Here is a 186936-nt window from a genome sequence, read left to right as displayed (position 1 = left end):
TCATCGCCGGGCAGCTCGCCTGCCTGCGGGAACTCACCCTCCTCTACGCCCCGAACATCAACTCCTACAAGAGCTCGAGGCCGGGCCGGCCCCGATCACGACCACGTCATAGATGCGGGTGTCTTCGGTGGTCACTGGTCCTCCATGGGGTGGCCGTGTCTCGGGGATGCCGTTGGTCAGCGGCCGGGCAGCCGCTGGGTGATCTCCTGCAGGAACCAGCGGTTGCCGTCGGGGTCGGCGAACGAGGCGAAGGAGCCGTAGCTGGCGCGCTGCGGGTGCAGGCCCATGACGCGGCCGGTCTCGCCGGCCTGGTGGAAGGCGCCGGTGGCGTCGTGGAACGGGCCGGTGACGTCGACGCCGCGGCCGGCCAGTTCCTTGAGGGCCTGCTCGATGTCGGACACGATCAGGTGCAGTCCCTGGACCGTCCCGGGTCCGGCGTCGGTGAGTCCGTCGCCGAAGATGATCGAGCAGGCGGAGCCGGGGGGAGTGACCTGAATGATCCGGTAACCGTCGTTGATGGGGAAGTCCGCGTCGAGGCGGAAGTTCAGCTGTCGGGTGTAGAAGTCCTTGGCACGGTCGACGTCGGTTACGGGCAGGACGACGACTTCGAGCTTCATGTCCATGGTCATGATCCTTCTTTCGGTTCGGTGCTATCGGGTGGCGTGTGCGGCCTTCTCGATGACGCCGGCCACGGTCTTGGGCTGGGAGACGGCGACGGAGTGGGAGGCGCGTACCTCGATGGAGTGCGCGCGGGCGCGCTTGGCCATGTAGCGCTGGACCTCGGCGGGGATGTTGAGGTCCTGGGTGGTGATGACGGCCCAGGTGGGCTTGTCCTTCCAGGCGGCGGCCTGGGTCTTCTCCTCCAGGGCGGACTGGGCGATGGGCCGCTGGGTGGCGGCCATGAGGGCCGCGGTGCCGGCCGGTACGTCGGCGGCGAACTGGTGACGGAACGCGCCGGGCTTGATGTACAGGTCGGTTCCGGTGGTGCCGTCGGGGAGGGTGAAGGAGGTGGGGTCGAGGGCGCCGGGGAGGGTGGAGCCAGGGTACTTGTTCGTCAGCTCCAGGACGGTCTCGCCGGGTGCGGGCAGGAAGGCGGCGACGTACACGAGGGCCTTGACCTGGGGGTCGTTGGCGCCGGCGACGCTGATGACGGAGCCGCCGTAGGAGTGCCCGACGAGGATCTTGGGTCCGGCGACGTGGTCGAGCACGCTGCGGAGCGTGGCCGCGTCGTTGGCCGGTCCGCGCAGCGGGTTGGCCGCGGCGACGACGGGGTAGCCGCTCGCGCGCAGCTCCTCGATCACCCCGTTCCAGCTGGAGGCGTCGGCGAAGGCGCCGTGCTCCAGCACGATGGTGGGCTTGGCGGGCTTGTCCGCCGCGAGGGCGGGCGTGGCGGCGGTGGCGAGGAGACCGATCGCGATCGTCGACACGGCGCCCACCATGAGCCGCCGGCTGCGTACACCCTTGATGCTGACCACGATGTTCCCCTTTCACGAGGCTTCCGACGAAGGTGGCGGATCTGGTGCCATCACTGTCGTCCGGGAAGGATCGCGGGCACATCGGTCACTTGACGGTCAGTCACGACGAGCCGGCCCGGCCGTCGTTCAGTCCCACAACGGCGCTGGTCAGCCTGCTACCTGGCCTCGCGTGGCGGCCGTTCACGCGCCTGCGCGCCTCAGCGCGTTAAGCCATTCGACTCTTCAGTCCGTGACGTGGGTACGGGCGGCACCGCGCGCATGCCCCCGTATGCAGGCCATCGACCTGCGCCCGGAGCCGCTCGCCGGTGCTGACCGTCAACTGACTGATGTGCCGGTGTCCGGCCGCGAACGACAGTGAGACGCACCGCAACAGCTGACGACCCCGGAGAGGAACGTCATGAAACGTCTTCTGCTCATCTTCGCGGCCGGAGTGCCGCTGGCGACGGCGTGCCTGCCGGCCGCGGCCTCGGCCGGCACCACCGGCTCCGCCGCCGTGGCGGCCTCGGCCGGCACCGCGGACTCCGCCGCCGCGGCAGCGTCGGCCGGCACCGCGAGCTCCGCCGCCGGCCCGTTCACGTGCTCCTCTGTCTCCGTGAACGCCCCGGCCGGTACCGCGGTGGAGTCCGTGACAGCGGTGCGCCGGGAGGCGGGCACCCTGACCGTCCAGCCCGTGCCACCGTTCACCGAAGTGGTGAAGATCCCGGACGTGCCGGCCTACTGCGACGTCACGGTCACGCTCACCCACCCGGGTGTCGGCGACCACGCCAAGGTGCGGATCTGGCTGCCCGCGACGGGGTGGACCGGCCGATTCCAGGCGGTGGGCGGCAGCGCCTTCGCCGCCGGCGACTACGGCGCGGGCCTGGCCGGCGCGATCAAGAGCGGCTACGCCGCCGCGACCACCGACGCCGGTGTCGGCACGTACCTGGATGCCGGCTGGGCCCTGAACAGTGCCGGCGAGGTCGACACGGCGCTGCTGAAGAACTTCGCCGACCGGTCCCAGCACGAGATGGCGGTCGTCGGCAAACAGGTCGTCAGGGAGGTCTACGGCAGGCCAGTCTCCTACTCGTACTGGAACGGCTGCTCGACCGGCGGCCGCCAGGGCTACATGGAGGCCCAGCGCCACCCCGGCGACTTCGACGGCATCCTGGCCACCGCCCCGGCGATCAACTGGGACGAGTTCGAGGTCGCGACCCTGTGGCCGCAGGTGGTCATGAACGAGGAGAACACCTTCCCCTCGCCTTGCAAGTTCAACGCCTTCAACGAGGCCGCCGTCAAGGTCTGCGACCCGCTCGACGGCGCTCGCGACGGGGTGGTCGGCGACCCCGCCACGTGCGCCTTCGACCCGCGGCGGCTCATCGGCGAGAGCGTCGAGTGCGACAGCGGGCGGGAGACCATCACCGCGGCCGACGCCGCCGTCGTACGCAAGATCTGGGCCGGCCCCCGCACCCCGTCGGGTAGGAAGTTGTGGTCCGGCATCCCGATCGGAGCCGGCTTCGACCTGGCCGGCACCCGCATCGACGCGGACGGTAACCGGGTGGGCGCGCCGTTCCCCGTACCGGCCATCTGGGTCTCGACGTTCCTGAAGCGGCAGCCCTCCTACGACCTCTCGACGATCACCTACGCCGAGTTCGCCAAGCTGTTCGAGCAGTCCCAGGCCGAGTACGACACGATCATCGGCACCGACGACCCGGGCCTGTCGGCGTTCCGCAGGTCCGGTGGCAAGCTCCTCACCTGGCACGGCCTGGCTGACCAGCTGATTCCCGCCGAGGGCACCGTGGACTACCGCCGGCGGGTGGAGCTGGCCATGGGCGGCGCGCGCCAGGTCGACGACTTCTACCGGCTGTTCCTGGCGCCGGGCGTCGCCCACTGCGCCGGCGACACGAGCACCGGCCCGAAGCCCACCGACGCCCTGACGGCCTGGGTCGAACAGGGCAAGGCCCCGCAGACGCTGAGCGCCGCCATCACGGACTCCTCCGGCAAGACGGTGACGCGCGAGTTGTGCCGGTACCCGTCCGTCTCCCGCTACACCGGCCACGGCGACCCGGCCGATGCCGGCAGCTACTCCTGCGCCTCCGCTCAGCGCTGACTTCTGGAAAGGCCCCCATCATGAAAGCGTCACCCCTGCTGAAGCTGTACCTGGGCCGTGCCCGCTCGCCGCGGACGCGGACCGTCTGACGGAACCAGCGGAAACACACCGACAGCCTGCCGGACGCGATCCGGCAGGCTGTCGGTGTGTTTCGGGTGATGGTCAGAAGCGGTCCACGTCGACGACGGCCTGGGTGAAGGCCGTGGGTGCCTCCTGCGGCAGGTTGTGGCCGATGCCGTCCAAGGTGCGGTGTTCGTAGGGGCCGGTGAACATGTTCCGGTACGACGAGCCGTCGCCCGGCGGCGCGGTGAAGGGGTCGCGCTCGGCGTCCAGGGTGATGGTGGGCACGTTGATGGCCGGCCGTACGGCGAGCCGCCTCTCCAGACCGTCGTAACGGCGCTCCCCGTCGGCCAGGCTCAGCCGCCACCGGTAGTTGTGGATCACGATGGCGGCGTAGTCGGGGTTCTCGAAGGCCGCGGCCGTGCGTTCGAAGGTCGCGTCGTCGAAGTCCCACGTCGGGGAGACGGTGTCCCAGACGAGCCGGGTCAGGTCGTGGCGCTTGGCCGGGTTCTCCATGGCCAGCCGGCCCCGCTCGGTGGCGAAGTAGTACTGGTACCACCAGGCGTACTCGGCCTTCGGCGGCAGCGGTGTGCGGTTGGCCTCGAGGTTCGTGATGAGGTAGCCGCTCACCGACACCAGGGCCTTGCAGCGCCGCGGCCACAGGGCCGCGATGATGTCGGCGGTCCTCGACCCCCAGTCGAATCCGGCGAGCACCGCTTTGTCGATCTTGAGGGCGTCCATCAGGGCGATGATGTCGAGCGCGATCGCCGACTGCTGGGCATTGCGGAACGTCTTCGCCGACAGGAACCGCGTCGTGCCGTGACCCCGCAGGTAGGGAACGATCACCCGGTAGCCCTGCGCTGCCAGCAGCGGAGCGACGTCGACGAAGCTGTGGATGTCGTACGGCCAGCCGTGCAGGCAGATGACCACGGGCCCACGGGCGGGGCCCACCTCGGCGTAACCGATGTCCAGCAGCCCGGCCCTGACCTGCTTCAGCGAGGCGAAGGACGAGTGCGTGCCGGGCGTGACCGCCGGCGACGTCGGGGCCGCCGCACGCGTGGTGGCGGTGGCCGGGAACGCCTGCAAACCGGCAAGGGAGGCGGCGGCCAACCCGACGGTCTTGCCGAAAGCGCGCCTGTCGATCATGTGAAGTCTCCGTGTCGTGTCGCGGAAAAGCGGCATCTCTCACTGTTTCGGGCAGGGAAATCCGGCACATCAGTCACATGACGGTGAGACTCGTGACCGGCAGTCGCGAAACGCTCCCCTGGAGCGCGGTGTCCCGGCAGACCGCGCCGGACCAGCCACGCAAGGCGGACCGGAACATTGAGTCATTCGACTGTTCCCGCCACAGGCGCATCTGGACGATCCTGAACCTCGGCCCGTACGACCTGGTTCTGAGCCTTCCCGGAGGATCCGTGAACCCCACTCCCGTCGTCTTCATCCATGGCGCGTGGCTCCACGCGTCGTCGTGGGAGTCATGGAACGAGCGCTTCGCCAGTTTCGGTTTCGCCGTCTGCGCGCCGGGCTGGCCAGGAGAGCCCGCCACGGTGGGCGAGGCCCGCCGGCATCCCGAGACGCTCCACGAGCTGGGGCTCGACGCGCTCACGGATCACTACGCGCGCATCGTCCGTTCCTTCGACACACCGCCCGTGATCGTCGGCCACTCGGTGGGCGGGCTCATCGCGCAGCACCTCCTCGGCACGAACGCGGGCCGTGCAGCGGTCGCCATCGCTCCCGCCCCGGTCGGCCACGCGACCTCCCTGGAGTTCGGGGAGCCGTGGCCGGTGTCGATGGACGCCGGGAGGTTCCGGCGGCTGTTCGCCAACGCGGTCACCGAGCAGGAGTCGGCCGAGCTGTTCGAGCGCCACGTCGTTCCCGGGTCGCGCCGGCTGCTGGCCGAGCTGGGACACGGCGGCGCCGTACGGCACCCCCGGGCGGTCGTGGACCACGGCAACACCGGCCGCGGCCCGCTGCTGCTGATCTCGGGGCAGGAGGACCGGCTGGTGCCCGACCACGTCACCCGGGCCTTGTACAAGTCGTACGGCGACTCCACGGCCGTCAGCAGCCTCAAGCAGTTCCCGGACCGGGCCCATTCGCTGGTCGTCGACAGCGGCTGGCGGGCGATCGCCGACTACGTGCTGGTCTGGCTCGCCGAGCTGGGGGTGCGCGGGTGAGGAGAGGTCACGCGTCGCCGGCCTTGCCCAGAGCGTCGCGCAGCGCGGCCCGCGAGGTGATGCCCAGTTTCGGGAAGACGCGGTAGAGATGGGAACTGACGGTGCGCGGGGACAGGTGCATCCGTTCGCCGATCTCCTTGTTCGTCAGCCCGCTCGCGGCCAGCTCGGCGATGCGGCGTTCCTGCCAGGTCAGCGCGGTCAGGGACGACAGCGAGGCCCGGGCGGGTGCCCCGGAGGCGCGCAGCTCGGCCTGGGCGCGTTCGGCCCAGCCGGTGGCGCCGAGCCGTTCGAAGGACTCGGCGGCGCGGACCAGGACGGGCCGTGCGGCCTTGGGCCCCTGGGTGTGCCTGAGCCGGAGGCCGTGGGCCAGGCGGATGCGCGCCAGCTCGAACGGGAAACCGGCCGCGGCCGGGTGGGCCTCGGCCCGCGCGTACATGTCCTCGGCCTCCTTCTCGTCGGCGGCCGTCATCGCCAGGGCGCCGTACGTGATGAGGGCCAGCCGGGGGGAGACGCCGGGCAGGCCGGCGTCGGAGGCGGCCTGGGCGTGCCGGCGGGCCTGCTCCAGACGGCCCGTGTGCACGGCGGCCTCGACCAGGTCGAGCAGCGTGCGTGAGGCCTGATGGGCGCAGTGCTCGAACGATCCCGGCGGCGTGATGCCGATGGCGTACAGATAGGCGGCTTCGTAGTCGCCCTCGCTCAGGGACGCCGCCGTGCCGATGGCGTCGGCGATCTGGGTCAGGAATCCCACGCCGCGCGGGCGGGCCCAGGCGTCCAGGACGGCCTGCAGTTCCCTGGCCCGTTCGACCTGGCCGCGCATGGCTGCCAGGAGCCCCAGGTAGGCGCGGGTGTGGTGGGCGAACAGCGCGTATCCGTGGGACGTGGTCAACTCCAGCGCGCGTTGTCCCGTCCGTTCGGCGTCGTCCCACTCGCCGGCGGCCACCTGGTCGAGCATGATCAGGTGCAGCATGGTCATGCCGCTGGCCACGGCCCCGGTCCGCGCCTCACGGTCGGCGGCGCGCTGCAGGTAGGGGCGGTACCGGCGCAGCGTGTCGACGTGGTAGGCGGCGACGGCAAGGCGCGAGACGTCCCACGGTTCCAGCTCCGGGAGGCCGGCGAACGCGCGCTCGACGCGCTCGTGCACGCCCGCGCCGTGCCGGACGACGTCGCTCCACGCGTCGCGGTAGATCGCCGAGCGGGTGTCGACCCGCTCCCCCAGGGAGTCCATGAGCTGCCAGGTGCGCTCCCACAGCGCGGCGTCGCCGGCGTACTGGCTGATGGCCAGCAGCACGTTCACCAGCCGGGTGAGCACGTCGGCGGGCTCGTGCGCGCCGTCTTCCCGCAGGCGCTCGATCGCCGCCGCGACCTGGCGGTGCGCGGAGCGTACGTCGCCGTCTTCGTACAGGGCCACGTAGGCCGAGGTGACGACCGTGGCGGGGGACTCGCGCGCGCCCGGCGGCAGGTCCGCGCGGACGAGCTTCTGCGCCTGGTCCAGGAGCGCGGCGTGTCCGGCGATGAAGGCGGCGTCGCCGAGCCGCCTGGAGCGGTCGGCGGGGCTCTCGCTCAGCTCCGCCGCGCGGGTCAGCCAGGCCACGGCCGCTACCGCGCCGCCGCGCCGCGTCGCCGAGTCGGCCGCGGCCTCCAACGCGGCTGCCACCTCCTCGTCGGGATCCACGATCGAGGCTGCCAGATGGCGGGCGCGCCGCTCGACGTCGTCGCGGTGCACCCGCGCGAGCTCGGCGTGTGCCGCGCGGCGCTGGTTGGGTGTCGCCAGCTGAACGACGGTGGTGCGGATCAGCGGGTGCCGGAAGACGAGGTCGCCGGTGGCGGGGTCGGTGTCCAGGAGGCCGGCCGCGACCGCTTCGTCGGCCTCGCGCATGCGGTAACGGGCGCCGGGGGCGCGGCTGCCGCCCGGTCCCGCCCCGACGCCGTCGAGGGCGCCGCGCAGCAGTTCCTCGCGTACGGCACCGGCCAGGCGTTCGATGCGGATGCCGTAGACGTGCTGCAGACGGCGCGACAGCGGGACGTTGCCGAATCCGAGGAGTTCCTCGGCCGTGCGGCCGGTGTGGGCGCCGCTCAGGTAGGTGGGCAGTTCCAGCAGCGCCAGAGGGTTGCCCCTGGCGTGCTCCAGGACGATGCGCCGCGTCCGCGAGTCGAGCTGCGGGTGGCGCACGTCCAGCAGGTGCCCGGCGGCCTCCTCCGACAGGGCCGCCACCGGGAGCTCGGGAAGCGCGGCCGTGTCGAACCGCGAGCCGACGTCGGACCGTACGGCGATGAGCATCTTCACGGAGCTGCCGCTGAGCCGGCGGCCCACGAACCCGCACACCTCGGCGCTGGAGGCGTCCATCCACTGACCGTCGTCGAGCAACAGCAGCAGCGGCTTCTCCGACGCCGCCAAGGACAGCAGATCGAGGACGGCGATGCCGAGGGACATGACCGACGGCGCCTTGCCCTCGCGCAGCCCGAAGACGACGTCGAAGACGGCACGGTGGCCTTCGTCGAGCCCGGCCGCGTGGGGCAGCAGCGAGTACAGCAGCTGGTGCAGGCCGGCGAAGGGCAGCTCCACCTCCGCCTCGACCCCGGCGGCGCGAATCACCCGGTGGCTGTCCGGGGCCGCGAGGCCGGCCACGTGGTCGAGCAGGGCGCTCTTGCCGACCCCGGTCTCGCCTCTGAGGATGAGGGCCTGCCCCCCGGTGGCCGTCATGAACGCCGACAGTTCCCCTTGGACGTCATCCCGGCCCACCATTGTCGAGACGAGCGACTCCACGCTTCCCTCACTTCTCCAGGTATGGCGATCAGGCCAGAGCCGTTGGCCGCCAAGCTCACGCTGACAAAAATAGACTTTGGGCCCATAACGGTGACCGTCGCCGCAGCGGCAGGAGTGGCCCACCGCCGGGCCCACCGCCGGGCCCACCGCCGGGTCCGCCGCCGGGTCCGCCGCCGCTTCGCCGTCCGCGACGACCTCGGTCACGGGTCTCCTTTCCGGACGGCGCGGCCGGGCAAGCCCGCCCCCGGTGCGACCCTAGGCGCCGCCTGCACACGAACTGCCGATGACGCGTATACAGGCCATGGCAGGGCTGCTCAGGAGGGGGCCGCCGCCCGGCGAGGGGCCGTCCACCGGCGGCTGTACGGCCCGCGCCGGCGCGGGCCCGGCCTCGGCGCATACGCGTCGTCAACGGTTCGCATGCAGCCGGCACCTATGGTCGTGCGCCATGTCGAGTCACCCCATAACCCTCGAACCGCCGGAGACGCCGGCCCTTCCCGATGACCACACCCCCGTGGCGCGGGAGGACAGCGGCGGTGTCCTGGAACTGCTCGAGCGCATCGGATCCGTCGTCGTGCCGGTCGCGGTGGCGCTCTACGCGGTCCTCTACATCGGCATCGAGCAGATGTACGCCGTCTTCGGCGTCAACCCGCAGCAGGTGGGCGTCGACCAGGCGGTGCTGCTCGGCCGTATGACGAGCACACTAGTTCTGCTCCTGCTGGCCGCCTTCCCGCTGCTCGGCGTCGTCGTCGGCGTGTGCTGGCTGATCGACAGGATGACCCGCGGTGCGGCGAGCAGGCTCGTACGGAGGATCCGGGAACGGCCGTGGATCGCCGCGGCGCTGGCGGCACTGTGGTGCGGGGCCACGTACTGGGGCATCTTTCGCCTTTTCGGGGAGCTGGATCTGTTCTTCATGGTGATCGTCGCCGTGGGGCTCGGCGTGCTGGCCTTCCTGGTTCCGTTCCGGCTGCTGCGTCGCAAACCGGTCGGGCGCGCCGGGGCGAAGGTGATCGTCGGTGGAATGACCGGGGTGGGCCTGGGCTTCCTGCTCATCCTGGGGCTGGTCGAGGGTGCGATCGAGGTCCAGAACAGCGGCCAGGCCAACGAACTGCTGAACGCCGTCGGCTTCCAGGACCAGTGGGCGGTGGTCAAGAGCGCCGAGGACGACAAGCCGCTCTACGACGGCCGCTGGATGATGCTGCTGGGCGAGAGCGACGGCACGTACCTCCTGTACGACTGCGACAAGCTGGAGACCCTCCGACGGCCGATGGAGACCACCAACCTCGGTCAGATCCAGCTCGATCCCGAACGTGAGGCGGGCTTCACCTGCGGTGGCCTGGCAGAGCAGAGCACCCCTTAACGGGCACTACGCCCTGACGCGCCCCGGCCGACGGCCGTCTCGGTCACGTCGAGGAGCCGGACGCCTTCGCCCAGGCCGTGACGGCCTTCGTGGCAGCCACGGCCGGGTGACGGACCACCCGCGCGCACGGCGTGCGAAGCCCGTCAACCGCTGCTTTCGGACGCCCAGTTCCGTACGGCGGGAGCGTACCCGGCCGGCTTGTCCCCGACCTTGACGCCCGGACTGACCAGCCAGTTCTGATAGTCCGGCGTGAACATCCGGTAGACCGACGGGGGCGGCACGGAACTCGCCTCGTCCAGCTCGGCGCGCAGCTCGGCCAGCAGCTCGAAGTCGAGGGCCGTCATGTTGGCGTCGAGCTGGTCCGCGCTGCTCGCCCCGACGATCGCCGAGGCGACCCCTGGCTGGGTGGCGACCCAGTTGAGCGCGACCTGGGCCATCGTCACGCCGAGCTTGCCGGCGGCGTCCTGCATGTGCCGTACGCCGGCGGCGATCTCGGTCTGCCAGCGGTGCATCAGCTCGGTGACCACGGCCTGTGCGCCGGGCGTGCGGCTGCCCAGCTGTGACGTGACGGAGTTGAGCGGGCACCGGCGGCCCTGCCGCCGGTAGCGGTCGACGACCTTGTCGCGCCACGACTGCCAGGCGGCCCAGGAGGTGAGGTCGCCGAGCTGGGGCCGCTGGTCCTCCAGCACCCGGTCGGCCTCGAGGCGGGCCACGGCCAGCAGCAGCTCCTCCCGGCCGCCGGGGAAGTAGTGGAAGAGCTGGCTCTTGCTCGTCGCCGTCCTGGCCAGCACGTCGTCGAGCGTCATGGTGGCCACGCCGTGCTCGCGGATGTGCGCCGCCGCGCCGTCGAGAATGCGCTGCCGCGTCGCGGCGCCCTTGCGGGTCAGCGTGCGCATGAGCGCCCTCCAGGCTGGACTTGCCGGTCCATGCTAGCTGGGGTGCGCGCGTCAAGCCCGGCGCTCATCGCGGGCTCCCGATGGACGAAGCATGGACGAGCCCCGACATACGTTCCGCACACGCAGGTGAAACGTCGTATCCGGGCACTTTCGATAGGGTCGCGCACGGCTGGGAGGAGACAGCCGAGGACACCGAGGTAGGAGTGCCGCACCATGCCGCTTTTCGGACGGGAAGCCGAGCTGAAGGCCCTGGCCGAGCTCATCGACGACCCCGGAGGCGGCAGCGGCGTTCTCATCCGGGGGGAGGCCGGCATCGGGAAGTCCGCGCTGGTGGCGGCGGCCGTCTCCGCGGCGGCGACCGCGGGCCTGCGCGTGCTGACGACGACCGGTGTGGAGGCCGAGCAGCACCTCGCTTACGCCGGGTTGCACCAACTGCTGTACCCGGTCAGGGCGGGCGTGGACGCGCTGCCGGTCCCGCAGCGTGACGCCCTGCGCGGCGCGTTGGGCCTCGCCGAAGCGGCCGAACCCAGCGCCTACCTCGTCGGCCTGGCCACGCTGACCCTGCTCGCCGAGGCGGCCGCCGTCCGGCCGCTGCTGGTCGTGGCCGAGGACGTGCACTGGCTCGACCGCGCCAGCGCTGACGTCCTCGCCTTCGTGGCGCGCCGGATCGAGTCCGAGCCCGTCGTCATGGTCGCGACGCTCAGGGAAGGCGAAGGCGAGCGTGCGCACGTGCAGGACGCCGGGCTGTCCCCGATGCCCGTTGACAGGCTCTCCGACGAGGTCGCCACCGAGTTCCTGGACTCGATCGCCCCCGGCCTCACCCCAGCGGTCCGGGTGCGGCTGCTGGAGGAGGCCGCGGGGAACCCGCTGGCGCTGACCGAACTGCCGGCCGCCCTGGGACACCACGACGGCCTGGCGCCGTCGCCGGGCGGGCCGGGTCCGGTGCTGCCGCTGAGCGAGCGTCTCGAGCGGGCGTTCACCGCCCGGGTAGCCGCCCTGCCGGCTACGGCCCGCACCGCCCTGCTGGTCGCGGCGCTCAACCAGAGCGATTCGGTCGCCGAGACGCTCGCGGCCACAGGCCTGATCCTGGGGTCGACGGCCGAGCCGGAGATCCTCGCACCGGCCGCCGACGTCCGGTTGATCGAGCTCGCCATCGGCACGGTGACGTTCCGCCATCCCCTGATGCGGTCGGCCATCGCGGCGGCGGCGACGCTCGCCGAACGCCGGCAGGCCCACCTGGCGCTCGCCGGGACGCTGCACGAGCAGCCGGACCGCAGGGCCTGGCACCGGGCCGCCGCGACGGCCGGCGCCGACGAGGGCGTGGCCGCCGAGCTGGACCGCGCGGCCGACCGGGCCCGGCACCGGGGCGGGGTCGCCGCCGCGATCGCGGCGCTGGAGCAGGCGGCCCGGCTGAGCGAGGGGCAGGACCGGAAGGCGCACAGGCTGCTGAGCGCGGCCGAGCTCGCGGTCGAATCCGGCAGCCGCGCCACGGCCGAGCGTCTGGTGCGCGACGCACAGGCCCTCGAGCTGTCGCCGCGACGGCGGGCCACCGCCGCCTGGTTGCTCAGCGGCTTCGAGGACGGGGTGCGCGAGGACGTCTCCCGCGTGTCAGAGCTGGCCGAGCTGGCCGCGTCGGTGGCCGCCGACGGGGAGGTGGAGCCGGCCGTCCGGATCCTGTGGGGCGCCGCCATGCGCTGCTTCTGGTCCGAACCGGGTCCGGCCGCGCGCCGCTCGCTGCTGGGCGTGGCCGACCGGCTGCCCGTTCCTGCCGACGACCCGCGCATGGTCGCGGTCGCCGCGTACGTCGCGCCGTTCGAGCGAGGCGGCATCGCGCTCGACCTGCTGCGCGAACTGGCCGGCGTGGCCGGTGCCGCCCCTGAGACCGACCGCTACCTGGGCAGCGCGGCCCTGCAGGTCGGGGCGTTCGACCTGGCTGCCCGCTTCTCCGCGGCAGCCGCGCCCGGCCTGCGTGCTCAGGGCCGGCTCGGGCTGCTTCCCCGGGCGCTGGCCGTTCAGGCGTGGAGCCGGGCCAGGCTCGGTGACCTGACCACGGCCGTCCCGGTCGCGGCGGAGGCCGCCAAGCTCGCCCAGGAGACCGGGCAGCCGTTCATGTACGGGCTGGCCACGGCCGTCCAGGCCGAGATCGCCGCGTTGAGGGGCGACCACGGACTGGCCGGAACACTCGCCGACGAGGCCGAACGGGTCGCGCTTCCCGCCGGCGCCCGGCCCGTCCTGGCCACCGTCCAGCTCGCGCGCGGGCTCGCGGCCATGAGCGAGGAACGCTTCGACGACGCGTTCGCCGCCCTGAGCAGGATTCTCGATCCCGCCGACCCCGCCTACCAGCTTGCCCTGCGCGCGTACTGCCTCGCGGAGCTCACCGAGGCCGCCGTACGAGCCGGGCGGACCGCCACCATGCGGGACATCCTGCACGGCCTGGAACCGCTGGCCGCGTCGACGCCGTCACCGGCGCTGCACATCGGGCTGCGCTACGCGCGCGCCGTACTCGCGCCGAACGAGGAGGCGGAAAAGCTGTTCACGGCCGCGCTGCGGGCGGACCTGGCCGGGTGGCCCGCCGAACGCGGACGCCTCCATCTGGCGTTCGGCGAATGGTTGCGGCGGCAACGCCGGGCCGCGGAATCCCGGACGCACCTGCGCACGGCCAGGCAGACCTTCGACGCGCTCGGTATGGCCGCATGGGGCGAGCGCGCACGACGGGAGCTGCGCAGCGCGGGGGAGTCGAGCCCGAACCGGGACCCGGACGCGCGGGAGAAGCTCACGCCGCACGAGCTGAACATCGCGCAGCTGGCCGCCGAGGGGCTGACGAACCGGGAGATCGGGCACCGGCTGTACCTTTCTCACCGCACTGTCGGCACCCACCTGCACCGGATCTTCCCCAAGCTGGGGGTGAGCTCCCGGGCCGATCTCGCGTGGATGTTGAAGACGCTCGAGGAAAGGTCTTCCCGATGAGGGCGCCCTGCCGGTGACCCCACCGGCATCCGGCGCCGGGCCGTGGTCACCGAGCTGACGCGGCGCTGACAGGCCGGGAACGCCGCCGGCGTGCGGCACGTGCCGGCCGGTGCAGCGGCTCAGACGAGAGAGGTGCCGGCCGCCGTCCTGATCCGGGCGTACATCCTGCGCAGGCCGGGACCGGGCTCCAGGCCCAGATCGTCGTCCAGCAGCCGGGCGATCAGACGGTAGGCCGACAGCGCCTCCTCGCGGCGGCCGTCGCGGTCGAGGGCCCACATCAGCAACTCCCACAACCGCTCGCGATAAGGCTCCGCCGCCGTCGCGAGCGTCAGTTCGGCGATCGCCTCGCCACAGTCGCCCCGCTCGATGTCGATCGCCCAGCGCTCCTCGACGGCTGACGCGCGCAGCTGTTCGAGCCAGGCGCGGCGGCCCTCGAAGAAGGCTCCGCTCAGCCCGTCCAGCGCCGGTCCGCGCCACAGCGCCAGCGCGCCGCGCAGTAGCCGGGAGGCCTCCGCGATCTTCCCTTGCTCGCGGGCCTCCCTGGCGGCGGCGGTGGTCTGCCTGAACACCGTCACGTCCACCGCGCCGGGGTCCACGACCAGCTGGTAGCCCCGGCTCGCCGACCTGATCCCCGCCTCGGTGCCCAGCCCGGCCGAACCGCCGTCGGCCAGCACCCGGCGCAGGCGGGAGACGTAGATACGCGTGCTCACGACGGCGCTGCGCGGCGCCTCGCGACCCCACAACGCGCTCACGATCTCGTCGAGCGAAACCTGACGCCCCTCGCTCAGCAGCAGCAGGGCGAGCACCCCCCGCTGTTGCGGAGACCCGACCTCCAGATCTTCCCCGCCGCTCCAGACCCTGATCGGACCCAGTAGCCCAAAGCTCACCCCGGCCATCGAGGTTCCCCCAACCCTCTCGCGCAGCGCGACCGTCCGCCGCCCTGGAACCGTGCCAGGGCGTCTCTGACCGACCCTACTGACGCTCAGTCGGACCTATCGCCGCATCGTCGAGCTTGTCAGCGGTCCGTAAGTTTTCCGTCCCCGGGACACCGGCAGCGCATGACGTACACGTACGGCGTCACGTGACGGTCGCGAAGGCGATCCGGCGGAACCTACCTTCTGCGACGTACTACCGCGGATCCGTGCGACAGGCCGGCCGCCGTGCAGTCTCGCGAAGGAAAGCGTCCCGATCGTGCTTGGAGAGCCGAATACGTGCAGGTTCACCGTTCTCGGACCGCCCGGCCTCGACTGCGGCAGCACGCGGCTGAGCCTCGGCGCGCCGCAGCAACAGGCCGTCCTGATGGTGTTGCTGGCCAACAGCGGCAGCTTCGTGCGGATGGGTGAGCTGGTCGACGGCCTCTGGGGCGAGCAGGCGCCGGCCACCGGCGAAGCCGTCGTCCGCACCTACATCTCCCGCATCCGGCGACTGCTGTCCGAGCACGGGCTGGGCTCGGCGATCAGCTCCCAGTCCGGGAGCTACCTGCTGGACCCGTCGCTGTTCGCGTCGGACGCCACCGAGTTCGCCACCATGGTCGAAACCGCCAGGGAAGAGCGCGCGGGCGGGCAGGTCGCGGCGGCCGCCAAGTGCCTGGAGCAGGCGCTCGACCTCTGGACGGGCACGGCGCTGGCCGGGGTCCCCGGCGAGGCCGCCGAACGCGAGCGGTTCCGGCTGGAACGGCAGAAACTGATCGCCACCCAGGAACTGCTGCAGCTCCGCCTCGAACTGGGGGAGCATGCCGAGGTGGTGGCCGAGGTCCCGCTGCTCATCGAGCGGAACCGGCTCGAAGAGCCGCTGTACGAGATCTACCTCCTCGGCCTGTACCGCAGCGGCAGGCGGGCAGAGGCGCTCGAGGTCTACAGAATGCTCTATGACCTGCTGGGCAGGGAACTGGGCGTAAGCCCGGGACCACGGCTGCGGGAGATCCACGACAGGATCCTCCGGGCCGACGCGGACCACGACGACGAGCTCGCCCCCGCCCCGTGGGCCGAGCGGCCGGCCGTACGCCACCCGGAGGAGCCGCCGGACCCGCCTGAGCCGGCAGGCACGAAGCCGGAGTGGCCCGCCGATCGGCAGTTCGTCGGGAGGGGCGTGGAACGTGCCGCCTTCCAGGACCTGCTGAAGACGAGCCGTGGGGAATGTCCGGGTCTTCTCTTCGTCCGGGGACCCGCCGGCATCGGCAAGTCGACGCTGCTGCGCAAGCTCGCCGACGACGCCGCTGCCGCGGGCCGGCGGGTACGGCACCTCCACGGCCCGGCGACCGCGCAAGCGCGCGAACACCTCGAACGATTCGCGGAGGAGCTCTCCGGCGTCTCCGGCGCGGTTCTCCTCATCGACTCCTTCGAGGAACTGGGAGACGTCGAACCGTGGCTGCGCGGCGAATACCTCCGGCAGCTGTCCGACGACACGATCATCGTGGTGGCGGGCCGGAGCGGGCCGAGCGCCGCCTGGCTCACCGATCCGGCCTGGGCAGGGACGATCGTGACCCGGCACCTCGCAGCCCTCACAGCCGAAGAGTCGGCCACGCTGGTAGCGGCCCGCGGCGTCGACCCCGGCCTCCTGAGGTCCATCGTGGACTTCGCCGCCGGCAACCCGTTCGCCCTGTCGCTGGCCGCGGAGGTCGGCAGGAGCATGTCGGCCACGGGAACGCCGTCGCGCCGTGACGCCGTGCGGTACGTGGTCGACAACGTGCTCGCGCTGCTGACCGGTGGCGTGCCGACGGACGCGCACCGGTCGGCGCTGTACGTGTGCGCGCACGCCCGCCACACCACCGAGGACCTCCTCAGGGCGGTGGTGCCGGGCGGCCGGGCGGCGGAGCTGTTCGACTGGCTGCGCGCGCGACCGTATGTCGAAACCGCCGCCCGCGGCCTGGAGATCAACGGTGTGCTGCGCGAGGCCCTCGACCACGACCTGTGGTGGCGGGACCCCGTCGGCTACGAGCGGATGCACCGGCGGATCCGCCACTACGTCATGGGCCGGCTCCTGCGCGACGCCCGGGACCCCCACGCGTGCGTGGCGGTCATGCGGACGATCGGCCATCTGCGCCGGCGCGGCGGGATCGTCCGCCGGTACGTCTCGCGGGTGGGCGAGGAGGATCTGCGGTCGTCCCGGGCGACCCCCGCCGACCACGACGAACTCGTCACCATGGCGCGCGAGACCCATGGTGAGCTCACGGCCGCGTCCGTCCGGTTCTGGCTGGGCCGCGAGCCAGGGGCCTTCTCCCTGCTGCGGTGCCGCAGGAGCAAGCGGCTGCGTGCCTTCATGAGCTGGCTGACCCTGCGGACGCCGGAGCGGGAAGACCTGGAGGCCGATCCCGTCGTGGGGGAGATCTGGCACGACGTGAGCCGGCGGATGACGGTGCCCCCAGGCGCGCACATCGCGATCGCGCGGCATCTGGTCTGCCCTGCCTTCGAGGCCATGCCGTCTCCCGTCACGGACGTGTTCCAGGCGCGGATGATGCGCGGTTGGCTGCACGAACCGGGGTTGGCGGCCTCGTACCTGGTCGTCGCGAACGGCCGGTGGTGGCGGCCGTTGATGGAGTATCTGGGCCAGTACGAGGTGGAGCGCGGGCGCGCGGACCATCCGTACGCGATCTTCGGCCACGACTGGCTGGCCGAGCCGCCGGAGGAATGGCGAGACCACCACCTGGACGAGGAGCTGCCGTCGGAACGGCACCTGAACCTGTTCCTCCGCCAGGAGGCATGCGGCGGCGACGACCGATGAAACCTCCTGTGCGGCGGTGCGCGCGCCGGAACGCCGTCTTCCGTCGCCCGATTGCGCGGCCCGGAGTCACCTGTCAGGCTGGTGACGTGAAGCACGTGTTCCTGTGCGGCAACCCCGCGCTCGACCTCGCCTGCACGCTCCGCGCGCGCCGCACGGAGCGCGTCGAGACGCTCGGCGTCCCCGGCCGGCTCGACGCCTGGTACCTGGAGTCCGGCATCGTCGACGCCGTGTCCCCCTCGCGGGAAGCGGATCTGGCCCAGGCGGTGGCCGTACGCGAGGCCATCTACGCGCTGGTCACCGCCCGGCTCGCCGGTGACGGATACGACGACAAGGCGCTCGCCCTGGTGAACGGGGTCGCGCGCAAGCCCCCGGCGGCGCCCCAGCTCACGGCCAAGGGGCGGTGGGTCGAGGCGACCCCCGCGCAGGCGCTGTCCACCGTGGCCCGGCACGCCGTCGAGCTGCTCAGCGGGCCGGAGGTGCCGCTGATGAAGGAGTGCGCCAACCCCGAGTGCACCAAGATCTTCATCGATCGGTCACGGGGCGGGCGCCGGGAGTGGTGCGGCATGGAGTCGTGCGGCAACAAGATCAAGGCAGCTGCTTACCGGGCGCGCAAGAAGGACGCCCGGACGGCCGGCACGCGCTGATTCCGGCGGCTGCTATGGTGATAGACGCTTGAGATCGGATGCTAGGAGACCAGACATGGCAGGTGACGACGACATCTCCGGGTGATACCGGAGGTTGATCGGCCCCGGCAGGCGCACATGATCGCCGCCGGCGTGGCCGCTGGTCGTCGTTCCCCGAATCCCTGTCCCCTTGCCGGGCCGCTTCGTCGCGCCCGCGTTCTCGTACGAGGTCTCTCGCATGTCCGATGCGTTCATCGTCTGCTCCCACCTGTCCTTCTCCTGGCCTGACGACACGCCCGTCTTCAGCGACCTGTCCTTCACCGTGGGCGGCGGCCGTACCGGCCTCGTCGCCCCGAACGGTGCCGGCAAGAGCACGCTGCTCAAGCTGATCGCCGGCGAACACCTGCCCCGTGGCGGCAGCGTGTCCGTCGACGGCGTGCTCGGCTACCTGCCGCAGAGCCTGCCCCTCACCGGCGACCTGACCGTGGCCGAGGTCCTCGGCATCGCCCCCGTGATCGCCGCGCTGGACGCCATCGAATCGGGCGACGCCGGCGAGGAGCACTTCACCACGATCGGCAACGACTGGGACATCGAGGAGCGCACCCGTGCCCAGCTCGACCGGCTCGGGCTCGGCGACCTCGCGTTCGACCGCACGCTGCGCACGCTGAGCGGTGGCCAGGTCGTGTCGCTCGGCCTGGCCGCGCAGCTCCTCAAGCGGCCCGACGTCCTGCTGCTCGACGAGCCGACGAACAACCTCGACCTCGGCGCGCGCCGCAGGCTCCACGACGTGCTCGGCGACTGGAACGGCTGCCTGCTCGTGGTCAGCCACGACCGGGCGCTGCTCGACCGTATGGACCGCATCGCCGAGCTGGACCGGGGCGAGGTCCGCTTCTACGGCGGCAACTTCACGGCCTACGAGGAGGCCGTACGCACCGAGCAGGAGGCCGCCGAGCGCAGCGTGCGCAGCGCCGAGCAGGAGCTCAAGCGCGAGAAGCGGGAGATGCAGCAGGCTCGCGAGCGGGCCGAGCGCCGGGCGAGCAACGCCGCCCGCAACCTCAAGAACGCCGGACTGCCGCGCATCTTCGCCGGGAACATGAAGCGCGGCGCCCAGGAGGCCGCCGGGCGGGCTGGCCAGACGCACGCCGCCCGCGTGAGCGACGCCAAGGCCAGGCTCGACGAGGCGGGGCGTGCCCTGCGCGACGATCAGAAGATCGCGCTGCAACTGCCAGGGACCAACGTCCCCGCAGGCCGCACGGTCTTCCACGGCGAACACCTTCAGGCCCGCGGCCTGTTCGCCGAGCCCGGCATCGACCTGGTGATCCGGGGACCCGAACGCATCGCGCTGACCGGGCCCAACGGCGCGGGCAAGTCCACCCTGCTGCGCCTCGTCAACGGCGAGCTGGAGCCGGACGGCGGCACGACCAGGCGGGCCGACGGCCGGGTGGCCTACCTGTCGCAGCGGCTGGACCTGCTCGACGTCGAGCGCACCGTCGTCGAGAACCTGGCCGCGTTCGCGCCCGGCATGCTGGAAGCGGAGCGGATGAACCTGCTGGCCCGCTTCCTGTTCCGGGGCGCCCGAGCCCACCTGCCGGTCGGGGTGCTGTCGGGCGGCGAACGGCTGCGCGCCACCCTCGCGTGCGTGTTGTGCGCCGAGCCGGCGCCCCAGCTGCTGCTGCTCGACGAGCCCACCAACAACCTCGACCTGGTCAGCGTGGGGCAGCTGGAGAGCGCGCTCAGCGCGTACGAAGGGGCGTTCGTGGTGGTCAGCCACGACGAGCGGTTCCTCGCGGAGATCAAGGTGGAGCGCTGGCTGGAGCTGTCCGGAGGGCGGCTGCTGGAGACCGGGGCGCCCGCCGGTGAGTGACGCGCTGCTCGCCCGCGATCTCGTACGGACGCTGGGCGCGCGGCGCGTGCTCGACGGCGTCTCGCTCACCGCCGCACCCGGCCACCGGATCGGTCTGATCGGCGAGAACGGCGCGGGCAAGTCCACCCTGCTGCGGCTGCTGGCAGGGGCGGACGAGCCGGACTCCGGCACCGTCGTACGGCCCGCGGACCTGTGCTTCCTGCCCCAGGAGGCGCCGTTCGCCGACGACGCCACGGTCGCCGACGTGCTCGACGACGCCCTGCGAGAGGCCCGTACGGACCTGGCCGAGCTCGACCGGCTCACCCGGGCGCTCACCGAGGCCCCGGACGACGCCGCTCTCCTCGAAGCGTACGGGGCCCGGCTCGACCAGGCGCAACAGCGCGATTCCTGGGACGCCGACCGGCGCGCGGAGATCATCCTCGACCGGCTCGGCCTGGGCGGCGTGCCGTACGGGCGGGCGCTCGCGTCGATGTCAGGCGGGCAGCGCGGGCGGCTCGCCCTGGCGGCGCTCCTGATCAGGCAGCCCGCCGCGCTGCTGCTGGACGAGCCCACCAACCACCTGGACGATGCCGCCGCGGTGTTCGTGGAGGAGCAGCTGCGCGGCATGACAGGGGCGGTGGTCGTGGCCAGCCACGACCGGGCGTTCCTGGACGCGGTCTGCACCGACCTGGTCGATCTCGACCCGGCGGTGGACGGGCCCGTCCGGTACGGAGGCGGGTACGGCGCGTACCTGGCCGAGAAACGCGCCGAGCGCGAGCGCTGGGAGCGGCGCCACGCGGAAGAACAACAGGAGCTCGGCGAACTGCGCCGCGCCGTCGCGGTGACGGCGCGGCAACCGGCGATGGACGGCTTGCGACGCGACAACGAGAAGATGGGATACGGGCACCGCGCAGGACGCGTGCAGCAGCAGATCTCGCGGCGGGTCCGCAACGCCGCCCGCCGGCTCGCCGAACTGGAACGCGAGCAGGTCCCCGCCCCGCCACCCCCGCTCCGCTTCCACCCCCGCACCCTGGTCACCGTCATCGCCGATGCCGCGGAGGCCACCCACGGTGCGGGTGCCGGTGCCGTGGAGGCGGCTCGCGCCATCGCCGACGGTGCGGGTGCGGGTGCGGGTGCCGTGGAGGTGACCCGCGCCGTCGCCGACGGCGCGGGTGCGGGTGCCGGTGTCGCGGGGGCGGCCCATGCCACCGCCGACGGCGCGGGTATCGGTGCCGCGGAGGGCGCCTGCGATCCCCACGACGAAACCTTGCTGTCGCTGCGGGACGTGCGGGTGCCGGGACGGCTCTCGATCGACCGGCTCGACGTGGCGCCGGGAGAACGGCTGCTGGTCACCGGGCCGAACGGGGCCGGCAAGTCCACGCTCCTGGCGGTGCTGGCCGGACGGCTGGACGCCGAGGGAGATGTACGGCGACGGCGCGGGCTGACCGTCGGACTGCTGGCCCAGGACACCGTGTTCGAGCGGCCGGACCGCACGGTGCGGGAGACGTACGAGCGGGCGCTCGGTCCGGAGCGCGCCGAGTCCGTACCGCTGCGCTCGCTCGGCCTGATCAGCCCGCGTGACGTGGACCTGCGCGTGGGGGAGCTGTCGGTCGGCCAGCGCCGCCGGCTCGCGCTCGCGCTGCTGGTGGCCGATCCTCCCGTGGTGCTCCTGCTCGACGAGCCCACCAACCACCTCTCGCCCCGCCTGTCCGACGAGCTGGAAGAAGCCCTGGGCACCGACGGGCCCGGCGCGATCGTGATCGCCAGCCACGACCGATGGCTGCGTTCCCGCTGGCAGGGCCACCACATCCACCTGCCGCCGACATGTACGGGGCCTTTACCCGACCATGTGAAAGGGTGGTCGAGTGCGACCCCTGTTGTCCGCCTGGGGGACGAAGCCGGACAACCACTTCATCGTCGCAGGACACCGCCTCCGGACCGGCAGGCCGTCCACCCTGCTCACCGACGGCAACGCCCTGGGTGACGTGGCCGGGCACCCGGACGCCGGAAAGATCATCGCCAAGGGCGTCATCAGCGGCGGAACCGATGCCGAGTCGGTCACCGGGCCGCTGCTCGAATGCGCCAACTACTTCACCGACATCAGGATCGCGACCCGCCTGTTCGGCGGCGACATCAAGAAGCGCAAGATCGGCTGACGATGCGGACAAGGGGGAATGCCGCGATCGTTGTGGCAGGCATCCTCTGCGTGGCCGGATGTGCTCGTCAGGCGCGGTGGTACGGCATCGAGTCCGCTGCCGTCGCGCCTGACGGCCGTACGGTCACCGCCACGATCGTCGTGGGCGCGCCCGGCCCTGACGGGAAGTCGTGCCGGGAGGTCACCGACACCGACGTGAAGGAGTCGGCCGCGGAGGTGGTGATCGGCGTCGAAGTGCGCAACACCTGCGAACCCGTCTTCCCAGGGGAGAAGGCGCCGATGCGGAAGGGCATGGGGTACCCGCTGAACATCCGGCTCCAGCTGACGAAACTCCTGGCGGGCGGCGCCTGGTCGATCGAGCGACAGGGCGGGAGCTGTCCTGAGGCGATGGCTGAGGCGGTGACTGAGGCGGTGACTGAGGCGGTGACGTGCGGGCTTGATCGCCCCGCGCGACGCGCGCACGCCGTCCGCCTGATCACCCCGGAGCCGGAGCGCCCTCGCCAGAGGCTTTCCATGAGGTGGGATGGAGGTCGTGGATCGCGATCAGGGACGTTTCAGCTTCACCGCGAGGAAGGACGGCGCCCGGTGAAGCTTGTCGTAGGCGGCTTCGTCGATCTCCCTGAGGTCGGCCGTGGGGCGCGGTTCGACCAGCTGCTCCAGCACGAACCCCGCGGCCAACAGCTCGCCCAGGAAGGTCTCCAACGGCAGCCGCTGGTAGTGGATCGAGAGCTCGCTGTCTCCAAGAGGCAGGTCTCTCCAGTCGTGGCTGAAGTACGAGCCTCCGAAGTGGCGCCAGTCGGCTGTGGGATGGGTGGTCGACACCAGGAGCCATCCACCTGGTCGCAGGACGCGGCGTAGTTCACCCAGCAGCTGCGCACGGTTCCTGACGTGCTCGTACACGAGGGCGCAGAGCACCCCGTCGAAGGATGCGTCAGCGGCGAAACCGAGTGGCTCTTCGAGATCATGGAGCAGGAGTTCTGCATGGCCGTTCACGCGTGCTCGCGCGTGGCGCAGCAGGGTGGCGCTGCCTTCGATTCCGACCACCTGGGCACCGCGGGCTGCGAGCTCGGCCGCGTAGTGGCCTGCCCCACAGCCGACATCCAGGATTCTGGCCCCGGAGACATCACCCGCGAGTCGCAGCATCGCGGGTCGGTCGGTATAGGCGTTGTAGGGGCTCGTCTCCGCATGTCCGGCGAAATGATCGCCGAGCGCGTCATGGTAAGCGGTCGCCTTGTGCATCGGGACATCATGGCGTGGCCACACGTCCGTCGTCATCGAGTTCCAGCGAGATGGTGAACGGCGTCCCGGGTTCCTGCCATGGGTTTCTACAGGCCCCTTGGCGGAGCGTCCGGCGGTGCGGCGCGCCTTCGTCGGCCTGCTGCTCGGTGGGCCGGGGATGAGGGACGAACCTCCGCACCGTCGGTATGGAGATCAGCCACCGCCAGGCGATCGTGAGAGTGGTATCGGTCCTTTTCGTTGGCTGCCCGAGTTGGAACGCCTTCGGCTGCCGCCCTTGGCCTCTTACACTCCCGGCATGGATCTGCGGCAGCTCACAGACAAGGTCGAAGCGGTATCGAGCGCCTATGCCCGCAAGCACGGGATATCCCGGGACGACACCTGGTTCCTGCTCAAGCTTCAGGAAGAAGTCGGTGAGCTGACGCAGGCGTTCCTCATGCGCTCTGGGCAAGCCAGAGATAAGGGGTGCTCTCCAGATGAGCTGGAACTGGGCTTCCGATCCGAGCTTGCGGATGTTTTGTCGCAGGTCCTGCTGATGGCACGACATCACGGAGTCGATCTGGAGGCGGAGGTCGAGCGGAAGTGGATGCCGTGGCACCCCGATCGGCTTTCTACGCGGGATGAGAGCGGAAACGGCATGCACTGATCTGAGTCAGCCCCACCTCAGCCACCCATCCACCGGTCACGGCTGGTCGTGATCATCCCGGAGCCGAGCGCCCCCGCCGGAGGCATGGTTGTCTTTTCGCCATTGAGTGATTGCGCAAACGAGTGCTCCGAGCATCATCCCGAATCCCGCCTTTACCGTAATATCGAGCGTTTCGGAGCTCGCGGCGAAGGAACCGCCGAAGACGCCGGACGAGCTGACCAGAGCAAGAAGAAGCAAGGCCGCGCCGGCGCCTAAGAATCCAGTTCGGAAGGTCGTGAGTGCGGTGCCAGGGCTCATGATGGCACCCCATGTGGCGTTGCCGAGAACGGCCAGAGGGAGCAGGACGACGAGTGGGTCAAAGAAGGTCATCACAGCGGCTGATCGTAAAGCAGTAGTGACGGGACCGGAATGGCTGTGAAGAAGGGTGGCGCATCCCGATCGCGGCCCGAGTGGCGGGCGCGCGCGAACGGCCCCCAGGCCGCACACGCAGCGTGGGGGCCGCAAGCTCGGGCCGCATGGCGGCGCGGAGCGCCGCCCTTGATACCTACAAGAACACTCCGGCAGTGCTCGGGCTACGAACCTTGTCCTGCGTAGGGCGGCGTTGAAAATGGATATGTAGGCGGCGCTCCAAGAACCGGGTGCCCTTCAACGCCCGGTGGTGCCGTCGATCTGCTCGCGGAGGATATCGGCGTGGCCGGCGTGGCGAGCGGTCTCGCTTGTCATGTGGGCAAGGACCCAGCGCAACGTCCGGAACTCACCATCGACGGGCTCAGCCACCGGAGCCGCCGGGTCACCTGCAGCGCGAATCGCGGCATCGCTTACCTGGATCGCCGTGTGGTAGTCGGCCAGAACTTGCGCGGCATCGAGCTCGGCCACATCCATGCCGAAGTCCCGATCTTTCTCGGATTTGTCTCCGGCCACGTGGTACCCGAACCAGTAGCGTTCGGCTGCGGTCAGGTGATGGACCAGCCCGAGGAGGGTGGTTCCGGTGTCAACCAGGACGCGCCGTAGCTGCTCGTCGTCCAGCCCGTGGGTCTTCTTGAGCACCGATTCCCGCGCGAAGGTCAGGAACGCCAAGGTGGTGTCAAGCTCACCAGAGTCGTTGCGGGGCACCGGTTGACGTTGCGTCTCAGCCATGCCGTCACCCTACAGATCTCCCGACGATGGGCTGTGTGGGGGCCATCAGGAGGGGCGGGAGCGTGACGTTGCTGCAGCGACGAGCTCGACCAGGTCGGCCACGAGCTTGGGGCTGGCTGCGATGGTCGCGCGGGACGCCATGGTGTGCGGGCTGCCGTCGATGTCCACAACTGCGGCTCCGGCCTCTCGGTCGATGAGGAGGTTCGCGGCTGTGCCCCACTGGTCGTTGCTCAGCATGACGAGGACGTCGGTCCTGCCGTCAGCCACCCAGGCCAGATCAACCGCGGCTGACCCGAACATGCGGACTCGCTGCACGCGGGCGGCATGCTCGTGGGCGTGGGCGAGACGGGGCGGTTTCGTTCCTGGGTGTTGTTGCCCGCGGCGTAGTCGCCGATGGACACGATGCCTGCATGCAGGTTACGAGTGTCACGGACTTGGGTCTCGTCCCCGTTGGCTTGGGCGCCTGCTCCCTCGGCAGCGAAAAAAGATCAAAGCCCAGGTCCCGATTTTCTCGGTTGACCTGGGCTTTCGTCGTTGGAGCGGGTGACGGGAATCGTACCCGCGCTGTCAGCTTGCGAAGCGTACGGATCCGGCCACGTAGGGCCGCTGACCTGGGCGACGGGCCGGTCCTGAGTGACCCACTGTCAATCATGTCGTGGGACTGGACAGTCTGGGCGCCGTTGAAGTTCCGCTCCAGGGATCAGTGCGAGGTCAGGGGGTGTCGTAGCCGATCCAGTTGATGTACCAGCCGAACTGCTGGGCCATGGCGGGAGTCAGTTCGCGGTCGTCGCGCCATTTGAGGTAGACGCTGAACTTGTTGGCGGTGATGTCGTAGACCGCACTGGTGCCGACCAGGTCATACTGCATGCCGCCGGCGCCTCCGATGGAGGTGAGGTAGACAGGGTCGCCGGTGAACTCACCTGCGCTGGTGTCCACGTCGATGCAGATGCTGTCGGGAGCGTAAGCCCTCCAGCCCTGTCCGGGGCGAGTCTTTCCTGAAGCCGTTCGGCCGTGCTTCGCGAACACGGTCCCCCACTCATGGGTGCCCGCCCGATACACGTTCAGCCCTTCCTTGGGGAAGCTGATCCATCCGTCGTCACTGTGTCGTCCCTGCACCCATTTGGTGTTGACGCCGTTGACGTCGGCCTTGTCGGCGTGCACGTTTCCCCACGCTCCGCTTCCCTGGCGGACGTCGAGCCCATCCTTGGGGAAGCTGATCTTTCCGTCGTCGGCGCTTCGCCCTTGCACCCATTCGGTGTTCACGCCGTTCAAGAGGGCCTTGTCGGCCGTCACGGCACCCTGCCCGCCCGTGTTGTCGAAGATCTCCGCCCCTGAGTCGGTGAAGGTGACGCGCCCCTTGTGCGCCGTCCCCTGGACCCAGGGTGTGTCGATGCCGTCGGTTGCGGTGAGCGATTCCAGCACGGGATGGCGCACCTGCACGGTGGTGGTGAGGAAGTGCTGCTTCCGGGTGATGGGGTCGGTGGCGACGAGGATGTAGGTGGTAGCCCGCTGCGGGGTGGGCGGTGACCAGGTACCCCCCGAGACGGGGCTCCGCCCGCCGGGGAACACGGTCTCATAGGTGAAGTCGGGAGACCCGTCCCAGCTCAGCGTGAGGTTTTCTCCGGTGTCCAGCATCGCCTTGTCCGGGCGGAAGTCGCGCGGTGCCGGAATCTCCTTTGCTGTCGCCTTCGCCAGCGGCACCGACGCGTACTTGGTCTCCCACCCGGTATCGGTTTTGAGAATTTCTTTCACTATCAGCACAGCCACCCCGGCGGTGGGGGCGACGGTGACGTTCTCGAGTGTCAGCAACATGTAGTCGCCGGGTTCGAAAGCGGCTATGCGACCGCTCTGGGGGGTGATCTCGAGAACGTTGGTGCCCTGCTGCTGGATGTTCACCGGCTGGGTGTCGGGCTCGATTCGGAAGTCCGTCTGGGTGCCCAGGGTGTCGGTGTACTCGCCCTTCAGCTTGATGGTGTCGATTTCCCTGGTCAGGTGGCCTGCGCGGTCGCCGACAGGCACCCTCACCTCGATCCTTAACCAGGCCACCTCCTCTCCGGTGTTGGTGACCATCAGATACACCGTCCCTGTGGACGGGGACCGCCCGTCCACAGACGCCTCCAGCGACGTTGGATCGGTGAGGACGGTGTAGGTCAGTGCACTCATTCTCAAGACTCCTTCTCTTGGCGAACAGCGCAGGCTGATGCCCTGCGCACTACGAGAGGACCGGGCCGGGCGAACAGGCGGCAGCACGGGTAAGGCGTCCGGAACCGCCGCTGGTGACGCACTACAGAAGAGCCTCCCTAGATCCAAACGTCAGGATGAGAGCGCAACAAGAGCACTCAAGGGGGGCATGACCAGGCGCTTCGGGGATACCCTTGGCGTCTTGACAAGCCTTCATGACAACCATTACCGGCCACGACGGAAATGAAGCGCATCATGCAGGTCTGGATGAGACAGCGACGGAAAATGCCGACATACTCCGCAGAACACACAATGGTGGCGTGGCCGGATTCGGATACATAAAACCGAAAGTCGGCGGTGATCCAGACATGACACGGCACCGCCAAGGGAGCGGTGCCTCAGCGTCCTCAGTCATGGGCCACGCGACTACTCGGGCCGCGTTGATCTATCTGCGCCCCGAGAGCGAGCGAGACAAGCCTCTCGCTGAGGGCATGGGCAAGCCGGCCGAGGAGATCATGCGCAGGGGCGAGGATCGAGAGGGATCGGGCACGTAGCGGGCATGGAAGATCGACGAGGCGGCGGAAATGAACAGGGCCCAGGTCGGAACCTGCTTTCTGATCTGGGCCTTCGTGTGTGGAGCGGTGACGGGAATCGAACCCGCGCTGTCAGCGTGGGAACCATCTACTGATCTTGCTGTGCTGAGCTGGGAAAACGGGGGTGCAAGTCAGAGTGAGTCGAGTGACCGTGAGTATCCGTGAGTTACCTCGGCTGCCCGTCTGTCCTGGCACGGATCTGGCACGTGGATCATGTCGGCTTCAGCGCAGAGGGAGCGCCCGGACGCGGATACCTCCGGTGGTGAAAGCCGCGATCGCGCCTGTTTGAAGGTGCTGCTCGAGAACCTCGAGATTAGCCAAGATGATGTTGACCAAGTCGGGTGGACGAAGCTCTACCAGCTCTCGTACGAGGATACGGAGGGTTCGGTCGCGCGGGCGTGGGCCAGGAGCGCGCCGAAGTCGGTGTCGGCGGAGATGATGGTCCGCCCGTCCACGATGGCGAGTTCCATGATCATGGTGTCGGGGGCGCTCGTTGCCAGGAGATCGCGTACATGGGTCGCGTTGTGACCAGCTTTGGTCAGCAGCTCGGCAACGCGGGGTGAGAGGTTCTCATCGACCAGAAAGTTCACGCTGGCTCGCGGAGACGGTAGAAGTGGACATTCGTGGACGCCGCTGCGTACTCGAGCGCCTGCTTGATGTCCTCCCGCTCCAAGTCCGGATAGTCCGAGAGGATCTCGTCGAAGGTCCATCCGCCGGCGACGAGCCGTACCACCGTCTCAACCGTGATGCGCAGACCACGGACGGCGGGCCTGCCTTCGAGCTTGTCAGGCTCGACGGTGATCCGATCGAAGTCGATGATGTCTCCCTCCCCTGCTGATACTGCCAGGTTGGCCGGGAAGGAGCGACGGAGATACCCCGCAGGGGGCCAATGCGTTTGCGTCTTCGACGCCATCATGACGACGGCATCGCGTGTGGAGCGGGTGGCAGGAATCGAACCCGCGCTGTCAGATTGGGAACTGCAACGATCACCCGATGCGGAGGCGCCGACCTGGGCGGGAAGCCGGTCCTGAGCAACCGTGATCGACCCCTTGTTCCCCTGGCTAATTGCACGCTAATCGCACGGCGATCACGGGCCCACCTGGCCGTCTACCGCTCCTTTCCCTCGGCGTGGCGGCGGGCGGCCATCGTGGCCATCGCGGAGTTGATCACGTCTAGCACGGCCTGCACCTGCTCGCGCTCGACTCCCATTCGGGGCTGGAAGTCCCAATCGTCGAGATGGACGCCGTTGCAGATCTCGTTGAGCGCGTTACTGATCGCAAGGACATCGTCAGGTTCGAGGCTAACCGTGATCACGTCGGCTGACGTATGGATGATGTCCACGGCGCCATTCTTGCCTTTGGTAGCGCACCTGCGTACCCCTGGCGATCATCCCGAGCCGGGGCGCCCCTGCTGGAGCGAGACAAGATGGTCGCCGACAGCATGGGCAAGCTCGCTGAAGACGCTCCGAAGAACGAAGATCAGGAGGGATCGGGCACGTAACGGGCACGGAAGATCAAACTAGGCGGCAGAAAGATCGAAAGCCAGGTCGGGAAACCATCCCTGACCTGGCTTTTCGCAGTGAGAGCGGGTGACGGGAATCGAACCCGCGCTGTCAGCTTGGGAAGCTGATGTTCTGCCATTGAACTACACCCGCATCGGCCGGAGCCGCGCCCACCACTGTAGCGGAAATCTGGCCCACTTCAGCAACCCCGCAGGCGCTGAGTCTCCCGTAGCACACGGTAAGTTGCTCAGCGTGCTGCTTTCTGACAGAGACATCCTTGCCGAAATCGAGTCCGGGCGTGTCAAGCTGGACCCGTTCGACAAGGACATGATCCAACCGTCCAGCATCGACGTACGGCTCGACCGGTACTTCAGGGTGTTCGAGAACCACCGGTACCCGCACATCGATCCCGCTGTGGAGCAGCCTGATCTGACCCGGATGGTGGAGCCCGAGGGGGACGAGCCCTTCATCCTGCATCCGGGGGAGTTCGTGCTGGCCAGCACGTACGAGGTGATCACGCTGCCCGACGACCTGGCGAGCCGGTTGGAGGGCAAGAGCTCGCTGGGCCGGCTGGGGTTGCTGACGCACTCGACGGCGGGGTTCATCGATCCGGGGTTCTCGGGGCACGTGACGTTGGAGCTGTCCAATGTCGCCACGTTGCCGATCAAGCTGTGGCCTGGGATGAAGATCGGCCAGCTGTGCATGTTCCGGTTGAGCTCTCCGGCGGAGCATCCCTACGGGTCGGAGAAGTACGGCTCCCGCTACCAGGGACAGCGTGGGCCTACGCCCTCGCGGTCGTTCAGGAACTTCCACCGGACGGCTGTCTGAGGGTCCGGACGGCAATCTGAGGTCCGGACGGCTGTCCTGAGGGCCTGGACGGTCGTCCGAGGGCCCGGGGTCGTCCGAGGGCCCGGACGGTCATCCGAAGGGCCTGACGGCTGTCTGAGGCCCGGGCGGCTGTCTGGCTGGGAGTCCAGGCAGCCATCTGCGGGGCCGGACGGTCATCCATGAGGGCTGGCGGTCATCCACGAGGGCGGACGGTCATCCACGGGGGCGGTTGGTCATCTCCGGGCCGTCGGCGCCGGGTCGGCTGCTCATGGCCGGACGGCCGGCGATGTCGTTCGTGGGGCCGGTGGTGGGGGTGGCCGTGTGCGGCGGGCGTTCACCGCGAGGGGGCAGGTCGCCTGTGGCAGGGCAGCCGTCGGGTCAGCTCCCCATGCCGGAGGGCGGCTGAGGGTACGGCGCGGCCGAGGCCAGGCGTCGATCCGCCAGGGCCGGGGAAGCCCATGAGGGCCCAGCGTGATGAGCGAGGCGTCGGCTCGTGGTGCGACAGGTCAGTCTCCGGTACGCCAGGCGAGGCCCGGGCGTGGCCGAATCTGCCATCGGGTCCGGCCGGCTTCGACGGGAAGTCGGGCTGGCATCGGCAAGGGAAGCCGGGTCAGGCGCCGGCAGGGAAGCCGGGCCAGGCGCTGGCAAGGGCGGCTGGGTTGGTGTCGGCCAGGGAAGCCGGATCAGGCGCCGGCAGGGAAGCCGGGGCGGGCGTCGTCGGCAGGAGAGGCCGGGGTCGGATCCGGAGAAGGGCAGGTGCCGGCCCGAGGTCGAGAGGTCAGATCTGTATGGCGGGGTTGGCTGTCCGCCTGCGCGACGTATCCGGATTCGTCCCCGTGGCGTGGTCGCTCGTCTCCAGGCTGTCACACCCGCCGCACCAATCATCCCTCATCACTCCGCAACCGGCGGCCCATACCCCTGCCAAGCCGTCAACCCCCGTCAAAGCGGCCACGGACAAAATGGTCTTCAAACTACCCCCGACCCCGGTGTCGCAGTTCATACGGCGGGTAGCGAGAAGGAGAAGAGTAGGTGTGCGCACCATGAAGTTCGCATTTCCGCTGGTAACCCGTACCCTTCTCTGCGGACCATCCCCGCACATGTGGAGAACGACGTGCGCCTGCGTCTCACGCCTCGTGAGGACAGCTACTACGACCTGTTCGCCGACTCCGCGAACAACCTGGTCACGGCATCGCGTTTGCTGGTGGAGATCATCAGCGACGGCTCGGACAGGGAAGCGCTGGCCGAGAAGATGCGCGCCTGCGAGCACGCCGGCGACGAACGCACTCATGCGATCATGAACCGGCTGAATGAGAGTTTCATCACGCCTTTCGACCGCGAGGACATCTACCGTCTCGCCTCGAACCTGGATGACGTGATGGACGCCATGGAAGAGGCTTCCGACCTCATCGTCCTTTACAAGATCGACCATCTGCCGAAGGACGTCGTCCGCCAGGTGGAGGTGTTGGAGCGGGCCGCGGAGCTGACTGCGGAGGCCATGCCGCGCCTGCGCTCGATGAAGAACCTGAACGAGTACTGGATCGAGGTCAACCGCCTGGAGAACCAGGGCGACCAGGTCTACAGGAAGCTGCTGGCCAAGCTCTTCAGCGGTGAGTACGACGCTCTCACCGTCATGAAGATGAAGGAGGTCATCGACCGCCTGGAGGAGGCCGCGGACGCGTTCGAGCACGTGGCCAACACCGTCGAGTCGATCGCGGTCAAGGAAAGCTAAGTGGACCTCACGCTCGTCCTCGTCATCGGCGTGGTGGTCGTGGCGTTGGTGTTCGACTACACCAACGGTTTCCACGACGCGGCGAACGCCATCGCGACGTCGGTGTCAACGCGCGCGCTCACTCCGCGCGCGGCGCTCTTCCTGGCCGCGGCGATGAACTTCATCGGCGCGCACCTGGGCACCCAGGTGGCGCAGACCGTCGGCAAGGGCATCATCGACGCGCCGGAGGGCACTCACGGCCTGGTCGTCGTGGCCGCGGGGCTCATCGGCGCGATCACCTGGAACCTCGTGACCTGGTACTTCGGTCTGCCCTCCTCCTCCAGTCACGCGCTCATCGGCGGCCTGGTGGGGTCCGCGCTGGCGGCGGCCAGTGTGGTGCACTGGGACGGCGTCGTGGACAAGGTCGTCATCCCGATGATCCTGTCGCCCCTGGTCGGGTTCTCGCTCGCCGCAGCGATCATGATCGCAATCTACTGGATCTTCCGGAACGCGCAACCCGGTCGCACCAACAGAGGCTTCCGTTACGCGCAGACCGTCTCGGCCGCCGCGATGGCGCTGGGCCACGGTCTGCAGGACGCGCAGAAGACGATGGGTGTGATCTTCCTGGCGCTGGTCGTCGGCGGTTACGCCGCGCCCACCGACCCGATCCCGCAGTGGGTGATCCTGTCGGCGGCCGGCGCGATCTCGCTGGGGACGTACGCCGGTGGCTGGCGCATCATGCGCACGCTGGGCCGCAGGATCATCGCCCTCGACCCGCCGCAGGGTTTCGCCGCCGAGTCCGCCGCCGCCACGGTTCTGTACGTCGCGGCGATCGGTTTCGGCGCTCCCATCTCGACCACGCACACGATCACCAGCGCGATCATGGGCGTGGGCGCCACCAAGCGGCTGTCGGCCGTGCGGTGGGGAGTGGCGGGCAACATCGTGACCGCGTGGATCCTGACGATTCCGGCGGCGGCGCTGGTGGCGGCGCTGTCGTACTTCGCTCTTCACGCCCTGATCGAGTAGCCCTGACCGACTAGCCCCGATCGAGTAGCCCTGATCGAGCAGCCCTGACCGAGTAGCCCCGATCGAGCAGCCCTCATCGCGTCGAGCAGCCCTCGGCGCGTCGAGCGCTCCTCGTCACGTCGAGGGGCCGCTCACCGCGTCGAGCGCTTCCCGCCGAGTCGAGTGACCCTCGTCAAGCCGGGCGGCCGCTCGTCGCGTGGGGCGGCGCTCATCGCGTCGCCGCGTACATCACGTCGATGTCCCAGCGGTTGAACCCGAGGGACTCGTACAGCCGGATGGCCGCCGTGTTGGCCTCGTCCACGTACAGCATCGCCTGGGCGAGGCCACGCGAGCGCAGGTGGCGCAGGCCGGCGAGGGTGAGCGCCCGGCCCAGGCCGGTGCCCTGCTGGGACGGGTCGACGCCGACGACGTAGACCTCGCCGAGCGGTTCGTGGCCGTGCTCCTCGGAGGAGGATCCGTGGATCTTCGTCCAGTGGAAGCCCACCAGCCGCGAATCACGAAAAGCTAGGAAAAATCCGGACGGGTCGAACCAGGGTTCGGCCTCGCGCCGCAGGACGTCGTCAAGCGTCCACGCGCCCTGCTCCGGGTGCTGGGCGAACGAGGCGGCGTTCACCTTGAGCCACGCCTCCTCGTCCTCGCCGGGCACGAACGTGCGCAGCCGTACCCCGTCGGGCAGCGGCGCGGCCGGCAGCGGCGCGAACAGGGAGCGGCGCATCTGCCACAGCGACCGCATCCGCTCGAAGTCGAGCGAGGCCGCCAGGGCCGCCGCGCCGGTGTGGTCGCCGTGGGCCCACAGCCGCAACCGCCCGCCCGCCACCTCCAGTACGGCCCGCAGCAACGTCCTGCCGTGCCCCCTGCGGCGGAAGGCCGGGTGGACGACCAGTTCGCCGCTCGGCCCCGCGACCTCGTCGGTCGGGTCCACGTGCGCGTAGCCGGCAGGCGCGTCGCCGTCGTAGAGCAGCAGGGAGCGGGCCCGCTCGTCACCGCCGTAGCGCAGGTGCAGCATCACGTGCTCGTTGAGCGGGCGGACCCCGTCGGCCTCCGTGGCCGCCTCAACGACACCCAGCACGTCGGTGATTTCCTGGTCATCGAGACGTCCCCGCTCGACCACGCGCACAGTCATGGATCGAACTCTAAGCGGCTGACTGGCAAATAACGCCATGTGGGGGCCCGACGAATCGTTACCTTTCAGACGTCTGTTGCATAGTTCGCCGCCGTAACGTCTGCAGGCATGATCTCTCGCTCCTTCCTCCCGCTCGCCGTCGCGGGCGCCGTCGGCCTGGGCGGGTTAACGCTCGTCGCCGGGCCCGCCGAAGCGGCCAGGCCCGAGCGGACGGTTCCCGTCCGCCTGCTGACGATCAACGACCTCCACGGCAACCTGGAGCCGCCGAGCGGGTCCAGCAGCCGCATCCTCGACCCCAACGGCCCGCTCGTCGACGTCGACGGCAAGCTGACCGGGATCGTGGGCGGCAAGTACTCGATCGCCGGTGGCGCCGCCTTCCTGGCCGCGCACGTCAAGCAGCGCCAGGACGCCAACACCCTGCTGGTGGCGGCCGGCGACCTGATCGGCGCCTCGCCGCTGATCTCGGCCGCCTACCACGACGAGCCGACCCTCGAGGTGCTCGGCCAGATGGGGCTCGCGGCCTCCTCGGCGGGCAACCACGAGTTCGACGAGGGCTACACCGAGCTGAAGCGCCTGATGAACGGCGGGTGCCACCCCGTCGACGGCTGCCACCCCGACAGCCCGTGGGCCGGCACCGACTTCGACTTCCTCGCCGCCAACGTGGTGAAGGAGCGCAGCGGCAGGTACGCGCTCCCGCCGTACTTCATCAAGAGGGTCAACGGCGTCAAGGTGGGCTTCATCGGCCTGGTGACGGCCACGACCCCGACCATCGTCTCCTCCGGCGGCATCCAGGGCCTGAAGTTCACCGAGGAGGTCGCCGCGGCCAACAAGGTGTCCAGGATGCTGGCCCGCGCCGGCGTCAAGGCGCAGGTCGTGCTGGTCCACGAGGGTGACCAGATCACCCCGAACCAGGACCCGAGCGCCTGCTCGGTCACCCCCGGCGCCGGCTCGCGCATCGCCTCCGGCCTGGACCCGCAGGTCGACGTGGTCGTCAGCGGCCACTCCCACCAGGCCTACATCTGCAAGGCGACCGACCCCGCGGGGCAGCCGCGCGTCTACACGCAGGGCTCGTCCTTCGGCCGCGTGCTCACGCAGATCGACTTCAAGGTCGACCGGCGCTCGGGTGACGTCGTACGGTCCTCGGTCGTGGCGGGCAACCACGTCGTCACCCGTGACGTCACCCCGGACCAGCCGGTCGGCGACACGGTCACCAAGTGGAGAGCCCGCAGCGAGGCCATCGCGAACAAGCCGGTCGGCAAGATCAGCGCCGACGTCGGCACCGGCGCCGCCCCCTCCGGCGAGACGCCGCTCGGCGACCTGATCGCCGACAGCCAGCTCGAGGCGACCAGGACGGGCGGCAACGCGCAGATCGCGTTCATGAACCCGGGTGGCGTGCGCGCGCCGCTCACCTTCGCCGGCTCGCCCGCCAACGAGGGCGACGGTGTGGTGACGTACGGCGAGGCGTTCACCGTCCAGCCGTTCAACAACCTCACCCAGGTGATCACGCTGACCGGCGCCCAGCTCAAGACGGTGCTGGAGCAGCAGTTCGTCGGCGGGCCGAACAACCAGCCGTTCACCAGGATCCTCCAGCCGTCGGCGAACTTCACCTACACCTACAGCAAGAGCGCCCCGTGGGGCTCGAAGGTGTCGAACATGAAGATCGACGGCGTCGCGGTGACCGACACCCAGTCGATCCGCGTGGCGGTGAACAACTTCCTCGTCGGCGGCGGTGACGCCTTCGCCGAGTTCAAGAACGGCACCGACCTGTGGAGCGGTCCGCTGGACATCGACGCCTTCGTCGCGTACCTGGGCGGACACAGCCCCGTCGCCCCGCCCGCGACCAACCGCATCACGGTCGTGGACTGACACTCGACCGTCCAGGGCCCGCGCCGACTATCCGGTTGCGGGCCCTGGCCCCGATCTGATCGGGTACGCGCATGCTGACCGGAACCCTTGTCCGCCTGCGCGCCATGGAGCCGGGCGACGCCGACTTGATCATCATGGGTCTCCTCGAAACGGACCCGCGCTACTGATGCCGCCCTTCTCCGCGTTCGCGGCCGGCGGCCGGGCGGCGCTCCTCGGCGGAAGGACCACGTTCGACCGGCCTCCGGTGGAGGGCTCGCCCCGGTGGGGCGCCGCGGCGGTGCTCAGGCCCTCGGCTCCGGCCCTCGACCGGCTGGCCGGCCTGGCGGCGGAGCTCGCCGCCGCGGTGGGTCCCGGCCACTGGGTCCACGGCGGCGACGCGCTGCACGTCACGCTGCGCTCGCTGGAGCCGTACCGGCGGGAGGTCGCCGAGCGCCGGGTCTACGGCGCGGCCCTGGCGGCGGCGGCCGAGGGCCTGCCGGCCGTCCGGCTGGAGCTGCGAGGGGTGATCCCGCACCACGGCGGGGTCCTGGTCTGGGGCACGCCCCTCGACGACACGCTCGTCACGCTGCAGCGGAGGTTCGCGCGCGAACTGGGGACGTGGGGCGCCTTCGAGGACTGGACGCGCGACATCTGGTACGTCAGCCTGGCTCACTTCGCGAGCCCGGTGACGGCGCCCGAGCGGATCGCCGCATGGTGCGACGAGCGGTCCGGCGTGCGGGTCGGGGTCGCGGAGTTCGCCGTCGCCGAGATCGCGCAGGCCGTGTACACCGGCACGGGCATCCGCCTGGAGACGCTCGAGAGCGCCCCTCTCGGCCGGGGTCTGAACGCCGGGGGTCTGAACGCCGGGGGTCTGAACACCGGCGGGTCTGAACACCGGCGGGTCTGAACACCGGGGGGTCTGAACGCCGGCGGGTCTGAACGCCGGGGGATCCGAACGAGGGGGAGGGCCGGCTGACGAAGGGGAGGGCCGGCTAGACGTGGGCCGGGCTGTCGGCGTCGGCGCTGCCGCGGTCGGGCACGAAGCGGTAGCCGACGTTGCGCACCGTTCCGATCAGCGACTCGTACTCGGGCCCCAGCTTCGCCCGCAGCCGCCGCACGTGCACGTCGACGGTCCTGGTGCCGCCGAAGTAGTCGTAGCCCCACACCTCCTGCAGCAGCTGGGCCCTGGTGAAGACCCGGCCCGGGTGCTGGGCGAGGTACTTCAGCAGCTCGAACTCCTTGAAGGTGAGGTCGAGGGCGCGTCCCCGCAGCCTGGCGGTGTAGGTCGCCTCGTCGATGGCCAGGTCGCCGCTGCGGATCTCGTCGGGGACCTCGTCGGCCGCCGCCAGGGACAGCCGCCCGGTGGCCAGGCGCAGCCGGGCCTCCACCTCGGCCGGGCCGGCGCTGTCGAGCAGGACGTCGTCGACGCCCCACTCGGCGGTCATCGCCGCCAGGCCGCCCTCGGTGACGATCACGAGAAGCGGGCAGTCGACGCCCGTGGTGCGGATCAGCCGGCACAGGCTCTTCGCGTGGACGAGTTCGCGTCTGGCGTCGACGAGCACGGCGTCGGCCGGTGGCGCGTCGATGAGGGCGGAGGCCTCGGCGGGCGCGACACGGATGGAGTGGAGCAGCAGGCCCAGTGCAGGCAGCACCTCGGCGGAGGGTTCCAGGGCGTTGGTCAGCAGGAGCAGGTTGCTCATTTCGACTCCTCTGGTAGGGCCTGCGTGTTCGCCGTGCGCGTGTCGTGCCGTACAAACACATGTGGGACCCGGGGGCTGCGTCGCCCGGATCCCTTCGTAGGTGAGGATAACCCACGTGATTGCCGCGACCTGGTGGTGTCCACCTGGTGAGCAGGCGTTCGTATGAAACATCTTCGTTAACGAACCCGCACAATGGAACGGAATTGATTGTGAGGTAGCTATGGCCACCGGAAAAGTTCGCTATTGGGCCGCGGCGAAGGAAGCGGCCGGTGTGGCGGAGGAGGTTTTCGAGGCCGACACGCTGGATCGGCTCATGACAAGAATCACAGCGGATCGGGACGAACTCGCCAGAGTGGTGCGCCGCTCGTCATTCCTGGTGAACGGCAACCCTGTCGGCAAACGCGAGCATTCCTCGGTGATCCTGCCCGAAGGGGCCGTTGTGGAGATCCTTCCTCCCTTCGCCGGAGGATAAGGTAGCGCCCAGGCACCCCCCCGAAGGAGCCCGATGCGCAAGCTGATCATCCTGCTGATCGTGCTGATCGTCCTGCTCGTGGCCGTGGACCGGGTGGCGGTTTCCGGCGTGCAGCGCGACATCGCCAACAGGATCGCGGCCGCCTCCGACCTGTCGGGCACCCCGACCGTCACGATCGAGGGGATCCCGTTCCTCACCCAGGCGATCGCGGGCCGCTATCAGGAGGTTCGCTTCGACCTGGGCACGCTGACGTACAACAGTGTCAAGGTGGAGAACCTGAGCGGCGCCGCCTACGACGTCCGGGCCCCGCTCGCCGACGTCATCCAGAACAAGGCGCAGATCGTCGCGGGCCGGGTGAGCGTGCGCGGCACCCTGTCCAGGTCCACCGTCGACAGGTTCGCGCCACGCGGGGTGAAGATCGGCGGCACGGGTGACACCCTGACCGCCTCCGGCGAGGTCAACCTCGGCGTGACGAAGGTGAAGTTCACCGCCGACATGCGGGTCGAGCTCGTCGACGGCGGCATCAGGGTGACGGCCGAGAAGGTCAACGGCATGCCGGCCAAGGCCGCCGGCCTGCTCAGCTACACGATCCCGCTCAAGGCCAAGCTCCCGTTCGACGTGAAGGTGACGGGCGTGAAGACCGTCCCCGCCGGGCTGGAGATCACCGCCGAGGCAAGTGACGTACCTCTCCGTGGCTGACTTCGAACCGGTACGGCGCGCCGTACGTGATGAGGGGGTGAGCCCAGCAGGCACAGCCGACGAGGAACTCGTGAGAACCCTCTTCGACGAGCACGCGGGGCCGCTCTACGGTTACGTACTGCGACTGACCGGGGACCCTGGCCGAGCGGAGGATGTCGTGCAGGAGACGCTGCTGCGGGCATGGCGGCATCCTGAGGCGGTCTCGGGGCGTCCGATCAGGGCGTGGCTGTTCACAGTGGCTCGCAACCTCGTCGTCGACCAGCACCGCGCGAGAAAGGCCAGACCCCAGGAGACAGGGGACGAGGCGCTCGCCGTCATCCCCGCCGACGACGAGCTCGAGAAGGCCGTCGAGTCGTGGGCGGTGGCGGAGGCGCTGGCCGCGCTGCGGCCGGAGCACCGTGACGTGCTGCTGGAGGTCTACTATCGGGGGCGATCGGTGAAGGAGGCGGCGGAGACGCTGGGCATCCCGGCCGGCACCGTGAAGTCGCGGACCTACTACGCGCTGCGGGCGCTGAAGCTCGCCCTGGAAGAGCGGGGGCTGGCGCCGTGACGTGCGAGGAGGTACGGCTGTCGCTCGGCGCCTACACGCTCGGGGCGCTCGACCCCGAGGAGGCGCTGGAGGTCGAGGTCCACCTGGCTTCGTGCGAGGGGTGCACCGACGAGCTGATGGAGCTCGAGGGGGTCTCCTCGTTCCTGGCGAAGGTGTCGGAGCAGGATGTGGTGCTGGTCGCGAGCCCTCCTCGTGAGGTGCTCGACCGGCTGCTGAACGACCGGGTGAAGCGGCACCGGCGGACCCGGCTGCTGCTGGCCGTCGCGGCCTCGGTCGCGGTGCTCGCGGTGGGCGGCACGGTCTGGACCGGGATCCAGCAGCGCGCGTCGCAGTCCACGGCGGCGGCGCCCGCGAGCACGCAGGCCGACATGGGGCAGGGCGCCGCGCCCGAGCACGCCGGGGAGGCCACGAAGGCGCCCAAGGCGAACACCCCCGAGCAGCCCATGATCGCCCAGGACCTCCCGCGGGCCGACACCAGAGCCGCGCCCTCGGAGTCCCCGTCGGCCGCGCTCAAGTCCCAGGGGACGGCCTTCCAGGGGAGCAGGAACGGGGTCAGCGCCACGGTCACCGTGACGCCGGGCATGCCCCTCCAGGTGCAGGTCAGCGGCGTTGCCGCGGACACCGAATGCACGCTGGTCGTGGTGCGCAAGAGCGGCGGGCGCGAGGTCACCGGGTCGTGGAAGGTCAGGGCGAACCGCTACGAGGAGGGCTCGGAGGTCTACCACGTGGCGAGCCGCACGCCGCTGGCGGCCATCCGCGCCTTCGAGATCAGGGACGCCGCCGACCGGGTCCTGGTCACGGTCGACGCCAGGTAGGGAAGAATCCCGGCCCGGCGCCGGTTGCACCAGGCGATGGCAGGCTGGTGGGTGGCGCTGGCGACGCTGGCGCTGGGCACGGTGATCGGGGTGGTGAAGCTGCGCCGCGACGGACGCATGCGCGACGCGGGCCGGACGCTCACGGCCGACGCGCTCGGCGCCGAGCTGGGCGAGCGCGCGACCCTGGTGCAGTTCTCGACGGCGTTCTGCCAGCCGTGCCGGGCGACGCGCCGGGTGCTGGCCGACGTGAGCGGCCTGGTGCCGGGGGTCAGGCACGTGGAGATCGACGCCGAGTCACGGCTCGACCTCGTGCGCCGGCTCGACATCATGCGCACGCCGACCGTCCTGGTGCTCGACGGGGCGGGCAACGTCGTGAAGAGGGCCTCAGGCCAGCCCAGGAAGGCGGACGTCATCGCGGTCCTGGGCACGATCGTGTCTCACGAGCCGGACGAGATGTGACAGACGGCGAGACGACAGGTAGTGTCGTCGCCATGAACCCCACGACAGAGCTGCTGACGAAGCGGCGCGCGGTTGATTTCTGCCGCGTGACCACCGCGCTCTGTCGCGCTGCCTGAGGACGGTCTCGCGCGGACATCTGATCCGCCCCCTTCCGACCCTTCAGGAGCATCCCGCGATGCGTGCCGACCCTCGAGTGCTGCGTCTCGGCGCGGCTGTCACCACAATCGTCCTCGCTCTCGTCCTGCTGACGGGAAGCGGCTGGCTGCTGGCCGTCCAGGCGGTGGTGTTCGCGTTCGGTGTGGCCGGTCGCTCGCCGTACAAGATGCTCTTCAGGAGTTCTCCGTCGACGACGGAGGACGCCCGCCCGCCGCGGTTCGCGCAGGCGGTCGGCCTGACCTTCGCGGTCGCGGGGCTGGTCGGATTCGTCACCGGGATCACGCCGATCGCCCTCGGGGCGACGGCGGCGGCTCTCCTCGCCGCCTTCCTCAACGCAGCCTTCGGTCTCTGCCTCGGCTGCGAGATGTACCTGATGATTCGCCGTCTACTGCCCGCCGCCACAATGGAGGTTCACACATGAGCCGCTCCGCCGCCCTGGTGGATGCTGACTGGGTCGAGGCCAACCTCGACACCCCGGGTGTCGTGATCGTCGAGGTCGACGAGGACACCAGCGCCTACGACAAGGGCCACATCCGTAACGCCGTCAAGATCGACTGGAAGACCGACCTGCAGGACCCCGTCCGCCGCGACTTCGTCGACAAGGCCGGCTTCGAGGCGCTGCTGTCGGAGCGCGGCATCTCGAACGACGACCTCGTGGTGCTCTACGGGGGTAACAACAACTGGTTCGCGTCGTACGCGTACTGGTACTTCAAGCTCTACGGTCACTCCAACGTCAAGCTGCTGGACGGCGGCCGCAAGAAGTGGGAGCTGGACTCGCGCGAGCTGGTGACCGACGCTCCCCAGCGGGCGAAGACCGGCTACGTGGCGCAGGAGCAGGACGCGGCGATCCGCGCCTTCCGCGACGACGTGGTGGCGGCCATCGGCAAGCTCAACCTGGTCGACGTGCGCTCGCCCGACGAGTTCACCGGCAAGCTGCTGGCCCCGGCGCACCTTCCGCAGGAGCAGGCGCAGCGGGCGGGGCACGTGCCGACGGCGCGCAACATCCCGTGGTCGAAGGCGGCCAACGACGACGGCACGTTCAAGTCCGACGAGGAGTTGAAGAACCTCTACGCGGGCGCGGGTGTCGACTTCGGCAAGGACACCATCGCCTACTGCCGGATCGGGGAGCGTTCGGCGCACACGTGGTTCGTGCTGCACGAGATCCTCGACCAGGCCAACGTGAAGAACTACGACGGTTCGTGGACCGAGTACGGCTCGCTCGTGGGCGTGCCGATCGAGCTGGGGGAGGCCCGCTAATGACTGTTTCGACTCAGGGATGCGGCGCTCCGGAGCAGACCATCGCGCTGCCGGCCGGGATCGACCTGTCGACCCAGGCCGTCATCCAGGGCGTGGTGACCGGCGCCGGCACCGCCTACGCGCGACTGCTCGACCAATCGGGCGAGTTCACCGGCGAGGTCGTGGTGTCCGACGAGGGCGTCTTCCGCTTCTTCGCCGCTCCGGGTGACTGGACCGTCCGCATCATCGCCGGTGGCGGCATCACCCGCGACGTGGCCGTCCAGGCCAAGCTCGGCGAGGTCGCCCAGCTCGCCGTCGCGGTCTGACCGATCCGACACAGCAGAAGGGGTCGCGTCCCACGGGACGCGGCCCCTTCTCGTCTTCCCGCAACGGACTCGGGCGCGTCGGTGTTATAGAGGACGTGAACCAACTCGACTGCCTGGACCCGGTCAGGAAGGCGCTGGTCGACGACCTCGACGGAGGCTTCGCCGAGCTGTACGAGACCTACCGGGGTCTGGTGTTCTCCACGGCCCTGCGGCTGAGCGGACGCTGGGCCGACGCCGAGGACCTGACCGCGGAGGCGTTCCTCCGCGCGTACCGGGCGGTGGCGGGCTACGATCGCGCGCGCATCGCAGCGCTGCAGCCGCGTCCGTGGCTGATGACGATCCTCATGAACGTGTGGCGCAACTGCGTCCGCTCCAGGGTTCGCCAGCCGCCGCCCGACCTGCTGGAGGAGCCCGTGGACACGGCGGACACCGGCGAGGACGTGGAGGCGGCGGCAGAGCGGCGGGAGACCGGCGGCGAGCTCGCCGACCTGCTGCGCCGGCTGCCGGAGGACCAGCGGGCCGCGGTGGTGCTCAGGCATGTGGTGGATCTGCCCGTCAGCGAGGTGGCCACGGTGCTCGGCCTCCCGCAGGGCACCGTCAAGTCGCACGTGTCGCGGGGGCTCAAGCGTCTGAGGGAGATGGCCAGATGAACCAGGATCCGTTGCTCGCCGGGCTCGCCGCACTGTCCACCGACGCGCCCGCCGGGCTGCTCGACCGGATCGCCGCCCGCTGGGTGCGCGTGTCCAGCCCGCTCGGCGAGGTGTCGGTCGCCAGCACCGACCACGGAATCGCCTTCCTGCGCCGGCACGAGGACCCCGACGACGGGGACGGCTTCGCCGCGGAGTTCAGGGCCCGCTTCGGCAGGCCGCTGCTGCCGGGCGACCGCCCGCCCGCCGGCCTGCTGCCCGCCCTGCGCACGGGGAAGGCCGCGGGGGTCCGGCTCGACCTGCGGGAGCTGAGCGACTTCCAGCGGGCCGTGCTGACCACCGCCCAGCGCATCCCGCGAGGGGAGGTGCGGCCCTACGGGTGGATCGCCCGCCAGATCGGCAGTCCGGGCGCCGTGCGCGCGGTCGGCACCGCGCTCGCCCGCAACCCGGTGCCGCTGCTGGTGCCGTGCCATCGGGTGATCAGGTCGGACGGCGTGACCGGCGACTACGTCTTCGGCGGCGCCGCCAAGGAGCGGCTGCTGCGGGAGGAGGGCGTCGACCTCGACGGGCTGCGCACGCTGGCCGGGGAGAACGTCTTCTACCTGGCCAGCGACACCACGGGCATCGTGTGCTTCCCCACCTGCCACAACGCCCGGCGCATCACGCCGCGGCACCGGCACGGCTTCCGTAGCGTGGCGCAGGCGGAGGCGGAGGGCTACCGCGCGTGCCGGACCTGCCGGCCGGGGGTGGCGGCGTGAACGCGTTCACGGAGTGGCGGCGCGCGCACGTGCGCGGCGCGGCGGCGCCGGCGGGAGGCGGCGGCGCGCAGGCGGAGCTGACCGCGGTGTTGCGGCTGGTGGGCCAGCAGCATCCGCTGCTGGTCAACGTGGGCCACGGACGTTCGGCGGCCTGCGCGGACCGGGCACGCGCGTTCGTGGCGGCGTGGGAGGCGGTGGGCGGGCACATCGGGGCGGTGGTCTCGTGGCCTGAGGAGGCGGCGTCGTGGCTGCGTCCGGCCTGCCGGCTGGTGGCGGGCCATCCCGACCTGTGGGTGGTGGCCGACGAGCCGGAGGGCTGGAAGGGCATGGGCAGGCGGCTGGTGGCGACGGGCGTGTGGCGGCCGAGCAGGACCATCGCCTTCGCGGGGCTGGCCGTACCCGATCTGCCCGGCGTGGCGGGGCCGGAGGCCACGGAGGGGCTGCGCGGCGCCCGCGCCGACGGAGGTCTCTGGCTGGTGCGCGACGGTCAGCTGGTGGCCGGTTAGCCGAGTGGCGGGTCCGCGGTGGTCAGCCGGTAGGGCGGTGGCCGAGTGGCGGTCAGCCGGTGGCCGGGTAGCGGATGAGCAGGGAGGCGTGGACCGGCTCGGTGCCCACGGCCGCGTAGCCGTGCGGGACGTCGGACCGCCAGCTCAGGTAGCCGCCGGGGCCCGCCACCAGCGGCGCGTCCAGGGGGCCCGCGCTGAGCGTGCCGGAGAAGACGGTGATGTGCTCGCTCACGCCTTCGTGGTGGGCGGGTGAGGTCTGGGTGGCGCCCGGCGGCACCCGCATCCGGTACAGCTCGTAGGTCACGCCCGCGTCGTCGAACACCTGCAGCAACGTGGCCTCGACCGCCGTGCCGCGCACCTGGACCGGGGCGGCGGGGGCGTCGTCGAGGACGGCCGCGATGGGCACGCCGAGCTGGGCCGTGACGGCCCACAGCGTGTCGAGGGTGGGATTGCGGACGCCCGTCTCCAGGCCGGACAGCGTGGCCTTGCCCACGCCGGCCCTTCTGGCCAGCTCCGACAGCGAGATCCCGCGCTCCTGCCGGAGCCGCCGCACCTTCCTGCCGACCTCGCGCGGGTCGCCGCTCACGGCTGTCATGAGGCCATCTTGCCCGACCCTGTAGGGTTCCGTATATGGAACGGACGCAACCCCTCGTCGCCGGAGTGGTGACCGCGCTGGTCGGCTTCGCCAGCTCCTTCACCGTCGTCCTCGCCGGATTACGCGCCGTCGGAGCCGACGAACGGCAGGCCGCCTCAGGGCTGATGGCCCTGTGCGTCGCCGTCGGCGTCGTGTCGATCGCGCTGGGCCTGCGGCACCGGATGCCCATCACCATCGCGTGGTCCACTCCCGGCGCCGCGCTCCTGCTGACCGCGGGCGGGTCGTTCGCCGAGGCCGTGGGCGCGTTCGTCGTCTGCGGGCTGCTCGTCATGGCGGCGGGGCTGGTGCCGTGGCTGGGTCGCGCCATCGCGGCGATCCCCGGTCCGATCGCCGCCGCCATGCTCGCGGGGGTGCTGCTCAAGCTGTGCCTCGCGCCGGTGCAGGCCATGCTCGACGTGCCGTACCTCGCCGGGCCGGTGATCCTGGTCTGGGCGCTGCTCTATCGCTTCGCCCGCACCTGGGCGGTGCCGGGGGCGCTGGCCGCCGCGGCGGCGGTCATCGCGGTCACCAACCCTCCCGGACGGCTCAGCCTGGTGCCCGTGGTCGAGTTCACCGCGCCCGTCTTCAGCGTCTCGGCGGTGGCGGGCATCGGCGTGCCGCTGTTCCTGGTCACGATGGCCGCCCAGAACATCCCCGGCATGGCCGTCCTTTCCGGGTACGGCTACCGCCCGCCGCTGCGCGGCGTGCTGCTGGCGACGGGGGCGGCCTCGGCGCTCGGCGCGCCCTTCGGCGGGCACGCCGTCAACCTGGCCGCCATCACCGCCGCGCTGGCCGCCTCGCCCGAGGCGGCGCCCGACCCCGCCCGCCGGTGGATCGCCTCGGTCACCGCCGGCGCCTCCATGATCGGCCTCGGCCTGCTGTCCAGCGCGGCCGCCGCCCTGGTCCTGCTGTCACCGCCCGTCCTGGTGACCGCGGTGGCCGGGCTCGCCCTGTTCGGCGCGCTCGGCTCCGCGCTCTCCTCCGCCTTCACCGAGGCCCACGGCAGGGAGGGCGCGGTCGTCACCTTCGCGGTCACCGCTTCGGGCGTGAGCTGGCTGGGTGTCGGCTCGGCCTTCTGGGGCCTGGTGGCGGGCGGGCTCATGCACCTGCTGCTGTTCCGGCGGCCTCAGGCCGCCAGCTTGCGCTCCACCCTGCCGACCGACTCCAGGTAGTCGGGGTCGGCGTGCATGGCCGCGGCCATGCGCAGGTGCGGCAGCGCCTCCTCGAGCCGGCTGGCGCGCTCCAGCGTCCTGCCGAGGAGGAAACGGGCGTAGTGGTCGCTGGGGTCGCGCTCCAGCAGCCCGTCGAGGGCCTGCTCCGCCCTGCGCAGCTGGGCGGAGTGGTAGTAGGCGCGGGCGGTCAGCAACTGCAGGCCGTGGTCGTCGCCGTGCTCGTCGAGCAGCGGCTCCAGCATCATGAGGGCGCCCAGGGGGTCTCGCATCCCCAGCAGGCGCTCGGCGAAGCGGTAGCGCTCGATCTCGTTCATGGTGTGATTGAACACTCAACTACATGCATCGCATTCCCGGTGTTAACCCTGTGACGCTACGATTCACCAGATGTCAGGATCGTCTGGTGTGGCGGCACCACCCCGACCTGCGCCCACGCCGGCCCAGCGGATGCCGTCGCCGTTCTCGCTGCCCCTGCACGCGCTTCGCCTCGCGGGCAGGTGCGCGCTGCCCTTGATCATGTGGTTCTCGGTGGGGGAGGCCGCCCGGTTCGGCCTGCTCTACCTCGGCACCGAGATCTCCCACGGCGACTACCGCCAGGCCCGCCTGGTCGCGACCATCGCGGTGATGACGCTCGTCGTCATGCTGGCCATGGTGACGACCGCGGGCATGCTGTACAGCCTGCGCGGGGCGCTGTGGGAGACGGCGGCGCGCGGCGACGAGCCCGAGCGGTTCTTCGCCGCACTCGACCGCATCGCCCCGGCCTTCGCCGCCATCTACCTGACGTGGAACTTCGTCCGGCGCGACGCCCTCGACTTCAGCGGCCTCGACTGGCTGCACAACCTCGACGACAACTTCTATGACCCGATCTTGACCGCGACGGCCGAGGGCAAGAAGGCCGAGACCACCGCCGGGACCGGTCTCATCGATCTCGACTGGCGCGTCTCGCTGGGCGCCATGGTCGTGGCGATGGGCCTGCGCTGGTTCTTCAACCGCATGGTGGAGCGGGGCGAGGGCAGGTCCGCGGGCGTGGCGTCGGCCATGTCGGAGTTCGCGCTGTTCTTCTTCGGCCTGAACGCGACGCTGACCCTCGCGGCGTTGCGCTCCGACTGGGTGGGACACCGACAGGTCGTCGCGGAGTCCGGCGAGCTCTGGAAGCAGGCCAAGGAGAACGTGCCCGGCTGGGAGGCCTTCTGGGGCACGGTCGGCGAGATCACGCCCTACCTGGTCGACGCCCTCATCGTGCCGCTCACCTGGCTCACCCTCGCGATCCTCGTCTTCGGCGCCTTCAGCGAGGACACCCGCTCGGCGGTGCGCGGCATCCGCCGTCTCGAAACGGGCGTCGACCGGCTGGAGCAGTCCCACGACATGACCCAGCAGTCGTTCAACCGCGTGACCGGCAGCTTCATGGAGCGCTGGGTCCCGCTGGTCAACACCTTCCGGCTGGTCATCAAGGGCGGCGCCGCGCTGTTCGGCCTCATGTGCGTGCTGTACGTGGCGCTGCGCCTGGGCGCCGACTACGCGGACAGGGGCGTGCGCACGCTCATCGGTTCGGAGACACCGTACTGGTGGCTCGTCATCAGCGAACCGATCGAGTTCGTGAAGGATCTGCTGGTGACCACGCTGACGATGTGCCTGCTGGCCGCGACGTTCGACATCGCGGCCACCAGGGCCAGGCTCAGCGGTCAGGCCGTCAACGTCTGAACCGCAGGACGTCGCGGTTGTCGTCCTCGGTCGGCTTCATGAGGTCCTCGACCGGCGTGTCCGACCGGTAGGAGCTGGGGCGCAGCTCCAGCTCCACCTCCTTGGCCACGGCGGACGGCACGACGGCGACCTTGGTGGTCACGTAGCTCTCACCCACGACGTGGTCCGCCGGTGTCCTGTCGGGCGGCAGGTCTTCCAGCTGCCACGCGCGGCCCGCGCGGTCCTTGAGCAGCACGTCCGGCTTCCCCGTCAGCTGCGCGCCGTCCTTGTCGACGGCCGTCCTGGTGACGGCGATCCTGAGCCACTGCTTGTCCGGCGTGTTGTGCCTGCTGCCGGCGGGTGCCGCCATCGTGTCGTAGTCCACCTTCCACCTGACGTGCTCGAAGGTGATCTCCTGCCCGGCCGCGACCGGGTGCACCTGGTCGTCGGGCTGGCCGTTCTTGAAGAACAGGTAGCGGTCGACGGTCGGGGCGCCGATGGCCACGGCGAGCGCGACGACCGCGCCCACGCCCTGCAACAGTAGGCGGGGGCGCCTGGGCGGCTGTGCCTCTCCCGTGCCGGTGGCCGCCGGGTCCGCCGGTGGGTCCGACGGAGGGCCCGCCGGGGAAGCGCCGCGCTGGGCGGGCGGCTGGGGCTGCCGATGCGGCACCGGGCCGGCGCTCGGCACGGCGGGCAGCGGCTGCGTCGAGCTTCCCGCGGGCTCGCGGGTCGGCGGAACCGGCGGCCACACCTGGTGATCGGGGTGGACGGGCCGGTGCTGCTGGGGTTGGGGGTACTGCTGCGGCCGCGCCTGCCGACGCCGGGGCCGTGATAGCGGCTGGGGCTGCGGGGGCTGGGGCTGCTGCGGCTGGGGTTGCTGACCGGGTTGGGGCTGCTGGGGTTGCTGCCGCCCCGAGGCGGGGGAGAACCAGTCGGTCATCGCTTGTCCCCCAGCGGGTAGACGTCCTTGGGCGCGGTGAAGAGCCGCTGGGCCGCCGCGTCGTCCAGACCGAGGTCCACCTCGGCCTCCGGCAGGTGCGGCTCGCCGTAGAGGCCGCCGTCCGGAATGGAGAACACCACCCTGGCGCCGGGCAGGGCCGCAGCGGGCACCTCGAAGACGAAGACGCCGGGCGTCCACCAGCCGGGCTGGATCCACGGGTAGGCCAGCGACTTGGTCTTCTCGATCCGGTCGGTGGCCGTGAAGCGCTTGTCCTCGGCCGTGAGCAGCTCGGCGGGGTTGAGGTGCAGCGGCTCCTTCGGCGCCGTGGCGGCCGCCTGCACGACGAGGAAGACCTGGTCCTTGCCTGCCCCGATCTTCTTCTCGCCCACCTCGATCGCGCGGGCGGAGGAGACGGCCTCGACCCTGGCCGAGAAGCGGCCGGCGTCGACGTCGTCCTTGACGGCGCCGGTGTAGGTGAGGGGGGCGCCGAGGTCCTCGAAGGTCGGCATGAGGGTCTGCAGTCCGATCGCACCTCCCGCCAGCGCGAGCCCGACGACGGCGTTGAGGACCTTGGAGCCGCCGCCCCGGCGGGCGGCGCGGCGCGACTGGCGCGCCGGCACGGAGCTGTGCTGGTCGACGGCGGTCATGAGCCCTCCGGTCGCACGGGGAGCGTGATCCGGCCCAGGACGACGGGCACCTGCTTGTCGCCCTTCTCCTCTGTCTCCGGCATCCAGCCGTAGACAGGTGTGTACTCGCCTGTCGCGTAGTGCCGTGTGCCGACGTCGAGCGTGATCTTGTCGGGCACCTTCGTGCCCGGCTCCAGCTCGTAGCGGACCAGCACCTTCGTCGGGACTCCCGGCTGGAGCTGCTCGCTCGGCCCGCTCTGGGTGGGCACGAGCGTGATGACGCCGTACTTCGGCTTGATCTCCGGTGTGATCTTCAGCAGCGTCGACGTGAAGGACGACCCCGCGAGGGCGGTCTCGTCGCCTTCGTTGGTCACCGTCGCCTCCACTTCGAGGAAGCGCTTGGGGTCCTCGAAGGAGACGTCGGGCTGGACGACGGTGACCCTGCTCTCCATGAACCTGGTCTTGAACTGGCCCTGGTCGATGTCGGTGGCCGGCTTGAGGGCGGGGGGGTTGGGGTCGGGAGCCTCGTTCAGCCCGCCGAGAAGGGCGGTGATGCCCAGTCCGGTGGCCAGGACCAACCCCACCGCGGGCACCAGGATCGGGCGTCGTGGCCGGTCGTCCTCGGGGGAGGGTTCCGTCATGGGCAACGATGGTAATAGGTCACGCTTGCACCATCCGCCGCAATACTCCCATCTGCTGGTTGAATTGCCGGGAACCGTGCCGGAACCGGCGGCCGAACTCGTAGGCTGGGGCACTACTAACGAGATAGGGCGGCCGGAGGGTCACGTGGCGGACGTGCATCCCGAGCAGGCGCAGTTGCAGGCGGATCGCATCTACCTGGGCTGGCAGTACATGCTGCTGCACCCAGACCCGGGAGAGCCGCCCAAGCGTCCCTCGCCCGCCGAGGAGCCGCCGCGGGAGTCCACGCCCGACCCCGAGCTCGTACGCAGGGAACGGATGCAGGAGGACCTGCTCAACCGGCCCGTGAAGATCTTCCGGACGTTCATGGCCGTGCTGGCCGTCGTCATCCTGGTCGCGGCCTTCGCGGGGGCGCTGGGCTGGTCGTTCGCGATCATCGGGCTGGTGGCGACCGGCGGCGTCGCGGGCATCTGCAGCTACGCCGTCCTCCAGGGCGACCGGGCGGTCCGCTACCGGGTGCGCGAGCGGCAGGCCAGGGACGACCGGCTCCGGCAGGAACGTGACAAGGAGCTGTTCAGGGCCCAGGAGGAGCACGCCGAGCGCTACCGCGACTGGCAGGAGCTGAAGGACCGCTACGACAGGCAGCTGACCTGGTACGGCGTCGCCGTACCCGACGAGATCGACCGCGTCGACGTGGCGGGCGGCACGCTGCCCGGCTGGTCGGCGCTGGTGACGCTGCTGGGCGCGACGCGCCTCTACAGCGGCGGGCATCTGACTGTGCTCGACCTGTCCGAGGGGGCGATCGCCAAGGACCTGATCGAGCTGGCCCGCAGGGGCGGCGACGACCCGCTGGTGTGGGTGCTGCCCGTCGACCTGCCCAAGCTCGACCTGGGGGCGACGCTCAAACCCGAGGCGTTCGCCGACGTGCTGGCCCACGTGGTGAGCGTCAGCGAGGAGCACCGCACGACGCGCGACCTCAGCTTCGACAACGCGATCCTCGAGCGGGTGCTCGACGTGCTCGGCGAGCACGCCACGATCGCCCAGGTGACGGCCGCGCTGCGGGCGCTGGCCCAGGTGGGCGACCCGCGCGACGACCTCAAGTACGGGCTGATCACCGCCGAGCAGCTGGAGCGCATCGGCACGATGTTCGGGCGTGGGGTCAGCGACAGGGTCGTCATCGAGCGGGCGTGGGCGCTGGAGTCGCAGCTGCGCAAGCTCGAGACCCTCGGCACCGAGGCGGTACGGCTCCCGCCGGCCCGCCTGCGGGTGGTGAGCATGGACCGGCAGGCGGGGGTGTTCGGCAACCGCGTGTTAGGCACCTACGTGGCCACCGCGCTCACCCACATCCTGCGCCAGTCGCCCGCCTCCGACCGCCCCTGGTACCACACGATCATCGTCGCGGGCGCCGACAAGCTGCGCGGCGACGTGCTCGACCGCCTCATGGACGCCTGCGAGACGTCGCGGACCGGGCTGGTGCTGACCTACCGGTCGTTGACGCCGACCGTGCGGGAGCGGCTGGGCCGAGGGCACGCGGCCGTGGCGTTCATGCGCCTGGGCAACGCCGAGGACGCCCGGGTGGCCAGCGAGCACGTCGGCACCGAGCACCGCCTGGAGCTGGCCCAGCTCACCGAGACGATCAGCGCGTCGGTGGCCGGTCTCGACGGCGCCCGCTACACCTCCACGATCGACCAGGTGGAGGAGGGGGTCGAGGAGCGGGGCGAGAGCCGTACGGATCTGAAGGAGGACATCACCGAGTCCACCGAGTGGGGCAGGACCGCCGACAAGATCGGCGAGACCGAGCGCGTCCTGCAGCGCTCGCGCGAGTTCCTCGTCGAACCGCACCAGCTGCAGCAGCTGCCCACCACGTCCGTGATCGTCACCGACGCCACCGCCGACGGCCGCCGCGTACGGCTGGCCGACGCGAACCCGGCCATCCTCACCTTCCCCAGGACGACGCTCGCCGAGCTCGAGGAGGCCCGTGACGCGGTGCTCGACATGGGCGAGACCGCCACGCCCGACGAGCCGCCGCCCAACCTGGGCCCGCCGCCGCCACGCCTCGACTGGCGGAAGAAGGGGTAAGGGGATGGTCAAGTGCCGGGTGACGTCTTGATCATCGGCGGACTTTCTCAAGGGAAACGTGTGCCGTAGACCCTCCTCCTTCTCTGTCGTCCCAAGGAACCCGCAACGGTTCCACGCGCACGTTTCTCAGCCCAGGAGGTAACGACGTGCTGAGTGGTCCGTGGTATCGCATCCAGTCCATCGCCGCACCCGCCCGGGTCTCCTCGGCGGAGTCCGACTTCGTCGCCGTGCTGCCCGCCGTGCTCTCGGCCGCGCAGCAGGACCGGCCCTTCGTGATCGGCTGGGTGTCGCGCGGCGGCGGTGCCCCCCTCGAACTGGTCACCAACGCGGGCCCGCTGTCGCCGCGCGCCTCCGTCGAGCCGCTGCTGTTCCCCGGAGGGGCGCGCGGTAAGCGCCTGGCCGAGGACTACCTGGCCGATCTCGGCGACCTGGTGTGGGTGCCGTGCCCTGGACGGCAGGCGCCGCCGCTGCACAACCGGCGGGAGGCAGGCCCCGCCGAGCCGACGCTGTTCGAGTCGACGCTGGTCACGCTGATGGCCAGGCCGTTCGCCTGGCTGGTGGTCGCCGAGCCGACCGGCCTGCTCGACACCGAGGTCGCGCACCTGCGTACCCAGCTCAACGTGCTCAGGCAGTACGGCGAGGCCTCCGAGCGCTCCAGGTTCGACGTGGAGCGGGCCGAGCGCCGCATGCAGGAGCTCGACGCCTTCCGCGAGGCGGGGTTGTGGAACGTCAGGGTGCTGGCCGGCGCGGCCACCCCCGACGACCTGCGGCAGATCGCCCCCGTGCTGGTCGGCTCGGTGGAGCTGGGCCACCACCCCTACCGGCTGCGCAGCGCCCTGCCCGCCGCCTGCGCGCTGCGGGAGGCGCTCGCGGCGACCACGCAGGACGCCGGCGACGGCGCGGCCGTGCCGTTCGCGGCGACGGCGGGGACGCTGGCGGCGCTCGCCGGGCTGCCCAGGCGCGAGGTGCCCGGCGTGCGCGTACTGGACGCCGGGTACTTCGACGTGACCTCCGAGGCCACCGGGGAGCTCGACCTGGGCGCCGTCCTCGACGGGCAGGACCGGGCGGTGGGCTCGTTCGGGGTGCCGCTCGCCACGCTCAACCGGCACGCGTTCGTCACCGGCGCGACGGGCTCGGGCAAGTCGCAGACCGTGCGGCACCTGCTCGAACGGCTGAGCGCGGTGAAGATCCCCTGGCTGGCCATCGAACCGGCCAAGTCCGAGTACGCCGCCATGGCCGGACGTGTGGCCGAGCCCGTCACGGTGATCAACCCGTCGGCTCCCGACGCCGTGCCGTTCAGCGTCAACCCGCTCGAACCCGAGCCGGGCTACCCGGTGCAGGCGCACATCGACATGGTCAGGGCCCTGTTCATGGCCGCCTTCGACGCCGAGGAGCCGTTCCCGCAGATCATGTCCATGGCCCTGCAGCGCGTCTACGAGGCCAACGGCTGGGACGTCGTCACCGGCGGCGCGGTGCCGGGCTCGAAGGTGCCGCCCTCGGTCCCGACGCTCGAACAGCTCCAGCAGCACGCCATGGACGTCATCCAGGAGATCGGCTACGGGCGGGAGGTCCAGGCCGACGTCGAGGGTTTCATCTCGCTGCGGCTGCGCTCGCTGCGGGTGGGCTCGGCCGGGCGCTTCTTCGAGGGCGGGCATCCCGCCGACATCGGCGGGCTCCTGCGGAGCAACGTCGTGCTCGCCATCGAGGACGTGGCCAACGACGAGGACAAGGCGTTCCTCATGGGCACGCTGATCATCAGGATCGTCGAGCACCTGCGCATGCGGGCCCGGCGCGAGAAGGCCGGCGGTCTCCGGCACGTGATCGTGATCGAGGAGGCGCACCGGTTGCTGCGCGACCGGGGCACGGGGCGGGCCGCCACCCACGCGGTGGAGCTGCTGGCGGGCATGCTCGCCGAGATCAGGGCCTACGGCTCCGGGCTGGTCGTGGCCGAGCAGATCCCCACCAAGCTCATCCCCGACGTGGTCAAGAACACCGCGCTGAAGGTCGTCCACCGGCTGCCCGCCGCCGACGACCGGGCCCTGGTCGGGGCGGCGATGAACCTCGACGACGAGCAGTCGCGCCAGGTCGTCTCCCTGCGGCCGGGCGTCGCCGCCGTCTTCGCCGACGGCATGGACCGGCCGCTGCGCATCCAGGTGCCGCTGGGCGAGGACAGGGAGCACACCGTCGCGGGGCCGCCGCCGCCCATCAGGGGCCGCAGGTCGGCGGCGTGCGGGGCGCAGTGCCGTACCGGTCAGGCGTGCACGCTGGTCGAGCTGCGGGAGGCCGACCTGCTGGCGGACGCGCCCGAATGGGCGTGGCTGCGCCTGTGGAGCGACACCGTCGTGCTCGCCTACGTCACCAACCGGCCGCTGCCGGGGGTGCCGCGCCACCTGGCGGCGGCGTGGAACGAGCTGCCCGCCAGGCGCAGGGAGTGCCTGCTGGCGACGCTGGTCGAGCGGTCCGTCACCCGGCGGGCCTGGTCGCTGCGCAGCTGGTTCGACCCCGCGCTGCTGACCGAGAAGGCGGCCGAGAGCGCCGGCCGGCTGCTCGGCGCCGTCGAGCCGGGAGGGGAGCGGCCCGGACCCTCGTGGGTCATCCCGCAGGTGCGGTGGCTGCACGAGGTCGACCGGCTCTTCCCGTACGGCAGGCCCGCGCCCGACCTGCGCACCCCCGCGCCGCCGATGGAGTACGCGCTGCTCGGCGGCCCTTCGGCGGGCGAGCTGCTCGGGCATCGGGCCAAGGCGCTGCGGCACCATCCGCTGTCGATGGAGATGGACCACAACAGGGCGCTGGCCTGGCGGGTCATCCTGGGCGACGACGAGAACGCGGGGCTGCAGCGGGACATCGGCACGGTCGCGGTCGGGGTGGAGCCGGCGGCGCGGCTCAGGCACGTGGGGCAGACGATGGGCGCGGGGTGGCTGGAGGGTGTGCTGTCCTGGCCGCGCCGCTTCGTGCTGCCCTTCGACGGCGAAGGGCCCGCGGAGATCGCCTTCCCCGTGCAGCCGCCCGCCTGACGTCTCCCCGTGCAGCCGCCCGCCTGACGCCCGGTCCGGGGAACGAAGGCGTCCGCCGTCCGTAGGGTGACGGCGGACGCGGTTCGACTAGGATCGGTCAGCATGACCCAGCTTCCGCTGCGGGCCCAGCTCGCGAGTGCCCTGGGGCGCACCGCCGCCACCTTGTCGAGGGTCACCGGGCGTGGTGACGGGTCCGTGATCGGCGGGCGCGTCGGCCTGGTCCTCGAGCCCGACCTGCTCAGACAGCTGGCCAGGGACCGCAAGCTCGTGCTCGTCAGCGCGACCAACGGCAAGACGACCACCACCCGTCTCATCACCTCGGCGCTGACCGAGCTGGGCGAGGTGGCCACCAACGCGTTCGGCGCCAACATGCCGGCCGGCCACGTCTCGGCGCTGTCGGCCCACAAGTCGGCCCCGTACGGCGTGCTCGAGGTGGACGAGAAGTACCTCCCCGAGGTGCTCGAGACCACCGGGGCAGGCGTCGTGTGCCTGATGAACCTCAGCCGCGACCAGATGGACCGGGCGGCCGAGATCTGGCTGCTGGCCCAGAAGTGGCGCAGGGCGCTGTCGGGCAAGCCCACCCACGTGATCGCCAACTGCGACGACCCGCTGGTCACCTGGGGCGCCTCCACGGCCGCCAAGGTCACCTGGGTCGCCGGCGGCCAGCGCTGGAAGGAGGACTCCTGGAGCTGCCCCGAGTGCGGCGGTCCGCTCGACAGGAAGGGCGCCGACTGGGCGTGCCGGGAGTGCACCTTCCACCGGCCCGAGCCCCACTGGGTGCTCGACGACGACGCGGTGATCGACCCGCGCGGCCACCGCTGGGTGCTCGACCTGCAGCTGCCCGGTCTCGCCAACCGTTCCAACGGCGCGATGGCGCTCGCGGTGGGCGAGGCGTTCGGGCTGCACGTGCAGTCGGCGCTGCCCAGGCTGCGCGAGGTCACCTCGGTCGCGGGCCGCTACACCACGGTCGAGCGTGACGGCAGGGCGGCGCGGCTGCTGCTGTCGAAGAACCCGGCGGGCTGGCTGGAGGCGTTCGACGTCTCCGACCCCTCGCTGCCGATCATCCTGTCGGTCAACGCGCAGGGCCCCGACGGACGCGACACCTCCTGGCTGTGGGACGTCGACTACCGCATCCTGCGCGGCCGTCCCGTCCACGTCACCGGCGAGCGCCGTCTCGACCTGGCGCTCCGGCTCGACGTCGCCGAGGTGCCGTTCCAGCTGTACGACAGCTTCGCCCAGGCGTTCGACGCGTTGCCGCCGGGGCGGCTCGACGTGATCGCCAACTACACCGCCTTCCAGCAGATCCGATCGGAGTTCGGCCGTGCCGTCTGACAGCGCCCTGCGCGTGGTCTGGATCTACCCCGACCTGCTCAGCACGTACGGTGACCAGGGCAACGTGCTCGTCCTCGAGCAGCGGGCCCGCAAGAGGAGCATGACGGTCGAGACGATCCACGTCCGCTCGTCCGACCCGGTCCCCGAGAGCGGCGACATCTACCTCATCGGCGGCGGCGAGGACCGGCCGCAGATCCTCGCGGCCCAGCGGCTGCGCAAGGACGGCGGCCTGCACCGGGCGATCGCCCGCGGCGCGGCCATGCTGGCGGTCTGCGCCGGCTACCAGATCATGGGCAGCACGTTCGGCGGCGAGGAGGGGCAGCCGGTCGACGGCATCGGGCTGCTCGACATCGCCAGCACGCGCGGTCCCGCACGGGCGGTGGGCGAGCTGGTGGCCGAGGTCGACACCTCGCTCAACCTGCCGACGCTGACCGGGTTCGAGAACCACATGGGCGTCACCCGTCTCGGCCCCGGCGTCAAGCCGCTGTCGCGGACGCTGGCCGGCATCGGCAACGGCGACGGGTTCGAGGGCTGCTTCGCCGGGCACGTCGTCGGCACCTACCTGCACGGGCCGGCGCTGGCCCGTAACCCGGCGCTGGCCGACCTGCTGCTCGGCTGGGCGACGGGCGGCTCGCTGGCGCCGATCGACGACACCTGGTACGACCGGCTGCGCAAGGAGCGGCTCGACGCGGTCATGTCGCGCTGACGGTGCGCGGGGGCGCCGGCGGTCAGTAGACGAGGGCCTGCGCGTCCTCGGCCACGGCCTCCTCGACGAACGTGGGCGCTCCCGCGATCCGCACGCCGTCGATGAGATCGTCGACGGTGATGTCGCGCCTGGCCGCGCACTGGGTGCAGACCGTGACGCGGCCCGCCGCGAGCACGGCGTCGAGCAGGTCCTCCAGCGGGGCGGCGTGCGGCAGGCCGAACTCCTTGGCCCTGCCGGGAAGGGCGAACCAGGACGCCTCGCCCGTCAGCCACAGCGAGACGGGGACACCGCTCGCCAACGCGGCGGCCGCGACCGTGAAGGCCTGGTTGCATCGCTCGGGGGCGTCGGCTCCCGCGGTGACCTTGATGACCAGTGATCGTGCCATGAGGGTCAGCCTAGACCGAAGCGCCCCGGACGTCCGCACCCGGTACGCCGGCGCAGGCGGGACACCCCGTGGACGGCCTAGGCTTGCGAGACATGGAAGAACCTGAAGTGCATCCCGACCTCGAGCCCATCGCCTGGCTGCTCGGCAGGTGGGAGGGCGCGGGAGTCGGCGGCTACCCGACGATCGAGAGCTTCAACTTCGGCCAGGAGATCGAGTTCGGCCACAACGGCAAGCCGTTCCTGACCTACGTCAGCCGTACGTGGCTGCTGGACGAGTCGGGCGGGAAGGTGCGCCCGCTGGCCACCGAGACCGGCTACTGGCGCCAGCAGCCCGACCGCCAGCTGGAGGTGCTGCTCTCCCACCCGACGGGCATCGTCGAGATCTACGTCGGCGAGGTCGTGTTCCACAAGATCGAGCTGCGCACCGACGTGGTCGCCCGCACCGCGACCGCGAAGGAGTACACCGCGGGGCACCGCCTCTACGGTCTGGTCAACGGCAACCTCATGTGGGCCTACGACATGGCAGCCGAGGGGGTCGCGCTGACCTCTCACATGTCGGCCGAGCTGAAGAAGGTGGCATGAGCGGCCCTTTCACCCCTGACGTCGTCGAGGCGATCAAGCGGCACATGAACGACGACCACGCCGCCGACGGCCTGCTGATCGTGCGGGCGCTCGGCGGGCGTCCGGCGGCGACGACGGCGACGACCAGTGACGTGGACGCCGAGGCGATCGAGTTCACGATCGACGGCGGCGAGCGGGTGCGGGTGCCGTGGGGTGAGACGCTGACCGAGCGCCCCCAGGTACGGCTCGCGGTGGTCAGGCTCTACAACGAGGCGTGCGCCAGGCTGGGCGTCCAGCCGCGCGGCGAGCACTGACGCGTTCGCGGAGGACGACGGCTCGCGGGCCCGGACATGGGAAAGGGCCCCGAGCCTTCTCCGCCTGCGGTCAGGCGGGCCGGATGGACCACAGGCAGGGCCGCACCCTGCCGTCCGGCTGCTCGGAGCCCCGGTGGCTGTCTCGGATTCGCCTTCGCGTCGCGAGACCTCCAGACCTGGTCCGGATGGTTCCGCGTCGCTAGCGGACAGCCACCTCGCTAGCCCAACTATGAATCACCATTGTTTGGACCACCTCCTTTCCGCGTGCCTTCAAGTTATGCGGCGGCTTCGGTAACGGGCAAGCGATTATCCGGCGGCCGTAGACTCGGGACATGACCGAGACCGCATGGCACGAGGAGCTCCGGGCCAAGGGTTACCGCGTGACTCCGCAACGTCAGCTGGTCCTCGAGGCGGTCAAGGCGCTCGAGCACGGCACGCCCGAGGAGATCTGCGCGAAGGTCCGGCAGACGGCTCGCGGGGTCAACATCTCCACCGTCTACCGCACCCTCGAACTGCTCGAAGAGCTCGGCATGGTCACCCACACCCATCTCAACCACGGCGCCCCGACCTACCACCTGGCCACCGAGGCCGACCACTTCCACCTGGTGTGCAGGGTCTGCGGCGAGGTCAGCGAGGTCCGCCTGGAGCTGACCGACGGCCTGGTCAAGGGGCTCGACCACGAGATGGGGTTCGAGACCGACATCCGGCACCTGACCGTCTTCGGCCGGTGCCGCGCCTGCCGGGTAGCCTGACGGCATGCGTAGCCCTCTGCTGGATCTCCCCGGCGCCGTCGCGGCCGAGGCCCCCGACGCCGACGTGGCCGCCCACTACGGTGACCTGTTCGCCGAGCAGCGCGCGCTGCTGAAGGGCGAGGCGGTCGTCGACCGCAGCAACCGTGAGATCGTGCGGATCGCCGGTGCCGACCGGCTGAAATGGCTCAACGACCTCACCTCGCAGAAGCTCGACACCCTGCAGCCGGGCGTGTGGACCCAGACGCTGCTCCTGGACCTTCAGGGAAGGGTGGAGCAGCACCTGACGCTCGTCGACGACGGCGCGGCCGTGCTCGCCCACGTGGAGCCCGGCGCGTCGGCCGCGTTGATCGACTATCTCGACCGCATGCGGTTCATGCTCAGGGTCGAGGTGTCGCTCGCCGACGAGCTGGCCGTCCTGTCGACCGCCGACGAGGACGTCCTCGTGCCGCGCGCCGAGCTCGGCGACCATCTGGGCAGGCCGCTGGCCGGGCTGTGGGCCTACGAGGCGCTGCGCATCGAGCGGCACCGGCCGCGGCTCGGGCTCGACACCGACCACAAGACGATCCCGCACGAGGTGGGCTGGATCGGCGCGGCCGTCCACCTGACCAAGGGCTGCTACCGCGGGCAGGAGACGGTCGCCCGCGTCCACAACCTGGGGCACCCGCCGCGCCGCCTGGTGTTCCTGCACCTCGACGGCAGCGTCGACACCCTGCCGCCGCACGGCGCGCCGGTGGTGCTCGACGGGCAGGACGTGGGCTTCGTCGGGTCCTCGGCCCGCCATCACGAGCTGGGGCCGATCGCGCTGGCCCTGGTCAAGCGGACGGCGCCGGTCGACGCGCCGCTGCTGGCCGGCGGCGTCGCGGCCGGCCAGGAGGTCGTCGTGCCGCCGGACGCGGGCCGCAACGTGTCGATCGACCCGGCGCTCCGCCGCCGCATCCGCTGACCGCCCGTCCTGTCCGGTACGGCGCGCCGTGCCCGGCCCTCCCGGTCCGGCACGGGCGGGCCGCACGCGCGCACGGTGTCACAGCTGGACGCACTTCCCGGCCGGGCAGGTGAGCGAGCGGGGCGTGCCGTTCAGCATCACCGTGGTGCCCTCGGGGACCGCGAGCGTGTAGACGGCGCCGCACCCCGGCGTCTCGCAGACGAAGACGGCCCGCAACCACCGGCCGTTCCACGACTCCTCCTGGTGGCGGGAGCCCACGCTCCACGTGGACTCCCGCCTGATCGCCAGCTCCCCGTGCCTGCCCTGGACGACCTTGACGTCGACCTCGCCCGACGCGTCGAGGACCACCTCCGGCGTGGTGAGCTCGTAGACGTTCTCGGTGACCTCCCTGGTGCGGGTGGAGATCAGGGAGGTCTCGGCCGACGCGTCGGGCGCGGGGATGCTGAGGCCGAACGCCGTTCCGACGCCGACGATCGAGCCGAGGGCGAACAGACCGCCGACGACCAGCCACACCGTGCGCGTGGACGAGCCTTCGTCCGACTTCGATGACCACGGCTTCCGCATGGGCGAGCCCCCTTCAGACCTTGAGGAAGCGCAGGACGGCCAGGACCCGCCGGTGGTCCTTGTCGTCGGCGCCGGACAGGCCGAGCTTGGCGAAGATGTTGTTGATGTGCTTGCCGACCGCGCCCTCCGAGACCACCAGCGCCTCGGCGATGCCGGTGTTGGAGCGGCCCTCCGCGATGAGCGCGAGCACCTCGCGCTCCCTGCGGGTGAGCTGGTCGAGCGGGTCGCTGCGGCCGCGCAGCAGAAGCTGGGCGACCACCTCGGGGTCGAGCGCGGTGCCGCCCGCCTCGACCCTGCGCAGCGCGGCGACGAACTCGGTGACGTCGGCGACCCGGTCCTTGAGCAGGTAGCCGACCCCGGTCGTCTCGGTCGACAGCAGCTGGCTGGCGTAGCGCTCCTCGACGTACTGCGACAGCACGACGATCGGCTGCCCCGGCCGCTGGCGGCGCAGCACGAGGGCCGCGCGCAGCCCCTCGTCCCTGTGCGAGGGCGGCATCCGCACGTCGGTGATCACCAGGTCGGGTGCGTGCTGCTCGACCGCGCGCAGCAACTCCTCGGCGTCGGCCACCGCGGCCACGACCTGCATACCCGCCGAGCCGAGCACCCAGGTCAGGCCCTCCCTCAGCAGCACCGAGTCCTCGGCCAGCACTACTCGCATGGAAGCTCCACTTCGATCGTCGTCGGTCCGCCCGCCGGGCTGTCGATGCGCAGCCGTCCGTCCACCGAGCCGACCCGCTGCGCCAGGCCGCGCAGGCCGGTGCCGCGCTCGGGCGCGGCCCCGCCCTTCCCGTCATCCTGGACGGTCACCCGCAACCGATCGCCCCTGCGGACGACCGCGATCGCGGCGTTGGCCGCCTCGGCGTGCTTGGCGATGTTGGTGAGCGCCTCCGACACGACGAAGAACGCCACCGCCTCGATCGTGGGGGAGGCACGGTCCGCGACGTCGACGCTGAGCCGTACGGGGAGGGGAGCGCGGGCGGCCAGGCCGGACAGGGCCGCGTCGAGGCCCTCGTCGGTCAGGACGGCGGGGTGCAGGCCGCGGACGAGGTCGCGCAGCTCCTTGAGCGCCTGCTTGGCCTCCTCGTGGGCCTGGGCGATCACCTGGCGGGCCGGTTCGGGCAGGTCGGTGAGGGTGGCGCGGGCCATGCCGAGGTTCATGGCGAGCCAGACGAGGCGCTGCTGGGTGCCGTCGTGCAGGTCGCGCTCGATGCGGCGGCGCTCGGCGTCGGCCGCGTCGATCACCTCGGCGCGGCTCTCCCGCAGGGTCTCCACCCGCTGTGCCAGCTCGTCGCTGATGCTCGGGCCGAGCAGCGCCTTGCCCGCGATGACGTCGACCCAGGCGAACGCCCTGGCCACGAGAGGGCCGGCGACGAACAGGCCGACGGCGATCACCGCGAACAGCACGCCGAGCCACCAGTAGGCCGCCAGGGCGAAGGTGCGGGCCGACAGGATGGCCAGGGTGATGGTGCCGCCCCAGGCGATGAGCAGGGCGGTCGCGCCCAGGCCGTTGAGCAGCGGGCAGAGCAGGTGGTAGGCGATCTGCCGCCACGTGCTGAGCGCCTTGGCCTGGCCGACCAGCCAGGTGAGCGGGTTGCGGGGCGGCCACGCCCGCGGCACCGGCGCGATCGTGACGTCCAGGTAGGCGGAGAAGCGGGACCGCTGCAGGGCGGTGAGGTACGGCAGCGCCCAGAACAGCACGCCGACGGCGATCACCGGCACGACCACGGTCCAGACCAGCAGCACCGACGCGAAGACCAGGGCGATGATCACGCCTGCCGTGAGGGCTCCGGCCAGCAGGCCCATCGCCACGTGCAGGGTGCGCAGCCAGGTCGCCGCTCCCCATAAGGAGCGGATCCGTTGCCAGATGGTCATGCGATCAACGGTAGGGGGAGGGGCGCCTTCCGGACATGGGCGAGCCATCCGGGAAAAAGGTGAGGCTGGCTCTACCTGCTCACAGGTCGATGACCAGCGTGATCGGGCCGTCGTTGAGGAGGGAGACCTTCATGTCGGCGCCGAAGCTGCCGGTCTCCACGTGCGCGCCGAGCGCCCTCAGCTCGTCGACGACCGCCTGGACCAGCGGCTCGGCGACCGGTCCCGGCGCGGCGGCCTGCCAGGTGGGGCGGCGGCCCTTGCGCGTGTCGCCGTACAGGGTGAACTGGCTGATGACCAGCAGCGGGGCGCCGACGTCCGAGCAGGACTTCTCGCCGTCGAGGATGCGCAGGCCCCACAGCTTGGCGGCCAGCTTGCGCGCTTCGGCGAGGGTGTCGGTGTGGGTCGCGCCGACCAGGACCATCAGGCCGGGCTCGTCGATCGCGCCGACCGTCCGGCCCTCGACGACGACGGAGGCGTGGCTGACCCGCTGGACGACTGCTCGCATGACACCCCATTGTGGCCCACCGCTGTGGCGTCCAGGAGCGCGGCCCTCCGCTCGCCCGGCGGGGCCGCGGCTACACTCGTCGCGAAAGGGAGGGGAAATGTCGCTTGTTGTGGAGGTTGTCCGGTCTGGGTTCGTGGAGTCCACGCACCAGGTCCGGATGCTGGCGGTGGCCGCCGACGGGACCCCGGTCCGTGTCCATGGCGCCGTCGACGCGCTGGCCTCGCCGCGCTCCTCGATGAAGCCGCTCCAGGCGCTCGGCATGCTGCGCCGCGGCCTCGACCTGGACGGCGAGCTGCTCGCGCTGGCCTGTGCCTCCCATGCGGGCGAGCCGTTCCACGTCGACGGGGTCAGGAAGATCCTCGCCGGCGCGGGGCTCGACGAGAGCGCCCTTCTCTGCCCCGAGGACCACCCCGAGGACAGGAGCGTGACAGGCAAGGCGCGCGTCTACATGAACTGCTCGGGCAAGCACGCCGCCATGCTCGCCACCTGCGCCGTCAACGGCTGGCCGGTGGAGACCTACCTGGAGCCCGCGCATCCGCTGCAGCGGGCCGTCAGGGAGACGGTCGAGGAGCTGACGGGCGAGCGCGTGGCCGCGACCGGCGTGGACGGCTGCGGCGCGCCGCTGTTCTTCGTCTCGATGGTGGGCGTGGCCAGGGCGTTCAGGGCCTTCCCGCTGGGCGGTCCCGGCTCGCCGGAACGGCGCGTCTACGAGGCCGTGATCGCCCATCCCGAGTGGACCTCGGGCACCACCCGGCCGGAGGTGGCGCTGATGCGGGCCGTACCGGGGCTGATGGTCAAGGCGGGCGCCGAGGGTTTCGACGCCTTCGCCTTCGCCGACGGCCGCGCGGGCACCGTCAAGGTCGAGGACGGGACGTCGCGGGCGCGGGTGCCGGTCACCGTGGCCGCGCTGCGCGCCCTCGGTCTCGAGGCGCCCGAGCTCGACGCGCTGGCGGTCCCGCCGCTGCTGGGCGGCGGGCGTCCCGTCGGAGAGGTACGGCTGCGCGCCTGAGCGGCCGCCGCTGCCGAGGTCAGGCCTGCCGGAGGAGTTCCGCCACCTCGTGCTGCCCCTTCTTCTCGGCGTGCCGCAACGCGGTCACGCCGTCGCGGTCGGCCAGCTCGGGGTCGGCGCCCGCGGCCAGCAGCAGCCTGACGATCTCCTGGTACGGCGGCCCGCCGTCGCCCAGGATGACGGCCTCCAGCAGTCCGGTCCACCCGAGGTCGTTGACGTGGTTGACGTCGATGCCCGTCTTGAGCACCTCGCGCACGTAGTCGACGTGCCCCCGCTCGCACGCGGGGATGAGCGAGACGCCGCCGTAGCGGTTCCTGACCGTCAGGTCGGGCTTGGCGGGCAGCAGCGCCCGCATCATGGCCACGCTGCCCGTCACGCCGGTGACCAGCCACGGGGTGTCGTGCTGGGCGTCGAGGGCGTTCGGGTCGGCGCCCGCGGCGACCAGGATCTCGGCGACCTCCACGTGGTCGGCGGCGCTGGCCAGCAGCAGGGCGGTGCGCCGCTGGCTGTCGCGCGCCTCCAGGTCGGCCCCCTCGGTGACGGCCTCTCTGACGGCGGCGGCGTCACCCGTGGCGGCGGCGGTGAGCAGTTGTCCGTTGAGCACATTTGATCCTTTCATGCCAGGACGCGAGGATTGTGGTCGGGATTCCGCGCCGCACGCCGCGAGCCCGAGGGCAGCCGCCGCGGCCAGCACCGCTCGCCGGCTCAACCACACCACTGGGTCCATACCACCACCATGCCTCCCGGAAAAGGGCGGCTCATCCCGCGAACGGTCGGCACCGGGGGAAGAAAACGGTGGAGCCGTACGTCAACCGAAAGGCTGATGTGACGACAGGAGGAGCGGTGGAACGCGTCTGGCTGAACAGGGCCATGCACGTCGGGTTCTTCCTTCTGCTGGCCGCCTCGGCCTCCAGGCTGCTGGTCAGGCACGGGCTCAACGGCGAGAGCATCACGAACGTGAGCCTGGCCGCCGTCCTCGGCGCCGTCTACGCCGCCGGCATGGTGTTCTGGCGGCCGCTCGGCCAGCGCGGCCGGCTGGTCTGGCTCGCCGCCGTGCTCCTGCTCTGGCTGGTGCTGGTCGAGATGGCGCCGTCGTTCTCGTGGTGCGCGATCCCGCTGTTCTTCATGTGCCTGCGGCTGCTGTCGCCGCCGCTGGCGATCGTGGCCGCCACCGTGCTGACGGCCGCGGTGATCGTCTCCCAGATCTACCTGGCCGACCGGTTCGATCCGAGCCAGGTGCTCGCACCCGTCGCGGTGGCCGCGATGACCGTGGTCATCTTCTGGGAACTGCGGCGCGCGGGCGTCCTGGAGGAGAGGGAACGGCTCAGCCGCGAGATCCACGACACGATCGCCCAGGGCCTGACCAGCCAGCGCATGCTGCTGCAGGCCGCCGACCGGGCGTGGACGGCCGACCCCGACCGTGCCCGCGGGTACCTGCGCCAGGCCATGGCCCTGGCGGGCGACAACCTGGAGGAGGCGCGGCGCCTCGTCAGAGACCTCGGTCCCGCCGAGCTGGCCGGGCGGTCGCTGCCCGACGCGCTGAAGGCGATCAGCGACGACTTCCGCCAGGAGGGGGCCGAATATCCCCTCGACCCCAAGACGCAGGCCGTCCTGCTCAGAGTGGCGCAGGGAGCGCTGGCCAACGCGCGCGAGCACGCCCACGCGAGCAGGGTGGTCGTCACGCTGTCCTACCTGGAGGGCGAGGTGACACTCGACGTGTTCGACGACGGCGTGGGCTTCGACCAGGCCGTCTCAGGGCCGGGGCGCGGGTACGGCCTGCGCGCCATGCGCGACCGGCTGGCGGAGGTGGGCGGCACCCTGGTCGTCGAGAGCGTGCCGGGCGAGGGCACGGCCGTGGCTGCGAGGATTCCGCTGTGAAGCTCTTCCTGGTGGACGACCACCCCGTGGTGCGGGCGGGAATCGCGGCCCTGGTCGGCGGCGAGCCCGACATGGAGATCGTCGGCGAGGCCGGCACGTCGCAGGAGGCGGTCAGGGGGATCGCCCTCAGGCAGCCCGACGTCGTGCTGATGGACCTGCAACTCGGCGAAGGAGCCGACGGCGTGGAGACCACCCGGCTGGTCCGCGCGCTCCCCAACGCCCCGCAGGTGCTCGTGCTGACCACCTACGAGACCGAGGCGGACATCGTCAGGGCCATCGACGCCGGGGCGACCGGCTACGTGCTCAAGGCCTGCCCGCCCGACGAGCTGTTCCAGGCCATCAAGGCGGCGGCCAGGGGCGAGACCGTCCTGTCGCCGAAGGTGGCGACGCGGATGATGCGCCGCATGCGCGACCCCGGGCCCGCCCTCACCGCCAGGGAGATCGAGATCCTCGGGCTGCTGGCCAAGGGGGCGGGCAACAAGGAGATCGCCAAGGCGCTGTTCATCACCGAGGCGACCGTCAAGACCCACCTGGTCCACGTGTACGGCAAGCTCGGCGTCGACACCCGAACGGCGGCCGTCACGGCGGCGGTCGAGCGCGGCCTGATCCGGCTGTGAACCACCCCGCGCGGCCTCCCGCGAACTCCTACGAGGCCTGGGGGACCCGCACCTCCTCCGGCCCCTTGTCCTCGCGCAGGCCGCGCCACGAGGGGTGCCGCACCCGCCCGTCCGGCGTCCACTCCGCGTAACGGACCTCCCCGACCAGCGCCGCCTCCACCCAGTGCGCGCCCCGGGCGTGCTCGGGCGGCACCCCGGCCACCGGCGGGTCAGGCCGCTCCAGCGGACGCAGCCGCGCCTCCAGATCCGCCAGCATGCGGTCGGTGAACCCGGTGCCCACGTGCCCGGCGAAGACCAGCCGCCCCTCGGCGTCGTGCACGCCGAGCAGCAGGGATCCGATGGTCCCCGCCCGGCGGCCCTCACCCGGCTTCCAGCCGCAGATGACGACCTCCAGCGTGGCGAAGTTCTTCACCTTGGTCCAGTCGGCCGAGCGCTGCCCCGGCCGGTAGGGCGAACCGAGCCGCTTGGCCACCACGCCTTCGAGTCCGAGTGACTTGCTGGCCGCCACCGCGTCCTGGCCGGCGCCGTGGAACCACACGGGCACCTGCCAGCGCGCACCCGGCGTGACCGTCTCCTCCAGCACCTCCCGGCGCTGCGTGTACGGCAGGCCGACCACGCTGACCGCGTTGATGTGCAGCAGGTCGAACAGCATGAACGTCACGGGCACCGACCTGACCAGCTCCGCGATCTTCGCCGGGTGGCGCTGGTGCATCCGCGGCTGCAAGGCGGCGAACGAAGGGCGGCCCGCGGCGTCGAAGGCGACGATCTCCCCGTCGAGGACCAGGTCGTGGCCGCCCACCGCGCCGCCCAGCATGCGCAGTTCGGGGTAGGCCACGGTGACGTCCTTGCCGTTGCGCGAGACCAGCCTGACCGCCCTGTCCTCGACGTAGGCCACCGCCCTGACCCCGTCCCACTTCATCTCGTAGCCCCAGTCGCCGGCGACCGGCAGCGATCCGGCCTTGGCGAGCATCGGCTGGTAGGGAGGGAGTGTCATCGGGACACCTCCGGCGTGGGCGGTCGTGCCGTACCGACGATGAAACCCCGTCCGGGCCCGCGCGTACAGGCCTGCCGCGCGGCGCCGTGAATCGCCCTCACACCCCGAACCATCGCATTCCCCCTGGTCAGGGCGTACCCATTCAGAGCGTCTGTGCCAACCGCTACGATCGGCCGCCATGACGGGTATCAAGGTCGCCTTGGCCGCTTTCCTGCTCGGCGCGCTCTCCATGACGGCGCCGTCAGGGGCGATCACCGACGAGGTGACGATCGAGCTCGGCAAGGGCGGCGTGCTCCACGTGAGCGAGAAGATCAGCGGCGCGGGCGGCGAGGTCAAGCGGACCTTCCTGAGCCGCACCCGCTACGACGACTCCTTCGACCGGCTCTACCGGATCTCCAACGTCAAGGGCGGCACGCTCGCGGGCGACGTGCTGACCATGAAGGGCGACGGCACCGTCTCCTACGACGTGACCGGCGCCGTCACCCAGGCCGGCGGTGACGAGGAGCTGCGCTGGTTCGCGGTCGGCGGCTGGAACGTCCCGGTGGAGAAGGCCACGGTCAAGGTCACCGGCCCGGCCTCGATCCAGAACCTGTCGTGCTTCGCCGGCGACCTGACCTCGGCGATCGGCTGCACGTCCGCCTCCATGGACCACACCGGGGCGCGCGCCGACTTCGAGCAGCAGCGGCTCAACGCCGGCCAGGCGCTGACCGTCGTCGTCGGCTTCCCCCGGGGCTCCAGCGGCGGCGAGCCGATCCTGGCGCGGCGCTGGACGCTGGCCTCGGCGTTCACGCTCGACCTGGTCACCGGGGGCGCCCTGGCCGGGCTGCTGGTGCTGCTGCTGGGCGGGGTGGGCCTGCTGTGGTGGACCCGCGGCCGCGACGCCCGCGTCGTCGGCCACGAAGGGGGCGCGGTCGCCGCCGTCCAGGACGGCCACTTCACCCCGCCCGACGGCGTACGGCCGGGCCAGATCGGCACGCTGATCGACGAGCAGGCCGACGTGATCGACGTGACGGCCACCATCGTCGACCTGGCGGTCCGCGGCTACCTGCGCATCGACGAGCAGCCCCGCCAGACCTACGACGCGCCCGACTGGCTGCTGGTCAGGCTGCCGAACGCGCCCGTCGGCTCGCTCATGCCGTACGAGAAGGCGCTGTACGACGCGATCTTCGACGGGCGTGACGTGGTGCTGCTGTCGCAGCTGTCCGGCTCCTTCCACGCCCACCTCGGCGAGGTGCGCGACGCCCTCTACGCCGACGTCGTACGGCAGGGCTGGTTCGCGCGCCGTCCCGACGCCGTCCGCACCCGCTGGACCACGATCGGCCTCGTGCTCTGCTTCCTGGGCGTGGCCGCGACCGTGGCGCTGGCCTGGTTCACCACCTACGGCCTGCTGGGGCTGGCGGTCATCATCGCGGGGGCGGCCCTGGCGGTGGGCGGGCAGTCGATGCCGGCCAAGACCGCCAAGGGGTCGGCCGCGCTGGCCCACACGCTGGGGTTCCGGCAGTACCTGCTGGCGGGCGACCTCGGCGCCGTGCCCGAGCAGCACCGGGTCGAGCTGTTCTCCCGCTACCTGCCGTACGCGGTGATCTTCGACGGGGTCGAGCACTGGTCGCGGGTGGTCGCCTCGGTCACGGGCGACGGGCAGGAGGCCGACAACCTCTACTGGTACCACGGGCCGGCGGAGTGGGACCTGTCGAAGTTCGCGGGCTCGATGCGGACCTTCACCACCACGACGTCGGGCGCGATCTCCTCGACCCGCCAGTTCCGCTCCCTCTGACGGCCCGGGCCGCGGCTCGACGGGACGGCCGTCATGATCGAGAATGGCCGGCATGGACGTTGACGACCCGATCGCCGTCGCCGTCGTCGCGGCGATCCACGCCGGTGAGGCCGCCGAGCTGGAGCGCCTGCTGACCGCCCATGAAGGGCTCGCCCGCGAGTGGCTGGAAGGGCGCGACGGAACCAGGCGTTCGCTGCTGCACGTGGCCACCGACTGGCCCGGCAACCGCCCCGGCGTCCGGCGCACGATCGAGCTGCTCGTCGCGCACGGGGCCGACGTCGGCGCGCGCTTCGTCGGCCCGCACACCGAGACGCCGCTGCACTGGGCGGCCAGCAACGACGACGTCGAGGCCCTCGACGCGCTGCTCGACGCGGGCGCCGACATCGAGGCCACGGGCGCGGTCATCGCGGACGGCACGCCGATCACCGACGCGGTGGCCTTCGGGCAGTGGAAGGCCGCGCGGCGCCTGGTCGAACGCGGCGCGTCCGTGGCGGCCCACGAGGCGGCGGCGCTCGGGCTGCTCGACCGGATGGTCGAGCCGTACGATCTCGACCTGGCCTTCTGGTTCGCCGCCCACGGAGGGCAGCGCGACATCGCCGAGTATCTCCTCCACCGCGGCGCCGACCCGGCCTGGTTGCCCGACTGGGAGCCGCTGGACGCGGCGGGGGCGGCCAGGCGCAACGGGTTCGGCGAGCTGGCCGACCGGCTCAGTCGGAGATCGTGATCCGCAGGCGGCGGAAGCCCCTGCCCTTGCTCTCTATCTTCGCCACCTTGATCCGGCCGATCTGCTTGGTGGAGGCGACGTGGGTGCCGCCGTCGGCCTGGGTGTCGAGGCCGACGATGTCGACGATGCGGACGTCCTGCACGTGCTCGGGCACCAGGTTGGTGGCCGTGCGGATGATGTCGGGGATCGCGAACGCCTGCGCGCGCGGCAGCACCCGCACGTCGATGCGCCGGTCGGCGCCGATCTCGGTGTTGCAGGCGGCCTCGACCGCCTCCTTGAAGCCCGGTGGCACCTCGGGCAGGTTGAAGTCCATCCGGGCGGAGAACTCCTCCATGTTGCCGCCGGTGACCAGCGCGCCGTAGTCGCGGAAGACCACCCCGCACAGCACGTGGAGCCCGGAGTGGGTGCGCATGAGCGCCGAGCGCCGCTCGTCCGCCACGGCCCCGGCGACGACCGTGCCGACGGGTGGGACGGGATCGCCCTCTGCCGGGATCAGGTAGAGATCGTCGCCTTTGCGTACCCCGGCGATCCGGGTTTCCACCCCCTGCCAGAGAAGAACTCCCTGATCGGCCGGCTGGCCGCCGCCGCCCGGATAGAATGCCGACTTGCTCAAGACGATCCCCTCTGGCGACGAGTCCAGGACGACCGCCTCGAACGAGCGCAGGTTCTGGTCGGAGAGTTCGAGCCGTTGCGTGCGCCCGTGGAGATCGAAGGTCATGTCGGCAGCCTAGAACCCCTGAGGTGGTCATGCGCGGCCTGCTGCGTCGTCGTCTGCTCGCATCGGCCGCCACAGTAATCGGGATATGTCCCGCTATTGCGGGGTGCAATGGTGCTGCGGCTTCGCAGCCACCCGCGCGCGTGCCCGTCGTGCAGGACACGACACCCGTGATGATGGTCGTCGGCGACAGCTTCACCGTCGGATCCGGGCCCGTGCACCCGTGGGAGACCTACGCCACCGAGGCGGCGCGGCGGCTGGGCTGGCAGCCGGTGGTCGCGGGCGCCGGCGGCACCGGCTTCGTCAATCCTGGCCGGGTGGGCCGCAGCTTCGCGCAGTCGTTCACGGCGGAGCTGGCCTGGCGGCCCGCCCCCGACGTGCTGATCATCTCGGGCGGCCACAACGACCACCGATGGGCCGCCTCCTCGGTAAGGCGGGCCGCCGCCAGGCTCGTGGGGTCCGTCAAGGCCGTCTGGCCCAGCACCAGGATCGTCATGATCGGCCCCATCTGGATCGACCGCGCCCCGCGCAAGGCCTACCTGGTCCGCGACGCCCTCGCCGACGTGGCGGGCCGCGAACAGGTGACCTTCCTCGACCCGCTCCGGCAGCGCTGGATCTCCGGCGACCGGGCCGACGTGCTGCTGCCCGACGGCGTGCACCCCACGCTCGAAGGGCACGACAGGCTGGCGCAGTGGCTGGTCAACGCCCTGCGGGCCACTCCCGTGCCCTCGTGACGTGCCGCTGGTAGAGCTCGCGCGACTCCCGCAGGAAGCGGGCGATCGTCTCCAGTTGCTCGTCGGTGTACCGGGACAGGATCGTCTCGCCCTCGACGGCGAAAGGGCCGTAGAGCTCCTCTGCCATGGCCGCGACCTTCTCGGTGGGCCGGACGACCACCCTGCGGCGGTCGCCGGGATCGGGGGAGCGGGTCAGGTAGCCGAGCTTCTCCAGCCGGTCGAGCATGGCGGTGACGCTGCCGGTCGTCAGCCCGAGCTCGGGACCGAGGATGCCGGGGGTGATCTCGCCGTGCCGCAGCAGGATCTCCAGGCAGCGGATGTCGGTCCTGTTGACGCCCAGGGCGCGGGCGGCGGCCGCGTCGAAGTCGTCGACGGCGGACTGGAAGGCCTGCATCTCGGCACCGATCAGTTCTCTGGACATGCGACCTTCGTGGAAGCGGTGGACCGGGAGCCGGGCGCCCGCCGCTCTACCAGGGACCGTAGGGGCCGTTGCTGCCGCCCTTGCCCATGCCCTGGACGGCGGGCTTGACGTCGGCGAGGTAGACGCCGGCGGCGATCACCGAGGCGATCGCGAAGATGTTGAGCCTGGCCAGCCCGCTGGCGCCGAAGTAGCCCCAGGCCGTGGCGAAGGAGAACAGCGTGCCGAGGCCGAGGATCAGCAGCCACCACTTCTTCTGGAGCTTGCCCGCCGCGATGAAGGCGTTGGTCGGGGTGCGGAGCGCGTGGACGAGCGCCCACACCGACATGCCGAACGCGATGATCGCGAGAATCGCGAAGATGAGGTCAAGGCCAAAGGTGATCATGTCCACTCCGCCCAGTGCCGCGATGTCGCCAACCACCCTAGTCCATTCACCCTGAAACCTGTTTCCAGTACGGCAAGCCGCCCAAGGCGCCCGGACGTCCGGGAGGGCTGACCGGCCCAGGGAACGCGAGGACCCCCGCCCGGGGACGGGCGGGGGTCCTGAACACGCGGGGTCAGGCCTTCGGGGCGGCCTTGGGGGCGCGGGTGGTCTTCTTGACCGGCGTGGCGACCGGCGGCTCGGCGGCCTCGGAGACCTCCTCGAGCTCCAGCGCGGCCTCGCCGCTCACCTTGCTGACGACCTTGCGGCCGCGCGTGGCGAACTCCTCGTACACCTCGGTGGCCCTGGCGCTCAGCTGGTCGGCGTAGTCGCGGGCCTTCTCGGGGAACTCGCGGGCGAAATCCTCGGCCTTGAGCCGGGCCTCGCGCGCCCGCTCCGGCAGGTCCTTGGTGAAGTCGGAGCGGCGCGACTCCAGCTTCTGCAGCCGCTCGGGCAGCTCGCGGAGCTTCTCGACGGCGTAGTCGCCGGCACCGGCGACCGCGTAGAACGGCTTGGAGTCGGTGAGCTTCTTGACCTCGGTGGCGAGCGTCATGGGTTAACCTTCCTTGGTTTCCTGGGTGACGGTGCCGTTGTTCGAGGAGCTGGATGAATCCGCCGCGTATGGAGCGAGCGCGGCGAGGAATTCCTCTGGCAGCGGCTGCTCGTCGTCCGTCGCGGAATCGTGCTGGGGGCGAGCATTCTGGGAGGTCTGCTCGTCCCCGGCGCGGTTCTCCTTGCGGAACGACTCGTAGATGTCGATCAGCACCTGGCGTTGCCGCTCGGTGATGAGGTTGTCGGCCCTGATCGCGGTGATCACGTCGCTCGGGGGCTCGCGGTCCTCGATCAGCCCTGCCTGCACGTAGAGCGCCTGCGACGAGATGTGCAGCCCCTTGGCGATCTGGTTCAGGATCTCGGCGCTCGGCTTGCGCAGGCCCCGCTCGATCTGGCTGAGGTAGGGGTTGGAGACCCCTGCCGCCGCCGCGAGCTGGCGCAGCGAGATCTTCGCCTGCTGCCGTTGCTCGCGAATGTACTCACCGATCGAGCCGACGTTGGGTAGTGCCATACCGTCAGTCTGCCCCGATGTGCTTGCAATTGCAAACGGATCGGCTAACACCTGCAAGCACGGAACGGCGAGGTCAGAAGGGCAACGCCCACAGGAAGGGGGCAGAGGTGGCCAACGTCACACTCAGGGCGATCAGTCCGAAACGCCCGGAGCGAGGCAGGTCGGGAGTCGGCTTGATCAGCCGGTCGACCCTGGCCATCACCTGGGAGTGGGCGGCGCCGAGCATGCCGTGGGGCGCCGGGACGGCGCCAGCCGTACCGAAACGGAGCAGGGCGGTGGCCAGGCGGCGCGGCGAGCAGTAGCGGCGGGCCCGGTCGTCGGCGGCCATCTCGACCAGCAGCTCCACCTGGGCCTGCGCGTCGCGCACGACCTTCGAGAACGGCAGCGCCCTGCGCAGCGCCCCGAACGGCAGCAGCACCAGGTCATGGCGCTCGCGGACGTGGGCCGACTCGTGGGCGAGCACCGCGGTCAGCTCGTCCTCCGACAGCAGTTCGAGCGTGCCCGAGCTGACCACGACGTGCGAGCGCAGGCCCGGCACGCAGTAGGCGGCGGCGCCGGGATGGTCGAGGATGCGCACCCCCGGGATGTGCGGCTCCTCGCGGGCGATCAGCGCGAGCAGCGTGCGGTGGCGGCGCCTGGCGCGCAGCGTCTGCACGCCGGCGGCGAGCAGCACGGCGACCAGGACGGCCAGCATGGTCAGCCCCGCGACCATGGCGAGCGCGTGGAACGGGTCCCACGGCACGCCGGGCCGCTCACCGGCGGCGAAGGCGAGCAGCCCCTGGACCACACCCCTGTCGTACGGCATGACGGCGAAGGCGAGCAGCGCCCCGGTGCTGGCCAGACCCCAGGCGACGCCGAGCGACTGCCACAGGGCGATGGCGAGGCGGGGAGCGCGGGAGGTCCAGCGGGCGGCGGTGAAGCGCCAGGCGCCGATCGCGCACGCCGCGGCGAGCGCTGCCAACGCCGCCGCCGTGATCACTCTTCCTCCAGCTCCGTGAGGGCCTTGCGCAGGATCTCCGCCTCGGACCCCGAGACGGCCTGGGCGAACCTGGTGAGGGCGGCCGAGCGGTCGCCCGTCATGTCCAACGCCTCCAGCATAAGCTCGGCGACGTAGCTGTCACGGGTTTCGGCTGGTTCGTATCTCCATGCCCGGCCGTCGCGCGTCCGCTCGAGGAACCCCTTGCGGGTGAGCCGGTCGAGCACGGTCATGACGGTGGTGGGGGCCAGGTCGCGGTCCTCTATGAGCCTGCCCACCTCGCGGGCGGTCAGCGGGGCGTTCTGCGCCCAGAGGATGTCCATGATGCTGCGTTCGAGCTCGCCAAGACCCTTCACACTCACCAGCGTAGTACTACACGCTGTCGAGCTGGGATCCGGCCCGAGGATGAGAGGGACGTCACGCGTTCTCCGGCAGGAACGTCACCATGAAGATCTCGTCGCGCTCGTCGCCGTCGGCCACCCTGATCGCGCGTGGCACCCGGCCGACCTCGCGGTAGCCGTGCCTGGCGTAGAAGTGCTCGAGGCCGAGCCCGCCCCTGGCGGTCAGCCGGAGCGACTCCAGGCCCAGCCGCGTGCCCGCCTCGGCCACGGCGCGCATGAGCTCGCCGCCGTAGCCCTTGCCCTGGTGCTTGGGATGCACCATCACCCGCATCACGGTGCGCCAGTGCGTCATCAGCGAGTGGCCCGTGGAGACCAGGACCGCCCAGCAGGCCACCCGCCCGTCGTCGTCGAAGCCGGCCACCAGCGTGTCGGGGCCGCCCTCCGCGCACGCGGCGAACGTCGTGGTGGCGGTGGGCCTGATGTCGTCGGCCGTCACCGGCGGCACCCAGCCGACCGCGCCGCCCGCGTTGGTGACGTCGACCCAGCACTCGAGAAGGTCGTCGAACAACTCGGGCGAAATTTCCGGAGAAATCACGAAACGCGGCATGAGGGGAAGGTTATCGGCCGACCGGATTCACCGCCGACCACGGGATCGACAGTTCACCCAGTCGCCACCGCGCCGTTCCGCCCAGCGGCGGTGTGCGACAGACCGGCCAGCCGTCCGCGAGGAGCTCGACCGCCTTCAGCCACCGCTGACGCAGCCCGTTCGCCCCGTACGGCGCGGCGATCGCCCACGCCCTGTCGAAGTCGCGGAGGAACGCGTGAACGGGCTGGCCGGGAACGTTGCGGTGGATGAGGGTCTTCGGCAGCCGGTCGGCCAGGTCCGAGGGGGTGGCGAAGGCGTTGAACCGGGCCGACAGCGTCAGCGTCCGCGGCCCCTCCCCCGACAGGCACACCCACACCGCGCGGTGCCCGACCTCCGAGCACGTCCCCTCCACGAGGATCCCGCCCGGTGCCAGCCGCGACGTCAGGACGTCCCAGTAGCGCCAGGCCTCCGCCTCGCCGTACTGCCTGAGCACGTTGAAGGCCCTGATCACCGTGGGCGGGCGGGGGACAGGGAGCTCGAAGCCACCCAGCGCGAAGGACAGCCCTTCGCGCTCGTAGGGCTTGGCCGGCGCCACGCGGGCGGGCTCTATCTCGAGGCCGATGACCTCCACCGTGGGGGAGACCCGCCGCAGGCGGGTGAACAGCTCGAGCGTCGTGGTGTGCGACGCGCCGTACCCCAGGTCGACGACCAGGGGGCGGTCGGCGCCGCGCAGCAGGCGGCCGTGGACGGCGGCCAGCCACCTGTCGGCGCGACGGAGCCGGTTGACGCCCGTCGTCCCCCTGGTGACGTTGCCGATCGGTCTCACCGAACCGCCACCACGCGCGCGCCTCCCGGTCCCCGGGACACGCCTCTCACCGGTCGAGGACCCGGTGGACCTTGTGCTGGGCGGCCTGGGCGCGGGGGCGGATCACCATCCTGTCGACGTTGAAGTGCGGGGGCCTGGTGACGCTCCAGGCGATGGCGTCGGCCACGTCGTCGGCGGTCAGCGGGTTGGCGACGCCTTCGTAGACCTTCGCGGCCGCCTGGGCGTCGCCGCGGAAGCGGGTCACCGCGAAGCCCTCGCTGCGCACCATGCCCGGCGCGATCTCCACCACCCTGACCGGCTGGGCGACGAGCTCCAGCCGCAGCGTCTCCACCATGGCGGTCTGGGCGTGCTTGGCCGCGGCGTACCCGCCGCCGCCCTCGTAGGAGACCAGACCGGCGGTCGAGGTCAGCATCACCAGCACGCCGTCGCCGGAGTCGATCAGCTTCGGCAGCAGCGCCTTCGTCACGCGCAGCGACCCGAGCACGTTGGTGTCGTACATCCGCTGCCAGTCCTCGACCAGGCCCTCGGCCACCGTCTCCATGCCGAGCGCGCCGCCCGCGTTGTTGACCAGCACGTCGCACCGCTCCAGCGCCGCCGCGAGCGCGTCGACCGATTCCTGGGAGGTGACGTCGAGGGTCACGGGCGTGATGCCGCCGACCTCCGCGGCCAGCTTGTCGAGCCGGTCCCGGCGCCGGGCGCCGGCCACGACCTCGTACCCCTCGGCGGCCAGCCGCCGCGCGGTCGCCTCCCCGATGCCGCTGCTCGCACCGGTCACCACTGCCGTCTTCGTCATGGGCTCATCCTGCCAGCACGGCGAAAGCCGGACGCGCGGCGGGAATGTCGGAAGGTTTCCGCCCGTTGTATGCGCTCTGGAGGTGATATCTGTTGAGGCGACGCGTCAACAGAGTCGCGACGGTGAGCATGCACACGTCCCCCCTGGACCAGCCGGGCACCGGCGACGCCGGCGGGATGAACGTCTACATCGTCGAGACGGCCAAGCGACTCGCTCAGCTCGGCGTCGAGGTGGAGATCTTCACCAGGCAGACGGCGCGTGATCTGCCGCCGGTGGCCGAGCTGGCTCCAGGCGTCCTCGTCAGGCACATCACCGCGGGTCCCTACGAGGAGCTCGACCGGGCCGAACTGCCCGGCCAGCTGTGCGCGTTCCTCTCCGGCGTGCTGCGCACCGAGGCGATGTACGATCCCGGCCACTACGACCTCATCCACTCCCACTACTGGCTGTCGGGCCAGGTCGGCTGGCTGGCCAAGGAGCGGTGGGGCGTGCCCCTCGTGCACACCATGCACACCATGGCCAAGGTGAAGAACCTGCTCCTGGCCGAGGACGACAAGCCCGAGCCGCAGGCCAGGGTGCTGGGCGAGGAGCAGGTCGTGCAGGTCGCCGACCGCCTGGTCGCCAACACCGCGGCCGAGGCGGGCGAGCTCATCGACCTGTACGGCGCGCTGTCCGACCACGTCGCCGTCGTCAACCCCGGCGTCAACCTGACCGTCTTCCAGCCCGCCTCCCAGGGCGCCGCGCGCCACCGCCTCGGCCTGCCGCAGGATGCCCGGGTGCTGCTGTTCGTCGGCCGGATCCAGCCGCTCAAGGCCCCCGACGTGCTGCTGCGCGCCGCGGCCAGGATGCTGATCGAGGACCCGTCGCTGCGCGGCAGGCTCGTCGTCGCCGCCGTCGGCGGACCTTCAGGCAACGGCCTGGCGCGCCCGTCGCTTCTCACCGAGATGGCCGCCGAGCTGGGCATCTCCGACGTCGTCCGGCTGGTCCCGCCCGCGCCCCAGCAGGAGCTGGCCGACTGGTACCGCGCGGCCGACGTGACGGTCGTGCCCTCCTACAGCGAGTCGTTCGGGCTGGTCGCGCTGGAGTCGCAGGCGTGCGGCACGCCCGTGGCGGCCGCGTCGGTGGGCGGGCTGCGCACCGCCGTCCGCGACGGGGTGTCGGGGGTGCTCGTCGACGGCCACGACCCCGGCGACTGGGCCGGCGTCCTGCGCAGGTTCGTCACCGAGCCGCACTGGCGCGACGAGCTGTCGCGGGGAGCCAGGGACCACGCCAACGCCTTCGGCTGGTCGGCCACGGCCGCGCGGCTCATGGACGTCTACGGCGGCGCGGTGTCGCATCTGCACGCGATGTCTAGGCTTGCCGTATGAGGGATGTGGTCGAAGCCGCGCTCAGGGCCGCCGAGGTCTCCTTCGAGGAGCCGCGCGAGGGCGCCTTCCTGGTGAAGCTGCCCGGACAGCACAAGCTGGCCACGATGACCTGGCTGATCGTCGGCGACCACGCCCTCCACGTGGAGGCGTTCTTCTGCCGCCGGCCCGACGAGAACCACGCCGAGTTCTACAAGTGGCTGCTCGGCAGGAACGGCGCCATGTACGGCGTGCACTTCGCCGTCGACCCCGTCGGCGACGTCTACCTCGTCGGCCGGATCCCGCTGTCCGCGGTCGGCGACGAGGAGATCGACACGGTGCTCGGCTGCGTGCTCACCTACGCCGACGAGTGGTTCGACCGGGCGCTGGAGCTCGGCTTCGCCTCCTCGATCAGGCGTGAGTGGGAGTGGCGGGCCAAGCGCGGCGAGTCGCTGGCCAACCTGCGGGCGTTCGCTCGTTTCGCCGATCCTGAGCGGTCGCCCGCGAGTTCGGCACCACCCGCGTCCTGATCGCCAGGGCGGTCGCCGCCGGGTTCGTCCCGCCGCTCTCGAAGGTTCTGGGCAGCCAGCACCGGCACCAGCACCAGCACCGGCACCAGCACCGCCGGCAGCCCGACGAGGCCGCAGAAGACGCCGAGGACGCCGTAGGGCCTGCCGCGCGAGTCGTCCGCGGCGTAGCCGACGGCGATCGTCGCGGACATGCCGTCGAGGGCCGTCGCGCCCAGCGCGAACACCGGCCGAGCGATCAGCAGGCCCACAAGGTTCGTCGCGGAGAAGCGTGGGGCGAGGCACGCGCCAGGGGTGATCACGATGCTTAAATATCGTACGATCAAGATTTGTGGCCGAGCCTGTGAGCTTTGATCCAAATATTCCGAATGTCGCGCGAATGTACGACTATTTTCTCGGCGGCAAGGACAATTTCGCCGCCGACCGCGCGGCCGCGGAGAAGGTGCTGGAGATCGTGCCGCACATTCCCGTCGGAGCCCGGGAGAACCGCGCCTTTCTCGGCCGCGCCGTCCGGTTCCTGCGGGAGCAGGGGATCACCCAGTTCCTCGACATCGGCACCGGCCTGCCGACGCGGAGCAACGTCCACGAGATCGCCGGCCCCGGCGCCAGGGTCGTCTACGTCGACAACGATCCCCAGGTGCTCGTGCACGCCCGGGCACTCCTGGAGGACACCCCGCAGGTCAGGATCGTGCGGGGCGACCTGCGGGCGCCCGCCGCCGTCCTCGCCGACGCCGCCACCCACCTGGACTTCTCCCGGCCGGTCGCGGTGCTGCTGCTGGCGATCGTCCATTTCGTCAAGGACGACCCCGCCCCCATCGTCGCCACCCTGACCGACGCCCTCGTGCCCGGCGGCTACCTGGCCATCTCGCACGTCTGCCACGATCTGCGGCCGGAAGCGGCCCCGGCCGTCGAACAGGTCTACCAGGGCGCCTCCGCCCAGTTCACCGCACGGCACTCGACGGAGGTCGCCGCGCTGTTCGACGGTCTCGACCTGGTCGAGCCAGGCGTGGTCAACCTGCCCGAATGGCGCCCCGACCACCCCGATCTCGTTCCCTTCAAGGACGTGGGCCCCTATTTCCTGTGTGGTGTGGCACGCAAGCCCGCTCGATAGGCTTGTCCGCATGGCGACTTTGGTGCTTGTGCGACACGGTGAGAGCGAATGGAACGTCAAGGGACTGTTCACCGGCTGGGTGGACGCCCCGCTGTCACCCAAGGGTGAGGAGGAGGCCCGCAGGGGCGGCGAACTGCTGGTCGAGGCGGGCATCAGGCCCGACGTGGTGCACACCAGCGTGCTCAACCGCGCGATCCGCACCGCCAACCTCGCACTCGAGGCCGCCGACCTGGCATGGCTGCCCGTCATCCGCTCGTGGCGGCTCAACGAGCGCCACTACGGCGCGCTGCAGGGCAAGAACAAGGCGCAGACGCGCGAGGAGTTCGGCGACGAGCAGTTCATGCTCTGGCGCCGCTCCTACGACGTGCCGCCGCCGCCCATCGCCGCCGACGACGAGTACTCCCAGCAGGGTGACCCCCGCTACGCGGTGCTGCCCCCCGAGCTGATGCCGGCGACGGAGTGCCTGAAGGACGTCGTCGACCGCATGCTGCCGTACTGGTACGACTCGATCGTGCCCGACCTGGCGGCCGGGCGCACGGTGATCGTCTTCGCCCACGGCAACTCGCTGCGCGCGCTGGTCAAGCACCTCGACGGCATCTCCGACGAGAAGATCGCCGGCCTGAACATCCCGACGGGCATCCCGCTGCGTTACGAGCTCGACGCCGACTACCGGCCGCTGGTTCCCGGCGGCGAGTACCTCGACCCCGAGGCGGCGAAGGCCGCGATCGAGGCCGTGGCCAACCAGGGTCGCTGAGCGGGCCGGCCCGGCAGCGCGGGCCCGACCGGCGGGCGACCCGCCGGAAACCGCGCTGCCCGGGGAGGCACCTCATGGCACCGAAACTGCGCCTGACGACCGTGAACGCCGGCACCTTCACGATGCCGAAGGAAGGCCTCATGTACGGCGCGAGCGGCACCGTCACCGTGCCGTCGACCGTGGTCGTCGTCGAGCACTCCACGCACGGGCTGGTCCTGTTCGACACCGGCGTCAACCACCACGTGGCCGATCCCGAGGCCGCCGAGACGTACTGGGGTCCCGGTCTGCGGGCGAAGTACGGCGCCGAGGGCTTCACCCGCGACGACGCCGTCGACGCGCAACTGCGGCGCCTCGGCCACCGCCCGGCGGACGTGACCCACGTTCTCTACTCCCACCTGCACCTCGACCACGCCGGCGGGATGAGCTACTTCCCGCACGCCGTGCACGTGGTCCAGCACGACGAACTGCGCCACGCCTGGTGGCCCGACCGCTGGACCGCCAGGGGGTACACGGTCAACGACTACCTGCACTGCCGCGGCTACGACTACCTCGAGCTGCGCGGCGACGTCGACCTCTTCCTCGACGGCACGGTACGGCTGGTGCGCACGGCCGGCCACACCCCCGGCCACCAGGCGATGATCCTCGACCTGGCCAACCAGGGCAGGGTCGGCTTCATGGGCGACGCGGCGCACCTGAAAGAGGCGCTCGACCAGGACGTGCCGCAGCTCAGCGACTGGAACGTCGAGCAGAAGCTGCTGACCTACCAGCACGTGCGGGCGCTCGCGCGGGCAGGCGTGCGGGTCTTCCTCTCCCACGATCCGGCCGACTACGCCGCCCTCCCGCACGACGGCGACACCTGGGACTGAGACACCTGGGGCGGAAGGGAGCACGGCGCAGGAGGACGGCCCGGCCCCGAGCACGTCGGGGCCCTGCGCGGGGCCGGCCTCGTCACCGGCGCCCGCGCGGGCCGCGGCATGGCCGTCCGCCCGTCGGGAGGTCAGCTCACCCGGTGCGCGAACCCGTCACCAGGTAGATCACGTCGCGGGCCACCCGCACCGCGTGGTCGGCGTAACGCTCGTAGTAGCGGCCGATCAGCGTGATGTCGATCGCCGGTTCCACGCCGTACTTCCAGTCCTTGTGCAGGATCTCCTTGAACAGCCTGCGGTGCAGGCGGTCCATGGCGTCGTCGTCGTGCTCCAGCTCCTTGGCCGCCTCCACGTCGCGCGAGGCCACGCAGGAGCCGGCCTTCGTGATGAGGTTCTCGGCGATCTGGCCCATCTGCAGGATCGTGGAGCGGATCTCCGGCGGGATCGCCGACTCGGGGTGACGCAGCCTGGCGACCTTGGCGACGTGCTCGGCCAGGTCGCCCATGCGCTCGAGGTCGGTGCCCATGCGCAGCGCGGTGATGATCATGCGCAGGTCGACGGCGACCGGCTGCTGGCGGGCCATCAGGTCGTAGATGGACTCCTCGACGTCGGCGAAGATCCGGTCGATCTCCTCGTCCTGCGAGATGACGCTTTCCGCGAGCGGCAGGTCGGCGTCCAGGAGCGCGGTGGTGGCGCGCGAGATGGCCGAACGGACAAGCCTGGTCATCTCCACCAGCTTGTCGGTGAGCGAATCAAGATCTTCGTGGTAAGCGTCACGCATGCCGTTACCGTACGTGGGCCGCGATGAACGAACCCCGACCGCGAGATGAACTTTCCGGGAAAGGCGGCGTTCATCCCCTGGTGAGGGGTCTGTAACCCGGAAAAGCGCACCTACCATCAGAAATGGAGGACTGCAGGAAAGGATGCGCATGGGTGAGATGGCCATGAGCTTCGCGGCTTTGGCCGGCTTCGTCGTCGGGGCCGTCGCCGTGCTGTTCTACCGCAACCAGATCGAGGTTGCGGGCAGGAGCGGCCGCGACTCCTCTGACGACGCGGACTCCGGTGCCCTGCCCCAGGGCGTGGCCTCGGTGCTGGCCGTACTTCCCTCCTCGGCCGTGGTGCTGGACGCACACGACCGCGTCCTGCGCGCCAGCTCGGCCGCGAGGGCCTTCGGTTTAGTCAAGGGTGATCGGCTGATGGCGGCCGAGCTCCTCGCCCTGGCCCGGCAGGTACGGCGCGACGGCGAGATCCGCGAGAGCGAGATCGACGTCGCCGGATACAAGTTCGGCCAGGAAGTGACCAACTTCGCGGTGCGCGTGGCGCCCCTCGGCTCCCACGGGCAGGTGCTCGTGCTCGCCGAGGACCAGACCGAGCGGCGCAGGGTCGAGGCGGTCCGCCGCGACTTCGTCGCCAACGTCAGCCACGAGCTCAAGACCCCCGTCGGCGCGCTCAGCCTGCTGGCGGAGACGATCCAGGACGCCGCCGACGACCCCGAGGCGGTGACCCGCTTCGCCGGGCGCATGCAGCACGAGGCGGCCAGGCTCACCTACCTGGTCCAGGACCTCATCACGCTGTCCAGGATCCAGGGCGCCGAGCCCATCCCGACGCCCGGCCAGGTGTCGATCGACGACGCCGTCCACGACGCCATCGACCACTGCAACACCAAGGCCATCGCCAAGGACATCACCCTGGTGGCGGGCGGTACCGAGGGGCTGCGCATCTGGGGCGACGACGAACTGCTCGTCACCGCGCTGCGCAACCTGATCTCCAACGCCATCGCCTACAGCCCCGAGCACACCAGGGTCGTCGTCAGCGCCCGCCCCGCGGGCGACTGCGTGGAGATCAGCGTCAGCGACCAGGGGATCGGCATCCCCGAGGAGTCGCTGGAGCGCATCTTCGAGAGGTTCTTCAGAGTCGACGCCGCCCGGTCACGCGCGACCGGCGGAACAGGCCTCGGCCTCGCCATCGTCAAGCACGTCGCCGTGGCGCACGCCGGGGAGGTGAGCGTGTGGAGCAAGGAGGGTTCCGGCTCCACGTTCACGATGCGCCTGCCCGCGTTCGGCGGCTCCGCCGTACCCGTACAACGCCCTCTGGAGGCCGCCAATGGCTGAGCGTCGCGCAGCCGTCAACAACAGCCATCGCACGACTCGGGTCACGAGCCCGATGAAGGAGGGATCGTGACCCGGGTGCTCGTCGTGGAGGACGAGGAGTCGTTCTCCGACGCCCTGTCGTACATGCTCCGCAAGGAGGGCTTCGAGGTGTCGGTCGCGGCGACGGGGCCCGAGGCCCTCGACACCTTCGACCGCAACGGCGCCGACCTGGTGCTGCTCGACCTCATGCTGCCCGGCCTCCCGGGCACCGAGGTCTGCCGCTCGCTGCGCCAGCGCTCCAAGGTGCCCGTCATCATGCTGACCGCCAAGGACAGCGAGATCGACAAGGTCGTCGGCCTGGAGCTGGGCGCCGACGACTACGTCACCAAGCCCTTCTCCTCCCGCGAGCTGGTCGCCCGCATCCGCGCGGTGCTGCGACGGCAGGGCGACACGGTGGAGGAGCTGGAGTCGGCGGTGCTGGCCGCAGGCCCGGTGCGGATGGACGTGGACCGGCACATCGTGGCCGTCCGTGGCGAGCAGGTGCAGCTGCCGCTGAAGGAGTTCGAGCTGCTCGAGGTACTGCTGCGCAACGCCGGCCGGGTGCTGACCCGCGGCCAGCTGATCGACAGGGTGTGGGGCGCCGACTACGTGGGCGACACCAAGACGCTCGACGTCCACATCAAGCGCCTGCGCGCCAAGGTCGAATCCGATCCCTCCAACCCGAAGTGCATCCTGACGGTGCGCGGTCTCGGCTACAAGTTCGACCCCGTCGACGACTGAGGCCCGTCATACGCGCGAAACCCCGCTCGCCCGGTTGGGCGGCGGGGTCTGGGGCCGCCCCATGGGATCGAGACCGTTCTCGCGGGGTCGAGACCGTCCTCGTGGGGTCCGGGGCTGTCTCGCGGGGTGTGGGGGCGTCTCAGGGCTTCTGGAGCTCCCAGTGGGTGCTGCCGGCCCGGCCTTCCCGGGTCCCTTTCCTGCCGTGTCCCTCCGCGTCCGCTAGGGCCTTCCCGGGTTACTCCGCAGCCGTCAGGGCGTTCCCGGGTCCCTTTCCCGGATCCTCCGCGTCCGCTTCCCGGGTCCCTTTCCCGGATTCCTCCGCGTCCGTTTCCCGGGTCCCTACCCCGGGTTCCTCCTCGTCCGTTACGGCTTACTGAGGGTGCCCGGGGCGGGACGGCGGGGACCGGAGTCCTGCTGGGCGCGCGCCCGTGATGGACGGCGCCCGGCGCGGACGGGGGCGCCAGACCGGCTTGCCGTACGGACGGCTCGGGTGCGGGCCGGTGTGGACGCCGGCGGGCGGCTTCGGTACGGCCTGCCCCGAGCGTGCGCCCGGCCCCTGGCGGGCGGATCCGGTGCGGCCCTCAGCGGGTGGTGTCGGTGCGGGCGGTCAGTGACCGGACTCGGCGGTGTGCGAGGCGGTCGGCGTCGGGGTGGGCGGGGCGGGGGTGGCGCCCGGCGCGCTCGGGTACTGCGCGAACTCGCGGCTGCGCGTGATCACGGGCACGTTCACCGACACCGAGCCCGCGTTGGCGAACTGCAGCGCCAGCCGCACGCTCTCGCCGCCGCTGAGCGGCTTGCTGAGGCCCTCGATCATCAGCTGGGGAGAGGGCTTGCCGGTGTTGACGCCCTCGTTGCTGGGCAGCGCGATCGGCGCGGCCAGCTTCACCGTGCCGACCTCGGCGGCGACGCTCACCAGCGAGTCGGCCTGGCCGTTGGTGTTGACGACGTGCAGGTAGATCGGCGCGGAGCCGCCCTGGGCCAGCTTGGCGCCCGAGTCGGGGCCGAGGACGAAGGCCTGGGGGATCTTGATGCCGCGGGCGCCGTAGGAGCCGTCCTGGATGAGGGCCGCGGCCTCGTTGGGCGCGTACGGCTGGTTGGTGTTGGCGTCGAATCCGGCGGCACAGCCGGCCAGTACCGGTGCGGCAAGGAACGCAGCGGCGGCGATAATCCAGCGACGGCTGGTCACGAGCGGGTTCTCCTTATGGCGCGCGTGTGCGAGTTGGGGCAGGCCCACCATATCGATCCGGGTTCATGGTCATATCCGCACCCCCGCAGGTCATTCGCTATGTCAGTTCTGCGATTCACAGAGTTGAACGGTTGTCAAGTCCTAATATGCGGCTTTGACCTGCAGTTATGGGGATTTCACTGTTCCGGGAGGCTGTGGACGCGTGGTACTCTGGAGTACAGCGGAAGGGGTACTTGTCACATGACTTTCCAGGTCGGCGACACTGTCGTCTACCCCCACCATGGGGCTGCTCGGATCGAAGAAATCACGACCCGGACCATCAAGGGTGTGGAAAAGACCTACCTGGTGCTCAAGGTCGACAAGGGCGACCTTACCGTCCAGGTGCCTGCGGAGAACGCGGAACTCGTCGGTGTGCGCGATGTCGTCGGCCAGGAGGGCCTTGAGCGCGTTTTCGACGTTCTGCGCATGCCTCACACCGAGGAGCCGACCAACTGGTCGCGGCGTTACAAGGCAAATCTTGAGAAGCTCGCGTCGGGTGATGTCAACAAGGTCGCCGAAGTCGTTCGGGACCTGTGGCGGCGTGACCGCGAGCGCGGCCTGTCGGCAGGCGAGAAGCGGATGCTGGCCAAGGCTCGCCAGATCCTGGTGAGCGAGCTGGCGCTCGCGGAGAAGACCAACGAGGACAAGGCTGAGGCCCTGCTCGACGAGGTTCTCAACTCCTGAACACGAACCTCCCACGGGTGGGCGTCGGAGTCGACGTCCACCCGTTCGCATCTGGGCGTGAGCTCAACCTGGCCGGCCTGCACTGGCCCGGCGAGACGGGGCTCGAAGGCCATTCCGACGGCGACGCCGCCGCCCACGCGGCCTGCGACGCCCTGCTGTCCGCGGCGGGTCTCGGCGACCTGGGCGGGCTCTTCGGCACCGCCGACCCGCGCTGGTCGGGCGCGGCCGGCGTCGCGCTGCTCGAGGAGGCCGCGAGAGTCGTGCGCGCCGCGGGCTTCACCATCGGCAACGTCGCCATCCAGGTGATCGGCAACAGGCCCAAGCTGGCGCCCCGCCGTACCGAGGCCGAGAAGGTGCTGGGCGCCGCCGTGGGCGCGCCCGTGAGCGTCAGCGCCACCACCACCGACGGGCTGGGGCTGACCGGCCGTGGCGAGGGGATCGCCGCCATCGCCACCGCGCTCGTCGTCGCGGACGTCAACCCTCAGGGCGCCTAGAGCGTCTATCTGAGCGAGGGGTGATCCCGGCGGGTGGTGTCGAACCCGCCGAGCCACCGGGGATGGCGGTCCGTCACTGGCGCGGTACGGACCGCCATCCCTGCATGCGTAACCTGGGAAGATGCCGGGTACGTCCCCGTCCGGAGATGCATCACAACGGGGGGACTTGACATGATCGGCTCGATCATTTCCGCGATCGTCTTCGGTATCGTCGTCGGCGCGATCGCCAGGCTCATCGTTCCCGGCAAGCAGCACATGTCGCTGACCATGACGTGGATCGTCGGCGTCGTGGCCGCACTGCTCGGCACTCTCGTCGCCTACTTCCTCGGGCTCAGCAGGACCCCTGGCATCAACTGGTGGCAGCACATCATCCAGATCCTGTTCGCCGTCGTCGGCGTCCTCGTCGTGGCGCGGGCCCAGGCGACGCGAGGCACGCATTGACCTGCGACTTCGGCATCGTCGCGATTATCGCCGTGTAGGCGGGTAATCGTCTTCCCGTGGGCGGTGAAAATCTCACCCCACGGGGAGGTTCTCATGACAATCGCATCCATCCTCGGTGCCATCGTCATCGGTGCCGTCGTCGGCGCGATCGGGCGCCTTCTGCTTCCCGGAAGGCAGCCCATCGGCTGGATCCTGACCATCGTGGTCGGAATCGTGGCGGCTCTCATCGGCACGGCCCTGGCGCAGGTTCTCGGCGTCGCGACGACCCCCGGCATCGACTGGATAGAACTCGTCATGCAGGTGGTCCTGGCGATCGTCGGCGTAGGAATCGTCGCGGGACTGCGGCGCGGCACGAGCGTCTAGACGGCCGGGAACACCGAACCCCGCGCCTCGCCGAACCCCACACCGTGGGACGTGCGAGCGGTCAGCAGGACGGTGTCCCCGTCCGCAAGGAACGGCCCGTTCCCGGTCATCTCCAGCAACGTCCCATTGCCCCCGACGGGCCCGGTGGCGAGCAGATCGCCGGTGCGCAGCGGCGCGCCGGCGATCGTGCTGTGCGCGAGCAACTGCGGCCCCGTCCAGTACTGCCGGGTGTAGTCCGGCTCGGAGACCAGGTTGCCGTTGATACGCACGCCCAGCGTGATGCGCAGGCCCGCCGGCTCGTACGACCTCAGGTACGGCGACAGCTCGCACTCCGGCTTCGGCTGCTCCACCCGCGCGGCGTTCAGCGCCGCCAGCGGCACCACCCACGGCGAGACCGTCACCGCGAACGACTGGCCCAGGAAGGGGCCCAGCGCGCGCGACTCCATGGTGACCAGGTCGAGCGCCCGCCAGACGTTCATCAGCACCATGCCGAACACGTGATGCGGGAAGTCCCTCGTCGTCAGCGGGTACGGCGGAGCCGACGGCACCCCCATCACGTAGCCGAGCTCGGCCGACAGGTCGAGGCGTTCGGCGGGCTTCAGGTAGCCGTCCTTGCGCTGCCCGGACGGGCGCACCACCCGCGTGCCCGAGACGGACACGGACGACGCCCTGCCGTACTGGCCGAACGGCATCCTGCGCCACGCCGGCGGCAGCGGATCACGGCCCGGCGGCTGGAACATCCTGCCGAGGTTCGTCGCGTTCTCGATCGAGGTCTGGAACAGCACCAGATCGGACACGTTGAACGGCAGGTGCATCGTCACCTCCGACTGGCGCCGCAGGCAGGGCAGCACCACATCGGTGTACGACGCGTCGCTGAGCAGCTCGGTCACCCGTTCGCGCACGTGGAACCAGGCGCGCGGGCCGGCACCCATGAAGGTGTTCAGCTTGCTCGCGGCGAACCAGTAGGCATCGGGCATGGCACCCGTGACCGTGAGCTGGTGCAGATCGAGAACCTGATCACCGATGGCCACGCCGACGCGCGGCAACTCGCCCTCGCGCGAGAAGACGCCATAGGGCAGGTTGTGGAGGGGAAAGTCACTGCCCTCAGGGACTGGTACCCACGACATGATCGCCACGGGAGCCTTCGTGCCCGCTTTCGGGTCAGGTCGCCACCCTTGTCCGGTCAAGCTTTCGTCTGGATGCGCACCCGGTTCCCGCTGCGCCCGTCCTGGGGCGTTGCTCCTCGGGCGTCCTTTCGGGGCGTCTTTCCCGGGCGCTGGGTCCTGGGGCGTGGCTGGACCTCGGGGCTTCCTACCCCAAGGGGTCTCCTACCCCACGGGGCCTCCTACCCCGCGGGGTCTCCTACTCCTCGGGCGGGAGCGGGGTGCTGCGCAGGCGTCCTGAGGGCGCGTCGGTGTGAGGGGCCTGCGGTGGCTCGGCGGGGCCTAAGACGGGCTCGCTCTCGTCGGCCGCCTCGGGGCCGTGGCCTGGGTCCGGGCCCGCGGCCGAGCCGGAGCCGGAGCCCGAGCTCGCGTCGCGGGCGGTGCGCGGGCGGGCGGGGTGCTCGGCGACGATCCTGACGGGCTGGGTGTCGGCGTCACGCGTGCTGTCGGGGCGGGGGTGGACCAGCACGTCGGTCGGCTCGGCCCGGCCCAGGTCACCCCACCGGAGGGGACGCGCCGGCTTCTCAGCCGGCTTCTCCCCGGCGTCCACGGACCCGCCCACGGGGGACGCGGTCACATCGCCGTCGTCGCCATGCCCGTCATGCCCGTCGTGGTCGTCATGCCCGTCGTGGTCGGCTGCCGCGGTGCGCACGGGCTCCACAGCGGCCTTCGCCGCGTGCTCGTGCCGCTCATGGCTGGTCGGCCGTCCTGCGATGCGCTCCTCGCGCTCCGTGCCCGTCCCCGCCGGTGCCGCACGGCGCTGACGGCCCAGAGGTCTTTCCGCCGGTTCCGTGGCGTGCGGGGACGGCATGGGCGTCTCCGCGGGCCCTGCGGTGTCCTGAGACGCTGGAGGGGTCTCCGCTGACTCTGAGGTGTTCTGGGCGGCTGTGAGGGCCTCCGCGTGTCCTGCGTTGTCCTGAGGCGCTGTGGCAGCCTCTGCCGGTCCTGCGGTGCCCTCCTCGGACGCTGCGGAAGCCTCGATCGGTCCTGTGGTGTCCTGGGCGGCGGTGAATGCCGGTCCTGCGGCGCCCTGGACGGCGGTGGATGCCGGTCCTGCGGTGTCCTGGGGTGCCGTGCGGGGCTCTGTCGGTCCTGCGGCGTGCTGGGGCCGTGTGAGGTGCTCCTGCGGAGTCGGGGTGCGCTCCTCGGGGTCAGCGGGCCGCTCCGCCCGGCCCATGGCAGGTTCGGTCGGTGCGGGCAGGGGCATCGTCTTCGCAGGCGCAGGCGCAGGCGCAGGCGCAGGCGCAGGCGCGGGGTGGGGCTGGGCGGGAGGCGTGGTCGGCGGCAGCTCGTCGGCGGGCGCGCCGGGAAGCGCGGCCTCGGCCGTGGGGTCGGGTTCCGTCCTCGGCTTCGGTACGGCACGCGGCTCCGCCGTACGGCTTGGCTCCGCCGTACGGCTTGGCTCCGCCGGCCAACGGGTGACGCGCTCCGACACCGGGATCGACGGCATGGGCGGCGTCTCCGGCGCGGGCGTGGGCCCGACGACGGGCGTCGACTCCGGCTCCGGCTCGGCCGTACCGACCAGCGGAGGCGCCTCACGGGGCGCGCGGAACGGCACGATGTCGCGCTCCGCCGTACCGTCGGGCACGCCGGCGGGCTCGCGACGGGCCTGCACGTGCTTGATCAACACCAGCCACAGCCAGAGCGCGACCGCCAGCATCACCCACGGCGCGACCGCCACCCCCACCGCGACCGACTCGACCGGCAGCCGGGCCAGGCCGTTGGTGGTGACCAGCACGTTCACCGTCGCCGCGGCGGCGATCATGAGCACGAGCACGAGGGCGGCCTGCGCGCGGACCAGCAGCCGTCCCGAACGCAGCAGCAGCACGCTGATCAGCGCCACCGCCAGCAGGGCGTCGAAGCCGGCGGGGTAGAGGTAGGCGAGATCCGCGCGGGCCCTGCCGAGCGCCGCGAGGGCACGCAGTTCGTCGAAGGACAGCACGCAGGCGGTGGCGGTGAGGCCCGCGACGGCGAGCCCCGCGAGTGCGATGCCGATGCGGCGCAGCGCGGAGGGGGGAGTCACGTCCATGGCGATCTCGAGCCTACAGAACAATGGTGTTCATGAACGAAGAGGCGAGGAAGCTGTTCGACGGCGCCAACCACGCGACTCTGACGAGCATCAACCCGGACGGCGGGCCGCAGTCGACGGTGGTGTGGGTGCGGACCGACGGGGAGGACATCCTCGTCTCCACGGTGAAGGGCCGGCGCAAGCCGCGCAACTTCGAGCGCGACCCGCGCGCCAGCATCCTGGTGATCGACCCGGAGAACCCCTACCGGTACGCCGAGGTGCGCGGCACGGTCACCATGGAGGACGACCCCGAGGGCCGGCTGATCGAGGAGCTGTCGCTGAAGTACACGGGCACGTCGTGGGAGGAGCCGCCCGGCAACGAGCGGCTGATCGTCCGCATCCACCCCCGCAAGGTCATCCTGAGGGGTTGAGCCACCCACATATTGACACGGATTGGGCGCCATGCATGGGATCGCTTAGCCAAAGGCCCTCGCAGTCCGTACCCTTTCCTTCGTGAGCCTGCACCTATACGACACCAGCACGCGCGCCATCCGTGAATTCGTTCCGGTCGAAGCCGGCCGGGCGTCGATTTACCTGTGTGGGGCCACCGTGCAGGCGCCGCCGCACATCGGGCACATCCGCTCCGGCGTCAACTTCGACGTGCTCAGGCGCTGGATGACCCGCTCCGGCTACGACGTGACCTTCTGCCGCAACGTCACCGACATCGATGACAAGATCATCCGGGTGGCGGGGGAGGAGGGCGTGCCCTGGTTCGTGATCGCCGAGCGCAACCAGCGGGCCTTCACCTGGGCCTACGACACGCTCGGCTGCCTCCCGCCGACCGTCGAGCCGCGCGCCACGGGTCACGTGCCCGAGATGATCACGCTCATGCAGCGGCTGATCGAGCGCGGCCACGCCTACGCCTCGGGTGGCGACGTCTACTTCAACGTCCAGTCCTACGCCTCCGAGTACGGCAAGCTGTCCAACCAGAAGCTCGAGAACATGCGCGCCGCGGGCGACACCGACGACGAGACGTGCAAGCGCGACCCGCGCGACTTCGCGCTGTGGAAGGGCGAGAAGCCCGGCGAGCCGACCTGGCCGACGCCGTGGGGTCCCGGCCGTCCCGGCTGGCACCTGGAGTGCTCGGCCATGGCCACCAAGTACCTCGGCTCGACGTTCGACATCCACGGGGGCGGGCTCGACCTGATCTTCCCGCACCACGAGAACGAGATCGCCCAGTCCCAGGCGGCGGGCGACGGCTTCGCCCGCTACTGGATGCACAACGGCATGCTCAAGATCGGCGCGGAGAAGATGAGCAAGTCGCTCGGCAACTCCCTGCTGATCCCCGACCTGCTGACCCGGATACGTGCCGTCGAGCTGCGCTACTACCTGGCGGCGCCGCACTACCGCTCCTCCATCGAGTACTCCGAGGAGGCGCTGCTCGAAGCGGCCGCCGCCTACCAGCGCATCGAGGGGTTCGTCACGCGCGCGGCCGAGGTCATCCACGACGTCGACGCCGACGCGCCGCTGCCTGAGGCGTTCGCCGACGCGCTCGACGACGACCTGGGCACGCCGCAGGCGCTCGCCGTGGTGCACGAGGTGGTCCGTGAGGGCAACGTCGCGCTCGCCCGCGGCGACAAGGAAGCCGTCGCCCGGCTGCTGGCCGAGACCCAGAACATGCTCGACGTGCTGGGCCTCGACCCGCGCTCACCCCAGTGGCGTACGGCGGGCTCCGACCTCACCGGAGTCGTCGACTCGCTGGTCAAGGTCGCGCTCGAACAGCGGCAGGCGGCCCGCGCCCGCAAGGACTACGCGGCCGCCGACGCCATCAGGGACGGCCTGGCCGCGGCGGGCATCACCGTCGAGGACACTCCGCACGGGGCCCGATGGGAGTTGTCCCGCTAGTACCCTTGTGGCATGGCAGCAGGTGGAAGAGCGTCAGGCAGGCCCTCCAAGAAGAAGGGCCCGTCCAAGGGCACGGGTGGCAAGGTACGCCGTGCGCTCGAAGGCAAGGGCGCGACCCCGCCTGCGCAGATGAGGCACTGGTACAAGGACAAGGCGCGCGCCGAGCGCATCTCTCGCGAGGAGCGCGGCGGCGGCGCCTCCCGTCCCGCCGGACGCCCGAAGAAGCCGGAGGACGCGCCCGAGTACATCGGCGGGCGCAACCCCGTCCTCGAGGCGCTGCAGGCGGGAGTGCCCGCCAACGCGCTCTACGTCGCCCAGCGCATCGACAACGACGACCGCGTCCGCGAAGCCATCAAGATCGCCGCTGACAAGGGCATCGCGCTCCTCGAGGTCACCCGCGACAAGCTCGACCGCCTCACCGAGGGCGCCGTCCACCAGGGCATCGCCCTGCAGATCCCCGCCTACGACTACGCGCACCCCGACGAGCTGGTCGAGCTGGCGCACGACGCCGCCGAGATCCCGCTCATCGTCGCCCTCGACGGCGTGACCGACCCCCGGAACCTGGGCGCCATCGCCCGTTCGGCGACCGCGTTCGGCGCCCACGGGCTGCTGATCCCCTCCCGTCGGGCCGCCGGGGTCACCGGAGGCGCGTGGAAGACCTCCGCCGGCACCCTGGCCACCCTCCGCGTCGCCCGCGCCGCCAACCTGACGGCGGCGCTGCGCGAGTACCGTGAGGCCGGACTGTTCGTGGTCGGCCTGGACGGGGCGGGCAAGGTCGACATCGACGAGGTGTCCCTGTTCGAGGAGCCGCTGGTGGTGGTCGTCGGCTCCGAAGGCAAGGGACTGTCCCGGCTGGTGCGCGAGCAGTGCGACGTGGTCGCCAGGATCCCGATGCACGCGGGGGCGGAGTCGCTGAACGCGGGGGTGGCTGCGGGGGTGACGTTGTATGAGGTCGCTCGTCATCGGAGGCCGTAGCGTCTAAACTGTGAGGCCGCGCCGACGTAGCTCAATCGGCAGAGCATCTGTCTTGTAAACAGAAGGTCAGGGGTTCGATTCCCCTCGTCGGCTCTGCGCTGGAAGGCCCCTGAACAGGGAAGATCTGTTCAGGGGCTTTCTGTTTGTCAGGACAATCTTGAGATCTTGCTAACAGCCTTGCTAGCAGGAGCCTTTCGGGCTCCTGGGTGATCATGGAATGCGAGCAATCAGGACGTGGAGTGCCACCGGTTCGACGGATTGTCCGCTTGGTTCAGTTGTCAGCAACGCGTCGGTGATCTCTCGCTCGAAGGCGGGCTGCCGAGCGCCGAGTAGCTTCCGCAGAGGCAACGACGTCGAGTACAGGTAGCCGATGATTCGGTCCACCGTCCATGTCCGGCTGAATTCGTGAACCGCGGGCATGACGTCTTGGAACGGCGAGCGGGCCAGGACCACCTCATGTGGGTCGGCTGGCATCGCGGCACCAGCATGGGGGATCGGGCCTAGGAACTGGTGCTGCACCCTTCGATGATGTGCTGCCATGGCGTGGTGGAGCGCGCCAGGCATCCGTCATCGGCAATCACCAGACCGCCCCGGTCCTCCACCGTGTCGGCCAGCGTCCTCAGCACCTGTTCGCGATCCATCCAGTGGAACGAGCGCCCCATGGTCACCAGCCGGAACCGTCCTGGCTGGCGTGACAGGTCTGCTGAGCCCCCGCGAACCCAGGTGACGTTGCCGACCTTGCCGGCGGCAGCATGTTGGGCGGCCTCGGTGAGCATGTCGGGCTCGGGATCCATGCCGACCGCTTCGGTGCCATGCCCCGCCAGCGGGATGGTGAGCTGGCCAGTGCCGCAGCCCAGGTCCAGGAGACGTCCAGAACCGTCGAGGCCAAAACGCCGGATCACGTCGTCGAAGAACACCTTCGGATAGCCAGGACGGAACCGTGCATAGAACGCACCTGTCCCCGCGAACAGTCCACCATTGGTCACGCGATCACCCCATAGACGTGCTGGACCGCCAGCGGTGTGGTTGGCCGCAGGAGATCCAGGCTGGGCTAACGATCGCCCGTGATCAAGTCTCCGAGCACTTCGTTCAGTGCTGGGCAATAGAAAAAGGGCCCTCCGGAAGGTGTCCTTTTCGCGCGTTGCCTCAGGCCGTGTTCTGGAGCGCTTATATCTGAGCAAGATCAACACGCATGCCTGAAAGCAACTTCATCTACACGTCATCAAGACGGCCCTCCTGCGGCGGTCCGCGCGTCGGGCGGTCGCTGGCCGCGCTGCGGGCTCTTCGGCCGGTCGCGACCAGCCGAAGAGCCCGCACGTTGACCCCCAGGCCGTGATCGCCAACACCGTGACGATGTCACTCCACGAGATGTGACGGAAAACGCCTTGGAGATGTCGGATGGCGTCGTAGTCTGACGCCATGAAGCCGAGCGACTTTCTGCGCAGCAAGGCTTTCTGGGGACGCCGTTGGTGCGGCAGGTGTTGGACGTCGAACGGGTGACCGCGCTGGGGAATGGCCCGCTGGAGGACGTGCCGGACCTTGAGGCTGCTCAGGCAATCATCTGCCTCGCATCCAGCGAACTGGAAGCTTTCGGTACCGGCGGCGCTGCGAACATATCCGAAATTACCGCCTCTAAGGCTATCGTCAACGCCGCACCGACGGCCGAGAATGTAGGAGTCTAGTATGACTGGCAACCGCATCAACCGGGCCTACCGCCTACGACGCCGACCCGTGGGGCAACTCGCCGACGGTGACCTCGAACTGGTTGAAGAGCAGGTACCGGAGCTGGCCGACGGTCAGGCCTTGGTCCGCACCAAGCTTCTCTCGCTCGATCCAACCTCCCGCGTCTGGATGAGCGATATACGTAGCTACGAAGCTCCGGTCCCGATCGGCGCAGTGATGCGTGGCTTCGGCGTCGGCGAAGTAGTTGCATCCAGGCGCGAAGACATGCCGGTCGGGGCCACTGTCAGCGGCTTCACCGGTTGGCAGGAACTGGTCCTTGCCGACGACTCACGGCTGGAGGCGCCGCTTACTGTCCTGCCTACCCCACTGCCGGCACCCGAGTCGGCCTTTCTCGGCGTCCTCGGCCACACCGGCATCTCGGCCTATCTCGGGATCGACTTGGCCGATTTGAAAGAGGGAGAGACAATCGTCATCTCCGCCGCCTGCGGTGCGGTCGGCTCGATTGCCGGTCAGATCGCAAGGCAGAAAGGGGCGGGACGGGTGATTGGCATTGCTGGCAGTCCCAGCAAGTGCCAACACGCCGTCAAGGTTCTCGGCTATGACGCCTGCATCGACCACCACGCCGCTGACTGGCGTGCGCAGCTCGACGCCGCCACACCGGATGGGATCGATGTCGATTTCGAGAACGTTGGCGGGCCGGTCATGGATCACATCTTGATGCGGCTCAACATCGGTGCCCGGGTTTCCCTGTGCGGAATGATTTCCGAGTACAACAGCTATAACAAGGGCGGCGAACACGCTGGAAGTCTCACCAACATAGTCCAGCTGATCATGCAGCGGGCGACGATCAAGGGCTTCCTTGTACTTGACTGGGCCCACCGCTTCGAAGAGGCGATCACATACCTTGCTGGGCTGCTCGGCGAAGGCAAGCTCCACTACGACGAGACAATCGTCGACGGCGGCATTGAAGCTGCCCCGCACGCTCTCCACCAGCTGTTCAGCGGCGAAAACTTGGGCAAGCTACTTGTGCGGGTAGCAGATTGAGACGTCGCTTGGGAGGCCTCTTCAAGGGGCTATGAAGTGCTCCGCTTCGGTGGGTAGGAGATAGTCGAGGCGTGGTCCGCTATCGAGAACATCAACCTCGGTAGCGGGTCGTACAGCTGTCCGCACCTTGGCGGGTCAAGGGCGCCTACGACGTCGCTACGCGATCGAGGCCGGTCAGTAGCGTGGTGTCTATGCGAGACACGCCCAGTGCGGCCTGGGGGCCGGTCCCGGGCGGCAGCGGCCGGGGCCTCGAGCGATACCAGCCACGGCGACCCGATGTCCAGCCAGGCCCAAGTAGCCTGCTCGGATGGATGCCACTGCCATGCTGGAGTGGCTTCTGGAGCGCAACGTGGGCGCTCTCCTTCGAGTAGACGCTGGACGAGAGGGCATACGCCCGTAGACCTTCCACGCGAGCAGCGAGCCACAGCACAACGACAGCTGGTCGGTTCGCATCGATGCAGATTCCGCTGAGGAATGCCTCCGCCGCGCTCGTAAGGCGCTCAAACAACACGGACTCGATCTTCCCGAGTAGCCAACCCACCACAGATATGGACTCCGGCGGGGGACTCCGGCTCCGGGGATGATCACTGTGCCGTCTGCCAGGCCGTGCATGGCTGAGGTCGAAGCCTGATCATCCCGCCCGCCATCGACCCGGACAAGCAGAGCAGACCAGGACCACGGGGCCAAGGTCGTTCCTCCAGTTGGGGGCTCCACCTTGGCCCCGTGGCCCTGGCCCGCTTCCCCTTCGGGCGGGACGGCGGCAGACGGGATGATCAGACGGACGGCTTATGCGCGTTGTTCTCCCAGTCGACCTCGTCGTATTCGTCGATCCACACTTCGGCGCCGACCTCCCAGTAGCTTGATCACGGGGGCACAATCCGGGTGCCCTTCCAGATCATGTGTGGGCGCGGAGACCCTGGATGGCCGCAGCGATCCCTTTCTTGTCGTAGCCGCTGGTGGGCATGGTGGAGCCGTGAGCATGGCGGATGATGCCGCGGGAATCGATGAGGATGCTGCCTGACTGCTGCATCGAGCCGAAGACCTTTCTGCTCAAGCCGACCATCTCGTGCGGGGTGCCCTGGCGGCCCACGAGGACGGGGAACGGGACCTGGCGCTTGGCCTTCCAATCGGCCGCCTCTTGACGGTCCTCAGGAACCGCGACAAGCACGTGAACGTCGTCAGCTGCAAACTCGTTACGACGCCGGATGAGGTCTTGGACGTGCCTGTTGCAGACCGGGCACGACGTCGACCGCATGAAATAGATCAGCACGGCATGATTGCCCTGGTAGTCGGACAGGCGGATGGCCCTGCCATCGGTGTCCTCAAGCGCTACGTCAGGCGCGGGCGATCCGGTTTCGAGCATGGCGAAACTTCCCTTCAAAGGTTATGGAAAATGCGGTCGACACAGGTCAGTCAGGCGCTGGTTGTTCCGGAGCCATGCGAGCTTTCCGTGGGCCCGTCATGTCGCCCAAGTCGAGCCGGAGCCTGATGCGGGCCAGGTGTGGTTGGGACTTGATCGCGAGGTTGCAAGCCGAGCACCTCTGTGACTCTCCGCTCCGCGTGGCCCAGTACATGTCACATGATCGATAACATCTGGCCACTCCTGGACTGCCTGCACGAGCAGTTCGGCTTCCAGGTGCCGGATGGCCGCGCCCTCGGTAGACGTCACCAGACCGGCTTCCGCCTCGTCATGGCGCTCGAACATGAGCTGCACGCTCGCCGAGGAGCGGCCAGCCGCGTCGGCCTTCTGCCCCCGCTGGAACGAGATGCTGAAGAGCGCCTGCCGCCCCGCCGGCATCACGACGTCACCCATGCCATCTCCCTCCTGAGTGTGGCCATCACCTCATAGGAGGCCTCCACACCGCGAAAGGATTCACCGGAATCAAAGTTGACCCCGCCGGGCGCACACCGAGCAGCATGCCGACGAACCGCAGCCCGTCCTTGGAGAGGAGCTGCAATCCATTGCAGGTGACGTGGACGCTGTGCAGCAGCTCGTACGGCATCTGCTCCCAGCGGTCACGATCAGGTCTCAAGCCAGGCGGCACGTCACCGGCAGGGCGTCTGCCTTTCCCTACGGATCAAGTGGTCATCGGGTACAGCCGTGACGATCGCCGACTTCGATACTCCCTGCACGGGCTGGTGGCGATCGGCTGCCGCGACCCTCTTGTCGGGTCTGCCCCCGTGCAGGGTGTGCTGTTGACGACATCGCTGACGACAACGTCGGCTTCCATCCGTGCACTCCGGTAGCCGTCCGCACCTCTGAGCTGGTGTTGAACGAAACGACTGCAGCCATTGCTCCGTCTGAAAAGCCGGAGATCAGACTGGCGTCATCGCACGCTCATCGACTTAGGCGCCGCCTACGAGATTGGCCCCAGGCTGTGACTCAAGAGCTCCAGGTCACTGACGAAGCAGACCGCTTCGCCGCTGGCCGAGCGCCCGATCCACGTGGGATAGACCCCGTCTCCCATGCCGCAGTCGAACAAGATGATGTTCAGCTCTGACGTCGCGGGCGAGTCGGTGATCTCCGCCCACCCGTAGCGCAGCACGTCTTCGCGGGCGGCTTCCAGCTCTGTACGCGCGCCGTTTCGAAGGTGATGAAGCTGCGGTAGCGCCGTAACGTCCAGGAAGCAGCCCTGCCCGCTGTCCACGCTGAACCCGAAGAACTCCTCCTCTCCCAGCTTTGAGGGGTCCTGTCCACTTCGCAGCGCCATATCCCAGCTGACGACCGGCTCTTCTTTGATCACCACCTTGGCCGCGGCAGCCCTCGGCCGAACACCTCGCGTGTTGAAGTCAGCCATCGACAGCACCACGCGGTACGAGCCGGAAGCGAGCTGTTCGCTGAACGCTTCCTGATCCGATGGCGAGTCTGAGAGCCACCCGTCGTTGTCCCGCGCAACCAGCCGACCGCTGGCCAGGTTCACCGTTCCCACGTCCATGACTTCGATCTCCAGTGCGTCACCGCTCGGCCAGCGATGCCGCGTTCCTGACTGGAACATGAGATCAAGGTCGGGTGGGGACAGCGCCATGCGAGACCTCCTACGGCGAGCGAAGGCACCACATCATCCAAGCGAAGATGATCACGCGCAAGGTGCCCCGTCAGTCGCGCATCCTGGCTCTCAGCCGAGGCGCGACGTGATCGTCTCTCCGAGGCCGAGGCCGAGGTTCGAGGACGGCCGGGGCGTGCATCCGGCAACGTCAGCGTGGCATTGCCCGAGCGTGCCGTGCCGAAAGGGCCGCCCAGCGCTCGACGCCCCGGACCTGGCCAGTTCCGGGCCATGCGGAATCCTTGCCTACCTGCACGTCCTTCCAGTCGTCGTCCGCGTCGGATGCGGGTAGCTCTACTCCGCCACGCTCGACGAGCACCAGGGCCGTCGCTATGAAGCCCTCCATGAGTGAATGCAGGATTCGATTATTCGAGTGCTCATAGCGGTCGACAAGCGCAGTCACGAAGGCGGCGAAGGCGGGTAGGTCGATCTCACATTCGTCGTTGTCCATGAGGCCGAGTCCTGTCGACAATCCCGTCTCGGGTGCGACTGCCTCCGCCGACCGCATGAACAGGCCGGCGACCCCGTTCGAGGGGTTCCAGAGGACCTGATCGCCGACCTTGAAATACTGGCTCACTGCTCTCCCAACGCTTGCATCGGAGTCACGGGAACTCGCGGCCGCTCGACCGATGAGCTTCTGACGCCGGGAGACGCCGGTGGACGATCTCGCACTGGCTGCGGATCATGTCGCGGTAGCCCTTGGGGGTGTGCGGCTTGATCTCTATCGCGTGGCCCTCGATCTACTGGCGTCAGGGTTTGACGCGTTCGCGGTGGACGACGGTGTCGTCGCCCTGTCCCGGGTAGGACATGATCAGCAGTCGTTGCCCGGCGTACTTTTGTCCTTCGAAGGTGAGCCAGGCGTAGTGGACGCGGATGCGGTAGTGGCCCTTGCCGCGAACGGCGAGGTTGGGGAGCGGGTCGCCGCCCATCGGGTCGGCCAGTTCGATCTCGCCGTTCAGGCTGTCGTAGCCGACCTCGACGACCTGGTGCCAGCCCTTGGTCTCCACGGGCGGGCGGCGGGTGTAGGTCTCGGTCGTGACGCAGAGCGGGACGTCGGAGTGGACGGTGACGGCGAGGTGGCCAGGGGCGACCCTTACCAGCTCGTCCTCATGGGTCGCAGTGGCCTCGTAGGGGTCCTCGGTGATCTCCGGATCGAAGGCTTCCAGGTTGCCGTAGTCGGTCCACACGGGCTCCGGCTGGACGATGGCCGCCACCGGCTTGGTCAGCGGCCGGTGGCGGGGCGACTCGTCGCAGATGCGCTGCTGCGTCGCCTCCCACTCCCGCATCTCGCGGTCCACCCGCTCTCCCTCCGCCTTGACGACCGCGGCGGCGCTCGGGCAGATCCCGGCCAGAGGGTAGGTCAGCGAGCGGACCTCGACACCGTCCGTGCGCCGAACCTGCGCGAGCTCCTGCGGGTCGTTGCGGGTGTAGATGCCGCACAGCCGGTGACCGTAGGCGACCACGAAAGGGTCGGGAGCGTTCTTCGCGACCTTCAGCACGGTCGACTCGCGCACTGCGCAGACGAAGCTCCGTTCGCCGGACAGCCTGCGGCCGTCGCGCGACCGCTGGCACTCCCGCTCCGTGGTGATCTGGCCGGGCGCCTGGTCCGCCGCCGGGACGAAGCAAAGCGCCGCGACCGACGCGACCGCCGTCACGACGATCTGGAACGGGGAGCGGTTCGCCGGGCTGCCGCCGTACAGGAACATCAGGAGGAGGGCGGCCGCGACGAAGGCGATGCTGTACCACAACGGCGAGATGCCGGAGAAGGTCGCACCGTCCCAGGTGAAGAGGCGGAGGAAGCCGGGCTGCGTGTCGGGGGTGGATGGACCAGGATGCGGCGCTGTCCTCCGCGGGCCGCGAGGTGGTGAACCTGCTGACGACCCCGACCACAGCGGCCAGGAACAGGGCGGAGACCGTGGCTCGCACCAGGCGGCGGGTCCTCCTCACCACCGCGACGAACACCAGGGCGGCGAGGCCGCCCACCCCGATGAGGACGTCGAAGGCCGTCCACAGCACGGACGGTCCGTAGAAGCCCGCGTCCGTCCCCAAATACGATGCGATCACGCCTCGTGGGCCGATCCAGCGCGGTACACCCCGAGCCAGGTTCACGACCGCTGGAACCGCCGGGAGCGCGACGGCCGCCACCGCCAGCGGCCACCAGCGGGACGGCGCCCGGACCGGACCGCCCTTTTCGTGTACGGCCCGCGCGGGCGGACTGGCGAGATCGTGGGCGGAACGAGCCTGCCAGACCGGCCCGAGCAAGCTTGCGGTGGAGTAGAGACCAGAGATCAGCCCGAAGCCGTTCCCGCCGTCGGCCAGGTACATGAACGGGTTGCCAAGCATGGGCACCAGGAGGTGCGGCAGCGTCACGGAGGCGGCTCCCACCCATACGGTGGTCCTTCCCCACCTGCCGTCCTTCGCCTGGGCCACCAGAATCAGCACCATCCACAGGATCCACGGCAGACCGCCCAGCAGGCCGAAGGAGAGGATCCTCTCGGCGAGACGGAGGTCGAACGCGTCGGCCAAGGTCCCACCGATCGCGCGCACACCGATGAACGCCCCCACCACCAGCGCGGTGACGCGCAGCGCGCGGGAGGCACGGATCAGCACGCGAGGGAACAGCAGCACGAGCGCCAGCCACGCGATGCCGTCGAGGAGATCCACCCACCACGGCGAAGGCAGCACCCGGAAGACCAGGGAGGAGGCGGCGTTGAGATAGAGCGCCAGCCGCAGCCGGCGGACGGCCCCTTCGTTTCGGGACCTCTCTCCCGACACCCGTCCGCGGAGAACCTGCCACAGCATCCAGCCCTGTACCCCGCCAAGGAAGATCAGGTACAGCGCCTCCCACCATTGGAGGGTGACCGGCCCCCTCACCCACCGCAGTGCCGCGGTCCACACAAGGACCCCGCTGTCGCCTCCGGCCATCGCGATGACCCCGAGCACGACGACCGCGGCCACGTAGCCGCCGGCGACCAGCCCGGCGAGCCGGCCGAAGTGATAGCGGCGCACGCGTAACTCCAGGGAGATCTAGCCGACAAATCCCTCGACCTTAGCCGGACCCGAATCGATGATCAACGGGCCGAGCCCTGGTCCCACCTCGACGGAAGGAGAACGACCAGACATGAGCGATGGCCGGCCTGTGGGGCGCTGACACGAACCGAATCTCGCGCGTTGGCCGGAGCTGATCGCCATGGCGCCACACTTCAGGTGGAGAAGGGGCAAGAGCCGGCGAGTGGCGGCGCCGGCGACGACCGAGCTGACCACGGGGGCCAGGTTGAGCCTCGAGTGGTGGGCTGAGGAGAAGCAGCGGCTGCGCTTCTGTCGGCCCTGCTTGGGATGATCTTTCCTCGCCCTGGGTCGATGGAGGTCAAGCGTGGTCGATGAGCGGATGGCGCGTGAGGCGTACCTGCACTACCGGCGGTTGCTCGATGACAGCTGGATGGGAGAGGCCATCTGCTGGACGGTGGTCGTGCCCCACGACGGGTCTCCGTCAAGTCTCGCGGAGCTCGGTGAACGGGTGAGCGGGGCGGGACACTACGAGGTCCACGAGACGGACACCTTCGAGGATGAGGAGGTGTTCATGGATCTGTCCGATGACGCGCCCTGGGCCATGCTCGTCGATCGTTCGGATCGGCATGTCGCGCTCTTCGAGTACAACGGTTTTCAGGGCGTCTATCCGCCGGTGCTTCCCCGCCTGAGCGTGGGTGGACGAGCTTACAGCGCCTACTGGAACGTCAACGGCACCAATTCCGTCGGCTTCGCCGCCGACGGGGAGATGGTGCTCTCCTTCAACGCCATCTACGCCGAAGAGGCGATGGGGCTGCCGGGTTGGGAGCGGTGGCCGCAGGTGCAGGCGGTCCTTCCTCTTTTCGAGTGGAAGAAGGGGGAAAGCTGGCGGGCTGCCGCTCTGACGGCTGTCGAGCTCGCCACAGGAGTGAGGCTGAGCGAGGAGTGGGTCGGCGAAGCGCCGTTCTTCCTGACGGGCTGACGGAACGAGGCGGGACCCTCGTGCATGGAAAAGAGGGTCCCGCTCCTGAGTCGGGCCGGAAAGGCCGGCTCGCTAGGGCTGCCCGGCCGGGCAGATGTCGCGGTAGGGGACGTCCTTGAGTAAGGCGGCCCAGTCGGCCGGGGAGAGCGGGTGCCCGGCGCGGCGGCACACGTCCTGGACGATCCGCTCGGCACCGATCGGGATCTTGTAGACGGAACCCCAGTCGGCGGCGTAGACGGTGGAGTCGTCCGGGCTGAAGGCGAGCGAGGTGATCTGGGAGCCGTGCAGGTTGAACGCGCCGCCGAGCCGCCGCATGGTGTTGACGTCCCAGATCTGGAGGATGCCCTCCCTGGTCACGCTGGCGAGCAGATCGCCCTTGGGGGAGAAGGCCAGTTCCTCGATCTCACCCGTCGTCCCGCGCAGGACCGGCGTGAGCAGGTCCGGGCCCTTGGCCGTCCACATCGCGATGCGGCCGGCCGGACCGGCGCTGAACGCCAGCCGCCCCTGGCCGCTGACGGCCACCGCCGAGGCGCCGCGTACGACATCGAAGGCCGCGTCGACCGGCTTGCCGGCGGTGGGGTCGATGAACCTGCCGAAAGTCGAGGCGAGGCGCCCGTCCGGCGTGTACGGCCCGCCGTCGATCTGCGAGCTGAACGTGCGCAGGAGGCGCCCGCCGGCGGTGTCCAGCACGAGGAGCCGGAAGTCGCCCTCCTGGGTGGACGGCTGGAGCGTGAGTGTGATCGTCTTGCCGTCCTGGCTGAAGTCGGCACGCTCGGGGTTGTTCGTGTCCGTGTGGGGCGTGGAGATCTGCCAGAGCTTCTTGCGTGTCGCGAGGTCGATCAGCCGCACGCTCGTGATGTCGGCGACGAGCATGCGTGTGCCGGTCCGGTCGAATCCCCATGCCCCGAATTCGCCGAGCGGGAAGGTCGCCACCTCCTTGCGGGCGCGCAGGTCCCAGAGTCCGAGGCGGTTCTGATCGGGATCCTCCATCGCCGCCCACCGTCCTTCGGGACTGAGTTTCGCCACTCCCTTCCGAACATGGGTGGCGTCGGCTCTCGGCGCCAGGTCGAGGCTGATGACCATGTTGTCGTACAGGTAGCGCAGGGTCCTGCCGTCGGCGTCGAAGCGAACGTCGGTCAGCTCGTCCTCGGCTCGGTAGGTGAGGATCTGCTGCCGGTCGGCGACCTTCCACACGCGCAGCTCGCGTTCGGCGAAGGCGGCCAGGTAGTCGCCGTCCTGGCTGAAGCGCAGCCGGGCCGTGGACTTCGAGCAGATGTCGCAGGCCCAGTCGTCATCGCCCCGTTTGAGCTCGCGGCCGGTCGCCGCGTCGACGAGCGCGATGGTGGCGGCCGCGCAGGCGACGGTCTTGCCGTCCGGGGTGAAGGCCGCCACGTCCCGGTGCGTGCGGCAGGGCGCCAGGCGCCGCTCAGGGGTCCAGCCCGGCAGCGCCAGCTCGTCGAAGCGGCCACCCGCCAGCAGCAGGTGTTCGCCTGTCGGATCGACGAGCGGAGCCTGCCACGGCATCGTGCCGCCTTCCGCGTAGAGAGCCTTGCCGAACTGCTTGCCGGTCGCCACGTCCAACAGGTAGACGATGTCGCCTTGGTACATCACGGTGAGGATCGACTCGTGCTCACCCCACGTCACGCCGAACTGGCCGCGTTCCGACAGGGAGCGCCGCACCAGTTGCCTGCCCGAGGCGAGGTCCCAGACGCCGAGCTCCGAACCGATGATCAGGGCGAGCAGGCGACCGCTCTTGTTGAGCGCCGGCTCCTGGGGAGTCCCGTCCTTCATCCTCAGCCCTGCCCAGCCGCCGGTGCGCTTGCCGGTGTGGACGTCGTAGACGTTCACGCCGGCCTCGCTGACGCTGACGAGTGTGCGGCCGTCCGAACTGAGGGCACGGTGGGCAATGCGTCCAGCCAGCCAGTAATCCCCGATGCGCTGCGGATCCCCCGCGCTCAGTGCGTCCACGGCGCGTTAGATGAAGATTCTTCGCCCAAAGTTGTCGCATCCGACCGCCTTGCCCTGTCTTGCCGTGTCTTGTCGCGGGAGCCGCGGAGGCTCCGACGACCCGACGGCTCGGCGTCGCGGAGCTCGCCCCCGAGCCCTGCGCCTCGGTCCTGGCCGTGGTCATGCGGTGGCCGGGACGCGCCCGTCCAGGCTCGGTCCAAGTCAGTCACAAGTCGCGATGGGCATGATCCATGCGGATGTTTCCGGGCGGAAGGAGTCAACGTTGAGCGCTCGGGGGACACCCGTGATGTTTCGCGAGAGCGCCTTGCGGCGGCTGTCGCAGGGGAGCGTCAGGCGGGAACGGCTCTGGATGGCGTCGCGCCGGGAGCTCGCCGCCTTCTGGGCGACCGCGGCCGTACTCACCGTGGTGCTGGCAGAGCTGGCCGTACTGCCCGTTCCCGGGCACCTGCGCGTCCCCGCCACGCTCCGCGACGGCCGAGCCGTGGCGGAGCTGCCGGAGGGCCGGCCCCGGGCCACACCTGGGGCGCGTGCCGTACTCAGGGTGGCCGACACCGATCTCACCTGCGCGGTCCTTCCGAGCCGGAGCCGGAAGATCGTCGTGAGCTGCCCGTCGGCCGTCACGTCCCCGGCGGTGGGAGACCTCGTCCTGGAGACAGGCTCCAGCACTGTTCTGGAACAACTTCTTGTCGATCACTGATGCGAAGACTCCGATGAGAAGACGCGTTCCCCTGCGGCTGCAGAGCGGGCTGGCCGAATGCGGCGCCGCCTGCCTGGCCATGATCTTGAGCTGGTACGGCAGGCCGACCACGGTCCGAGAGATCGGCGATCTCGCGGGAGTCGGCAGGGACGGCCTGTCCGCGCTCGCCATCGTCAAGACCGCGCGGCAGTACGGCCTGGAGGCCAAGGCGTTCTCCCTCGAGCCGGAGGATCTCGCGAAGATCCCGCTGCCCGCGATCGTCCACTGGGAGTTCCGGCACTTCGTGGTGCTTGAAGCGTGGACGGCGACGTCGGTGAGCATCGCCGACCCGGCGGCCGGCCGGCGCAGGCTGACCCACGAGGAGTTCGACGCCGGTTTCACCGGCGTGGTCCTCACCTTCGCGCCAACGGAGCGGTTCCGGCCGGGAAACCCCGGCGCGGCGCCCTGGCTGACGTCCTTCCTCACGACCATGCTGCTCAGGCAGCGGGGACTCCTCGGGCAGATCCTGGCCATCTCCGCGCTCCTGCAGGTTGCCGGGCTGGCGGTGCAGGGGTTCACCAAGGTGCTGATCGACGCCGTGCTCCCTGTCCACGCCGACCGGCTGCTGGTCGTGCTCGGGGTGGGACTGGCGATACTCGGCCTGATCCATCTGACACTCGGCTACTTACGCTCCACCGTCCTGCTCAACCTGCGCATACGCGTGGACGGGCTGCTCACCACCCAGGTGATACAGCAGTTGTTCAGCCTGCCGTACCGCTATTTCGTGCATCGTGGCACCAGCGACCTGATCCAGCGCACCGCGAGCGTGAGTGTGCTCCGCACGCTGATCACCGGCCAGGTCACAGCGGCGCTGCTGGATGGGCCGCTGGCACTCGGATACCTCGTCCTGGTGACCGTCCAGGCCCCGGCGCTGGGCGGCTGCCTGGTGGCGTTCGCCCTGATCCAGGCGCTGGTCGTGCTGCTTACCAAGCGCCGCATCGGCGATCTCACCCAACGCGAGCTGGCCGCGCAGGCCGATGCCCAGGGGCGGTTGATGGAGGCCATCGGCGGCATGGAGACGCTGAAGGCGTCCGGCGCCGAGCGCCAGGCCGCGCACGCCTGGGCCCGGTTGTTCGTCTCCTACCTCAACGCCGACTCCCGCGTGCGCGTCACCGAGAACGGGGTGAACTCGGTCCTCGAGAGCATCCGCTTCCTGGCGCCCGCCGGTCTGCTGTGGGCGGGAAGCTGGCAGGTCCTCGGCGGCGACGGCGAACTGGGGGCGACGCTGGCGCTGGTCGGGTTGGCAGGCGCCGCGCTCGCACCCATCTCCTCGCTGCTGTCGGCGGGCCAGACGCTCCAGACCGTCAGAACCCACGTCGAGCGGCTGAGGGACATCATGGAATCCACGCCGGAACCGCGCGGCCAGATCACGGTCACCGAACTGGACGGCCAGATCGAGCTGGACCGGGTCTCCTTCCGCTACGACGCGCAGTCGCCGTGGACGCTGCACGAGATCTCGCTGCGCGTACGAGCCGGAGAGAAGGTCGCGCTCGTGGGCAGGTCGGGCTCGGGCAAGAGCACCCTGGCACGCGTCCTGCTGGGGCTCTACGAGCCGTCCACAGGGACGATCCGCTACGACGGTCGACCGCTGGCCTGCCTGGATCGCGCGTCGCTGCGGCACCACTTCGGCGTCGTCACCCAGGAGCCCGCGCTGTTCTCGGGCAGCATCCGCGAGAACATCTGCCTGAACCGGCCCGACGCCACCCTGGAGGAGGTGGTCTTCGCCGCGCGCATGGCCTGCATCCACGACGACATCTCGGCCATGCCCATGGGGTACGAGACCATGCTGTCGGAGGGCGGCGGCCTCTCGGGCGGCCAGCGCCAGCGGATCGCCCTGGCCCGAGCGCTGCTGAACCGGCCCCGCGTGCTGCTCCTGGACGAGGCCACCAGCCACCTGGACACGGTGACGGAGGCCGCGATCGACGCCAACCTCTCCCGGCTGACCCAGACCCGCATCGTCATCGCTCACCGACTGAGCACGGTCCGCGGCGCGGACCACATCGTCGTCGTCAACAACGGCAGGATCGCCGAGTACGGCCGGCACGGGGAGCTGCTGGCGCTGGACGGCCACTACGCGGCGCTGGTGAGCAGCCAGGATCCGCTGCAGTGATCTCCAAGTCCCGCACCAGCTCCGGCTGGAATCCGCCTCATCGACACCCGAAGAATCCGGATTACCGGCACGAACGCCCAGGTCCTGAGGTCACGCAACTCAGAGGAACTCGGGACATCTCTTGCCCACAGCCACCTCCAAGCCGTTTCCAAGGGCCGGGCTGTGTGCTTCATCCGTGAGCTGGAGACGTCTTCGCACGTCTCCACGCGAAGCTCACGACTCACGTTCGAAGGAGGAAAGAACATGGATAAGAAGGTCGTGGACCTGGACGATCTGAGCGCCGAGCTGACGCCGATCGCCGAGGTCGACCTCGGCCTCGTTTCCGGCGGCCGGCGGATGGAGCGCTGCTACCACACGGCCGGAGAGAACGGCCAGCCGTCCGACGGGTGGGTCTCGGACTACTAGTCCTGACCGGCGCGTAACTCATAGCACCGCGTGGGAGGGCAGCGCGTCCCTCCCGCGCGGTTGAGGGGGAAGGTTGCTGCTGATTCTGAGTGAACCCGGCGACGCCACGGTTCACATGGTCCTGCCCAAGCTGAAAGCCCGGGGCGTGGACGTTCTGTGGTGGGATCCCGGTGAGTATCCGGCGGACCGGCTGACCGCCCGCTTCGACGCGGACGGAACCCGGCTCGTCCTGGCCAGAGGCGGGGATGTCGTCGACCTCGCCGCGACGACGGCCGTGTGGTACCGGCGCCCCGGCTCCCCGCGTGCCGCGGAGCAGGTCACGGCGGCCGACCTGCGGGATCGCGTCGGGGAACTCTCGGAGTGGTTTCTCGACGGCTTCTGGGACCTGCTGGACGCGCGATGGCTGCCGGGCCGGGAGCCGGTGCTGCGCAGGGCGCACAACAAGCTGGTCCACCTGGCCGTCGCCCAGGAACTGGGCTTCGCCGTGCCGCCGACCGTGATCACCAACGATCCGTCCGAGCTGGCGCCTGCCTATGACCGGGCGGACGGTCGGCTGATCACGAAACCGATCGAGCACACCTCGTTCCAGATCGACGGCGAGGCGCACACCGTGTACACCACCGTGGTGAACCGGAGGGATCTCGTGGGCCGGAGCCGGATCGCCCATGAGCCGACCATCTTGCAGCCGTACGTTCGCAAGGCGGTGGAGTTGCGCGTCACGGTGGTCGGGCAGCAGGTCTTCGCCGCCGAGATCGCCTCGCAGGACTCGCCGCGTACGCGGGACGACTGGCGTCACTACGACTTCGACCGCGCGCGGCACAGCGTGCATCACCTGCCCGATGACGTGGCTCGCCGGTGCGTGGACCTGGTCGCCGCGCTCGGTGTGTCGTTCGGGGCGATCGACCTCATCCTGACCCCCGAAGGGGAGTACGTGTTTCTCGAAATCAACCCCAACGGCCAGTGGGGCTGGATCGAAGATCTCACCGGCCTGCCCATCAGCACCGCCATCGCTGATTGGCTCACGGCCGGAGAAACGGACGCGCGGTGACTCAATCCTCCCTCGGCCCGGCGCTGGAAAGCGCCGTGAACCTGCTCCGCGGGCTGACCCGTCGGCGTTCCGCAGTCGCGGAGGCACACCGCACCGCTGACGCCTGGGCCGCGGCGCATCCTTCACTCGCCGCCCAGCTCGTGGCCAGCCCGCGTCCCGGGTCACCGCTCGTCGACTACGACCTGCTGATCGACGACCCGTCGGGCGGCACCATCATGATCGGCGTCCAGGCGGACGACGGCGCGTCCTGGCTCGTCGATCATTCGACGCACTGGGCCGCCAGCCGGCTGCTGACCGTGAACGGGACGCACGTCTCCGTTTCCGAGGCGATGCTCATGCTCCGTTCGCTCACCCGCCCCGGGCTGTCGCCGCAGGACGAGCTGGTGCGGCTCTGCTTCCTGCGCGACGCCGCCGCCAAGGAGCAGGTCACTCTGGACGACATCCAGGCGGCCGCGGACAGCTTCCGCAGGCGGCGCGACCTGACCAGCCGGGACGCCATGAAGGAGTGGCTGGACCGGATGGGTCTGAGCGCCGAGGCGTTCCACGACCACATGGCGGCGATCGCCAGGGACCACACGTTCCGCACCCGGATGCGTGATGAACTGGGCCCCGAATATCTGGCGCGGCATCGTGACCGGTTCGCGCGGGTAAGGGCGGCCTGGGTGGTGTCAGACGATGAGGTCGACGTCGCCGAACTCCACGGCTCCCTCGCCGACCGATGGGAGCTCCAGCTGACCAAGGCCCGGACCTGGTCCGGCGATCTCCCCTCACCTCTGCGAGAGGCACCGGCCGGAGCTGCCGTTGGGCCGGTTCCCTTCGAAGGACGCTTCCTCACCGGCTTGATCCTCGAACGGCAGGAGGCCGTGGAGGACGCCGACACGCTGAAGGCCGCGGGAGAGGCCGCCTTCGATCAGTGGCTGGCCGACGCCGCCCAGGGGGCGCAGATCACGTGGCATTGGCTGTGAACATGTCGTTCAACCTCTGATCTGCGCATCGACTGGGGTGTACCTCCGGGCGCGCTCCGCGCCATGGCGGCGCGAGTCCCTGGTCGGGGGCTAGCGAGGACGCCGGCTGAGGCGTCGGGCCGGCGGCAGCGCCCGGTCAGTCGCGAGCGGTGCCCTCGTGAGGGGTGGACAGCCGTTCTGCGAGGATCCGGGCGCGAGCGAGCTGGACCTTGTGCGCCTGCCCGGCGGCGAACCCGGCCACGAGCCGCGGGGCCGTCAGGTCGAGGCGGTCGTTCACCCGGGTGCCGGTGCCGTCCGGCTCGAGGTCGAAGCGGTAGGTCAGGTGAACGCGTCCCGGGCTGCGCACCTCACCGTGGACGGACAGGCCGTCGGTGTGGAGGGCCACGGTGATCGGGTTGTCGTGCGTGAAGATCCCGAGGAACCGGAAGCGCTCGACGGCCGTGTACCGGATCACGCCGGGCTCCGACCGGTCCACATCCCTGACGGCGACCACGAGGGGCGACAGGCCGATGTAGCTCTCCGGGGTCGTGAGGTGCTCGAACACCTTCTCCGGGGCGACGTCCACGTGGAATGCGTGGGTCAGCACGCTGTTCGACACCCCGGCCTCCCGTACCTGTGCGTTCTGTCGCGGAATTGTCGCAAGATTCCCCCACGCGGGGAAGCCGGGAAGCATGGAGGAGGGCGGCGGGCGGTTGAGGCCGGGTCTCGTCGGCTGGAATGATCACAACCGTCCCTGTCACCCCTCTGTATCGCAGGAGCACTCTTGTTGAAGCGTCGTGGTTTGACCTTGTCCGCAGCCCTCACCGCGTTGTTGGTGTGCGTCGCCGTTCCTGGCGCGGCGGCGGACGAGGCGACGGATGATCCGACATCGCCGGGGCCGGTCTACCGGACGGTCACCGACAAGAGCGGGCTGCTGTCCTTGCAGACCAACGGGCGGCCGGACGGGCGGGACATGGTCTTCCGGATCTCGGGAGCTGTGTACGCCAACATCGAGGGCAACGCCTACGACCCGCAGCTGCGCCACGGCCAGAAACTGTTCAACATCGAGGGCTACAACATCCGGCGGCTGTACCGGGTGCCCGGCACCACGCAGCTCTACCAGCTCTCCCGCGAGATCGTCTTCTACACCGACCCCGCCGACCCCACGAAGATCGTGCGGGAGTGGAAGAACCCGGTCGACCTCCGGACCTACCCCGTCGTCCCCATCAACAACGACGCGGTGAACTTCGGCCCGTTCAACGTCACCTCCTCGTTCGTCGGCCCGCCCCTGCGGCAGATGCACGAGGAGACCGTGTGGACCAGCGACATCCCGGTGCGCGCGGACTTCGGGCGCACGTTGGGCGAGCCGTTCGGCCTGGTGAACGGCGTCTACGCGGCTCAGGAGATGTTCGACTTCTACGTCGACGACCGCGAGGTCGCGGCTCGCACGATCGCGGGCACCGTCCCCAAGGGTGCGATGAAGACCAAGATCAGCTGGTCCAGGACTTCCCCGTGGGCGCCGTTCATGTGCATGCCGGAGACCGACGTCCGCGGGCAGCTCACCTACCATGCCCGTAGCTGGTCGCTGCCGTCCTACCTCGACATCGAGCCGTGGCTGCGTGCGGAGGTCGACGCCGGCTACCCGCTCTTCAAGGCCGCTCCCACCGCGCCCGGCCCGAGCGAGAACTCCTGGACCTCCTTCTACAACAAGCAGCTGGGCAAGGGCGCCACCACGTGGGCGGGCTGGTGCGCCGCCAACGGGAAGGCCTGACGACCACGATCAGGTCGAGGTCCTGACAAGCGAGACACCACCGGGGTCCCCGTCATGGGAGGACGACGATGCGTCCGCGAAGGCGGTGCTGCTCGGCGCCCTCCTGGAGGCGGTGGGAGCGGGCGGCCTCGGTGAGCGGCAGCCGCATGCCGATCCTGGACACCAGGGTGCCCCGGGCCAGGAGATGGTTGATCGCCGTGGCCGCCGCGGCGAGTTCGGTCACGCCTGCGTTGCTGATGACGAAGCCGCGCAGGCTGGCGTTGCGCGTGTAGAGCTGCCCCACGGGGAGTACGGGGGCGGCGCGAAGACCGGCCAGGATGACCATCCGGCCGCCGAGGGCGAGCAGGGGGACGGTCTGCTCCAGGTGGTGCAGGCCGGCGTTGTCCCAGAACACGTCCACGCCGTCGGGCGCGAGTTTGGCGATCTCCGGGTACATGTCCGGGTCGTGGTAGTCGACGACCTCGTCGGCGCCGCACCGCCGGCACCAGTCGAAGTCCTCCTCGCGCGCGGTCGCGATGACCCGCGCCCCCGCCGCCGCGGCGAGCTGGACGGTGGCCGTGCCGACCCCGCCGCCCGCGCCGGTCACCACGATCGTCTCTCCGACCCGCAGCCCGGCCTCCTCGAACAGGCCGAGATACGCGGTGGCCGCGGTGTGCAGGGAGGCGACCGCGTTCTCCGGATCCACGCCGCCGGGCAGGTGGTACAGCCGGTCGGCGGGCACGACGGCGTACTCGGAGAAGGATCCCTGGCGACCGTCGAGCCCGAGGCTGTTGCACCACACCAGGTCGCCGGGGGCGAACCCCGGCGCCGCCGCGACCGCGGTTCCCACCAGGTCACGGCCGATGATGAACGGGTACGGCAGGCGCGTCCGGTAGGCGCCGGAGCGGACGAAGGTGTCGACGTGGTTGACGGCGAGCGCCAGCACCTTCACCAGGACCTCCGACGAGCCCGGCTCGGGCACCGGCAGCCGGCCGACCCGTATCTCGTCCGCGGGGCCCGGCCGCGTGACGTAAGCCGCGGTCATGGTCTCCTGGTCGCTCATCGTTCCGCTTCCAGGTCGGCGAGGTACGTCCGCGCCCACGCCTGCCGGAGATCGCTCTCGTCGGCGCCGCCGAAGGTGTAAGCGGGGGACAGGATCGGCAGCGCCCTCTCCACGTGCACCAGGATCACGCGATGGGCGGGGTAGCCGGGGCCGTTCAGGTCGAGCAGCCAGGTGTGCAGCCACTCGTACACGGGGTCGCCCGGCTCGCGGAACTCCGCGGTGCCCTTGAACCGGTAGCCCCGCCTGCGGAAGACGTCGATCGAGTTGATCTCGATACGGGGGTCGCGTTCGAGGTTGGCGACCGTGTTCGGGGACGCGATGTCCATGAAGGCGATGTGCTCGTCGTCGTACACCCGCATCGACCCCTTGGGCGAGAGATTGGGCGAGCCGTCGGGGCACACGGTGGCCACGAAGGACAACCGCGCGCTGTCCACGATCAGTCGCATGTCGTCGTCGATGGTCTTCATCGCCTCTCCTTCGGAACGGCCGAGCTTCGGCCTTGGAGGGAGGAGAAGGTCTCTACCCTCTCCGCGCGCATCCAGCCGATCTCACCGTCACCGTCACCGATGGCGGGGGGCGGGGAGCGGACCGGCCGGTGACCTCGGGCGGGCTCGTGGTCACCACCGGCGGCGACCCATGCATGCGGAGCGTCATCAGGACCCAGTCCTCGCGGGCCGTGCCCACGGCGATCGAAGCGGTCTCCACCCCGATTCTCAGCGACTGCGAGGCTTCCTCGGTCCAGGGATCTCCGTCGTCGTCACCGTCCTCGATGGCGTCGCCGTACGTTTCGGCGTCCTGAAGGTAGAACTGGAAGTGGCCGGCGTGGAGGAACAGACGCCGGATCTCGGCCGTGGACGAGCGCATGGCCCGCAACGCTACCGGGCCGGCCCAAGGGATCCAGGCGTGACCTACTCGCCGGTCAGGCCGTCCACCGACTCGCGGAGGAGGTCGGCGTGGCCGTTGTGCCGGGCGTACTCCTCGATCAGATGGACCAGGATCCAGCGGAGGCTGGGTGTCCGGCCGTCCGGCCAGGTACGGCGGGCCGGCTGCTCCAGCCCGCCGTCGGCCAGCGCCTGCGCGACCAGGGCACGGGAGCGGGCCACCGTGTCCTGCCAGAGCGCGTGAAGCTGCTCGGGGGTGTCCTCGGCGGCCGAGTGCCAGTCCCAGTCGGGAGCAGCCGTCCAGTCCACCGTGTCCCAGGGGGGTTGCCGGTCGCGTCCGTGCAGCCATCGGGAGCACCAGTGGTCCTCGACGTAGGCCAGGTGCTTCAGCAGCCCGCCGAGGGTCATCGAGGAGGCGCCGACCGTCGCGCTCAGGCCGGCGGCGTCGAGGCCTGAGCACTTCCAGGCCAGCGTGGCGCGCTGGTAGTCGAGGAAGCCCAGGAGTGTGGCGGTCTCGTCGCCGGTGAGGAGCGGCTCCGGGCGGCCGTGTTCGTCCACAGTGGTCATGGTCAGCGAGCCTACGGCGCCGGTTGCCGCCAGATCCGGGGAAACGCGAGGTTCCGCCCGATGGGCGGGCACGACGCGAGCGGGCGGCCCGAAGTCCCTGTGCTTCGGGGCGCCGGAGGGTCGTGGCGCGCGATCCGTGAAGGGCCGGTGGTCATGTGTCGGCGAGCGGGAAACCGCAGGTCGGCGTGGTGCCCCCGGGAATGTCGCGCCCCGCTGAAGAAATCTTCCGGCGTCCTGTCACACTCGCGGGCCGGGCCGGGTCGACACAGTGAAGACGCAAGACCCCGGCCGGAGCGAGCCTCCGGCGGCCCCCCGATGAGGAGCATGTCAGATGTTCACCACCTACGTCGTCGTCACCATCCTGGCCGCCGCCATGGTCGGCTTCTCGGCCGGGTCGATCTTCTTCCGGGCCACGTGGGTGGTGCAGCCCCTGGCCGACTACAGCGTTCCGCGCGCGTGGTGGCCCTGGCTCGGCGCGGCCAAGGCCGCAGGGGCGATGGGCCTGCTGGTCGGGCTGTTCGTGCCGGTCATCGGGGTCATGGCGGGGATCGGCCTCGTGCTGTACTTCACGGGAGCGGTCATGACCGTGGTACGGGCGCGGTCGTTCTCGCACGTGGCGTTCCCGCTGATGTACGTGGCGCCGGTGGTGGCCTCCCTGGCGCTGGCGTACGCCGGCTGAGCACCGCGGTCCGGAACGGCGCGGCGGCCCCGGACGGCCCGGCCGTTCCGGGGCCGGTCAGCGCGTGGCGGGTTCGGTGTGCTTGACGATCGCCGTGATGACCGTGTCCCACACCTGGGCGGGCGGCATCTGGTGGCCCATGCCGGGCAGCGGGATCAGCGAGGCGCCGGGGATCTCGCGGGCCAGCGCCTCGGCGTGGCCGTACGGGAAGAGCGGGTCGTCGGTGCCGTGCATGACCAGGGTGGGCGCGGTGATCTCGCCGAGGCGGGGGCGGATCGGCTCGCCGCCCTCGATCGTCCAGTGGTTCGACGCCGCGGCCGGGACGGGGCTGCGGTCGAACGCGCGCCCGGCGACGCGCCGTATCCAGTCCTCGTCGACCGGGATGGTGCCGGAGAAGGCGTGTTCGGCGGCGAGGAAGTAGGCGATGACGGCTTCACGGTCGGACCAGTCGGGGCCGGGGGCCGGCTCCTCGAACATGGCGGCCAGCGCCGCGCTCATGGGCGGCAGGTCGGGACGGTCGGGACCGCCGGGCCCGCCGGGGCTGGTGGACATCAAGGTGAGGGACAGCACCCGTCCGGGGTGCTCGACGCCGAGCCGCTGCGCGATGCCGCCGCCCATCGAGATCCCCACGATGTGCGCCGCGGCCAGGCCGTACGCGTCGAGCACGCCGAGCGCGTCGGTGATGAGGTCGGCCTGCGTGTACGGCGGCGCCCCGACGGGGAACGTCGTGGAGCGGCCGGTGTCGCGGGTGTCGTAGCGGATCACGTATCGGCCGGCTGCGGCGAGGCGGGCGGTGAAGTCGTCGTCCCACCAGTCCATGGACGCCTCCGCGCCGGAGATGAGCAGGATCGGGGGACCGGCCGGGTCGCCGAAGGCCTGGACGGCCAGGTCGACGCCGTTGACGTGCACCGTTCTCTCCGGTGTGGCCTGAGATGGCCGGCTGTCGGGCATGGTGGGCCTCCTGCGTCGGGCGAATCCATCACCATCACGCTACTTCGAAAATCGTAGTTTCTGCTACTCTTTTCGTAGTCAATTTGTGGTGAGGTTGCGATGACGGGGAAGCGGACGTACGGGCAGGCGTGCCCGATCGCCCACGCGCTCGACATGATCGGGGAGCGCTGGGCGCTGCTGGTGGTGCGCGAGCTGCGCCTCGGACCGCGTCGCTACGCCGACCTGCAGGCCGCCCTGCCGGGGATCGGCCCCAGCGTGCTCGCCCAGCGGCTGCGCGATCTGGAGGCGGTCGGCGTCCTGCGCCGGCGTACGCTGCCCCCTCCCGCGGCCAGCAGGACGTACGAACTCACCGAATGGGGCGCCGAGCTGGAGCCGGTCTTCGCGGCGCTGCGCACCTGGGGCATGCGCTCCCCGGTCGTGCCGCTGAGCGGGGAGATCAGCGCGGACACCGTCCTGCTCGGCCTGCGCGCCTTCTTCGTGCCGCAGCCGGACGCGCCGTGGACCGCGACGTACCGGATCGCGCTGGAACGCGACGTCTACCGTGTCGAGGTCCGCGACGGCGAGCTGGTCGCCGTCGCGCGCGGCGAGGTTTCCGGCCCGGCGGACGTCCGCCTGGACAGCGACCATCTCACGCTGCAGTCGGTTCTGAGCCACGAGCGCCCGCTGGCCGCGGCGATCGAGGACGGCGGGCTCACGGTGACGGGCGACCTCGAGGCGGTCAGACGACTGATCGGCGCGGTCCCGCCACGCTGAAGCCGACCGCTGAAACCATCCCCCGAGTGCCCCGTCCGCGGCGCCTCCGGCCATGCCGGCCGCTCCGGCCACTCAGGCCGGCCGTCCTCATGGCCTCGGCGGGAGGGGGAAGCGGAGGGCGGCGGCCGCGGTGTGGTTCTTGAGCCGGGTGTCGGCGGTGACGTGCTCGACGGAGCCGCCTTCGTCGATGACCGTTTCGGCCAGATCTTCGAGGACGTCGGGAGACCGCCGCGTGGGACCGCCGCAGAGCGGACAGGTCTCGCCGGAGCGGGCCAGCCAGCCGGATTTCTCGCAGACCACCCCTGGCACCTCGGCGCCGTCCTGAACGAGCAGGTAGTCGACCGCGGCGACGGTGCCGCCCCACAGGCAGTCGTCGATCGTGATCGCGGCGTTGCCGCCCGTGGCGGCCCTCTCGAACACCTCCTGCACCCGGCGGATCTCGTCCTCACGCTCGTAGTCGGCGAGGATGCGCTCGGCGTTCTCGCGGATGTCCTCGACCGTCGCCTTGCTCACGTCGACGGTGAAGACCGCCGCGACCTTCGAGCGCAGGTGATGCGGCAGGAAGTCCAGGAAGACGGTGACGTCGTCGCTCTGGCCGCCGACGATCAGCAGGTCGTAGCTCTCGGTGCGGAACAGTTCGTCCAGCAGGTTCACGGTCTGGCGGTAGTGGCGTTTGGCGAGGTCGTCGGCCTTGTTGCGGACCCGGTACTCGGCGTAGCCGGCCCAGCCGGCGTAGTCCGGCTTGCGCAGCACGCGCCCGCGCACCTTGCCGATCTCGTGGATCTCCTCCTGGTACAGCTCCCACGCGCGGGCGGCCTCCCTGTCGATGATCAGGACGCAGCAGCGGTGGTACTCGTCGAGGACCGCGAGCATGGGACGCACGTACGGGGTCTGGTCCACCACGACCCTGTCACGCACCTTGCGCGGCAGGTGCACGGTCTCGAGCAGTCCCGCGTCGCTGCAGGCGAACACCGCGACGGAGCCGGTCGTGCCCTGCCCGAGCGCTGAGATGTCCATGATGCGCTCCATGTCCTGCCGGAGCGAGAGGCGAGCCCGCCGATCGAGCGCCTGGTCGTCGGCGAGCGGGCGGACCTGGGCGATGAGGCTGTTCAACCGGGTACGGACGATGTCGGAGCCGTCAAGGCCCACGGTCACGTACAGCGAGAGAACCGGCAGGCCGCCGCTGTCGAAGCGGATGAGACGGTCGACGGTGTCCTTGGTGATCATGCGATGTCCTCGTCATGGCGTTCGGATGCTGGAATCTCATTGCGCGGTCGCGGACGGCCCGCCGCGGATCAGGTCGTCCTCCGCCGACTCGATCACCTGCTGCAGGCGCAGGCCGTGCCGGACGTCCGTGGGAGGCGGCGTGCCGCGCTCGACGCACGCGGCGAAGCTTCCGTACATGGCCTCGTACGCCTCGCCGTCCGTCGCGGCCACGCCGTCGACGGAGGCGGTGCCGCCGGGCCCGTAGATCTCGATGTCGGCGCGCGGCCGGTCGACCGCTGCCTTGCCGTACAGGGAGGCCTGGCTGAACCGACCGCCCTGGTGCTCCATCTGAACGCCGAGCCAGCCGGACGGGTCGCCCTGCGCGCGCACGCCGACCACCTTCCCCAGCGCGGCGTCGAGCAGATCGACGAGGTCAGGGCCGAGTTCGCGCAGGACGCTGCGTCCGAGCCGCCACGGGCTCGCCGGCGACCCCCCGGCCTGCGTCCTCGAGACGGCACGGCCGCTGCCGCCCACCGGCCGGGTCCGCCCGGCCGCCGCCAGGAAGCGCTGGATCGCGGGCGCGTGGCGCCAGGGCAGCGCGAGCTGCGAGACGACCCCGGCCCGATCGACCGCCATGACCAGGTCCTCCGCGCCGGCGATGTCCGCTGCGACCGGCTTCTCCAGGAGCAGCGCCTTGCCCGCCTCCGCGGCGTGGGCGGCGAACTCGACCTGGACGGCGGGCGGCACCGCGAGGGCGACGGCGTCGCAGCTGTCCAGCAGGTCGTGGAAGCTGTCGAACGCCCGCACCCGGTGCCGGTCGGCCAGTTCGATCCGGGGGAGCGGGGACGGCGACCAGACCCCGGCGAACTCCACCCCTGCGCACGCGGCGAGCGCGGGCGCGTGCACTTCCGCAGCGCGCTGGCCTGCCCCGACCAGGCCTATCCGTTTGCGCATGGAAGCCAATCTAGGTTCCGTCGAGTAACAGGCATGGCGAAGCCGGACAACGTACCCCACAAGATGTGGCCGAGGCGCGAAGCTGATCCAGAGCCGGACTGATTCCGCTGATGACTCAACCGTGAACCGTCCCCGATGGGTTGTAGCTGATGTGAGAGGCTTTCAGGAGTTCGTGGCCGCCCGCGGCCCGTCGTTGTCGCGGACCGCCTTTCTGCTCACCGGCGACCATCACGCCGCGGCCGACCTGCTCCAGGACACCCTGGTGAAGGCGGCGGCCCGCTGGCGCAGGATCGCCGAGAGCGGCAATCCCGAGGCCTACATCCGCACGATCATGCTGAACCAGCTCAGGAGCTGGCGGCGACCGCGCAGGCTCGCCTTCTTCTCCACCTCCGAGGTGCCGGAGACCGTCCAGCCCGACCCGTCGGGCGGCACCGACAGCAAGGTCATGCTGGCGCGCGCGCTGGCCAGGCTGGGAGCGAAGCAACGTGCGGTTCTCTACCTGCGCTTCTACGAGGACCTGTCGGAGGCGGAGATCGCCAGGCAGCTCGGCTGCTCCGTGGGCACGGTCAAGCGCCACACCCACGACGCGCTCAAGCGGCTGCGGCAACTCGCGCCCGAACTGCTGGAGGTCGGACATGAGTGACGAGGCCTTGCGGGCCGCCTACCGCACGCTGGAGCAGGAGGCGGGTGACTACGCCGACTCGGCCAGGGCCCTGGCCGTCATGAGGCGGCGGCGGGCGGCCGTCGCGGTGGCGGCGGTGGCGGCGGTCCTCGCCGTCGTGGGCGGCCTGTGGTTCGTCCGGCCGGCCTCCCCGGAGGTGTCCGTGGCCGCGCAGCCGTCCGGCGTGGGGCGGAGCATCCACACCGCGTGCATGTACGGGTGCCCGACGTACCTGACGCTCACTGACGGACGGCAGGTCCTGCTGGGCGAGCAGACCGCGCCACCGCCGGGCAACCTCACCCTGTCGCCCGACGGCCGCTGGCTGGGCATGCCCACCCCGAGCGGCTTCCAGCTCAAGGACCTGAGCGGAAGCACGGTCTACCACGGCCCTCAGGCGGGTCAGGGGGAAGCCGTCACCCCGTGGGCGTGGTCGGCCGACTCCCGCACGCTCCTGCTGGCCGGCCACGCCAGCGGCAAGGTCGGCGCCTACTTCCTGTTCGACCTGACCACCGGCCGGGTCACCCGGCCCGAGGTGCCCAGCGGCTTCGAGCCCGTCGGGCTGGCACGGGGCGAGCTGGTGCTCTTCGCCGAGAGCCAGTACGGCAAGCGCGCCACGCGCGTGGAGCTCACGGTGGGCGGCCGGCCGGTCACGCTGGACGCCGGCGACGCCGAGCTGGTCACCGAGGACGGCGGGCCCACGATCGAGGTGTACGGGGACCGGATCTACGCCCTCGCGTTCCCGTCCAACACGATGATCGAGTTCGGGCTGGACGGCAAGGAGCTGACGCGGTACCGGCTCGCCGGCCAACCGCTCGGCCCGAGCGAGGACGGCTACGTCGTCTCCACCGCCGGCAAGGTGTCGGCTGGCGGAAAGGAGCTCTTCGAGCTGCCGCAGGACTCGCTGATCGTGGTCCCCGGCATGGCCCGGCCCTGACACCGGCGAACCGCCCCCGCCCGCCCGATCTGCTCGGCCCGCCCGGCTCGCCCGGTCCGCTCGGCTCCGGCCCGCTCGGCCTGCCCTGTGCGCGCCTGCCCGGCCCACTCGGCCCGCCCGGCTCGCCCGGTCCGCTCGGTCCGCCTGGACTCCCCGCAGGTCCGGGGCCGCCGTAGCCGTTCCGGTCGAGATCGCCCGCCATGTGGTGATCTTTCTGACCCGGATGTACGTGACTATGGTGATCTGGATTTGTTGGAGGGGAAAGGCGAGCACATGGCGACGGGCGGGTCCGAGGAGTCTCTGGGAAGCCAGTACGTCCTGCTGGACGAGATCGGCGCCGGCGGGATGGGGACGGTCTGGCGGGCGCGCAGCCGCGACACCGGGCAGATCGTGGCGGTCAAGCTGCTGCGCGACGGTCACGCCGCCGACCAGGACCTGGTCCTGCGCTTCGTCCAGGAGCGCAACGTGATGCGGGCGCTGCGCCACCCCCACATCGTCCCGGTGCGCGACTTCGTCATCGAGGGTGAACGGCTGGCGCTCGTCATGGACCTCGTCGAGGGCGGGGACCTGCGCTCCACGCTCCAGCGGTCGGGCACGCTGCCCCAGTCGGCGGCGGCCGAGCTGATGGCGCAGGTCGCCGACGCGCTGGCGGCCGCCCACGCCCTCGACGTCGTGCACCGTGACGTCAAGCCGGGGAACGTGCTGATCGACGGCGCCGGCGGGCAGGCGCGGCTGACGGACTTCGGCGTGGCGCGCATCGTCCACGGCCCCGGGCTGACCCAGACGACGTCGGTCATCGGCACGCCCACCTACCTCGCGCCGGAGGTGGCCGACGGCGGCGTCCCCACGCCCGCGGTGGACGTCTACGCCGTCGGGCTGATCCTCTACGAGCTGGTCGCCGGACGCCCGCCGTTCGTCGGCGAGCATCCGATGGCGCTGCTCAGGCAGCACGCGAGCGCGACCCCCCGGCGGCTGCCGGGGATGTCGGACGCCGTGTGGGCCATCGTCTCGGCCTGCGTGGCGAAGGACCCCGCCGTACGGCCGCCGGCGGCGGAGGTGGCCAGGGCGCTGCGGTCGGCGGTGCCCGCCCTGGCGGGACTGCCCGCCCTGCCCGCCGTCGCCAGGCAGGAGCCGCCGTCCGTCACCTCCGAACCCCTCCCCGCCCCGAGCCTCCACCCCGGAATGCCGGCGACACCGGAAGCGCCGGGCGCTCCGAGAGCGTCGGGCGCCCCGGTTCCGGGTGGCTTGCCGGGTTCGGGGGGTGCGGGGTCGCGGCCCGGTGCCGTCGAGGACGGGACTCTGGCCTCGGCCCGGCGCAGGCCGCCCCGGCGGCGGCTGGCGGTGGTCGCGGCCGTCGCCGCTGCCCTGGTGGTGAGCGGGACGGCGCTCACCTTCGTGGCGCCGTGGCGATCGCCGGGCGCGACGGCGGCGGCCCAGGCCGGGGACACCGCGAAGAAGCCGGTCGTCACCCCCGAGGTGGCGGACCCGGTCACCACCCCGCCCTCGCCGGGAGTGACCCCGCCGGTGGCGAAGCCGGGGAAGTCGCAGCAGGAGCAGGAACAGGACGAACAGCACGACCGGCAGCCGCGTGAGCGTACCGAGCAGACGGCGGAACGCGAGCAGCGGGTGACCGCGGAGAAGAAGCAGCCCGCCAAGGAGCCGGAGCCGGATCCCGAGCCTGAGCCGGATCCCAAGCCGGATCCCAAGGACACGACGCTCGTGAGCGGTGACCCGGGGGACGGCCCGTCGGCTCCGCCGAAGCAGTACGACTGGCGGTGCCGCCCCTGGATCTCGGCCGGGCCGGGCACGAACGTGGAGATGTCACCGTGCATCGCCGTGGCGGGCGACAGCATTCGGCTCAAGGGCCGGATCCGGGGTTCCGCCTCGGTCGTCTCCGACATCCACGTCCAGCTGTACGACAGCGTCGCCGAGCGCGTCGTCTCGCGGCATTTCGTCTGCCCGAGCCGTTCCGTGCCCGCGGGCGGCGGCGTCGTGGCATGCGTCACGACCATGAGTGGAGTGCCGCGGACCGGGGCCACGATCAACGTCCGGGAGCGGTGGCGGCCCGCCGGAACAGGTGTCTGGAGCGGCGGCCGCGAGAGTCCCGAGATCACCTGGTAGCCGCCTGGGCGGGCTGCCGTGCCTCGCGCAGTTCGGCCTGATGCTCGGCGGCGCGGCTGGTCAGGTAGAGGGCCGGCAGCGAGGCCGGTTCGGGCGGCCGTCACCGGGTGAAGCCAGGCGAAATCTCCCATCAGTTCTTCGGTGAAACAATGGAAGGGCAGGTCAGCGGCACCACGGGAGGACCACGTGCGCGAGATCGAGATGGCGGTGACGGCCGACGACGGGGTGGCCATCTCAGGCACGCTGGCCGTCCCTGATGGCGACGGGCCGCATCCCGCCATGGTGCTCACCTGGCCCATGGGGCTGGACAGGGAGGCCGACAGGGGCGGCAACCGGCTCGGCCTCGGCCGGCCCATGGCCGAGGCGCTGGCCGCGAAAGGGGTCATCTCCTACCGGTTCGACCCGCGCGGCACCGGCCGGACCCCGGGCGGCGGGCGTACGGTCCCGCTCGCCCGCTACCGCCAGGACGCCGCCACGGTCCTGCGGGCGGTGGCGGACCTGCCGGGGGTGAGCACGGTGGGCGCGATCGGCTACAGCGAGGGCGCGCAGCAGGCCGCCTGGCTGGCGGCCCACGCGGGGGCCGCTTCCGCCGTCCTGCTCGGCTGCACCGCCCAGACAGGGGAGGAGGTCTACCTGTGGGGCGCGGCGCGCTGGGGCAAGGACGACCTGCCGCGGTCGATCAGGCTGGCCCTGCGGCTGTTCGGCCGTACGCCGGAGGACCAGGCGCGGCGGCTGTTCGCCAGGGTCAAGTCAGGCGCGCCGCGGATCTACGGCGTCCCCGTGTCGCGGGCCTTCCGCGAGTGGCTCGTCCACGACCCGAAGAAGGATCTCGCGGCGATCCACGTGCCGGTGCTGGCGATCATCGGGGACAAGGACCTCCACGTCGACGTGGACGACCTCGACGTGATCGACGACCTGGTCCCGGGGCCGGTGGAGACGCGCCGCTTCCCCGACCTCACGCATCTCCTGCGCCGCGATCCCGGCCCGGCCTCCCGCAGCACCTACCGCGAGCAGTACACCCGCCCGGTGGATCCGGAGCTGCTGGAGGAGGTGGCGGCCTTCGTCAGCTCAGCGGGTCGCGCAGGCGGCGCGGGCGACGCTCGCCGGTGTCCATGATCTCGTCGGCTTGAAGGCGGCCTCGGCCGGCGGTGACCTGGCGCCCCGGATCCCCTGAACGCGGCGGCACCGGGGACTCCGGTGCCGCCGCCGTACCCGGTCAGGTGGTGGTCAGTGCCACTGTCGGCGACAGGCGGGCCGCGCGCATGGCCGGGTAGAGCCCCGCGACGGTGCCGATGACGAGCGTGGCGGCCACCGCGCCGCCGATCGCCCACGGGGGCACGACCGGCGGCCAGTCCCGCGACATCGCGTACCCGACCGTCGCCAGCGCCCCCAGGACCGCGCCCGCCACCCCGCCGAGCGCCGACAGCAGCAGCGACTCCGACAGGAACTGGACGCGGATCTGCCCTCTCGTCGCTCCCAGCGAGCGGCGCAGGCCGATCTCGCGGCGGCGTTCGAGGACGGAGATGACCATGGTGTTGGCCACGCCGACCCCGCCCACCAGCAGCGCGACCGCGCCGAGGCCGAGCAGCAGGCTGGTGAAGGCGCCCGCGGCGGCGGCCCTGGCGGCCAGCGCGTCGGACGGGCGGCTGACGTCGACCTCGTTGGGGTTCTCCGGGTTGACCGTGCGCGGCAGCACGTCCCGCACGGCCTCGACCGCCTCCTCCGCCGACCGTTCGTAGATCGTCGTCGGGTGCCCGTCGAAGCCGAGATGTTCCTCGGCGACGGGGAAGCCGACGAGCGCCGACCGTTCGATCTCGGGGGCGAGCGGCGTGGGGCGGAGGATCCCGATCACCGTGAACCAGCGCCCGCCCATCCACACCCGCACGCCGGTGCGGGTGATGCCCAGCCGTTCGGCGGCCTTGGCGCCGAGGATGACGGCGGGCTGGCGGGAGGTGGCGTCGTTCAGCCAGGTGCCCTTCGCCACCGTGCCCTCCAACGTCTCCAGCAGGGACGTGGTCGCCGCCTGGACGCTGATGCCGCCGGTCACCGCCTCGTCGATGTGGGAGGTCCGCCGTACGGTCGCCGGGGCCGACCCCGTCGCGGCGGCGGAGAAGACGGGGCCGATGCGGGAGACCATGTCGACCGCGGTGCGCGGCAGCTTGGCGGGCTCGCCGAAGACGGTGTTGCCCGCCGAGACGGTCAGCATGTTGGTGCCCAGCTTGTCGAGCTGGCGCAGCAACTGCTCCCGCGAGGACGACGAGATGCCGATGACCGCGATCATCGTGGCGATCCCGATGGCGATCCCGAGCGCCGACAGGATCACCCTGGCCGGGCGGGCCCGCAGCCCCGACGCCCCGACCCTGAGGACGTCGCGGAGGCTCAGCCTGGCCGGTCTCATGGGAGCACCAGCCCGTCCCTGACCCGCACCTGCCGGGGACACCACTCGGCGATCTCGCTGTCGTGCGTGATGATCGCGATGGTCGTCCCCGCCTCGCTGAGCTCTTTGATGATCTTCAGGACCTCGGCTCCCGCCGCCGAGTCGAGGTTGCCCGTCGGCTCGTCGGCCAGCAGCAGGGGCGGGTCGCCCACGACGGCCCTGGCCACGGCGACACGCTGCTGCTCGCCGCCCGACATCTGGTTCGGCCTGTGGCCGAGCCGGTGGCCGAGGCCCACCCGGTCCAGCGCCGCGGCCGCCCGCTCGCGCCGGACGCGCAGCGGGGTGCCGGTGTAGAGCATGCCGTCGGCCACGTTGTCCAGCGCGCTCACCCCCGGCGACAGGTGGAACTGCTGGAAGACGAAGCCGAGATGCCGGGCGCGCAGCGCGGACAGCCGGCGGTCGCTCAGCCCCAGGACGTCGTGCCCGGCGATCCGCACGCTTCCCGACGTCGGCCGGTCGAGGGTGCCGATGATCTGCAGCATCGTGGACTTGCCCGAGCCGGAAGGCCCGATGATCGCCAGCAGCTCGCCGGAGTCGACCGTCAGATCCACCCCGCGCAGCGCGTGGACGGTGCCGTTGTAGGTCTTGGTGACTCCGCGCAGCTCGATGATGCTCATTCGGCGGGCACCCCGACCTTCATCCCCTCGGCCAGTCCCGCGCCGGTGATCTCGACCATGCCGCTGCCGAACGCGCCGACCTCGACCGGCACGAGCCTGGTGCGGACGCCCTCGACGACCTCGACGCCGAACCCGCCCTCGCGCAGCGCGAGCAGCGCCTCCACCGGTACGGCCAGCACGTCCTCGCGCCGCTCGCTGACCAGCTCGACCTCGACCGGCGCCTGGTCCAGCTTGGTGCGGGGGGCCTTGTCCAGGGTGATGTCGACATCGACGGTCGTGCTCTCCTTGACCGTCTTGGCGACCGTGCCGACCGAGGTGATCCGCCCGGCCGCCTTCTCGCCGCCCGGCAGCTCGACGGTGACCTTGGCCCCCTTCCTGGCCAGGGTCTGGTCGTCGGTGTCGAGGTCCACGTGGACCACCCTGTCCAGGCCGCTGACCGCCAGCACCTGCCGGCCGGGGGCGGTCCTGCCGCCGACCTCGCCCCGGACGCCGGTCACCCTGACGGCCGACGGCAGGAACACCACCTGGGCGGCGTCCACCCGTCCCGTCTCGGGCAGGCCCCTGTCCTCCTGCCACTCGACGACGGCCTGGTAGGTGGCGTAGGTGAACTCGTCGTCCACGGTGAAGCCGTCGTAGCCGAGCGCGGCGAGGTTGCGTTCGAGCTGCTCGACGTCCGGGCCGTCGCCGACGCCGAGCTGGAGGGTGCGGTAGAGGGGGAGCTTGCCGTACATGAGGACCGTGGGGCGGCGGTCGGTCCTGAACAGGGACCGGCCCCGCCTCACGACCGCGCCCTCGTCGGGGAGCCAGGTCAGCGTGCCCGCCGCGCCCGCGGCCACCTGGCGCTCGCCCTCGTAGGTGAGGGCGCCGTCGACCGTCTTGGTGTCGATCAGGTCCTGCCTGGTGATCGGCGCCGTGGCCGGCACGGCCGCCGCCGCGGGGGCCGCCACACCGGTGCCGCCGTCGGCCAGGACGGCCACCGCCGCGCCCGCCACCGCGACCGCGAGGAGGCAGGCACCGGCGAGGGCGACCCTTCTCACGAGCCGTTCCCCCTCAGCGCGCCGGGCGCGAACTCCTTGCAGGCCTCCTGGGCGACCTTCATCGCCTGCTCGCCGCCCTCGGCCCCGGTGATCCTCACCATGCCGTCGGCGCTCGGGTCCTCCATCTTGACGCCGTTCTCGCGCATGCACTGGGCGAACTTCAGCATCTGGTCGCGCTGGGCGGGGTCCATGGCCTTGCGCTCGCCCGCCGCCTGGTCGAGGTACTGCTTGCAGGCCTTCATCGCGGCCTCGGTCTTGGCCTGCTCGCCCTTCTTGGCCTGGATGCGCACGCCTCCGCTGCCGTCGGGATCGGGCATGTCGACGCCGTTCTCGCGCATGCACTGGGCGAACTTGAGCTGGGCGGTGTTCCTGTCCATGGTGGCCGAGGCGCTCGGCCTGGCGGCGGCGGTGGCGCTCTCGCCGACGCCGGCGACCTGCGCGGTGGTGGAGGGGGTCGAGCCGCACGCGGCGGCGAGCAGGAGTGGCAGCGCGGCCACGAGGAGGTGTCTTCTCATGCCGCACACTTCACTGAAGGGAGCGCTAAAGCCGGATAAGTGGCTTACTCGCGGCTAACAGGCGGTGCTGCACGCTCGTCATCATGCGGGTGCTCATCGTGGAAGACGAGGAACAGCTGGCCGACGCCGTGGCGCGCGGGCTGCGGCTGCAGGCCATGGCCGTCGACGTGGCCTACGACGGCCAGGAGGCGCTCGAACGCGCCTCCCACACCGACTACGACGTCGTCGTCCTCGACAGGGACCTGCCCGAGGTGCACGGCGACGACGTCTGCGAGGAGCTGGCCGGCAGGAGCAGGATCCTCATGCTCACGGCGGCCGGACAGGTGCGCGACAAGGTCGAAGGGCTCACCCTCGGCGCGGACGACTACCTGGTCAAGCCGTTCGCCTTCGCCGAGCTGGTGGCCAGGATCAGGACCCTGGCCCGCCGCAGCTCGCCCGCCGCGCCGCCGGTGCTGGAGCGGGCCGGGATCAGGCTCGACCCCGCCCGCCGTACGGTGACCAGGGACGGGCGGCCCGTGTCGCTCAGCCGCAAGGAGTTCGACCTGCTGTGGGAGCTGATGCGCGCCGAAGGCGCGCTGGTGACCTCGGCGGAGCTGCGCCGCAGGGTGTGGGACGAGTACGCGGGCACCGACACCGCTGTCCTGCGCGTCACCATGACCGCGCTGCGCAGGAAGCTCGGCGGTCCCGCCCTCGTCGGGAACGTGCCGGGCAAGGGGTACCGGCTGTGAGGCTCGGGCTGCGCGCCAGGCTCACCGTCCTGTACGGCGTGCTGTTCTTCGTGGCCGGATCGCTGCTGCTCTGGTTCACCTACCTGCTGACGTCCAGCGCGTTGAGCAAGCAGTTCGTCCTGGCGTTCGCCAAGATCGGCCCGGACGTGGCGGTGCCGTCGAGGGAGCAGTTGCAGACCGCGATGAAGAGCGAGGTGGGCACGCGGGCGGCCGAGGCGCTGGACGAGATGCTGCGCTACTCGCTCATGATCATGATTCTCATCGGGATCATCGCGGTGATCCTCGCCTACCTGGTGGCCGACCGCGCGCTGCGGCCGATCGACCGGGTGACCGAGACCGCGCAGCGCCTGTCGGAGAGTACCCTGCACGAGCGCATCGGCCTGGACGGACCCGACGACGAGGTCAAGCGCCTGGCCGACACCTTCGACGCGATGCTCGACCGGCTGCACAGGGCGTTCGACGCCCAGCGCAGGTTCATCTCCAACGCCTCCCACGAGCTGCGCACGCCACTGGCGATCAACCGCACGGTCCTGGAGGTGTCGCTGGAGGAGCCGGAGGCCTCCGCCGACCTGAAGGCGCTGGCGCGCGCGTTGCTGGGCACCAACGCGCGCTACGAGCGGCTGATCGAGGGCCTGCTGCTGCTGGCCCAGTCGGAGCAGGAGCTCACCGCGCGCCGCCGGGTCGAGCTGCGCCACATCGTCCGCACCGTGCTGGAGCAGGTCGACCTGCAGCCGCGCAGGCGCCGGGTCACGATCCACCAGGACCTGTCGGACGCCGAGGTCGAGGGCGATCCGCTGTTCCTGGAGCGGTGCCTGTTCAACCTCGTGGAGAACGCGATCAAGTACAACGTGCGCGACGGCCAGGTCTGGATCAGGGTGTCGGCCGACGGGCTCGTCACGGTGGAGAACACCGGGCCCGTGGTCGCGCCGTACGACGTGGACGGCCTGTTCGAGCCGTTCCGGCGGCTGGCGGGGGAGCGCGTGCGCTCCGACAGGGGCGCCGGGCTCGGGCTGTCGATCGTGCGGGCCATCGTCGACGCGCACGGCGGCACCGTCACCGCGCTGCCCAGGCCGGACGGCGGCCTGGCCGTCACCGTGAGCCTGCCCAGGCCGGCGACGGCGAGCGTCGCGGGCCCGGGCAGGCCTGTGAGGGGGACCGGGGGTCTGCGGGAGGTCAGCAGGTGAAGTGGATCCCGGAGAAGCCGCGCCGCCACTGGGTGACCTCGGGCGCGACCGTCGCGGGATCCACGGACGGGTCGAGGCTGCGGGCCACGAACGCGGCCAGCACGGGCATGTCCTCCTCCGTCATGCCCAGCCGCGCCACCTCGGGCGTGCCAAGGCGCAGCCCGTTGACGTCGCCCTCGACCGGGGCGGCCGGCAGGCCGATGCCGCAGGCCAGCAGGTTGGCTCGGCGCATGCGGCGGGCCGCGGCCTGGCCGCCCTGGGGAGCGACGAGCGCGAACTGGTGGGAGTTGGTGCCGCCGCCGAAGACGGGCAGGCCGAGCTCCTGCAGGCTGGTCGCCAGCTGGTGGGCGGTGCTCACCATCATCTCCGCGTAGGCCTTGCCCGCCACCTTCCAGTCCAGCAGCGCGACGGCCAGCGCCGCCGTACGGCCCGCGTCGAAGTTGGCGGTGAGTCCCGGATAGGCGATCGCGTCGAGGCGTTCGGCCAGCGCGGCCGAGTCGGTGACGACCAGGCCGCCGGCCGGGCCGCCCAGGCTCTTGTAGGTGCTCATCGTCATGAGGTGCGCGCCCTGGGCCAGCGGGTTCGGCCAGACGCCGCCGGCGATCATCCCGCACACGTGGGCCGCGTCGAACAGCAGCAGAGCCCCCACCTCGTCGGCGACCTCGCGGACGGCGGACACCGGGTGGGGGAAGGGGTTGAGGCTGCCGCCGAGGGTGATCAGCCTGGGCCTGACCCGTACGGCGAGCTCGCGCAGCGCGGCGACGTCGACGGTGTAGCCGTCGGCCGCGACGGGGGCGTCGACGGTGGTCAGGCCGTACAGGCCGGCCGCGCCCGCCGCGTGGTGGGTGACGTGTCCGCCGATGGCCGGCGGCGGGGCGATGATCGTGTCGCCCGGCTTGCAGGTGGCCATGAACGCGTAGAGGTTGGCCAGCGCGCCCGAGCCCACGCGGACCTCGGCGTAGCGGGCCGAGAACACCTCGGCGGCCAGCTCGGCGGCGATGATCTCGATCTGCTCGATGGCCTCGAGGCCGGTCTCGTACTTCTCGCCCGGGTAGCCGAGCGAGGGCCTGGAGCCGAGCCCGGCCGACAGCAGCGCCTCGGCGCGCGGGTTCATGACGTTGGTCGCGGGGTTGAGGTTGACGCACTCCACGTCGTGGATCTCGTGGCTGCGGGTGGTGAGCCGCTCGATCTCGGCCAGCGTGGCCGAGGCGGGCTGCGAGGAGACGGCGGCCGCGCCGTGCTGAACGAGATCGTCGGCGGCGGCGGGAACCCAGGAGCGAGGGGCGAGCATGGGGCCAGGGTAAGCAGCACGTCGCGGCGGGCACATGGTGTGGATGAAGGGACCCGCTCCTACACTTGTCGGAATGCAGGCATGGCTCGACGCGCTCGCCGCGGCCATCGAGCGGAGCGTCACCGTCGACGACCCCGACGGCCGGCTGATCGCCTACAGCTCGCGGCACGCCGACGCCGACCCGGTGCGGGTCGCCGCGATCCTCTCCCGGCAGGTCGCGCCCGAGATCAGCCGCTGGCAGGACCTGCACGGCATCGCCGCGGCCACGGCGCCCGTCCGGGTGCCGGCCAACGAGGAGCTCGGCATGGGGGCCAGGGTCTGCGTGCCCATCAGGGACGGCGGGCGCGCGCTCGGCTACCTGTGGCTGCTCGACCCCGACCAGACGCTGGACGGCAAGGCGCTCGCGCTGGCCGAGGAGACCGCCCGCGAGCTGGCGGCCGCCTGGCACGAGGACCCCGACGCGATGGTCCGCCGCCTGCTGACCACGGGGCAGGGCTGGAACCGGACGACCCCCAGACTCATCCAGGTGTGCGTCGTGCTTCCCGGCTCCGGCCGGCCGGAACGCCATGCCATCGGCGGCTTGCGGACCGACACCCACGCCGCCTACCTGCTCCGCCAGCCCGCCGACGCCATGCCGGACGAGGACGGCGTCACCCGCGGCTACAGCGAGGCGATGGCGCCCGAGGCGGCTCCTGAGGCCTACCGTCAGGCGCTGACCGCCGCCCACCTGGCCGCCGCCGACCCCGCGCTGCCGCGCCAGGTGTCGTGGGCGGGGCTGGGGCCGTACCTGACGCTGCTCGGCGCGGCGGACGATCCGCTGGCCGGGCTGGACGGCGAGCAGGCGCACACCCTGGAGACCTACCTGGACCTCGGCGGCAACGCCCAGCGCGCCGCGGCGGCGCTGCACCTGCACCGGACGACCCTGTACTACCGGCTCGGCCGCATCGCCGAGGCGCTGGGCGCCGACCTCGACGACGGCATGACCAGGCTCCACCTGCACCTGGCGCTGAAGAAACGAAGGCTCGACTCGGGTCTTCCCGGCTGAGCCCCCTGCTCCAGCTCCCCGGCCGCGGCCGGGGAGCTGGAGCCCGTTCATTCGGCGGTGAGCCGTTCGGCCTCCTCGTGCAGCGCGGCGACCAGCAGGAGCTCGATCGCGAGCTCGGTCAGGTCGGGCGCCGCGAGGCCCTCGAGAACGTGCATGGTGGGCCTCCCTGATCAGGGGACGCCCCAGCAGTCACAGTGGTTTACCGGACGGGATACCCGGACGGGATACCCGGACGGGATACCCGGACGGTTACCTGGGCCGGTTATCTGAACCTCTCCCAGGCCGACTGGCGGGTCATGTTCAGGGACGCGCCGATGCGTTCCCAGCTCACGTCGCGGGTGCGGAGGTGGCGCACCCAGTCGTGCAGGTTGTCGTCGATCTGCACCTGGACCGCCGCGATCTTGGGAAGGTGGTCGAGGATCTGCTCGACGGACATCTCCTCCCACATGGGCAGGCGCGGCTCCGACGGCGCGCTGAGGCGCTCTGTCTCGAGGATCTCGTTGCAGAGGGCGACGCACTGGTCGCAGATGTGCACTCCCGGGCCCGCGATGAGCTTGCCGACGTCCGCGCTCTTCTTGTGGCAGAACGAGCAGCGGAGCTTGTCCTTCCAGCTGTCAGGCATGGCCTGACACTAATCCCGTCAGGCGACACCTGACAAGCCCTCCTGCACGGCTTCTCTGGTCTCCTTGACCTGGGACATGATGATGGCGTTGCGCTCCTCGCCGATCTTGCGGCAAATGGTGGTGTAGGCCTGCAGGATCTTGCGGTAGGCGGCGCGCGCCTCCTCGAGTTGGGCGCTGAGCGCGAGCACTCTGATGGGGTCGCCGTAGAGCTCGGCCTCGGCGAGCATGGCGCGCGCCTCGTTCACGATCTGCTCCGCCCGCTGACGCGTACGGCGCAGCAGTGCCGAGCACTCGTAGAGCTCGGCGAGCCGTGCGGAGGAGACGATGCGCTCGGCGGAGCGCACGGCTGGATCCTCGGTCGTCTCACGGCTGAGTTCCGTTCCCATTTCCGCCACCTCTCAGATCAAGGTTGCCTGAGTGTAGACGCGTCATTCCCGTCTTGGGATCACCCAGGTGGGCAGGGGGTAGGGCACTGTTCCCTGCAGGGATGAATCTCTACGCCGCAGGGGAATTCAGCGCCCCCGCCGAGCCGCAATTCACCCTGCTTAATCAGCAAATTTGCATCGCCGGGTGATATGTCGGTTGTCCCGAAAGTAAAGCCGTCAACACGCCGGATTGCCCGCGCGAACCCGCAGTCTCGTCACATACTGAATTCAAGGGCTAGCGGAACGTGACGGCTGAGGGGCGCGGCTGTGGCTGAACGACCGACCGGATGCGAAGAGGGCGGTGTGGACGTCAGCGTCATCATCCCCGTCCGCGACTGCCGTGACTATCTCGATCGCAGCCTGACCTCCGCACTGGTCCAGCGGGTGAAGAAGGAGATCGTCGTCGTCGACGACGGCTCCACCGACGGCAGCGCCGAACTGCTCGAGCTCTACGCCCACTACCACCGCGGCGTGGTCAGGGTCGTGCGCAAGGAGCACCCGATCGGCGCGGGCGGCCCCCGCAACACCGGGCTGGAGCACGCTCGGGGCCGCTACGTGTTCTTCTGCGACGCCGACGACTACCTCGGTCCCGAGGCGCTCGAGCGCATGGTCGCCATGGCCGACAAGAACGCCGCCGACATCGTGCTCGGCAAGATCGTCGGGCACGGCCGCCGCGCGCCGGTCTCGATGTTCCTGCACAGCACCGACCGGGTCGACCTGGGCGACAGCGCCGTCTACAACAGCCTGAGCTGCTTCAAGCTCTACCGCAGGGAGATGCTCGACCGGCACGGCATCAGGTTCGCCGAGGGGCAGCTGATCGGCGAGGACATCGTCTTCAGTGTCCACGCCTACTGCCACGCCGAGATCATCTCTGTCGTGGCCGACTACGACTGCTACCACCTGGTCGCCAGGCCCGACGGCAGCAGCATCATGCAGCAGCCGGCCAGTCGCGACCCGCTCGGCTGGCTGGCCATGATCGGCAAGCCCATCGAGCTGATGACCGCGCACATCGGGCCGGGACCGCTGCGCGACCACCTGCTCCGCCGCCACTTCAGGCTCGACATCTTCGCCCAGCTCGGCGCCCCCTTCCTGGCGGCCGACGACATGCGGCGCAAGGAGATCGCCCACGAGGTGGCCGTCCTGTGCGACCGGTGGCTGACGCCGGGCGTCACCGACCGGCTCACCACGACCGACCGCCAGCGCCTGGCGGCGCTCGACGACATCGACAGGCTCGTACGGCTGGCCGGCATCGAGGCCGCCGTCGTGTGCCGCCGCCTGACCGGGCTGCGTTGGGAGAGCGACAGGCTGGTCGTGGAGGGCGAGGCGGCGCTCGACGGCCAGCACGCCGCCGGCGGCGTCGCGCTCGTCCTGCGCTCCCGGCAGGAGCAGGGCGGCGAGCTGGTCCTGCCGGCCGACCCGGTGGGCGACAGCGGCTTCATCGCGAGCGTCGACCCCGGCGAGCTGTCGTCCGGTGTGTGGGACTTCTACGTCGCCGTCGAGTGCGAGGGCGTCATCCGCCTGGGCAGGCTGGGCGCCGACCGCGACGGCGGCATCACCAGGCCGGCTCCCCGCCTGGTGGGCAGTGCGGTGGCGCTGCCGTACTTCACCAGGACCAACGGCAACCTCAGCGTCGACGTCGGCGGGCACGTGCTCACCGTGCCGGGCAGCGCGCGGCTGACCCGCACCCGGTGGACGCTGGGGCACCGCCTCCTCCTCGACGGGGAGATCACCGTGGGCGGCGGCGGGATCCCCGAGGCGGGCGCGGTCAAGCAACTGGTCTGGAGGGAGCGCCACAGCGGCAGGGAGCGCGTCGAGCCGGTGGTGGCGCTGCCCGGCGGCGTGTTCGTGGCCAAGCCCGCGATCGGCAGGTTCGCCCCCGGCACCTGGGACGCCTACCTGGAGCTCGAGCTGGGCGGGCCGCCCGCGCGGTTCAGGATCGAGGTCGACGCCGGCACGGTGGCCGAGCCGCGCAGCTGGTGGCGGGGCCCCGTGCGCAGCAGCGTCCGGCCGTACGCGACGGCGGGCAAGGGCAGGCTGAGCACGGTCGTCCGTAAGATCACGCCTCGGGCGCTCGTGCGAAGGCTGATCCGCCGCGGGTAATTGCTAGACATGTGCAAGTGCAAAGCCTTCACTTAAAGTAGGGGAGTTTCGTCCGCTTACTGGAGGCTTGGTCGTGCACGTACCCGATGGCTTCTTCAATGCCGCTACATCCGTCTCGGCAGGCGTCGTCGCGGCCGCCGGGGTGGCGGTCTGCCTGCGCGGCGCCCGGCGGGAGCTCGACGACCGCACCGCGCCCATGGCGGGGCTGGTCGCCGCCTTCATCTTCGCCGTCCAGATGCTCAACTTCCCCGTCGCCGCCGGCACCAGCGGCCACCTGCTGGGCGGGGCGCTGGCCGCGATACTCGTCGGACCCTACACCGGCGTGTTGTGCATGGCCGTGGTGCTGCTCGTCCAATGCGTCTTCTTCGCCGACGGCGGCCTGACCGCGCTCGGCATCAACATCGTGATCATGGGCGTGGTCACCGTACTGGTCGGGTGGGGTCTGTTCCGCCTGGTCACCAGGGCGGCGAAGGGCAAGGCGGCGGTCAGCGCGGCCGCCTTCCTCGCCGCTCTGGTCTCGGTGCCCGCCTCCGCGCTGGCCTTCTCGCTGCTGTTCGCGGTCGGCGGCACCGCCCCGATCGACGCCACCGCCGTCGCCGGGGCCATGGGCGGCGTCCACGTGCTCATCGGCATCGGCGAGGCCCTCATCACCACCGCGACCGTCGGCGCGGTGCTGGCCGTACGGCCCGACCTGGTCTACGGCGCCCGCGGCCTGGCCGCCCCGCTCGTCCTGAAGGGCGCCGACGGCACGACCTCGCCCGTCGGCGCGGCTCCCGCGGCCAGGCCCGCCACCGGCGGCAGGCCGTTCCTGCTCGGCGGCGTCGGCCTGACGCTCGTGCTGGCCGGCGTGGTCTCCTTCTTCGCCTCCGCCGACCCCGACGGCCTGGAGGCGGTCGCCGAGAACAAGGGCTTCCTCGACCAGGCCACCGACCACCTGTTCGGCTCGTGGGCCCTGGCCGACTACGGCGACGTCGGTGGCGTGCCCGTCGGCGTCGCGGGGGTCGTCGGCGTCGGCATCACGCTGCTCGTCGCCGGCGCCGTCGCCTTCGCGGCCCGCCGCCGCGCGGGAGCCGGGGTCTAGAGATGGGCGCGGGGCACCACCACCAGCTCTACCGGCCCGGCGACTCGCCCGTCCACCGGCTGCCGCCGCAGTGCAAGCTGGTGGCGATGCTGGCCTTCGCGGGCGTCGTCGTGGCCACGCCGCGCGAGGCCTTCTGGGCCTTCGGCTGCTACGCGCTGCTGCTGGCGCTCACGGCGGGCGTCGCGCGGGTGCCCGCCGCCCACGTCGTCAGGCGGATGGCGATCGAGATCCCGTTCGTGCTGTTCGCGCTGGCGATCCCGATCATCGGGATGGGGGAGCGGACCGAGGTCCTCGGGCTCTCGCTCAGCGTGCCGGGACTGTGGGCGGCGTGGAACATCCTGGCCAAGGCCTCCCTCGGCGTCGTCGCCTCCATCCTGCTGGCCGCCACCACCGAACCGCGGATGATCCTGCTCGGCGCCCAGCGGCTGCGGCTGCCGTCGTTGCTGGTGCAGATCGCGATGTTCATGCTGCGGTACATGGACGTGATCGTGGACGAGATGCGGCGGATGCGGGTGGCGCGGGAGGCCAGGGGCTTCGAGGCGCGCAACCTCACCCAGATCCCGGTGATCGCCAGGTCGGCCGGTGCGCTGTTCATCCGCTCCTACGAGCGGGGGGAGCGGGTGCACCTGGCTATGCTCAGCCGGGGGTACAGCGGCTCGCTGCCGCTCATCCACGATGTCTCCGGATCGGGGCGGCAGTGGGGGACCGCGCTGGCCCTGCCCGTCACGGCGCTGGCCGTCCTTGGAGTGTCACTGTGGTGAAGTCCCTTGAGGTGAGCGAGCTCGCCTACGCCTATCCCGACGGCACGCAGGCGCTGTTCGGGGTGAACCTCACGATCGGGCGCGGCGAGCGCGTCGCCCTGCTCGGGCCGAACGGCGCGGGCAAGACCACCCTGGTCATGCACCTCAACGGCATCCTGACCGCCGGACACGGCACGGTCAGCGTCGCCGGCACCCCGGTGCGGGCCGACACCCTGAAGGAGATCAGGCAGCGGGTGGGGCTGGTCTTCCAGGACCCCGACGACCAGCTGTTCATGCCGACCGTGCGCGACGACGTCGCCTTCGGCCCCGCCAACATGGGCGTCAGGGGCGAGGAGCTGGAGCGCAGGGTCAAGAACGCGCTCGACAGGGTGGGCATGGCCGACCATCTCGACCGGCCGCCGCACCACCTGTCCTTCGGCCAGCGCAGGCGGGTCGCGGTGGCCACCGTGCTGGTCATGGAGCCGGAGATCCTGGTGCTCGACGAGCCGTCGTCCAACCTCGACCCGGCGGCGCGCAGGGAACTGGCCGAGATCCTGCGCTCGCTCGACGTGACCGTGCTGATGGTCACCCACGACCTGCCGTACGCGCTGGAGCTGTGCGAGCGCTCGCTGATCCTGTCCGGCGGGGTGATCGCCGCCGACGGGCCGACCCCCCGCCTGCTGTCCGACCCCGCGCTGCTGGCCGAGCACCGCCTCGAGCTGCCGTACGGCTTCGCCGTCCCTGAGGCTCCCGGGACCGCCGAGACGCGTGGGTGACCGTCGGGCGGTCGCCCTCGCCGTCCGCGGCGCTCCTCGGCCGGGCATTCCGCTGCCCGCACGTTGGTGAGCGTAGTTTGTCCATGCCGCTCGTCGGGGGATGTCGAAGTACAGTGGCTCATCGAGGAGGGCCGAATGAAGCTACGGCTGGCGCGCCATGCCATGGGAGACGCCGTGGTGGTCGCGGTGGAGGGTGAGCTCGATCTCTTCACCGCGCCATTCCTCCGCGACGAGGTCCGCGACGCGATCAAACAGGACGGCGCGCGGCTGGTGCTCGATCTCCAGGCGCTGTCGTTCATGGACTCCAGCGGTCTGTCGGTGCTGATCGAGGCGTGGCGCCTGGCGACGGGTGAGGGTGGGTGCGTGTCGCTGGCGGCGCCCCAGGCGCCCGTGGCCCGCATCCTGCGCACCACCGGCCTCGACCGCCGCATCAAGGTCTACCCCGACGTCGACACGGCGGTGGGCGCGATCTGACCGGCGGGGCCGGGCGGCGCGGCGGGGAGATTTGAGCCACTCGAAGTAGAACTTCGTTCGGTTCTCGCGTTAAGGTCCGTGACATGGACGTCAACGGAGCAGTAGCAATCATCTCGGGCGGGGCGAGCGGCCTGGGCGAGGCCACGGCCCGCGAGCTCGCCCGGCAGGGCGCGACCGTGGTCATCGCCGACCTCAACGAGGAGCGCGGCAAGGCGATCGCCGACGAACTCGGCGGCGTCTTCGTCAGGACGGACGTGTCGGACGAGGCCGAGGTCCAGGCCGCCGTCGACGCGGCCGTGGCCACCGGCAAGCCGGTCCGCGTGATCGTCAACAGCGCGGGCATCGGCTGGGCCGAGCGCACGGTCAACCGTGAGGGCGCCCCGCACAGCCTGGCCAGCTACCGCAAGGTCATCGAGGTCAACCTGATCGGCACCTTCAACCTCATGCGCATCGGTGCGGCCGCCATCGCCAGGACCGAGCCCGTCTCCGAGGACGGGCACAGGGGCGTGGTCGTCAACACCGCCTCCGTCGCGGCGCTGGAGGGCCAGACCGGGCAGCTCGCCTACTCCGCGTCCAAGGGCGGCATCGTGGGCATGACCGTGCCCGCGGCCCGCGACCTGGCCGCCATCGGCGTGCGCGTCAACACCATCTGCCCCGGCATCATCGACACCCCGATCTACGGCTTCGCCGGCGACGCCGCCGAGGAGTTCAAGGCCAAGCTCGTCGCCCCCGTCGTCTTCCCCAAGCGCATGGGCCGCCCCGACGAGTTCGCCCACCTGGTGCGCTCGCTGATCGAGAACGACTACATGAACGCCGAGGTCATCAGGTTCGACGGCGGTATCCGCTTCCAGCCCAAGTGATGAGGTGCGCGTGTCCTCCGACGAAGTACTGATCGAGGAGTCCGACGGCGTCGCGGTGATCACCATCAACCGCCCGTCGGCTCGCAACGCCGTCAACGGAGCCGTCGCCCGTGGCCTCGCCGCCGCGCTCGACGCGCTCGACTCCCGCTCCGACGTCTCCGTCCACGTCCTGACCGGGGCGGGCGGCACGTTCTGCGCGGGCATGGACCTCAAGGCCTTCCTGACCGGCGACCTGCCCGTCATCGAGGGCAGGGGCTTCGGCGGCATCGCCGAGTCGCCGCCCAGGAAGCCGCTGATCGCGGCCGTCGAGGGGTACGCGCTGGCGGGCGGCTTCGAGCTCGCGCTGTCGTGCGACCTGATCGTGGCCTCGTCCGAGGCGAAGTTCGGCCTGCCCGAGCCCAAGCGCGGGCTCGTGGCGGGCGCGGGCGGCATCATGCGCCTGCCCCGCCGGATCCCCTACCACGTGGCCATGGAGATCGCGCTGACCGGCGACCACTACCCGGCTTCCCGGCTGTACGAACTCGGCCTCGTCAACCGGATCACCGCCCCGGGCGCGGCGCTGCAGGGCGCCCTGGAGCTGGCCAGGACGATCGCCGCGAACGCGCCGCTGGCGCTGGCGGCGACCAAGCGGGTCGTCATCGAGTCGGCGGACTGGTCGCTGGAGGAGATGTTCGAGAAGCAGGGGCCGATCATCAACCCGGTGTTCGGCTCGAAGGACGCGATGGAGGGTGCGGCGGCCTTCGCCGAGAAGCGCCCGCCGGTGTGGCGGGGCGAGTAGGTCCTTCCCGGCTCCTCCCGCGCCGCCGGGAGGAGCCGCAGCTGGGCACCTCGCCATCGTGCGGCGGCGCCGTCCCGCAGGAGACGGGCGCCGCGCGCAGGGGATGCTCCGCATTACCGTAAAGGGAGAAGCCTTCCCCCCGACGGCAGGAGAGCGCATGAGTTCCCCCTACGAGTCGGCCAGGCGCGGCGCGAGCGGCCTCCTGCAGGGCGCGCTCGGCGCCCTCCTCCTGGTCGTCGGCATGGTCGTCGTGATGTGGGCGGTCGAGATCTTCGACTACTTCGCGCTCGGCCGCCTCGACTACGAGCTCGGCATCGTCTCCTGGTCTCCCGACGGCCTCGTCGGGATCCTCTTCGCGCCGTTCCTGCACGCCGACTTCGGCCACCTCATGGCCAACTCGCTGCCGCTGCTCGTCCTCGGCTTCCTGGCCGCCTTCCGCGGCCTGGGCAGGTTCCTGTGGGCCACGCTGATCATCATGGTGATCGGCGGCGTCGGCACCTGGGTCGCCACCCCTCCCGGCGTGGTCACCGTGGGCGCCAGCGGGCTGGTCTTCGGCTATTTCGGGTTCGTGGTCGCCCGGGGGCTGTTCGACCGGCGCGTGCTCGACATCGTGGTGGGCATCGGCGTTGCCGCGGCGTACTACTCGCTGCTGTGGGGCCTGCTGCCGAACGAGCAGGGCATCTCGTGGCAGGGCCACCTGTTCGGGCTCGTCGGCGGCGTCGTCGCGGCGTGGGTGCTGCGGCGCAGGTCCGCGATCGGCCGCACGCCCGAACCCTTCTGATTCCGCCGTGGCCCGCCGATCAGCCGGGCGAGGCCCTCGGACGGGTGAGCGCCGCCCGCGGACCCGCAGCGGCCCGCTGAGCGGCGCCCAGGGTCAGTGGGCGGCCGGCGCCTTGGTGCGTTCGGCCGGCGAGGCGGCCAGCAGCCGGTCGATGTAGGCCAGCCCGATGGCCGAGGCCACGAAGGCCAGGTGCATGAGCGTCTGCCACATCATGGTCGCCGACGGCGTGTCCTTGGCCCTGATGAACGTCTGGAGCAGGTGCACCGACGAGATGCCGATGATGGCGGTGCCCAGCTTGACCTTGAGCACGTTGGCGTTGACGTGGGAGAGCCATTCGGGCTCGTCGGGATGGTCGGTGAGGTCGATGCGCGAGACGAACGTCTCGTAGCCACCCACGATCACCATGATGAGCAGGTTGGAGATCATCACCACGTCGATGAGCCCGAGGACCGCGAGCATGACGATGACCTCGGGGCCGGGAAGCGAGTCGACGCCGCCGAAGGCGTCGACCGTGGCCTGGCTGACGTGTCCGGTGATGATCGTGTCACCCAGGTGCCACAGCTCCACCATGAACTGCCACACGTAGAGACCCTGGGCCACGATCAGGCCGAGATAGAGCGGCGCCTGCAGCCACCGGCTGGCGAACATCAGGTGGCCCAGACCGCGCCTCCTCCTCGCAGGCTCCCCCGAGATGGACGTCACTCCTTGTACTCCTGTCGCAGTGGTGGGGCCGCGCTCCGGCAGCCTCGGGTCGTGGACGCGCTCGGGGCCCGCACACGCGAACGAGCACGTCACCCGGCTCACGCTCGAGGCGCCCGCCGCCGGCACCGGCAGGCTGCCGGTGCCGGCGAGGGTCACGCGGAGCGGGGCGCGGGAGACGCGCTCGCGTTTGCCCGGCGAGCCTGCCCGCCGGGCCAAGGACGGCTAGAGGCGCTCGACCACGTAGTCGACGCAGGTGGTCAGGGCCTCGATGTCGGACGGCTCGATCGCCGGGAACATCGCCACGCGCAGCTGGTTGCGGCCGAGCTTGCGGTAGGGCTCGGTGTCGACGATGCCGTTGGCGCGCAGCACCTTGGCCACCGCGGCGGCGTCGACCGTGTCGGAGAAGTCGATCGTGCCGACCACCTGCGAGCGGAACTCGGGAGCGGCGAACGGCGTGGCGAACGACGACTTCTCGGCCCAGGTGTAGAGGCGCTGGGCGGAGTCGGCGGTGCGCGAGGTGGTCCAGGCCAGGCCGCCGTTGCCGTTCATCCAGTCGAGCTGATCGGCCAGCAGGAACAGCGTGGCCACCGACGGGGTGTTGTAGGTCTGGTCCTTGCCCGAGTTGTCGATGGCGACGGGCAGGCTGAAGAACTCCGGCACGTAGCGGCCACTGGCGGCGATCTCCTCGACGCGGGCCAGCGCGCGCGGCGACATGATCGCGATCCACAGGCCGCCGTCGGAGGCGAAGCTCTTCTGCGGGGCGAAGTAGTAGACATCGGTCTCGGCGATGTCGACGGGCAGACCGCCCGCGCCCGAGGTGGCGTCGACGAGGACGAGGGCGTCGTCGCCGCCGACCCGCCTGATCGGCATCGCGACGCCGGTGGAGGTCTCGTTGTGGGTGAGGGCGTAGACGTCGACGCCGTCCTCGGCCACGGCCTCCGGGTGGGTGCCGACCTCCGACTTGATGATGGTCGGGTCGCCCAGCCACGGCGCCTTGCTGACGACCGCGCCGAACTTGGAGGAGAACTCGCCGAAGGACAGGTGCTGCGACTTCTGGCGCACCAGCCCGAAGGCGGCGATGTCCCAGAACGCGGTGGTGCCGCCGTTGCCCAGCACGACCTGGTAGCCCTCCGGCAGCGAGAACAGGTCGGCGAGCCCGGCGCGGACCCTGCCGACCAGGTTCTTGACCGGCTTCTGCCGATGGGAGGTGCCCATCACGCCGGCGCCAGTGGTGGCGAGCGCGGACAGCTGCTCGGGTCGGACCTTCGATGGCCCGCAGCCGAAGCGGCCGTCGGCGGGCTTGATGTCAGCGGGAATCACGATGTCAGCCACCTGCCCAAGCCTACTGAGCCGACTCCGGTGGCTCGTCCCGGGTCCGGGATGTGAGACATGTGGCGGGCGGCGGGAGCCGTACGGAACGACAAACGGCCCGCTGGTGATCAGCGGGCCGTTACTTATGAGAAACGTGGTGACTGGACTGCCGATACGGCGCTGAGTCGCAACAGGAAATGATCGGCAGTCCGATGGCCACGTTTCTCATAAGTACCGAGGGAAAGGCGTCAGATGGTGCCGACGACCTCGTCGGCGCCGGGGACGTCGCTCAGCGGACGCGTGGCGGGGCCGACGTAGTTGGCGCTGGGGCGGACCAGCCTGCCCGTGCGCTTCTGCTCCAGGATGTGCGCGGCCCAGCCGGCCGTGCGCGCGCAGGTGAACATCGAGGTGAACATGTGCGAGGGAACCTCGGCGAAGTCGAGGACCACGGCGGCCCAGTACTCCACGTTGGTGGCGAGCACCCGGTCGGGCTTGCGCGCGTGCAGCTCCTCCAGAGCCGCCTTCTCCAGTGCGGCGGCGACCTCGTAGCGAGGAGCGTCGAGCTCCTTCGCGGTACGGCGCAGCACCCGGGCGCGCGGGTCCTCGGCGCGGTAGACGCGGTGACCGAAGCCCATCAGGCGGTTGCCCTTGTCCAGCTCGCTCTGGACGTACTTCTTGGCGTCGCCGAGCTGCTCGACGCCCTCGATCATGTGCAGCACGCGGGCGGGCGCGCCGCCGTGCAGCGGACCCGACATCGCGCCCACAGCGCCGGAGAGCGCGGCGGCCACGTCGGCGCCGGTGGAGGCGATGACGCGGGCGGTGAACGTGGAGGCGTTCATGCCGTGCTCGGCGGCGGAGGTCCAGTAGGCGTCGATGGCCTTGACGTGCTTGGGGTCGGGCTCGCCCCGCCAGCGGACCATGAACCTCTCGGTGATGGTCTTGGCCTCGTCGACCCTGCTCTGCGGCACCATCGGCAGGCCGAGGCCGCGCGCCGACTGCGCCACGAAGGACAGGGCCATCACGGACGCGCGCGCCAGGTCGTCGCGGGCCTGCGCGTCGTCGATGTCGAGCAGCGGCTTGAAGCCGTAGGCCGGGGCCAGCATGGCCAGCGCGCTCTGCACGTCGACGCGGATGTCACCGGAGTGGACCGGGATGGGGTACGGCTCCGCGGGCGGCAGGCCCGGCTGGAACTTGTTGTCGACAAGCAGACCCCAGACGTGCCCGAACGGGACACGACCTACCAGGTCTTCGATGTCGACGCCCCGATAGCGAAGGGCCCCTCCCTCTTTGTCCGGTTCCGCGATCTCGGTCTCGAAGGCCACGACGCCTTCGAGTCCGGGTTTGAAGTCGGACATTCTTGGCCGCCTTCCTTTCTTGCCGTATGGGCAATCCGTCTCATGGTCGCGGCCGCCTCGGGCGCGTGTTCGCATCCCCGGGGCTCGTCCGCTTCTGTTGATGTCGAGATACCGGCGGGTCAATTTAACCCCCTAACAGGGCGTGCTTCGTCTTCGGGCACGCCGAAACGCCATCGGTGCTGGTAGGGGGTTGTGCGTGGGATCGCCACCAAGCGCGCAAGAATACCTAGTCGTGGATGTCACTTCGCTGGCGGGGCTCCGCCGTACCTATGAGGGACAGCCGTTGCTCGAATCTGACGTCGCGGCCGAGCCGATCGCGCAATTCACTCGATGGTTCGAGGAGGCGCTGGAGGCCGGCCTGCCCGAGCCCAACGCGATGGTGGTCGCCACCGCGTCGGCAGGAGGCCGGCCGAGCGCCAGGACCGTGCTGCTCAAGGGCTACGACGAGCGCGGCTTCGTCTTCTTCACCAACTACGAGTCGCGCAAGGGGCGCGACCTGACCGAGAACCCGCGTGCCTCGCTGCTGTTCCCGTGGCATCCGATCCGCCGCCAGATCCGGATCGAGGGCAGCGTGGTCCGCCTGTCGCACGAGGACTCGGCCGCCTACTTCAACTCCCGCCCGTACGGCTCCCGCGTCGGCGCGTGGGCCTCGCGCCAGTCGGCGGTCGTGCGCTCGCGCGAGGAGCTCGACGACCGTTACGCCGAGCTCGCCGCCCGCTGGCCGGAGGAGCCGCCCGTGCCCGACTTCTGGGGCGGCTTCCGGGTGGTGCCGATCGAGGTGGAGTTCTGGCAGGGCCAGATGGACCGCATGCACGACCGGCTGCGCTATCGGCGGGTGCACTCCGGTTGGGAGTTGGAGCGGCTTGCCCCCTAATGTGCCGTGAGTGGCTTTCGGGGACCTTGTTGTTGACACGCGCCCACTTCGCGTCGCCGCCTACCGGCGCCTGTGGTGGGGACAGGCCGTCTCCCATGTCGGTGTGGCCGTCACCGTGGTGGCGGTCAGCCAGCAGGTGTGGGAACTGACGGAGTCCTCCTTCTGGGTGGGCATGCTGGGCCTGGCCAACCTGATCCCGCTGGTGGTCTTCGGGCTGTGGGGCGGCGCCGTCGCCGACGCCATGGACCGGCGCAAGCTGCTGGTCATCGGCTGCGTGGTCGCCTGGCTGAGCACGCTGGTGCTGGTGGTGCAGGCCGCTCTCGGCCTCGGCAACGTCTACGTGCTCCTGGTGGCCGTCGGGCTCGGCGCGGCCGGCTTCGCGATCAGCTCCTCCACCAGAGGCGCGATCATCCCCAGGCTGCTCGAGCCCGGACTGGTGCCCGCGGCCAACGCGCTCAACTCCCTGGTCTTCAGCATCGGCGCCGTCTTCGGACCCATGATCGGCGGCGTCGTGCTCGCGGCGGGCGGCTACGCCTCCGCCTACGCCATCGACGCGGTGCTGTTCACCGGGAGCCTCTACGCGGCGCTGCGGCTACCGGCGCTCGAACCGATCAGCAAGGTGGTCGTCCGCCCGGGGGCGCAGGCCGTGTGGGAGGGGCTGCGCTTCATCATGGGCAGCCCCGTCCTGCTGATGTCGTTCGTCGTCGACATCATCGCCATGGTCTTCGCGCTGCCGAGAGCGCTGTTCCCCGAACTGGTCGCCGATCGTTTCGGCGGTTCCGAGCTCGCCCTCGGCTGGCTCACCTCGGCCATGGCGATCGGCTCGGTGGTGGGCGCGCTGTTCTCCGGCTGGGTGGGCAGGATCAGGCGGCAGGGGGTCGCGCTGGTCATCGTCATCGCCGTGTGGGGGCTCGCCGTGGCCGCGGCGGGGATGGCGCACGAGCTGTGGCTGGTCATGACGTTCATGGCCGTCGGCGGCATGGCCGACGTGGTGTCGTCGGTGTGGCGCCAGTCGATCCTGCAGCTCCACGCGCCCGACGAGATGCGCGGGCGGATGCAGGGCGTGTTCATGGTGGTCGTGGCGGGCGGCCCGCGCCTCGGCGACCTGCGCGCGGGAGCCACCGCCACGGCCTTCGGCATGACCGGGGCGTGGGTGGGCGGCGGCCTGGCCTGCGCGCTGGCCGTCCTCGCGGTGGGGCTGGCCGTACCGGCCTTCAGGAACTACAGGGACAGGAGCGGCGAGCCAGCGTGAGGTCGGAGACGAGCCCCTTGTAGGCCTCCTCGCGGTCGGGCGCGCGCAGCACGGCCGACGGATGGATCGTCGCCACCGCCAGCGCCTCGCCCAGCTCCAGCACCTCGCCCCGCTGCCGGCTGACCCTGAAGTCGGCGCCGAGCAGGGCGCGGGCGGCCGTCGCGCCGAGCACCACGATCATCTCCGGCTCGACCAGGGCGAGCTCCGAGCTGAGCCACGGCCGGCAGGCCTCGATCTCGGCGACGGTCGGCTTCTGGTGGATCCTCCGCTTGCCCCTGAGCGTGAAGGAGAAGTGCTTCACGGCGTTGGTCAGGTAGACCTCCTCCCTGGCGATGCCCGCCTCCTCCAGTGCCCGGTCCAGGACGCGGCCCGCGGGCCCGACGAACGGCGCCCCCTTGTGGTCCTCCTGGTCACCGGGCTGCTCGCCGACGAGCATGAAGCGGGCGTCCGTGGGTCCCTCGCCGAACACGGTCTGGGTGGCGTTGCGATAGAGATCGCAACCCTGGCAGTGCGCCGCGGCTTCGCGCAGCTCCGGTAGGGAGCGCCGCTCGGGAAGGAACCGAGCCGCTCCAGTGTTGCCGTCCTTTGCCATCGCTGGTCGTTCTCCCACTAGGGTTTCTGTGGCTTCTGTGCCCCATGACCGGCGTAGCATTCAGGACGGGAGGAGCCTTGACCGCACACGGCTTGATCGACACGACGGAGATGTATCTCCGCACGATCTACGAACTCGAGGAAGAGGGGATCGTTCCTCTTCGTGCGCGCATCGCCGAACGGCTCCAGCAGAGTGGCCCCACCGTGAGCCAGACCGTCGCCCGCATGGAACGTGACGGGCTGGTCCGCGTCGAAGGCGACCGCCATCTGGCGATGACCGATCTGGGCCGCACCCTCGCCACCCGCGTCATGCGCAAGCACCGCCTGGCCGAATGCCTGCTGACCCAGGTCATCGGGTTGCCATGGGAGGAGGTGCACATCGAGGCCTGCCGCTGGGAGCACGTGATGTCCGAGTCGGTGGAGGAACGGCTGGTGAAGCTGCTCGACAACCCCACCTTCGACCCTCATGGCAACCCCATTCCCGGCCTGGAGGAGCTGGGCGCCACCGGCCCCGAGTCCGACGCGTGGTCCGCCTTCCCCAGCATGGCCGACGTGGCCGGAGCCAGGGACATACCCGTTGTCGTACGTCGAATTAGCGAACAAGTGCAAAGCGATCCCGCTGTGATGCTTAAACTCAAGCAAGTTGGGATACAACCCGGACGCGAGGTGACGCTCGCGGCGAGCGACGACGGTGTGCGGGTGACAGGTGATAACGACGCGACGAACACTCCCGCGGAGCTTCCGCGTGAGGTCGCCGCGCACGTATTCGTCTCCAAGCGCTGACGGCGGCGCTGCTGCTTGGTTGAATCCCGCATGGGAGTCCCTCCACTCCCCGGACACGACTGTTGCAGGAGCGCCCGTGGTTCGCTTTGCGCACATGCCTCCCCGAGGAGTGGTCGCCGGATGAAACGTTGGGGGGATCTGTCCCAGGAAGCGGCTGACTTCTTGTCGGCGTCGTCGGTCCTCGACCACGCCGAGATGGCCGTCGTGGTGACGGACCGCTTCAGCAATCTCCTGTACTGGAACCCGTTCGCGGAGAAGCTGTTCGGCCGCCAGGGCAAGGGCTCGGTGCGGGAGGGCTCGGTGCTCTCGCTCGGGATCATGGAGAAGGATCACCCGGCCGCCGTCGAGCTGGCCAAGCACGTGCTCAAGGGCGGCGTGTGGGAGGGCACCTTCGACGTCAAGCGCGGCGACGGCACGATGATCTACGTGCGGGCCCAGGCCGTGCCGCTCCGGCACGACTCCGGCTCGGTGACCGGCATCGTCATCACCGCGCGCGAGGCCATGCGCAGCAACGAGCGCGAGAAGGACCGCTTCGGCCTGCTCGAGCGCATCGGGGAGCGGCTGGCCGGCTCGCTGTACGTCGAGGAGACGCTCAAGCGGGTCGCCGAGATGCTCGTGCCGCAGTTCGCCGACCACTGCTTCATCGAGCTGATGGAAGGCGATCGGCTGGTGCGCAGGGTCTCCCAGCACGTGCAGGGCTGGACCCCGCCGCCCGACACGTGGAAGCCGGTCGGCTCGGAGATCCGCTACCCGGCCGGCCACTACGCCGACACGGCGATGCGCCGCCAGGAGACGATCCTCGTCGAGGACTTCGCCTCCACCAGCTTCCCCAGCCCCCACGAGGGCAGCGCGCGGCTGTGCGGCGAGATCGGGATGACCTCCGCCGTGGTCGCCCCGCTGTGCGTGCGCGGCGAGACGCTCGGGCTGATGTACCTCGGGCTGTCCAACCTCACCGACCGGCGCAGCCCCCACTACGACGCCTTCGACCGTGACTTCGTCGGCGCCATCGCCACCAGGGTCGCCCTCGCCGTCGACAACGCGCTGCTGTTCGAGGAGGAACGGCACACCGCCGAGTCCTTCCAGAAGCACCTGCTGCCCAGGGCGCTGCCCACCCTCGACGGCCTCGACATCGCCGTCCGCTACTACCCCGCCGCGCCCCTGGCCTCCCATGGGCAGGGCATCCAGACCCAGGTCGGCGGCGACTGGTACGACGTGATCCCGCTGTCGGCCGGCCGGGTCGGCATCGTGATCGGCGACGTCGAGGGGCGCGGCGCCAAGGCCGCCGCCATCATGGGCCAGCTGCGCGCCGCGCTGCGCGCCTTCGCCCAGGACGACAAGCCGCCCGCCGAGATCCTGGCCAGGCTCGACGAGTGGACCCGCATCATCGCCACCCCCGAGCAGGACGAGTCGGGCGCCGACATCAGCGTGCCGCCCATCGTCACCTGCCAGTACCTCGTCTACGACGCCTGGTCGCGGCAGCTGTCGTTCGCCAACGCCGGCCACGCGCCGCCGCTGCTGTTGCACGACGGCCAGTGCCTGGAGATGAACATCGAGGAGGTCGGCCAGCCGCTCGGCGTCCGCGCCAAGGGCATGCACGCCGACCTGGTCTACAAGGAAGAGACCCGTACGCTCCCGCCGGGCGCCGCCCTCGTCCTCTACACCGACGGCCTCGTCGACCGGCGGCCGGGGCGCGACTTCGGCGGCAGGACGCCCTCCGACGAGGAGACGCTGGCCATCCTCAGGGACAAGCTGGCCGCCTGCACCAAGGAGAACGTCGAGCGCATCGCCGACACCGCCACCCGCGCGGTGCCCGGCGAGATCGACGACGACATGGCGATCCTCGTGCTACGCGCCAGCCCCGTCGACCTCGACGTCGAGGAGCGCGACTTCCCCGCCCAGCCGATCATGGTGGGTGAGGCCCGCAGGATGGCCACCGAGGCGTTCACCGGCTGGAACGTCCCCGAGGAGCGCGCCGAGCTGGCCTGCCTGCTCGTCTCCGAGGTCGTCACCAACGTCGTGCTGCACGCCGCCAGCGCCAGCATCCCGCGCAGGGAGCTCGTCGTGGAGGGGCCGCCGCTGCCGTTCGAGGAGTCCTGGGACATGCCAGGCTTCGAGGAGGAGCTGGCCGGCGACAAGACCTTCACGCTGAGGCTGCGCAGGGGCGAGGAGTCGGTGTGGGTCGAGGTGTTCGACCAGGACCTGCGCCTGCCGCGCATCCGCAGCGCGGGCGAGAACGACGAGGGCGGCCGCGGCCTCTACCTGGTCGACCAGCTGGCCAGGCGATGGGGATCGCGCCCCACCAAGGAAGGCAAAGCCGTCTGGTTCGAGATTCCCACACGCAGCAGGTGAGTGGTTCACTCAAGGGATGGAGCTGGCCTTCGAACGGCGCGGCAGCGGCCCGCCGCTGATCCTCGTCCACGGCATCGGCCATCACTGGCAGGCGTGGCTGCCCGTCATGGACCGGCTCGCCGCCTCCCGTGACGTGATCGCCGTCGACCTGCCCGGGTTCGGCGACTCGCCCGAACTGCCGCCCGGCACGCCGTACACGGCCGAGGCGCTGGCCGACGCTGTCGAGTCGTTCTGCGCGCTGCTGGACGTGCGCGAGCCGCACGTCGCAGGCAACTCGCTGGGCGGCTACATCGCGCTGGAGCTGGCTTCCCGAGGCGTGGTCGCCACGGCCACCGCGCTCTCGCCCGCGGGGTTCTGGACGCGCGGCGAGCTGGTGTGGTGCCAGACCGTGCTCAGGTCGCTGCGCGCGTCGGCGGAGACGGCCGCGCGGGCCACCTCCGACGGGCTGCTCGCGCGCCTGCTGGCCTCCCGGGCCGCCGGACGCGCCGTCGCCTCGTTCCTGGTCGCCCAGCCCTCCCGGCTCGACCCGGTCGCCCTCGCCGCCGCCACCCAGGCGCTGGCCGCCGCGCCGGGCTTCCACCCGGCGCTGGAGGCGTTCACCGACGTGATGCCGCCCGCGCCGCCGAAATCGCCCATCACGATCGCCTGGGGCGCCCACGACCGGCTGCTGCCCCGACGGCAGGCCGTACGGGCGGCCAAATGGTCGGGGCAGCGGGTCAAGCTGCTGCAGGGCTGCGGGCACCTGCCGATGAGCGACGACCCCGAGCTGGTCGCCAGGGTCATCCTCGAAGGGTCTGCCCCCAGATGGCCAGCATGACGATCACGAACACCACGACCACGCCGACGTAGCCGACCGGGTTCAGGCGCAGCGCGCGCCGTACCCGGTTGAGGGCCCAGGCGAACAGCAACGCCAGGAAAACCAGGAGGATCAGACCTTCCATGTCCTCCAGTATGGGTCAGAACCCGAAGGAACGGCCGATGATCTCCTTCATGATCTCGGTGGTGCCGCCGTAGATGGTCTGCACCCTGCTGTCCACCCACGCCTTGGCGACCGGGTACTCCATCATGTAGCCGTAGCCGCCGTGCAGCTGCAGGCAGCGGTCGATCACCTTGTTCTGCAGCTCCGTGGTCCACCACTTCGCCTTCGCCGCGTCGACCACCGACAGCCGCCCGGCGTTGAGCGCGGTGACGCACTTGTCGACGTAGTGGCGGGCGATCTCGGTCTCGGTGGCCAGCTCGGCCAGGACGAACCGGGTGTTCTGGAAGCTTCCGATGCTCCTGCCGAAGGCCTGGCGGGTCCTGCAGTACTCGATCGTCTGCTCCAGCACCGCCTCCGCCGCCGCCACCGCGCCGACCGCGATGGACAGCCGCTCCTGGGGGAGGTTGTTCATGAGCTGGACGAAGCCCTGGCCGTCGGTGGCGCCGAGCCGGTTGGCCGCCGGGACCCGGACGTTCTCGAAGAACAGCTCCGCGGTGTCCTGCGCCTTCATGCCGATCTTGTCGAGGTTCCGGCCGCGGGTGAAGCCCTCCGTGCCGCGCTCGACGACGAACAGGGTGGTGCCGCGCGCCCCCAGCTCCGGATCGGTCTTGGCGACCACGACGACCAGGTCGGCGTTGATGCCGTTGGTGATGAACGTCTTCTGGCCGTTGATGACGTAGTGGTCGCCGTCGCGCACCGCGGTCGTCCTGACACCCTGCAGGTCGCTGCCCGCGCCGGGCTCGGTCATGGCGATCGCGGTGATCAGCTCGCCCGACACGAAGCCGGGCAGCCAGCGCTGCTTCTGCTCGTCGTCGGTGAGGTCGACCAGGTAGGGGGCCACCACGTCGTTGTGCAGCGAGAAGCCGAGCCCGGACGCGCCGCTGCGGATGATCTCCTCGACGATGACCGTGTTGTACCGGAAGTCGGTGACGCCGGCGCCGCCGTACTCCTCGGGGACGGAGAAGCCGAATATGCCGACCTCGCCGGCCTTCTTCCACACGTCTCTCGGGACGATTCCCTCCTTCTCCCACTGCGGATGGTGGGGGAGGACCTCGCGGGCCATGAACTCGCGCACGGTCTCCTGGAAGAGCAGGTGCTCCTCCTCGAAGAGGTCTCGCTGCATGTGGTCGCCTCCATGGTGGGGTGTGGCACCAGAATACGATTCTGTTCCGCGGCGCGCCTCCCGGCGGGCCGGACGAGCGAGGTGCCCGCCGGAGGCCCGCTTGCTAGGCCGAGTAAAGCTCGTGCAGGTCGAAGGTGCGCGCTCCCCTGATGCCCTGGTCGAAGTCCGCTCCGCCGTACAGGGAGAGGACGGTGTCCCGCACGTCGTACTTGGAGCTCAGCAGGTCGCGCGCTCGCGCCAACCGGTCGGCGTGACCCTGGTCCATACGGGTGCCCCACTTCACTTCACCCAGAGAGAGGATGCGTCGCGGCCTTCCCGGCTCGGTCGCCGCGAAGACCACCACGTCGACCTCGATCTGGCTTCGGCGTGCCGTGTCGGCGATGACCCCTGCGGCGACCTCGCCCGGGAGCTCGCCGAAAAGTGACTCGGTTCTCGCGAACTCGCGGCACATGTCCTCGAAGTGTGGACCCACGACCTGGCCGTTGAACCTTGTCCGCGCATCCTGCCAGACAGCCGCTGCCCTGCCGCTCTCCAACAGTGCCCATCGGGGGCGCATGACCACCTGGTAAAAGCTGACCAGCGGCTCGCACACGCGGTACACGGATCGGCCTGGGCGGAAGGCATCGATCTCGCGGCGCAGCAGGCAGCGGTCCTCCAGAACATTGAGAGGGTGCCCGATGTCGGTGGCTTTACGGCCGATGTAGCTCGCGATACCACCTCTGGTGGCATTGCCGTTCGCCACGGCGGCGAGCACCGAATGGTAGAGAGCGGTGTCGCGCACGTTCGCCTCCTCCTCCATGAGATAGCGCGCCTCGCGGAACAGGGGAGTGCCAGGATCGAGCACCGTGCGCTGGACCCAGTCATCGAAGTCATCGAGGCACGTAGGCCTCTCGTCGTTCACGAAACGGAGGTAGGCGGGGGTCCCGCCGACTACCGCGTGAACCAGCACGGCCAGCCGCGGATCGTCGAGGCGCCAGTACTGTGCCGCGAGCCGATAGTCGAAGGGGCGGACGACCAGTTCGAGCGACGCTCGGCCGCGAAGGGGGGCGTTTCCTGAGAGCAACCCCCCCATGACGGACATCGCGGAACCGCACAGCAAGAGTGAGGCGGGAATCTCTCTGGAAACCGCTCGATCGATCTCACGCTGGATGATCGACGTCAGAGCCGGTGAGACATTGCTCAGGTAGGGGAACTCGTCGATCACGATGGGCGCGGCCTTCTCCGCGCTGATGGCGAGAAGGTGTCTGATGGCCTCGTTCCAGTCCGCGAAGCGGACCGGGACGTCCGCCTGCGTGTAGTCGGCCAGGGCTTGCGAGAGCAGCCGCAGGGACTCGACTTCGGTCGCCTCGGTCGCTCCGAAGAAGAAGCCGCCCACCTGTCTGGCCAGAGCTTCGAGGAGGAATGTCTTTCCCTGGCGCCTGCGCCCGCTTATGACACCCAATTGGGTCCGGGTTCCCGCTCTTTCGGCGAAGGCCGCGAGATGGCGCCATTCGAAGTCACGGGCGAAGACGCGCTCCGGCTTGGGAAGCATGACCCCTCGCAAGATAGAAGTGTACTTCTTAGAAGTGTACTTCTATCTTCGATGGCGGGGGTGGCTATCGCGCTTGGATGACTGCTCCTGGAGGCTGCGATAGATCGCCCGGATGCGAGTCGTCGCAGGGGTCACGGCACGCGGCGCTGTCCCTCTTGCCCGGTGCCCACGACCGCTGGGCGACCTACTCCAACGATCAGCGGACCTGGAGGGACGGTGGTCCGGCACCGTGGGACACGGGTTCATCACAAGTGCCGCTTGTCGCCGTTTTCGCCTGTGTCGCAGGTGTTTGAAACCTTAAGATCTCCTCTGGATTTCTGTGAGATCGGAGTGTGCGGTGGCTCGTTGGCGGAGCGCATTAGCAGCCGGATCGGTAGGGCTGGTGGCGGGGCTGTGCGTCGTCCTACCGTCAACGCCGGCCTCGGCCGCGCCGGCCGACCTGGTCATCGACTACGACTGCTACGGCGTCGGCAACACCTACACCATCGCCAAGTACGCGCCGGTCAGGCTGCGGACCCGGCTGACGTTCGCGACCGATCTCGTGGTCGGCGGCGCGCTCGACCTCAAGTGGTCGATCGCCTACAAGGACGGCAGCCGCTTCTCCTCGCCCGGCTACTACGCCGCGGGCGCCCAGATGAACGTGCTGGGCAACGCGCAGATCACCGGCGCATGGCAGGGCGTGCTCCAGCCGACCGGCGCGACCACGATCTCCAGCAAGCTTCGGATGGACGACCCGCTCGCGCTGCCGGCGGGCATCGCCGACCCCGGGCAGATCACCAGGGCCGGCGTGATCAAGATCGAGCCGAAGGACATCGTCGTCGACTTCGTGCCGCCGGACGGCGAGGCGACCGTCAACAACGGCAACGACGGCGACAACCCGCGCTTCCACACCATCAACTACGGCGGCCCGTGGACCGAGTTCGACGACCGGCTCTCCTCCGAGCACCACATCCACAACGACTACCACGAGACCTCCGCCCAGGGCGCCTCGGCCGAGCTGAAGTTCATCGGCACGGGCGTGAAGTACATCGGGCCGCGCGACCGTGAGGGCGGTCCCGTCAAGGTCTCCCTGGACGGCGCGCAGCGGGCCGAGGTCGACCCGTCGCGGAACATCGAGGACGACCCGGTCAACGAGGTCCACAACGGCGGTTTCACGCTGTGGGAGTCGCCGCAGGACCTGGCGTACGGCGAGCACACCATCAAGATCGAGAACGGCAGCGCCAAGAAGGCGTGGCTCGACGCGTTCATCGTGACGACCAACACCTCCAAGGTGCCCACTGACTTCCATCGCGCCTCCTGCAAGCTGGTGAGCTCGCCGGTGTCGGTCGAGGTGACGGTCAGGGAGAAGCCAGGCCAGTCGCCGACCGTCAGCCCCACCGTCAGCCCGACCACCTCGCCGACCGTCAGCCCCACGCAGACGCCCACGGGGACCCCGGCGACCACCCCTACGCGCCACCACAACGGCAACCACAACAGCGGGAACCAGACCACGGTCGACCGGCTCGTGAGCGTGCACGGCACCACGACCGTCACCGCCACGCCCACGGTCAAGACGTCGACCGGGCCGACGGCGACCAACTACGTCGCGGCGCAGGTGAAGAAGACGCCGTTCGGCGGCGTGCCGTCCGGTGAGGCGCCCGAGCCTTCGCGGCAGCCGTACACGCTGATGGCCGGCGGCACGGTGCTGCTGCTCGGCAGCGCGGCAGGCGGGCTGGCAATGAGACGGCGGCGGGCCGCGCACGCCGGGAACCGGCGCTGAGGGAGGGCGGATCATGACCGAGCAGAAGTCACTGCTGAACAAGGCCCTTCCCGGGCTGCTGATCGCGGGGTCGCTGGGTGGCGTGGCGGCCATCATGGCGGGACTGCTGTCGTTCATCACCCCGGTCGATGACGGCTCCGGGCCCACCCCGTCCCTGGCGCAGGGGGAGAGCCCCGAGACCCTGGCGATGTACAACGTGGCGAACTCGTTCGTCCTGCCGGCGGTCGGGCCGGGCGGGCCGAACAAGCCGCTGGCGCCCGCCGTGCTGAGCGCGCCGCCGCCGGCCCCTGCCGGTGCCGTCGCGGCGCCCATCAAGCCCAACGCGAAGGCCAAGCCGCTGCGCATCAGGATCCCCAAGATCAAGGTCAACGCGCTCGTCGGCAGCGTGACCGTCGACGCCAAGGGTGAGCTGCAGGCGCCGCCGCTGTCCAAGCCGAACCTCACCGGCTGGTACCGCTTCAGCCCCGTGCCGGGCGAGAAGGGCCCGGCGATCATCAACGGGCACGCCACGACCAAGAACGGCGCGGCGGTGTTCAGGCGGCTGAAGGAACTGGCCAAGGGCGACCAGATCTACGTCTACCGCACCGACGGGAAGGTCACCCGGTTCACGGTCAGCGGGATCGAGCAGGTGAAGAAATCGGCGTTCCCGACAAAGCGGGTGTACGGGAACGTGGACAACGCGCAGCTGCGGCTGATCACCTGCGGCGGGCTGGTCGGCGCGAACGGCCACTACGAGGACAACGTCGTCGTCTACGCCGCCCTGTCGAAGAAGAAGGGTTAACGGCGCGGAAATTTGTCGTGATTTTTGAAGTTTGCAGACGATTCACAGGGACAGTTCGTAGGATCTCTACCGAATCGTGACCATGGACTGGAATCCTGTTACGCCAGTTGTCAACATGGTCCCCGCTGTTTGGAACGGAGAGAGACAGTGCTGAAGTCCTTGGCGCGGCGTCGCCACGCCCTGAAGACCTCTGCCCTGGGGCTCGCGGGAACGCTGGCTCTCTTCGCCGGATCGGTCCTCGGCCTGTCGTCCCCGGCCGAGGCGTCCACCTCGACAGCGGCCGCCGACACCACGATGACCATCCCGTTCAACTGCACGGGCGCTTTCGAGGGCTCGACCTCGATACAGGTCAAGATCACGGTTCCGGACAACGTGGCCACCGGCACGACGACCGTCCCCATCAAGTGGGAGTTCGTCAGCGCGAAGCCGAAGGACACTCTCGCCGCTCGGTCCAAGATCGCTGTCACGGCGGACCTGGATGTCACCGGTGCCACCGCCGGTACGGGGGGCACCGACCTGATGTGGGACCAGGAGTACGAGCTCACCACGCAGGTGACTGCGGGTTCGAACGTCACGATTCCCGCGAAGACGGTCAACGCCACGATCACCACGGGTGCCACCTCCGTCGTTGTCAAGCCGTTGGCGAACGCGGTCAGCCTCGACCTGGACGTGACACCCCCCACCGGAGGCACGCCGGTGGAGAGCAGCTGCACGGCGGGAACGGCGACCCCCGCGAGCCTGACGACCACGGTCGGCGGCACGGGCGGTGGCACGAGTGACACCACCGTCGCCTACAAGTGCGCGACCACCACGAACACCGATGCCAAGGACACCAACCTTCTGGTGACGATGACCATGCCGACCTCCGCGCAGGCCAACGTCGAGCAGTCCATCTCCTGGAGCGCCACCTACGCGAGTGGCGCGACGCAGCTGACAGTGCCGGCGAGCGGGTTCACCGCGGGCACGAAGTTCATCGCCGGCGCGTCGGTGAGCGGGGCGGGCGTCTCCGGCAGCACGGTGTCGGGCGAGACGACCTTCAGCACGACGACGGCCGGAGCCACGATCACCACCTTCCCCTCGGTCACGCTCAAGGTGAAGCCCACGACCACGGGCACGGTGACGATGAAGGCGGCCGACCTGTACTTCGGTACCTCGACCAGCAGCTTCCAGTACAAGTGCACGGCCCAGGCCTCTCCTACGCCCAAGCCCTACTCGTTCACCGTCGGTGCGGGGACCGGGACGTCGCCTTCGCCGTCACCGTCGCCTTCGCCGTCCCCCTCTCCTTCGGCCAGCGCCAAGCCGACCCGTACCGTCACCGCGACCGTCACCCAGACCCCCGTCGGCGGCAACGGCAAGGTGAACAAGACGCCGAAGGGCGCCGCCGAGACCGGTGGTGGTGGCGAGCTGGGTCCTGACGGCCGGATGTTCGTGGTGACCGGTTCGCTGATCGTGCTGGCCGCCGCGGTGGGCGGGCTGGTGCTGCGCCGCCGTACCGCGCCTCGGGGTTGACCTCGGTGAGCGGACAGTACCCCGAACCGCCCTACGACGATCGCGGCAGCCAGATCCTGCGGTCGACGCTGATCTTCGCCGCGGTGGCCGGGGTGCTGACCGTGGTCGTCGGGCTGGTGTTCATGCTGATGAGCCCCGAGGAGTACGGCCTGGCGGAGGGGCGGCAGTCGCTGTCGCTGTCGAGCCAGCCGGACGCGATCGCCTCGGGCCAGCCGCAGCAGGCGCTGTTCGAGGCCCCGCCGACGGTGCCGCCACCGTTGCCGCCGATCACGCCCGCGCCGCCGATGCAGCCGTCGAACCCGATCAGGGTGGTCATCAAGCGGCTCGGCATCAACGCACCGGTCATGTCGGTCGGCCTGGACCGCAAGGGCGCGATCCAGACGCCGCCGATCGACAACCCGAACCTGGTGGGCTGGTACCGGCACGGGTCCACGGCGGGGGAGTCGGGCCCCGCGGTCATGCTCGGGCACAAGGACACGCGCACCAGGAGCGCGGTGTTCAGCAGGCTCGGTGAGATCCGCAACGGCGACGTCATCGAGGTGAAGCGGCGCGACGGCACGACGGCCGTGTTCACCGTGGGCGGGGTCGAGCAGGCGGGGAAGGCGACCTTCCCGACGCAGCGCGTGTACGGGGACCAGGCCAACGCCCAGCTGCACCTGATCACGTGCGGCGGCGTCTACAACCGGGCGACCGGGCACTACACGGACAACATCATCGTCTACGCGACGATGACCAGCTCGCACCGCTCCTAGACGGCTTGGCCGCGCCGCCGAGCTCCAGGCGGCGGCCCCGCCGTTCCGTCGTGCCTAGGCGGGGGCCGACTCGAGGCGTTCGGCGAGGACGCGCAGGTCGTCGGCGCGCAGCACGCGGGCGGGGGTGGCGCCAGGCAGCGGCACGTGCAACGGTTCGAGCCAGCGCGCGGGGATCGCGTCGATCCCGTGGACGGCGCCCGCCAGCCCACCGGTGACGGCGGCCACGGTGTCGGTGTCGCCGCCGACGTCGACGGCCGCGCGTAGCGCCTCCTCGTACGACGAGGTGGTGCGCACCGCCCACACCGCCGGGCCGAGGCATGGCCAGACGGCGCCGTTCACCTCGGTGGCCTGATCCGGGTGCCAGCCGGGGGCGAGGACGGTCGCGTAGCGTTCGCGGTGGCCGGGCTCGACGTGGGCCAGGATCTCCGGCAGCGCGGCGAGGGGGTCGCCGCCGTCCAGGGCGATCCTGATGAGGTCGTGGAAGATCGCTGTGCCCTCTCCCGCGGCGGGGTCGCCGTGCGTGAGGGCGGAGATGCACCGGGCGGCGTCCATGGTGGCGGCGCGGCCGTGCCGGGCGAAGTGGACGGCGGACGGGGTGGCCCGCATCAGCGAGCCGTTGCCCGCCGCGCGTCCCGTCGAGCGGAAGTGGGCCGCCGCGGCCTGGTCCCACGGCAGGCCGGCACCCAGGACCGCCTCGGTCTGGAGTCCGATGTCCTTGGGCTCGGCCGCCGCCCAGCACCGGAACCGGTCGAAGACGTCGGCCAGGTCGAGCGTGCCGCGGTCGAGGAGCGACTCGGCGACGTGGACGGCCATCTGTGTGTCGTCGGTCGCCTCGCCTGCCTCCCAGCCGCCGCCGGGCCGCATGTTCCCGCCGCCGGGGAACGCGGCGGAGAACGCGCCCGCCGGTCCGAACTCGTACGGTGCCCCCAGCGCGTCGCCGACGGCTGATCCGACGACCGCGCCCACCGCTCGCCCTATCCGGTCCATGCCTGTCCTCTCCGCCGACATCCCGCTCATTTCTACCGCCTCTACCGCCGATAAATACGTTGCGGGGCAGAGGGGGCACCGCCTACTGTCATGGACATGCGCCTTTACCTGTGACGCGCGGGGCTGACCTGATCAGCCGACCGCCACTCAGCCGTCAGACCTCGTCCGTTCAGACGCGGCAGCTGAGCTTGCCAGACCGGCCTTCACCCGTGATGCGGCCGCGTCGCAAGTCGCGTAAAGGAGCACACTCATGCGAGTTCGTTCAGGCCAGAAGAAGCACGGCACCGCCCTGCCCGGCAGGGAGATGCCGCAGGTTCCTCGCCAGATGCCCAAGATGCCGCAGCGGCCCATCGCGCCGCCGCGCCGCATCCCGCCCAAGGGGCGGTAGGTGGGCAGTGTGCCGCTCCCCGGTTTCCTCGGGGGGCGGCGCACCTCTTTTTTCCGGAGGCGGGTCTTTCCGGAGGCGGGAGGGCGCACCTCTTCCGGAGGCGGGAGGGCTGCACCTCTTTCCGGAGGCGGGAGGGCTGCACCTCTCCGGAGGCTGGAGGGTGTCGCCGGGCCGGTCGTGTGATGCGGGAAGCCCGCCAGTCTCCCGCCGACCGGCCCGGCGGGTCCGTCAGAGGCGCTCGATGATCGTGACGTTGGCCTGGCCGCCGCCCTCGCACATCGTCTGCAGGCCGTACCGGCCGCCGGTGCGCTCGAGCTCGTGCAGCAGCTTGGTCATCAGGATCGCGCCGGTGCCGCCCAGCGGGTGGCCGAGGGCGATGGCGCCGCCGTTGGGGTTGACCTTGGCGGGGTCGGCGCCGAGCTCGTGCATCCACGCCAGCGGCACGGGTGCGAACGCCTCGTTGATCTCGGTGACGTCGATGTCGTCGATCGACAAGCCCGCCTTCCGCAGCGCCTTCCGCGTCGCGGGGATGGGCGCGGTGAGCATGTAGACGGGGTCGTCGCCGAGGAGGGCGAGCTGGTGGATGCGGGCCCTCGGGGTCAGCCCGTGGTCGCGCACGGCCTGCTCGGAGGCGATGAGCACGGCGCCCGAGCCGTCGGAGATCTGTGAGGCGGTGGCGGCGGTGATGGCGCCGCCCTCCTTCAGCGTCTTGAGGCCGGCCATCTTCTCCAGCGTGGTGTCGGCGCGCGGGCCCTCGTCGTCCTCGACGCCGTTGACGGGGACGATCTGGTCCTTGAAGTAGCCGTTCGCGATGGCCTTGGCGGCCCGCTGGTGCGACTCGAAGGCGTACTTCTCCAGGTCCTCGCGGGTGAGCCCCCACTTCTCGCACATCAGCTCCGCGCCGCGGAACTGGGAGATCTCCTGCTTGCCGTACCGCTCGACCCACATGTCCCCGAACGGGAACGGCATGCCCTTCTCGAGGGCGGCGGTGATCGACGAGCCCATGGGGACGATGCTCATCGACTCGACGCCCGCGGCCACCACCAGGTCCTGGGTGCCGGACAGCACGCCCTGGGCGGCGAAGTGGATCGACTGCTGCGACGAGCCGCACTGGCGGTCGATGGTGACGCCCGCCGTCGTCTCCGGCAGTCCGGCGCTCAGCCAGGCGTTGCGCGCGATGTCCATGCTCTGCGGGCCGAACTGCATGACGCAGCCCATGATGACGTCCTCGACCGCCGCGGGGTCCACGCCCGTCCTGCCGACGAGTTCCTTCAGCGTGATCGCCGCCAGGTCGGTGGGGTGGACGGTGGAAAGGCCGCCCTTCTTCTTACCGACGGGGGTGCGGACCGCCCCGACGATGTACGCCTCTGCCACAGTGCCTCCCGGATCCAAACCGAGCAACATTCGGTCAGTGAGAGGTTACAACAGAACCTTGCTCTGTGCCTGTCCCGGCCCGGGCCCCCGCCGTACGGCAGGGCGGGCTCACGGCCACCGCGGTCACCGCTGACCGCCCGTCCTTCACGGCACTCCAGCGGGACTTCGCACCCCGCCGTCACATCGCGCTCGCCGGCCCCCCGCGTGGTGCCTCCGACCGGCGGGAGGGCCCCGGACCGGCGGAATTCGGCGAAGGCCGAGCCCGGAAAAGGGGTGCGCCGCCGCCCGCGCGGAGGGATCGCGGGCGGCGGCGCGGGGAGGGGGTCTACTTGATGGAGCCGGCGGTAAGGCCGCCGACCACCTTCCGCTCGATCAGCGCGAACAGAATGATCACCGGGATGGTGGCGATCACCGAGCCGGCGAACAGGTTCTGCCAGTCCACCGAGTACTGCCCGATGAAGGAGTTCAGCGCCACGGTCAGCGGCTGCTTCTCCGGGCTGGTCGTCAGCGTCAGCGCGACCACGAACTCGTTCCACGCGGCGATGAACGTGAAGATCAGCGCGGTGATGACGCCCGGCATCGCCAGCGGCAGCGTGATCCTGAACAGCGCGCCGAAGCGCCCGTTGCCGTCCATGAACGCCGCCTCCTCCAGCTCCCTCGGGATCGAGGCGAAGTAGGCGTTGAGGATCCACACCGCGAAGGCCAGGTTGAACCCGCCGTTGACCAGGATCAGCGACCACGTCGAGTCGACCAGGCCGAACTGGAAGAACTCCCGGTAGATGCCGACGAGCATCGCGGTCGGCTGGAACATCTGGGTGATGAGTACCAGGATCAGGAACGCCGTGCGCCCCCTGAAGTTGTGCCGGGCCGAGTAGTACGCCGCCGGCAGCGCCACCAGGAGCACCAGCAGGGTCGAGCCCCCCGCCACCTTCAGCGTCACGAGCAGGTTGTCGGCCAGGCCGCCGGTCCAGAAGTTCAGCAGGTTGGACCACTCGAACGACGACGGGAGGTAGGCCGCCTCGCGCAGGCTGGCCTGCGGGCGCAGCGCGGTGAGCAGCATGACCAGGTAGGGGAACAGGAAGACGAAGGCGATCAGGTAGGCCGCGGCGGCGACCAGCACCTTCTTGAGCGACGGCATCGGACCGCCGGTGACGGCACGGGAGTGGGCCATCACGCCACCTCCTGCTTCCACTTGGAGATCTTGAGGAAGATGGCGGTGAGGATGATCACCATGCCGAAGTTCACCACCGACATCGCCGCCGACTCGCCGATGTTCGAGCCCTTGAGGATGAACATGAAGATCGTCGAGGTCGCGGTGGAGTAGCCCGGCTGGCCGTGGGTCATCGACCAGATGATCGGGAAGCTGTTGAAGACGTTCATCACGTTGATCAGCGCGGCGACGGTGAGGGCCGGTCGCAGCAGCGGCAGCGTGATCGACCAGTACGTCCTGAACGTGGAGGCGCCGTCCATCCTGGCCGCCTCGTAGACGTCCGAGGGGATCGTGGCCAGGCCGGCCAGCAGCGCGTAGGTGGTGAACGGCACCGACACGAACACTGCCACGAAGATCAGCCAGGGGAACGCGGTGGCGGCCTGGCCGAGCTGGTCGGCGTCGGCGCCGCCCATCGCGGGGATCAGCCCGAGGTCACGCCGGATCAGGTTGATGATCCCGACCTCGGGGTCGAGCATCCACTTGAAGATGATCGACGTCATGAGCACGGAGGCGGCCCACGGGGCGATGAGCGCCCACCGGGCGATCTTGCGTCCGGGGAACCTCTGGTTGAACAGCTGAGCCAGCGCCAGCGAGATCAGCACGGTGAACCCGACGACCGCGACCACCCAGACGAGGCTGCGGAACATCACCGGCCAGAAGTCGGTTTCGGCGAAGAGCTTGTCGTAGTTCTCGGTGCCGTTCCAGCCGCGGACCACGCCGAACCGGCTGACCTCCAGGAACGACGTCCGCACCATCTCGATGACCGGCCACAGGACGACCACCGCGATCAGCACCACCGCGGGCCCGACCCATGCCAGGGGCTCCAGGACGCGCAACCTTTTCATGAAGAACCTTCCATACGGGTACGGCCGGCGCGGGGGAGCGCCGGCCGTACCGACCCCTGAGGATCAGCTGCCCTCGGCGACCTTCTGGATGTCGCCGAGCACCTTCGCCGGGTCGTCCTTGACGGCCCCGCCGATCGTCTGCTTGATCGTGGTGTTCACCTCGGACCACTTGGGGTCCTTGAAGGGGTAGAAGCTGGCGTTGGGCAGCGCGTCGAGGAAGGGCTTGAGCTTCTCGTCACCCGACAGCTTCTGGATGCCGCCGTTGGTCACGGGCAGCAGCTTGTAGTTGTCGACGATCTTCTGGGTGGCGTCGCCGGTGTAGAAGAAGTCGAAGAACTTCCTGATCTCGGCGGCGTGGCCGTTCTTGTTGAACGCCATGATCCAGTCCATGACGCCGAGGGTCGTGTCGAGCGGGCCGGTCTTGCCGGCGATCGGGGCGACGGCGTACTTGCCGTTCACGGCGCCCTTGTCGAAGATCGGGATGGACATGGGGCCGCCGTTGACCATGCCGACCTTGCCCGCGGCGAAGTCCTCCCAGACCGTCTTGCGGTCCTTGGTGCCCGGGTTCGGGGTGGTGAGGCCGGCGTCGACCAGGCCCTTGACGTACGTGAACGCCTCGACGTTGGCCGGCGAGTTGACCGTCCACTTGCCGGAGGCGTCGGTGTAGCCGCCGCCGTTGCCCAGCATCCACAGGAAGGACTCGCCCTGCGCCTCCTCCTGGCCGAGCGGCAGGCCGAACGGCTGGCTGACGCCGGCCGCCTTCAGCTTCTCCGCCGCGGCCTTGAGCTCGTCCCACGTCTTGGGCGGCTCGGCGATGCCGGCCTTCTCGAACAGTTCCTTGTTGTAGAACAGCGCGCGGGCGGAGGAGACGAACGGGATGCCGTAGGCGGTGCCGTCGACCTTGCCGAAGTCGGCGAACTTGGTGAGCATGTCCTTCGACACCTCGGGCGACAGGACCTCGTCGGCCTTGTAGAGCAGGCCGTCCTTGACGAAGCCGGAGTAGTCGCCGGTCTGGAGGATGTCGGGCACCTGGCCGTTCTGGACCATGGTGGCGACCTGCTTGTCGATGTCGTTCCAGGAGATGACCTGGACGTCGACCTTGATGTTGGGGTTGGCCGCCTGGAACTGGTCCACGACCGACTTCCAGAACTTCGTGCCCGCGTTGTCGGCCGTCGGGTTGTCGCCGTAGTCGGCGGCCACCATCTTCAGCGTGACCTGGCCGCCGGCCTGACCGGTGGAGTCGCCGCCGGTGGCGGGCTGGGAGCCGCCGCCCCCGCACGCGGACAGGACCAGCATGGTGGCAAGGCCGAGAGCGGCGCCGCCCACAAGCTTGATGTTCACCGTAGATACCGCCTTCTCATCGGACGGGTGCGCTGGTCCGTACCAGCCACCTGACACCGCCCAGGGGTTGGGGGTGCGCGCGAGCCGCGGCTCCGCGCGTTTGCGTCAGAGTAAGCCCCTGTTCGGCAGCCGGTCTATACCGGCTGGTCTCGGTTTCACAACACAAAAGCCGACGCGGTCTAGACCGGATGCGATGCGAGGGCGCCCTGTGTCGAGCATCCTGCACGAATCTGCTTGAAACAAGGCCTTTTATATTACTAATCAAGCACCAAGGTGACGGCGTACGTCATCGTCACCCGAGGGTGAGGCGATCCACGGACCGTCGATGGACGGGTCGAGCACCCCTTCCTCCAGGAAGGCGTAGCGGCCCTCGAGGAGATAGCGCGCCAGCCGGGCGTCGTGCGTGTCGGTGTTGTGCCACAGCCGCTCGAACAGCGCGTCGACCCGCGCGGCGGCCTGGCGGCAGAACGCGTCGGCCAGCTCCACCGGGCGGCGGCCGAGATCGCGCGAGTCCTCGTCGGCGCGCAGGCAGACCGCGGTCATCGCGAACAGCTCCGCGCCGATGTCGACGATCCTGCCGAGGAAGGACTGCCGGTGCTCCAGTGCGCCCCGCCACCTGGACATCGCGTAGAAGGTGGACCTGGCCAGCTTGCGGCTGCTCCGCTCGACCTGCCGCAGGTGCTGGGCCAGCGGACCGAAGTCGGCGTAGGAGACCGGCAGCGTGCCGTGGCCGACCATCAGGCCGGGCAGCCACCTGGCGTAGAAGGCGCCGGCGCGCTTCAACGCCCTGGTCCGGTCCTGCCGGGAGGCGCCCGGGTCGACCAGCTCTCCCGCGACCGAGAGATGCGCGTCCACGGCCTCACGCGCGATCAGCAGCCGCATGATCTCCGAGGAGCCCTCGAAGATGCGGTTGATGCGCAGGTCCCGCAGGACCTGCTCGGCAGGCACGCCCCGCTCCCCCCTGGCGGCCAGCGACTCGGCGGTCTCGTAGCCGCGCCCGCCCCTGATCTGGACCAGTTCGTCGCCCACCCGCCAGGCCATCTCGCTGGCGAACAGCTTCGCCAGCGCGGCCTCGATCCTGATGTCGGTGGACTCGTCGTCGGCCATCCTGCTCGACAGGTCCGTCACCGCCTCCAGCGCGTAGGCGGTGGCGGCGATGAAAGCCAGCTTGGTCGCCACCGCCTCGTGCTCGCCGATCGGGCGCCCCCACTGCACCCGGGCGGCGGACCACTCCCGCGCGATCTTCGTCGCCCACTTGGCGCTGCCCGCGCAGGTGGCCGGCAGCGACAGCCGGCCGGTGTTGAGCGTGGTCAGCGCGATCTTCAGGCCCGCGCCCTCGCGGCCGATCCGGTTCCTGGCCGGGACCCGGACACCGGCGAACCGCGTGACGCCGTTCTCGATGCCGCGCAGGCCCATGAACGCGTTGCGCCGCTGCACGGTGATCCCGGGCGAGCCGGCCTCCACCACGAAGGCGCTGATCCTCTCCCCGGTCCTCGCCATCACGACCAGCAGGTCGGCGAGCACGCCGTTCGTCGTCCACAGCTTGACGCCGTCGAGCACGTACTCGTCGCCGTCACGGACGGCCGTCGTGGACAGCCTCGCGGGATCGGAGCCCACGTCCGGCTCGGTCAGCAGGAACGCCGAGATCTCCCCCCGGGCGCAGCGCGGCAGGAACTCCCGCTTCTGCTCCTCGGTGCCGAACAGCCGCAGCGGCTGCGGCACCCCGATCGACTGGTGCGCCGACAGCAGCGCCGACAGCGCAGGGGAGTAGGAGCCGACCAGCATGAGCGCCCGGCTGTAGTACAGGTGGGACAGTCCGAGACCGCCGTACTCCTCCTCGATCGTGATCCCGAACGCGCCGAGGCCCGCCAGGCCCTTGATGACCTCGTCCGGCACCACCGCGGTCCGCTCGATCTCCGCCGGATCGACCTGCCGGTCGAGGAAGCGCCGCAGCGCCCTGACGAACTCCTCGCCCCTCGTGGTGGCTGATTCGTCGAGCGCGGGCATCGGATGCACCAGATCGAGCCTGAAGTCGCCCAGGAACAGCTGCCTACCGAAGCTCGGCCGCTCCCATTCGGCCTGCCTGGCCTGCTCCGCCACCTCTCGCGCCTGCGCGTACTCGGTCATAACGGCCGCCCATCTCCGTCCACCGTTCTCTTCGGATTCTGATCCCCACCCCTGCCCGTGACCATCCCCGGCCGGCGTTACCCTCGGCAGGATCTCCAAGGCGGGCGTCGTGCGCGGGTGCCGGTCGTCGGGCGCCCGTACGGCACGCCCGGTCCAGCCCACCCTCCGCGCGGGGCCGGCGTCCCTCCAGGGAGACGGCAGGCGAGCGTGCGGGGTCGGGGCGGCAGACGACGGGCCGGCTGGCGTGGCGGCTCGGCGCGGCGGGGCGGCCCAGGCGTTCAGCATCGGCCACGGGGCCGGCCATGCGGGCGACGTAGCGGCGACCGGCCGGAGTCCCGCTGGAGTACGCGTGAAAGACGGACGGCCACCGAGTGATCTCGGTGGCCGTGGTGAGGCTTGCCGTACGGGAGGCTGGACGGGCGCGCCCTGCAAGAGGTCGTACAGGGGCTGGACGGGAAGCTGGACGGAAGGGGTCAGCGGGGCACGCGGGCGACGCAGAAGACCGTCTGGCCGAAGGGCGGGCGGATGAAGCGCTCGAGCAGCCGGGTGGCGGGCACCACGGTGCGGTCGTAGATCTTCACCAGGCGCGGGTCGGGGTAGCCGACGCCGCCGCGGCGCACGGCCGCCCACCAGGCGATGCCGCCCAGGAAGTTGATCGGCTTCAGCACGTCGATGTCGAGGCCCGCCTTGGCGACCGAGCTGCGCAGGGTCTTGGGCGTGTAGCGCTGGACGTGGCCGACCTTCTTGTCGAAGTCTCCGTAGAGCTGCATGTAGCCCGGCACCCAGATGATGATGCGGCCGCCCGGCGTGACGACGCGGGCCAGCGAGCGCAGCGCCTCGGAGTCCTCCTCGATGTGCTCGAGGACGTTCATCATGACGACCGTGTCGACCTTCTTCTCCATCGGAACCGGGTCCGGGAGCGCGAAGTGCAGCACGTCGATGTCGGAGCGGTCAGCGAAGCGCTTGCGCAGCTGGTCGACGCAGTAGGGGTCGAAGTCGCTCACCACGAGCCGGTCGAGGCGGGGCAGGAACTGCTCGGCGAAGTGGCCGAGGCCGGAGCCGATCTCGAGCATCGAGCGGCCGACGTGGGGCGCGACCATGTCGAACTCGTACTGGCGGTAGTTCTTCGCCTCGTCGCCGCCGAGGTGGTTCTCCAGAGCCTCGTCGCCGGCCGCCGGTTGCACCACGCGGTCGTACCCAGATGACATAAGTCCGTTCCTCCATGGAAAACCGGTCGGCCCAGCAGTCTAGTGCCCGGTCGTCCCTGGCAATCACGTTATGGACGGAAGCGGCGTTCATGCGATGGAATCTCTCCTGCCCATGGACGACGCCGAGGCGATAGCCCGATCCCTGGACGGTGACCTTGCCGCCTACGAGGTGCTGGTCGCCCGTTACAGCGCGCTCGCCCACCGCACCGCCGCCATGCTCGGCGCGGGCGACGAGGCCGACGACGTGGTGCAGGAGGCGTTCGTCAAGGCGTTCAGGCATCTGGGCGGCTTCCGGATGGACGCGCCGTTCCGCCCGTGGCTGCTGCGGATCGTCGCCAACGAGACGCACAACCTGACCCGGTCGCGCGGGCGCAGGTCGGAGCTGACGCTGCGGCTCGGCGCGCTCGCCCCCGCGCAGGCGCCCGACGACCCGGAGGGCGCGGCGATCGCCGACGACCGCAGGGCGCGGCTGCTGGCCGCCGTCCGCGAGCTGCCTGATCGGGAACGGGAAGCCGTGGTCTGCAGGTACTTCTTGCAGCTGTCGGAGCAGGAGACGGCACAGGTGCTCGACTGGCCGGTCGGCACGGTCAAGTCCAGGACGCATCGCGGTCTGGCCAGGCTGAGGGAGGAGGTGGGACGTGACCTCGCCTGACGACGAGCCCGGCGTGACACCGCCGGACGACGATCTCGAGGCGGAGCTGACGGCCCTGGCCGGCTTCCTCGACGTGCCCGCCGCCCCGCCGCCCGCCGACGTGGCCGCCGCCGTACGGGCCCGCCTCGAACAGCCCGCCCCGCGGCCCGAGGCCGACGACGATTCCGGCCGCGCGACTGATCTCGTGGGGCGGCCTGGCGCCCGGCCCGTGGGCCGGCGGGGGTGGCGCAGGTCCAGGTGGGGGCTGGTGGCCGCCGTCCTGGTCGCGGTCGTCGCGCTCACCGCGGCCACCCCGCAGGGCAGGGCGGCCGTCGTCCACGTCCTGCGGCTGGCCGGCATCGAGCTGCGCGTGGGCGAGAACGGCACGCCGCCCGCCTCGCCCGTGCCGCTGCCGGGGGAGCGGGCCGTCACGCTCGACGCGGCGCGAAGCCTGGTGAGGTTCCCGGTGAAGGTGCCCGCCGAGCTGGGCGAGCCCGAGCGGGTCACGGTCAGCGACGGCGGCCGGATCGTCTCCCTGTTCTGGTCCGACGGCACCAGGATCGACCAGTTCGACGGCCTCGGACCCTACTTCGTCAAGCAGCTCGGCGAGCCCTGGCCCGAGCACGTCAGCGTCGACGGCGCCGAAGGCTGGTGGATCGGCCGCGAGCACCGGCTCAGCCGCGTCGACCGGGAGGACGGCACCGAGCTGCCCCTGCGCCTGGCGGGCCCGACCCTCGTCTGGTTCGACGGCGAGGTGGCCGTCAGGCTCGAAGGGGTGCCGGACAGGCGGCGGGCGCTGGAGATCGCCGCTTCACTCCGCTGAGGGATCAGGGGCGGCCAGCCAGTCGTCCACTCCCCGCAGCAGCTCCTTGCGCACCTGCTCCGGCGCGGTCGACGCCCTGATCGACTGCCTGGCCAGCTCCGCCAGCTCGGCGTCGGAGAAGCCGTAGACCGCGCGGGCCAGCTCGTACTGCGGCAGCAGCCGCGCGCCGAACAGCAGCGGGTCGTCGGCGCCCAGCGCGATCGGCACCCCGGCGTCGAACAGGCGCCGCAGCGGAACCGCCGACGCGTCCTCGACCACTCCGAGGCCCACGTTCGACGTGGGGCACACCTCGCAGCAGATCTGCCGGTCGGCCAGCCGTTCCATCAGCCGCGGCGACTCGGCCGCCCGCACGCCGTGGCCCACCCGGTCGGCGCCGAGGTCGTGGACGCACTCCTCGACGCTCTCCGGGCCCAGCAGCTCGCCCCCGTGCGGCACGGCCAGCAGCCCCGCGCGCTTGGCGATCCTGAACGCGTGGTCGAACTCGCGGGCGCGCCCGCGCCGCTCGTCGTTGGACAGGCCGAACCCGACCACGCCCTCGCCCGCGTACTGGGTGGCCAGCCTGGCCAGCGTCCTGGCGTCGAGCGGGTGCCTGGTCCTGTTGGCCGCCACGACCGTCGCGATGCCGATCTTCGCCTCCGCCGCGGCCTTCGCCACCGCGTCCAGCATCAGCTCCAGCGTCGCGGTCAGCCCGCCGAACCTGGGGGCGAAACCCGACGGATCGACCTGGATCTCCAGCCAGCCGGACCCCTCCGCCGCCTCGTCCAGCGCCGCCTCGCGCACCAGCCGGTAGATGTCCTCCTCGCGGCGCAGCACCGACCTGGCGATGTCGTAGAGGCGCTGGAACCTGAACCAGCCCCGCTCGTCGGTCGCGTGGAGCTGGGGCGGCCAGTCCTGCTCCAGCGCGTCGGGCAGGTGCAGGCCCTGCTCCCTGGCCAGCTCGATCAGCGTCGAATGCCGCATCGACCCGGTGAAGTGCAGGTGAAGGTGGGCTTTGGGAAGGGCGGCGAGCGGACGTGGCATTTCCATATGGTGCCACTCAACCTGACCCCCGGTTGACGCGTTGGGAGGGGCGAAAGGGGATCTCGCTGATGAAGGAAGAAGACGAGGCGGCTTTCGACGAGTTCCTTGCCGCCCGAAGCACGTCCCTGCTGCGTACCGCGATCCTGGTGTGCGGGGCCACCCAGCACGACGCGGAGGACCTGGTCCAGCACGCGCTGGAGAAGGTCTACCGGCACTGGCCGCGCATCAGGCACGACAACCCCGACGCGTACGCCCGCAGGATCGTGGTCAACACGGCCATCTCGGCCGCCCGCCGCCGCAAGGTCATCCAGGAGATCACGTTCTCCAGGCCGCCCGAGACGGAGGCCCGCTCACCCGATCTCGACCTGCGCGACGCTCTCATCGCGGAGCTCCGCAAGCTGCCCGCGCGCATGCGGGCCGTCCTGGTGCTGCGCTACTGGGAGGACATGAGCGAGCACGCGACGGCGCAGATGCTCGGCTGCTCGCTCGGCACGGTCAAGAGTCAGGCGGCGCGGGGGCTCGCCAGAATCCGCGAGAACGTCAAGGAAGGAGTGCTCGTATGAAGGTGGAGGAAGCCCTCGCGGACGCCATGGCGGCGAGCGTGGCCGAGGTCAAGGCGGCACCCACGCTGGGCGCCGGCGTGCGCAGGAGGCACCGCGCCCACGTCATCAGGTTCCGTACGGCGGGCGCCGCGCTGGCCACGGCCGTCCTGGCCGCGGGAGTGCCGGTCTACCTGGCGGTGACCGCGGGGCCCGAGTCGAGCGGCGTGGCCAACGGCACGTCGACCGTGCGGGTGCTGACCAAGGTGACCGTGCCCGACATGACGGGCAAGACGTTCGAGGAGGCGCAGGCGGCGCTGCAGGCGGCCGGCCTCGTCGCCGAGAAGGCCACGGGGGACGAGAAGGTCTTCGGTCAGGAGCCCAAGCCGGGCACGGAGGTGGATTCCGGCTCCACGGTCCGGCTGCTGCTCGGGGAGGCCCCGCCCCAGGCGCTCGGCGACCTGGGCGACGGCCGCACGTTCGGCGGCATCACGCTCGGCTACGTGCCGCACGGTCTGGCGTGGGGCAAGTGGTCCAACAAGTGGGACGGCCCGTCCGGCGGCACCTCCTACACGACGACCTACGACCTGCCCGACGAGCCGAACGGCTACTACGGCATCCAGGTCTTCGTCCACGAGGGCAAGGCCGGCGCGCGCGTCGACGACACCCTGAAGCGCGAGGGCGTCGAACGCGTCGACGTCGGCGACAGGAAGGGCTACCTCGGCGACATCGACGAGGGCGGCGACTACAACAAGCTCGGCGCGCAGCCGCGCAAGGAGCCCTGCTGCACGCCGACCCTCGGCTTCAGGCTCACCGACGATCTCGCCGTCGAGGTGGCGATGAGCCCGTCCCGGGCGAAGGAGCTCAGCACGGAGGAGATCAGCGCCGAGCTGAAGAAGATCGCCGAGGGGGTGCGCCCCGCGAAGTGACCATGGCGGGGTCGGTGGGCACCAAGGAGATATGGCGCCTGACGAGTTGGTCGCCGGCACGGGCGGGGGACGGCGCGCCGCGCTCGCTCTCGCCGCCCTGGCGGTGACGGTTCTGACCATCTACGCCATCTTCTCCTCCGGGTTCGGGCGGGTCGCGCCCTCCGCCGCCCCGCCCGCCATCTCCACCCCCGCTCCACCGGTCCCCACCGAAGCCGTGCCCGACGCGGTGCCCGACGCGGTGCCCGACACCGTGCCCGGCATCACGGTCGTCGCCGACAACTTCTGGCTGACCTACCTGCCGTCAGGCCTCACCCGCACCGGCGGCGGCGCCATCGCGCCCGAGCCCGGCGTCGAGGGCGGCTGGGCCCGCTACGCCTCGGGCGCGGCGTTCGTCGAGGTCCAGGTCGAGCGCGGTACGGTCGCCGCCGACTGGGAGACCTACCGCGAGCGCGTCAGCGTCGCCAAGCCCCGCAAGACCACCGTCCGCGGCAGGCCCGCCCTGGTCGGCAGGCATCCCGGCGGCGGCATGGTCATCGCCTGGCTGGAGCGCACCGGCACGGGCGCCTGGATCCGCGTCAGCGACGGCCTGGCCCACGCGCTCGTCCCACTGGCGGCCTCCGTCCGGTCGCCCGGCTGATCCCGGGCAACCCTCTCGCGGCCCCAGGCGTACACAAGGGGTATGGAGACCACCGAGTGACCGCGTTCGCCGAGTACGTGGCGGCGCGCGGCACCAGCCTCTTACGCCTCGCGTACCTGTCCTGCGGCTCGCGCGAGGAGGCCGAGGACGTCCTGCAGACCGCGCTGGAGCGCGCCTACCGCAGCTGGCACCGCCTGCGCAAGGACGTCGACCCCGAACCCTATGTCAGGCGCATCATCGTGAACACCGCGATCAACCGCGCCAGACGCCGGGCCGTCCTGCGGTTCATCCCGATGGGCACGCTCCCCGAGGTGCCGGTGGCGGGCGCGGACGCGGGCGTCGAGCTGCGTCAGGTTCTCGCCGACGGCCTGCGCCTGCTGCCGCCCCGGCAACGGGCGGTGGTGGTGCTGCGCTACTGGGAGGACCTGACCGAGGCGCAGACCGCCGAGACCCTCGGATGCGCCGTCGGCACGGTCAAGAGCCAGACCGCCAAGGCGCTGGCGAAGCTGCGCGGGCTGATCGTCATGGATGAGGTGCCGAGCGATGTTTGAGAGCAGCCTGCGGCAGGCCATGGCCGAGGACACCGCCCATCTCGCCGCCGCCCCCGACCTCGCGGAACGGGTGGTACGGCGCTCGCTGCGGCGGCGCCGTACCAGGCACGCGATCGCGGCGGTGGTGACGGCGACGGCGCTGGCGCTGGCCGGATGGGTGCTGGCGCCCAGGGAGCAGCGGGTGGCCACCACGCCGAGCACCACGGGCCGCCTCGACGACGTCGTGGTCCGCCACGTCCCTCCCGGCCTGGGCGAGCCGGTCCAGGGTCACTCCGGCGAGGGCAGGCTCCTGGCGGGCACGCTCACCTGGGGCTCGGGCGCCGACCTCGTGAGAGTCAGCAGGTACGGCGGGGCGGACGGCCTCGACACGCCCGGGCTGATGGCCGGAGGGCAGCTGACGTCCACGCGGGGCCGGCAGGCGAAGATCTCCCCCGGCGGGACGGACCTGCTCTGGAGCGAGCGTCAGGGGCTGCTTCTCAGGGTGACGGTCGGCGCGAACCACGTCGCCGAGGTGCGAACCATCGCCGAAGAACTCCAGGTGACCGACCCCACGGGACCGGCCGGCGGCGTCGTGGAAGGGCTGCGCGTCTCCTACCTTCCGTCCCGCCTCCACCTGGAGAGCGTCACCATGAGGAGCGACGGGGAGACGGCCAAGACGTGGACCGGAGCGGGCGAGAGGCAGATCACGCTGACCGTCGTCAGGGGCAGGCACGCGGCCTCGCTGGACGAGCTGGCCGCCTGGAGCGCCGGGGACTGGCGGAACGGGACGCGCACGACCGTCAACGGCAGGCCCGCCTACCGCAACGGCGCCAGGAGCCGGCTGACCGGCCGGCTGTGGCTGCAGGAGCCCGGAGTCGGGGTCGTCCTCAGGATGAGCGAGAACCTCGAACCCGAGATCGACCGCGTCCTCGCCGGGATCGTCCCCGTTCCCGCCACGCGGGGCCTGCCCCTGAGATTCGAGGGGCTCACCGTCACGCATCTCCCACCGGGGTTCACGGCAGGGCAGGACGGCGGCATGGACGGCCGCGGCAGATGGTGGACCAGGGCGGGCAGCTCGGTCCTGGTCGAGGTGGTGAAGGGGGAGCGGGCGCGCACCCCGCAGGATCTCGCGCACGTCTCGTGGCCCACGAGCGAGAGGTTCAGCGGTCTGCGAAGGACGACCGTGGGGAGCCGGCCCGCCCTGGTCGGCGACATCGTGACGGGCACGGGCCTGTCCAGGGGCCGCATGGTGCTGTGGACGGCCAGACCGGGGTACGGCGTGCGGGTCCAGGTGAGCGACGACCTGGTCAACGACCTCATGGCGGTGGCCCGCGGCATCCAGGTGGCCCCCGCCCGGTAGCGGGGCCCTGGGAGTCTCGCCGGCACGCGACCGGGAGCGGACCCGGACACCACCACGGCCGTGCCGACGGCCGGGGGTGGTGTCCGGGGTAGGAGAGGGGACGGGCCTCGGTTCAGCTCGCCTCGGCCAGCAGCTTCTGCAGCCGGCTGACGCCCTCGACCAGGTCGTCGTCGCCCAGCGCGTAGGACAGGCGGAAGTAGCCCGGCGTGCCGAACGCCTCGCCCGGCACGACCGCCACCTCCGCCTCCTCCAGGATGAGCTCCGCCAGCTCGGCCGAGGTCTGCGGGCGCCGGCCCCTGATCTCCTTGCCGAGCAGGGCCTTGACCGACGGGTAGACGTAGAAGGCGCCCATCGGCTCGGGGCACACCACGCCGGGGATGTCGTTGAGCATCCTGACCATGGTCTTGCGCCGCCGGTCGAACGCCTCACGCATCTCCGCCACCGCCGACAGGTCGCCCGAGACGGCGGCGAGGGCGGCCATCTGGGAGACGTTGGCGACGTTGGAGGTGGCGTGGGACTGCAGGTTGGTGGCGGCCTTCACCACGTCGGCGGGCCCGATGAGCCAGCCGACCCGCCAGCCGGTCATCGCGTAGGTCTTGGCGACGCCGTTCAGGATGACGACCTTGTCGCCGAGCTCGGGCACGGCGGTGGCGATGCTGGTGAACTCGGTGCCGCCGTAGACCAGGTGCTCGTAGATCTCGTCGGTGACGACCCACAGGCCGTGCTCGGCCGCCCAGCGGCCGATGGCCTCGACCTGCTCGCGCGAGTAGACGGCGCCCGTCGGGTTGGACGGCGAGACGAACAGCAGCACCTTGGTGCGCTCGGTGCGGGCCGCCTCCAGCTGCTCGACGGAGGCCAGGTAGCCGGTCGTCTCGTCGGTGACGACGTCGACCTGCACGCCGCCGGCCAGCTTGATCGCCTCGGGGTAGGTCGTCCAGTACGGCGCGACGACCAGGACCTCGTCACCCGGGTCGAGCAGCGCGGCGAACGCCTGGTAGACGGCCTGCTTGCCGCCGTTGGTCACCAGGACGCGCGAGGCGTCGACCTCGTAGCCGGAGTCGCGCAGGGTCTTGGCGGCGATCGCCTGCTTCAGCTCGGGCAGGCCGCCCGCGGGCGTGTACTTGTGGAAGCGCGGATCGCGTGCCGCCTCGATCGCCGCCTCGACGATGTAGCCGGGCGTGGGGAAGTCGGGCTCGCCGGCGCCGAAGCCGATGACGGGACGGCCCGCTGCCTTCATCGCCTTCGCCTTGGCGTCGACGGCCAGCGTGGCGGACTCTGAGATCGCGGAGATGCGTGCGGAGATGCGGCTGGACATGGGGTCCATCGTAGTGCGGGCAAGCCGTCCCGACCTGGGCGATCGTGTTCTGGTTCGACGTGGAGGTCATTCGCCCGTACACTTTCGCATGGTCCTGCCGCCGCATGTCGATGCGGCGATCGGTCCGGACAGGCAGTCAATCGATGTAGTGTGGTTGACGACATAGGGCAATGGCGCAATTGGTAGCGCTCCGGTCTCCAAAACCGGCGGTTGGGGGTTCGAGTCCCTCTTGCCCTGCTGAGTGCGGTCCGCGCAGCAAGGCGTGCAAGCGCGCCGCGCAACTGCGTTGGATACGACAGATCAGGTGAGGACTGTGGCGATCGACACGCACAGCGAGACCGCAGGCAAGCCGAGCGGCGAGAAGAAGCAGAAGCGCACTTCGCCCGCCCTTTTCTATCGGCAGGTCGTCAACGAGCTGCGCAAGGTCATCTGGCCGACGCGTAAGGATCTCATCACTTACACCACGGTCGTTCTGGTATTCGTTCTGATCATGGTTGCGATCGTGTCGGGGCTTGACGCCCTGCTCACGGAGGGCGTCCTGCGGATCTTCGGCGGTAGCTGACCCGACGCCTGACAAGGCACCATTCGATTCGACGAAAGAGGAAAAGTCACCGTGTCCGAGACTTCAGACACCCCTCGCGAGGAGTGGGACGACGACGTCGCCGCCGAGGAGGCCATCGACGAGGTCGAGGAGACCGAGCTCGATGAGGCCGAGGAGGCCGACGACGATGTCGAGGAGTCCGAGCAGGCTCCGGTGACCGTCGTCGACGAGGCCGACGAGGTTGAGGAGGCCGACGAGGCCGAGGAAGCCGTCGACCCTGTCGAGGAGTTCAAGCAGTCCCTGCGCGGACAGCTCGGCGAGTGGTACGTCATCCACTCCTACGCCGGTTACGAGAACCGCGTGAAGTCCAACATCGAGAGCCGCAACGTGTCGCTCAACATGGAGGACTACATCTTCCAGGTCGAGGTGCCCACGCACACCGTCCAGGAGTTCAAGAGCGGCAAGAAGGTCCCCGTGAAGGAGCGCGTGCTGCCCGGCTACGTGCTCGTCCGGATGGACCTGACCGACGAGTCCTGGGCCGCGGTGCGCAACACGCCCGGCGTGACCGGCTTCGTCGGCCTTTCCAACAAGCCGAGCCCGCTCAGCCTCGACGAGGTCGCCAAGCTGCTGGCGCCCGAGCCGACGGAGGAGGCCAAGAAGGCCACCACCAAGGCCGCCTCGGGCCCGGCCGTCGAGTTCGAGATCGGCGAGTCGGTCACTGTCATGGACGGTCCGTTCGCCACGCTGCCCGCCTCGGTCAGCGAGATCAGCCCCGAGTCGCAGAAGCTCAAGGTGCTGGTGTCGATCTTCGGCCGCGAGACCCCGGTCGAGCTGTCGTTCAACCAGGTCTCGAAGATCTGACGGGCTCGCATACACTCGACGGGTAACGCGTGACCCCGGCAGTGCGCCAGCCGCCGGCGATCCGTCACTCGTTTCCGTCGACCACAGACGTTCGGCAGGCCGTCCACGCGAAGGACGGCCTTCCGACATGTCCGCCCGCACCCGCGAGCGGACGGCAACACGATCAGGACCCGGAGAAGGACACATGCCTCCGAAGAAGAAGATCGCGGCGCTGGTCAAGGTTCAGCTCCCCGCTGGCCAGGCCACGCCCGCCCCGCCGGTCGGTACCGCCCTCGGTCCGCACGGCGTCAACATCATGGACTTCGTGAAGCAGTACAACGCTGCCACCGAAGCCCAGCGGGGCAACATCATCCCCGTTGAGATCACCATTTTCGAGGACCGCAGCTTCACCTTCATCACGAAGACGCCCCCGGCGCCTGAGCTGATCAAGAAGGCGCTCGGCCTCGACAAGGGTTCTGCGGTCCCCCACAAGGACAAGGTCGGCAAGCTGAGCCGCGAGCAGCTGCGCAGCATCGCCGAGACCAAGATGCCCGACCTCAACGCCAACGACATCGAGGCCGCCGAGAAGATCATCGCCGGCACCGCCCGGTCGATGGGCATCACGGTCGCGGAGTAGGTAGAACCACCGTCACCCGACGGGCTTCTGCCCAGCAGTCCATTTGTTCCATCCGTGGGAGGGCCAGGCGCTGGCCCGTGACCACAGACTCCACCGAGGAGATCCGAAGTGAAGCGCAGCAAGGCGCACAAGAACGCGTCGGCCCAGGTCGACCGCGACAAGCTCTACACGCCCGCCGAGGCCGCCAGGCTCGCCAAGGCGACCACCACCACCAAGTTCGACGCCACCGTTGAGGTGGCGCTGCGGCTGGGTGTCGACCCTCGCAAGGCCGACCAGATCGTGCGCGGTACGGTCAACCTCCCGCACGGCACCGGTAAGACCGCCCGGGTCCTGGTCTTCGCGACCGGTGACCGTGCCGAGGCTGCCCGCGAGGTCGGCGCCGACATCGTCGGCGCCGACGAGCTCATCGACGACATCGCCAAGGGCAACCGCCTGAACGAGTTCGACGCCGTCGTCGCCACCCCCGACCTGATGGGCAAGGTCGGCCGCCTGGGCCGCGTGCTCGGCCCGCGCGGTCTCATGCCGAACCCCAAGACCGGCACCGTCACGCCGGACGTGGCCAAGGCCGTGACCGACATCAAGGGCGGAAAGATCGAGTTCCGCACCGACCGTCAGGCGAACCTCCACTTCATCATCGGCAAGACGTCGTTCGACGAGCGCCAGCTCATCGAGAACTACGCCGCCGCCCTTGACGAGGTGCTGCGTCTCAAGCCGTCCGCGGCCAAGGGGCGCTACCTGAAGAAGGTCACCTTCTCGACCACGATGGGCCCCGGCGTTCCCGTCGACCCGAACGTGACTCGCGCGATGACCGCCGAGCTCGAGGGCTGACCCCTTCCTCTCACTCGAAGGCCCCCGCAGGATCTCCCTGCGGGGGCCTTCCCCTTTCCCACCCCCCGCGTCCGTCTGTCTCCTGCGTCCGTCTGTCTCCTGCCTCTGTCTGTCTCCTGCCTCTGCCTGTCTCGGCGTCCGTCTGTCTCCGGCGTCCGTCCGTCTTCTGTCTTCGTCGCACGAGGGCCGTGTGTTTCCACGCGCGGCGGCCCTCGGAGCGGCGTCCCTTGCCTCGCCCAACCTCATGCCGGTGCGGCTCCGTGTTGGTGGGGCTCGGGTGTTGGCTGGTGTGTGCGGCGCTGTGCTGGTGGGGCTCGGGGCGCGTGCCGGTCTGTGCGGCGCTGTGCTGGTGGGGCTCGGGATGTTCGCTGGTGTGCGGCCTGGGTGCGGCTCGGGGCGTTTGCCGGTCTGTACGGCAAGCTGGGTCAGGCGCCTCCGTGGTCACCGGTTGCCCTCCGTCGAAGGGACGCTCCTCGAGCCCAGCCGCGTCCCGCCGTCACGGACGGCCCTTCATCGGCCTTCCGTAGCGGCGGCCGGCCACGCGCGCTCGATGACGCGTATCCCGGGACAGACGCCCGCCACGCGCCTGGGGTGGCGCGTGGCGGGGCTTGCCGTACGGGTCGGTGGGCGGAATCCAGCGCCCGCAAGATGGGCGGAATCCCGGGCCCGCCGGATGGGCGGATCGCGCCTGCCAGTGAACGGGACGCGTGCCGGATGGCGGAATTCCGGGCCCGTCGGGTGGACGTATCGCGCCTGCCGGGTGGGCGGATCGCGCGCCTCCGGGTGAACGGGACGCGTGCCGGATGAATGGGATCGCGCCGGATGGGAGAGGGGCGTGTGATCGCGGTACTCCGGCGCCCATCGGGTGGGACGGATGCCCACGCTTGCCGGGAGGAAATCCTTGCGCCTGTGGAGAGGGGAGAGGGGAGCCTCGCGTGGCCGAGACAGCGAGGAGCGAGACTTGTGAATCCGTGTAAAGCGGATGCATGCGTGTCGCCTGTCGTCCGGGCTGGTGGGGGAGGTCGGGCGGCGGGTCGGACGGGGAGGGTGGCAGTCAGGGATGACCCTGGCGTTTCCCTGAGTTGATCGAGGGAAGCCAAAATGCGTGAATCCGAGACGTAGTGTCAGAGGCATGCTGAAGCGCAGGATTAGTCTCGCCGTCGCCGCGACGGGCGCCGCCGCCCTTGTCGCGGTCGCGGGCTGTGGATCGACCGGAACGACCGCGACGGGTGTGGCGGTCCCCATCCAGGCCAACCTGGCCGCCGCCGAGGTCCTGGAGCAGGCCGCGCAGAGGACGCAGGACGTCACCAGCTACACCGTCGACGGTGTGATCGACCTGTCGCATCCTCAGGAGGGCACGGGCAAGGTCCAGGGGCGCATGGTCTACCAGAGCAAGCCGCAGCTGGCCGCCGACCTGACGCTCGACACCGCCAATTTCGGCGGGCAGAGCCTGCCCGGCGGAGGGCGTGTGGTGCTGCAGGGCGACACCGTCTACGTGAAGGTCGACGCGCTGAACAAGATGCTCGGCGCCACCAAGCCGTGGATCAAGGTCCCGGTCAGTGAGGGCGGCGCGGAGGCGAAGCAGCTCCTCGACCAGGTCCAGCGGTTCGACCTGGCGAACGTCACCAAGCTCGTCACCGCCTCCCAGAACGTCAAGCAGGTCGGCACCGAGAGCGTCGGCGGCGTCGACGCCACCCACTACAGCGGCACGTTCCCCGTGGACGCGGCCGTGCAGCAGCTGCCTGCCGACGAGCAGGAGCAGGCCAGGCAGCAGCTGGCCGAGCTGCAGAACGTCGCCTTCGACATCTGGGTCGGCACGGACGGTCTGCCGCGCAAGGTGGCGATGTCCGGAGACGAGAAGGGCGCGAAGTTCAGCGCGAACCTGTTCTTCAAGGGCTTCAACGAGCCGGTCTCCATCGCCGCGCCGCCCGCCGACCAGGTGGGCGAGTTCCCCAAGAACACGAACTGATCCAGCGGGGGCGATTTGGCATCTTGACGAGTCGCCCCCTATTCTGGTCCTTGCCAAAGACCGCCGGTCGTCGCCGGGTGCCTCAAGGCCCGGTGACCGAAGGATCCACGTCATGTGGACGGCCCGCGTAGGTGAGATGCGAGTTCTTCCCGTGTGGTTCCTGCCATATGGGTGAGCCCCGTGCGCCTGCGCCGGGGCTTGTTCCATGTTCGGAGACCTTCGCCGGCGGCACATCTGGAAGGAGGCCCATGGCGAGGGCGGACAAGGCGACAGCGGTTGCCGAGCTCAAGAGTGAGTTCGAGGGCAGCAGCGCCGCCGTTCTGACCGAGTACCGCGGTCTCACCGTCGCACAGCTCAAGGAGCTGCGTAAGTCGCTCGGTGGAAACGCGAAGTTCGCCGTGGCGAAGAACACCCTGACCAAGATCGCGGCCAACGAGGCCGGCGTGACGGGTCTCGACTCGCTGCTGGTCGGCCCGACGGCCGTCGCTTTCGTGACGGGCGACGTGGTCGAGGCCGCCAAGGGTCTGCGTGACTTCGCCAAGGCCAATCCCCTTCTGGTGATCAAGGGCGGCTTCATGGAGGGCAAAGCCCTCGACGCCGCCGAGATCACCAAGCTCGCTGACCTCGAGTCCCGCGAGGTTCTCCTCGCGAAGCTGGCCGGCGCGATGAAGGCGAAGCAGTCCGCTGCTGCCGCCGTGTTCGCCGCGCTGCCCACCAACATGGCTCAGCTGGCCGACGCCCTCCGCGCCAAGCGCGCCGAGGCGGGCGAGTAAGACCGGGGATTGCCGCAACTTCAACCGCGGTCCCGTAACACCATTTAGCAAGATCCATACGGAGGAAACATCATGGCGAAGCTCAGCACCGACGAGCTGCTCGACGCGTTCAAGGAGATGACCCTCCTCGAGCTTTCCGAGTTCGTGAAGCTGTTCGAGGACACCTTCGACGTCAAGGCTGCCGCCCCGGTCGCCGTTGCCGCCGCTGCCGCCCCGGTCGCCGCCGCTGAGGAGGCCGCGGAGCAGGACGAGTTCGACGTCATCCTCGAGGCCGCCGGCGACAAGAAGATTCAGGTCATCAAGGAGATCCGCGCGCTGACCTCCCTCGGCCTGAAGGAGGCCAAGGACCTGGTCGACGGCGCTCCCAAGCCGGTCTTCGACGGCAAGGTCAACAAGGACCAGGCGGAGAAGGCCAAGGCTGCCCTCGAGGGCGCCGGCGCCACCGTCACCGTCAAGTAAGACGGCGCGTCTTTCTGAAAAGAGCGGAACACACCCTGGTGCCGGGTGGGTTCCGCTCTTTTTGTTTGTCCCGGCTCTTTGTTCGTCCCGGTTTCTAGTTGTCCCGGCTTTTACGGTCCTGGCCGCTCGTGGTTCTAGCCACTCGCGGTGCTGGTCACCCGTGGTCACCCGTGGTGCTGGTCATCCGCCGGTCCCGTCCGCGCGTTGCCGGGTGACGCTCGCTGTCCCAGCCCGCCTCTTTCTCGGCGGGGCGCGCTGTCCCGCCTGCCTTCCGTCCCGCGGGTCAGGAGCCGGAGCGAGTCCACGGCAGCCGGTGTCGGTCGATGGGGTGTGGCGGGAGGCCGAGGCCGGGTCGTGAGCGTGGCCGCAGTGGTGGCTGTGGCGGCGTGTTTGGCGGGTCATGAGCGTTGGACTTCGTAGGTTCGCGGTACGGACGCGATCCCCCAGCTCTACGGAGAGCCGGGCCGGCTGGTGGTCGTTCGCCCCGGCGGGCCTGACGGCACCTGGGCGCGGTGTGGGTGCCGCGGCGTATGCGGTGGAGACCGCAGGTTCGCCAAACACGGGCGGATCCCCACCACGGGCCCCTCGACGGCCAGCCCGGCCCCGACCCCGGCGATCCTGCGATGGCGGCGTCGGCTCGTGGACTCTTCGGGATGGCCTCGGTGTGGGCGGTCCGGGGATGGTGGCGTCGGCTCGTGGACTCTTCGGGATGGCCTCGGTGTGGGCGGTCCGGGGATGGTGGCGTCGGCTCGCGGGCTCTTCGGGATGGCCCCGACCCCGGCGATCCTGCGATGGCGACGTCGGCCCGTGGATCCTTCGGGATAACGACAAAGCCGGGCCGTCCCCACGACGGTCCGGCGCCCCACGGCGCGCAGGACGGGGACGGTTCCCGCGCGTCCCCTGTTGCCTGCCGGGAGTGGCTCCGGCGTTCCTCGCAGACCCCGGTGGCTCCGGTGATTTCGCGGTGGCGATGGCCTCGATGGTCCGGCGGATGGTGAGGTCCCGAGGGGGCCAGGTCCGGGGGAGTGGCGAGGTCCGGGGGAATGGCGAGGTTCGGGAGCGCAGCGAGATCCGGAGGACGGTGATGTGCGGCGAGGGCGGTCGCCGGGTGGGTGTGCTTCCGGATCCCTGGGCGTTCGGCGCGCCGCCGCACGGGTTCTCCTGCGGCAACGGCTCCGGGCCTCCTCGACCGGAGGCGGGGGTGGGGTGTTGTTCCTCCGGCACTCAGCGATCGAGGCCACCGCGCTGCTCAAGGCGGGTGCCGAGCCGTACACCTTGGGTCGCCACCGCCGCCACCGCGCCCACCGCCACCGCGCCCACCGCCACCGCGCCGCCCATGGTCGTTGGTGTTGGACCGCCACGAGCGCCGACTACCGCGTCGGCGAGGCAGGCCACGCCGAGTCGATCGCCGAGGCCATGAATGCAGCTGGCGCCGGGCTACCCGTCATGGTGGTCGGCGGCTGCACCGGCGCTGACCCCGCGCCGACCCTCGCCCGGTTCCAGCAGGAGGTCCGGGAGGGAGGAGCCACTCTCAGTCGCCGGCGCTGGTGCGGCTGGTGGCGTACGCGTCGCCCCGTCCACCGCGGTGAAGTCACCGAACCGCTTGACCAGCCCGCGCGCTTTCGTCGGCGGCATGGAGCCGAGCGCCCGCACCGGTGGCAGTGGGGCCGTCATGATGACCGCCCGGGTGCGGGAGAGCTGCGCCGCGCGCGGTCGGCGCGGCGTCACCCTGTACGGCCTGAGCGCAGGCCGGCGACCGCGGTGGCGTCCATGTAGTCGCGGGTGTGGACGATCTTCCCGTCGCGCACCCGCAGGACGAGCAGTCCGGGCACCGTGGACGGCCGGCCGTCCACCGTGACGGCGGTCTCGTGCTCGACCACGAGCACCTCGGGGTCGACGCTCTGGTGGACGACGACGTTGCGGATGTCCTCGACGACGGCCGGGCTGGCGCCCCATGAGGCCGTGTATCCGGCTCTGATCTCCTCCCTGCCGTTGTAGCGCGGCACCATCCCCGCCATCCGGAAGGGGAACTCGTGGACGCCGTCCTCGGCGTAGAGGTCGGCGAGTTCGTCGGCCGACATGTGGCGCATGGCGTCGTGGAAGCGCGTGACGATCTCTGTCATGCCGGCCAACTTACTCAACAACCGTTGAGCGAACAAGGGGCCAGTAGAGTGACGGCGTGACGCTGACGCGGGCCGAACGCAGGGCCAGGACCGAACGGCGGATCCTCGAGGCGGCTCGTGGGCTGTTCGCCGAAAGAGGCTTCGAACGCACCACGATCAGGGCCGTCGCCGGCGCGGCAGGCGTCGACCCTGCCCTGGTCATGCAGCATTTCGGCAGCAAGCAGGGCCTGTTCGAGCGGGCCGTCCAGGTGGCGGGCGACGACGCCGAGCGGCTGGTCGACGACCTGCTGGGTTCGCTCGGCGTCAAGCTGGGCGAGCTGCCCCAGAGTTCGCTGGCCGTGATGCGCTCGATGCTCACCCATCCGGAGGCCGCCGCGTCGGCGCGGGCCACGTTCAGCGGGCAGATCGAGCGGATCGCCGCGGCGATCGAGGGCGGGGACGCCACTCCCAAGGCCGCGCTCATCACGCTGGTACTGCTCGGCGTCACCATCGGCCATCAGCTCCTCGACCTCGACGAGCTGCGTGACGTCCCGCCCGACGAGGTGGCCAGGCTGCTCCGCCCGGCGTTGCAGGCGCTGACATAACCGCCCAGTAACAATCCCGGTGTTTTATTGGAATGGATTCCAATTCACGGGAAGCTCCGTAACAGCGATCCCTTACCACCGGCGATGGGAAGGTGACTGTGGGCGTCGAGGTCGTGGTCGATGGGCTGACCAAGTCGTTCGGTCGGCAGGTCATCTGGGAGGACGTCTCGCTGACCCTCCCCGCCGGCGAGATCTCCGTGCTGCTCGGGCCGTCCGGCACCGGCAAGTCGGTCTTCCTCAAGACCCTCGTGGGCCTGCTGCGTCCCGACCGCGGCCACATCTGGATCGACGGCTACGACCTGGCCAACTGCAGCGAGAACAAGCTCTACGAGCTGCGCAGGCTGTTCGGGGTGCTCTTCCAGGACGGCGCGCTGTTCGGCTCGCTCAGCCTCTACGACAACGTCGCCTTCCCGCTGCGCGAGCACACCAAGAAGAGCGAGTCGCAGATCCGCCAGATCGTCATGGAGAAGATGGAGCTGGTGGGCCTGGTGGGCGCGGAGGGCAAGCTGCCCGGCGAGATCTCCGGGGGCATGCGCAAGCGCGCCGGGCTGGCCCGCGCCCTGGTGCTCGACCCCGAGATCATCCTGTTCGACGAGCCCGACTCGGGCCTCGACCCGGTCCGGACCGCCTATCTCAACCAGCTCATCGTCGACCTCAACGCCGAGATCGAGGCGACGTTCCTCATTGTCACCCACGACATCAACACCGCCCGCACGGTGCCCGACGACATCGGGCTGCTGTTCCGGCGCGAGCTGGTGATGTTCGGCCCGCGCGAGATGCTGCTGTCGAGCGATGAGCCGGTGGTCAGGCAGTTCCTCAACGCGCGCAGGCACGGCCCGATCGGCATGTCGGAGGAGAAGGACGTCTCCGAGCTGGAGGCCGAGGCGCAGATGGGTCACGACCCCGGCGCGCTGCCGCCGATCCCGCCGCAGCTGATGCCCAGCGGCAACGGCATCCGCCGGACGCAGAAGCCGCCCGGCTCGTGGCTGGCCGCCAACGGGGTGATCCCGCCGCAGGGCTCCTTCGTCGACGAGCGCGGCCGCAACTGGCTGGAGGAGTATCCCCGGCTCGTCAACGCGCACATGAACGGCGTGCGCTGACGCGGCGCCGTCCGGCGGGACGCTCCACCGATGCCCGCCCGGATGTTCGGGGCCTGGACGAATGGGTCGAGCGTTATGATCCCGCGATATGGCAGGCAGTGCTGACTCCTCCCGGTCGGCGACCGTGGTGCGCGCGCTGATCGTCGCGCTGGCGGCGATCCTCGTACTGGTCACGGGGCTTGCCTTCTGGCTGAGCGCGCAGCTGCGCGACGAGGAGGCGGCGGCGACCGACCGCCGGGCGGCGATCGACGCAGCTGCGGCCCACGCGCTCAACCTGCTCTCGCTCAACTACAAGAGCGCCGACGCCAGCATCGCCAAGATCCTCGCGACCTCCACGGGGGTCGCCTACGACGAGTACCACGCAGGGGCGCCCAAGCTGAGGGAGACCACGATCGCCAACAAGGTCGTCCAGACCGGGGTCGTGCGCGCCTCGGGGATGGTCTCGATGGCGGGCGACGCCGCGAAGGTGCTGGTCGTCGCCGACTCCACGATCAGTTGGGAGGGCACGGGGACGCCCCAGCAGGACCGCTACTACCGCTGGTCGATGGACCTGTCCAAGGTCGGCGGCCGATGGCTCGTCGCGAAAGCGGAGCAGGTGCTGTGAGAGTCGTCATGGCGGCGCTGCTCGCCGCGGCCGTGACCTTCCTCGGCTGGGTCTCGCTGCGGATGCACGGGGAGCTGAGCGAGCTGCGCGAGGGGCGGGCGGCGGGGGAGCAGGCGCTGGCCGCGGCCCGGGCGCTGGCGCCCGACCTGCTGTCGTACAACTACCGGACGATCGAGGACGATCTCACCAGGGCGCAGGCCCTCACCACCGGCGAGCTGGCCGGCCGCTACCAGGAGCTGCGCAGGTCGCTCGTGCCCCGGGCCACCGAGCAGCGGACGGTCCAGGAGGTCTCCGTCGCGGGGGCCGCCGTGCAGGACGCCACGCCGGACAGGGTGTCGGTTCTCCTGTTCGTGAACATGGGGACGACCAAGCAGGCGCAGAGCGATGCCGAACCACGGCAGCAGGTGATCCAGAATCGGGTACGGCTCGTCATGGTGAAGGATGGTTCGCGGTGGTTGGTGGGTGATCTCTCCACTTTGGTAGGCAGCAGTTGATGTCGGGCATGTCCCGACATTCAATTGTTATCAAATTCCAGGTTTAGCGAGCCTTGTGAGACGGGTACATCCGTCACGGTTCCACCGATCGTCGGCATGGGTTCAGACCTCGGTGTGACAGAGCGTTAGCGGCCCCGGCTCGCGGGTATCGTCTTGGGGCCTACGGCTAGCCATCTGTCACCAAGGGAAGAAATCCCAGCGTCCAGGCTTTGAGTTGGCCGAAAGTCCGGCTCGCGGGCTTGACGTTTCCGCTCGGACGGGCGATGCTGCGGACAACGTGGAGCATGCAGCGAGAGCGAAGTGGACAGGCGTGTGCCGTTCGGCTACACTGCCCCTTTGCGCTGCCCTTTGACGACCCGCTTCTCTTGCTCACGTTGCGAGGTTGTCTGGCGTGCGTGTAGTCAGTCCGCCGCGAGCCCTCGGAAGGACATCTGTTGGCAGCCTCGCGCAACGCCTCCGCCGTACCCGCCGGTCCCCGTCGCGTTTCCTTTTCGCGCATCCAGGAGCCCC

193 protein-coding genes, 3 tRNA genes and 1 pseudogene are annotated in these 186936 nt (G+C 70.4%); 114 read left to right on the top strand and 83 right to left on the bottom strand.

Annotation, left to right across the window (positions count from 1 at the left end):
• Positions 1 to 176: 176 nt before the first annotated feature.
• Together ABZX22_RS27775 and ABZX22_RS27770 are read right to left on the bottom strand one after the other, a co-directional pair.
• Positions 177 to 629: a VOC family protein gene (locus tag ABZX22_RS27775; protein WP_354914184.1), complete on the bottom strand. Its 453-nt coding sequence runs from the start codon at positions 627 to 629 to the stop codon at positions 177 to 179.
• Between the two features lie 21 nt (positions 630 to 650).
• Positions 651 to 1475, bottom strand: coding sequence for an alpha/beta hydrolase (locus ABZX22_RS27770; protein WP_354914182.1), 825 nt, complete (start codon positions 1473 to 1475; stop codon positions 651 to 653).
• A 397-nt stretch (positions 1476 to 1872) separates the two neighbouring features.
• On the opposite strand from ABZX22_RS27770, the gene ABZX22_RS27765 reads away from it, so the two are divergent.
• A complete protein-coding gene (locus ABZX22_RS27765; RefSeq protein WP_354914180.1) occupies positions 1873 to 3561 on the top strand; it encodes a DUF6351 family protein in 1689 nt (562 codons plus the stop codon).
• A 162-nt stretch (positions 3562 to 3723) separates the two neighbouring features.
• Here ABZX22_RS27765 and ABZX22_RS27760 read toward each other — a convergent pair whose 3' ends face one another.
• On the bottom strand, positions 3724 to 4767 hold the full coding sequence (locus ABZX22_RS27760; protein ID WP_354914178.1) for an alpha/beta hydrolase: 1044 nt from the start codon (positions 4765 to 4767) through the stop codon (positions 3724 to 3726).
• 269 nt (positions 4768 to 5036) lie between these two features.
• Here ABZX22_RS27760 and ABZX22_RS27755 point away from each other — a divergent pair, with 269 nt between their 5' ends.
• Positions 5037 to 5795 (top strand): alpha/beta fold hydrolase, encoded by a 759-nt coding sequence (locus ABZX22_RS27755; RefSeq protein WP_354914176.1) that lies wholly within the window; start codon positions 5037 to 5039, stop codon positions 5793 to 5795.
• 7 nt (positions 5796 to 5802) lie between these two features.
• On the opposite strand, the gene ABZX22_RS27750 is transcribed toward ABZX22_RS27755, so the two are convergent.
• A complete protein-coding gene (locus tag ABZX22_RS27750) occupies positions 5803 to 8538 on the bottom strand; it encodes a LuxR family transcriptional regulator (protein WP_354914190.1) in 2736 nt (911 codons plus the stop codon).
• A gap of 466 nt (positions 8539 to 9004) precedes the next feature.
• Between ABZX22_RS27750 and ABZX22_RS27745 the strand changes: the two genes are divergently transcribed.
• The gene (locus ABZX22_RS27745) at positions 9005 to 9916 is read left to right on the top strand and encodes a hypothetical protein (RefSeq protein WP_354914174.1); all 912 of its coding nucleotides are present in this window, start codon (positions 9005 to 9007) and stop codon (positions 9914 to 9916) included.
• 143 nt (positions 9917 to 10059) lie between these two features.
• Here the strand turns inward: ABZX22_RS27745 and ABZX22_RS27740 are convergent, their stop codons facing one another.
• A complete protein-coding gene (locus ABZX22_RS27740) occupies positions 10060 to 10812 on the bottom strand; it encodes an aldo/keto reductase (RefSeq protein WP_354914172.1) in 753 nt (250 codons plus the stop codon).
• 213 nt (positions 10813 to 11025) lie between these two features.
• Here ABZX22_RS27740 and ABZX22_RS27735 point away from each other — a divergent pair, with 213 nt between their 5' ends.
• Positions 11026 to 13779, top strand: a complete 2754-nt coding sequence (locus ABZX22_RS27735) for an AAA family ATPase (RefSeq protein WP_354914170.1) — start codon at positions 11026 to 11028, stop codon at positions 13777 to 13779.
• A gap of 119 nt (positions 13780 to 13898) precedes the next feature.
• On the opposite strand, the gene ABZX22_RS27730 is transcribed toward ABZX22_RS27735, so the two are convergent.
• A complete protein-coding gene (locus tag ABZX22_RS27730) occupies positions 13899 to 14666 on the bottom strand; it encodes an AfsR/SARP family transcriptional regulator (RefSeq protein ID WP_354914168.1) in 768 nt (255 codons plus the stop codon).
• Positions 14667 to 14970: 304 nt separating this feature from the next.
• On the opposite strand from ABZX22_RS27730, the gene ABZX22_RS27725 reads away from it, so the two are divergent.
• From ABZX22_RS27725 to ABZX22_RS27705, 5 genes are all read left to right on the top strand, one after another.
• A complete protein-coding gene (locus tag ABZX22_RS27725; RefSeq protein WP_354914166.1) occupies positions 14971 to 17499 on the top strand; it encodes a BTAD domain-containing putative transcriptional regulator in 2529 nt (842 codons plus the stop codon).
• Between the two features lie 86 nt (positions 17500 to 17585).
• Positions 17586 to 18143: a CGNR zinc finger domain-containing protein gene (locus tag ABZX22_RS27720; RefSeq protein WP_354914164.1), complete on the top strand. Its 558-nt coding sequence runs from the start codon at positions 17586 to 17588 to the stop codon at positions 18141 to 18143.
• A gap of 217 nt (positions 18144 to 18360) precedes the next feature.
• Positions 18361 to 19986 carry an ABC-F family ATP-binding cassette domain-containing protein gene (locus ABZX22_RS27715; protein WP_354914162.1) on the top strand — a complete coding sequence of 542 codons (1626 nt, stop codon included), beginning with the start codon at positions 18361 to 18363 and terminating at the stop codon, positions 19984 to 19986.
• Positions 19979 to 21949 carry an ABC-F family ATP-binding cassette domain-containing protein gene (locus ABZX22_RS27710; RefSeq protein ID WP_354914160.1) on the top strand — a complete coding sequence of 657 codons (1971 nt, stop codon included), beginning with the start codon at positions 19979 to 19981 and terminating at the stop codon, positions 21947 to 21949. Before ABZX22_RS27715 ends, ABZX22_RS27710 begins: the two co-directional genes overlap by 8 nt.
• A 1-nt stretch (position 21950) precedes the next feature.
• Positions 21951 to 22121, top strand: coding sequence for a hypothetical protein (locus ABZX22_RS27705; protein ID WP_354914158.1), 171 nt, complete (start codon positions 21951 to 21953; stop codon positions 22119 to 22121).
• A gap of 67 nt (positions 22122 to 22188) precedes the next feature.
• Here the strand turns inward: ABZX22_RS27705 and ABZX22_RS27700 are convergent, their stop codons facing one another.
• On the bottom strand, positions 22189 to 22431 hold the full coding sequence (locus ABZX22_RS27700) for a hypothetical protein (protein ID WP_354914156.1): 243 nt from the start codon (positions 22429 to 22431) through the stop codon (positions 22189 to 22191).
• A gap of 232 nt (positions 22432 to 22663) precedes the next feature.
• Entirely contained in the window at positions 22664 to 23359 is a 696-nt protein-coding gene (locus ABZX22_RS27695; RefSeq protein WP_354914154.1) for a class I SAM-dependent methyltransferase, read from the bottom strand.
• 295 nt (positions 23360 to 23654) lie between these two features.
• Here ABZX22_RS27695 and ABZX22_RS27690 point away from each other — a divergent pair, with 295 nt between their 5' ends.
• Positions 23655 to 24002, top strand: coding sequence for a pyrophosphatase (locus ABZX22_RS27690; RefSeq protein WP_354914152.1), 348 nt, complete (start codon positions 23655 to 23657; stop codon positions 24000 to 24002).
• Between the two features lie 36 nt (positions 24003 to 24038).
• Here ABZX22_RS27690 and ABZX22_RS27685 read toward each other — a convergent pair whose 3' ends face one another.
• The 8 genes from ABZX22_RS27685 to ABZX22_RS27650 all read right to left on the bottom strand — a co-directional run bounded on the left by ABZX22_RS27685 (position 24039) and on the right by ABZX22_RS27650 (position 29567).
• Positions 24039 to 24374, bottom strand: coding sequence for a hypothetical protein (locus tag ABZX22_RS27685; protein WP_354914150.1), 336 nt, complete (start codon positions 24372 to 24374; stop codon positions 24039 to 24041).
• Between the two features lie 273 nt (positions 24375 to 24647).
• Positions 24648 to 25139 carry a DinB family protein gene (locus ABZX22_RS27680; protein ID WP_354914148.1) on the bottom strand — a complete coding sequence of 164 codons (492 nt, stop codon included), beginning with the start codon at positions 25137 to 25139 and terminating at the stop codon, positions 24648 to 24650.
• 45 nt (positions 25140 to 25184) lie between these two features.
• Positions 25185 to 25439, bottom strand: coding sequence for an inositol monophosphatase family protein (locus ABZX22_RS27675; RefSeq protein ID WP_354914147.1), 255 nt, complete (start codon positions 25437 to 25439; stop codon positions 25185 to 25187).
• 411 nt (positions 25440 to 25850) lie between these two features.
• Positions 25851 to 27302 carry a hypothetical protein gene (locus ABZX22_RS27670; RefSeq protein WP_354914146.1) on the bottom strand — a complete coding sequence of 484 codons (1452 nt, stop codon included), beginning with the start codon at positions 27300 to 27302 and terminating at the stop codon, positions 25851 to 25853.
• A 964-nt stretch (positions 27303 to 28266) separates the two neighbouring features.
• Positions 28267 to 28503 carry a DUF5615 family PIN-like protein gene (locus ABZX22_RS27665; RefSeq protein WP_354914144.1) on the bottom strand — a complete coding sequence of 79 codons (237 nt, stop codon included), beginning with the start codon at positions 28501 to 28503 and terminating at the stop codon, positions 28267 to 28269.
• Complete coding sequence (locus ABZX22_RS27660; protein WP_354914142.1) at positions 28500 to 28829, bottom strand: DUF433 domain-containing protein; 330 nt, start codon at positions 28827 to 28829, stop codon at positions 28500 to 28502. The genes ABZX22_RS27665 and ABZX22_RS27660 overlap by 4 nt, the downstream gene beginning before the upstream one ends.
• A 191-nt stretch (positions 28830 to 29020) precedes the next feature.
• Entirely contained in the window at positions 29021 to 29254 is a 234-nt protein-coding gene (locus ABZX22_RS27655; RefSeq protein ID WP_354914140.1) for a hypothetical protein, read from the bottom strand.
• Positions 29255 to 29496: 242 nt separating this feature from the next.
• Positions 29497 to 29567 (bottom strand) — tRNA-Gly (locus ABZX22_RS27650).
• A 99-nt stretch (positions 29568 to 29666) separates the two neighbouring features.
• On the opposite strand from ABZX22_RS27650, the gene dcd reads away from it, so the two are divergent.
• The 3 genes from dcd (at position 29667) to ABZX22_RS27635 (ending at position 32976) form a co-directional block, all read left to right on the top strand.
• Positions 29667 to 30242, top strand: coding sequence for a dCTP deaminase (dcd, locus tag ABZX22_RS27645; protein ID WP_354914139.1), 576 nt, complete (start codon positions 29667 to 29669; stop codon positions 30240 to 30242).
• A 1111-nt stretch (positions 30243 to 31353) separates the two neighbouring features.
• Entirely contained in the window at positions 31354 to 31971 is a 618-nt protein-coding gene (locus tag ABZX22_RS27640; protein WP_354914137.1) for a DUF47 family protein, read from the top strand.
• A complete protein-coding gene (locus ABZX22_RS27635) occupies positions 31972 to 32976 on the top strand; it encodes an inorganic phosphate transporter (RefSeq protein WP_354914135.1) in 1005 nt (334 codons plus the stop codon).
• A 208-nt stretch (positions 32977 to 33184) separates the two neighbouring features.
• On the opposite strand, the gene mshD is transcribed toward ABZX22_RS27635, so the two are convergent.
• Positions 33185 to 34099, bottom strand: a complete 915-nt coding sequence (gene mshD / locus ABZX22_RS27630; protein ID WP_354914133.1) for a mycothiol synthase — start codon at positions 34097 to 34099, stop codon at positions 33185 to 33187.
• 108 nt (positions 34100 to 34207) lie between these two features.
• On the opposite strand from mshD, the gene ABZX22_RS27625 reads away from it, so the two are divergent.
• Both ABZX22_RS27625 and ABZX22_RS27620 read left to right on the top strand, forming a co-directional pair.
• On the top strand, positions 34208 to 35965 hold the full coding sequence (locus ABZX22_RS27625) for a bifunctional metallophosphatase/5'-nucleotidase (protein ID WP_354914131.1): 1758 nt from the start codon (positions 34208 to 34210) through the stop codon (positions 35963 to 35965).
• A gap of 166 nt (positions 35966 to 36131) precedes the next feature.
• Positions 36132 to 36851, top strand: a complete 720-nt coding sequence (locus ABZX22_RS27620; RefSeq protein ID WP_354914129.1) for a hypothetical protein — start codon at positions 36132 to 36134, stop codon at positions 36849 to 36851.
• An 85-nt stretch (positions 36852 to 36936) separates the two neighbouring features.
• Here the strand turns inward: ABZX22_RS27620 and ABZX22_RS27615 are convergent, their stop codons facing one another.
• The gene (locus ABZX22_RS27615) at positions 36937 to 37644 is read right to left on the bottom strand and encodes a response regulator transcription factor (protein ID WP_354914127.1); all 708 of its coding nucleotides are present in this window, start codon (positions 37642 to 37644) and stop codon (positions 36937 to 36939) included.
• 220 nt (positions 37645 to 37864) lie between these two features.
• Here ABZX22_RS27615 and ABZX22_RS27610 point away from each other — a divergent pair, with 220 nt between their 5' ends.
• The 11 genes from ABZX22_RS27610 to ABZX22_RS27560 all read left to right on the top strand — a co-directional run bounded on the left by ABZX22_RS27610 (position 37865) and on the right by ABZX22_RS27560 (position 44268).
• Positions 37865 to 38116, top strand: a complete 252-nt coding sequence (locus ABZX22_RS27610) for a MoaD/ThiS family protein (protein WP_354914125.1) — start codon at positions 37865 to 37867, stop codon at positions 38114 to 38116.
• Between the two features lie 33 nt (positions 38117 to 38149).
• Positions 38150 to 38815, top strand: coding sequence for a DUF2993 domain-containing protein (locus ABZX22_RS27605; RefSeq protein WP_354914123.1), 666 nt, complete (start codon positions 38150 to 38152; stop codon positions 38813 to 38815).
• 37 nt (positions 38816 to 38852) lie between these two features.
• Positions 38853 to 39365, top strand: coding sequence for a sigma-70 family RNA polymerase sigma factor (locus tag ABZX22_RS27600; RefSeq protein ID WP_354914188.1), 513 nt, complete (start codon positions 38853 to 38855; stop codon positions 39363 to 39365).
• On the top strand, positions 39362 to 40180 hold the full coding sequence (locus ABZX22_RS27595) for a zf-HC2 domain-containing protein (RefSeq protein WP_354914122.1): 819 nt from the start codon (positions 39362 to 39364) through the stop codon (positions 40178 to 40180). The genes ABZX22_RS27600 and ABZX22_RS27595 overlap by 4 nt, the downstream gene beginning before the upstream one ends.
• A gap of 36 nt (positions 40181 to 40216) precedes the next feature.
• Entirely contained in the window at positions 40217 to 40639 is a 423-nt protein-coding gene (locus ABZX22_RS27590) for a thioredoxin family protein (RefSeq protein WP_354914120.1), read from the top strand.
• A 175-nt stretch (positions 40640 to 40814) separates the two neighbouring features.
• Complete coding sequence (locus ABZX22_RS27585; protein WP_354914118.1) at positions 40815 to 41216, top strand: DUF4395 domain-containing protein; 402 nt, start codon at positions 40815 to 40817, stop codon at positions 41214 to 41216.
• The gene (locus ABZX22_RS27580) at positions 41213 to 42052 is read left to right on the top strand and encodes a sulfurtransferase (RefSeq protein ID WP_354914116.1); all 840 of its coding nucleotides are present in this window, start codon (positions 41213 to 41215) and stop codon (positions 42050 to 42052) included. Before ABZX22_RS27585 ends, ABZX22_RS27580 begins: the two co-directional genes overlap by 4 nt.
• Positions 42052 to 42357 carry a DUF1416 domain-containing protein gene (locus tag ABZX22_RS27575; RefSeq protein WP_354914114.1) on the top strand — a complete coding sequence of 102 codons (306 nt, stop codon included), beginning with the start codon at positions 42052 to 42054 and terminating at the stop codon, positions 42355 to 42357. The genes ABZX22_RS27580 and ABZX22_RS27575 overlap by 1 nt, the downstream gene beginning before the upstream one ends.
• Before the next feature lie 95 nt (positions 42358 to 42452).
• Entirely contained in the window at positions 42453 to 43007 is a 555-nt protein-coding gene (locus ABZX22_RS27570) for a sigma-70 family RNA polymerase sigma factor (protein WP_354914112.1), read from the top strand.
• Positions 43004 to 43762: a methylated-DNA--[protein]-cysteine S-methyltransferase gene (locus tag ABZX22_RS27565; RefSeq protein ID WP_354914111.1), complete on the top strand. Its 759-nt coding sequence runs from the start codon at positions 43004 to 43006 to the stop codon at positions 43760 to 43762. Before ABZX22_RS27570 ends, ABZX22_RS27565 begins: the two co-directional genes overlap by 4 nt.
• On the top strand, positions 43759 to 44268 hold the full coding sequence (locus ABZX22_RS27560) for a hypothetical protein (protein WP_354914109.1): 510 nt from the start codon (positions 43759 to 43761) through the stop codon (positions 44266 to 44268). The genes ABZX22_RS27565 and ABZX22_RS27560 overlap by 4 nt, the downstream gene beginning before the upstream one ends.
• Positions 44269 to 44320: 52 nt before the next feature.
• Here ABZX22_RS27560 and ABZX22_RS27555 read toward each other — a convergent pair whose 3' ends face one another.
• Positions 44321 to 44863 carry an XRE family transcriptional regulator gene (locus tag ABZX22_RS27555; RefSeq protein WP_354914107.1) on the bottom strand — a complete coding sequence of 181 codons (543 nt, stop codon included), beginning with the start codon at positions 44861 to 44863 and terminating at the stop codon, positions 44321 to 44323.
• A 35-nt stretch (positions 44864 to 44898) separates the two neighbouring features.
• Between ABZX22_RS27555 and ABZX22_RS27550 the strand changes: the two genes are divergently transcribed.
• Positions 44899 to 46074 (top strand): benzoate/H(+) symporter BenE family transporter, encoded by a 1176-nt coding sequence (locus ABZX22_RS27550; protein ID WP_354914105.1) that lies wholly within the window; start codon positions 44899 to 44901, stop codon positions 46072 to 46074.
• Here ABZX22_RS27550 and ABZX22_RS27545 read toward each other — a convergent pair.
• Complete coding sequence (locus tag ABZX22_RS27545; protein ID WP_354914104.1) at positions 46029 to 46388, bottom strand: tetratricopeptide repeat protein; 360 nt, start codon at positions 46386 to 46388, stop codon at positions 46029 to 46031. The two genes, ABZX22_RS27550 and ABZX22_RS27545, sit on opposite strands and share 46 nt — an antisense overlap.
• Before the next feature lie 70 nt (positions 46389 to 46458).
• Here ABZX22_RS27545 and ABZX22_RS27540 point away from each other — a divergent pair, with 70 nt between their 5' ends.
• Positions 46459 to 47772 carry a hypothetical protein gene (locus ABZX22_RS27540; RefSeq protein WP_354914102.1) on the top strand — a complete coding sequence of 438 codons (1314 nt, stop codon included), beginning with the start codon at positions 46459 to 46461 and terminating at the stop codon, positions 47770 to 47772.
• Here the strand turns inward: ABZX22_RS27540 and ABZX22_RS27535 are convergent.
• From ABZX22_RS27535 to ABZX22_RS27525, 3 genes are all read right to left on the bottom strand, one after another.
• Positions 47762 to 48280, bottom strand: coding sequence for a hypothetical protein (locus ABZX22_RS27535; RefSeq protein ID WP_354914101.1), 519 nt, complete (start codon positions 48278 to 48280; stop codon positions 47762 to 47764). The genes ABZX22_RS27540 and ABZX22_RS27535 overlap by 11 nt on opposite strands.
• A gap of 407 nt (positions 48281 to 48687) precedes the next feature.
• Positions 48688 to 49338: a hypothetical protein gene (locus ABZX22_RS27530; RefSeq protein ID WP_354914099.1), complete on the bottom strand. Its 651-nt coding sequence runs from the start codon at positions 49336 to 49338 to the stop codon at positions 48688 to 48690.
• Positions 49335 to 49958, bottom strand: a complete 624-nt coding sequence (locus tag ABZX22_RS27525; protein WP_354914098.1) for a hypothetical protein — start codon at positions 49956 to 49958, stop codon at positions 49335 to 49337. The genes ABZX22_RS27530 and ABZX22_RS27525 overlap by 4 nt, the downstream gene beginning before the upstream one ends.
• 145 nt (positions 49959 to 50103) lie before the next feature.
• Here ABZX22_RS27525 and ABZX22_RS27520 point away from each other — a divergent pair, with 145 nt between their 5' ends.
• From ABZX22_RS27520 to ABZX22_RS27505, 4 genes are all read left to right on the top strand, one after another.
• Positions 50104 to 52035 (top strand): hypothetical protein, encoded by a 1932-nt coding sequence (locus tag ABZX22_RS27520; RefSeq protein WP_354914096.1) that lies wholly within the window; start codon positions 50104 to 50106, stop codon positions 52033 to 52035.
• Positions 52036 to 52181: 146 nt separating this feature from the next.
• Positions 52182 to 55049 (top strand): ATP-binding protein, encoded by a 2868-nt coding sequence (locus ABZX22_RS27515; protein ID WP_354914094.1) that lies wholly within the window; start codon positions 52182 to 52184, stop codon positions 55047 to 55049.
• Between the two features lie 102 nt (positions 55050 to 55151).
• Entirely contained in the window at positions 55152 to 56381 is a 1230-nt protein-coding gene (locus ABZX22_RS27510) for a MurT ligase domain-containing protein (RefSeq protein WP_354914092.1), read from the top strand.
• A complete protein-coding gene (locus ABZX22_RS27505) occupies positions 56371 to 57087 on the top strand; it encodes a glutamine amidotransferase (protein ID WP_354914091.1) in 717 nt (238 codons plus the stop codon). The genes ABZX22_RS27510 and ABZX22_RS27505 overlap by 11 nt, the downstream gene beginning before the upstream one ends.
• A 22-nt stretch (positions 57088 to 57109) precedes the next feature.
• On the opposite strand, the gene ABZX22_RS27500 is transcribed toward ABZX22_RS27505, so the two are convergent.
• The gene (locus tag ABZX22_RS27500) at positions 57110 to 57472 is read right to left on the bottom strand and encodes a DsrE family protein (RefSeq protein WP_354914089.1); all 363 of its coding nucleotides are present in this window, start codon (positions 57470 to 57472) and stop codon (positions 57110 to 57112) included.
• A 92-nt stretch (positions 57473 to 57564) separates the two neighbouring features.
• Here ABZX22_RS27500 and ABZX22_RS27495 point away from each other — a divergent pair, with 92 nt between their 5' ends.
• From ABZX22_RS27495 to ABZX22_RS27480, 4 genes are all read left to right on the top strand, one after another.
• Entirely contained in the window at positions 57565 to 58053 is a 489-nt protein-coding gene (locus ABZX22_RS27495; RefSeq protein WP_354914087.1) for an FABP family protein, read from the top strand.
• Positions 58050 to 58346, top strand: a complete 297-nt coding sequence (locus ABZX22_RS27490) for a DUF2470 domain-containing protein (RefSeq protein ID WP_354914085.1) — start codon at positions 58050 to 58052, stop codon at positions 58344 to 58346. Before ABZX22_RS27495 ends, ABZX22_RS27490 begins: the two co-directional genes overlap by 4 nt.
• A gap of 332 nt (positions 58347 to 58678) precedes the next feature.
• On the top strand, positions 58679 to 59098 hold the full coding sequence (locus ABZX22_RS27485) for a Fur family transcriptional regulator (RefSeq protein ID WP_354914083.1): 420 nt from the start codon (positions 58679 to 58681) through the stop codon (positions 59096 to 59098).
• A gap of 4 nt (positions 59099 to 59102) precedes the next feature.
• Entirely contained in the window at positions 59103 to 60041 is a 939-nt protein-coding gene (locus ABZX22_RS27480) for a glycine cleavage T C-terminal barrel domain-containing protein (RefSeq protein ID WP_354914081.1), read from the top strand.
• 78 nt (positions 60042 to 60119) lie between these two features.
• Here the strand turns inward: ABZX22_RS27480 and ABZX22_RS27475 are convergent, their stop codons facing one another.
• From ABZX22_RS27475 to dtd, 4 genes are all read right to left on the bottom strand, one after another.
• Complete coding sequence (locus ABZX22_RS27475) at positions 60120 to 60605, bottom strand: hypothetical protein (protein ID WP_354914079.1); 486 nt, start codon at positions 60603 to 60605, stop codon at positions 60120 to 60122.
• A gap of 13 nt (positions 60606 to 60618) precedes the next feature.
• On the bottom strand, positions 60619 to 61263 hold the full coding sequence (locus tag ABZX22_RS27470) for a response regulator transcription factor (RefSeq protein ID WP_354914077.1): 645 nt from the start codon (positions 61261 to 61263) through the stop codon (positions 60619 to 60621).
• Positions 61254 to 62477 carry a histidine kinase gene (locus ABZX22_RS27465; protein WP_354914075.1) on the bottom strand — a complete coding sequence of 408 codons (1224 nt, stop codon included), beginning with the start codon at positions 62475 to 62477 and terminating at the stop codon, positions 61254 to 61256. The genes ABZX22_RS27470 and ABZX22_RS27465 overlap by 10 nt, the downstream gene beginning before the upstream one ends.
• 79 nt (positions 62478 to 62556) lie before the next feature.
• The gene (gene dtd, locus ABZX22_RS27460; protein ID WP_354914073.1) at positions 62557 to 62982 is read right to left on the bottom strand and encodes a D-aminoacyl-tRNA deacylase; all 426 of its coding nucleotides are present in this window, start codon (positions 62980 to 62982) and stop codon (positions 62557 to 62559) included.
• A 97-nt stretch (positions 62983 to 63079) separates the two neighbouring features.
• Here dtd and ABZX22_RS27455 point away from each other — a divergent pair, with 97 nt between their 5' ends.
• Positions 63080 to 63991: an asparaginase gene (locus tag ABZX22_RS27455; RefSeq protein ID WP_354914071.1), complete on the top strand. Its 912-nt coding sequence runs from the start codon at positions 63080 to 63082 to the stop codon at positions 63989 to 63991.
• Positions 63992 to 64010: 19 nt separating this feature from the next.
• Here the strand turns inward: ABZX22_RS27455 and ABZX22_RS27450 are convergent, their stop codons facing one another.
• Positions 64011 to 64595: an ankyrin repeat domain-containing protein gene (locus ABZX22_RS27450; RefSeq protein ID WP_354914069.1), complete on the bottom strand. Its 585-nt coding sequence runs from the start codon at positions 64593 to 64595 to the stop codon at positions 64011 to 64013.
• Positions 64596 to 64834: 239 nt separating this feature from the next.
• Here ABZX22_RS27450 and ABZX22_RS27445 point away from each other — a divergent pair, with 239 nt between their 5' ends.
• Together ABZX22_RS27445 and ABZX22_RS27440 are read left to right on the top strand one after the other, a co-directional pair.
• On the top strand, positions 64835 to 65869 hold the full coding sequence (locus tag ABZX22_RS27445) for a sensor histidine kinase (RefSeq protein WP_354914067.1): 1035 nt from the start codon (positions 64835 to 64837) through the stop codon (positions 65867 to 65869).
• The gene (locus tag ABZX22_RS27440) at positions 65866 to 66486 is read left to right on the top strand and encodes a response regulator transcription factor (protein WP_354914065.1); all 621 of its coding nucleotides are present in this window, start codon (positions 65866 to 65868) and stop codon (positions 66484 to 66486) included. The genes ABZX22_RS27445 and ABZX22_RS27440 overlap by 4 nt, the downstream gene beginning before the upstream one ends.
• A 28-nt stretch (positions 66487 to 66514) precedes the next feature.
• On the opposite strand, the gene ligD is transcribed toward ABZX22_RS27440, so the two are convergent.
• Positions 66515 to 67480 (bottom strand): non-homologous end-joining DNA ligase, encoded by a 966-nt coding sequence (gene ligD / locus ABZX22_RS27435; RefSeq protein WP_354914063.1) that lies wholly within the window; start codon positions 67478 to 67480, stop codon positions 66515 to 66517.
• A gap of 178 nt (positions 67481 to 67658) precedes the next feature.
• On the opposite strand from ligD, the gene ABZX22_RS27430 reads away from it, so the two are divergent.
• Positions 67659 to 69254, top strand: coding sequence for a DUF2207 domain-containing protein (locus ABZX22_RS27430; RefSeq protein WP_354914062.1), 1596 nt, complete (start codon positions 67659 to 67661; stop codon positions 69252 to 69254).
• Between the two features lie 52 nt (positions 69255 to 69306).
• Entirely contained in the window at positions 69307 to 69978 is a 672-nt protein-coding gene (locus ABZX22_RS27425) for an ankyrin repeat domain-containing protein (protein WP_354914060.1), read from the top strand.
• Here ABZX22_RS27425 and ABZX22_RS27420 read toward each other — a convergent pair.
• Positions 69962 to 70696, bottom strand: a complete 735-nt coding sequence (locus tag ABZX22_RS27420) for an alanyl-tRNA editing protein (protein ID WP_354914058.1) — start codon at positions 70694 to 70696, stop codon at positions 69962 to 69964. The genes ABZX22_RS27425 and ABZX22_RS27420 overlap by 17 nt on opposite strands.
• A 140-nt stretch (positions 70697 to 70836) precedes the next feature.
• On the opposite strand from ABZX22_RS27420, the gene ABZX22_RS27415 reads away from it, so the two are divergent.
• A complete protein-coding gene (locus ABZX22_RS27415) occupies positions 70837 to 71427 on the top strand; it encodes an SGNH/GDSL hydrolase family protein (RefSeq protein WP_354914056.1) in 591 nt (196 codons plus the stop codon).
• On the opposite strand, the gene ABZX22_RS27410 is transcribed toward ABZX22_RS27415, so the two are convergent.
• From ABZX22_RS27410 to ABZX22_RS27370, 9 genes are all read right to left on the bottom strand, one after another.
• Positions 71393 to 71848 (bottom strand): MarR family transcriptional regulator, encoded by a 456-nt coding sequence (locus tag ABZX22_RS27410; protein ID WP_354914054.1) that lies wholly within the window; start codon positions 71846 to 71848, stop codon positions 71393 to 71395. The two genes, ABZX22_RS27415 and ABZX22_RS27410, sit on opposite strands and share 35 nt — an antisense overlap.
• A gap of 46 nt (positions 71849 to 71894) precedes the next feature.
• Positions 71895 to 72230 carry a DUF2516 family protein gene (locus ABZX22_RS27405; protein WP_354914053.1) on the bottom strand — a complete coding sequence of 112 codons (336 nt, stop codon included), beginning with the start codon at positions 72228 to 72230 and terminating at the stop codon, positions 71895 to 71897.
• Between the two features lie 172 nt (positions 72231 to 72402).
• Positions 72403 to 72819, bottom strand: coding sequence for a hypothetical protein (locus tag ABZX22_RS27400; protein ID WP_354914051.1), 417 nt, complete (start codon positions 72817 to 72819; stop codon positions 72403 to 72405).
• Positions 72820 to 72822: 3 nt separating this feature from the next.
• The gene (locus ABZX22_RS27395; protein WP_354914049.1) at positions 72823 to 73329 is read right to left on the bottom strand and encodes a helix-turn-helix transcriptional regulator; all 507 of its coding nucleotides are present in this window, start codon (positions 73327 to 73329) and stop codon (positions 72823 to 72825) included.
• 73 nt (positions 73330 to 73402) lie between these two features.
• Complete coding sequence (locus tag ABZX22_RS27390; protein WP_354914048.1) at positions 73403 to 74308, bottom strand: M56 family metallopeptidase; 906 nt, start codon at positions 74306 to 74308, stop codon at positions 73403 to 73405.
• On the bottom strand, positions 74305 to 74661 hold the full coding sequence (locus ABZX22_RS27385; RefSeq protein ID WP_354914046.1) for a BlaI/MecI/CopY family transcriptional regulator: 357 nt from the start codon (positions 74659 to 74661) through the stop codon (positions 74305 to 74307). Before ABZX22_RS27385 ends, ABZX22_RS27390 begins: the two co-directional genes overlap by 4 nt.
• 61 nt (positions 74662 to 74722) lie before the next feature.
• A complete protein-coding gene (locus ABZX22_RS27380) occupies positions 74723 to 75253 on the bottom strand; it encodes a GNAT family N-acetyltransferase (protein ID WP_354914044.1) in 531 nt (176 codons plus the stop codon).
• 10 nt (positions 75254 to 75263) lie between these two features.
• Positions 75264 to 76058, bottom strand: coding sequence for a class I SAM-dependent methyltransferase (locus ABZX22_RS27375; protein WP_354914042.1), 795 nt, complete (start codon positions 76056 to 76058; stop codon positions 75264 to 75266).
• A 46-nt stretch (positions 76059 to 76104) separates the two neighbouring features.
• Positions 76105 to 76851: an SDR family NAD(P)-dependent oxidoreductase gene (locus ABZX22_RS27370; RefSeq protein ID WP_354914040.1), complete on the bottom strand. Its 747-nt coding sequence runs from the start codon at positions 76849 to 76851 to the stop codon at positions 76105 to 76107.
• Between the two features lie 128 nt (positions 76852 to 76979).
• Between ABZX22_RS27370 and mshA the strand changes: the two genes are divergently transcribed.
• From mshA to ABZX22_RS27345, 5 genes are all read left to right on the top strand, one after another.
• Entirely contained in the window at positions 76980 to 78215 is a 1236-nt protein-coding gene (gene mshA, locus ABZX22_RS27365; RefSeq protein ID WP_354914186.1) for a D-inositol-3-phosphate glycosyltransferase, read from the top strand.
• Positions 78212 to 78721 (top strand): YbjN domain-containing protein, encoded by a 510-nt coding sequence (locus ABZX22_RS27360; RefSeq protein ID WP_354914038.1) that lies wholly within the window; start codon positions 78212 to 78214, stop codon positions 78719 to 78721. The genes mshA and ABZX22_RS27360 overlap by 4 nt, the downstream gene beginning before the upstream one ends.
• A gap of 328 nt (positions 78722 to 79049) precedes the next feature.
• Positions 79050 to 79829, top strand: coding sequence for an SAM-dependent methyltransferase (locus ABZX22_RS27355; RefSeq protein WP_354914036.1), 780 nt, complete (start codon positions 79050 to 79052; stop codon positions 79827 to 79829).
• A 10-nt stretch (positions 79830 to 79839) separates the two neighbouring features.
• Positions 79840 to 80583, top strand: a complete 744-nt coding sequence (locus ABZX22_RS27350; RefSeq protein ID WP_354914034.1) for a phosphoglyceromutase — start codon at positions 79840 to 79842, stop codon at positions 80581 to 80583.
• A 74-nt stretch (positions 80584 to 80657) separates the two neighbouring features.
• Positions 80658 to 81449, top strand: a complete 792-nt coding sequence (locus ABZX22_RS27345; protein WP_354914032.1) for an N-acyl homoserine lactonase family protein — start codon at positions 80658 to 80660, stop codon at positions 81447 to 81449.
• Between the two features lie 136 nt (positions 81450 to 81585).
• On the opposite strand, the gene phoU is transcribed toward ABZX22_RS27345, so the two are convergent.
• Positions 81586 to 82230, bottom strand: coding sequence for a phosphate signaling complex protein PhoU (gene phoU / locus ABZX22_RS27340; RefSeq protein ID WP_354914030.1), 645 nt, complete (start codon positions 82228 to 82230; stop codon positions 81586 to 81588).
• A gap of 148 nt (positions 82231 to 82378) precedes the next feature.
• Here phoU and ABZX22_RS27335 point away from each other — a divergent pair, with 148 nt between their 5' ends.
• Both ABZX22_RS27335 and ABZX22_RS27330 read left to right on the top strand, forming a co-directional pair.
• Positions 82379 to 83560: an ATP-binding protein gene (locus tag ABZX22_RS27335; RefSeq protein WP_354914028.1), complete on the top strand. Its 1182-nt coding sequence runs from the start codon at positions 82379 to 82381 to the stop codon at positions 83558 to 83560.
• A 66-nt stretch (positions 83561 to 83626) separates the two neighbouring features.
• Positions 83627 to 84319, top strand: a complete 693-nt coding sequence (locus ABZX22_RS27330) for a response regulator transcription factor (protein ID WP_354914026.1) — start codon at positions 83627 to 83629, stop codon at positions 84317 to 84319.
• Between the two features lie 607 nt (positions 84320 to 84926).
• On the opposite strand, the gene ABZX22_RS27325 is transcribed toward ABZX22_RS27330, so the two are convergent.
• The gene (locus ABZX22_RS27325) at positions 84927 to 85505 is read right to left on the bottom strand and encodes a copper chaperone PCu(A)C (RefSeq protein WP_354914024.1); all 579 of its coding nucleotides are present in this window, start codon (positions 85503 to 85505) and stop codon (positions 84927 to 84929) included.
• Positions 85506 to 85745: 240 nt separating this feature from the next.
• Here ABZX22_RS27325 and ABZX22_RS27320 point away from each other — a divergent pair, with 240 nt between their 5' ends.
• From ABZX22_RS27320 to ABZX22_RS27305, 4 genes are all read left to right on the top strand, one after another.
• Positions 85746 to 86228: a CarD family transcriptional regulator gene (locus ABZX22_RS27320; protein WP_181615762.1), complete on the top strand. Its 483-nt coding sequence runs from the start codon at positions 85746 to 85748 to the stop codon at positions 86226 to 86228.
• Positions 86229 to 86245: 17 nt separating this feature from the next.
• On the top strand, positions 86246 to 86722 hold the full coding sequence (ispF, locus tag ABZX22_RS27315; protein WP_354914022.1) for a 2-C-methyl-D-erythritol 2,4-cyclodiphosphate synthase: 477 nt from the start codon (positions 86246 to 86248) through the stop codon (positions 86720 to 86722).
• A gap of 171 nt (positions 86723 to 86893) precedes the next feature.
• Positions 86894 to 87163, top strand: coding sequence for a GlsB/YeaQ/YmgE family stress response membrane protein (locus ABZX22_RS27310; protein ID WP_354914020.1), 270 nt, complete (start codon positions 86894 to 86896; stop codon positions 87161 to 87163).
• 93 nt (positions 87164 to 87256) lie between these two features.
• Entirely contained in the window at positions 87257 to 87526 is a 270-nt protein-coding gene (locus ABZX22_RS27305) for a GlsB/YeaQ/YmgE family stress response membrane protein (protein ID WP_354914018.1), read from the top strand.
• Here ABZX22_RS27305 and ABZX22_RS27300 read toward each other — a convergent pair.
• Both ABZX22_RS27300 and ABZX22_RS27295 read right to left on the bottom strand, forming a co-directional pair.
• Positions 87523 to 88653: a fumarylacetoacetate hydrolase family protein gene (locus ABZX22_RS27300; protein WP_354914016.1), complete on the bottom strand. Its 1131-nt coding sequence runs from the start codon at positions 88651 to 88653 to the stop codon at positions 87523 to 87525. The genes ABZX22_RS27305 and ABZX22_RS27300 overlap by 4 nt on opposite strands.
• A 235-nt stretch (positions 88654 to 88888) precedes the next feature.
• Positions 88889 to 90718, bottom strand: coding sequence for a DUF2637 domain-containing protein (locus ABZX22_RS27295; protein WP_354914014.1), 1830 nt, complete (start codon positions 90716 to 90718; stop codon positions 88889 to 88891).
• Positions 90719 to 90750: 32 nt separating this feature from the next.
• On the opposite strand from ABZX22_RS27295, the gene ABZX22_RS27290 reads away from it, so the two are divergent.
• The 4 genes from ABZX22_RS27290 to ABZX22_RS27275 all read left to right on the top strand — a co-directional run bounded on the left by ABZX22_RS27290 (position 90751) and on the right by ABZX22_RS27275 (position 93670).
• A complete protein-coding gene (locus ABZX22_RS27290) occupies positions 90751 to 91128 on the top strand; it encodes a PPOX class F420-dependent oxidoreductase (protein ID WP_354914013.1) in 378 nt (125 codons plus the stop codon).
• An 82-nt stretch (positions 91129 to 91210) separates the two neighbouring features.
• The gene (gene cysS / locus ABZX22_RS27285; RefSeq protein ID WP_354914011.1) at positions 91211 to 92602 is read left to right on the top strand and encodes a cysteine--tRNA ligase; all 1392 of its coding nucleotides are present in this window, start codon (positions 91211 to 91213) and stop codon (positions 92600 to 92602) included.
• Between the two features lie 12 nt (positions 92603 to 92614).
• A complete protein-coding gene (gene rlmB, locus ABZX22_RS27280; RefSeq protein ID WP_354914009.1) occupies positions 92615 to 93577 on the top strand; it encodes a 23S rRNA (guanosine(2251)-2'-O)-methyltransferase RlmB in 963 nt (320 codons plus the stop codon).
• 20 nt (positions 93578 to 93597) lie between these two features.
• Positions 93598 to 93670: transfer RNA gene (locus tag ABZX22_RS27275), tRNA-Thr, on the top strand.
• A 117-nt stretch (positions 93671 to 93787) separates the two neighbouring features.
• Here the strand turns inward: ABZX22_RS27275 and ABZX22_RS27270 are convergent.
• Positions 93788 to 94096 carry a hypothetical protein gene (locus tag ABZX22_RS27270; protein ID WP_354914007.1) on the bottom strand — a complete coding sequence of 103 codons (309 nt, stop codon included), beginning with the start codon at positions 94094 to 94096 and terminating at the stop codon, positions 93788 to 93790.
• Entirely contained in the window at positions 94078 to 94563 is a 486-nt protein-coding gene (locus ABZX22_RS27265; RefSeq protein WP_354914005.1) for a class I SAM-dependent methyltransferase, read from the bottom strand. The genes ABZX22_RS27270 and ABZX22_RS27265 overlap by 19 nt, the downstream gene beginning before the upstream one ends.
• A gap of 492 nt (positions 94564 to 95055) precedes the next feature.
• On the opposite strand from ABZX22_RS27265, the gene ABZX22_RS27260 reads away from it, so the two are divergent.
• Positions 95056 to 95259, top strand: coding sequence for a hypothetical protein (locus tag ABZX22_RS27260; RefSeq protein ID WP_354914003.1), 204 nt, complete (start codon positions 95056 to 95058; stop codon positions 95257 to 95259).
• Position 95260: 1 nt separating this feature from the next.
• The gene (locus ABZX22_RS27255) at positions 95261 to 96304 is read left to right on the top strand and encodes an NADP-dependent oxidoreductase (protein ID WP_354914001.1); all 1044 of its coding nucleotides are present in this window, start codon (positions 95261 to 95263) and stop codon (positions 96302 to 96304) included.
• 895 nt (positions 96305 to 97199) lie between these two features.
• Here ABZX22_RS27255 and ABZX22_RS27250 read toward each other — a convergent pair.
• A complete protein-coding gene (locus ABZX22_RS27250; RefSeq protein ID WP_354914000.1) occupies positions 97200 to 97667 on the bottom strand; it encodes a peroxiredoxin family protein in 468 nt (155 codons plus the stop codon).
• A gap of 216 nt (positions 97668 to 97883) precedes the next feature.
• Here ABZX22_RS27250 and ABZX22_RS27245 point away from each other — a divergent pair, with 216 nt between their 5' ends.
• Positions 97884 to 98153 (top strand): hypothetical protein, encoded by a 270-nt coding sequence (locus ABZX22_RS27245; protein ID WP_354913998.1) that lies wholly within the window; start codon positions 97884 to 97886, stop codon positions 98151 to 98153.
• A gap of 508 nt (positions 98154 to 98661) precedes the next feature.
• Here ABZX22_RS27245 and ABZX22_RS27240 read toward each other — a convergent pair.
• The 3 genes from ABZX22_RS27240 to ABZX22_RS27230 all read right to left on the bottom strand — a co-directional run bounded on the left by ABZX22_RS27240 (position 98662) and on the right by ABZX22_RS27230 (position 101096).
• Positions 98662 to 99330 (bottom strand): DUF4241 domain-containing protein, encoded by a 669-nt coding sequence (locus tag ABZX22_RS27240; protein ID WP_354913996.1) that lies wholly within the window; start codon positions 99328 to 99330, stop codon positions 98662 to 98664.
• 169 nt (positions 99331 to 99499) lie between these two features.
• A complete protein-coding gene (locus ABZX22_RS27235; protein ID WP_354913994.1) occupies positions 99500 to 99925 on the bottom strand; it encodes a DUF6086 family protein in 426 nt (141 codons plus the stop codon).
• Between the two features lie 172 nt (positions 99926 to 100097).
• The gene (locus tag ABZX22_RS27230; RefSeq protein ID WP_354913992.1) at positions 100098 to 101096 is read right to left on the bottom strand and encodes a hypothetical protein; all 999 of its coding nucleotides are present in this window, start codon (positions 101094 to 101096) and stop codon (positions 100098 to 100100) included.
• Between the two features lie 74 nt (positions 101097 to 101170).
• Here ABZX22_RS27230 and ABZX22_RS27225 point away from each other — a divergent pair, with 74 nt between their 5' ends.
• A complete protein-coding gene (locus ABZX22_RS27225) occupies positions 101171 to 101377 on the top strand; it encodes a hypothetical protein (protein ID WP_354913990.1) in 207 nt (68 codons plus the stop codon).
• Between the two features lie 1344 nt (positions 101378 to 102721).
• The gene (locus tag ABZX22_RS27220) at positions 102722 to 103336 is read left to right on the top strand and encodes a DUF6461 domain-containing protein (RefSeq protein WP_354913988.1); all 615 of its coding nucleotides are present in this window, start codon (positions 102722 to 102724) and stop codon (positions 103334 to 103336) included.
• 72 nt (positions 103337 to 103408) lie between these two features.
• Here ABZX22_RS27220 and ABZX22_RS27215 read toward each other — a convergent pair whose 3' ends face one another.
• Entirely contained in the window at positions 103409 to 105304 is a 1896-nt protein-coding gene (locus ABZX22_RS27215) for a WD40 repeat domain-containing protein (protein WP_354913986.1), read from the bottom strand.
• Between the two features lie 286 nt (positions 105305 to 105590).
• On the opposite strand from ABZX22_RS27215, the gene ABZX22_RS27210 reads away from it, so the two are divergent.
• From ABZX22_RS27210 to ABZX22_RS27190, 5 genes are all read left to right on the top strand, one after another.
• Positions 105591 to 106001: a hypothetical protein gene (locus tag ABZX22_RS27210; protein ID WP_354913984.1), complete on the top strand. Its 411-nt coding sequence runs from the start codon at positions 105591 to 105593 to the stop codon at positions 105999 to 106001.
• A 13-nt stretch (positions 106002 to 106014) separates the two neighbouring features.
• Complete coding sequence (locus ABZX22_RS27205) at positions 106015 to 108150, top strand: peptidase domain-containing ABC transporter (RefSeq protein ID WP_354913982.1); 2136 nt, start codon at positions 106015 to 106017, stop codon at positions 108148 to 108150.
• 243 nt (positions 108151 to 108393) lie between these two features.
• Positions 108394 to 108555 carry a hypothetical protein gene (locus tag ABZX22_RS27200; protein ID WP_354913980.1) on the top strand — a complete coding sequence of 54 codons (162 nt, stop codon included), beginning with the start codon at positions 108394 to 108396 and terminating at the stop codon, positions 108553 to 108555.
• A 73-nt stretch (positions 108556 to 108628) separates the two neighbouring features.
• Positions 108629 to 109603 (top strand): MvdC/MvdD family ATP grasp protein, encoded by a 975-nt coding sequence (locus ABZX22_RS27195; RefSeq protein WP_354913978.1) that lies wholly within the window; start codon positions 108629 to 108631, stop codon positions 109601 to 109603.
• A complete protein-coding gene (locus ABZX22_RS27190; protein ID WP_354913976.1) occupies positions 109600 to 110568 on the top strand; it encodes a TIGR04500 family putative peptide maturation system protein in 969 nt (322 codons plus the stop codon). The genes ABZX22_RS27195 and ABZX22_RS27190 overlap by 4 nt, the downstream gene beginning before the upstream one ends.
• A gap of 136 nt (positions 110569 to 110704) precedes the next feature.
• Here ABZX22_RS27190 and ABZX22_RS27185 read toward each other — a convergent pair whose 3' ends face one another.
• Positions 110705 to 111154 carry an SRPBCC family protein gene (locus ABZX22_RS27185; RefSeq protein ID WP_354913974.1) on the bottom strand — a complete coding sequence of 150 codons (450 nt, stop codon included), beginning with the start codon at positions 111152 to 111154 and terminating at the stop codon, positions 110705 to 110707.
• A gap of 195 nt (positions 111155 to 111349) precedes the next feature.
• Here ABZX22_RS27185 and ABZX22_RS27180 point away from each other — a divergent pair, with 195 nt between their 5' ends.
• Positions 111350 to 112318, top strand: a complete 969-nt coding sequence (locus ABZX22_RS27180; RefSeq protein ID WP_354913973.1) for a DUF1838 family protein — start codon at positions 111350 to 111352, stop codon at positions 112316 to 112318.
• A 52-nt stretch (positions 112319 to 112370) separates the two neighbouring features.
• Here the strand turns inward: ABZX22_RS27180 and ABZX22_RS27175 are convergent, their stop codons facing one another.
• The 4 genes from ABZX22_RS27175 to ABZX22_RS27160 are packed head-to-tail and all read right to left on the bottom strand — an operon-like array spanning position 112371 to position 114808.
• Positions 112371 to 113360, bottom strand: coding sequence for an NADPH:quinone reductase (locus tag ABZX22_RS27175; protein WP_354913971.1), 990 nt, complete (start codon positions 113358 to 113360; stop codon positions 112371 to 112373).
• Complete coding sequence (locus ABZX22_RS27170; RefSeq protein ID WP_354913969.1) at positions 113357 to 113827, bottom strand: pyridoxamine 5'-phosphate oxidase family protein; 471 nt, start codon at positions 113825 to 113827, stop codon at positions 113357 to 113359. The genes ABZX22_RS27175 and ABZX22_RS27170 overlap by 4 nt, the downstream gene beginning before the upstream one ends.
• Positions 113828 to 113879: 52 nt before the next feature.
• Positions 113880 to 114224, bottom strand: a complete 345-nt coding sequence (locus ABZX22_RS27165) for a hypothetical protein (protein WP_354913968.1) — start codon at positions 114222 to 114224, stop codon at positions 113880 to 113882.
• 44 nt (positions 114225 to 114268) lie between these two features.
• Complete coding sequence (locus ABZX22_RS27160) at positions 114269 to 114808, bottom strand: DinB family protein (RefSeq protein ID WP_354913966.1); 540 nt, start codon at positions 114806 to 114808, stop codon at positions 114269 to 114271.
• A gap of 331 nt (positions 114809 to 115139) precedes the next feature.
• Here ABZX22_RS27160 and ABZX22_RS27155 point away from each other — a divergent pair, with 331 nt between their 5' ends.
• Complete coding sequence (locus ABZX22_RS27155; RefSeq protein WP_354913964.1) at positions 115140 to 115487, top strand: DoxX family protein; 348 nt, start codon at positions 115140 to 115142, stop codon at positions 115485 to 115487.
• Between the two features lie 57 nt (positions 115488 to 115544).
• Here the strand turns inward: ABZX22_RS27155 and ABZX22_RS27150 are convergent, their stop codons facing one another.
• Positions 115545 to 116396 (bottom strand): alpha/beta hydrolase, encoded by an 852-nt coding sequence (locus tag ABZX22_RS27150; RefSeq protein ID WP_354913962.1) that lies wholly within the window; start codon positions 116394 to 116396, stop codon positions 115545 to 115547.
• 141 nt (positions 116397 to 116537) lie between these two features.
• On the opposite strand from ABZX22_RS27150, the gene ABZX22_RS27145 reads away from it, so the two are divergent.
• A complete protein-coding gene (locus tag ABZX22_RS27145) occupies positions 116538 to 117191 on the top strand; it encodes a winged helix-turn-helix transcriptional regulator (RefSeq protein ID WP_354913960.1) in 654 nt (217 codons plus the stop codon).
• 87 nt (positions 117192 to 117278) lie between these two features.
• Here ABZX22_RS27145 and ABZX22_RS27140 read toward each other — a convergent pair whose 3' ends face one another.
• Both ABZX22_RS27140 and ABZX22_RS27135 read right to left on the bottom strand, forming a co-directional pair.
• Positions 117279 to 118418, bottom strand: coding sequence for a hypothetical protein (locus ABZX22_RS27140; protein WP_354913958.1), 1140 nt, complete (start codon positions 118416 to 118418; stop codon positions 117279 to 117281).
• A 36-nt stretch (positions 118419 to 118454) separates the two neighbouring features.
• Positions 118455 to 119351, bottom strand: coding sequence for a Gfo/Idh/MocA family oxidoreductase (locus tag ABZX22_RS27135; protein ID WP_354913957.1), 897 nt, complete (start codon positions 119349 to 119351; stop codon positions 118455 to 118457).
• A 151-nt stretch (positions 119352 to 119502) separates the two neighbouring features.
• On the opposite strand from ABZX22_RS27135, the gene ABZX22_RS27130 reads away from it, so the two are divergent.
• The 4 genes from ABZX22_RS27130 to ABZX22_RS27115 all read left to right on the top strand — a co-directional run bounded on the left by ABZX22_RS27130 (position 119503) and on the right by ABZX22_RS27115 (position 124183).
• Positions 119503 to 119994 (top strand): SigE family RNA polymerase sigma factor, encoded by a 492-nt coding sequence (locus ABZX22_RS27130; RefSeq protein WP_354913955.1) that lies wholly within the window; start codon positions 119503 to 119505, stop codon positions 119992 to 119994.
• Positions 119987 to 120946: a hypothetical protein gene (locus tag ABZX22_RS27125; protein WP_354913953.1), complete on the top strand. Its 960-nt coding sequence runs from the start codon at positions 119987 to 119989 to the stop codon at positions 120944 to 120946. The genes ABZX22_RS27130 and ABZX22_RS27125 overlap by 8 nt, the downstream gene beginning before the upstream one ends.
• Before the next feature lie 273 nt (positions 120947 to 121219).
• Positions 121220 to 123067 carry a protein kinase gene (locus tag ABZX22_RS27120; RefSeq protein ID WP_354913951.1) on the top strand — a complete coding sequence of 616 codons (1848 nt, stop codon included), beginning with the start codon at positions 121220 to 121222 and terminating at the stop codon, positions 123065 to 123067.
• Between the two features lie 186 nt (positions 123068 to 123253).
• Positions 123254 to 124183, top strand: a complete 930-nt coding sequence (locus ABZX22_RS27115; protein ID WP_354913949.1) for an alpha/beta fold hydrolase — start codon at positions 123254 to 123256, stop codon at positions 124181 to 124183.
• 100 nt (positions 124184 to 124283) lie between these two features.
• Here the strand turns inward: ABZX22_RS27115 and ABZX22_RS27110 are convergent, their stop codons facing one another.
• From ABZX22_RS27110 to ABZX22_RS27095, 4 genes are read right to left on the bottom strand one after another with little or no spacing between them, the layout of a single operon-like run.
• Positions 124284 to 125465, bottom strand: a complete 1182-nt coding sequence (locus ABZX22_RS27110; RefSeq protein ID WP_354913947.1) for an ABC transporter permease — start codon at positions 125463 to 125465, stop codon at positions 124284 to 124286.
• A complete protein-coding gene (locus ABZX22_RS27105) occupies positions 125462 to 126121 on the bottom strand; it encodes an ABC transporter ATP-binding protein (RefSeq protein WP_354913946.1) in 660 nt (219 codons plus the stop codon). Before ABZX22_RS27105 ends, ABZX22_RS27110 begins: the two co-directional genes overlap by 4 nt.
• Positions 126118 to 127158, bottom strand: a complete 1041-nt coding sequence (locus ABZX22_RS27100; protein ID WP_354913944.1) for a peptidoglycan-binding protein — start codon at positions 127156 to 127158, stop codon at positions 126118 to 126120. Before ABZX22_RS27100 ends, ABZX22_RS27105 begins: the two co-directional genes overlap by 4 nt.
• Positions 127155 to 127673, bottom strand: coding sequence for a hypothetical protein (locus ABZX22_RS27095; protein ID WP_354913942.1), 519 nt, complete (start codon positions 127671 to 127673; stop codon positions 127155 to 127157). Before ABZX22_RS27095 ends, ABZX22_RS27100 begins: the two co-directional genes overlap by 4 nt.
• A gap of 83 nt (positions 127674 to 127756) precedes the next feature.
• Here ABZX22_RS27095 and ABZX22_RS27090 point away from each other — a divergent pair, with 83 nt between their 5' ends.
• Together ABZX22_RS27090 and ABZX22_RS27085 are read left to right on the top strand one after the other, a co-directional pair.
• Positions 127757 to 128401 (top strand): response regulator transcription factor, encoded by a 645-nt coding sequence (locus ABZX22_RS27090; protein ID WP_354913940.1) that lies wholly within the window; start codon positions 127757 to 127759, stop codon positions 128399 to 128401.
• A complete protein-coding gene (locus ABZX22_RS27085) occupies positions 128398 to 129585 on the top strand; it encodes a HAMP domain-containing sensor histidine kinase (protein ID WP_354913939.1) in 1188 nt (395 codons plus the stop codon). The genes ABZX22_RS27090 and ABZX22_RS27085 overlap by 4 nt, the downstream gene beginning before the upstream one ends.
• On the opposite strand, the gene ABZX22_RS27080 is transcribed toward ABZX22_RS27085, so the two are convergent.
• Positions 129575 to 130876, bottom strand: coding sequence for an aminotransferase class I/II-fold pyridoxal phosphate-dependent enzyme (locus ABZX22_RS27080; RefSeq protein ID WP_354913937.1), 1302 nt, complete (start codon positions 130874 to 130876; stop codon positions 129575 to 129577). The genes ABZX22_RS27085 and ABZX22_RS27080 overlap by 11 nt on opposite strands.
• A 73-nt stretch (positions 130877 to 130949) precedes the next feature.
• On the opposite strand from ABZX22_RS27080, the gene ABZX22_RS27075 reads away from it, so the two are divergent.
• Entirely contained in the window at positions 130950 to 131921 is a 972-nt protein-coding gene (locus ABZX22_RS27075) for a helix-turn-helix domain-containing protein (RefSeq protein ID WP_354913935.1), read from the top strand.
• A 490-nt stretch (positions 131922 to 132411) separates the two neighbouring features.
• On the opposite strand, the pseudogene ABZX22_RS27070 reads toward ABZX22_RS27075, so the two are convergent.
• Both ABZX22_RS27070 and ABZX22_RS27065 read right to left on the bottom strand, forming a co-directional pair.
• Positions 132412 to 132543 (bottom strand): annotated as a pseudogene (locus ABZX22_RS27070) (ClpX C4-type zinc finger protein); the annotation flags it as partial.
• An 18-nt stretch (positions 132544 to 132561) separates the two neighbouring features.
• On the bottom strand, positions 132562 to 132930 hold the full coding sequence (locus tag ABZX22_RS27065; RefSeq protein ID WP_354913933.1) for a hypothetical protein: 369 nt from the start codon (positions 132928 to 132930) through the stop codon (positions 132562 to 132564).
• Between the two features lie 342 nt (positions 132931 to 133272).
• On the opposite strand from ABZX22_RS27065, the gene ABZX22_RS27060 reads away from it, so the two are divergent.
• The 8 genes from ABZX22_RS27060 (at position 133273) to ABZX22_RS27025 (ending at position 140559) form a co-directional block, all read left to right on the top strand.
• Positions 133273 to 135069: a glycosyltransferase family 2 protein gene (locus tag ABZX22_RS27060; RefSeq protein ID WP_354913931.1), complete on the top strand. Its 1797-nt coding sequence runs from the start codon at positions 133273 to 133275 to the stop codon at positions 135067 to 135069.
• A gap of 73 nt (positions 135070 to 135142) precedes the next feature.
• The gene (locus ABZX22_RS27055) at positions 135143 to 136150 is read left to right on the top strand and encodes an energy-coupling factor ABC transporter permease (protein ID WP_354913929.1); all 1008 of its coding nucleotides are present in this window, start codon (positions 135143 to 135145) and stop codon (positions 136148 to 136150) included.
• Between the two features lie 2 nt (positions 136151 to 136152).
• Positions 136153 to 136911, top strand: a complete 759-nt coding sequence (cbiQ, locus tag ABZX22_RS27050) for a cobalt ECF transporter T component CbiQ (protein ID WP_354913927.1) — start codon at positions 136153 to 136155, stop codon at positions 136909 to 136911.
• Positions 136905 to 137666 carry an ABC transporter ATP-binding protein gene (locus ABZX22_RS27045; protein WP_354913926.1) on the top strand — a complete coding sequence of 254 codons (762 nt, stop codon included), beginning with the start codon at positions 136905 to 136907 and terminating at the stop codon, positions 137664 to 137666. The genes cbiQ and ABZX22_RS27045 overlap by 7 nt, the downstream gene beginning before the upstream one ends.
• A gap of 135 nt (positions 137667 to 137801) precedes the next feature.
• Complete coding sequence (locus ABZX22_RS27040) at positions 137802 to 138140, top strand: STAS domain-containing protein (RefSeq protein WP_354913924.1); 339 nt, start codon at positions 137802 to 137804, stop codon at positions 138138 to 138140.
• 83 nt (positions 138141 to 138223) lie between these two features.
• Positions 138224 to 139000 (top strand): SDR family NAD(P)-dependent oxidoreductase, encoded by a 777-nt coding sequence (locus tag ABZX22_RS27035; RefSeq protein WP_354913922.1) that lies wholly within the window; start codon positions 138224 to 138226, stop codon positions 138998 to 139000.
• 10 nt (positions 139001 to 139010) lie between these two features.
• Positions 139011 to 139778, top strand: a complete 768-nt coding sequence (locus tag ABZX22_RS27030; RefSeq protein ID WP_354913921.1) for a crotonase/enoyl-CoA hydratase family protein — start codon at positions 139011 to 139013, stop codon at positions 139776 to 139778.
• 157 nt (positions 139779 to 139935) lie between these two features.
• Positions 139936 to 140559, top strand: a complete 624-nt coding sequence (locus ABZX22_RS27025; protein ID WP_354913920.1) for a rhomboid family intramembrane serine protease — start codon at positions 139936 to 139938, stop codon at positions 140557 to 140559.
• A 93-nt stretch (positions 140560 to 140652) separates the two neighbouring features.
• Here the strand turns inward: ABZX22_RS27025 and ABZX22_RS27020 are convergent, their stop codons facing one another.
• From ABZX22_RS27020 to ABZX22_RS27010, 3 genes are all read right to left on the bottom strand, one after another.
• A complete protein-coding gene (locus ABZX22_RS27020; RefSeq protein ID WP_354913918.1) occupies positions 140653 to 141261 on the bottom strand; it encodes a TIGR00645 family protein in 609 nt (202 codons plus the stop codon).
• Positions 141262 to 141483: 222 nt separating this feature from the next.
• On the bottom strand, positions 141484 to 142593 hold the full coding sequence (gene serC / locus ABZX22_RS27015) for a phosphoserine transaminase (protein WP_354913916.1): 1110 nt from the start codon (positions 142591 to 142593) through the stop codon (positions 141484 to 141486).
• A 227-nt stretch (positions 142594 to 142820) separates the two neighbouring features.
• Positions 142821 to 143927, bottom strand: coding sequence for a citrate synthase 2 (locus ABZX22_RS27010; protein ID WP_354913914.1), 1107 nt, complete (start codon positions 143925 to 143927; stop codon positions 142821 to 142823).
• Between the two features lie 232 nt (positions 143928 to 144159).
• Here ABZX22_RS27010 and pdxH point away from each other — a divergent pair, with 232 nt between their 5' ends.
• On the top strand, positions 144160 to 144801 hold the full coding sequence (gene pdxH, locus ABZX22_RS27005) for a pyridoxamine 5'-phosphate oxidase (RefSeq protein ID WP_354913912.1): 642 nt from the start codon (positions 144160 to 144162) through the stop codon (positions 144799 to 144801).
• Between the two features lie 10 nt (positions 144802 to 144811).
• On the top strand, positions 144812 to 146053 hold the full coding sequence (locus tag ABZX22_RS27000) for an MFS transporter (RefSeq protein WP_354913910.1): 1242 nt from the start codon (positions 144812 to 144814) through the stop codon (positions 146051 to 146053).
• On the opposite strand, the gene ABZX22_RS26995 is transcribed toward ABZX22_RS27000, so the two are convergent.
• Complete coding sequence (locus ABZX22_RS26995; RefSeq protein WP_354913908.1) at positions 146016 to 146645, bottom strand: UdgX family uracil-DNA binding protein; 630 nt, start codon at positions 146643 to 146645, stop codon at positions 146016 to 146018. The genes ABZX22_RS27000 and ABZX22_RS26995 overlap by 38 nt on opposite strands.
• A gap of 77 nt (positions 146646 to 146722) precedes the next feature.
• Between ABZX22_RS26995 and ABZX22_RS26990 the strand changes: the two genes are divergently transcribed.
• From ABZX22_RS26990 to ABZX22_RS26980, 3 genes are all read left to right on the top strand, one after another.
• On the top strand, positions 146723 to 147427 hold the full coding sequence (locus ABZX22_RS26990) for a metal-dependent transcriptional regulator (RefSeq protein ID WP_354913906.1): 705 nt from the start codon (positions 146723 to 146725) through the stop codon (positions 147425 to 147427).
• Positions 147428 to 147547: 120 nt separating this feature from the next.
• On the top strand, positions 147548 to 149776 hold the full coding sequence (locus tag ABZX22_RS26985; protein WP_354913904.1) for a SpoIIE family protein phosphatase: 2229 nt from the start codon (positions 147548 to 147550) through the stop codon (positions 149774 to 149776).
• A gap of 16 nt (positions 149777 to 149792) precedes the next feature.
• Entirely contained in the window at positions 149793 to 150593 is an 801-nt protein-coding gene (locus tag ABZX22_RS26980; RefSeq protein WP_354913902.1) for an alpha/beta fold hydrolase, read from the top strand.
• Here ABZX22_RS26980 and ABZX22_RS26975 read toward each other — a convergent pair.
• The 3 genes from ABZX22_RS26975 to ABZX22_RS26965 all read right to left on the bottom strand — a co-directional run bounded on the left by ABZX22_RS26975 (position 150556) and on the right by ABZX22_RS26965 (position 153409).
• Entirely contained in the window at positions 150556 to 150717 is a 162-nt protein-coding gene (locus tag ABZX22_RS26975; RefSeq protein ID WP_354913900.1) for a hypothetical protein, read from the bottom strand. The genes ABZX22_RS26980 and ABZX22_RS26975 overlap by 38 nt on opposite strands.
• A 15-nt stretch (positions 150718 to 150732) precedes the next feature.
• Complete coding sequence (locus ABZX22_RS26970) at positions 150733 to 151878, bottom strand: acyl-CoA dehydrogenase family protein (protein ID WP_354913899.1); 1146 nt, start codon at positions 151876 to 151878, stop codon at positions 150733 to 150735.
• Positions 151879 to 151981: 103 nt separating this feature from the next.
• Positions 151982 to 153409 (bottom strand): ATP-binding protein, encoded by a 1428-nt coding sequence (locus tag ABZX22_RS26965; RefSeq protein ID WP_354913897.1) that lies wholly within the window; start codon positions 153407 to 153409, stop codon positions 151982 to 151984.
• Positions 153410 to 153746: 337 nt separating this feature from the next.
• On the opposite strand from ABZX22_RS26965, the gene ABZX22_RS26960 reads away from it, so the two are divergent.
• The 4 genes from ABZX22_RS26960 to ABZX22_RS26945 all read left to right on the top strand — a co-directional run bounded on the left by ABZX22_RS26960 (position 153747) and on the right by ABZX22_RS26945 (position 158210).
• On the top strand, positions 153747 to 155168 hold the full coding sequence (locus ABZX22_RS26960; protein WP_354913895.1) for a hypothetical protein: 1422 nt from the start codon (positions 153747 to 153749) through the stop codon (positions 155166 to 155168).
• A gap of 13 nt (positions 155169 to 155181) precedes the next feature.
• Positions 155182 to 155949, top strand: coding sequence for a class F sortase (locus ABZX22_RS26955; protein ID WP_354913893.1), 768 nt, complete (start codon positions 155182 to 155184; stop codon positions 155947 to 155949).
• Positions 155950 to 156096: 147 nt separating this feature from the next.
• Complete coding sequence (locus ABZX22_RS26950) at positions 156097 to 157458, top strand: hypothetical protein (RefSeq protein WP_354913891.1); 1362 nt, start codon at positions 156097 to 156099, stop codon at positions 157456 to 157458.
• A 5-nt stretch (positions 157459 to 157463) separates the two neighbouring features.
• Positions 157464 to 158210 (top strand): class F sortase, encoded by a 747-nt coding sequence (locus ABZX22_RS26945; RefSeq protein WP_354913889.1) that lies wholly within the window; start codon positions 157464 to 157466, stop codon positions 158208 to 158210.
• Between the two features lie 54 nt (positions 158211 to 158264).
• Here ABZX22_RS26945 and ABZX22_RS26940 read toward each other — a convergent pair whose 3' ends face one another.
• A complete protein-coding gene (locus tag ABZX22_RS26940) occupies positions 158265 to 159197 on the bottom strand; it encodes an ADP-ribosylglycohydrolase family protein (RefSeq protein WP_354913887.1) in 933 nt (310 codons plus the stop codon).
• A gap of 250 nt (positions 159198 to 159447) precedes the next feature.
• On the opposite strand from ABZX22_RS26940, the gene ABZX22_RS26935 reads away from it, so the two are divergent.
• Complete coding sequence (locus tag ABZX22_RS26935; protein WP_354913885.1) at positions 159448 to 159585, top strand: hypothetical protein; 138 nt, start codon at positions 159448 to 159450, stop codon at positions 159583 to 159585.
• A 228-nt stretch (positions 159586 to 159813) separates the two neighbouring features.
• On the opposite strand, the gene ABZX22_RS26930 is transcribed toward ABZX22_RS26935, so the two are convergent.
• From ABZX22_RS26930 to ABZX22_RS26905, 6 genes are all read right to left on the bottom strand, one after another.
• The gene (locus ABZX22_RS26930; protein WP_354913884.1) at positions 159814 to 160959 is read right to left on the bottom strand and encodes an acetyl-CoA C-acetyltransferase; all 1146 of its coding nucleotides are present in this window, start codon (positions 160957 to 160959) and stop codon (positions 159814 to 159816) included.
• Positions 160960 to 161284: 325 nt separating this feature from the next.
• On the bottom strand, positions 161285 to 162130 hold the full coding sequence (locus ABZX22_RS26925; RefSeq protein WP_354913882.1) for a carbohydrate ABC transporter permease: 846 nt from the start codon (positions 162128 to 162130) through the stop codon (positions 161285 to 161287).
• Entirely contained in the window at positions 162130 to 163014 is an 885-nt protein-coding gene (locus tag ABZX22_RS26920) for a sugar ABC transporter permease (RefSeq protein ID WP_354913880.1), read from the bottom strand. Before ABZX22_RS26920 ends, ABZX22_RS26925 begins: the two co-directional genes overlap by 1 nt.
• A gap of 63 nt (positions 163015 to 163077) precedes the next feature.
• Complete coding sequence (locus ABZX22_RS26915) at positions 163078 to 164355, bottom strand: extracellular solute-binding protein (protein WP_354913878.1); 1278 nt, start codon at positions 164353 to 164355, stop codon at positions 163078 to 163080.
• Between the two features lie 261 nt (positions 164356 to 164616).
• The gene (locus ABZX22_RS26910; protein ID WP_354913876.1) at positions 164617 to 166482 is read right to left on the bottom strand and encodes an acyl-CoA dehydrogenase family protein; all 1866 of its coding nucleotides are present in this window, start codon (positions 166480 to 166482) and stop codon (positions 164617 to 164619) included.
• 473 nt (positions 166483 to 166955) lie between these two features.
• Complete coding sequence (locus tag ABZX22_RS26905; RefSeq protein ID WP_354913874.1) at positions 166956 to 167690, bottom strand: class I SAM-dependent methyltransferase; 735 nt, start codon at positions 167688 to 167690, stop codon at positions 166956 to 166958.
• Between the two features lie 94 nt (positions 167691 to 167784).
• Here ABZX22_RS26905 and ABZX22_RS26900 point away from each other — a divergent pair, with 94 nt between their 5' ends.
• Both ABZX22_RS26900 and ABZX22_RS26895 read left to right on the top strand, forming a co-directional pair.
• Positions 167785 to 168342, top strand: coding sequence for an RNA polymerase sigma factor (locus ABZX22_RS26900; protein WP_354913872.1), 558 nt, complete (start codon positions 167785 to 167787; stop codon positions 168340 to 168342).
• The gene (locus ABZX22_RS26895) at positions 168329 to 169144 is read left to right on the top strand and encodes a hypothetical protein (protein ID WP_354913870.1); all 816 of its coding nucleotides are present in this window, start codon (positions 168329 to 168331) and stop codon (positions 169142 to 169144) included. The genes ABZX22_RS26900 and ABZX22_RS26895 overlap by 14 nt, the downstream gene beginning before the upstream one ends.
• On the opposite strand, the gene ABZX22_RS26890 is transcribed toward ABZX22_RS26895, so the two are convergent.
• Positions 169133 to 170164 carry an adenosine deaminase gene (locus ABZX22_RS26890; protein ID WP_354913868.1) on the bottom strand — a complete coding sequence of 344 codons (1032 nt, stop codon included), beginning with the start codon at positions 170162 to 170164 and terminating at the stop codon, positions 169133 to 169135. The genes ABZX22_RS26895 and ABZX22_RS26890 overlap by 12 nt on opposite strands.
• 68 nt (positions 170165 to 170232) lie before the next feature.
• On the opposite strand from ABZX22_RS26890, the gene ABZX22_RS26885 reads away from it, so the two are divergent.
• Genes ABZX22_RS26885 through ABZX22_RS26865 form a run of 5 tightly spaced genes read left to right on the top strand, consistent with a single transcriptional unit; the run spans position 170233 to position 174159 of the window.
• On the top strand, positions 170233 to 170727 hold the full coding sequence (locus ABZX22_RS26885; RefSeq protein WP_354913866.1) for a SigE family RNA polymerase sigma factor: 495 nt from the start codon (positions 170233 to 170235) through the stop codon (positions 170725 to 170727).
• On the top strand, positions 170724 to 171632 hold the full coding sequence (locus tag ABZX22_RS26880) for a PASTA domain-containing protein (RefSeq protein ID WP_354913864.1): 909 nt from the start codon (positions 170724 to 170726) through the stop codon (positions 171630 to 171632). Before ABZX22_RS26885 ends, ABZX22_RS26880 begins: the two co-directional genes overlap by 4 nt.
• 31 nt (positions 171633 to 171663) lie before the next feature.
• The gene (locus tag ABZX22_RS26875) at positions 171664 to 172269 is read left to right on the top strand and encodes a hypothetical protein (RefSeq protein ID WP_354913863.1); all 606 of its coding nucleotides are present in this window, start codon (positions 171664 to 171666) and stop codon (positions 172267 to 172269) included.
• 56 nt (positions 172270 to 172325) lie between these two features.
• On the top strand, positions 172326 to 172820 hold the full coding sequence (locus tag ABZX22_RS26870; protein ID WP_354913861.1) for a SigE family RNA polymerase sigma factor: 495 nt from the start codon (positions 172326 to 172328) through the stop codon (positions 172818 to 172820).
• Positions 172813 to 174159, top strand: coding sequence for a hypothetical protein (locus ABZX22_RS26865; RefSeq protein ID WP_354913860.1), 1347 nt, complete (start codon positions 172813 to 172815; stop codon positions 174157 to 174159). The genes ABZX22_RS26870 and ABZX22_RS26865 overlap by 8 nt, the downstream gene beginning before the upstream one ends.
• 112 nt (positions 174160 to 174271) lie before the next feature.
• Here ABZX22_RS26865 and ABZX22_RS26860 read toward each other — a convergent pair whose 3' ends face one another.
• A complete protein-coding gene (locus ABZX22_RS26860) occupies positions 174272 to 175483 on the bottom strand; it encodes a pyridoxal phosphate-dependent aminotransferase (RefSeq protein WP_354913859.1) in 1212 nt (403 codons plus the stop codon).
• A gap of 155 nt (positions 175484 to 175638) precedes the next feature.
• On the opposite strand from ABZX22_RS26860, the gene ABZX22_RS26855 reads away from it, so the two are divergent.
• The 8 genes from ABZX22_RS26855 (at position 175639) to rplL (ending at position 181521) form a co-directional block, all read left to right on the top strand.
• Positions 175639 to 175711: transfer RNA gene (locus tag ABZX22_RS26855), tRNA-Trp, on the top strand.
• A 76-nt stretch (positions 175712 to 175787) separates the two neighbouring features.
• Positions 175788 to 176036, top strand: a complete 249-nt coding sequence (gene secE, locus ABZX22_RS26850) for a preprotein translocase subunit SecE (protein ID WP_354913857.1) — start codon at positions 175788 to 175790, stop codon at positions 176034 to 176036.
• A gap of 51 nt (positions 176037 to 176087) precedes the next feature.
• On the top strand, positions 176088 to 176876 hold the full coding sequence (gene nusG / locus ABZX22_RS26845; protein WP_354913855.1) for a transcription termination/antitermination protein NusG: 789 nt from the start codon (positions 176088 to 176090) through the stop codon (positions 176874 to 176876).
• 184 nt (positions 176877 to 177060) lie between these two features.
• On the top strand, positions 177061 to 177492 hold the full coding sequence (gene rplK, locus ABZX22_RS26840; protein WP_327087736.1) for a 50S ribosomal protein L11: 432 nt from the start codon (positions 177061 to 177063) through the stop codon (positions 177490 to 177492).
• 108 nt (positions 177493 to 177600) lie between these two features.
• Positions 177601 to 178320 (top strand): 50S ribosomal protein L1, encoded by a 720-nt coding sequence (gene rplA, locus ABZX22_RS26835; RefSeq protein WP_354913853.1) that lies wholly within the window; start codon positions 177601 to 177603, stop codon positions 178318 to 178320.
• Positions 178321 to 179452: 1132 nt separating this feature from the next.
• A complete protein-coding gene (locus ABZX22_RS26830) occupies positions 179453 to 180289 on the top strand; it encodes an LppX_LprAFG lipoprotein (RefSeq protein ID WP_354913851.1) in 837 nt (278 codons plus the stop codon).
• 248 nt (positions 180290 to 180537) lie between these two features.
• Positions 180538 to 181062 carry a 50S ribosomal protein L10 gene (gene rplJ, locus ABZX22_RS26825; RefSeq protein WP_354913849.1) on the top strand — a complete coding sequence of 175 codons (525 nt, stop codon included), beginning with the start codon at positions 180538 to 180540 and terminating at the stop codon, positions 181060 to 181062.
• Positions 181063 to 181134: 72 nt separating this feature from the next.
• The gene (gene rplL, locus ABZX22_RS26820) at positions 181135 to 181521 is read left to right on the top strand and encodes a 50S ribosomal protein L7/L12 (RefSeq protein ID WP_354913847.1); all 387 of its coding nucleotides are present in this window, start codon (positions 181135 to 181137) and stop codon (positions 181519 to 181521) included.
• Between the two features lie 1724 nt (positions 181522 to 183245).
• On the opposite strand, the gene ABZX22_RS26815 is transcribed toward rplL, so the two are convergent.
• A complete protein-coding gene (locus ABZX22_RS26815) occupies positions 183246 to 183644 on the bottom strand; it encodes a nuclear transport factor 2 family protein (protein ID WP_354913845.1) in 399 nt (132 codons plus the stop codon).
• A gap of 56 nt (positions 183645 to 183700) precedes the next feature.
• On the opposite strand from ABZX22_RS26815, the gene ABZX22_RS26810 reads away from it, so the two are divergent.
• From ABZX22_RS26810 to ABZX22_RS26795, 4 genes are all read left to right on the top strand, one after another.
• On the top strand, positions 183701 to 184228 hold the full coding sequence (locus tag ABZX22_RS26810; RefSeq protein WP_354913844.1) for a TetR family transcriptional regulator: 528 nt from the start codon (positions 183701 to 183703) through the stop codon (positions 184226 to 184228).
• A 98-nt stretch (positions 184229 to 184326) separates the two neighbouring features.
• Entirely contained in the window at positions 184327 to 185328 is a 1002-nt protein-coding gene (locus ABZX22_RS26805; protein WP_354913842.1) for an ABC transporter ATP-binding protein, read from the top strand.
• Positions 185329 to 185416: 88 nt separating this feature from the next.
• A complete protein-coding gene (locus ABZX22_RS26800; protein ID WP_354913840.1) occupies positions 185417 to 185932 on the top strand; it encodes a hypothetical protein in 516 nt (171 codons plus the stop codon).
• Positions 185929 to 186426 (top strand): hypothetical protein, encoded by a 498-nt coding sequence (locus ABZX22_RS26795; protein ID WP_354913838.1) that lies wholly within the window; start codon positions 185929 to 185931, stop codon positions 186424 to 186426. Before ABZX22_RS26800 ends, ABZX22_RS26795 begins: the two co-directional genes overlap by 4 nt.
• Positions 186427 to 186936 lie beyond the last annotated feature (510 nt).

Source organism: Nonomuraea sp. NPDC003804, from assembly GCF_040610675.1.
Classification (GTDB): domain Bacteria; phylum Actinomycetota; class Actinomycetes; order Streptosporangiales; family Streptosporangiaceae; genus Nonomuraea.
Note: the sequence above shows the minus strand (reverse complement) of the source record. Positions and strands in the feature narration are given on the sequence as shown.

What these genes read in the sequence shown, in the direction of transcription:
- ABZX22_RS27775 (WP_354914184.1), bottom strand. Translation starts at nt 629, where the DNA reads ATGACCATGGACATGAAGCTCGAAGTCGTCGTCCTGCCCGTAACCGAC.
- ABZX22_RS27765 (WP_354914180.1), top strand. Translation starts at nt 1,873, where the DNA reads ATGAAACGTCTTCTGCTCATCTTCGCGGCCGGAGTGCCGCTGGCGACG.
- ABZX22_RS27760 (WP_354914178.1), bottom strand. Translation starts at nt 4,767, where the DNA reads ATGATCGACAGGCGCGCTTTCGGCAAGACCGTCGGGTTGGCCGCCGCC.
- ABZX22_RS27750 (WP_354914190.1), bottom strand. Translation starts at nt 8,538, where the DNA reads ATGGTGGGCCGGGATGACGTCCAAGGGGAACTGTCGGCGTTCATGACG.
- ABZX22_RS27745 (WP_354914174.1), top strand. Translation starts at nt 9,005, where the DNA reads ATGTCGAGTCACCCCATAACCCTCGAACCGCCGGAGACGCCGGCCCTT.
- ABZX22_RS27740 (WP_354914172.1), bottom strand. Translation starts at nt 10,812, where the DNA reads ATGCGCACGCTGACCCGCAAGGGCGCCGCGACGCGGCAGCGCATTCTC.
- ABZX22_RS27735 (WP_354914170.1), top strand. Translation starts at nt 11,026, where the DNA reads ATGCCGCTTTTCGGACGGGAAGCCGAGCTGAAGGCCCTGGCCGAGCTC.
- ABZX22_RS27715 (WP_354914162.1), top strand. Translation starts at nt 18,361, where the DNA reads ATGTCCGATGCGTTCATCGTCTGCTCCCACCTGTCCTTCTCCTGGCCT.
- ABZX22_RS27700 (WP_354914156.1), bottom strand. Translation starts at nt 22,431, where the DNA reads ATGTTCAGCGGGTACCCCATGCCCTTCCGCATCGGCGCCTTCTCCCCT.
- ABZX22_RS27695 (WP_354914154.1), bottom strand. Translation starts at nt 23,359, where the DNA reads ATGCACAAGGCGACCGCTTACCATGACGCGCTCGGCGATCATTTCGCC.
- ABZX22_RS27690 (WP_354914152.1), top strand. Translation starts at nt 23,655, where the DNA reads ATGGATCTGCGGCAGCTCACAGACAAGGTCGAAGCGGTATCGAGCGCC.
- ABZX22_RS27680 (WP_354914148.1), bottom strand. Translation starts at nt 25,139, where the DNA reads ATGGCTGAGACGCAACGTCAACCGGTGCCCCGCAACGACTCTGGTGAG.
- ABZX22_RS27675 (WP_354914147.1), bottom strand. Translation starts at nt 25,439, where the DNA reads ATGTTCGGGTCAGCCGCGGTTGATCTGGCCTGGGTGGCTGACGGCAGG.
- ABZX22_RS27670 (WP_354914146.1), bottom strand. Translation starts at nt 27,302, where the DNA reads ATGAGTGCACTGACCTACACCGTCCTCACCGATCCAACGTCGCTGGAG.
- ABZX22_RS27660 (WP_354914142.1), bottom strand. Translation starts at nt 28,829, where the DNA reads ATGATGGCGTCGAAGACGCAAACGCATTGGCCCCCTGCGGGGTATCTC.
- mshD (WP_354914133.1), bottom strand. Translation starts at nt 34,099, where the DNA reads ATGACTGTGCGCGTGGTCGAGCGGGGACGTCTCGATGACCAGGAAATC.
- ABZX22_RS27625 (WP_354914131.1), top strand. Translation starts at nt 34,208, where the DNA reads ATGATCTCTCGCTCCTTCCTCCCGCTCGCCGTCGCGGGCGCCGTCGGC.
- ABZX22_RS27620 (WP_354914129.1), top strand. Translation starts at nt 36,132, where the DNA reads ATGCCGCCCTTCTCCGCGTTCGCGGCCGGCGGCCGGGCGGCGCTCCTC.
- ABZX22_RS27615 (WP_354914127.1), bottom strand. Translation starts at nt 37,644, where the DNA reads ATGAGCAACCTGCTCCTGCTGACCAACGCCCTGGAACCCTCCGCCGAG.
- ABZX22_RS27610 (WP_354914125.1), top strand. Translation starts at nt 37,865, where the DNA reads ATGGCCACCGGAAAAGTTCGCTATTGGGCCGCGGCGAAGGAAGCGGCC.
- ABZX22_RS27605 (WP_354914123.1), top strand. Translation starts at nt 38,150, where the DNA reads ATGCGCAAGCTGATCATCCTGCTGATCGTGCTGATCGTCCTGCTCGTG.
- ABZX22_RS27590 (WP_354914120.1), top strand. Translation starts at nt 40,217, where the DNA reads ATGGCAGGCTGGTGGGTGGCGCTGGCGACGCTGGCGCTGGGCACGGTG.
- ABZX22_RS27585 (WP_354914118.1), top strand. Translation starts at nt 40,815, where the DNA reads ATGCGTGCCGACCCTCGAGTGCTGCGTCTCGGCGCGGCTGTCACCACA.
- ABZX22_RS27580 (WP_354914116.1), top strand. Translation starts at nt 41,213, where the DNA reads ATGAGCCGCTCCGCCGCCCTGGTGGATGCTGACTGGGTCGAGGCCAAC.
- ABZX22_RS27575 (WP_354914114.1), top strand. Translation starts at nt 42,052, where the DNA reads ATGACTGTTTCGACTCAGGGATGCGGCGCTCCGGAGCAGACCATCGCG.
- ABZX22_RS27565 (WP_354914111.1), top strand. Translation starts at nt 43,004, where the DNA reads ATGAACCAGGATCCGTTGCTCGCCGGGCTCGCCGCACTGTCCACCGAC.
- ABZX22_RS27555 (WP_354914107.1), bottom strand. Translation starts at nt 44,863, where the DNA reads ATGACAGCCGTGAGCGGCGACCCGCGCGAGGTCGGCAGGAAGGTGCGG.
- ABZX22_RS27550 (WP_354914105.1), top strand. Translation starts at nt 44,899, where the DNA reads ATGGAACGGACGCAACCCCTCGTCGCCGGAGTGGTGACCGCGCTGGTC.
- ABZX22_RS27545 (WP_354914104.1), bottom strand. Translation starts at nt 46,388, where the DNA reads ATGAACGAGATCGAGCGCTACCGCTTCGCCGAGCGCCTGCTGGGGATG.
- ABZX22_RS27540 (WP_354914102.1), top strand. Translation starts at nt 46,459, where the DNA reads ATGTCAGGATCGTCTGGTGTGGCGGCACCACCCCGACCTGCGCCCACG.
- ABZX22_RS27530 (WP_354914099.1), bottom strand. Translation starts at nt 49,338, where the DNA reads ATGACCGCCGTCGACCAGCACAGCTCCGTGCCGGCGCGCCAGTCGCGC.
- ABZX22_RS27525 (WP_354914098.1), bottom strand. Translation starts at nt 49,958, where the DNA reads ATGACGGAACCCTCCCCCGAGGACGACCGGCCACGACGCCCGATCCTG.
- ABZX22_RS27510 (WP_354914092.1), top strand. Translation starts at nt 55,152, where the DNA reads ATGACCCAGCTTCCGCTGCGGGCCCAGCTCGCGAGTGCCCTGGGGCGC.
- ABZX22_RS27500 (WP_354914089.1), bottom strand. Translation starts at nt 57,472, where the DNA reads ATGGCACGATCACTGGTCATCAAGGTCACCGCGGGAGCCGACGCCCCC.
- ABZX22_RS27495 (WP_354914087.1), top strand. Translation starts at nt 57,565, where the DNA reads ATGGAAGAACCTGAAGTGCATCCCGACCTCGAGCCCATCGCCTGGCTG.
- ABZX22_RS27490 (WP_354914085.1), top strand. Translation starts at nt 58,050, where the DNA reads ATGAGCGGCCCTTTCACCCCTGACGTCGTCGAGGCGATCAAGCGGCAC.
- ABZX22_RS27485 (WP_354914083.1), top strand. Translation starts at nt 58,679, where the DNA reads ATGACCGAGACCGCATGGCACGAGGAGCTCCGGGCCAAGGGTTACCGC.
- ABZX22_RS27480 (WP_354914081.1), top strand. Translation starts at nt 59,103, where the DNA reads ATGCGTAGCCCTCTGCTGGATCTCCCCGGCGCCGTCGCGGCCGAGGCC.
- ABZX22_RS27475 (WP_354914079.1), bottom strand. Translation starts at nt 60,605, where the DNA reads ATGCGGAAGCCGTGGTCATCGAAGTCGGACGAAGGCTCGTCCACGCGC.
- ABZX22_RS27470 (WP_354914077.1), bottom strand. Translation starts at nt 61,263, where the DNA reads ATGCGAGTAGTGCTGGCCGAGGACTCGGTGCTGCTGAGGGAGGGCCTG.
- ABZX22_RS27465 (WP_354914075.1), bottom strand. Translation starts at nt 62,477, where the DNA reads ATGACCATCTGGCAACGGATCCGCTCCTTATGGGGAGCGGCGACCTGG.
- dtd (WP_354914073.1), bottom strand. Translation starts at nt 62,982, where the DNA reads ATGCGAGCAGTCGTCCAGCGGGTCAGCCACGCCTCCGTCGTCGTCGAG.
- ABZX22_RS27455 (WP_354914071.1), top strand. Translation starts at nt 63,080, where the DNA reads ATGTCGCTTGTTGTGGAGGTTGTCCGGTCTGGGTTCGTGGAGTCCACG.
- ligD (WP_354914063.1), bottom strand. Translation starts at nt 67,480, where the DNA reads ATGACACTCCCTCCCTACCAGCCGATGCTCGCCAAGGCCGGATCGCTG.
- ABZX22_RS27430 (WP_354914062.1), top strand. Translation starts at nt 67,659, where the DNA reads ATGACGGGTATCAAGGTCGCCTTGGCCGCTTTCCTGCTCGGCGCGCTC.
- ABZX22_RS27425 (WP_354914060.1), top strand. Translation starts at nt 69,307, where the DNA reads ATGGACGTTGACGACCCGATCGCCGTCGCCGTCGTCGCGGCGATCCAC.
- ABZX22_RS27420 (WP_354914058.1), bottom strand. Translation starts at nt 70,696, where the DNA reads ATGACCTTCGATCTCCACGGGCGCACGCAACGGCTCGAACTCTCCGAC.
- ABZX22_RS27410 (WP_354914054.1), bottom strand. Translation starts at nt 71,848, where the DNA reads ATGTCCAGAGAACTGATCGGTGCCGAGATGCAGGCCTTCCAGTCCGCC.
- ABZX22_RS27405 (WP_354914053.1), bottom strand. Translation starts at nt 72,230, where the DNA reads ATGATCACCTTTGGCCTTGACCTCATCTTCGCGATTCTCGCGATCATC.
- ABZX22_RS27400 (WP_354914051.1), bottom strand. Translation starts at nt 72,819, where the DNA reads ATGACGCTCGCCACCGAGGTCAAGAAGCTCACCGACTCCAAGCCGTTC.
- ABZX22_RS27395 (WP_354914049.1), bottom strand. Translation starts at nt 73,329, where the DNA reads ATGGCACTACCCAACGTCGGCTCGATCGGTGAGTACATTCGCGAGCAA.
- ABZX22_RS27380 (WP_354914044.1), bottom strand. Translation starts at nt 75,253, where the DNA reads ATGCCGCGTTTCGTGATTTCTCCGGAAATTTCGCCCGAGTTGTTCGAC.
- ABZX22_RS27370 (WP_354914040.1), bottom strand. Translation starts at nt 76,851, where the DNA reads ATGACGAAGACGGCAGTGGTGACCGGTGCGAGCAGCGGCATCGGGGAG.
- mshA (WP_354914186.1), top strand. Translation starts at nt 76,980, where the DNA reads ATGCACACGTCCCCCCTGGACCAGCCGGGCACCGGCGACGCCGGCGGG.
- ABZX22_RS27360 (WP_354914038.1), top strand. Translation starts at nt 78,212, where the DNA reads ATGAGGGATGTGGTCGAAGCCGCGCTCAGGGCCGCCGAGGTCTCCTTC.
- ABZX22_RS27350 (WP_354914034.1), top strand. Translation starts at nt 79,840, where the DNA reads ATGGCGACTTTGGTGCTTGTGCGACACGGTGAGAGCGAATGGAACGTC.
- ABZX22_RS27345 (WP_354914032.1), top strand. Translation starts at nt 80,658, where the DNA reads ATGGCACCGAAACTGCGCCTGACGACCGTGAACGCCGGCACCTTCACG.
- phoU (WP_354914030.1), bottom strand. Translation starts at nt 82,230, where the DNA reads ATGCGTGACGCTTACCACGAAGATCTTGATTCGCTCACCGACAAGCTG.
- ABZX22_RS27335 (WP_354914028.1), top strand. Translation starts at nt 82,379, where the DNA reads ATGGGTGAGATGGCCATGAGCTTCGCGGCTTTGGCCGGCTTCGTCGTC.
- ABZX22_RS27320 (WP_181615762.1), top strand. Translation starts at nt 85,746, where the DNA reads ATGACTTTCCAGGTCGGCGACACTGTCGTCTACCCCCACCATGGGGCT.
- ABZX22_RS27310 (WP_354914020.1), top strand. Translation starts at nt 86,894, where the DNA reads ATGATCGGCTCGATCATTTCCGCGATCGTCTTCGGTATCGTCGTCGGC.
- ABZX22_RS27305 (WP_354914018.1), top strand. Translation starts at nt 87,257, where the DNA reads ATGACAATCGCATCCATCCTCGGTGCCATCGTCATCGGTGCCGTCGTC.
- ABZX22_RS27300 (WP_354914016.1), bottom strand. Translation starts at nt 88,653, where the DNA reads ATGTCGTGGGTACCAGTCCCTGAGGGCAGTGACTTTCCCCTCCACAAC.
- ABZX22_RS27295 (WP_354914014.1), bottom strand. Translation starts at nt 90,718, where the DNA reads ATGGACGTGACTCCCCCCTCCGCGCTGCGCCGCATCGGCATCGCACTC.
- ABZX22_RS27290 (WP_354914013.1), top strand. Translation starts at nt 90,751, where the DNA reads ATGAACGAAGAGGCGAGGAAGCTGTTCGACGGCGCCAACCACGCGACT.
- rlmB (WP_354914009.1), top strand. Translation starts at nt 92,615, where the DNA reads ATGGCAGCAGGTGGAAGAGCGTCAGGCAGGCCCTCCAAGAAGAAGGGC.
- ABZX22_RS27255 (WP_354914001.1), top strand. Translation starts at nt 95,261, where the DNA reads ATGACTGGCAACCGCATCAACCGGGCCTACCGCCTACGACGCCGACCC.
- ABZX22_RS27250 (WP_354914000.1), bottom strand. Translation starts at nt 97,667, where the DNA reads ATGCTCGAAACCGGATCGCCCGCGCCTGACGTAGCGCTTGAGGACACC.
- ABZX22_RS27245 (WP_354913998.1), top strand. Translation starts at nt 97,884, where the DNA reads ATGATCGATAACATCTGGCCACTCCTGGACTGCCTGCACGAGCAGTTC.
- ABZX22_RS27240 (WP_354913996.1), bottom strand. Translation starts at nt 99,330, where the DNA reads ATGGCGCTGTCCCCACCCGACCTTGATCTCATGTTCCAGTCAGGAACG.
- ABZX22_RS27225 (WP_354913990.1), top strand. Translation starts at nt 101,171, where the DNA reads ATGGACCAGGATGCGGCGCTGTCCTCCGCGGGCCGCGAGGTGGTGAAC.
- ABZX22_RS27210 (WP_354913984.1), top strand. Translation starts at nt 105,591, where the DNA reads ATGTTTCGCGAGAGCGCCTTGCGGCGGCTGTCGCAGGGGAGCGTCAGG.
- ABZX22_RS27205 (WP_354913982.1), top strand. Translation starts at nt 106,015, where the DNA reads ATGAGAAGACGCGTTCCCCTGCGGCTGCAGAGCGGGCTGGCCGAATGC.
- ABZX22_RS27200 (WP_354913980.1), top strand. Translation starts at nt 108,394, where the DNA reads ATGGATAAGAAGGTCGTGGACCTGGACGATCTGAGCGCCGAGCTGACG.
- ABZX22_RS27175 (WP_354913971.1), bottom strand. Translation starts at nt 113,360, where the DNA reads ATGAGCGACCAGGAGACCATGACCGCGGCTTACGTCACGCGGCCGGGC.
- ABZX22_RS27170 (WP_354913969.1), bottom strand. Translation starts at nt 113,827, where the DNA reads ATGAAGACCATCGACGACGACATGCGACTGATCGTGGACAGCGCGCGG.
- ABZX22_RS27165 (WP_354913968.1), bottom strand. Translation starts at nt 114,224, where the DNA reads ATGCGCTCGTCCACGGCCGAGATCCGGCGTCTGTTCCTCCACGCCGGC.
- ABZX22_RS27160 (WP_354913966.1), bottom strand. Translation starts at nt 114,808, where the DNA reads ATGACCACTGTGGACGAACACGGCCGCCCGGAGCCGCTCCTCACCGGC.
- ABZX22_RS27155 (WP_354913964.1), top strand. Translation starts at nt 115,140, where the DNA reads ATGTTCACCACCTACGTCGTCGTCACCATCCTGGCCGCCGCCATGGTC.
- ABZX22_RS27145 (WP_354913960.1), top strand. Translation starts at nt 116,538, where the DNA reads ATGACGGGGAAGCGGACGTACGGGCAGGCGTGCCCGATCGCCCACGCG.
- ABZX22_RS27140 (WP_354913958.1), bottom strand. Translation starts at nt 118,418, where the DNA reads ATGATCACCAAGGACACCGTCGACCGTCTCATCCGCTTCGACAGCGGC.
- ABZX22_RS27135 (WP_354913957.1), bottom strand. Translation starts at nt 119,351, where the DNA reads ATGCGCAAACGGATAGGCCTGGTCGGGGCAGGCCAGCGCGCTGCGGAA.
- ABZX22_RS27125 (WP_354913953.1), top strand. Translation starts at nt 119,987, where the DNA reads ATGAGTGACGAGGCCTTGCGGGCCGCCTACCGCACGCTGGAGCAGGAG.
- ABZX22_RS27120 (WP_354913951.1), top strand. Translation starts at nt 121,220, where the DNA reads ATGGCGACGGGCGGGTCCGAGGAGTCTCTGGGAAGCCAGTACGTCCTG.
- ABZX22_RS27110 (WP_354913947.1), bottom strand. Translation starts at nt 125,465, where the DNA reads ATGAGACCGGCCAGGCTGAGCCTCCGCGACGTCCTCAGGGTCGGGGCG.
- ABZX22_RS27105 (WP_354913946.1), bottom strand. Translation starts at nt 126,121, where the DNA reads ATGAGCATCATCGAGCTGCGCGGAGTCACCAAGACCTACAACGGCACC.
- ABZX22_RS27095 (WP_354913942.1), bottom strand. Translation starts at nt 127,673, where the DNA reads ATGAGAAGACACCTCCTCGTGGCCGCGCTGCCACTCCTGCTCGCCGCC.
- ABZX22_RS27090 (WP_354913940.1), top strand. Translation starts at nt 127,757, where the DNA reads ATGCGGGTGCTCATCGTGGAAGACGAGGAACAGCTGGCCGACGCCGTG.
- ABZX22_RS27080 (WP_354913937.1), bottom strand. Translation starts at nt 130,876, where the DNA reads ATGCTCGCCCCTCGCTCCTGGGTTCCCGCCGCCGCCGACGATCTCGTT.
- ABZX22_RS27075 (WP_354913935.1), top strand. Translation starts at nt 130,950, where the DNA reads ATGCAGGCATGGCTCGACGCGCTCGCCGCGGCCATCGAGCGGAGCGTC.
- ABZX22_RS27065 (WP_354913933.1), bottom strand. Translation starts at nt 132,930, where the DNA reads ATGGGAACGGAACTCAGCCGTGAGACGACCGAGGATCCAGCCGTGCGC.
- cbiQ (WP_354913927.1), top strand. Translation starts at nt 136,153, where the DNA reads ATGGGCGCGGGGCACCACCACCAGCTCTACCGGCCCGGCGACTCGCCC.
- ABZX22_RS27040 (WP_354913924.1), top strand. Translation starts at nt 137,802, where the DNA reads ATGAAGCTACGGCTGGCGCGCCATGCCATGGGAGACGCCGTGGTGGTC.
- ABZX22_RS27035 (WP_354913922.1), top strand. Translation starts at nt 138,224, where the DNA reads ATGGACGTCAACGGAGCAGTAGCAATCATCTCGGGCGGGGCGAGCGGC.
- ABZX22_RS27025 (WP_354913920.1), top strand. Translation starts at nt 139,936, where the DNA reads ATGAGTTCCCCCTACGAGTCGGCCAGGCGCGGCGCGAGCGGCCTCCTG.
- ABZX22_RS27010 (WP_354913914.1), bottom strand. Translation starts at nt 143,927, where the DNA reads ATGTCCGACTTCAAACCCGGACTCGAAGGCGTCGTGGCCTTCGAGACC.
- ABZX22_RS26995 (WP_354913908.1), bottom strand. Translation starts at nt 146,645, where the DNA reads ATGGCAAAGGACGGCAACACTGGAGCGGCTCGGTTCCTTCCCGAGCGG.
- ABZX22_RS26985 (WP_354913904.1), top strand. Translation starts at nt 147,548, where the DNA reads ATGAAACGTTGGGGGGATCTGTCCCAGGAAGCGGCTGACTTCTTGTCG.
- ABZX22_RS26980 (WP_354913902.1), top strand. Translation starts at nt 149,793, where the DNA reads ATGGAGCTGGCCTTCGAACGGCGCGGCAGCGGCCCGCCGCTGATCCTC.
- ABZX22_RS26975 (WP_354913900.1), bottom strand. Translation starts at nt 150,717, where the DNA reads ATGGAAGGTCTGATCCTCCTGGTTTTCCTGGCGTTGCTGTTCGCCTGG.
- ABZX22_RS26970 (WP_354913899.1), bottom strand. Translation starts at nt 151,878, where the DNA reads ATGCAGCGAGACCTCTTCGAGGAGGAGCACCTGCTCTTCCAGGAGACC.
- ABZX22_RS26965 (WP_354913897.1), bottom strand. Translation starts at nt 153,409, where the DNA reads ATGCTTCCCAAGCCGGAGCGCGTCTTCGCCCGTGACTTCGAATGGCGC.
- ABZX22_RS26955 (WP_354913893.1), top strand. Translation starts at nt 155,182, where the DNA reads ATGACCGAGCAGAAGTCACTGCTGAACAAGGCCCTTCCCGGGCTGCTG.
- ABZX22_RS26940 (WP_354913887.1), bottom strand. Translation starts at nt 159,197, where the DNA reads ATGGACCGGATAGGGCGAGCGGTGGGCGCGGTCGTCGGATCAGCCGTC.
- ABZX22_RS26935 (WP_354913885.1), top strand. Translation starts at nt 159,448, where the DNA reads ATGCGAGTTCGTTCAGGCCAGAAGAAGCACGGCACCGCCCTGCCCGGC.
- ABZX22_RS26925 (WP_354913882.1), bottom strand. Translation starts at nt 162,130, where the DNA reads ATGGCCCACTCCCGTGCCGTCACCGGCGGTCCGATGCCGTCGCTCAAG.
- ABZX22_RS26920 (WP_354913880.1), bottom strand. Translation starts at nt 163,014, where the DNA reads ATGAAAAGGTTGCGCGTCCTGGAGCCCCTGGCATGGGTCGGGCCCGCG.
- ABZX22_RS26910 (WP_354913876.1), bottom strand. Translation starts at nt 166,482, where the DNA reads ATGACCGAGTACGCGCAGGCGCGAGAGGTGGCGGAGCAGGCCAGGCAG.
- ABZX22_RS26905 (WP_354913874.1), bottom strand. Translation starts at nt 167,690, where the DNA reads ATGTCATCTGGGTACGACCGCGTGGTGCAACCGGCGGCCGGCGACGAG.
- ABZX22_RS26900 (WP_354913872.1), top strand. Translation starts at nt 167,785, where the DNA reads ATGGAATCTCTCCTGCCCATGGACGACGCCGAGGCGATAGCCCGATCC.
- ABZX22_RS26890 (WP_354913868.1), bottom strand. Translation starts at nt 170,164, where the DNA reads ATGCCACGTCCGCTCGCCGCCCTTCCCAAAGCCCACCTTCACCTGCAC.
- ABZX22_RS26885 (WP_354913866.1), top strand. Translation starts at nt 170,233, where the DNA reads ATGAAGGAAGAAGACGAGGCGGCTTTCGACGAGTTCCTTGCCGCCCGA.
- ABZX22_RS26880 (WP_354913864.1), top strand. Translation starts at nt 170,724, where the DNA reads ATGAAGGTGGAGGAAGCCCTCGCGGACGCCATGGCGGCGAGCGTGGCC.
- ABZX22_RS26875 (WP_354913863.1), top strand. Translation starts at nt 171,664, where the DNA reads ATGGCGCCTGACGAGTTGGTCGCCGGCACGGGCGGGGGACGGCGCGCC.
- ABZX22_RS26865 (WP_354913860.1), top strand. Translation starts at nt 172,813, where the DNA reads ATGTTTGAGAGCAGCCTGCGGCAGGCCATGGCCGAGGACACCGCCCAT.
- ABZX22_RS26860 (WP_354913859.1), bottom strand. Translation starts at nt 175,483, where the DNA reads ATGGACCCCATGTCCAGCCGCATCTCCGCACGCATCTCCGCGATCTCA.
- rplK (WP_327087736.1), top strand. Translation starts at nt 177,061, where the DNA reads ATGCCTCCGAAGAAGAAGATCGCGGCGCTGGTCAAGGTTCAGCTCCCC.
- ABZX22_RS26830 (WP_354913851.1), top strand. Translation starts at nt 179,453, where the DNA reads ATGCTGAAGCGCAGGATTAGTCTCGCCGTCGCCGCGACGGGCGCCGCC.
- rplJ (WP_354913849.1), top strand. Translation starts at nt 180,538, where the DNA reads ATGGCGAGGGCGGACAAGGCGACAGCGGTTGCCGAGCTCAAGAGTGAG.
- rplL (WP_354913847.1), top strand. Translation starts at nt 181,135, where the DNA reads ATGGCGAAGCTCAGCACCGACGAGCTGCTCGACGCGTTCAAGGAGATG.
- ABZX22_RS26815 (WP_354913845.1), bottom strand. Translation starts at nt 183,644, where the DNA reads ATGACAGAGATCGTCACGCGCTTCCACGACGCCATGCGCCACATGTCG.
- ABZX22_RS26800 (WP_354913840.1), top strand. Translation starts at nt 185,417, where the DNA reads ATGGCAGGCAGTGCTGACTCCTCCCGGTCGGCGACCGTGGTGCGCGCG.